This is a genomic window from Mesorhizobium sp. B4-1-1 (genome assembly GCF_006439375.1).
GTDB lineage: Bacteria > Pseudomonadota > Alphaproteobacteria > Rhizobiales > Rhizobiaceae > Mesorhizobium.
In genome coordinates this window covers 111,101-335,851 of the sequence record NZ_VFTH01000001.1, presented here as the reverse complement: position 1 = coordinate 335,851, position 224,751 = coordinate 111,101, and the positions used below count along the sequence as shown (strand labels likewise).

General features: G+C 63.7%; 219 protein-coding genes, 2 tRNA genes and 4 pseudogenes (1 of these 225 running past the window's edge). 129 read left to right on the top strand and 96 right to left on the bottom strand.

What is annotated here, in order from left to right:
* Positions 1-53 precede the first annotated feature (53 nt).
* Positions 54-1,871, top strand: coding sequence for an adenine deaminase (ade, locus tag FJW10_RS01690; RefSeq protein ID WP_140897901.1), 1,818 nt, complete (start codon positions 54-56; stop codon positions 1,869-1,871).
* Between the two features lie 6 nt (positions 1,872-1,877).
* On the opposite strand, the gene FJW10_RS01685 is transcribed toward ade, so the two are convergent.
* Both FJW10_RS01685 and FJW10_RS01680 read right to left on the bottom strand, forming a co-directional pair.
* On the bottom strand, positions 1,878-3,041 hold the full coding sequence (locus FJW10_RS01685) for an alpha/beta hydrolase (RefSeq protein WP_140897899.1): 1,164 nt from the start codon (positions 3,039-3,041) through the stop codon (positions 1,878-1,880).
* A gap of 106 nt (positions 3,042-3,147) precedes the next feature.
* Entirely contained in the window at positions 3,148-4,224 is a 1,077-nt protein-coding gene (locus FJW10_RS01680; RefSeq protein ID WP_140897898.1) for an alpha/beta hydrolase, read from the bottom strand.
* 233 nt (positions 4,225-4,457) lie between these two features.
* Here FJW10_RS01680 and ilvA point away from each other — a divergent pair, with 233 nt between their 5' ends.
* A complete protein-coding gene (ilvA, locus tag FJW10_RS01675; RefSeq protein ID WP_140897897.1) occupies positions 4,458-5,714 on the top strand; it encodes a threonine ammonia-lyase IlvA in 1,257 nt (418 codons plus the stop codon).
* The gene (locus tag FJW10_RS01670; RefSeq protein ID WP_140897895.1) at positions 5,711-6,271 is read left to right on the top strand and encodes a DUF1697 domain-containing protein; all 561 of its coding nucleotides are present in this window, start codon (positions 5,711-5,713) and stop codon (positions 6,269-6,271) included. The genes ilvA and FJW10_RS01670 overlap by 4 nt, the downstream gene beginning before the upstream one ends.
* A gap of 86 nt (positions 6,272-6,357) precedes the next feature.
* Here FJW10_RS01670 and FJW10_RS01665 read toward each other — a convergent pair whose 3' ends face one another.
* Both FJW10_RS01665 and gloA read right to left on the bottom strand, forming a co-directional pair.
* Positions 6,358-6,645 (bottom strand): DUF2218 domain-containing protein, encoded by a 288-nt coding sequence (locus tag FJW10_RS01665; RefSeq protein WP_140830483.1) that lies wholly within the window; start codon positions 6,643-6,645, stop codon positions 6,358-6,360.
* Between the two features lie 122 nt (positions 6,646-6,767).
* Entirely contained in the window at positions 6,768-7,208 is a 441-nt protein-coding gene (gene gloA / locus FJW10_RS01660; protein ID WP_140830481.1) for a lactoylglutathione lyase, read from the bottom strand.
* Between the two features lie 258 nt (positions 7,209-7,466).
* Here gloA and FJW10_RS01655 point away from each other — a divergent pair, with 258 nt between their 5' ends.
* The 4 genes from FJW10_RS01655 (at position 7,467) to FJW10_RS01640 (ending at position 9,976) form a co-directional block, all read left to right on the top strand.
* The gene (locus FJW10_RS01655) at positions 7,467-8,060 is read left to right on the top strand and encodes a cold-shock protein (protein ID WP_140898234.1); all 594 of its coding nucleotides are present in this window, start codon (positions 7,467-7,469) and stop codon (positions 8,058-8,060) included.
* Between the two features lie 114 nt (positions 8,061-8,174).
* Complete coding sequence (locus tag FJW10_RS01650; protein WP_140897893.1) at positions 8,175-8,669, top strand: DUF192 domain-containing protein; 495 nt, start codon at positions 8,175-8,177, stop codon at positions 8,667-8,669.
* 16 nt (positions 8,670-8,685) lie between these two features.
* Positions 8,686-9,453 (top strand): alpha/beta hydrolase, encoded by a 768-nt coding sequence (locus tag FJW10_RS01645; protein WP_140897891.1) that lies wholly within the window; start codon positions 8,686-8,688, stop codon positions 9,451-9,453.
* Between the two features lie 22 nt (positions 9,454-9,475).
* Positions 9,476-9,976: a GNAT family N-acetyltransferase gene (locus FJW10_RS01640; RefSeq protein WP_140897889.1), complete on the top strand. Its 501-nt coding sequence runs from the start codon at positions 9,476-9,478 to the stop codon at positions 9,974-9,976.
* 34 nt (positions 9,977-10,010) lie between these two features.
* Here FJW10_RS01640 and speB read toward each other — a convergent pair whose 3' ends face one another.
* Both speB and FJW10_RS01630 read right to left on the bottom strand, forming a co-directional pair.
* Positions 10,011-10,976, bottom strand: a complete 966-nt coding sequence (gene speB / locus FJW10_RS01635) for an agmatinase (RefSeq protein ID WP_140897887.1) — start codon at positions 10,974-10,976, stop codon at positions 10,011-10,013.
* Positions 10,977-11,070: 94 nt separating this feature from the next.
* Positions 11,071-11,676 carry a hypothetical protein gene (locus tag FJW10_RS01630; RefSeq protein WP_140897885.1) on the bottom strand — a complete coding sequence of 202 codons (606 nt, stop codon included), beginning with the start codon at positions 11,674-11,676 and terminating at the stop codon, positions 11,071-11,073.
* Positions 11,677-11,797: 121 nt separating this feature from the next.
* Here FJW10_RS01630 and cysE point away from each other — a divergent pair, with 121 nt between their 5' ends.
* Both cysE and FJW10_RS01620 read left to right on the top strand, forming a co-directional pair.
* On the top strand, positions 11,798-12,646 hold the full coding sequence (gene cysE / locus FJW10_RS01625; protein WP_140897883.1) for a serine O-acetyltransferase: 849 nt from the start codon (positions 11,798-11,800) through the stop codon (positions 12,644-12,646).
* 150 nt (positions 12,647-12,796) lie between these two features.
* Complete coding sequence (locus tag FJW10_RS01620; protein WP_027166457.1) at positions 12,797-13,000, top strand: DUF3126 family protein; 204 nt, start codon at positions 12,797-12,799, stop codon at positions 12,998-13,000.
* Between the two features lie 148 nt (positions 13,001-13,148).
* On the opposite strand, the gene FJW10_RS01615 is transcribed toward FJW10_RS01620, so the two are convergent.
* Positions 13,149-13,736: a hypothetical protein gene (locus FJW10_RS01615; RefSeq protein WP_140897881.1), complete on the bottom strand. Its 588-nt coding sequence runs from the start codon at positions 13,734-13,736 to the stop codon at positions 13,149-13,151.
* A gap of 343 nt (positions 13,737-14,079) precedes the next feature.
* Between FJW10_RS01615 and clpP the strand changes: the two genes are divergently transcribed.
* From clpP to hupB, 4 genes are all read left to right on the top strand, one after another.
* Positions 14,080-14,715, top strand: coding sequence for an ATP-dependent Clp endopeptidase proteolytic subunit ClpP (gene clpP, locus FJW10_RS01610; protein ID WP_140646123.1), 636 nt, complete (start codon positions 14,080-14,082; stop codon positions 14,713-14,715).
* Between the two features lie 291 nt (positions 14,716-15,006).
* Positions 15,007-16,281, top strand: a complete 1,275-nt coding sequence (gene clpX / locus FJW10_RS01605) for an ATP-dependent Clp protease ATP-binding subunit ClpX (protein ID WP_140830469.1) — start codon at positions 15,007-15,009, stop codon at positions 16,279-16,281.
* Positions 16,282-16,556: 275 nt separating this feature from the next.
* Positions 16,557-18,968, top strand: a complete 2,412-nt coding sequence (gene lon / locus FJW10_RS01600) for an endopeptidase La (protein ID WP_140646121.1) — start codon at positions 16,557-16,559, stop codon at positions 18,966-18,968.
* 196 nt (positions 18,969-19,164) lie between these two features.
* On the top strand, positions 19,165-19,437 hold the full coding sequence (hupB, locus tag FJW10_RS01595) for a DNA-binding protein HupB (RefSeq protein WP_027166452.1): 273 nt from the start codon (positions 19,165-19,167) through the stop codon (positions 19,435-19,437).
* Between the two features lie 70 nt (positions 19,438-19,507).
* On the opposite strand, the gene FJW10_RS01590 is transcribed toward hupB, so the two are convergent.
* Positions 19,508-20,530 (bottom strand): aldo/keto reductase, encoded by a 1,023-nt coding sequence (locus FJW10_RS01590; RefSeq protein ID WP_140897879.1) that lies wholly within the window; start codon positions 20,528-20,530, stop codon positions 19,508-19,510.
* A 185-nt stretch (positions 20,531-20,715) separates the two neighbouring features.
* On the opposite strand from FJW10_RS01590, the gene hxlB reads away from it, so the two are divergent.
* Positions 20,716-21,282: a 6-phospho-3-hexuloisomerase gene (gene hxlB / locus FJW10_RS01585; protein WP_140897877.1), complete on the top strand. Its 567-nt coding sequence runs from the start codon at positions 20,716-20,718 to the stop codon at positions 21,280-21,282.
* Between the two features lie 3 nt (positions 21,283-21,285).
* Positions 21,286-22,029, top strand: a complete 744-nt coding sequence (locus tag FJW10_RS01580) for a creatininase family protein (protein ID WP_140897875.1) — start codon at positions 21,286-21,288, stop codon at positions 22,027-22,029.
* A gap of 37 nt (positions 22,030-22,066) precedes the next feature.
* Here FJW10_RS01580 and FJW10_RS01575 read toward each other — a convergent pair whose 3' ends face one another.
* The 3 genes from FJW10_RS01575 to FJW10_RS01565 all read right to left on the bottom strand — a co-directional run bounded on the left by FJW10_RS01575 (position 22,067) and on the right by FJW10_RS01565 (position 25,970).
* Complete coding sequence (locus FJW10_RS01575) at positions 22,067-22,984, bottom strand: carbohydrate ABC transporter permease (protein ID WP_140646117.1); 918 nt, start codon at positions 22,982-22,984, stop codon at positions 22,067-22,069.
* A gap of 9 nt (positions 22,985-22,993) precedes the next feature.
* Entirely contained in the window at positions 22,994-24,109 is a 1,116-nt protein-coding gene (locus FJW10_RS01570) for a sugar ABC transporter permease (protein WP_140830459.1), read from the bottom strand.
* A 196-nt stretch (positions 24,110-24,305) separates the two neighbouring features.
* The gene (locus FJW10_RS01565; RefSeq protein ID WP_140897873.1) at positions 24,306-25,970 is read right to left on the bottom strand and encodes a sugar ABC transporter substrate-binding protein; all 1,665 of its coding nucleotides are present in this window, start codon (positions 25,968-25,970) and stop codon (positions 24,306-24,308) included.
* Between the two features lie 282 nt (positions 25,971-26,252).
* Here FJW10_RS01565 and ugpC point away from each other — a divergent pair, with 282 nt between their 5' ends.
* The 3 genes from ugpC to rbsK are packed head-to-tail and all read left to right on the top strand — an operon-like array spanning position 26,253 to position 28,749.
* On the top strand, positions 26,253-27,311 hold the full coding sequence (ugpC, locus tag FJW10_RS01560) for a sn-glycerol-3-phosphate ABC transporter ATP-binding protein UgpC (protein WP_140830455.1): 1,059 nt from the start codon (positions 26,253-26,255) through the stop codon (positions 27,309-27,311).
* Positions 27,312-27,338: 27 nt separating this feature from the next.
* The gene (locus FJW10_RS01555) at positions 27,339-27,791 is read left to right on the top strand and encodes an RbsD/FucU family protein (protein ID WP_140677348.1); all 453 of its coding nucleotides are present in this window, start codon (positions 27,339-27,341) and stop codon (positions 27,789-27,791) included.
* Positions 27,792-27,795: 4 nt separating this feature from the next.
* Positions 27,796-28,749 carry a ribokinase gene (gene rbsK, locus FJW10_RS01550; RefSeq protein WP_140897871.1) on the top strand — a complete coding sequence of 318 codons (954 nt, stop codon included), beginning with the start codon at positions 27,796-27,798 and terminating at the stop codon, positions 28,747-28,749.
* Positions 28,750-28,953: 204 nt separating this feature from the next.
* Here the strand turns inward: rbsK and FJW10_RS01545 are convergent, their stop codons facing one another.
* Entirely contained in the window at positions 28,954-29,157 is a 204-nt protein-coding gene (locus FJW10_RS01545; protein ID WP_140542619.1) for a hypothetical protein, read from the bottom strand.
* A 169-nt stretch (positions 29,158-29,326) separates the two neighbouring features.
* Here FJW10_RS01545 and FJW10_RS30330 point away from each other — a divergent pair, with 169 nt between their 5' ends.
* Entirely contained in the window at positions 29,327-29,500 is a 174-nt protein-coding gene (locus FJW10_RS30330; RefSeq protein WP_181177384.1) for a hypothetical protein, read from the top strand.
* 57 nt (positions 29,501-29,557) lie between these two features.
* Here the strand turns inward: FJW10_RS30330 and FJW10_RS01535 are convergent.
* A tRNA-Val gene (locus FJW10_RS01535) sits at positions 29,558-29,633 on the bottom strand.
* A 218-nt stretch (positions 29,634-29,851) separates the two neighbouring features.
* Here FJW10_RS01535 and FJW10_RS01530 point away from each other — a divergent pair.
* Positions 29,852-29,928, top strand: a tRNA-Asp gene (locus FJW10_RS01530).
* Between the two features lie 246 nt (positions 29,929-30,174).
* Here the strand turns inward: FJW10_RS01530 and FJW10_RS01525 are convergent.
* From FJW10_RS01525 to FJW10_RS01495, 7 genes are all read right to left on the bottom strand, one after another.
* Positions 30,175-30,714 (bottom strand): hypothetical protein, encoded by a 540-nt coding sequence (locus FJW10_RS01525; RefSeq protein WP_319022984.1) that lies wholly within the window; start codon positions 30,712-30,714, stop codon positions 30,175-30,177.
* A gap of 143 nt (positions 30,715-30,857) precedes the next feature.
* Positions 30,858-31,613, bottom strand: coding sequence for an ABC transporter permease (locus FJW10_RS01520; RefSeq protein ID WP_140897869.1), 756 nt, complete (start codon positions 31,611-31,613; stop codon positions 30,858-30,860).
* Entirely contained in the window at positions 31,610-32,383 is a 774-nt protein-coding gene (locus FJW10_RS01515; RefSeq protein ID WP_140898230.1) for an ABC transporter ATP-binding protein, read from the bottom strand. The genes FJW10_RS01520 and FJW10_RS01515 overlap by 4 nt, the downstream gene beginning before the upstream one ends.
* On the bottom strand, positions 32,383-33,435 hold the full coding sequence (locus FJW10_RS01510) for an ABC transporter substrate-binding protein (protein ID WP_181177370.1): 1,053 nt from the start codon (positions 33,433-33,435) through the stop codon (positions 32,383-32,385). Before FJW10_RS01510 ends, FJW10_RS01515 begins: the two co-directional genes overlap by 1 nt.
* Positions 33,436-33,502: 67 nt before the next feature.
* Complete coding sequence (locus FJW10_RS01505; protein WP_181177369.1) at positions 33,503-33,937, bottom strand: VOC family protein; 435 nt, start codon at positions 33,935-33,937, stop codon at positions 33,503-33,505.
* Between the two features lie 2 nt (positions 33,938-33,939).
* Entirely contained in the window at positions 33,940-34,674 is a 735-nt protein-coding gene (locus FJW10_RS01500) for a FadR/GntR family transcriptional regulator (RefSeq protein ID WP_140897865.1), read from the bottom strand.
* Entirely contained in the window at positions 34,671-36,107 is a 1,437-nt protein-coding gene (locus tag FJW10_RS01495; RefSeq protein ID WP_181177368.1) for an FAD-binding oxidoreductase, read from the bottom strand. The genes FJW10_RS01500 and FJW10_RS01495 overlap by 4 nt, the downstream gene beginning before the upstream one ends.
* A gap of 261 nt (positions 36,108-36,368) precedes the next feature.
* Here FJW10_RS01495 and FJW10_RS01490 point away from each other — a divergent pair, with 261 nt between their 5' ends.
* A complete protein-coding gene (locus tag FJW10_RS01490; RefSeq protein WP_140897863.1) occupies positions 36,369-37,547 on the top strand; it encodes a M24 family metallopeptidase in 1,179 nt (392 codons plus the stop codon).
* Positions 37,534-38,760, top strand: coding sequence for an amidohydrolase (locus FJW10_RS01485; RefSeq protein ID WP_140897861.1), 1,227 nt, complete (start codon positions 37,534-37,536; stop codon positions 38,758-38,760). Before FJW10_RS01490 ends, FJW10_RS01485 begins: the two co-directional genes overlap by 14 nt.
* A 17-nt stretch (positions 38,761-38,777) precedes the next feature.
* On the opposite strand, the gene FJW10_RS01480 is transcribed toward FJW10_RS01485, so the two are convergent.
* Together FJW10_RS01480 and FJW10_RS01475 are read right to left on the bottom strand one after the other, a co-directional pair.
* On the bottom strand, positions 38,778-40,058 hold the full coding sequence (locus FJW10_RS01480; RefSeq protein WP_140897859.1) for a M23 family metallopeptidase: 1,281 nt from the start codon (positions 40,056-40,058) through the stop codon (positions 38,778-38,780).
* 171 nt (positions 40,059-40,229) lie between these two features.
* Positions 40,230-40,697 carry a peroxiredoxin gene (locus FJW10_RS01475; RefSeq protein WP_140897845.1) on the bottom strand — a complete coding sequence of 156 codons (468 nt, stop codon included), beginning with the start codon at positions 40,695-40,697 and terminating at the stop codon, positions 40,230-40,232.
* A gap of 95 nt (positions 40,698-40,792) precedes the next feature.
* On the opposite strand from FJW10_RS01475, the gene FJW10_RS01470 reads away from it, so the two are divergent.
* A complete protein-coding gene (locus FJW10_RS01470) occupies positions 40,793-44,221 on the top strand; it encodes a DUF3971 domain-containing protein (protein ID WP_140897843.1) in 3,429 nt (1,142 codons plus the stop codon).
* A gap of 11 nt (positions 44,222-44,232) precedes the next feature.
* Here FJW10_RS01470 and tyrS read toward each other — a convergent pair whose 3' ends face one another.
* Positions 44,233-45,486, bottom strand: coding sequence for a tyrosine--tRNA ligase (gene tyrS, locus FJW10_RS01465; protein ID WP_140897841.1), 1,254 nt, complete (start codon positions 45,484-45,486; stop codon positions 44,233-44,235).
* 224 nt (positions 45,487-45,710) lie between these two features.
* Here tyrS and FJW10_RS01460 point away from each other — a divergent pair, with 224 nt between their 5' ends.
* Entirely contained in the window at positions 45,711-47,354 is a 1,644-nt protein-coding gene (locus FJW10_RS01460) for a glycosyltransferase family 39 protein (RefSeq protein ID WP_140897839.1), read from the top strand.
* Between the two features lie 46 nt (positions 47,355-47,400).
* Positions 47,401-48,240, top strand: a complete 840-nt coding sequence (locus tag FJW10_RS01455) for a phosphatase PAP2 family protein (protein WP_140897837.1) — start codon at positions 47,401-47,403, stop codon at positions 48,238-48,240.
* Between the two features lie 40 nt (positions 48,241-48,280).
* On the opposite strand, the gene FJW10_RS01450 is transcribed toward FJW10_RS01455, so the two are convergent.
* The gene (locus FJW10_RS01450; RefSeq protein WP_140830407.1) at positions 48,281-48,955 is read right to left on the bottom strand and encodes an alpha/beta hydrolase; all 675 of its coding nucleotides are present in this window, start codon (positions 48,953-48,955) and stop codon (positions 48,281-48,283) included.
* A gap of 262 nt (positions 48,956-49,217) precedes the next feature.
* On the opposite strand from FJW10_RS01450, the gene FJW10_RS01445 reads away from it, so the two are divergent.
* From FJW10_RS01445 to sufA, 8 genes are all read left to right on the top strand, one after another.
* Complete coding sequence (locus tag FJW10_RS01445) at positions 49,218-50,378, top strand: cysteine desulfurase family protein (RefSeq protein ID WP_140897835.1); 1,161 nt, start codon at positions 49,218-49,220, stop codon at positions 50,376-50,378.
* Between the two features lie 240 nt (positions 50,379-50,618).
* Positions 50,619-52,142, top strand: a complete 1,524-nt coding sequence (gene sufB / locus FJW10_RS01440; RefSeq protein WP_140830403.1) for a Fe-S cluster assembly protein SufB — start codon at positions 50,619-50,621, stop codon at positions 52,140-52,142.
* Between the two features lie 17 nt (positions 52,143-52,159).
* Positions 52,160-52,378: a hypothetical protein gene (locus FJW10_RS01435; RefSeq protein ID WP_140897833.1), complete on the top strand. Its 219-nt coding sequence runs from the start codon at positions 52,160-52,162 to the stop codon at positions 52,376-52,378.
* A gap of 33 nt (positions 52,379-52,411) precedes the next feature.
* A complete protein-coding gene (gene sufC, locus FJW10_RS01430) occupies positions 52,412-53,167 on the top strand; it encodes a Fe-S cluster assembly ATPase SufC (protein WP_140830399.1) in 756 nt (251 codons plus the stop codon).
* A 22-nt stretch (positions 53,168-53,189) separates the two neighbouring features.
* On the top strand, positions 53,190-54,461 hold the full coding sequence (sufD, locus tag FJW10_RS01425) for a Fe-S cluster assembly protein SufD (RefSeq protein WP_140897831.1): 1,272 nt from the start codon (positions 53,190-53,192) through the stop codon (positions 54,459-54,461).
* Between the two features lie 101 nt (positions 54,462-54,562).
* Positions 54,563-55,804, top strand: coding sequence for a cysteine desulfurase (locus FJW10_RS01420; protein WP_140897829.1), 1,242 nt, complete (start codon positions 54,563-54,565; stop codon positions 55,802-55,804).
* A gap of 5 nt (positions 55,805-55,809) precedes the next feature.
* Complete coding sequence (locus FJW10_RS01415) at positions 55,810-56,202, top strand: SUF system Fe-S cluster assembly protein (protein WP_140830394.1); 393 nt, start codon at positions 55,810-55,812, stop codon at positions 56,200-56,202.
* Between the two features lie 88 nt (positions 56,203-56,290).
* On the top strand, positions 56,291-56,671 hold the full coding sequence (sufA, locus tag FJW10_RS01410) for a Fe-S cluster assembly scaffold SufA (RefSeq protein WP_140647787.1): 381 nt from the start codon (positions 56,291-56,293) through the stop codon (positions 56,669-56,671).
* Positions 56,672-56,856: 185 nt separating this feature from the next.
* Here sufA and FJW10_RS01405 read toward each other — a convergent pair whose 3' ends face one another.
* The gene (locus FJW10_RS01405; protein ID WP_140897827.1) at positions 56,857-57,354 is read right to left on the bottom strand and encodes a GFA family protein; all 498 of its coding nucleotides are present in this window, start codon (positions 57,352-57,354) and stop codon (positions 56,857-56,859) included.
* Positions 57,355-57,443: 89 nt separating this feature from the next.
* Between FJW10_RS01405 and FJW10_RS01400 the strand changes: the two genes are divergently transcribed.
* The gene (locus FJW10_RS01400) at positions 57,444-57,767 is read left to right on the top strand and encodes a TfoX/Sxy family protein (RefSeq protein ID WP_140897825.1); all 324 of its coding nucleotides are present in this window, start codon (positions 57,444-57,446) and stop codon (positions 57,765-57,767) included.
* A 238-nt stretch (positions 57,768-58,005) separates the two neighbouring features.
* Here FJW10_RS01400 and FJW10_RS01395 read toward each other — a convergent pair whose 3' ends face one another.
* Together FJW10_RS01395 and FJW10_RS01390 are read right to left on the bottom strand one after the other, a co-directional pair.
* Positions 58,006-58,923, bottom strand: coding sequence for a pseudouridine-5'-phosphate glycosidase (locus tag FJW10_RS01395; RefSeq protein WP_140830388.1), 918 nt, complete (start codon positions 58,921-58,923; stop codon positions 58,006-58,008).
* Between the two features lie 39 nt (positions 58,924-58,962).
* Complete coding sequence (locus FJW10_RS01390; RefSeq protein ID WP_140897823.1) at positions 58,963-59,901, bottom strand: carbohydrate kinase family protein; 939 nt, start codon at positions 59,899-59,901, stop codon at positions 58,963-58,965.
* A 280-nt stretch (positions 59,902-60,181) separates the two neighbouring features.
* On the opposite strand from FJW10_RS01390, the gene recA reads away from it, so the two are divergent.
* Both recA and alaS read left to right on the top strand, forming a co-directional pair.
* A complete protein-coding gene (recA, locus tag FJW10_RS01385) occupies positions 60,182-61,279 on the top strand; it encodes a recombinase RecA (protein ID WP_095765184.1) in 1,098 nt (365 codons plus the stop codon).
* A gap of 339 nt (positions 61,280-61,618) precedes the next feature.
* On the top strand, positions 61,619-64,288 hold the full coding sequence (gene alaS, locus FJW10_RS01380) for an alanine--tRNA ligase (RefSeq protein ID WP_140897821.1): 2,670 nt from the start codon (positions 61,619-61,621) through the stop codon (positions 64,286-64,288).
* 248 nt (positions 64,289-64,536) lie between these two features.
* Here alaS and FJW10_RS01375 read toward each other — a convergent pair whose 3' ends face one another.
* Both FJW10_RS01375 and FJW10_RS01370 read right to left on the bottom strand, forming a co-directional pair.
* Positions 64,537-65,163 carry a glutathione S-transferase family protein gene (locus FJW10_RS01375; protein ID WP_140897819.1) on the bottom strand — a complete coding sequence of 209 codons (627 nt, stop codon included), beginning with the start codon at positions 65,161-65,163 and terminating at the stop codon, positions 64,537-64,539.
* Between the two features lie 86 nt (positions 65,164-65,249).
* Positions 65,250-66,461, bottom strand: a complete 1,212-nt coding sequence (locus tag FJW10_RS01370) for an NADP-dependent isocitrate dehydrogenase (protein ID WP_140897817.1) — start codon at positions 66,459-66,461, stop codon at positions 65,250-65,252.
* 208 nt (positions 66,462-66,669) lie between these two features.
* On the opposite strand from FJW10_RS01370, the gene FJW10_RS01365 reads away from it, so the two are divergent.
* From FJW10_RS01365 to murI, 3 genes are all read left to right on the top strand, one after another.
* Entirely contained in the window at positions 66,670-67,518 is an 849-nt protein-coding gene (locus tag FJW10_RS01365) for an RNA methyltransferase (RefSeq protein ID WP_140897815.1), read from the top strand.
* An 81-nt stretch (positions 67,519-67,599) separates the two neighbouring features.
* Positions 67,600-68,208, top strand: coding sequence for a hypothetical protein (locus FJW10_RS01360; protein WP_140897813.1), 609 nt, complete (start codon positions 67,600-67,602; stop codon positions 68,206-68,208).
* Between the two features lie 176 nt (positions 68,209-68,384).
* Positions 68,385-69,185 carry a glutamate racemase gene (gene murI, locus FJW10_RS01355; protein WP_140897811.1) on the top strand — a complete coding sequence of 267 codons (801 nt, stop codon included), beginning with the start codon at positions 68,385-68,387 and terminating at the stop codon, positions 69,183-69,185.
* A gap of 152 nt (positions 69,186-69,337) precedes the next feature.
* On the opposite strand, the gene FJW10_RS01350 is transcribed toward murI, so the two are convergent.
* Positions 69,338-70,720, bottom strand: a complete 1,383-nt coding sequence (locus FJW10_RS01350; protein ID WP_140897809.1) for an RNB domain-containing ribonuclease — start codon at positions 70,718-70,720, stop codon at positions 69,338-69,340.
* Between the two features lie 143 nt (positions 70,721-70,863).
* Between FJW10_RS01350 and FJW10_RS01345 the strand changes: the two genes are divergently transcribed.
* Positions 70,864-71,046 carry a DUF3008 family protein gene (locus FJW10_RS01345; RefSeq protein ID WP_140830373.1) on the top strand — a complete coding sequence of 61 codons (183 nt, stop codon included), beginning with the start codon at positions 70,864-70,866 and terminating at the stop codon, positions 71,044-71,046.
* A gap of 63 nt (positions 71,047-71,109) precedes the next feature.
* Here the strand turns inward: FJW10_RS01345 and FJW10_RS01340 are convergent, their stop codons facing one another.
* A complete protein-coding gene (locus tag FJW10_RS01340) occupies positions 71,110-71,313 on the bottom strand; it encodes a hypothetical protein (RefSeq protein ID WP_140830371.1) in 204 nt (67 codons plus the stop codon).
* Positions 71,314-71,675: 362 nt separating this feature from the next.
* Between FJW10_RS01340 and rpsD the strand changes: the two genes are divergently transcribed.
* The 3 genes from rpsD to FJW10_RS01325 all read left to right on the top strand — a co-directional run bounded on the left by rpsD (position 71,676) and on the right by FJW10_RS01325 (position 74,220).
* A complete protein-coding gene (gene rpsD / locus FJW10_RS01335; RefSeq protein WP_140677426.1) occupies positions 71,676-72,293 on the top strand; it encodes a 30S ribosomal protein S4 in 618 nt (205 codons plus the stop codon).
* A gap of 111 nt (positions 72,294-72,404) precedes the next feature.
* Positions 72,405-73,289, top strand: coding sequence for a tRNA 2-thiocytidine(32) synthetase TtcA (gene ttcA / locus FJW10_RS01330; protein WP_181177382.1), 885 nt, complete (start codon positions 72,405-72,407; stop codon positions 73,287-73,289).
* Between the two features lie 103 nt (positions 73,290-73,392).
* Entirely contained in the window at positions 73,393-74,220 is an 828-nt protein-coding gene (locus tag FJW10_RS01325) for an inositol monophosphatase family protein (protein ID WP_140897805.1), read from the top strand.
* Positions 74,221-74,288: 68 nt separating this feature from the next.
* Here FJW10_RS01325 and FJW10_RS01320 read toward each other — a convergent pair whose 3' ends face one another.
* From FJW10_RS01320 to FJW10_RS01295, 6 genes are all read right to left on the bottom strand, one after another.
* A complete protein-coding gene (locus FJW10_RS01320; RefSeq protein WP_140897803.1) occupies positions 74,289-75,584 on the bottom strand; it encodes a multidrug effflux MFS transporter in 1,296 nt (431 codons plus the stop codon).
* Between the two features lie 157 nt (positions 75,585-75,741).
* Positions 75,742-76,077: a Grx4 family monothiol glutaredoxin gene (gene grxD / locus FJW10_RS01315; protein ID WP_059185116.1), complete on the bottom strand. Its 336-nt coding sequence runs from the start codon at positions 76,075-76,077 to the stop codon at positions 75,742-75,744.
* A gap of 151 nt (positions 76,078-76,228) precedes the next feature.
* Positions 76,229-76,462 carry a BolA family transcriptional regulator gene (locus FJW10_RS01310; protein WP_140647507.1) on the bottom strand — a complete coding sequence of 78 codons (234 nt, stop codon included), beginning with the start codon at positions 76,460-76,462 and terminating at the stop codon, positions 76,229-76,231.
* Positions 76,463-76,563: 101 nt separating this feature from the next.
* Positions 76,564-77,091 (bottom strand): hypothetical protein, encoded by a 528-nt coding sequence (locus tag FJW10_RS01305; RefSeq protein WP_140897801.1) that lies wholly within the window; start codon positions 77,089-77,091, stop codon positions 76,564-76,566.
* Between the two features lie 24 nt (positions 77,092-77,115).
* Positions 77,116-79,347: a phosphoribosylformylglycinamidine synthase subunit PurL gene (purL, locus tag FJW10_RS01300; RefSeq protein ID WP_140897799.1), complete on the bottom strand. Its 2,232-nt coding sequence runs from the start codon at positions 79,345-79,347 to the stop codon at positions 77,116-77,118.
* A gap of 148 nt (positions 79,348-79,495) precedes the next feature.
* Positions 79,496-80,905 carry a PLP-dependent aminotransferase family protein gene (locus FJW10_RS01295; protein ID WP_140897797.1) on the bottom strand — a complete coding sequence of 470 codons (1,410 nt, stop codon included), beginning with the start codon at positions 80,903-80,905 and terminating at the stop codon, positions 79,496-79,498.
* Positions 80,906-80,996: 91 nt separating this feature from the next.
* Between FJW10_RS01295 and FJW10_RS01290 the strand changes: the two genes are divergently transcribed.
* A complete protein-coding gene (locus FJW10_RS01290; RefSeq protein WP_140898224.1) occupies positions 80,997-81,245 on the top strand; it encodes a DUF1127 domain-containing protein in 249 nt (82 codons plus the stop codon).
* A gap of 3 nt (positions 81,246-81,248) precedes the next feature.
* Here FJW10_RS01290 and FJW10_RS01285 read toward each other — a convergent pair whose 3' ends face one another.
* The 5 genes from FJW10_RS01285 to purC all read right to left on the bottom strand — a co-directional run bounded on the left by FJW10_RS01285 (position 81,249) and on the right by purC (position 84,158).
* A complete protein-coding gene (locus FJW10_RS01285; RefSeq protein WP_140897795.1) occupies positions 81,249-81,911 on the bottom strand; it encodes a Pr6Pr family membrane protein in 663 nt (220 codons plus the stop codon).
* Positions 81,912-81,918: 7 nt separating this feature from the next.
* Entirely contained in the window at positions 81,919-82,329 is a 411-nt protein-coding gene (locus FJW10_RS01280; protein WP_140897793.1) for a hypothetical protein, read from the bottom strand.
* Positions 82,330-82,385: 56 nt separating this feature from the next.
* Complete coding sequence (gene purQ, locus FJW10_RS01275) at positions 82,386-83,054, bottom strand: phosphoribosylformylglycinamidine synthase subunit PurQ (RefSeq protein ID WP_140710352.1); 669 nt, start codon at positions 83,052-83,054, stop codon at positions 82,386-82,388.
* Between the two features lie 2 nt (positions 83,055-83,056).
* Positions 83,057-83,299, bottom strand: coding sequence for a phosphoribosylformylglycinamidine synthase subunit PurS (gene purS, locus FJW10_RS01270; protein ID WP_140650819.1), 243 nt, complete (start codon positions 83,297-83,299; stop codon positions 83,057-83,059).
* Between the two features lie 64 nt (positions 83,300-83,363).
* Complete coding sequence (gene purC, locus FJW10_RS01265; protein ID WP_040995384.1) at positions 83,364-84,158, bottom strand: phosphoribosylaminoimidazolesuccinocarboxamide synthase; 795 nt, start codon at positions 84,156-84,158, stop codon at positions 83,364-83,366.
* A 274-nt stretch (positions 84,159-84,432) separates the two neighbouring features.
* Here purC and FJW10_RS01260 point away from each other — a divergent pair, with 274 nt between their 5' ends.
* Together FJW10_RS01260 and FJW10_RS01255 are read left to right on the top strand one after the other, a co-directional pair.
* The gene (locus FJW10_RS01260) at positions 84,433-84,753 is read left to right on the top strand and encodes a DUF1476 domain-containing protein (RefSeq protein WP_140830356.1); all 321 of its coding nucleotides are present in this window, start codon (positions 84,433-84,435) and stop codon (positions 84,751-84,753) included.
* Positions 84,754-84,972: 219 nt separating this feature from the next.
* On the top strand, positions 84,973-85,746 hold the full coding sequence (locus FJW10_RS01255) for an HpcH/HpaI aldolase/citrate lyase family protein (RefSeq protein WP_040981238.1): 774 nt from the start codon (positions 84,973-84,975) through the stop codon (positions 85,744-85,746).
* A gap of 7 nt (positions 85,747-85,753) precedes the next feature.
* Here FJW10_RS01255 and FJW10_RS01250 read toward each other — a convergent pair whose 3' ends face one another.
* Complete coding sequence (locus FJW10_RS01250; RefSeq protein ID WP_140830353.1) at positions 85,754-86,311, bottom strand: alpha/beta hydrolase; 558 nt, start codon at positions 86,309-86,311, stop codon at positions 85,754-85,756.
* Positions 86,312-86,503: 192 nt separating this feature from the next.
* Between FJW10_RS01250 and FJW10_RS01245 the strand changes: the two genes are divergently transcribed.
* The gene (locus FJW10_RS01245) at positions 86,504-87,316 is read left to right on the top strand and encodes a VOC family protein (protein WP_140897791.1); all 813 of its coding nucleotides are present in this window, start codon (positions 86,504-86,506) and stop codon (positions 87,314-87,316) included.
* 188 nt (positions 87,317-87,504) lie between these two features.
* Here the strand turns inward: FJW10_RS01245 and purB are convergent, their stop codons facing one another.
* Positions 87,505-88,812, bottom strand: a complete 1,308-nt coding sequence (gene purB / locus FJW10_RS01240; protein ID WP_140897789.1) for an adenylosuccinate lyase — start codon at positions 88,810-88,812, stop codon at positions 87,505-87,507.
* 63 nt (positions 88,813-88,875) lie between these two features.
* Positions 88,876-89,112 carry a hypothetical protein gene (locus tag FJW10_RS31020; RefSeq protein WP_348639745.1) on the bottom strand — a complete coding sequence of 79 codons (237 nt, stop codon included), beginning with the start codon at positions 89,110-89,112 and terminating at the stop codon, positions 88,876-88,878.
* 486 nt (positions 89,113-89,598) lie between these two features.
* On the opposite strand from FJW10_RS31020, the gene FJW10_RS01230 reads away from it, so the two are divergent.
* Positions 89,599-89,856 (top strand): DUF2171 domain-containing protein, encoded by a 258-nt coding sequence (locus tag FJW10_RS01230; RefSeq protein WP_140830348.1) that lies wholly within the window; start codon positions 89,599-89,601, stop codon positions 89,854-89,856.
* Positions 89,857-89,863: 7 nt separating this feature from the next.
* Here FJW10_RS01230 and FJW10_RS01225 read toward each other — a convergent pair whose 3' ends face one another.
* Positions 89,864-90,880, bottom strand: a complete 1,017-nt coding sequence (locus FJW10_RS01225) for a P1 family peptidase (protein WP_140897786.1) — start codon at positions 90,878-90,880, stop codon at positions 89,864-89,866.
* Positions 90,880-91,965, bottom strand: a complete 1,086-nt coding sequence (locus FJW10_RS01220) for a branched-chain amino acid ABC transporter substrate-binding protein (protein ID WP_140897784.1) — start codon at positions 91,963-91,965, stop codon at positions 90,880-90,882. The genes FJW10_RS01225 and FJW10_RS01220 overlap by 1 nt, the downstream gene beginning before the upstream one ends.
* Before the next feature lie 192 nt (positions 91,966-92,157).
* Between FJW10_RS01220 and FJW10_RS01215 the strand changes: the two genes are divergently transcribed.
* The 7 genes from FJW10_RS01215 to FJW10_RS01185 all read left to right on the top strand — a co-directional run bounded on the left by FJW10_RS01215 (position 92,158) and on the right by FJW10_RS01185 (position 98,527).
* On the top strand, positions 92,158-92,652 hold the full coding sequence (locus tag FJW10_RS01215) for a flavin reductase (protein ID WP_140677471.1): 495 nt from the start codon (positions 92,158-92,160) through the stop codon (positions 92,650-92,652).
* Positions 92,653-92,681: 29 nt separating this feature from the next.
* Positions 92,682-93,605, top strand: a complete 924-nt coding sequence (locus FJW10_RS01210; RefSeq protein ID WP_140897782.1) for a MoxR family ATPase — start codon at positions 92,682-92,684, stop codon at positions 93,603-93,605.
* Positions 93,606-93,610: 5 nt separating this feature from the next.
* Positions 93,611-94,861 carry a VWA domain-containing protein gene (locus FJW10_RS01205; RefSeq protein ID WP_181177367.1) on the top strand — a complete coding sequence of 417 codons (1,251 nt, stop codon included), beginning with the start codon at positions 93,611-93,613 and terminating at the stop codon, positions 94,859-94,861.
* Between the two features lie 83 nt (positions 94,862-94,944).
* Positions 94,945-95,283, top strand: coding sequence for an XdhC family protein (locus FJW10_RS01200; RefSeq protein WP_140783321.1), 339 nt, complete (start codon positions 94,945-94,947; stop codon positions 95,281-95,283).
* A 5-nt stretch (positions 95,284-95,288) separates the two neighbouring features.
* Complete coding sequence (locus FJW10_RS01195) at positions 95,289-95,993, top strand: XdhC family protein (RefSeq protein ID WP_140897780.1); 705 nt, start codon at positions 95,289-95,291, stop codon at positions 95,991-95,993.
* Positions 95,990-97,606 carry a molybdopterin-binding/glycosyltransferase family 2 protein gene (locus FJW10_RS01190; protein WP_140897777.1) on the top strand — a complete coding sequence of 539 codons (1,617 nt, stop codon included), beginning with the start codon at positions 95,990-95,992 and terminating at the stop codon, positions 97,604-97,606. Before FJW10_RS01195 ends, FJW10_RS01190 begins: the two co-directional genes overlap by 4 nt.
* 33 nt (positions 97,607-97,639) lie before the next feature.
* Positions 97,640-98,527: an alpha/beta fold hydrolase gene (locus FJW10_RS01185; protein ID WP_140898222.1), complete on the top strand. Its 888-nt coding sequence runs from the start codon at positions 97,640-97,642 to the stop codon at positions 98,525-98,527.
* Positions 98,528-98,541: 14 nt separating this feature from the next.
* Here the strand turns inward: FJW10_RS01185 and FJW10_RS01180 are convergent, their stop codons facing one another.
* Positions 98,542-99,591, bottom strand: coding sequence for a DUF1176 domain-containing protein (locus FJW10_RS01180; RefSeq protein WP_140897775.1), 1,050 nt, complete (start codon positions 99,589-99,591; stop codon positions 98,542-98,544).
* 140 nt (positions 99,592-99,731) lie between these two features.
* On the opposite strand from FJW10_RS01180, the gene FJW10_RS01175 reads away from it, so the two are divergent.
* Positions 99,732-100,238, top strand: a complete 507-nt coding sequence (locus FJW10_RS01175; protein WP_140897772.1) for a DUF1993 family protein — start codon at positions 99,732-99,734, stop codon at positions 100,236-100,238.
* Between the two features lie 55 nt (positions 100,239-100,293).
* Here the strand turns inward: FJW10_RS01175 and FJW10_RS01170 are convergent, their stop codons facing one another.
* Both FJW10_RS01170 and FJW10_RS01165 read right to left on the bottom strand, forming a co-directional pair.
* Entirely contained in the window at positions 100,294-100,458 is a 165-nt protein-coding gene (locus FJW10_RS01170) for a DUF1127 domain-containing protein (RefSeq protein ID WP_095765222.1), read from the bottom strand.
* Positions 100,459-100,509: 51 nt separating this feature from the next.
* Positions 100,510-100,755: a hypothetical protein gene (locus FJW10_RS01165; protein WP_140897770.1), complete on the bottom strand. Its 246-nt coding sequence runs from the start codon at positions 100,753-100,755 to the stop codon at positions 100,510-100,512.
* A gap of 96 nt (positions 100,756-100,851) precedes the next feature.
* Here FJW10_RS01165 and FJW10_RS01160 point away from each other — a divergent pair, with 96 nt between their 5' ends.
* The 3 genes from FJW10_RS01160 to FJW10_RS01150 all read left to right on the top strand — a co-directional run bounded on the left by FJW10_RS01160 (position 100,852) and on the right by FJW10_RS01150 (position 104,170).
* Positions 100,852-101,310: a hypothetical protein gene (locus tag FJW10_RS01160; RefSeq protein ID WP_140898220.1), complete on the top strand. Its 459-nt coding sequence runs from the start codon at positions 100,852-100,854 to the stop codon at positions 101,308-101,310.
* 489 nt (positions 101,311-101,799) lie between these two features.
* Entirely contained in the window at positions 101,800-102,867 is a 1,068-nt protein-coding gene (locus FJW10_RS01155; RefSeq protein WP_140897768.1) for an aldo/keto reductase, read from the top strand.
* A 34-nt stretch (positions 102,868-102,901) separates the two neighbouring features.
* Positions 102,902-104,170, top strand: a complete 1,269-nt coding sequence (locus FJW10_RS01150; protein ID WP_140897766.1) for a cysteine desulfurase-like protein — start codon at positions 102,902-102,904, stop codon at positions 104,168-104,170.
* Positions 104,171-104,176: 6 nt separating this feature from the next.
* On the opposite strand, the gene FJW10_RS01145 is transcribed toward FJW10_RS01150, so the two are convergent.
* From FJW10_RS01145 to FJW10_RS01130, 4 genes are read right to left on the bottom strand one after another with little or no spacing between them, the layout of a single operon-like run.
* Positions 104,177-105,205, bottom strand: a complete 1,029-nt coding sequence (locus FJW10_RS01145) for a histone deacetylase family protein (protein ID WP_140897764.1) — start codon at positions 105,203-105,205, stop codon at positions 104,177-104,179.
* A 2-nt stretch (positions 105,206-105,207) separates the two neighbouring features.
* Entirely contained in the window at positions 105,208-105,702 is a 495-nt protein-coding gene (locus FJW10_RS01140) for a GNAT family N-acetyltransferase (RefSeq protein ID WP_140830321.1), read from the bottom strand.
* A gap of 13 nt (positions 105,703-105,715) precedes the next feature.
* Complete coding sequence (locus FJW10_RS01135) at positions 105,716-107,098, bottom strand: aspartate aminotransferase family protein (protein ID WP_140897762.1); 1,383 nt, start codon at positions 107,096-107,098, stop codon at positions 105,716-105,718.
* Position 107,099: 1 nt separating this feature from the next.
* Positions 107,100-108,740: a N,N-dimethylformamidase beta subunit family domain-containing protein gene (locus FJW10_RS01130; RefSeq protein ID WP_140897760.1), complete on the bottom strand. Its 1,641-nt coding sequence runs from the start codon at positions 108,738-108,740 to the stop codon at positions 107,100-107,102.
* 149 nt (positions 108,741-108,889) lie between these two features.
* On the opposite strand from FJW10_RS01130, the gene FJW10_RS01125 reads away from it, so the two are divergent.
* The 3 genes from FJW10_RS01125 to FJW10_RS01115 all read left to right on the top strand — a co-directional run bounded on the left by FJW10_RS01125 (position 108,890) and on the right by FJW10_RS01115 (position 109,987).
* Positions 108,890-109,138 (top strand): ParB N-terminal domain-containing protein, encoded by a 249-nt coding sequence (locus FJW10_RS01125; RefSeq protein ID WP_140542817.1) that lies wholly within the window; start codon positions 108,890-108,892, stop codon positions 109,136-109,138.
* Between the two features lie 111 nt (positions 109,139-109,249).
* On the top strand, positions 109,250-109,645 hold the full coding sequence (locus tag FJW10_RS01120) for a GFA family protein (protein ID WP_140897758.1): 396 nt from the start codon (positions 109,250-109,252) through the stop codon (positions 109,643-109,645).
* A 129-nt stretch (positions 109,646-109,774) separates the two neighbouring features.
* Complete coding sequence (locus FJW10_RS01115) at positions 109,775-109,987, top strand: hypothetical protein (RefSeq protein WP_140647475.1); 213 nt, start codon at positions 109,775-109,777, stop codon at positions 109,985-109,987.
* A gap of 20 nt (positions 109,988-110,007) precedes the next feature.
* Here FJW10_RS01115 and FJW10_RS01110 read toward each other — a convergent pair whose 3' ends face one another.
* Positions 110,008-110,937, bottom strand: coding sequence for a hypothetical protein (locus tag FJW10_RS01110; protein WP_140897756.1), 930 nt, complete (start codon positions 110,935-110,937; stop codon positions 110,008-110,010).
* A gap of 203 nt (positions 110,938-111,140) precedes the next feature.
* On the opposite strand from FJW10_RS01110, the gene FJW10_RS01105 reads away from it, so the two are divergent.
* From FJW10_RS01105 to FJW10_RS01090, 4 genes are all read left to right on the top strand, one after another.
* Positions 111,141-112,013: an undecaprenyl-diphosphate phosphatase gene (locus FJW10_RS01105; protein ID WP_140897754.1), complete on the top strand. Its 873-nt coding sequence runs from the start codon at positions 111,141-111,143 to the stop codon at positions 112,011-112,013.
* A 48-nt stretch (positions 112,014-112,061) separates the two neighbouring features.
* Positions 112,062-112,847, top strand: a complete 786-nt coding sequence (locus FJW10_RS01100) for a phosphodiester glycosidase family protein (protein WP_140897752.1) — start codon at positions 112,062-112,064, stop codon at positions 112,845-112,847.
* A gap of 153 nt (positions 112,848-113,000) precedes the next feature.
* Positions 113,001-114,119, top strand: coding sequence for a GH25 family lysozyme (locus FJW10_RS01095; protein WP_140897750.1), 1,119 nt, complete (start codon positions 113,001-113,003; stop codon positions 114,117-114,119).
* A 281-nt stretch (positions 114,120-114,400) separates the two neighbouring features.
* Complete coding sequence (locus FJW10_RS01090) at positions 114,401-114,943, top strand: DUF2314 domain-containing protein (protein ID WP_140897748.1); 543 nt, start codon at positions 114,401-114,403, stop codon at positions 114,941-114,943.
* Between the two features lie 46 nt (positions 114,944-114,989).
* On the opposite strand, the gene FJW10_RS01085 is transcribed toward FJW10_RS01090, so the two are convergent.
* Positions 114,990-115,898 (bottom strand): LysR substrate-binding domain-containing protein, encoded by a 909-nt coding sequence (locus FJW10_RS01085; protein ID WP_140897746.1) that lies wholly within the window; start codon positions 115,896-115,898, stop codon positions 114,990-114,992.
* Between the two features lie 104 nt (positions 115,899-116,002).
* On the opposite strand from FJW10_RS01085, the gene FJW10_RS30325 reads away from it, so the two are divergent.
* Together FJW10_RS30325 and FJW10_RS01080 are read left to right on the top strand one after the other, a co-directional pair.
* The gene (locus tag FJW10_RS30325) at positions 116,003-116,176 is read left to right on the top strand and encodes a hypothetical protein (protein WP_181177366.1); all 174 of its coding nucleotides are present in this window, start codon (positions 116,003-116,005) and stop codon (positions 116,174-116,176) included.
* A 39-nt stretch (positions 116,177-116,215) separates the two neighbouring features.
* Positions 116,216-116,857, top strand: a complete 642-nt coding sequence (locus FJW10_RS01080) for a class I SAM-dependent methyltransferase (protein ID WP_246674075.1) — start codon at positions 116,216-116,218, stop codon at positions 116,855-116,857.
* Here the strand turns inward: FJW10_RS01080 and FJW10_RS01075 are convergent.
* The 4 genes and pseudogenes from FJW10_RS01075 to FJW10_RS01065 form a co-directional block, all read right to left on the bottom strand.
* Positions 116,844-117,073 (bottom strand): annotated as a pseudogene (locus FJW10_RS01075) (hypothetical protein). The gene FJW10_RS01080 and the pseudogene FJW10_RS01075 sit on opposite strands and share 14 nt — an antisense overlap.
* Positions 117,074-117,085: 12 nt before the next feature.
* Positions 117,086-117,293, bottom strand: a pseudogene (locus FJW10_RS30675) (type II toxin-antitoxin system HicB family antitoxin).
* 24 nt (positions 117,294-117,317) lie between these two features.
* Positions 117,318-117,529 (bottom strand): annotated as a pseudogene (locus tag FJW10_RS30635) (type II toxin-antitoxin system HicA family toxin); the annotation flags it as partial.
* Positions 117,504-121,280, bottom strand: a complete 3,777-nt coding sequence (locus FJW10_RS01065) for a vitamin B12-dependent ribonucleotide reductase (RefSeq protein ID WP_140830269.1) — start codon at positions 121,278-121,280, stop codon at positions 117,504-117,506. The gene FJW10_RS01065 and the pseudogene FJW10_RS30635, both read right to left, overlap by 26 nt.
* A 712-nt stretch (positions 121,281-121,992) precedes the next feature.
* Between FJW10_RS01065 and gltX the strand changes: the two genes are divergently transcribed.
* Positions 121,993-123,366, top strand: coding sequence for a glutamate--tRNA ligase (gltX, locus tag FJW10_RS01060; protein ID WP_140897742.1), 1,374 nt, complete (start codon positions 121,993-121,995; stop codon positions 123,364-123,366).
* Here gltX and FJW10_RS01055 read toward each other — a convergent pair.
* On the bottom strand, positions 123,284-124,477 hold the full coding sequence (locus FJW10_RS01055; protein ID WP_246674090.1) for a DUF2865 domain-containing protein: 1,194 nt from the start codon (positions 124,475-124,477) through the stop codon (positions 123,284-123,286). The genes gltX and FJW10_RS01055 overlap by 83 nt on opposite strands.
* Before the next feature lie 254 nt (positions 124,478-124,731).
* Between FJW10_RS01055 and FJW10_RS01050 the strand changes: the two genes are divergently transcribed.
* Entirely contained in the window at positions 124,732-125,373 is a 642-nt protein-coding gene (locus tag FJW10_RS01050) for a DUF1287 domain-containing protein (protein ID WP_246674074.1), read from the top strand.
* Between the two features lie 22 nt (positions 125,374-125,395).
* On the opposite strand, the gene FJW10_RS01045 is transcribed toward FJW10_RS01050, so the two are convergent.
* Together FJW10_RS01045 and FJW10_RS01040 are read right to left on the bottom strand one after the other, a co-directional pair.
* A complete protein-coding gene (locus FJW10_RS01045; RefSeq protein WP_140897738.1) occupies positions 125,396-127,720 on the bottom strand; it encodes an NADP-dependent malic enzyme in 2,325 nt (774 codons plus the stop codon).
* A 162-nt stretch (positions 127,721-127,882) separates the two neighbouring features.
* Positions 127,883-128,662 carry an SDR family oxidoreductase gene (locus tag FJW10_RS01040; protein ID WP_140897736.1) on the bottom strand — a complete coding sequence of 260 codons (780 nt, stop codon included), beginning with the start codon at positions 128,660-128,662 and terminating at the stop codon, positions 127,883-127,885.
* Between the two features lie 122 nt (positions 128,663-128,784).
* Between FJW10_RS01040 and FJW10_RS01035 the strand changes: the two genes are divergently transcribed.
* Positions 128,785-129,615 carry a UDP-2,3-diacylglucosamine diphosphatase gene (locus FJW10_RS01035; RefSeq protein WP_140830260.1) on the top strand — a complete coding sequence of 277 codons (831 nt, stop codon included), beginning with the start codon at positions 128,785-128,787 and terminating at the stop codon, positions 129,613-129,615.
* Positions 129,616-129,813: 198 nt separating this feature from the next.
* Entirely contained in the window at positions 129,814-131,028 is a 1,215-nt protein-coding gene (locus tag FJW10_RS01030; protein ID WP_140897734.1) for an MFS transporter, read from the top strand.
* Here the strand turns inward: FJW10_RS01030 and dgcA are convergent.
* Positions 130,999-131,982, bottom strand: coding sequence for an N-acetyl-D-Glu racemase DgcA (dgcA, locus tag FJW10_RS01025; RefSeq protein WP_140897732.1), 984 nt, complete (start codon positions 131,980-131,982; stop codon positions 130,999-131,001). The two genes, FJW10_RS01030 and dgcA, sit on opposite strands and share 30 nt — an antisense overlap.
* Before the next feature lie 77 nt (positions 131,983-132,059).
* Here dgcA and FJW10_RS01020 point away from each other — a divergent pair, with 77 nt between their 5' ends.
* From FJW10_RS01020 to FJW10_RS01005, 4 genes are all read left to right on the top strand, one after another.
* Positions 132,060-133,244 (top strand): ABC transporter permease, encoded by a 1,185-nt coding sequence (locus FJW10_RS01020; RefSeq protein WP_140897731.1) that lies wholly within the window; start codon positions 132,060-132,062, stop codon positions 133,242-133,244.
* A gap of 1 nt (position 133,245) precedes the next feature.
* Entirely contained in the window at positions 133,246-134,058 is an 813-nt protein-coding gene (locus FJW10_RS01015) for an ABC transporter ATP-binding protein (protein WP_140830253.1), read from the top strand.
* Between the two features lie 15 nt (positions 134,059-134,073).
* Complete coding sequence (locus FJW10_RS01010) at positions 134,074-135,447, top strand: MlaD family protein (RefSeq protein WP_140830252.1); 1,374 nt, start codon at positions 134,074-134,076, stop codon at positions 135,445-135,447.
* A gap of 61 nt (positions 135,448-135,508) precedes the next feature.
* Complete coding sequence (locus tag FJW10_RS01005) at positions 135,509-136,120, top strand: ABC-type transport auxiliary lipoprotein family protein (protein ID WP_181177365.1); 612 nt, start codon at positions 135,509-135,511, stop codon at positions 136,118-136,120.
* 79 nt (positions 136,121-136,199) lie between these two features.
* Here the strand turns inward: FJW10_RS01005 and FJW10_RS01000 are convergent, their stop codons facing one another.
* The gene (locus tag FJW10_RS01000; protein WP_140897727.1) at positions 136,200-142,610 is read right to left on the bottom strand and encodes a kinesin; all 6,411 of its coding nucleotides are present in this window, start codon (positions 142,608-142,610) and stop codon (positions 136,200-136,202) included.
* A 301-nt stretch (positions 142,611-142,911) separates the two neighbouring features.
* Here FJW10_RS01000 and FJW10_RS00995 point away from each other — a divergent pair, with 301 nt between their 5' ends.
* From FJW10_RS00995 to FJW10_RS00985, 3 genes are all read left to right on the top strand, one after another.
* On the top strand, positions 142,912-143,280 hold the full coding sequence (locus FJW10_RS00995; RefSeq protein WP_140708649.1) for an Hpt domain-containing protein: 369 nt from the start codon (positions 142,912-142,914) through the stop codon (positions 143,278-143,280).
* A 213-nt stretch (positions 143,281-143,493) separates the two neighbouring features.
* Positions 143,494-143,814 carry a 2Fe-2S iron-sulfur cluster-binding protein gene (locus FJW10_RS00990; protein WP_127253704.1) on the top strand — a complete coding sequence of 107 codons (321 nt, stop codon included), beginning with the start codon at positions 143,494-143,496 and terminating at the stop codon, positions 143,812-143,814.
* Positions 143,815-143,905: 91 nt separating this feature from the next.
* Entirely contained in the window at positions 143,906-144,937 is a 1,032-nt protein-coding gene (locus FJW10_RS00985) for an NAD(P)/FAD-dependent oxidoreductase (protein WP_140830245.1), read from the top strand.
* 59 nt (positions 144,938-144,996) lie between these two features.
* Here the strand turns inward: FJW10_RS00985 and FJW10_RS00980 are convergent, their stop codons facing one another.
* Entirely contained in the window at positions 144,997-146,481 is a 1,485-nt protein-coding gene (locus FJW10_RS00980) for an MDR family MFS transporter (protein WP_140897725.1), read from the bottom strand.
* Positions 146,482-146,704: 223 nt separating this feature from the next.
* Positions 146,705-147,325: a DUF922 domain-containing protein gene (locus FJW10_RS00975; RefSeq protein WP_140897723.1), complete on the bottom strand. Its 621-nt coding sequence runs from the start codon at positions 147,323-147,325 to the stop codon at positions 146,705-146,707.
* A gap of 84 nt (positions 147,326-147,409) precedes the next feature.
* Between FJW10_RS00975 and folP the strand changes: the two genes are divergently transcribed.
* From folP to folK, 3 genes are read left to right on the top strand one after another with little or no spacing between them, the layout of a single operon-like run.
* Positions 147,410-148,264, top strand: coding sequence for a dihydropteroate synthase (gene folP / locus FJW10_RS00970; protein ID WP_140897721.1), 855 nt, complete (start codon positions 147,410-147,412; stop codon positions 148,262-148,264).
* Between the two features lie 2 nt (positions 148,265-148,266).
* A complete protein-coding gene (gene folB, locus FJW10_RS00965; protein ID WP_140642958.1) occupies positions 148,267-148,626 on the top strand; it encodes a dihydroneopterin aldolase in 360 nt (119 codons plus the stop codon).
* On the top strand, positions 148,610-149,122 hold the full coding sequence (folK, locus tag FJW10_RS00960; RefSeq protein ID WP_140897719.1) for a 2-amino-4-hydroxy-6-hydroxymethyldihydropteridine diphosphokinase: 513 nt from the start codon (positions 148,610-148,612) through the stop codon (positions 149,120-149,122). Before folB ends, folK begins: the two co-directional genes overlap by 17 nt.
* 11 nt (positions 149,123-149,133) lie before the next feature.
* Here folK and FJW10_RS00955 read toward each other — a convergent pair whose 3' ends face one another.
* Positions 149,134-149,682: a DUF924 family protein gene (locus tag FJW10_RS00955; protein ID WP_140897717.1), complete on the bottom strand. Its 549-nt coding sequence runs from the start codon at positions 149,680-149,682 to the stop codon at positions 149,134-149,136.
* A gap of 10 nt (positions 149,683-149,692) precedes the next feature.
* The gene (locus FJW10_RS00950; protein WP_140830233.1) at positions 149,693-151,528 is read right to left on the bottom strand and encodes a monovalent cation:proton antiporter-2 (CPA2) family protein; all 1,836 of its coding nucleotides are present in this window, start codon (positions 151,526-151,528) and stop codon (positions 149,693-149,695) included.
* A gap of 366 nt (positions 151,529-151,894) precedes the next feature.
* Between FJW10_RS00950 and FJW10_RS00945 the strand changes: the two genes are divergently transcribed.
* Positions 151,895-152,161 (top strand): hypothetical protein, encoded by a 267-nt coding sequence (locus FJW10_RS00945; RefSeq protein ID WP_140782867.1) that lies wholly within the window; start codon positions 151,895-151,897, stop codon positions 152,159-152,161.
* 93 nt (positions 152,162-152,254) lie between these two features.
* Here FJW10_RS00945 and FJW10_RS00940 read toward each other — a convergent pair whose 3' ends face one another.
* Positions 152,255-153,253, bottom strand: a complete 999-nt coding sequence (locus FJW10_RS00940) for a LysR substrate-binding domain-containing protein (RefSeq protein WP_246674073.1) — start codon at positions 153,251-153,253, stop codon at positions 152,255-152,257.
* A gap of 162 nt (positions 153,254-153,415) precedes the next feature.
* Here FJW10_RS00940 and FJW10_RS00935 point away from each other — a divergent pair, with 162 nt between their 5' ends.
* From FJW10_RS00935 to FJW10_RS00905, 7 genes are read left to right on the top strand one after another with little or no spacing between them, the layout of a single operon-like run.
* On the top strand, positions 153,416-154,930 hold the full coding sequence (locus tag FJW10_RS00935) for a leucyl aminopeptidase (RefSeq protein ID WP_140830229.1): 1,515 nt from the start codon (positions 153,416-153,418) through the stop codon (positions 154,928-154,930).
* A gap of 38 nt (positions 154,931-154,968) precedes the next feature.
* A complete protein-coding gene (locus FJW10_RS00930) occupies positions 154,969-155,874 on the top strand; it encodes a proline iminopeptidase-family hydrolase (RefSeq protein ID WP_140897715.1) in 906 nt (301 codons plus the stop codon).
* 17 nt (positions 155,875-155,891) lie between these two features.
* Complete coding sequence (locus tag FJW10_RS00925) at positions 155,892-157,553, top strand: ABC transporter substrate-binding protein (protein WP_140897713.1); 1,662 nt, start codon at positions 155,892-155,894, stop codon at positions 157,551-157,553.
* A gap of 22 nt (positions 157,554-157,575) precedes the next feature.
* Positions 157,576-158,592: an ABC transporter permease gene (locus FJW10_RS00920; protein WP_140897711.1), complete on the top strand. Its 1,017-nt coding sequence runs from the start codon at positions 157,576-157,578 to the stop codon at positions 158,590-158,592.
* The gene (locus FJW10_RS00915) at positions 158,592-159,563 is read left to right on the top strand and encodes an ABC transporter permease (RefSeq protein ID WP_095765266.1); all 972 of its coding nucleotides are present in this window, start codon (positions 158,592-158,594) and stop codon (positions 159,561-159,563) included. Before FJW10_RS00920 ends, FJW10_RS00915 begins: the two co-directional genes overlap by 1 nt.
* Positions 159,560-160,519, top strand: a complete 960-nt coding sequence (locus FJW10_RS00910; RefSeq protein ID WP_140830220.1) for an ABC transporter ATP-binding protein — start codon at positions 159,560-159,562, stop codon at positions 160,517-160,519. The genes FJW10_RS00915 and FJW10_RS00910 overlap by 4 nt, the downstream gene beginning before the upstream one ends.
* An 8-nt stretch (positions 160,520-160,527) precedes the next feature.
* Positions 160,528-161,517 (top strand): dipeptide ABC transporter ATP-binding protein, encoded by a 990-nt coding sequence (locus FJW10_RS00905; RefSeq protein WP_140897709.1) that lies wholly within the window; start codon positions 160,528-160,530, stop codon positions 161,515-161,517.
* A 48-nt stretch (positions 161,518-161,565) separates the two neighbouring features.
* On the opposite strand, the gene FJW10_RS00900 is transcribed toward FJW10_RS00905, so the two are convergent.
* The 4 genes from FJW10_RS00900 to FJW10_RS00885 form a co-directional block, all read right to left on the bottom strand.
* On the bottom strand, positions 161,566-162,120 hold the full coding sequence (locus FJW10_RS00900; RefSeq protein WP_181177364.1) for a hypothetical protein: 555 nt from the start codon (positions 162,118-162,120) through the stop codon (positions 161,566-161,568).
* Positions 162,121-162,219: 99 nt separating this feature from the next.
* The gene (locus FJW10_RS00895; RefSeq protein ID WP_140897705.1) at positions 162,220-163,302 is read right to left on the bottom strand and encodes a TIGR01620 family protein; all 1,083 of its coding nucleotides are present in this window, start codon (positions 163,300-163,302) and stop codon (positions 162,220-162,222) included.
* The gene (locus tag FJW10_RS00890) at positions 163,299-164,771 is read right to left on the bottom strand and encodes a YcjX family protein (RefSeq protein WP_140897703.1); all 1,473 of its coding nucleotides are present in this window, start codon (positions 164,769-164,771) and stop codon (positions 163,299-163,301) included. Before FJW10_RS00890 ends, FJW10_RS00895 begins: the two co-directional genes overlap by 4 nt.
* A 63-nt stretch (positions 164,772-164,834) precedes the next feature.
* A complete protein-coding gene (locus FJW10_RS00885; RefSeq protein ID WP_140897701.1) occupies positions 164,835-165,338 on the bottom strand; it encodes a histidine phosphatase family protein in 504 nt (167 codons plus the stop codon).
* 249 nt (positions 165,339-165,587) lie between these two features.
* Here FJW10_RS00885 and dksA point away from each other — a divergent pair, with 249 nt between their 5' ends.
* A complete protein-coding gene (dksA, locus tag FJW10_RS00880) occupies positions 165,588-166,004 on the top strand; it encodes an RNA polymerase-binding protein DksA (protein WP_140830208.1) in 417 nt (138 codons plus the stop codon).
* Positions 166,005-166,122: 118 nt separating this feature from the next.
* Here dksA and FJW10_RS00875 read toward each other — a convergent pair whose 3' ends face one another.
* Positions 166,123-166,836: a flagellar biosynthetic protein FliO gene (locus FJW10_RS00875; RefSeq protein ID WP_140897699.1), complete on the bottom strand. Its 714-nt coding sequence runs from the start codon at positions 166,834-166,836 to the stop codon at positions 166,123-166,125.
* Between the two features lie 211 nt (positions 166,837-167,047).
* Between FJW10_RS00875 and FJW10_RS00870 the strand changes: the two genes are divergently transcribed.
* Positions 167,048-169,630 carry an ATP-binding protein gene (locus FJW10_RS00870; protein WP_140897697.1) on the top strand — a complete coding sequence of 861 codons (2,583 nt, stop codon included), beginning with the start codon at positions 167,048-167,050 and terminating at the stop codon, positions 169,628-169,630.
* 184 nt (positions 169,631-169,814) lie between these two features.
* A complete protein-coding gene (locus FJW10_RS00865) occupies positions 169,815-170,522 on the top strand; it encodes a DeoD-type purine-nucleoside phosphorylase (protein WP_140897695.1) in 708 nt (235 codons plus the stop codon).
* A 1-nt stretch (position 170,523) separates the two neighbouring features.
* Here the strand turns inward: FJW10_RS00865 and FJW10_RS00860 are convergent, their stop codons facing one another.
* The 4 genes from FJW10_RS00860 to FJW10_RS00845 form a co-directional block, all read right to left on the bottom strand.
* Entirely contained in the window at positions 170,524-171,741 is a 1,218-nt protein-coding gene (locus tag FJW10_RS00860) for a cytochrome c (RefSeq protein WP_140897693.1), read from the bottom strand.
* On the bottom strand, positions 171,738-173,504 hold the full coding sequence (locus FJW10_RS00855) for a GMC family oxidoreductase (protein ID WP_140897691.1): 1,767 nt from the start codon (positions 173,502-173,504) through the stop codon (positions 171,738-171,740). Before FJW10_RS00855 ends, FJW10_RS00860 begins: the two co-directional genes overlap by 4 nt.
* Positions 173,505-173,507: 3 nt before the next feature.
* The gene (locus FJW10_RS00850; RefSeq protein WP_181177363.1) at positions 173,508-174,260 is read right to left on the bottom strand and encodes a gluconate 2-dehydrogenase subunit 3 family protein; all 753 of its coding nucleotides are present in this window, start codon (positions 174,258-174,260) and stop codon (positions 173,508-173,510) included.
* Between the two features lie 264 nt (positions 174,261-174,524).
* Complete coding sequence (locus FJW10_RS00845; RefSeq protein ID WP_140652977.1) at positions 174,525-174,830, bottom strand: ribbon-helix-helix domain-containing protein; 306 nt, start codon at positions 174,828-174,830, stop codon at positions 174,525-174,527.
* 340 nt (positions 174,831-175,170) lie between these two features.
* On the opposite strand from FJW10_RS00845, the gene FJW10_RS00840 reads away from it, so the two are divergent.
* The 3 genes from FJW10_RS00840 (at position 175,171) to FJW10_RS00830 (ending at position 177,813) form a co-directional block, all read left to right on the top strand.
* Entirely contained in the window at positions 175,171-175,566 is a 396-nt protein-coding gene (locus tag FJW10_RS00840; protein WP_140897689.1) for a VOC family protein, read from the top strand.
* Between the two features lie 78 nt (positions 175,567-175,644).
* On the top strand, positions 175,645-176,193 hold the full coding sequence (locus tag FJW10_RS00835) for a gluconate 2-dehydrogenase subunit 3 family protein (protein ID WP_140897687.1): 549 nt from the start codon (positions 175,645-175,647) through the stop codon (positions 176,191-176,193).
* 48 nt (positions 176,194-176,241) lie between these two features.
* Positions 176,242-177,813 carry a GMC family oxidoreductase gene (locus tag FJW10_RS00830; RefSeq protein WP_140897685.1) on the top strand — a complete coding sequence of 524 codons (1,572 nt, stop codon included), beginning with the start codon at positions 176,242-176,244 and terminating at the stop codon, positions 177,811-177,813.
* 49 nt (positions 177,814-177,862) lie between these two features.
* Here the strand turns inward: FJW10_RS00830 and FJW10_RS00825 are convergent, their stop codons facing one another.
* Complete coding sequence (locus FJW10_RS00825) at positions 177,863-178,258, bottom strand: hypothetical protein (RefSeq protein ID WP_140897683.1); 396 nt, start codon at positions 178,256-178,258, stop codon at positions 177,863-177,865.
* Between the two features lie 306 nt (positions 178,259-178,564).
* On the opposite strand from FJW10_RS00825, the gene urtA reads away from it, so the two are divergent.
* From urtA to FJW10_RS00795, 6 genes are all read left to right on the top strand, one after another.
* Entirely contained in the window at positions 178,565-179,875 is a 1,311-nt protein-coding gene (urtA, locus tag FJW10_RS00820) for an urea ABC transporter substrate-binding protein (RefSeq protein ID WP_140897681.1), read from the top strand.
* Positions 179,876-179,993: 118 nt separating this feature from the next.
* Positions 179,994-181,610, top strand: coding sequence for an urea ABC transporter permease subunit UrtB (gene urtB / locus FJW10_RS00815; RefSeq protein ID WP_140898214.1), 1,617 nt, complete (start codon positions 179,994-179,996; stop codon positions 181,608-181,610).
* On the top strand, positions 181,607-182,830 hold the full coding sequence (gene urtC / locus FJW10_RS00810; protein ID WP_140897679.1) for an urea ABC transporter permease subunit UrtC: 1,224 nt from the start codon (positions 181,607-181,609) through the stop codon (positions 182,828-182,830). Before urtB ends, urtC begins: the two co-directional genes overlap by 4 nt.
* Before the next feature lie 7 nt (positions 182,831-182,837).
* Positions 182,838-183,584, top strand: coding sequence for an urea ABC transporter ATP-binding protein UrtD (gene urtD / locus FJW10_RS00805; protein WP_140897677.1), 747 nt, complete (start codon positions 182,838-182,840; stop codon positions 183,582-183,584).
* Between the two features lie 70 nt (positions 183,585-183,654).
* Positions 183,655-184,350 (top strand): urea ABC transporter ATP-binding subunit UrtE, encoded by a 696-nt coding sequence (gene urtE / locus FJW10_RS00800; RefSeq protein ID WP_140897675.1) that lies wholly within the window; start codon positions 183,655-183,657, stop codon positions 184,348-184,350.
* Positions 184,351-184,756: 406 nt separating this feature from the next.
* Positions 184,757-184,933, top strand: coding sequence for a hypothetical protein (locus FJW10_RS00795; protein WP_095765283.1), 177 nt, complete (start codon positions 184,757-184,759; stop codon positions 184,931-184,933).
* Positions 184,934-184,956: 23 nt separating this feature from the next.
* On the opposite strand, the gene FJW10_RS00790 is transcribed toward FJW10_RS00795, so the two are convergent.
* The 9 genes from FJW10_RS00790 to FJW10_RS00750 all read right to left on the bottom strand — a co-directional run bounded on the left by FJW10_RS00790 (position 184,957) and on the right by FJW10_RS00750 (position 193,421).
* Complete coding sequence (locus FJW10_RS00790; protein ID WP_140897673.1) at positions 184,957-186,102, bottom strand: GGDEF domain-containing protein; 1,146 nt, start codon at positions 186,100-186,102, stop codon at positions 184,957-184,959.
* Positions 186,103-186,214: 112 nt separating this feature from the next.
* The gene (locus FJW10_RS00785) at positions 186,215-187,018 is read right to left on the bottom strand and encodes a DUF72 domain-containing protein (protein ID WP_140897671.1); all 804 of its coding nucleotides are present in this window, start codon (positions 187,016-187,018) and stop codon (positions 186,215-186,217) included.
* 31 nt (positions 187,019-187,049) lie between these two features.
* A complete protein-coding gene (locus FJW10_RS00780) occupies positions 187,050-187,616 on the bottom strand; it encodes a GNAT family N-acetyltransferase (RefSeq protein ID WP_246674072.1) in 567 nt (188 codons plus the stop codon).
* Positions 187,505-187,915 carry a DUF302 domain-containing protein gene (locus FJW10_RS00775; RefSeq protein WP_181177362.1) on the bottom strand — a complete coding sequence of 137 codons (411 nt, stop codon included), beginning with the start codon at positions 187,913-187,915 and terminating at the stop codon, positions 187,505-187,507. The genes FJW10_RS00780 and FJW10_RS00775 overlap by 112 nt, the downstream gene beginning before the upstream one ends.
* Entirely contained in the window at positions 187,915-190,836 is a 2,922-nt protein-coding gene (gene uvrA, locus FJW10_RS00770; protein WP_140897665.1) for an excinuclease ABC subunit UvrA, read from the bottom strand. Before uvrA ends, FJW10_RS00775 begins: the two co-directional genes overlap by 1 nt.
* Positions 190,837-191,655: 819 nt before the next feature.
* Positions 191,656-191,937: a hypothetical protein gene (locus FJW10_RS00765; protein WP_140898212.1), complete on the bottom strand. Its 282-nt coding sequence runs from the start codon at positions 191,935-191,937 to the stop codon at positions 191,656-191,658.
* Between the two features lie 76 nt (positions 191,938-192,013).
* Entirely contained in the window at positions 192,014-192,616 is a 603-nt protein-coding gene (locus tag FJW10_RS00760) for an ATP-dependent Clp protease proteolytic subunit (RefSeq protein WP_140642887.1), read from the bottom strand.
* Positions 192,617-192,636: 20 nt separating this feature from the next.
* The gene (locus tag FJW10_RS00755; RefSeq protein ID WP_140897663.1) at positions 192,637-193,110 is read right to left on the bottom strand and encodes an SRPBCC domain-containing protein; all 474 of its coding nucleotides are present in this window, start codon (positions 193,108-193,110) and stop codon (positions 192,637-192,639) included.
* Positions 193,107-193,421, bottom strand: a complete 315-nt coding sequence (locus tag FJW10_RS00750) for a metalloregulator ArsR/SmtB family transcription factor (protein ID WP_140897661.1) — start codon at positions 193,419-193,421, stop codon at positions 193,107-193,109. Before FJW10_RS00750 ends, FJW10_RS00755 begins: the two co-directional genes overlap by 4 nt.
* A gap of 235 nt (positions 193,422-193,656) precedes the next feature.
* Here FJW10_RS00750 and FJW10_RS00745 point away from each other — a divergent pair, with 235 nt between their 5' ends.
* The 3 genes and pseudogenes from FJW10_RS00745 (at position 193,657) to FJW10_RS00735 (ending at position 195,072) form a co-directional block, all read left to right on the top strand.
* Positions 193,657-194,172: a single-stranded DNA-binding protein gene (locus FJW10_RS00745; protein ID WP_140864209.1), complete on the top strand. Its 516-nt coding sequence runs from the start codon at positions 193,657-193,659 to the stop codon at positions 194,170-194,172.
* 34 nt (positions 194,173-194,206) lie between these two features.
* Positions 194,207-194,604 (top strand): annotated as a pseudogene (locus FJW10_RS00740) (DUF2306 domain-containing protein).
* Positions 194,605-194,634: 30 nt separating this feature from the next.
* Positions 194,635-195,072 (top strand): OsmC family protein, encoded by a 438-nt coding sequence (locus FJW10_RS00735; protein ID WP_140897659.1) that lies wholly within the window; start codon positions 194,635-194,637, stop codon positions 195,070-195,072.
* 29 nt (positions 195,073-195,101) lie between these two features.
* Here the strand turns inward: FJW10_RS00735 and FJW10_RS00730 are convergent, their stop codons facing one another.
* The 3 genes from FJW10_RS00730 to FJW10_RS00720 form a co-directional block, all read right to left on the bottom strand.
* Entirely contained in the window at positions 195,102-195,731 is a 630-nt protein-coding gene (locus tag FJW10_RS00730) for a MarC family protein (RefSeq protein WP_140897657.1), read from the bottom strand.
* 93 nt (positions 195,732-195,824) lie between these two features.
* Positions 195,825-196,202 carry a VOC family protein gene (locus tag FJW10_RS00725; RefSeq protein ID WP_140782851.1) on the bottom strand — a complete coding sequence of 126 codons (378 nt, stop codon included), beginning with the start codon at positions 196,200-196,202 and terminating at the stop codon, positions 195,825-195,827.
* Between the two features lie 32 nt (positions 196,203-196,234).
* Complete coding sequence (locus FJW10_RS00720; RefSeq protein ID WP_140897655.1) at positions 196,235-196,765, bottom strand: hypothetical protein; 531 nt, start codon at positions 196,763-196,765, stop codon at positions 196,235-196,237.
* An 85-nt stretch (positions 196,766-196,850) separates the two neighbouring features.
* Here FJW10_RS00720 and FJW10_RS00715 point away from each other — a divergent pair, with 85 nt between their 5' ends.
* Positions 196,851-197,675: an AraC family transcriptional regulator gene (locus FJW10_RS00715; protein ID WP_140897653.1), complete on the top strand. Its 825-nt coding sequence runs from the start codon at positions 196,851-196,853 to the stop codon at positions 197,673-197,675.
* A 27-nt stretch (positions 197,676-197,702) separates the two neighbouring features.
* Here FJW10_RS00715 and FJW10_RS00710 read toward each other — a convergent pair whose 3' ends face one another.
* Positions 197,703-198,326 carry a ParB-like protein gene (locus FJW10_RS00710; RefSeq protein ID WP_140897651.1) on the bottom strand — a complete coding sequence of 208 codons (624 nt, stop codon included), beginning with the start codon at positions 198,324-198,326 and terminating at the stop codon, positions 197,703-197,705.
* Positions 198,327-198,332: 6 nt separating this feature from the next.
* Positions 198,333-200,024, bottom strand: coding sequence for a SulP family inorganic anion transporter (locus FJW10_RS00705; protein WP_140897649.1), 1,692 nt, complete (start codon positions 200,022-200,024; stop codon positions 198,333-198,335).
* A gap of 200 nt (positions 200,025-200,224) precedes the next feature.
* Here FJW10_RS00705 and gyrA point away from each other — a divergent pair, with 200 nt between their 5' ends.
* Positions 200,225-203,011: a DNA gyrase subunit A gene (gene gyrA, locus FJW10_RS00700; RefSeq protein ID WP_140897647.1), complete on the top strand. Its 2,787-nt coding sequence runs from the start codon at positions 200,225-200,227 to the stop codon at positions 203,009-203,011.
* A gap of 48 nt (positions 203,012-203,059) precedes the next feature.
* On the opposite strand, the gene FJW10_RS00695 is transcribed toward gyrA, so the two are convergent.
* Positions 203,060-203,212 carry a hypothetical protein gene (locus FJW10_RS00695; RefSeq protein ID WP_095765297.1) on the bottom strand — a complete coding sequence of 51 codons (153 nt, stop codon included), beginning with the start codon at positions 203,210-203,212 and terminating at the stop codon, positions 203,060-203,062.
* Positions 203,213-203,403: 191 nt separating this feature from the next.
* On the opposite strand from FJW10_RS00695, the gene coaD reads away from it, so the two are divergent.
* From coaD to FJW10_RS00655, 8 genes are all read left to right on the top strand, one after another.
* Entirely contained in the window at positions 203,404-203,904 is a 501-nt protein-coding gene (gene coaD / locus FJW10_RS00690; protein WP_140830145.1) for a pantetheine-phosphate adenylyltransferase, read from the top strand.
* Positions 203,905-203,982: 78 nt separating this feature from the next.
* Positions 203,983-204,513, top strand: coding sequence for a peptidylprolyl isomerase (locus FJW10_RS00685; protein ID WP_246672319.1), 531 nt, complete (start codon positions 203,983-203,985; stop codon positions 204,511-204,513).
* A 30-nt stretch (positions 204,514-204,543) separates the two neighbouring features.
* Positions 204,544-205,056, top strand: a complete 513-nt coding sequence (locus tag FJW10_RS00680) for a peptidylprolyl isomerase (protein ID WP_140653014.1) — start codon at positions 204,544-204,546, stop codon at positions 205,054-205,056.
* A 10-nt stretch (positions 205,057-205,066) separates the two neighbouring features.
* Entirely contained in the window at positions 205,067-205,516 is a 450-nt protein-coding gene (locus FJW10_RS00675) for a DMT family transporter (RefSeq protein WP_140830141.1), read from the top strand.
* Positions 205,516-206,604 carry a tRNA preQ1(34) S-adenosylmethionine ribosyltransferase-isomerase QueA gene (gene queA / locus FJW10_RS00670; RefSeq protein ID WP_140897645.1) on the top strand — a complete coding sequence of 363 codons (1,089 nt, stop codon included), beginning with the start codon at positions 205,516-205,518 and terminating at the stop codon, positions 206,602-206,604. Before FJW10_RS00675 ends, queA begins: the two co-directional genes overlap by 1 nt.
* Positions 206,594-206,863 carry a hypothetical protein gene (locus FJW10_RS00665; protein WP_140830137.1) on the top strand — a complete coding sequence of 90 codons (270 nt, stop codon included), beginning with the start codon at positions 206,594-206,596 and terminating at the stop codon, positions 206,861-206,863. The genes queA and FJW10_RS00665 overlap by 11 nt, the downstream gene beginning before the upstream one ends.
* Positions 206,856-207,986, top strand: a complete 1,131-nt coding sequence (gene tgt / locus FJW10_RS00660) for a tRNA guanosine(34) transglycosylase Tgt (protein ID WP_140897643.1) — start codon at positions 206,856-206,858, stop codon at positions 207,984-207,986. The genes FJW10_RS00665 and tgt overlap by 8 nt, the downstream gene beginning before the upstream one ends.
* Positions 207,987-208,190: 204 nt before the next feature.
* Complete coding sequence (locus FJW10_RS00655) at positions 208,191-209,537, top strand: hypothetical protein (RefSeq protein ID WP_140897641.1); 1,347 nt, start codon at positions 208,191-208,193, stop codon at positions 209,535-209,537.
* 19 nt (positions 209,538-209,556) lie between these two features.
* On the opposite strand, the gene FJW10_RS00650 is transcribed toward FJW10_RS00655, so the two are convergent.
* The gene (locus tag FJW10_RS00650) at positions 209,557-209,976 is read right to left on the bottom strand and encodes a DUF4864 domain-containing protein (protein ID WP_140897639.1); all 420 of its coding nucleotides are present in this window, start codon (positions 209,974-209,976) and stop codon (positions 209,557-209,559) included.
* 216 nt (positions 209,977-210,192) lie between these two features.
* Between FJW10_RS00650 and FJW10_RS00645 the strand changes: the two genes are divergently transcribed.
* From FJW10_RS00645 to FJW10_RS00580, 14 genes are all read left to right on the top strand, one after another.
* Entirely contained in the window at positions 210,193-210,429 is a 237-nt protein-coding gene (locus FJW10_RS00645) for an Lrp/AsnC family transcriptional regulator (RefSeq protein WP_040995065.1), read from the top strand.
* Positions 210,430-210,595: 166 nt separating this feature from the next.
* Positions 210,596-212,008 carry a circularly permuted type 2 ATP-grasp protein gene (locus FJW10_RS00640; protein ID WP_181177361.1) on the top strand — a complete coding sequence of 471 codons (1,413 nt, stop codon included), beginning with the start codon at positions 210,596-210,598 and terminating at the stop codon, positions 212,006-212,008.
* Positions 212,009-212,138: 130 nt separating this feature from the next.
* Positions 212,139-213,080: an alpha-E domain-containing protein gene (locus FJW10_RS00635; protein ID WP_140830129.1), complete on the top strand. Its 942-nt coding sequence runs from the start codon at positions 212,139-212,141 to the stop codon at positions 213,078-213,080.
* A gap of 21 nt (positions 213,081-213,101) precedes the next feature.
* Entirely contained in the window at positions 213,102-213,896 is a 795-nt protein-coding gene (locus FJW10_RS00630; protein ID WP_140897637.1) for a transglutaminase family protein, read from the top strand.
* A gap of 32 nt (positions 213,897-213,928) precedes the next feature.
* Positions 213,929-214,660, top strand: a complete 732-nt coding sequence (locus tag FJW10_RS00625; RefSeq protein WP_140897635.1) for a peptidase — start codon at positions 213,929-213,931, stop codon at positions 214,658-214,660.
* Positions 214,661-214,759: 99 nt separating this feature from the next.
* Positions 214,760-216,172 carry a pyridoxal-dependent decarboxylase gene (locus FJW10_RS00620; protein WP_140897633.1) on the top strand — a complete coding sequence of 471 codons (1,413 nt, stop codon included), beginning with the start codon at positions 214,760-214,762 and terminating at the stop codon, positions 216,170-216,172.
* 126 nt (positions 216,173-216,298) lie between these two features.
* Positions 216,299-217,066 (top strand): DeoR/GlpR family DNA-binding transcription regulator, encoded by a 768-nt coding sequence (locus tag FJW10_RS00615; RefSeq protein WP_140897631.1) that lies wholly within the window; start codon positions 216,299-216,301, stop codon positions 217,064-217,066.
* Positions 217,067-217,192: 126 nt separating this feature from the next.
* On the top strand, positions 217,193-218,719 hold the full coding sequence (gene glpD / locus FJW10_RS00610; protein WP_140830125.1) for a glycerol-3-phosphate dehydrogenase: 1,527 nt from the start codon (positions 217,193-217,195) through the stop codon (positions 218,717-218,719).
* Between the two features lie 39 nt (positions 218,720-218,758).
* Positions 218,759-219,838 (top strand): ABC transporter ATP-binding protein, encoded by a 1,080-nt coding sequence (locus FJW10_RS00605; RefSeq protein WP_140897630.1) that lies wholly within the window; start codon positions 218,759-218,761, stop codon positions 219,836-219,838.
* 10 nt (positions 219,839-219,848) lie between these two features.
* Positions 219,849-220,916 (top strand): ABC transporter ATP-binding protein, encoded by a 1,068-nt coding sequence (locus tag FJW10_RS00600; RefSeq protein ID WP_140897628.1) that lies wholly within the window; start codon positions 219,849-219,851, stop codon positions 220,914-220,916.
* The gene (locus FJW10_RS00595) at positions 220,917-221,783 is read left to right on the top strand and encodes a sugar ABC transporter permease (RefSeq protein ID WP_140856836.1); all 867 of its coding nucleotides are present in this window, start codon (positions 220,917-220,919) and stop codon (positions 221,781-221,783) included.
* A gap of 1 nt (position 221,784) precedes the next feature.
* A complete protein-coding gene (locus tag FJW10_RS00590) occupies positions 221,785-222,693 on the top strand; it encodes a carbohydrate ABC transporter permease (protein ID WP_140782835.1) in 909 nt (302 codons plus the stop codon).
* Positions 222,694-222,696: 3 nt separating this feature from the next.
* Positions 222,697-222,984, top strand: a complete 288-nt coding sequence (locus tag FJW10_RS00585; protein WP_140653040.1) for a DUF2160 domain-containing protein — start codon at positions 222,697-222,699, stop codon at positions 222,982-222,984.
* Between the two features lie 75 nt (positions 222,985-223,059).
* On the top strand, positions 223,060-224,751 hold the 5' portion of the coding sequence (locus FJW10_RS00580; protein ID WP_140897626.1) for an ABC transporter substrate-binding protein. The gene runs 36 nt beyond the window's last position; the window shows 1,692 of its 1,728 coding nt (coding positions 1-1,692); it begins with the start codon at positions 223,060-223,062; its stop codon lies beyond the right edge, outside the window.

The window sequence follows — 224,751 nt, the reverse complement described above, 5'->3', positions numbered from 1 at the left end:
CTGGCCCCGGACGCCGACATTTGCCAAAGTGGCCCATGCAGAGGAATCAGCCGATGACGAACGCCAAGCCGACAAGCGCCGCAAAGCCAAAGCCGTGGACGGAGGTGGCGACACATCTGGTCGACGTTGCGATGGGCCGAAAGCCGGCCGATCTGGTCATCCGCAACGGTCGCTGGGTTAACGTCCATTCGGGCGAGATCATCCCCGGCACCGATATCGCGATCGCCGCCGGCCGTTTCGCCTATTGCGGGCCGAATGCCGGCCACGCCATCGGGCAGGGGACGAAGGTCGTCGATGCCGGCGGGCGCTATCTGGTGCCCGGCCTTTGCGACGCGCACATGCACGTCGAGAGCGGCATGGTGACGGTGACGGAGTTCTGCCGCGCGGTCATCCCGCACGGCACGACCTCGATGTTCATCGACCCGCACGAGATAGCCAATGTGCTTGGATTGCCGGGCGTGCGGCTGATGCATGACGAGGCGGTCGCGATGCCGATCAACGTGCATGTGCAGATGCCGTCCTGCGTGCCCTCGGCGCCGGGGCTGGAACATGCCGGCGCCGAATTGACGGTCGCCGACGTGGCCGAGGCCATGACCTGGGAAAACATCATCGGCCTCGGCGAGGTGATGAATTTCCCGGGCGTCGCCGCCAACAATCCGGTGATGTCGGGCGAGATCGCCGAGACGGTCAAGGCCGGCAAGACAGTCGGCGGGCATTATGCATCGCCCGATCTCGGCCTGCCGTTCCACGGCTATGTCGCGGGCGGGGCGGAGGACGACCATGAAGGCACGCGTGCCGAGGACGCGATCGCGCGCGTGCGCCAGGGCATGAAGGCGATGCTGAGGCTGGGGTCGGCCTGGTACGACGTCGCGGCGCAGATCAAGGCGGTGACGGAAGGCGGCATCGACCCGCGCAACTTCATCCTGTGCACCGATGACAGCCATTCCGGCACGCTTGTGCATGAAGGCCATATGGACCGGGTGGTGCGGCACGCCATCAGCCAGGGCCTGAAGCCGGTGACGGCGATCCAGATGGCGACGCTCAACATCGCGCAGCATTTCAGGCTGGAGCGCGAGATCGGCTCCATCGCGCCCGGACGGCTCGCCGATCTGCTGATCGTTTCGGACCTTGCCCAGATGACCATAGACGAGGTCTATGGCCGCGGCGTCCGGCTGGCGAAGGGCGGCAAGCTGGAGATCGACATTGCGGCCTATGACTATCCGCAATCGGCGAAGAACACGGTCAAGCTCGGCAAGAAGCTCGCGGCGAAGGACTTCGACATTTCCGCGCCGCAGGGCGCCAACGAGGTGCGGGCGCGGGTGATCGGCGTGATCGAGAACCAGGCGCCGACGCGCGCTCTGGAAGCCGACCTGCCGGTCGAGGACGGGCTGGTCGCCATGGATCGCCGCAACGACATCTGCCAGATCGCCTTGGTCGAGCGGCATCGCGGCACGGGCGGTGTCACCAACGCCTTCGTCTCCGGCTTCGGCTATGTGAAAGACTGCGCGATGGCGTCCAGCGTGGCGCATGACGCGCACCACATCATCGTCGTCGGCACCAACAAGGAGGATATGGCTTTGGCCGTCAACCGGCTGAGCGAGGTGGGCGGCGGCGTCGTGCTTTATTCCAAGGGCAAGGAACTGGCGCTGGTCGAGATGCCGATCGCCGGCCTGATGTCCGACGAACGCGCCGAGATCGTCGCGGCCAAGGCCGAGCAACTGACCGAGGCGATGCGCAAGGTCGGCTGCTCGCTCAACAACGCCTATATGCAGCACTCGCTGCTGGCGCTGGTGGTCATTCCGGAACTCAGGATCTCGGACGTCGGCCTGGTCGACGTGACGACATTCCAGAAGGTCGACCTCTTCGTCTAAGGCAAGTCATCCGCCCGTGGCGATGGTCAGCACCTTGAATGGCGTGGTGATGACGACCTCGGCGACCGAGCCGACCGCCTTGCCGAGGCCCTGGCCGATATTGTTGAGCTGCGCCGGGTCGGGTTCGTCGGAAGCAAGCCCGGCCGGCGTGCGCAGCCGGTTGCCCAGCAATTGCACCAGGATCGGGTTGTCGGCGAATTTGGCATGGTTCAGGCCGCCGTCGCCGCCCTTGGCCTGGGTCAGGTCGACGACCGTCACGCCATAATTGACGAGATCGGCCGCGTTGCCGTAGTCGCCGACGCGCGGCTTGTCGCCGGAGATGAAGCTCGACAGCTTCAGCGCCCGGTCGTCGCCCGAAAGCAGGATGGCAAAGGGCTTGTCGGGCTTGCCGTAGCGGATCATCTGCTTCTTGAAGACATCGACGTCGATGTCGGGCGAGGCGAGGATGACGTAGCCGAGCTTGCCACTGAGATCGCGGTCGCCGGTGATGGCGAGCTGGCGCAGCGCCTCCATCGTCAGCCAGGTGCCCATCGAATGGGCGATGATGTCGATGCTCTTGACCTTCGTCTTGGCAAGCATCCGCAGCGTCGCCTCGAGGTCATCGCGCGCGGCGGTCGAACTGTCCTTGTCGTAGATGTAGCCGGTCGCCTTGGCGCTCGACGCCCATGAGAACAGCACCGGCGTACCCGGATATTTGGTGTCGTGCGCGATCTGCGTCAGCCGATAGATGCCGTCGTCAAAACCGTTGTTGAAGCCGTGCACGAACACCAGGGCGCGGTCACCGCGCATGGAAATGTCGGCGCCGACCGCCTTGGCGAATTGCTGCGCATCGCCATAGTGGACGACGTCGGTGGCGGTGAACTGCTTGGCCGGGTTAGAGTCGGCCGAGCCCTTGGCGCGCTCGATCGCGCCGACCTGATGGATCTTCGGCACGGTGACGTCGACGCGGGCATAGAGGGTGGTCAGCGAACGGTCGCCGTCGAAGACCTGGCGCGGATCCTTGGTCGCCTGCTGGCGGGTCGTGGCGACGAAGATCTCGTGCTTGGCGGCGATGTCGGAGGCAGGCGCCGCAACCGCCTTGCGGTTGAGCAGGTCATGCGTGGGACCGGCGCAGCCGGCGAGGGCGAGCGTGAAGGCAAGGCCGACAACGATCTTCACATGCACAGTCACCCGGGATCCCCCAAGGGCGGCAACCTCTCTTGCTACTCCGATAAAGCCAGAAAGCGGCCGGGTCCAGTTCAAAGTCCCTGCGGGCACGGAACCCGCACCGATACGGTTACTGCGCAGCCAACTGACGGATGCGGTCCGTCACATCACGATCGCTGGCAAAGCCGTCGTCCTCGCGCAGCCGCTGTCCGATCATCTGCACCATCATCGGATTGTCGGCGAATTTGGTGTGGTTGAAGCTGTCAGCGCCCTTGATCTTGGAAAGGTCGACCACTGTGACGCCATAGGAGGCGAGGTCGGCGGCATCCCGATAATCGCCGACGCGCGGCCGCGAGCCGGCGATCAGGCCGGAGAGCCTCAGCGCCCGATCGTCGTCCGACAGGAGCAGGATGAAGGGCTTGTCCGGCTTGCCGTAGCGGCGCATCTGGCTCTTGAAGACGTCGACATCGATGTCGGGCGAGGCGAGCACGACGTCGCCGAGCTTGCCGCTGAGATCGCGGTCGCCGGTGATGGCGAGTTGGCGCAGCGTCTCCATCGTCACCCAGGTTCCCATCGAGTGGGCGACGATGTCGATGCGCCGGGCGCCGGTCTGCGCCAGCATCCGCAACGTCACTTCCAACTGGTCGCGGGCGGCGGCGGCGCTTTCCTTGTCATAGACATAATCGGTGGTCTTGGCGCCGGAAGCCCAGGAGAACAGCACCGGCGTGCCCGGATAGCCGGAATCGTGGACGATCTGGGTCAGTCGGTAGACGGCGTCGTCGAAGCCCGTGTTGTAGCCGTGGACGAAAACCATGACGCGGCCGCCACGGGCGTCGATGTCGGCGTTGAGGGCGCTGGCGAATTTCGGCTGCGTGTCGTAGCCGACGACTTCGGAGGCCATGAAATACTTCGTCGGGTCGTTCGACTTGCCGCGCGAACGGCGTTCGATCTGGCCGGTCTGGTGAATGGGGGGAACGGTGACGTTGACACGCGCATAGTTGAGCGTCGCCGAGCGTTCGCCGTCAAAAACCTTGTTCGGGTCGTCGGAGCGCTTGCGGGTCGTGGCGATGAAGATCGAGTGGTTGCCGGCGATCTCGGTCGCCGTCGTCGGCACGACGACGCTGCCCAGGATTTCCTGCGTCTGGTGGCCCGCGCAGCCTGCTATCAGCAGGGCAAAGGCAATGATCAGAATTGTCTTCAACCGCACGTCGACACTTTCACTGGCAATTCCATTCCGGCCACGATCGGCCGTCCACCTCCGCGAAAACCTCCCGGACAGCCGAAGTGCGGCTAAAGTAAGTCGCGTCCAGCGGAAATTGGCCCAGCGTCGGGCGACGGCCATCGCACTGTTGCGCGAAAGCCAAAACGGCGGCAGGAAGATTGCCGGCACGGGTCACGGCCATTCTGCCGCGTGCCGGCTGCCGAAACGAGGGACCTTCAGTGAACAGCTTTTCCGCCCGCGTAGCCGTGGCCGCCGAAGCGATCCGCGGAATCTTCCCGGAAACGCCGCTGCAGGAGAACGACTATCTGTCGAAGAAGACAGGCGCCCGCGTCCTTTTGAAGCGCGAGGACCTGACGCCGGTGCGTTCCTACAAGATCAGGGGCGCCTTCAACTTCTTCCGCAAGGCGCTCGCCGCTGGCAACAATGCCGAACTGTTCGTTTGCGCCTCGGCAGGCAATCACGCCCAGGGCTTTGCCTTCGTCTGCCGCCATTTCGGCAAGAAGGGCGTCGTGTTCATGCCGGTGACGACGCCGCAGCAGAAGATCGACAAGACGCGGCTGTTCGGCGGCGATTTCGTCGAAATCAGGCTGGTCGGCGACTTCTTCGATGATTGCTATCGCGCCGCCTTCGAATTCACGGAGGCCGCCGGCGCGCATATGGTGCCGCCCTTCGACCACAAGGACATCATCGAGGGCCAGGCGACGGTTGCCTATGAGATCGCGGCCCAGATGCCGGGCGCCCGCGTGCCCGACATCGTCATGCTGCCCGTGGGCGGCGGTGGCCTTGCCGCCGGTGTGACGCATTATTTCGCCGACCAGCATCGCGACCCGCGCTTTGTGTTCTGCGAGCCGGCGGGCGCGCCGAGCCTGCGCGAGAGCCTTGCCGGCGGCAAGCGGGTCAAGCTCGCCAAGGTCGACAATTTCGTCGACGGCGCCGCGGTGGCTGAGATCGGCCGCGAGCCGTTGCGCCATCTCAAGGACTTCACTGCCGATGCCGTCCGCCTGGTCCCGGAGAACCGGCTCTGCGCCACCATGATCGAAATGCTCAATGTCGAGGGCGTCGTGCTGGAGCCGGCCGGCGCGCTGGCGATCGATGCGCTGAAAGATTTCTCCCGCAAGGAAATCAGGGGCAAGACCATCGTCGCGGTGGTCTCCGGCGGCAATTTCGATTTCGAGCGGCTGCCGGACGTAAAGGAGAGGGCGCTGCGCTTCGAGGGGCTGAAGAAGTATTTCATCATCCGCTTCCCGCAACGGCCGGGCGCGCTGCGCGATTTCCTCGAAATGCTCGGCCCCGACGACGATATCGCCCGCTTCGAGTATCTGAAGAAGTCGGCGCGCAATTTCGGTTCGGTGCTGATCGGCATCGAGACCAAGGACCGGCGCAATTTCGACCTGCTGAAAGCCAATTTCGACGCCGAGGGCGTGCAATATCAGGACATCACCGACAACGAGACGCTGGCGGGGTTCATCATATGAGCGCAAAAACAAGCACGGTCTTCGTAGCGCTGTTTTCAGGCATCAATGTCGGCGGCAACCGCATCGTCAAGATGACGGAGCTCAAGGCCTTCTTCGAAAGCCTCGGCTTCGCCGACGTCGCGACCTATGTGCAGAGCGGCAATGTCGTGTTCCGGGCGAAGAAGGAGCATGCGGCGACGCTGACCAGGGAGATCGAGGCGGCCTTCGAGAAGAAATGGGGCTTTGATTCGCGCATCATGGTGCGCGATGCCGGCTGGTTCGAGCGGCTGGTGAAGGACAATCCCTATCCCGAGGTCGCCGGCGAACCGACCAAGCTTCATGCCTATGCGTTGGAGCGCGAGCCGACCGCCGAGGAGACGAAGCGGCTCGCCGACAAATGCACCGGCCCTGAGCGCTTCGAAATCAAAGGCGACGTGCTTTACCTGCATGCGCCGGACGGGCTCGGCAAATCGGTCTTCGCCAATCTCATCCCGCGCACGCTGAAGGTGCCGGGCACGGCACGCAACTGGCGCAGTGTGATGGCGCTGCTGGAAATGGCCGGCAAGGCCGGCGCCTGACTAATCACAGTACGCAATCCCTGACGGAAGGCTACGGCGAAGTCGCCGAGCCTAACCGCGGACCGCTTCCCTGGAATTGCCCGGGACTAAGCGGCCTTCTGCCAGTCGAAGCTCAATTCCTCGCGGAAGGCGAAGCGCTTGATGTGGTCGGCGACCACGCTCTCCAGCCGCTCCAGCGAGGCTGCGTCGTCGGCGGCCAGAGCGATGTGCAGCGCCTGATCGTCGGCATCCATCACGGTGCGGCCGATCGAGAGCTGGATGGCGCCATGCCGCGGGTCGAACTCGACAGGGAATTTGTGCGACCAGTGCTTGCAGAGCTGCTGCAGGTAACGGCTTGCGTGCTCGGTGGCGACATCGGCGCGGCTTGTCGGCATGAGATTCTCCTGGCGGATGAAGAAACGCCAGCCTGGATAAGGCTGGCGCCAATGGCAGATAGATAGGCACCGCCTGGCCAAACGCCAGCGGCGCTGGTCAAATCGGCGTCGATCGCCGGCCTTTACCAGACGCCCGTGTTCGCCATCGAGGCCCATGGCTCGGCCTTGGCCTTGGCGGGGCCTTTCTGCAGCAGCTCGATCGAGATGCCGTCCGGCGAGCGTATGAAGGCCATGTTGCCGTCGCGCGGCGGACGATTGATGGTCACGCCATTGTCCATCAGCTTCTGGCAGGTGGCGTAGATGTCGTCGACCTCATAGGCGAGGTGGCCGAAATTGCGGCCGCCCTTGTAGTCTTCCGGGTCCCAATTGTAGGTCAGCTCGATCAGCGGCGCCTTCTCGTCGATGCCGCGCTGCTCGTCTTCGGGCGCGGCGAGGAAGATCAGCGTGTAGCGGCCCTGCTCGTTTTCGTAACGGCGCACCTCCTTCAGGCCGAGCTTGTTGCAGTAGAAATCGATCGATTGGTCGATATCGGCGACGCGGACCATTGTATGCAGATAGCGCATGGCGGCTTCCTCGGCTGCTGGGGTTGCGGGCACCATAAGGGCCGTCCGGGGAAAGGGCAATCATCCGACAAATGCGGCGGCAGGATCGATTTTCGGATCTCGCTTTCGACTTCGGGAAGCGCCGGCAAACAACATTTCAACCTTTCCAGTGCTGAACCGTGAAAAAAGGCACGTCAGCCCTTGCACACCCCGGAAGCCGCAGTGTTAATCTCTTGGCAAGAATCAGTTGCGGTTCAGTTGGAAAAAGGGGGCATTCTTATGGGGGAAAAAGCCTCTTTTACGAGGCGGGACGGAAGCCTTGACGACGCCTTGCAGCGGGACAATGGCGGCGACCCCGCCGAGCTTGTCGAAATCGCCGGCGCTATCAAATGGTTCGACGTGGCCAAGGGCTACGGCTTCATTCTTCCGGACGACGGCATCTCGGGCGATATCCTCCTCCATGTGACTTGTCTTCGAAGGGACGGCTTCCAGACGGCGCTTGAGGGCGCGCGCGTCGTTTGCCTGGTCAAACAGGGCGAGCGCGGCTTGCAGGCTTTCCGCGTCCTTTCCATGGATGCCTCGACGGCTGTCCACCCGGCAGAGCAGGAACAGCGCACCCACGTCACCGTCAACCCGGAGAGCGGCCTCGAGCGGGCCTTGGTCAAGTGGTTCAATCGCACCAAGGGTTTCGGCTTCCTGACGAGGGGCGAGGAGACAGAAGATATCTTCGTCCACATGGAGACGCTGCGGCGCTACGGCATAACCGAGCTCCGGCCCGGGCAGGTCGTGCTCGTCCGCTTCGGACGCGGCGACAAAGGCCTTATGGCCGCCGAAATCCACCCCGATATGGGCACCTTGTCGGTCTCGCACTGAGGGTTTCTCGACGCAGTCGAAAAGTCCCTTTGCCACGGCGTGACCATCTTGTCCGAAAACCGGTTCCACTTGTCCGGATCATGGTTTAGGACGAGCGTCTGGACGAGGTAACCCATGGCTCATCGCAATTGGCTGACCGCGGGCGTATTCTGCGCCGCGATCGTTTTCGCCGCCTGTTTCATCGCTGCGAAGCCTAGTTCGGCGGATGCGATGCTGCTGCCGATCGACCGGACCCCGCTTGTGGTGTCGACCGGTTCGGGCGAGCGTTCCTTCTCTATCGAGATCGCCGACACCTCCTCCGAACGCGAGGCGGGACTGATGTTTCGCCGGACCATGGCAGACGATCACGGCATGTTGTTCGTCTTCGAAAGAACGGATGAGGTCGACTTCTGGATGAAGAACACGCCGATGGCACTCGACCTCATCTTCATCGGCCAGGACGGCAGGATCAAAGCCATCAAGCGCGGCGAGCCCGAATCCGAAGCGATCATCTCGCCGGGACAACCCGTGCGCTTCGTGCTTGAACTCAAGGCCGGCACAGCCGCCCGGGATGGCATCAAGGAAGGCGATCTGTTGCGCCACCCGGCTATCGGCACTGGCGCCAACTGAAAAAGCAAATCTGCCGATGCAGTTCTTTTCGCATGACGGTTTCGAACTCGCCTATCTCGATCGCCAGCCGGCCTCGGGGCAGGGCGACCCCGTGCTGATGATCCACGGCTTTGCCTCCAGCCACTATGTCAACTGGGTATCGCCGGGCTGGTTCAAGACGCTGAACGACGCCGGCTACCGGGCGATTGCCTTCGACCACAGAGGCCATGGCTCGTCGTCGAAGAGCTATCACGAGGCCGATTACACGCCGGCCAAGATGGCGTCCGATGCGGCCGCGCTGCTTGATAATCTCGGTATCGAGCGCGCGCATGTCATGGGCTATTCGATGGGCGCGCGCGTCTCGGCTTTCATGGCGCTCTCCGATCCGGAGAAGGTGGCGACGCTGGTGTTCGGCGGTTTGGGCATCGGCATGGTCGACGGCGTCGGCGACTGGGACCCGATCGCGGCCGCCCTGCTGGCGGAAGACCCCTCCCAGACCACGCATCCGCGCGGCCGCGCGTTCCGCGCCTTCGCCGACCAGACGCGCAGCGATCGTCGCGCGCTTGCTGCATGTATCGCCAAGTCGCGCGAGCTGTTGAGCGAGGACGACATGGCGCGCATTGCCCAGCCGACCCTGATCGCGATCGGCACGAAGGACGATATCGGCGGTTCGCCGGACGAACTTGCGGCGCTGATGCCGAACGCAAGGGCCTTTCACATCGAGGGCCGCGACCACATGCTCGCCGTCGGCGACAAGAGCTTCAAGCAGCGCGTGCTCGAGTTCTACGCCGAAAACCCGCTCTAAGCGCGGCGCTCCTCGGCTCACAATGGTCGATCTGCTCGTCACCTACATGGAGATGCCGGCGCCGCCTCAGGGCGCTCCGCTTGCGTCACCTTCGCCCGTCGCGATCGTGGCGCGCGAGAGCCTCGGTCTTTCCAGCTATCTCGATCTCTACCGCGCGGTCGGAGGGCCGGTGCAATGGGACCAGCGTCTGCGCATGCCGGAAGCGGAACTCGAAACGCTGCTCGCCGATGACGCCACGCATATCCATGTGCTGCGCGTCGATGGCGAAGCCGCAGGCTTCTGCGAATTCAACAATGTCGGCGAAGCGGCTATCGAGCTCGTTCATTTCGGACTGGTCCCGGCTTTTCAAGGAAAGCGATTGGGGCCGTTCCTGCTCGACCGGGCGTTGCGCTCGGCGTGGTCGCACGGGCCGCAAAGGCTTTGGCTTCACACCGATACGTATGATCATCCGGCGGCCCAGTCGGTTTACGGGCGCGCGGGGTTCAGAGGCTACGCCGAGAGGATCGAGACCTTTCCGGATTAGCCGGAAGGCGCTGCGCGCCTTTCCCGCAATCGCCCTAGCCGCGCGCGCTCCTGTCGGCGAGGGATCTCGCCATCACGCACAGCAGCTCGAACATCATCGTCGCGCCGGCCAGCGCCGTCATGCCGCCAACGTCAAAGGGAGGCGCGACCTCGACGACATCGGCGCCGACGAAATTCAATCCGTCCAGCAATCGAACCATCTCCTGCGCCTCGCGCGTCGTGAAGCCGCCGAGTTCCGGCGTACCGGTACCGGGGGCCATGGACGGATCGATGCAATCGATGTCGAACGTCACATAGGTCGGGCTGTCGCCGACAAGATCGCGCGCTTCCTGCATCACGGAAGCGGCGCCGCGTCTGACGAACTCTTCCATATAGACGATGCGCACGCCCCGTGACGTTGCCCATTCATGCTCGCCGGGCTCGTAGATCGAGCCTCTGATGCCGATCTGGACAACCCGCTTGGGGTCGAGCAGCCCTTCCTCGATCGCGCGGCGGAAAGGCGTTCCGTGCGTATAGGGATTGTCGCCGAAGTAGCGATCGTTGGTGTCGGAATGCGCGTCGAAGTGAACCATGCCAACAGGCGCCTTGCGGGCCACGGCGCGCAGCACCGGCAGCGTCGTCAGGTGATCGCCGCCGGCGGCTAGCGGCAGGGCGCCGACCGCCACGATCGCGGCAATGCCGTCCTCGATGCGCTTCAACCCGTCCAGCAGGTTGATAGGATTGACCGACAGATCGCCCACGTCGGCGACATTGGCGATGCTGAACGGTTCTGTTCCCGAGACGTGGTGGACGCGACGCATCAGGCTCGACTGGTTCCTGATTTCGCGTGGGCCGTGGCGGGCCCCGGCCCGGTTGGTCGTGCCGCCATCCCATGGAATCCCGACAAGGGCGATGTCCAGCCCTTTCGCGGTCGGTACGGCCGGCAGCCGCATGAAGGTGGAAAGCCCGGCAAATCGCGGCACCTGCGCGGCATCGACGGGTTGGTGGAAGCTGTTTTCCATGCTGGCGGCCATTCCGGAGCGGTTCACGTTCCATAGTGATCGCAGGGCCTGGAATTCAGGCATAGGGGCAAAGCCCAGCGAGGGTATGGGCCTATCAGCGCCGCTCTTGCAGGGCTTGCAGTGAACGGCCGAGATTTTCCCTGGCCTGCGCCTCGAACCGATCCCGGAACTCGGTCGTATAGAAAATATGCGGCCGGGCGACGAAGCTCTTCAGGACGCCCGCGCGGCACGCGCGCCACATCGGTTCCTCTACCCAGCCATATTCCGACCGGACCGCCCTCTCGTAAGCATCGAACACCGCCGGTTCGGCGCCGAGGATGGCCAGATCCATGTCGAGCAGAAAAGCCGCATCGTTGAGCGCGTCCTCGTTGCGGAAAGGCGGCAACTGGTGGGTGGCGGTGGCGTTGATCATGGCCGCGATGCGAGCGAGGCGATGGGAGTTGGCGCGTCCGGCGAGCCTTTTCTCGGCCAGTTCGGCGCTTTTTGCCTCATTATCCTTGGCGCGGCTGTCATAGATGGCATCGTGGAACCAGATCGCCGCTTCGACGGCCTCCGGGTCATCAAGAAGGTGCCGGTATTCGCCTGCCAGCGCCAGCATCGCTTCGATGTGAGCCAAGCCGTGATAGTGGCGATCCGCAGCCTGGTAGAGCGCTGCAAGCTCGCTTTTCAGCGCTTCGTCGATCAAGGGTTCGTTTTCCATCGTCGCTTGAATCTGGGTGAACCATGTCCATTTGACAAAGCACTAAGGAAAATTGAGTTCAACCGTGGTATGATCTAGCCTATATGTGCCGCCGCAGAATGAGTAAGGCCGGAGAGCGTCGATGAACAGCGTTACGATTGCCCGTCCCAGCATGGTGCAGCCGGTCGATCCGATCTGGCGGTCGATCCGCGACGAGGCGATGGAGGCCGTGAACCGCGATCCGCTGCTCGCGGCCTTCCTCTATTCGACCATCCTCAACCAGGAGAGCCTGGAAGAAGCGGTGATCCACCGGCTTGCCGAACGGCTGGCGCATCAGGACATCGGTTCCGATCTCATCCGCCAGACCTTCAAGGCGATGCTGGACGACGATCCGGAGTGGAGCACGACGGTTCGCGTCGACATCCAGGCCTATTACGACCGCGATCCGGCCTGCGACCGCTTCATCATGCCGGTTCTCTATTTCAAGGGCTTTCACGCGATCCAGACGCACCGGCTGGCGCATTGGCTGTGGAACCAGGGCCGCAGGGACTTCGCGCTCTACCTGCAGAGCCGTTCGTCCTCGGTTTTCCAGACCGACATCAATCCGGCCGCCCGCATCGGCAGGGGCATCTTCCTCGACCATGCCACGGGCCTGGTCGTCGGCCAGACGGCCGTCATCGAGGACGACGTGTCGATCCTGCACGGGGTGACGCTGGGCGGCACCGGCAAGGCCAATGGCGACCGTCATCCGAAGATCCGCCGCGGCGTGCTGATCGGCGCCGGCGCCAAGATTCTCGGTAATATCGAGGTCGGTCATTGCTCGAAGATCGCCGCTGGTTCGGTGGTGCTGTCGCCCGTGCCGCACAACAAGACGGTCGCCGGCGTGCCCGCCCGCGTCGTAGGGGAAACCGGCTGCGACCAGCCTTCACGGCAGATGGACCAGCTCCTGCCGTCGCAGAGCATGGACCACGTGGTCAGCTTCGACATCTGATTTCCGCCGTCGTCGGGAACCGCCGAAATCCGGCCGCCGGTTTTCGGCCGACTTGTCCTATGCAATTGTGCCAGCTTGCCTTTACATGGCCATTGTTGGCGTGTCAGAAGCGCCTTCCAACGCACAAGGCCGACATTTCGGAGAAGACTTTTGAAGCCTGACGAAATCAGAAAGCTGGACGCCTATTTCAAGCGCGTCTTCCAGAACCCCAAGCTGCAGGTCAAGGCGCGTCCGCGCAAGGAAGACTCGGCCGAGGTTTATGTCGGCGACGAGTTCCTCGGCATCGTCTTCAAGGACGAGGACGACGGCGACTACAATTTCTCGATGGCCATTCTCGACATCGACCTGGCCTAAGCCAGCAACAGCTCTGGCCGAGGCGCGGAACACCGCCCGGCCGGTTGCAGCCCACAAGTGAAATTCCGTCTAGGGCTTTGTTTGACGCATTTCTGAACGGAAAACCGCGAAGCACTTTTCCTGGAGAAGCACTTTTCCTGGAATTGCTCTAATCCTGGCAGTGCCGAGGGATATGCACCCGCCGCCAGCTGGTAGAACCTTCCCGCACCACCACCCGGCGCGCCACCGTCCCGTATGAAGGCGGGATTTCCCGGATGCGGACTTGTTGCGGCCGCACCAGCACTTCGTGGGCAACCGCTTCATATTCCGCCGGCTGAACGACGCGCCGGACGCGCTCCGGCTGGACCACGACCGTTTCGGCGACGCGCGCATAGCGGGCCTTGCGCCATACCTTGCACAGCACCTTGCGGCCGTGGATGACGCGCCACACCCAGGCATAACCGCCATCGTCGACCTTGACCGTGTGGTAGACCGTGCGTGTCACCGCCGGGACGGTCTCATAGGTGACGCGCGCCGGCGCGATCTGGTCCACGCTTTGGTAGGTGCCGTAGATCGGCGCGTCGTAATCGACCATCTGTCCGCCAGGGCTCACCACCACATCCTCGTAAACGGTGTCGTAGAGCGCCGGCCTGTGGATCGGCTCATAGCATTCAAGCGCGCGGTCGCCGGCGGCGGTTTCAGAGGCGGTGGCAAGCATCGCGACTGCCGCCAGCGATGCGGAGCTTTTGCGGATCATGACATTCCCCCGTTGAAAAAGGACGCCTTCACAACGCAGGACTGTAGCGGAAGCTCCGGGGGCGGACAGCGATTTCAAGGCTTTTCGTTAAGCGGCGCGGTTAAGGAATTGCTACCTTGCGAATGGCTTCGGTCGCAAAGCTGGACCGGGCTCACCTCTCGGGGCAAGCCGCCCGTGCTTTGCGGGCTTGCCGCGCTTTACTCGACTTAACCAGATGGCTAGGAGAGGCGGCCTTGCGCTAGGGTGAGCCTGCATCCTATTTAGGTCGTAACCGATCCAGAACGATTCCGCGCGATTGCCGATATACCGAGGCGCCGGAATCCATCTCCAACAAGGGTAGTCCATGAAGAACCCCGTTGAAACCTACATGAACCTCGTTCCGATGGTGGTCGAGCAGACCAATCGCGGCGAGCGTGCCTATGACATTTTCTCGCGCCTCTTGAAGGAACGCATCATCTTCATCACCGGTCCGGTCGAGGACGGGATGGCGACGCTGGTTTGTGCACAGCTTTTGTTCCTCGAGGCGGAAAACCCCAAGAAGGAAATAAACCTCTATATCAACTCGCCGGGCGGCGTCGTCACCTCGGGCATGGCGATCTACGACACCATGCAGTTCATCAAGCCGGCGGTGTCGACGCTCTGCATCGGCCAGGCCGCGTCGATGGGTTCGCTCCTCCTGACCGCCGGCCACAAGGACATGCGTTTTGCCACGCCGAACGCCCGGATCATGGTCCATCAGCCGTCCGGCGGCTTCCAGGGCCAGGCTTCGGACATCGAACGTCATGCGCAGGACATCATCAAGCTGAAGCGCCGCTTGAACGAGGTCTATGTCAAGCACACCGGCAAGAGCTATGACGAGATCGAGAAGACGCTCGACCGCGACCATTTCATGACCGCGGACGAGGCCAAGGACTTCGGTCTGATCGACAAGGTCATTTCCAGCCGCGAAGCCGTCGAGACTGCCACGGCTTCCGCCTGAGCATCGACGGCAAATGGCAGCATAACGCGGTTTTGGCGCGTCTTGCGGCATTTCGGCCACATTTGGCTGTTCCCTCAGGCGTCGGGATTGCCTACGTTAAGGCTATGTTGATTTTCGACGGCTTAGCTTTGCGTGGGGTTGCTGCGAATCATTGCCGCGTTTTGTGATTTGTGTTTCGTACGGAATGCGCTGTGTGAGCCGGGACACTGGCGGTGGCGGATTCCCGCGATAGATTGGTGAGACGTCACTCAAAGCCAGACCACCGGCGGGCGTTGGTGAAAGGACAGAAAAATGAGCAAGGTCGGCAACGGTGGCGGTGATTCAAAGAACACGCTTTACTGCTCGTTTTGCGGCAAGAGCCAGCACGAAGTCCGCAAGCTGATCGCCGGGCCGACGGTCTTCATCTGCGACGAGTGCGTCGAACTGTGCATGGACATCATCCGCGAGGAGAACAAGACCTCGATGGTGAAGTCGCGCGAAGGCGTGCCGACACCGCAGGAAATCCTCAAGGTCCTCGACGACTACGTCATCGGCCAGCCTTACGCCAAGCGCGTGCTGTCGGTGGCGGTTCACAACCACTACAAGCGCCTGGCGCATGCCGGCAAGAGCAACGACGTCGAACTGGCCAAGTCGAACATCCTGCTGATCGGCCCGACCGGCTGCGGCAAGACGCTGTTGGCGCAGACGCTCGCCCGCATCATCGACGTGCCGTTCACCATGGCCGACGCCACGACGCTGACCGAGGCCGGCTACGTCGGCGAGGACGTCGAGAACATCATCCTGAAGCTGTTGCAGTCGGCCGACTACAATGTCGAGCGGGCGCAGCGCGGCATCGTCTATATCGACGAGATCGACAAGATCTCGCGCAAATCGGACAATCCCTCGATCACCCGCGACGTGTCGGGCGAGGGCGTGCAGCAGGCGCTCTTGAAGATCATGGAAGGCACGGTGGCCTCGGTGCCGCCGCAGGGTGGCCGCAAGCATCCGCAGCAGGAATTCCTGCAGGTCGATACCGCCAACATCCTGTTCATCTGCGGCGGAGCCTTCGCGGGTCTCGACAAGATCATCTCGGACCGCGGCCGCAAGACCTCGATCGGTTTTGGCGCGACGGTGGCCTCGCCCGAGGATCGCCGCACCGGCGATCTGTTCCGCCAGGTCGAGCCCGAGGATCTGCTGAAATTCGGCCTGATCCCGGAATTCGTCGGTCGTCTGCCGGTCCTGGCGACGCTGGAAGACCTCGACGAGCCGGCGCTGATCCAGATCCTGACCGAGCCGAAGAACGCGCTGGTCAAGCAGTATCAGCGGCTGTTCGAGATGGAGAATGTCGATCTGACCTTCCACGAGAACGCGCTGTCGGCGATCGCCAAGCGCGCCATCGAGCGCAAGACCGGTGCCCGCGGCCTGCGCTCCATCATGGAAGCGATCCTGCTCGACACGATGTTCGAACTCCCGGCGCTGGAAGGCGTGCGCGAAGTGGTGATCTCGGAAGAGGTGGTGTCCGGCAACGCCCGGCCGCTCTACATCTATTCCGAGCAGAAGGAAAAGAAGGGCAATGTCAGCGCCTGAAATGGCGTTTGACCCCATAATTTTCATGGAACGGCGCCCGCGTGGCGCCGTTTTGCTGTGAAAGGCGGGAAGGCACGCAATGGAACGGGTCGAGCGACCGTGTTAACCCTTGATCTTTGCCCCGGCTGCATCCACCTAACAGCAGAAGGCCGAGGCGCCGAATTCTGTGCTGTAAAACTCCCGTCACAAACGGTGGTAGGCGGAACGACACTCGGTCGTTAATATGAGATTCGCGGTTGGCTAAAATAAGCAGCCGCGATATGAAAGGTTGGACAATGGCCAAGATATCCAAGGCTTCCGGCGACGGCGTTTTCGCAGTCCTCCCACTGCGCGATATCGTCGTGTTCCCGCATATGATCGTTCCGCTCTTCGTGGGCCGTGAAAAGTCGATCAAGGCGCTGGAAGAGGTGATGGGTCAGGAAAAGCAGATCCTGCTCGCCACCCAGATGAATGCAGCCGACGACGATCCTGAGCCCGATGCGATTTTCGACATCGGCACGCTCGCCAATGTGCTGCAGCTCTTGAAGCTGCCCGACGGCACCGTGAAGGTTCTGGTCGAGGGCGCCTCGCGCGCCAAGATCGTCTCGTTCACCGACCGCGCCGATTTCCACGAAGCCCGCGCTACCGCGCTCGCCGAACCGGAAGAGGAAGAGGTCGAGATCGAGGCGCTTGCCCGCTCGGTCGTCACCGACTTCGAGAATTACGTCAAGCTGAACAAGAAGATCTCGCCCGAAGTGGTGGGCGCCGCCAGCCAGATCGACGACTATTCCAAGCTCGCCGATACGGTTGCCTCGCATCTCGCCATCAAGATCCCCGAGAAGCAGGAGATGCTCGCCACGCTTTCCGTCAAGGAGCGTCTGGAGAAGGCGATGGGCTTCATGGAAGCCGAAATCTCCGTGCTCCAGGTGGAAAAGCGCATCCGTTCGCGCGTCAAGCGCCAGATGGAGAAGACGCAGCGCGAGTACTACCTCAACGAGCAGATGAAGGCGATCCAGAAGGAGCTCGGCGAGGGCGAGGACGGCCGCGACGAGGCCGCCGAGATCGAGGCGCGCATCAAGAAGACCAAGCTCTCCAAGGAGGCCCGCGAGAAGGCGGAAGCCGAATTGAAGAAGCTGCGCTCGATGTCGCCGATGTCGGCTGAATCGACGGTCGTGCGCAACTATCTCGACTGGCTGCTGTCGATCCCGTGGGGCAAGAACTCCAAGGTCAAGCAGGACCTCGCCTTCGCCCAGAACGTCCTCGACACGGACCATTTCGGCCTCGACAAGGTTAAGGAGCGCATCGTCGAGTATCTGGCCGTGCAGAGCCGGCAGAAGAAGCTGAAGGGGCCGATCCTGTGCCTCGTCGGCCCGCCCGGCGTCGGCAAGACCTCGCTCGGCAAGTCGATCGCCAAGGCCACCGGCCGCGAGTTCATCCGCATGGCGCTCGGCGGCGTGCGTGACGAGGCCGAGATCCGTGGCCACAGGCGGACCTATATCGGCTCGATGCCCGGCAAGGTCATCCAGTCGATGAAGAAAGCCAAGAAGTCCAACCCGCTCTTCCTGCTCGACGAGATCGACAAGATGGGCCAGGACTTCCGCGGCGATCCGTCTTCGGCTCTGCTCGAGGTGCTCGATCCCGAGCAGAACTCGACGTTCATGGATCATTACCTCGAGGTCGAATACGACCTGTCGAGCGTGATGTTCGTGACGACGGCGAACACACTGAACATCCCTGCGCCCCTGATGGACCGCATGGAGATCATCCGTATCGCCGGCTACACCGAGGACGAGAAGATCGAAATCGCCAAGCGTCACCTGATGCCCAAGGTGATCCGCGACCATGCCCTGCAGCCGAACGAATTCTCGGTCGGCGAGGACGCGATCCGCGGCATCATCCAGACCTACACGCGGGAAGCCGGCGTGCGCAGCCTGGAGCGCGAGCTGATGAAGCTCGGCCGCAAGGCGGTGACCGAGATCCTGCGGACGAAGAAGAAGACGGTGAAGATCACGGCGGACAACCTCGCCGATTATCTCGGCGTGCCGCGCTTCCGCTTCGGCCAGGTCGAGGCCGACGATCAGGTCGGCGTGGTCACGGGTCTTGCCTGGACGGAAGTCGGCGGCGAGCTGCTGACGGTCGAAGGCGTCATGATGCCCGGCAAGGGCCGCATGACGGTGACCGGCAATCTGCGCGACGTGATGAAGGAATCGATCTCGGCGGCGGCATCCTATGTCCGCTCCCGCGCTATCGATTTCGGCATCGAGCCGCCGCTGTTCGACAAGCGCGACATCCACGTGCACTTGCCGGAAGGCGCGACTCCGAAGGACGGCCCGTCCGCCGGCGCCGCGATGGCCACGGCCATCGTGTCGGTGCTGACGGGTATCCCGGTGCGGGCCGATGTGGCGATGACCGGCGAGATCACGCTGCGCGGCCGCATCCTGCCGATCGGCGGCCTGAAGGAGAAGCTGCTCGCGGCATTGCGCGGCGGTATCAAGAAGGTCCTGATCCCGGAAGAGAACGTCAAGGATCTGGCGGACATTCCGGACAATGTGAAGAACGGCATGGAGATCGTCCCGGTCTCGCGGGTCGGCGAGGTGCTCGCGCACGCGCTGACCAGGATGCCGGAGCCGATCGAGTGGGTCGAGCCGGTCAATGCACCGGCTCCGGTCGACAGCGGCGACGATGCCGGAAAGTCGCTTGCTCATTAGTACTTGCTAACATTGCAGCGCACAAAGAGAGAGCCGGGCCTTGAGCCCGGCTTTTTCATGTGAAAAAGCGACGAAAAAGTGGAAAAAAGCCCGGAATTCCGCGGTTTTCGGCTTGGGTTCCGGAACGCTTCTTTCTAAAGTCCGTTTCCTGCCGGATGAGTCGTAAGTTCCGGTTTTCTCATGGAAGGGAATTTTTATGAACAAGAACGAACTGGTGTCCGCCGTCGCCGACTCCGCAAGCATTTCGAAGGCTGATGCGCAGTCCGCCGTCGATGCGGTGTTCTCCGTGATTACCGGCGAACTGAAGAAGGGCGGCGATGTCCGGCTTGTCGGCTTCGGAAATTTCACCGTGTCAAAACGCGCTGCTTCGACCGGCCGCAACCCGCAGACCGGCGCGGAAGTGAAGATTCCGGCGCGCACCGTGCCGAAGTTCTCGGCCGGCAAGGGCCTCAAGGACGCGGTCAACTAAGACCTTTTCTTTTAAGAGCAGAAAAGCCGGGCTTGCCCGGCTTTTCTTTTTTACGGCTGTTCGCAGCGGCTCAGGCCGTCGGCGCGTCGGCGCGCATCAGGCCTTCCTGTTTCAAATCCACCCACAGCGCCGCAGGTATTTTGGTGTCGAGCAGCGCCCGGTTGCTTTCGACCTCGGCCGGCTGCTGACCGCCGGGGATCACCGACATCACCGAAGGATGCTGCAGCGGGAACTGCAGAGCCGCCTCGATCAGGCGCACGTTGTGGCGCTTGCAGACGGCTTCGATACGCGCCACGCGATCCAGAATCTCCTTCGGCGCCTCGCTGTAATTGTAGAATGCTCCGGGCTTCGGTCCGGTCGCAAGCACGCCGGAATTGTAGGGCCCGCCCAGCACGATGCCAATGCCGCGCTTCTGGCAAAGCGGCAGAAAACTGGCAAGCGCGTCCTGTTCGAGCAGCGTGTAGCGGCCGGCAAGCAGGAACAGGTCGAAATCGCCGCGTTCGGCGAGGGTTTGAGCGACCTGCCACTCGTTGATGCCGCCGCCGAAGGCCTTGATGACGCCCTGGTCGCGCAGCGAAAGCAGCCGGTAATAGCCGGAAGACATGAACTCCTCGATACGGGCATCCGAAGCTTCCTTGCTGCCATGGGTAAAGATGTCGACGTCGTGGACGTAGAGGATGTCGATACGGTCGACGCCCAGACGCTCCAGCGAGGCCTCGAAGGAACGCATGACGCCGTCATAGCTGTAGTCGTAGACCTCCCGGCGCGACGGCGTGTCGAAAAACTTGCCGATGCCGGTGCGCTGGTCCGGCGCGGAGACGCGCATGATGCGGCCGACCTTGCTCGACAAGACATAGTCGTCGCGCTTCCTGCCGCGTAGGAATGGGTTGAGGCGGGTTTCAGACAGGCCAAGGCCGTAGAGCGGGGCCGTATCATAGTAGCGGCATCCGGTCGCCCATGCCGCCTGCAAGGTGGCGTTGGCGTCCTCGTCGGAGATGGCGCGGTAGAGATTGCCGAGCGGCGCCGTGCCGAAGCCAAGTTCGGTGAAGGTGATGCCGCCATTGCCGATGCGGTCGAAGTGCCGTGTCTTCATGTCTGACGATGTCCTGGAGCGATTTGTCTGACATGACACTATCACGCTCGTGGCCCAGCAAAAGTGCCGGGGCTCGTTGGACAGCGATTTTCGCGGTGGTAGCATGAACAAAAACAAGCCTTTCGCGGCAGCACACCGCAAATCCACAAAGCCAAGCGATACCTCCGCAGGCAAGGTGAGCCATCATGACCAAAGCCGGATCAGGCATGTTCGCGACCGCGCTGAATGAGCTTGGCGCGGTGTTGGCGCGCACGGATGAAGCCCAAATCGACGCCGCCTGCGCAATGCTTGCCGACGCCTGCAGGATCGCCGTCCATGGCTGCGGCCGCGAGGCGCTGCAGGTCAAGGGCTTCGCCATGCGGCTCTATCATCTCGGCCTGCCGGTCTCGGTCGTCGGCGACATGACCACGCCGCCATTGGGGCAGGGCGATGTCTTCCTGGCGAGTTCAGGGCCGGGCGAGACCACCACGGTGCTGACCTTGATGCGGGTTGCCCGTGCGGCTGGGGCAAAGGTGCTGCTCTTGACCGCAGAACCGGAAGGCAGCGCCGGGAAGCTTGCCGACTTCACCCTGCTCATCCCGGCGCAGACGATGGCCAGCGACCAGGGTGCAGCTCGAAGCTCGGTGCTGCCGATGGGCTCGCTGTTCGAAGGCGCATTGTTCCTTTTGTTCGAAATCATGGTGCTCAAGCTCAAGGCGCTGACCGGGGCGACGCCGGAAGCGATGCGCGCCAGGCACACCAATATGGAGTAAGGGATGCGCTACGAGCTGATGCTGCCGCACCAGATCCGCAAGGTGATCGAGGAGAACTGGCCGGTCGTTCTGCCGCTCGGCGTGCTCGAATACCACGGCGAGCACATGGCCGTCGGCATGGACACGCTGGCGGTGATCAAGACGCTGGAACTGATCGAGAAGGAGAGGGACATCGTCATCCTGCCGCCGTTCTATTACGGCGCAGCAAGCTATGCGGTGGCGGCGCCGGAAGGCAGCGGCTCGGTGCAGGTCGGCGGTCCGGCGCTTTCGCCTTTCGCGGAGGAATTGTTCTACGGCCTGCTGCGCATCGGCTTCCGCAACATCCACGCCATCATCCATCATCAGACCGAGAATTTCGCGGCCGGCATGCCGACCGATCTCGCCTTCAAGACCGCCGGCCGGCAGGCGATCTTCCGCTTCCTCGAAAAAGAGCGCGGCGAGGGCTGGTGGGGCTCGAACGCGATGGCCGACTACTATGCCGGCCACGCCCAGGGCGAGAATGTCTTCAACTGGGTGCAGGTGCATCCGCTGATGCCGGCCGCGATGAACGGCAAATACCCGTTCGACCATGCCGGCATCGGCGAGACATCGCTGATGCTGGCCCTATGCCCGGAGGCAGTGGACGAGAAGCATTTCGCCGACAACACCGGCTGGTACACTAAAGGCGCCGCGGAAGCCTCCGCGGGTCTCGGCAAGATCGGCGTCGCCATGATCCTCGACCATTTGAGGTCGATCCTGCAGGCCTAGCTCTCCCTTCTCCCACAAGGGGGGAAGGAGAAGGCGCCTATTTCACCGAGCCGGCCGTCATGCCCATGATCAGATAGCGCTCGAGCGCGATGCCGATGATGGCCAGCGGCGCGATCGCTGCCGTCGCGAGGGCTGCCATCGACCACCAGTTGATGCCTTGCGAGCCGGTCTGGCTCGCCACCATGACGGGGATTGTCTTGGCGTCCGTCGACGTCAGCAGGGCGGCGAAGAAATACTCGTTCCAGCACAGCACCATCGCGAGGATGAAAGCGGCGACCATGCCGGGCAGCGCGATCGGCATGACGATGCGGAAGAAGGCGCCCCAGATCGACAGTCCGTCGACCAAAGCGGCCTCCTCCAATTCGACGGGAATAGAGTTGAACTGGTCGCGCATGATCCAGATGACGATCGGCAGCACCATCAGCGTGTAGAGGAGCACAAGCCCGATGCGCGTATCGAGGAGGGCGACTTCGCGGTAGAGCACCAGAAAGGGGAGCGCCAGCACGACGGGCGGCAGGATCAACTGCGACAGGAAGAAGAAAGAGATGTCCTCGTTCTTGAACCAGGCGAATTTGTAGCGATAGCGGGTGAGGCCATAAGCGGCGAGGCTGCCGATGATGATGGCGAGGCCCGATGCCCCGACAGAGGTGATGACGGAATTCATGAACCGTTTCAGAAATTCGTCGCGCACGGTCGATGTCTGGAAGATCGAATCCGGCGACAGGCCGAGCGAGCGCCAGCCTTTCCAGTCCGGCTGGAAGTCGACGAAGGGAATGAGATGCCCTTGCGTGACGTCGACCGCCGATTTGAACGAGGTGGTGATCGTCCAGTAAATCGGGAACAGACAGACGAAAGCCCAGAAGATAAGCGCGCCGTAGATGAAGACGCGGCTGGCGATGAAGGCTGCCGGCGAGCGGATTTCGGAAACGGTGTAGTCGGTGGTCTGGACGCTCATGACGGCCGCTCAGTTGACGTTGCGCACGAAGCGACTGGCGAATTTCAGGAGCCAGGTCACGAACACGACGATGATGATGAGATAGGCCATGGCCAGCATGGTGCCGTAGCCGACATTCGAGCGGTCACGATATTCGCGATAGATGAAGCTCGACACGGAATCGGTGGCGCCGCCGGGGCCGCCGGAGGTCAAGGTGATGATGATGTCGGCGAGCTTCAGCTTGAAGATGATGCGCAGGATCACCGCCGTCACCGACACAGGCAGCATCAGCGGGAAGGTGACCTGCCAGAAGGTCTGCCATGCGGTTGCGCCGTCGACGCGGGCGGCTTCCAGCACCTCGCGCGACATCGCCTGCAGGCCGGCAAGCAGCATGATCATCATGAACGGGATGAAGGTCCAGGCGTCGAGCATCATGATCGAGATGCGGGCGGTGATCGGATCGGAGAAGAAGGCGGGATTGTCCCAGCCGAGATGACGCGCCAGCGTCGCCGCCGGTCCGAACCGGTACTCCATCAGCGATTTGCCGACCATCCAGGACACCGCGACCGGCGACAGCATTAGCGGCAGCAGGAAGACGACGCGGAAGAATTTGCGGGCGCGGATCTGCGCGTTGAGCAGCAGCGCCAGGCCGAAGGCGATGACATATTCGACCAGCACCGCAAGCACATAGAGCACCATGTTGAACAGCGCGTTGCGGTAATAGGGGTCGGCCAGCATCTGCCAGAAATTGTCGAGGCCGTTGAACCTGCGTCCGGTAAACGAGCTGAGGTTCCAGTCGGTCAGCGCGATGTAGAAGCCGAACAGCGTCGGGAAGATCACCATGGCAATGGTGAAGAGCAGCGCCGGCAAAAGGAACAGCGCGCGCTGCCCGTCCTCGCCACGCGTCAGCACCTGCCAGGCGCCCAGCGCTGCGCCCCACAAGATGTAAGCGTAGATCACCGGTCGCCAGGTGTCGAAACCGACTGTGGAAATCTCGGTCTTGTAGAGCACCTGCACGACGATGATCGCCAGCAGGCCAAGCGTCGCGAGGGCCAGCAGGCCCCAGCCGAGGCGTTTGCGGCCTGCCGGGATCAGGTCGGCCGGATTTGCCGGCCACGCATTCGCGGTCGAAATCTGCTGAGCCACGCCTCTCGCCTTCTAGAGCGCTTCACTGTTTCACGGAAACCGGCGAACCGCTCTATCTCTTTGTTTTTTCGCAATTCCGGGCGGAGAACCGCTCACACTTTTCCTGGAATTGCTCTAGCGCATCAAACCGGCCGAGCCGGTAAAGATGCGGCCCGATGTCGATGTGCCACCGGGCCGCGACGTCTCATAAGCCAGCCTACATGCCGAGCGAGGCTTTGTAGAGCTTGATCTGGTTTTCGCGGCCGATCTGGTCGGTCAGCTTTTCCCAGGCCGCGGCGATGGCGTCGGCGCCTTCCTGCGCCTTCATCTTGCCGGCGAAGGTGTTGGCCAGGATGTCCTCGGCGGCGGAGTAGTACTGGAAGATGCCGGGGATGCGCGGCTCGATCGCCGCGTTCGGATGGTTGTAGGAATCGCCTTCCGACTTGAGATAGGAGGTGATGAAGGCCTCGTCGTAACCGGCCGCCACCCACTCCGGGATGTTGAAATGGGAGTTGCGGTAGGGCTGGAAGCCCGACGGGTACATCGCCGTCCAGATCGACAGGTCCTTGCCGCCGAGATGCGCGGCGGCCGACCATGCCGCCTTCTTCTTCTTTTCGTCCTTGTCGACGCGGGCCATGACATAGACGCCCCAGCCGAGATAGGCGCAGTTCGGCGCATAGTTCGGGCCGCTGGCGAGCTTGTCCCACTTGCCGGTCTTGGAGTTGTAGACGTCGTCGGAGCCCGGCAGGATCGAGAAGCCGGTGACGTCGCCGATGACCGATGAGTCATTGGTCTTCACGTTGGAGCCGACATCGCCCCACCAGGGGATCATCGAGCCGGTGCCGGCCAGGAACTGCTGGAAGGCCGTGGTGTTGGGATCGGCGTTGATCTGGTCGGCGGGCTCGGACGGCAGGGCGTCGATCACGTCCTGGATGGCGCGCACCCAGGCCGGATTGTTGATGCGCGGCTTCATGGTGTCGGCATCGAACAGCCAGGCCTTGTCGTCGGGATGCTTGGCGTAGGCCGTGGCGCGGCTGCCGAGGAAATAGAAGCCGAAACCGCCCCAGGGCTTGGGCGCGTCGAGGTAGCCATAGACGTCCTGGCCCTTGAATTTCTTGCCCTTCAGGAACTTGGTCACGGCCTGCACTTCCTGCCACGTCTTCGGCACACCCCACTCGGTCGTGGCGCCGCTTTCCTTCCAGGCCTTGGCGAGATCGGCATCGGCGAAGACGTCGGTGCGGTAGTTGAAATTGTGCGCGTCGCCGTCGATGGTCACGCGATACTGCTTGCCGTCCCAGGTGCCGACCGGCGGCTTCAGGTAGTTGACGAGGTCGTCGAAGTCGATCTGCTTCTTGACCCAGTCGGGCATCTCGGAGGTGAGGCCCTTGCCGCAGACATCGCCTTCGAAGGGCGCGCCCATCTCGATGATGTCGAAGTCGACGGTGCCGGTGGCGATCGACTGCTGCAGGCGGGCGTTGTAGTCGGCCTGGGCGAGGTCGATCCAACTGATCTTGGCGCCCGTATAGGCCTCCCATGGCTTCAGGAAGCCGCGAAACAGCACATTGTGCAGGTTCTGGTTGTTGAGGCCCATGAAGGTGAGCTCGACACCGGCGAACTCGCCTTCCTTGACATTGGCCTTGGTCGCTTCGAGGCAGAGCTCGCCGACTTTCTGGAAGTCGGCATCGGTAGGCTGGCCTTTGCCGACGCCCGGGATCTGCAGGATTTTCTTGCGCAGGTCGTCATCGGCCGCGGCCGGCCTCGTCAGCGCGCCGAGCCCGGCGCCGGAGGCGGCGGCGATCGCGGCCATGCTGGCCGCGCCTTTCAACAGATCGCGGCGGCTGGCGCCGGCGCGCATCAGTTTTTCATACAGATCGACTCTCATCTACAGGTTCCTCCCAGAACAACAGCGATTGAATTGAAGTGCCAATCTCTCGGACGTCGAAACGCCTCTCGGTTCTCCTCGATCATACGGGGACGTGGGACCCCACCCTGCGTCGCCGGAGCTCCGATCTCAGGGTAACAGGCCTGCTCTCGGATTGGCACTCGCCACTATTCGCGTAATCGATTACCTTGTCAACAAGATTGGCTTTTTATCTATAAGATACCGACTTGCCGTTGCTGCTGGCAATGGCTAGCTTCACCGCAAAAGATAAAAGGGGAGACGATGGCTCAAGTCGCGATCAGCAGTGTGGCCAAGGCGTTCGGAACCGTCAAGGTCCTGCATGAGGTCAGCGTCGATATTGCCGACGGACAGTTCGTCGTGCTGGTCGGTCCGTCAGGATGCGGCAAGTCCACGCTTTTGAGGATGGTGGCCGGGCTGGAGACCGTTTCCGGCGGCACGATCTCGATCGGCGACCGCGTCGTCAACAACCTGCCGCCGGCGAAGCGCGACATCGCCATGGTGTTCCAGAACTATGCGCTCTATCCGCACAAGACGGTGGAGCAGAACATGGCCTTCGCGCTGAAGCTGCGCGGCACCGATCCGGCCGTCGTCGCCGAACGCGTCAAGCGCGCTGCCGACATCCTCGACCTTGCTCCGTACCTCAAGCGCTACCCGCGCCAGCTTTCCGGCGGCCAGCGCCAGCGTGTCGCCATGGGCCGCGCCATCGTGCGCAATCCGCAGGTGTTCCTGTTCGACGAGCCGCTTTCCAACCTCGACGCCAAGCTGCGCGTGCAGATGCGCACCGAGATCAAGGAGTTGCACCAGCGGCTGAAGACGACCACCATCTATGTCACCCATGACCAGATCGAGGCCATGACCATGGCCGACAAGATCGTCGTGATGCGCGACGGCCGCATCGAGCAGGTCGGCGCGCCGCTTGAGCTGTTCGACCGGCCGGCGAACCTTTTCGTCGCCGGCTTCATCGGCTCGCCTTCGATGAACCTGCTCAAGGGCACCGTGAAGAAGGCTGAGAAGCGGGTCGTGGAGATCGCGGGCACGGCGTTCCCGATGCCGTCGGGAGTTACCGCCGAGGATGGCCAGCCCGTTGTCTACGGCGTGCGGCCGGAGCATCTGGAGATCCATCCGGACGGCGTCGCATCCACCGTCTCGGTGGTCGAGCCGACAGGCTCCGAGACGCTGGCCTTCGTGCGCTTCGGCGAAGGCGAGATGGTGGCGCTGTTTCGCGAGCGCCACGACTTCAAGCCGGGCGACACGCTCAAGCTCAAGCCGCGTCTCGACCAGGTCCACCTCTTCGACGCCGGGACCGGCAAGCGTCTCTGACCGCACACAACCCTTCAAGAGGAAACCATGCTCAAAGGGATCAATCCGCTGCTCAATGCCGATGTGCTCCAGGCGCTGCGGGCAATGGGCCATGGCGACGACCTGATCATAGCCGACACCAATTTCCCGTCCGATTCCGTGGCCCGGCAAACCGTGCTCGGCAAGCTCTTGCGCATCGACGCGACGGCGGCCGAAGTGGTGAAGGCGGTGCTGTCGGTCTTGCCGCTGGATACTTTCGTCAACGATGCCGCCGCGCGCATGGAGATCGTCGGCAAGCCGAACGAAATCCCACCGGTGCAGAAGGAGGTTCAGAAGGAGATCGACGCGGCCGAGGGCAAGCCGTGGCCGATGATCTCGATCGAGCGCTACGCCTTCTACGAGCGCTCCAAGAAAGCCTATTGCGTGATCCAGACGGGCGAGCGCCGCTTCTATGGCTGCTTTGCCTTCCGCAAGGGCGTCGTGCCGCCGGATGCGGAGTAAGGACATGGCCACCGGCAAGCCTGTCGTCATGAAGCCCGTTGTGATCCTGGGTGTGTTCGTCGCCGACACCGCCTATCGCGCCGACCGCCAGCCGCGCCTAGGCGAGACGATCCTCGGCAATTCCTTCAAGCTCGGCCCGGGCGGCAAGGGATCGAACCAGGCCGTGGCCGCCGGCAAGCTCGGCGCCGACATCACCTTCCTGACGCGCCTCGGCGTCGATGCTTTCGCCGACATGGCCAAGCAGACGTGGAAGGACGCGGGCGTGAAAAGCGCCGTCATAGACACACCGGACAGCTATACGGGCGCTGCCTACATCTTCGTCGAGGAAGGCAGCGGCAACAACGCCATCATCGTCAGCCCGGGCGCCGCAATGCTGATTTCCCCGGCCGACATCGAAGCGCATGCCGAGCTCATCCGGTCCGCCGGCGTCTTCGTCACCCAACTCGAACAGCCGATCGACGCGGCATTGAAGGCGCTGGAGATCGCGCGTGGGGCAGGGGTGACGACCATCCTCAACCCAGCGCCGGCCGCCAGCCTGCCAGACCGCATCTATACGCTCTGCGACTATGTCACGCCCAACGAGACCGAGGCCGAAGGGCTGACCGGCATCAAGGTTTCGTCGATCGACGATGGCCGCCGCGCCGCCGACGCTCTGCTGGCCAAGGGTGTCGGCGCCGTCATCGTGACGCTCGGCGAGAAGGGCGCGCTGCTGCACACCAAGGAACGATCCGAGCATGTCGGCGCGGTCAATGCCGGCCCGGTGGTCGAAACGACGGGGGCAGGTGACGCGTTCAATGGCGGCCTGGCCGCGGCCCTGGCAAAAGGCGTCGAGCCGCTGGAGGCCATGCGCTTTGCCTGCGCGGTCGCCGGCATTTCGGTGACCCGCCCAGGCACCGCGCCGTCGATGCCGGCATTGTGGGAGGTCGAGGCGCTGCTCGCCAGGACCTCCCGCTTTTGATATTTCGTGGCTTGTTAGAGGCCGCTTATTCTGGAACGCGACCGACGCGAGCGCGTTCATCCTCCTGGTCGGCGACGCCGGAACGGTAGGATGAAAAAGCCTTACGAGAAGCCCACGCTGGTGAAACGCCAGAAACTCACCGAACGGACGGCCCAGATTATCGCTTCCGGGGTTATCCTGGGCGAATGATTTCCAAGGATAGCGCTACAGAATCCTGCTGGTCAGTTCCAGCATCGTCGTCGCACCTTGCTCGCTGCCGGGCATATGCACGACCCGCAGCACCCGCAGGTCCCTGCTCGATCCTTCGACCGGCATCGACACGCTTTCGCCGACCCGCGGCAGTTCCTGGAAGGCGAGCTCGTCGACATCCCTCTCGTCGTCGATGGAAATCCGACATCTCACAGCCATCTGATCTCTCCCGTTTTTCGCCCGTGGGCTGAACGAGGCAAGATTGGAATGGTTCCGAGAAAGACCTCAGCTGGCGAACCTGCCGCGATATTCGCGCGGCGTAAGACCCTTCAACGCCTTGAATTGACGCCCGAAATTGGCCAGCGATCGATAGCCGACAAGCTCGGCGATGTGGGCAATCGGCGAACGCAAGGCGCGGATCCGATCCTGGCGTGAGCGTGAGGCGCCGCGGCGCACCGGCTTTGCCGGCGATCCGCGCGGCTGGGAGAAGAGAAACGCCGAGACGGCAAAGCTGACGCCACTCGGCGAAAGGGTGCTGGGGCTGGTCAGTTGGAACGGTTGAACCTGGACGATCGCAACGGCGGATCCTAGCCGTTTTGCATCTACTTGTCCGGCGGACTGGTGGGCGATGACGGGCTCGAACCGCCGACATCTTCGGTGTAAACGAAGCGCTCTACCAACTGAGCTAATCGCCCGCTTGAGCGCGGACCTTTAAGCAGTTAGGGCCGTATTCGCAAGGCCAAATGAGCAGACGGCGCGCCCACCCGTGGGGCAGATTTCCCCAGCTCCAGCGCCGCTGTCAAAAAACCTTCTCCTGATTGCTGTAATGCTTGAATGCCGTGCTTGACACCCGCAAACGAACCCCTTATCCAGCGCCCAACGACGAACACGCCTGACACGTGCTCGTCAGTGCGCGGGTGTAGCTCAGTCGGTTAGAGTGCCGGCCTGTCACGCCGGAGGTCGCGGGTTCGAGCCCCGTCACTCGCGCCATTATTTCCTTGGCAGGGCCATTTGGAAACTCGGCTTGTGGAGCACGTTAGCACGTGTTCCGCGTAGTAAGCGGTAGTGGCCCCTGCCGGGCCGCCACCTTGTCGAAGGCCGGGTTCAGGTCGCTAGTGCGTTTCACCGTTTCACGGAAACGGCGAAACGCACTATCTCTTTGTTTTTACGCAATTCCGGATCGAAGGCACGGCAAAGGCACCGTGCCCAACCGCTCACACTTTTCCTGGAATTGCTCTATTGCCTGACGTAACAGCGCTTGTGAGCGCCCGGAGCCGGATCATCGCCGAAAGCGTTGTTGCCGCAGCGGACGCCATTCCTGAAAACATTCTGCGTGTATTGGCCACGTGCGCCGTATCTGACCATCGCGCGGCCGCGGAAACCGCAGAACTCACCCTCCCTGGCGCAGGCTACCCATTCGCCGCGGTCCGGGCGTGAGCCGTAGTCATTGTCCCCATAATTGTTGTCATCGCCATAACCGCCGCCGCGCGCCACGAAATAGCAGGCCTTGTCGCGGCCGGGAGCGGGGTCGCCAAAAAGGCGATTCGAGCAGGGCACGGACTGTCGATCGAAAAACCGCGAGGTTGTTCGACCCCGTGCGCCGTAAACCACCTCCGTGGGATAGGGCAAGCGGCATATGCCGCCTTCATCGGCGCATCGCCGCAGCTGCTGCGCCGAGGCCGAGGTGGGGAAAAGGGCGGACGCCGCGGCGACCAACCCGGCCAGACACATGAAGGCCAGCATCGTTCGGATCGAGACACGAAAAGTTTTTAACACGAATTGTCTCCCGGTTTGGTTGTACGCAGGCATCCTATCGCAGACCGACTAAATGCGCGATGAATGCCTAATTGCGCCGGAAGGCTATCGTTAACTCGACGTGCGAGCGCAGAGCGCCGGGTGGTTCCTGCCGATGGCCCGGCTCAGTATTTGATGATCCGCCGCTCGACCAGAACCACCAGGCAGAACAGCGCGATCGACAGCGATGACGACAGAACGATCGCGGCGTAGAGCCGGTCGGACTGGTAATTGAAGGTGGCCTGGATGACCAGCGCGCCGAGCCCTTTGTCCGAGCCGATCCACTCGCCGACGATGGCGCCGATAACGGCGGTGGCTGACGAGATCCTCAGCGAAGAGAACAGCATCGGCAGGGCACGGGGTAGGCGCAGGCTCCAGAAAACCTCCGAGCGCGTCGCCGACAGTACCCGGAACAGCTCGTGTTCGTTGTCGCTGGCCGAATCGAGGCCGCGGATCATGTTCACCAGCGTCGGGAAGAAGCAGATCACCGCGGCGATGACGATCTTCGGCGTCATGCCGAGGCCGAAGATCAGGATGATGATCGGCGACAGCGCCAGGATCGGGATGGTGTTGAAGAAGAGTACGATCGGGAAATAGGCGGCTTGCAGGACGCGGCTGTGGACGAAGAGCACGGCCAGCAGCACGGCGGCCAGATCGCCGATGACGAAGCCGGCCACCGCTTCGATCAGCGTCGGCCTCAGATTATCGATGAGAAGCGTAAAATTCTTCTGGAAGACACCGAAAATCGCTGTCGGTGTCGGCACGATATAGGCCGGCACGCCGAGCAACGGCAGAATGTATTGCCAGGCAAGCAGGATCGAAGCCGCGCCCAGGACCGGAAGAGTGACGGTCATTTGCGGGGAAAGCGGCGCCTGTCTCACGATGCGTGCTCCAGCGCCACGCGCAGATCGGCCATGGCGGCGACGATCGCCGGATCTTCGCGGCTGCAGCGATTGCCTTCCTGCTTGAAGGGCCGCATGTCGAGATCCTTGACGACGCACCCAGGATTAGCGGCCAGCACGATGACGCGCTCGCCGAGATAGGCGGCTTCCGCAATCGAATGCGTGACAAACAGGATCGTCGTGCCGGTGCGCCGCCAGAGCGCCAGCAATTCGTCGTTCAACCGGTCGCGCGTGATCTCGTCCAGAGCGCCAAAAGGTTCGTCCATCAACAGCAATTTGGGCTCGCCGAGGAGGGCACGCGCGATCGCAACGCGCTGGCGCTGGCCGCCGGAGAGTTGGTGCGGCAGGCGCTCACTGAGCCCGCCGAGCCCCATCAATTCCAGCAGTTCGGCGCTGCGGTCCTCGATCTTTCGCGTCAGGCTGCGCTGGCCGACGCCAAGCGGCAGGCGCACATTGTCGCGCACCGTGCGCCAGGGCAGCAGTGTGGAATCCTGGAAAACGAAGCCGACATCGCGGCGCGAGCGCACCGTATGCGGCGTTTCGCCAAGCACGCTGATCGAGCCGCCGAGCGGGTCGATCAGATCCGCTACCACCCTGAGCAAGGTCGACTTGCCACAGCCGGACGGCCCCAGGATCGACAGGAAGGAACCGGCCGCGACAGTCAAGTCGAGGCCGGCGAGCACTTTGACGGCCGTCTGCCGGCCGCCATAGCCGACATCCAGCCGTCGGGCTTCGATCGCGCTTGGCATCATGCCGCGGGCGCGTCGAGCTTGGGCCGGTCAGCGGCGGAAAGCTCCAGGATCTTGGTGGTGTAGACATCCTTGGCGGCCGGCCGGCCGTTCGGATACTGGCCGACCTTGTCGAGCAGCGCCAACTGCTCGTCGATCGAGGCGGGATCGAACGTGCCCCAGCCGTCCCTGGCGGTGGTGCTGTCGAAGGAGAGTTTCAGCACCAGATTGACGGTCTTTTCCTCCCAGCCGAGATCCATTTCCGGATAGGCGGCAACCATCTTCTTGACCGCTTCCTGCGGGTTGGCGTGCACCCAGCCCCAGCCTTTGCCGACAGCGCCGATGAACTTCGCCAGCGTCCCAGGATCCTTCTCGATCGCCGCGTCGGTGGCGAAATAGACATCGGCGTAGGAGCTCAGCCCGAGGTCGCGCGTCAGGAGGTCGATGCGGTCGTCGCCGACGACGCTGAGCGCCTGGGTGTTGGTGATCCAGCCGCCGATCGCGTCGACATCGCCCCGCACCAGCGGTGCCTTGTCGAAGCCGACATTGATGATGGTCACCTCCGACGGATCGATGCCGTTCTTGGCCAGGATCTCATCGATGACGAAGCGCGCCGTCGGCTGGATACCGATCTTCTTGCCCTTGAGGTCGGCCGCGCCGCGAATCGGTTTTGCGGGCTTGGACGTCAATGCATAAGGACCGGTGCGGAAGCCGCAGGCGATGATCTTGACCGGTACGCCGCTGGCGCGGGCGGAATAAAGCTGCGGCGTTTCCGAGAACTGGCCAAGCTGCGCGGCTCCCGAGATCACCGGCGGCACGGTTGACGCATTCGGGCCGCCGGGGCTGAATTCAACCTCCAACCCGGCATCCTTGAAATAGCCGTTGGCGACGGCCGCGATGTCGCCGATCTGTCCGTTGGACATCAGCCAATCATACTGGATGACGACCTTGCCCGCGGCCTTCGCGCCGGGCGTCAGCACTAGTTGCATGCCGGCCGACGCAGCCGCAACGGCTGCCATGCCGCCTTTCACGAAAGCGCGACGGTTCAATTCGAAGTCCCTGTTCCCATTCATTTTTTGCTCCTGTTGCAGACTTTTCTCGTCTTTTCTTCAGGCGCCGTTCCCTTCGGCGCGGCGTCGTCTACGGCTGTTCGTCGTGGTAATCGCCAGGGCCGCCGTCGAGCCAGGCGTAAAGCTCCCAAAGTGTGCCGTCCGGGTCGGTGAAATAGGCGCAGCGCGCATTCCAGACATAGTTTTCCGGCGGGCCGTAGAAGGGCACGCCCTTGGCGCTCAGTTCGCCATGCAGCCGGTCGATATCGGCTGGCGCGTCGAGCTGCACGGCGACGCAGACTTTGTGCGCGTGGCGCGGCGATCTCAGGTTGGACACGCCGGTATGCCGGTTGATGTGGTCGAGCTCCCAGGCGGCGAGCGTGACGCCCTCGCCGTGGAAATCGGCAAAGCCCTCGGCGCGGCGGCGCAGGCGGAAGCCGAGTTTTTCAACGTAGAAATCGACCGTCCTGTCGATGTTTTCGACCAGCAGGCAGACGTCGGAGATGCGGGTTATGCTTGCCGGCATGGCTATTTCGCTCCGTTGGCTTTCGAGAGCGGCAGCTTGACGCCGACGCGGTTGGCCGCACCGACGATGTGCGCGCGCATCGCCGCTTCCGCCGCCTCCGGATCGCCCGCCACCAGGGCATCATAGATGCGCACATGCTCGCCGACATTGATCTCCACGAGGTCGTGCAGCGGATTGGTCATGCGCGCGTAGTGGATCGAGTGACGGATCTGCTCGCAGACGAAGGAAATGAAGGTGTGGATGTAGCTGTTGCCGGTGGCGCGCGCGATCTCGCGGTGGAAGAGCAGGTCGGCGTCGATGCTGCCTTCCTCCCAACGCTCTTCGCCGCCCATGCGGTCGAGTGCCGCCTTGATCGAATCGAGATGTTCCTGATTGCGCCGCACCGCTGCCAGCGCCGCCGATTCGGCTTCGAGGATGCAGCGCAGCTCGAACAGCCGCTCCATGTTGTGCGTGTCCTTGAGCGCCTCGCGGTCGATGCGGATCGCGGCCCGCTGCTCAGGCGCCAGCACGAAAGCGCCGATGCCCTGGCGCGCCTCGATCAGGCCATCGGCACGAAGCTGGGCGATCGCTTCGCGCACCACATTGCGGCTGACGCCGAATTTTTCCGACAGTTCCTGCTCGGTCGGCAGCCGTGCGCCGGGGTTCAGCTCGCCCGATTCGATCTCGCGACTGAGGAAAGCGGCGACACGATGCGGCAAGGTTTCGATGGTACCGATGGCGGCCAGTCTTTGCTTCATGGAAAAGTTTCCGTCGCGGGCAACAGACAGCCGGGATTCATCAGGCCCTTGGGGTCGAGGGCGCTCTTCAGCGCCGCGACCATGCGGCGATGCGCCGGCGAGAGTCCGGCCCAGAATTCCTTGCGGCGGCTGCGGCCGATGCCGTGCTCCGCGCTGATCGAGCCGCCGAGGCCGACGGCGATTTCATAGAGCCCGGCAATGACCTCAGCGCCACGTGCACGAGCCTCGTACTCGGCAAGGTCGAGAGGCGGCAGCACGTTGAAATGGATATTGCCGTCGCCGGCGTGGCCGTAGGCGAGGGGGATCCAGCCGGAATGGTCTTTCGCGACGAAGCGGCGGGCCTGCTCGATCAGGGCCGGGATGTCGGAAATCCTCACCGACAGATCGGTGCGCACATGATAGCCGCGCCTGGCTTGGCCTTCGACGAGACCTTCCCGGATGGCCCAAAAACTCCTGGCCTGCGCGGTGCTTACGGCGAGAACCGCGTCGGTCACCAGGCCGTTCTCCATGGCTTCGGCGAGAAAGCCGGCAAGCAGACCGTTGAGGTCGATGGCGGCGCCGGACGACAATTCGATGAGCACCTGGACGGGCGCCGAGACCGGCGCTCCCAATGCAGGGTCGATCAGCCGGGCGAGATCGATGCATTCCGAGCCGATGATCTCGAAAGCGGAGATTAGGTCCGAACAGTCGCGGCGCGCCCCGTTGAACAGCTCAATGACCGCCTCGAACGAGGCCAGACCGAGATAGGCGGTCTCTGTTTTGGCCGGTTTCGGAAACAGCTTGACCTCGACACCCGTAATGATGCCGAGTGTGCCCTCTGAGCCGATGAAAAGCTGCTTCAGGTCATAGCCGCTGTTGTTCTTGCGCAGGCCGGAGAAGCCGTTCCACAGTTCGCCATCCGCTAGCACAACCTCTAGCCCGAGGATCAGGTCGCGCGCCATGCCGTAGCGCAGCACGTTGACGCCGCCCGCATTGGTCGCCGCATTGCCGCCGATCTGGCAACTGCCTTGCGCGCCGAGCGCCAGCGGGAACAGGCAATCCTTCGTCTCGCAAGCGTCCTTGATCGTCTGCAGCACACAACCGGCGTCGGCGCGCAGCGTGAAGTTTTTCGTATCGATCTGCCGGATAGCGTTCAGCCGCTCGAGGCTGACGACGACCAGGCCGCCACCTTTGTTGTCGATCGCGCCCGATACCAGTCCGGTGTTGCCGCCCTGCGGAACGACACCCAGCCCGAGCTCATTGCATAGGCGCATCAGCGCCTGGACCTCGGCCACCGATGCGGGCCGCAGCACGGCCAGGGCGTTGCCGCGATAATCGCCGGCCCAGTCGCCCAGATATTTCGCCATTCCAGCCGGCTCCACGGCGATACCGTTTCGGCCGACTGCGCCTTCCATGGCGCTGAGGATTTCCGGCGAGAGGCGATGAACGGTCATGAAGGTTCATGTCTGGATATCGGGTGATGCATATCATCCTACAACCTCGTTCGAGTCAACGGTTTCTTCCCTGACCGGTGGATATCAGCGACCTTTCCCATGGGGATGCGGTGGTTGATCCATGTCGCCGGCAGGAGGCGTGCATAGGCCCTGCCGATGCGTGGTTCTGGCCGATTGCCGGCCGCCAAAACCACCGCGATGGTGGGCGGCAGGGGAAGCCGCGGCTCGTCCCCGACCAGGTCGATCCGGTGAGGAGAAAAGATGATTGAACTGCCTTTTGCCCGCGAAGAGTACCAGCGGCGGCTCGCAAGAATCCGCGCCGAGATGGCAAAGCGCGGCATCGAACTCCTGATCGTCAACGACGTCGCCAACCAGCATTACATCACCGGCTATGACGGCTGGTCGTTCTACACGCCCCAGGTGGTGCTCGTGCCGATCGAGGACGCGGAGCCTGTCTGGATCGGCCGCGCCATGGATGCGGCCGGCGGCTTGCTGACGGCCTGGATGAAGCCGGAAAACGTGGTCGGCTTTCCGGAGGACCATGTCCAGCGCGCCGATCGGCATCCCATGGACTGGATCGCGGCGTGGATCGTCGCCAAGGGCTGGGGCAGCCGTCCCATCGGCATCGAGCTCGAAGCCTATTACTTTTCGCCCAAGGCGCATGCGCGGCTCGTTGCCGGATTGCCCAATGCGAAATGGCACGACGCCGACCTGCTTGTGAACTGGATCCGCGCGGTGAAGTCGGCGCCTGAAGTCGCTTATCTGCGCAGGGCCTCGACGCTCGCCGAAGCTGCGGTCGCGCGCGCGTTCGACATTATTGGCCCGGGTGTGCGCGAATGCGACGCGATCGCGGCCATCCAGGCGGCGCAAATCGCCGGCAGTCCCGATTTTGCCGGCGATATCACGGCGCTGCCGCCGACGATCCTCGGCGGCGAAAACGCTTCCGCGCCGCACATCATGTGGAGCGATCGACGGTTCGGAAAGGACGAAACGATCGCGCTCGAGCTAGCCGGCGTCTGCCGCCGCTATGCCGCCGGGCTCGCCAGGACGATGCAGCTTGGCAAGACGCCGACCCGCGTCGCGGACACGGCAAAGGCTGTGATCGAGGGCATGGATGCGGTGCTCGATACGGTCCGGCCGGGCACGACCGCCGAAGCGGTCGAAGCTGCCTGGCGCAAGGTCATAGAGCACTACGGGCTGAAGAAGGAGTCGCGCATCGGCTACTCTATCGGCGTTGCCTATCCGCCGGACTGGGGCGAGCATACGATCAGCCTGCGGCCCGGCGACAAGACGGTGCTTCAACCCGGCAACGTCGTTCACTCCATCCTGGGCATGTGGATGGACGGCTGGGGCATCGAGATCAGCGAGACCATTCTGGTGACCGATACCGGTAACGAGACGCTGACGAAGTTCCCGCGGGATATCCATGTCAAAGCCTGACCGACCGGCCGGCGCGAGCGATCCCGCGGCCGACATCGATGCCGGAATTCTCGATCGGATGATCGACATCCGCCGCCATCTGCATCGCCATCCGGAGCTTTCGAACCGCGAGGCGGGCACGCAACGCTATCTGCGCGAGATGCTCGAGAGCGAAGGCATCGCCGAGATCCGCGACGTTGCCGGCTACGGTCTTGCCGTCGATATCGTCGGCGCCGGACGGCCGTCCAACCGCAAGCTCGCCATTCGCGCCGACATAGACGCCTTGCCGATCGAAGAGGAATCCGGCGTCGATTATGCGTCGGAAAATCCGGGCGTGATGCATGCCTGCGGCCACGACGCCCATGCCGCGATGGGCTTTGCGGTGGCAGCGCATCTGCATCGCTCACGCGAAAGTTTCGGCGGGACCGTTCGGCTCATCTTCCAGCCGGCCGAGGAAGACGAGCCGTCAGGGGGCAAGCGGGTGGTGGAGGAGGGACTTCTCGACGACGTCGACGCGGCGATCTGCGTCCACGTCGATCCGTACACGCTTTCCGGCAAGGTCGCCGTCGGCTCCGGGCCGTACACTCTGGCATGCGACACGTTCGATGTGCTGGTCACCGGCTCGGCGGCGCATGCGGCAAAACCCTATGAAGGTGTCGACGCGCTGACTGTCGCCTGCTCCATGGTGAGCGAGCTGCAGAAGATCGTTTCGCGCGAGACCGATCCCTATGATCCCCTGGTCATTTCGGTGACCGCCATCAATGGCGGCAATGCCTACAACGTGACCGCCGGCAAGGTTGCGTTCAAAGGCACAATACGCAGCGGCAACGACGCCACTCGCGAGCGTGCCGGGCGCCGGCTTCGCGAGGTTCTGGAGGGAATAGCGGCAAGCCACGGCGCGGGCGTGCAAGTGGACATCCATCGAGGCGAACCCGGCGTCGTCAACGATACAGAGATGGCCGAACTGATCCTTGCCAGCGCCAAGGCCAGCATCGGCGCGGACAATGCCCTGAACATGCCTGGGTGGAGCATTGCCGACGATTTTGCGTATTACAGCGAGAAACGTCCGTCGGTCTATTTCCGGCTCGGCATCCGCAATGAAGCGGCCGGGTCGGTCTATCCGCTTCACCATTCCAGGTTTCGCGTCGACGAGGCCGCGTTGAAGAACGGCGTCCTTACGTTGGTTTCCGCGGCAACGATGTACCTGGCCGGGCAGGAGAATCCTGGCGTCTAGCGAGGACCGCCAATCTGTCAGAGGTACTGCGCGACCTTCTTGCCGACAGTCAGGAAGCGCAGCGGGTCGACCGCCTCGCCGTCGTGACGCACTTCGTAGTGCAGGTGCGGGCCTGTCGAGCGGCCGCTGCTGCCGGTCTTGCCGATGACCTCGCCGGCGGCGAGCTTCTGGCCGACGCTGACATCGATCTCGCTCAAATGCCCGTAGCGTGTGGCAAAGCCGTTACCGTGGTCGACCTCGACCATGCGGCCGTAGCCACCGGCCCAGCCGGCCCTGGTGACGGTGCCGGCGGCCGTGACCTTGGCCGGCATGCCGACCGGCGCCCTGAAATCCATTCCCGTATGCAAGGCGGCGCTGCCAAGGATCGGGTCGGTGCGCACACCGAACGGGCTGGTCACCGTATGGCCCGGAGCGGGGTTGGCGAGCGGCAGCTTGCGCGCCTCCTTCTTGACCCCGTCGAGCGCATCGAGTGCCTCGTCCAGTTCCTTGACCTTGCTGTCGAAAACCATCGAGGGATCAATCGGAACCAGTGGGCCGCCGACGTCGCTCTTGTCCAACTCGCCGTCGACCGGCAGGCCCGCCGCTTCCAGCGCCTGGGCGATGGCGTCGGCATTCTTGTAGGCGTTGTCGGCAAGCGTGGTGATGCGCGAAAGCTGCTGGCTCTCGATGGCCTTCAGCGACGTATTGATCGAAACGAACAGCTTGTCGGCGCGATCGGCGGCCGTTTCGCCGTCAAGCGGGTCCGACCTTGTCGACCAGAGCGAGAAGGGCCTTGTATCGCCGGCGCTCAAGGATGCGACGGAATAGGTCGGCGCCTGCGAAAGGCTGCCGGTGACCTCTGCGTGTTCATCGGGATTGGGCGCCGCGGCACCTGCCGCCGGTGCGTCGCCGACCTCGTTCTCGGCGCGCTCGAGGATCGGCCCAAGCCGTCCATGCCGCTCGCTGAGCTGGGTCTGCCTGGCCAGCAGCTCGCTGACCTTGGTCTCCATCAGTTGCTGATCGAGAAGCTGGCGGCTGGTGATGCGGTCGACCTGGGCGCGAAGGGCCGAGATACGGTCCTCATAGGCCTGCTGCATGCGCGCCTGTCTTGCCGTCGTGGCGCCGATCAGATCGTCGCGCAATACCAGATAGGAAGTCGCGAGCAAATAGCCGATGGCGACCGCCGCCACGGCCGAGCCGATGAAGGCGGCGAGCCAGGGGCGGATGGTGAAATGCCTTATCTCGTTGCCCCGGGCGATGATGACCGTGTGCGGTTCCTTACGCCTGCCGAAGACAGCTGACTGACCGGTTGATTTCACGGGACCAAGCTTTCGTTACGGGACCAACGAACAAGCCTGATTACACGTTATTAGGGTTAACAAAGTTTTGCCGGCCGCAGCGTCAAAAGCAACCATTTCGCGCAGCGCGGGTGAGGGGTTGCAATGGCGGCGGCCAGCCGGCGACGCCGCGAAAGCCGTGCGCGCCTGCTTTTAGAGCGTGCGTACGGCCTCAAGCACCTCTTCGGCGTGGCCTTTGACGCGAACCTTGCGCCAGACGCGGGCGATTCGCCCATCCTTGCCGATGAGGAAGGTGGCGCGCTCGACACCCATATATTTGCGCCCGTACATCGTCTTCTCGACCCACAACCGATAGGCCTCGATCACTTTGCGCTCCTCGTCGGCGATGAGATCGACGGTGAGATCATACTTCGCCTTGAATTTGTCGTGTTTCTTCACGCTATCGGGCGACAGCCCGATCACCACGGCACCAGCCTTCTCGAACTCCGGCTTCAACTGCGAGAAGCTGATGGCCTCGGCGGTGCAACCTGTGGTGTCGTCCTGCGGATAGAAGTAGAGTACAACCGGCTTACCCCGGAGCGCGGCGAGGCTGAAAGAGCCGCCGCCGTCACGCGGAAGATCGAACTGCGGCGCTGCGTCGCCCACGTCGAGATCAGCCATATCGATGCCCTTGTTTGCGGTTACGCGCGGGAAATCATCGATATAACGTGAAGCGGGGATTCGTCCACGACGAGTTCGTCACAACGGAATATTGCTTGGATCAGGAAGAACCGCAGCACGAGAAGATCAGGTTCAGGCGTGACGAGATCACTGACCTGGCGAGGCTTCCGTCCGCGTGCACCGTGCCGCCGCTCGGCCGGGCAGCCGTGCGGCGCCGTTTCCGTATATTCGGTCGCGTGTTTGCCGGGCTTTGCGCGCTCGTGCTTCTGGCGGCGGCGGGCGTCTATGTCCTCGGCGCCTCCGGTATCGGCACGGAGCGCCTCCGGACCGAGGCGGAGACCGCCATCGAGAAGCTGGCCGGCGTCGATGTCCACGTCGTCGTCGGCGCGGCGCGACTGACGCTCGACGGGTCGAGCTTCGTCGCCCTGCAGGTGAACGATGTCAGCCTGAAGACGGCCGACGGCAAGCCGATGGCCGATATCGGGCGCGTGCGTTTCGGCATGCGCCTGCTGCCGCTGCTTTCCGGCGATGTCAGGCTGACCAGCGCCAGATTTTCCGACGCCCACATCGTGGTGGCCGCCATGCCCTCCGGCGGCGGCGACTGGATGGCGGCGCTGCGCAACGAGGACGGCCTTGTCGACCCGGAGAAAGTCTCGGCGGCGGTGTTTTCAGGCGTCAATGACGCGCTGGATGCCGTGCGTGAGGACTCTATGCGCCAGATCGATCTGCGTAATGTCGAGTTCGAACTGCCCGACACCGGGCTGGTCAATCGCGTGACCGTCGCCTCGGCGACCGTCGCTCAGACCGGGACGGGAAGCATGCAGGCCTCCTACGATGCCGATGTCGATGGCCGGCACGCGACCTTGACCGCCTCGGCGACGCGTGATGCGACGGCAAGGCGTATTTCGTCGCTGAACGCCAACCTCGAGATAGAAGGCGCCCCCGGCGAGGGTAGTTCGACCGAAGCCGCCCCGGCGGCCGATGGCGCCAGACTGGGTTCGATCGCGTTGAAGCTTTCCGGCTCGGAAGCGTCGGGCGACAGCCCATCGCGCCTAGCGGCTTCGCTCTCGCTCAACGGTTCGGTGCTCGACCTGGACGAACGCGGGCTGCTGCCGACCGATGTCGATGCCGATGCCTCGCTGGTGGCCGGTTCGAACAAGATCTCGGTCGATCGGCTGCGAATCAGGAGCGGCCGCTCCAGCTTCGACCTTGCCGGATCGATCGGGCCGAAGCCGGCAGTGGCGGGGGAGGAGCCCGCCTACCGCTATGACCTCACCAGCGACGGTTCGACGCTGGCGCCTTCGGAATCGCCGGAACCGGCGCTTCAGTTCCTGGCCCGCATCGCCGGAGTCTACCAGCCGAAGAGCCGCAAGCTCGTCGCCGAGCAGATCGGCGTGCGCTCCGGCGGATCGGGCGAGGTGCTGGGCGCGGCCACCGTCGCCTTCATCGACAACGGCCCGCCAGGCGTGTCGCTGTCGCTCAACGTGCACGACATGCCGGTCTCGCATGTCAAGCAATTATGGCCGTGGTTCTCGGCCCGCAATGCGCGGCTTTGGGTGTTGGGGAATCTGTTCGGCGGCACGGTGACCGACGCCAATCTGCAGTTCCAGGTCGTGCCGGGGCGCCTAGGCAACGGCGTGCCGCTCACCGGCGACGAAGTGTTCGGCCGTTTCCAGATCGAGGGATCGCGCTTCGATACCGCCGGGCGCATCCCGCCGGTCCGCGACGCCGTCGGCGTCGTTGCGTTCCACGGCAACGATGTCGACATCACGCTCTCCTCGGGCAGCGTCTATATGCCGAGCGGCCGCACCGTGGCGGCAAGCGGCGGCACATTGACGATCAAGAACGCGAACCTGCCGATGGTGGTCGGCAAGCTCGACATCGACGTCGCGGGCGAGGCGCCGGCGATCGCCGAACTCGCCTCCTACGAGCCGATCAATGCCATGCGCCATGTCGGACTGGCGCCGGAAGACCTGTCCGGCACCCTCACCGGCCACGTCAGGGCGGACATTCCCCTGACAAGGGGCATGGACACCTCGACGCTCGATTGGCTGGTTTCGCTCGACTATCAAAACTTGTCGCTGGCCAAGCCGTTCGAGGACCAGACGGTGACCGACGCCTATGGCTCAATCACCGTCGGGCCAAAGCAGGCGGTGATTTCCGCCGAGGCCAAGCTCAACGGCATTCCGGCCGAACTCGATCTGATCGAGCCGCTTGCCGACGACGGGCCGGCGCGAAGACGCAAGGTTACGCTGGTCCTCGACGACAAGACGCGCAACGCCAGCATGCCCGGCCTGTCGGACCTGCTTTCGGGAACCATCAAGGTGGCGATCGACAAGAGCGGCGAGGGCGCCCAGCAAGTTTCGGCGGATCTGACCAACGCCAGGCTCGACATTCCCTGGGCAGGCTGGAGCAAGGGCGCCGGCATTCCCGCCAAGGTCGTTTTCGACATGGCGAAGTCCGGCAGCACCACCACATTGACGGATTTCGATCTCGGCGGAAAAAGCTTCTCGATCGATGGCAATGTGACGCTGGTCAACGGCTCGCTGTCCGCGGCCCGCTTCAGCAAAGTCGCGTTGAACAGAGGCGACGACGTTGCCGTTTCGGTCAGGCGTTCCGGCAAGAGCTACGCTGTCGATGTCAGCGGCGCGTCGCTCGACGCCCGCTCGCTGATCAAGCAGTTTACCTCGGATGTCGATACCGCCACGAAGGGCGCCGGCAACGGTGCGATCTCGGTGAGCGCCGATGTGGCATCGCTGACCGGTTTCCATGACGAAGTGCTCTCCAACCTCAAGCTCGAATACAGCGCCGCCGGATCGCGCGTGAACGGGCTCAACGTCACGGCCGCGGCAAGCTCAGGCGCCGCGATCGCGATCAACAACACCACCAGCGAGGGCGGCCGCTCGCTCAGGGTCAAGTCGGCCGATGCCGGCGCGATCCTGCGTTTCCTCAACGTTTACGAGCACATGGAAGGCGGCGCGATCACGCTGTCGCTCTCGGGCGCTGGCGACGGGCCGATGAAGGGGCAGGTGGATGCCAGCAACTTCTATGTGGTCAACGAGCCCAAGCTGGCTTCGATCGTGTCGACAACGCCGGCCGGCGATACACGCAGCCTGAACGAAGCCGTCAAAGGCAAAATCGATACATCAAGGGTGCAGTTCGAGCGCGGCTTTGCCGAGATCGACAAGGGGTCCGGCTATCTGAAACTGGCGAACGGCCTGCTGCGCGGCCCGCGCATCGGCACGACCTTCCAGGGCACGCTCTACGACCCGAACAACAACATGGACATGACCGGCACCTTCATGCCGGTTTATGGCCTCAACCGCATCTTTGGCGAATTGCCGCTGTTCGGGCCATTGCTCGGCAACGGGCGCGACCGCGGCCTGATCGGCGTCACCTACCGGCTGCGCGGCAACGCCAACAAGCCGACGCTCAACATCAACCCGCTATCGGTGGTGGCGCCAGGCATATTCCGTTCGATCTTCGAGTACAGGCAACAACAACCATCCCAAAATGCGCGGTAAGGTGCGGCCGGTCAGACCGGCCGCACCAGCACGTGCTTCTTCTTGCCGAGCGAAAGTTTCACGACACCTTCCGGACCGAGATCCTGAAGCGTGACGACGCGCCGGTCGTCGGTCAGGGCCTGGTCGTTGATGCGCACGGCGCCGCCCTGGATATGCCGGCGCGCTTCGCCGTTCGAGCCGGCCAGCCCGGCGCTCACGAACAGCGCCAGGATGCCAATCCCGGCCTCGAGGTCCGATTTGGCTACCTCGACGCTGGGCAGCGTGTCGGCGAGCGCGCCTTCCTCGAAGGTCTTGCGCGCCGTCTCGCTCGCGGTCTCGGCCGCGTCGCGGCCGTGCAGCATGGCGGTGATCTCGGTGGCGAGGATTTTCTTCGCCTCGTTGATCTCCGAGCCGCCGAGCTTCGCCAGCCGCGCGACCTCGTCGAGGGGCAGCGTGGTGTAGAGCTTCAGGAAGCGCCCGACATCGGCGTCCTCGGTGTTGCGCCAATATTGCCAGAACTCGTAGGGGCTCAGCATGTCGCCGTCGAGCCAGATCGCGCCGGAAGCCGACTTGCCCATCTTGGCGCCGGATGAGGTGGTGAGCAGCGGGGTGGTCATGGCGAAGAGCTGCACACCCTCCATGCGGTGGCCGAGGTCGATGCCGTTGACGATGTTGCCCCACTGGTCCGAGCCGCCCATCTGCAGCCGGCAGCCGACGCGCTTGTAGAGCTCGACGAAGTCATAGGCCTGCAGGATCATGTAGTTGAATTCGAGGAAAGACAGCGACTGCTCGCGGTCGAGCCTGAGTTTTACGCTATCGAAGGCGAGCATGCGGTTGACGGAAAAATGCCGGCCGACATCGCGCAGGAAGCTGACGTAGTTGATCTGCATCAGCCAGTCGGCGTTGTTGACCATGACCGCGTCGCCCGGGCCGTTGCCGAACTTCAGGTAAGGCGCGAAGTTGCGGCGGATGCCGACGAGGTTGTCATCGATGTCCTGCGGGGTCAAAAGCTTGCGCGCCTCGTCCTTGAAGGACGGGTCGCCGATCATCGAGGTGCCGCCGCCCATCAGCGCGATCGGCCGGTGGCCGGTCTGCTGCAGCCAGTGCAGCATCATGATCTGGATCAGCGATCCTGCATGCAGGCTTTTGGCGGTGGCGTCGAAGCCGATATAAGCGCTCACCGTTTCCTTGGCGAAAAGCTGGTCGAGGGCGGATTCATCCGAAATCTGGTGGATGAAGCCGCGCTCGCTCATGATGCGCAGGAAATCGGATTTGAAGGCGGACATTTTTTCTTCCTGGAGATCGCCGGGCGCTTGGCCATGCTTGATATGAAGGCGCGCGTTTAGCATCCAACCGCGGACAGAAAAAGTGGAATCCGGTTTTGCGTCCGATCGAGCGCGGCGCCGCCATCCTTGCTTCACCCTTTTCGCTGGCGTAATGAAGCGCCGCGCAAAGACAAGCGCGCCGCGACGGGGCCATCCCGCAGTTTCAGATCGGAAAAGCTCCCGCGATGAACAGGAACTACCTCTTCCTCTTTCTGTTCAGCATCGTCATGACCGTCAGTGGGCTGGCCAGCCTGCCGCCGGTGGATCGCGATGAATCCCGCTTCGTCCAGGCGACCAAGCAGATGGTCGAGACGGGCGACTACGTCGATATCCGCCTGCAGGACGTCACGCGCTACAAGAAACCGATCGGCATCTACTGGCTGCAGTCGGCGGCGGTCGCGTTGAGCGGCGAGGGGGCCGCGGCGCCGATCTGGGTCTATCGTCTGGTCTCGATGCTGGGCATCGCGCTGGCCGTCGTCGGCGTCGGTTGGACCGGGACAAAGCTCTTCGGCGCCAATGCCGGGCTGGCCGCCGGCCTGATGATGGCAGCGATCTTCGCCACCGCCTTCGAAGGGCGCGACGCCAAGACCGACGCGATGCTGCTTGCTTGCTGCGTGGCGGCGCAAGGCGCGCTGGCACAGGTCTATTGGGCGGCAAAGCGCAACGAGCCGGTACCCGGGCATCTGCCCTGGATCTTCTGGATCGCGCAGGGGTTGGGCATCCTCATCAAGGGACCTGTCTCGCCACTGCTATCCCTGCTCACGGCCGCGGCGCTCATTGCCTTCGACCGCGACTGGCGCTGGCTGCTCAAGATGAAGCTGGTGCGCGGCGTCCTGATCGTGCTCGTGATCGTGCTGCCATGGCTCGTCCTCATCAGTTGGAAGAGCGGCGGTGCCTTCTTCCAGGAAGCGGTCGGCAAGGACATGCTGAACAAGGTGGCGCAGGGCGAGGAATCGCACGGGCTGCCGCCCGGCTTCTACATGCTGACCTATTCGCTGTTCATGTGGCCCTTCGGGCTGATCGCGGTCGGCGCCGGGCTGCAGGCCATCAACCGTTTTTGGGACGATCCGCGCCTGCGCTTCTGCCTCGCCTGGTACATTCCGTTCTGGCTGGTGTTCGAGGCGATCCCGACCAAGCTGCCGCACTATGTGATGCCGGCTTATCCGGGCATGGCGCTTTTGATCGGATGGCTGCTCACCTTGCCGGCGGACCAGGCCAATGCGCCGCTCAAGCGCTGGCAGACATGGCTTTGGTGGGCGACCGCCTTCGGCCTTGCCGTTGTGGCGATCGGCCTTGCCGTGGTCTGCGTCGGCGCGCCGCTTTATCTCACCAAGACCTTCTCCTGGTGGAGCATTCCGGCGGCGATCGCCGCTCTGGTCACCGGCTATCTGGCCTTCCCGCGGCAATTGCAGGTGCCGCTTGGCCGCATCGCCGCGATCGCGGTCGGCGCCGGCATCACCTTCAGCCTGCTGTTCGGCGTCATTGCACCGTCGCTGAAACCGATCTGGCTCAGCCCCGCCGTCAAAGCCGCCGTCGACGCCAACCGTCCTTGCGACACCTCCGTGCTTGCCTCGGCGAAATTCCAGGAGCCGAGCCTGGTTTTCCTGGTCGGCACCAAGACCGTGCTGACCGACGTCGAGGGGGTGGCGCGGCATCTGCTGGCCGATCCATCCTGCGCGCTTGGGCTGGCGCCGATCAAGGACGAGCAGAAGCTTGCCGATGTGCTGACCGCCCAAGGCAAGTCGGCGAAGCGGCTGACCGAGATCGTCGGCATCAACTATTCGTCAGGAGACAGACTGTCGCTCGGGCTTTATCGGGTGGCGCCGTGAACAATAGCGTCGGACATCGAATGTCCCTATGAGCACGCGCTAAACCATGTCCGCTTTGCCCCTTGCCCTTTACCGCCGCTCGGTCGGCAATTTCCGCGACACGATGTCGATCGTGAAACGACGCTTTGCCATGCGCCCGACGCGTTATCCGCGAATTTTGTGGGGTGTCTGGCTGCTGGCCTGGCTGCTGCTCATCGTGGCGGTTTTCCTGCGCCTTGACGCCAGCGCCGGCGAGATGCGCGGCGAATGGTCACCCGGCTTCGTGCGCTTCACCGATTTCTTCACGCAATTCGGCCTGGGCGGCTGGTATCTCATTCCGGCGGCGCTCTGCCTCGTCGCCGCCAACCTGACGGACTGGCGTGGCCTGTCGAGGGACGGGCGGATGCTTGTCTATAACTGGACCTGTTTCGCCTTCCTGGTGCTTTGCGCGGTCGGCCTGTCCGGCCTTGCCGTCAACGTGCTGAAATACGGCATCGGCCGGGCCCGGCCGCTTTACTTCGACAGTTTCGGCGTGCTGTCGCTGCATCCGTTCGCCATGGACGCGCGCTTTGCCGGCTTTCCGTCCGGCCATGCCACGACGATGGGCGCGGTGTTCGGTATCCTGTTGCTGCTGTTCCCGCGGCGCTGGACTATCGCGCTGGCGGTCACGGCCTGCATCGCCTCGACCCGCGTCTTCGTCGGCGCGCATTATCCAAGCGACACGGTTGCGGGTTTCGGCCTCGGGCTGGCGTTTGCGGTGGTCTCGGGCCTGGTGTTCGCCCGGCTCGGCTTCATCTTCGGCCAGACGAGCTCGAAGCTGCCCGTGCGCAAGCGCACATTTCGGCTGAAGCCGTCCAACGCGCCAAGAGGCGGGATTTCAACGGCAGGCCCGGTCAAGGCCAACTGACCGAACCCAGACCCAAAAGCCTGGGCTGGCAATGTTTCGCCTAGCGCAGGCGCTTCGGCCTCGGATCGGCCAACTCGCCCGCCAGTCGCCGGTCGAGATAGTCGGAACATTCCTGAATAAGCAGTTCGGAATCGTTGGCGAAGAAGTGGTTGGCGCCGGGAATCGTCTTCTGCGTGATGGTGATGCCCTTCTGGGTGTGCAGCTTGTCGACCAGCCCCTGCACGTCCTTCGGCGGCGCCACCTTGTCGGCATCGCCATGGATGATGAGGCCGGACGACGGGCAGGGCGCCAGGAACGAGAAATCATAAGTGTTGGGCTGCGGCGCGACCGAGATGAAACCTTCGATTTCCGGACGGCGCATCAAAAGCTGCATGCCGATCCACGATCCGAAGGAATAGCCGGCCACCCAGCAGCTCTTGGAATCCGGATGCAGCGACTGCACCCAGTCGAGCGCGGCGGCGGCGTCCGACAATTCGCCGGTGCCATGGTCGAACTCGCCTTGGCTGCGGCCGATGCCGCGGAAATTGAAGCGCAGCGTGGTGAAATCGCGCTTCTGGAACATGTAGAAGAGGTCGTAGACGATCTTGTTGTTCATCGTGCCGCCGAACTGCGGGTGGGGGTGAAGCACGATGGCGATCGGGGCGCTCTTTTCCTTCGAGGGCTGATAGCGTCCCTCCAGGCGACCGGCCGGACCGGCGAAAATGACCTCAGGCATAAAATACTCCACGTGGCATATGAATGCGCTAGCCCGGAACTCTTCTGGCCTCTCCCGAGGCCCCACACCTTCTGTGGCCTTGACGCCGGGCGAGCGTCTTCCTAGAAGCTAGTTTAGAATTGTTCAAAACTGGGAGGCCGAAACCCGATGGTTCGGCCGCCCGCGCCGCAAGCCGCGTAAATAGGACGGCTTGCCTTGCAATTTCAAGGAAATAACGCGCTATCCTCGCGGGATAGTTGGCGAAAGGACGAACCGAGCGAAAATGGCCGCAACCCGCGCCTATCTCGACTACAATGCCAGCGCGCCGCTCCTTGCGGAAGCGCGCGCGGCAATGGTCGCCGCGCTCGATGCCGCCAACCCCTCATCGGTCCACACCGAGGGCCGCGCCTCGCGCGGGCTGGTCGAGGACGCGCGCCGCGACATGGCGCGGCTGGCCAATGCCAGGCCCGAGCATGTCGTCTTCACCTCCGGCGCCACCGAAGCCGCCTCGACGCTGCTTACGCCCGACTGGCAGATGGGGCGCGGCGCGATCCGCATGAGCCACCTCTATGTCTCGGCGGCCGACCATCCCTGCATCCTGAATGGCGGGCGGTTTTCGCCGGCGCAAGTGACGAAGATCGGCGTCGACCGGAACGGCATTGCCGATATCGAGGCGCTTTCTGCCGCGCTTGCCGCGCATGACAAGGCCGCCGGGCTGCCGCTGGTGGCGATCCACGCCGCCAACAACGAGACCGGCGTCGTCCAGCCGGTCGGGCGCATCGGCGAAATCGTCAAGGCCGCCGGCGGCGTGCTGGTTATCGACGCCGTGCAGGCGGGCGGGCGGATTCCACTCGATATGTCAGCCCCTTATGCCGACTACCTGATCCTGTCGTCGCACAAGATCGGTGGGCCCAAGGGCGTCGGTGCGATCGTTGCCGCGTCCGATTTGATGATGCCGCGGCCGCTGATCAATGGCGGCGGCCAGGAGAAGGGCCATCGCGCCGGCACGGAAAACGTCGCCGGGATCGTCGGTTTCGGCGCAGCCGCGCGGGTTGCCCTTGCAGGCCTGGACGATGTCGATGCCGTTTCGCGGCGCCGCGATGAGATTGAAGCCATCGTGACCGAACTGGCGCCGGACGCGGAAATCTTCGGAAATGGCGCTCCCAGGCTTGCCAACACGACATTCTTCGCTATTCCCGGCATCAAGGCCGAGACGGCGCAGATCGCTTTCGATCTCGCCGGCGTCGCGTTGTCGGCGGGCTCGGCCTGCTCGTCGGGAAAAGTCGGGCCAAGCCATGTGCTGAAGGCGATGGGCCAGGGCGACAGCCTGGGCGCGTTGCGGGTCTCGATCGGTCGGGCGACCGGCGCCGAGGATATCGAGGCCTTCCGGACAGCACTGGCCGGCATCGTCGCCCGCCGCGCGGGCAAGGAAGAAGCCGCCTGAGGACGGCGGAGCATCGGAACGAGAAACGCCTTGCGGCGCTCGGATTTCCGCTGCTCGAAAGCGAATTCAGGCTTAAGGGCCTGGTAGAGCCGTGCGTTTTGTCCTGGCCGGGTGAATTTCCGGCCGACACGCACTATATGGAACTTACTCCGCTGCGAGTCCCTCCGTGGGACGCGATTTCGGCGGTGCCATAGTTTGAAAACTGCCGGGCCTTGACCCCGGCGTGGATGGAGAACGCTTATGCCTGCTGTGCAGGAGACGATCGATCGGGTTCGAAAGATCGACGTCGACCAGTATAAATACGGATTCCAGACAGAGATCGAGATGGACAAGGCCCCCAAGGGCCTGAGCGAAGACATCATTCGCTTCATCTCGGCCAAGAAGGACGAGCCGGACTGGATGCTCGAATGGCGTCTGGGGGCCTATCGTCGCTGGCTGACGCTGGAAGAGCCGACCTGGGCGCGCGTCCACTATCCGAAGATCGATTTCCAGGACATCCACTACTACGCCGCGCCGAAGAGCACGCCGGGACCGAAGTCGCTGAGCGAAGTCGATCCCGAATTGCTCAAGGTCTACGAGAAGCTCGGCATCCCGCTCAAGGAGCAGGAGATTCTGGCCGGCGTGCAGAAGACCGCAGCTGTCGACGTGGAAGAAGACGAGATTGGCGACAACGTCTACAAATCCGGGCGCGTCGCGGTCGACGCCGTGTTCGATTCCGTTTCGGTTGTCACCACCTTCAAGAAGGAGCTGGCGCAGGCCGGCGTCATCTTCTGCTCGATCTCGGAAGCGATCCGCGAGCATCCGGAACTGGTCAAGAAGTATCTGGGTTCGGTCGTGCCGACCTCGGACAATTTCTACGCGACGCTGAATTCGGCCGTGTTCACTGACGGCTCGTTCGTCTTCGTGCCCAAGGGCGTTCGCTGCCCGATGGAGCTGTCGACCTATTTCCGCATCAACGAGAAGAACACCGGCCAGTTCGAGCGCACGCTGATCATCGCCGAGGAAGGGGCTTACGTCTCCTATCTCGAAGGCTGCACGGCGCCGCAGCGCGACGAGAACCAGCTGCACGCGGCGGTGGTCGAGCTGATCGCGCTCGACGATGCCGAGATCAAATATTCGACTGTGCAGAACTGGTACCCCGGCGACGCCGAGGGCAAGGGCGGCATCTACAATTTCGTCACCAAGCGCGGCGACTGCCGCGGCGACCGTTCGAAGATATCGTGGACGCAGGTCGAGACCGGCTCGGCCATCACCTGGAAATATCCGAGCTGCATCCTGCGCGGCGACGATTCCAGCGGCGAATTCTATTCGATCGCGGTGTCGAACGGCTACCAGCAGGTCGATAGCGGCACCAAGATGATCCATCTCGGCAAGAACACGTCCAGCCGCATCATCTCCAAGGGCATCGCCGCCGGCTTCTCGCAAAACACCTATCGCGGCCAGGTCTCGGCGCATCGCAAGGCGGCTAATGCGCGCAATTTCACCAATTGCGATTCGCTGCTGATCGGCGACCAGTGCGGCGCGCACACCGTGCCTTACATGGAAGCCAAGAATTCGACGGCGCAGTTCGAGCACGAGGCGACGACGTCGAAAATCTCCGAGGACCAGAAGTTCTACGTCATGCAGCGCGGCATCCCCGAAGAAGAGGCGATCGCGCTGATCGTCAACGGCTTCGTCAAGGACGTCATCCAGCAGCTGCCGATGGAGTTCGCCGTAGAGGCGCAGAAGCTGATCGGCATCAGCCTCGAAGGCAGTGTCGGATGAGCGCAGAGAAATGGTTCATGCCGAAGCGCCTCGGCTATGGCGCGACGCCCGACAACTGGAAGGGCTGGGCCTTCGTAGTCACCTGGATCCTGATTGCTGTTGCGCTGTCGATTGGTCTGATCAATCTCGGTGCCTCGGCCTGGCTGATCGTCCTCATCGTCGTTGCCCTGACGGGCGCAATCATCCCGCTCATCAAGGCCAAGACGGACGGGGACTGGCGCTTGCGTTGGCATTGAATTTGAACGGAATTTTCTTGGAACGGAACGAAAATGCTTGAGATCAAGAACCTTCACGCCCGCATCGTCGACGACGGCACCGAGATCATCCGCGGCCTGAACCTGACGGTCAAAGCCGGCGAGGTCGCCGCCATCATGGGACCGAACGGCTCGGGCAAATCGACGCTGTCCTATATTCTCGCCGGCCGCGAGGACTACGAGGTCACAGAAGGCGACATCCTCTATAACGGCCAGTCGATCCTCGAAATGGATCCGGCCGAGCGCGCTACCGCCGGCATCTTCCTCGCCTTCCAGTATCCGATGGAGATACCGGGCGTCGCGACCATGGAATTCCTGAAAGTGGCGATGAACGAGCAGCGCAAGGCGCGCGGCGAGGAACCGCTGAAAATCCCGGAATTCCTGAAGCGCGTGAAGGACGCCGCCGCCTCGCTCAACATGGACATGGCGATGCTGAAGCGGCCGCTCAATGTCGGCTTCTCCGGCGGCGAGAAGAAGCGCGCCGAGATCCTGCAGATGAAGCTGCTTGAGCCGAAGCTTTGCGTGCTCGACGAGACCGATTCCGGCCTCGACATCGATGCGCTGAAGATCGTCTCGGACGGTGTCAACGCGCTGCGTTCGGCGGACCGCGCCATCGTCGTCATCACCCACTATCAGCGCTTGCTTGAGCACATCGTGCCGGACTCGGTGCACGTGCTCTACAAGGGCCAGGTCATCAAGTCGGGCGACAAGTCGCTGGCGCTCGATCTCGAGGCCAACGGTTATGCCGGCGTGATCGGCGAAGCGGCGTGAGATGGCAGTCGAGGCAAGAGCCATGAACATGCATGCACAGCCCCAAAGGACATTGGCTGAGACGGCGCTGATCGATGCCTTTGGCGAGCGGCTGTCGCTGCTGCCCGGCGACGGCGCGGTGATGGTCAAGCGCGACGACGCGATCGAGGCGATCAAGCACGGCCTGCCGACGCGCCGCGTCGAATCCTGGCACTATACGGACCTGCGCCGGCTGCTCACTTCGGTGCCGGCGTTCGAGACAGACGCCGTCGTCAAGGCGCTCGCTCCAATTCTCGAAGGGTCCGCGGTTCTGCCGGTTCTGAACGGCGTCGCGCAGTCGAAGCTGCCGGATATCGAAGGCGTCGCGGTGCAGCGCCTGTCGGAGAAGCTGACCGATGGCAGCGTGGCTCCGGGACTGGACCCCTACGGCAGCGACGACGCCATCGGTGCGCTCAACACCGCTTTCGTCGCCGACGGCTATTTCGTCGATATCGCCGACGGTGTGGAACTGGAGAAGCCGGTCGAATTGCAGAACCTGCAGGCCGGCGGCCAGTCGCATGTGCGGCTCTTGGCGCGTGTCGGCGCCGGCGCCAAGGCGATTGTCGTCGAGCGCCAGACGGGTGAAGGCGACGAGGCGCTCGTCTCTTCGGTCAGCCAGCTCGTGGTCGGCGACGGCGCGGAAGTGACCTGGCTGATCGTGCAGGAGCAGCCCGATACGGCCACGCATCTAGCCCAGTTCAAGGCGCATATCGGCAAGGATGCCAAGCTGACGCTGTTCGTGATGAACGCCGGCGGCAAGCTCGTTCGCCAGGAGGTCGTCGTCAGGACGACCGGCGAGGGCGCCGATTTCAAACTGCGCGGCATCAACCTTCTGGCCGGCGACACCCATACCGACACCACCATGGTGCTCGACCACGCCGTGCCGCATACGACCTCGACGGAAGTGATCCGCAATGTGGTGACCGGCAAGGCGCGCGGCGTCTTCCAAGGCCGCATCAACGTGCATCAATACGCGCAGAAGACCAACGCCAAGATGGCCTGCAACACGCTGCTTCTGTCGGACGACGGCGAGTTCTCGACCAAGCCGGAGCTGGAGATCTTCGCCGACGATGTCGTCTGCGGCCATGGCGCGACGGTCACCGAGATCGACCACAACCATCTGTTCTACCTGATGGCGCGCGGCATCGACGAGAAGTCGGCGCGGGGGCTTCTGGTGAAGGCATTCGTGGCCGAAGTGATCGAGGAACTGGACGACGAGGCGCTGGTCGAAGCACTGGAAGCGCGGCTCGACGGCTGGTTTTCGACGCACGGATAGCGCCTGACCTTCTCCCCTTGTGGGAGAAGGTGGCCGAGCGAAGCTCGGTCGGGTGAGGGGCGTTGGAAGGATCTCGGCTTCGACCGACAAGGACTTTCGAAATGGACCAGAAGATCGAAACCACCCCCTACGACGTCGAGGCGATCCGCCGCGATTTCCCGATCCTGTCGCGCCAGGTCTACGGCAAGCCGCTGGTCTACCTCGACAACGGCGCCTCGGCGCAGAAGCCGCAGGTGGTGCTCGACACGATCCAGCACGCCTATTCACAGGAATACGCCAACGTCCATCGCGGCCTGCATTTCCTCTCCAATGCCGCGACCGATGCCTATGAGAATGCTCGCAAGTCGGTGCAGCGTTTTCTCAATGCGCCGAGCACCGACAACATCGTCTTCACCTCCAACACCACCTCGGCGATCAACACGGTCGCCTATGGCTGGGGCATGCCGAGGATCGGCGAGGGCGACGAGATCGTGTTGTCGATCATGGAGCATCACTCCAACATCGTGCCGTGGCATTTCATCCGCGAGCGGCAGGGCGCCAAGCTGGTCTGGGTGCCGGTCGACGATCTCGGCGCCTTCCACATCGAGGAACTCGAGAAGCGGCTGACCGGCCGCACCAAGCTGGTCGCCATCACCCAGATGTCGAATGCGCTGGGCACGGTGACGCCGATCAAGGAGATCGTGCGCATCGCGCATGCGCGTGGAATTCCCGTGCTCGTTGACGGCAGCCAGAGCGCCGTCCACATGCCGATCGATGTGCAGGACCTCGATTGCGATTTCTTCGTCTTCACGGGACACAAGGTCTACGGCCCTTCCGGCATCGGCGTGCTCTACGGCAAGAAGGACAGGCTGGAAGAGATGCGGCCCTTCATGGGCGGCGGCGAGATGATCGAGGAGGTGACGGAGGACATCGTCACCTATAACGAGCCGCCGCATCGCTTCGAGGCCGGCACGCCGCCGATCGTGCAGGCGATCGGGCTGGGTGCGGCGCTCGACTACATGGAAAAAATCGGCCGCGAGCGCATCGCAGCCCATGAGGCGGATCTGAAGACCTACGCGCATGAGCGGCTGCGCGCTATCAATTCGCTGCGCATCTTCGGGGACGCGCCTGGCAAAGGCGCCATTATCTCGTTCGAATTGCAAGGTATCCATGCGCATGACGTGTCGATGGTGATCGACCGGCAAGGTGTTGCTGTCCGCGCGGGCACGCATTGTGCCCAGCCACTGTTGAAACGCTTTGGCGTAACCTCCACATGCAGGGCATCGTTCGGCATGTATAATACCAGGGCCGAAGTGGATGCCTTGGCCGAGGCGCTGGAAAAGGCGCGAAAGTTCTTCGGGTGACGATGATGGACGACGTGAGCGCGACCGCAGAGACTCTTTCAGAAACGGCTGGCAACGGCATCGTCTCGGCCTCGGCAATCCCGGCCGACGAGCTGGCGCGGTTGACCGACGACATCGTCTCGGCGCTGAAGACGGTCTACGACCCGGAAATCCCGGCCGACATCTATGAGCTCGGCCTCGTCTACAAGATCGACATCGAGGACGATCGTTCGGTCAAGATCGACATGACGCTGACCGCGCCCGGCTGTCCGGTCGCAGGCGAAATGCCTGGATGGGTCGAGAACGCCGTCGGGGCGGTCGAGGGCGTGTCCGGCGTCGAGGTCAAGATGACGTTCGATCCACCATGGACGCCGGATCGCATGTCGGAAGAGGCGCAGGTGGCGGTCGGCTGGTATTGAGCTTGACTTGCACGCTAGGTGAAACTTCACCATCTTAAGGGCAGACTCATTCCGCGGGCCTTGAACCCGCGCGAACGTGGAGAATGATATGGGACGCTTCGCCGTCATCACGATGACCGAAAAGGCCGCCGATCGGGTGCGCGAGATCGTCGCCACGCGCGAAGGTGCGCATGGCATCCGGCTCGGTATCAAGAAGGGCGGCTGCGCCGGCATGGAATACACAGTCGACCTGGTGACCGAACCGAACCCCAAGGACGACCATATCGAACGCGACGGCGCGCATGTCTATGTCGCGCCGGAAGCGGCGTTGTTCCTGTTCGGCACCGAGATGGATTTCGAGCAGACGACGCTGCGCACCGGCTTCACCTTCAGGAATCCGAACCAGAGCTCGGCCTGCGGCTGCGGCGAGTCGGTCGAACTGAAGCCAGCCGACCTCAAGGCGCTGGCAGAAGCACGGGCTTCGGCTTAGGTTTTACCTTCGCCCCGTTTACGGGGAGAAGGTGGCCCGAAGGGCCGGATGAGGGGTAACATCCTATCAGAGGCCGGCGCCGTCCCTCATCTGCCTGCCGGCGTTCGTTGTTCGAAAGCCAAGCAATTGGCTTTTCGTCCGCTACGCGGACCACGCCTCACCTCCCCGTAACGGGGCGAAGAGAGCTAATCCACCCACATCTTCATTCGCTTGTGCCAATCGGCGATCGATTCTTCCGGATAGACGTCGAACGCCTTGTCCTTCTTGCCGATATTCGGCTCGACCCAGTTCGCCTTGTATTTCAGCATCAGATGCACCTTTTCCGGCGGCGTCGGCAGGTCGCTGTCGATCGCCGAGGCGAAGGGGTGAACGAGGTCCGGCCAGGTTGGGTCGTAAAGCCACAGCGCTGCGCCGCATTTCCTGCAGAAATTGCGTTCGCCGGTCGAGACCTCGCAATGCGGATGCTCGTCATCCTCGATCTCGGCGCGGTAGACGCCGAGGCTGCGTTTGCCCTTGATATCAAGCGTCTCGTGGTCGGCGCCGAGATTGATGGCGAAACCGCCGCCGCCCTGCTGCTTGCGGCAGATCGAGCAGTAGCAGAGCATGAACGGCACCGGGGTGTGGCTTTCCACCTCGAAGCGGACGGCGCCGCAGCGGCAGGAGCCTTTGAGCAGGACGGGCATGGCGGGATCTCCGTTTTCCGATCTCAACCTGTCAGCATGCTTTTGGTTGCGGCGATGACAAGGCCCATGCCGGATGAGATGATCGCGGCATGGATAATGTCCGCCTTGAAGAATTGTTCGAAAGCCTTGGGCCGATAGGCATCCGAAAACTGTTCGGCGGCAAGGGCATCTATTGCGACGGCGTCATCGTCGCGGTCGTCGTGCGCGGCGAATTGCTGCTCAAGGCCGACGAAGAGAGCATCCCCGACTTCGAAGCCGCCGACTGCAAGCAATGGACCTATGCAGGCTCGCGGCACGGCAAGCTGATTGCGATGCCCTATTGGAGCATTCCCGACGAGGCCTTCGACGATCCCGACGAAATGGCGGTATGGGCGCGGCGCGCTTATGAAGCGGCGCGAAGGGCGGGGAGATAATTTTCGAGGGCGTTGTGACGGCCTTTTGGAGATGCCGAGGGACAGCACCCTTTTCTGTCCTGCCGGAGATTGGATGTCGCTCGGCTTTCGCCAATCGCCGACGTTGAAAAACGAGAGCCAGCAGACGAGCTGCTGATCTCCCCCCTTGCGGGGGAGATGGCCGGCAGGCCAGAGGGGGGTGTGACGGAACGCGGCGTTCGCTTTTGGCTATCGCTGCCGGTAGTTGAGTGTTCCGCGCCTACAACGCCTTCGCAATCTCCGCCGCCAGCCGCGCGTTGTTCTCGACCAGCGCGATGTTGGTCTTCAGGCTGCGGCCGCCGGTCAGCTCCAGGATCTTCGACAAAAGGAAGGGCGTCACCGCCTTGCCGGTGACGTTCTGGGCTTCGGCGGCCTTCTGCGCGGCTTCGATATAGCCGGCCATTTCGTCGGCCGGGATCTCGTCGTTCCGCGGCACCGGATTGGCGATCAGGATGCCGCCGCCGAGGCCCAGCGCCTGCCGCGTGCGATAGAAATGCGCGATGTCCTCAGGCGCATCGAGCGTCAGCGGCGCGCGGAAGGGCGATTGCCTGGACCAGAAGGCGGGCATCGTCTCGCAGCCATGGCCGATCACCGGCACGCCGCGCGTCTCCAGCACTTCCAGCGTCTTTTCGATGTCGAGGATCGCCTTGGCGCCGGCAGAGACAACGATGACCGGCGTGCGCGCCAGTTCGTCGAGATCGGCCGAGATATCGAAGCTCTTTTCGGCGCCTTTGTGGACGCCGCCTATGCCGCCCGTGGCGAAGACCTTTATGCCGGCCATGTGCGCGGCGATCATGGTGGCCGCCACGGTGGTGCCGCCGGTGCGCTTTTGAGCGACGGCAAAGCCGAGATCGGCGCGCGACAGCTTCATGGCGTCGCCGGTCATGGCAAGCGATTCGCGTTCGCCGTCGGACAGGCCTATCTTGATGCGGCCGTCGACCACGGCGATCGTCGCAGGCATCGCGCCGCCATCGATGATGATCTGTTCGACCTTGGCGGCCATCGCGCCATTGTCGGGGTAGGGCATGCCGTGGGTGATGATGGTGCTTTCCAGCGCCACCACCGGCCGGCCGGCGGCAAGCGCCTCCGCCACGGGCGGGTGGATGTCGACGAAAGGGCGGGCGGTGTCGGGCGTCATGGCTGTCTCCGGTCAGGAGGAAGTGGATGTCTGGTGGCCCTATGCCACCTCCCGCGGCTCCGGCACAAGGCCAAGCGCCTGCATGAAGTTGCCCGCGGTGAAGGACGGCACGGCCTCCGGGCTCTCGATGGCCAGCATCGCCGCGGCAAGGCCTTCGCGCAGCGCGGCACGCAGCGGCAGGCCGCGCAGCAAGGCGGCGACCGTTGCGCCGGTCAAGGCGTCGCCGGCCCCGGTCACGTCGGCAATCTTGCGCGGCGCGGGTGGATCGATCTCGAAGATGCCGGTGTCGTCGAAGCCCAGAACCGAGGCGCTGCCGGACGTGACCACACCGGCATTCAGGCCGGCCCGCCTGAGCGCGTCGACAAGGGTTTCGCCCGATAGCTCGGCGCCGGCCAACGCTGCGGCTTCGCGGCGGTTCATGAAAAGCAGCGACAGGTCGTCGAGCAGCGGCGCAAGGCGCACGACCTTGGCCGGCGAGACGGCGATGGCGAAGACCGGCCGGCCACCGGCAAGCGCTACCATGCGCTCCAGCGCCGCCGTCGGCAGGTTGGCGTCGCACAGGATGGCGTCGGCCGCGGCTATCGCCTCGCGCACCTTGGAACGCCTCATCTGCTTGGGGAAGGCAAGATCGTAGAGCGCCATGTCGGCCAGCCCGACGATCAGCTCACCTTCGGCGTCGATCAACGCCGTGTAGCTCGGCGTCGTGCGGTCGAGGAACACCACGGAGAGGTCCGCTATTCCGGCGTTGTCGATCGCCAAGGCGACGGTGTCGGCCGCGGCGTCGCCGCCGCGCACCGATACCAGCGAGGCCGACACGCCGCGCTTGACCACGCTGCGCAGCGCGTTGAAAACCACGCCGCCGACGTCCTCGCGCATGATGCCGGGATTTGAAGCGGCGGGCACATAGGCGCCCGAGACCTGGCCGCGCCGGTCGATATGGGCTCCGCCCAGCGCCAGGATTGTTGGGGATGTCGGCATGCGGATATGGTAACCTTGGTTGATGGTTGGCTGCGCACACTAGGTTTCTGCGCGTCGCCCCGCAATCGGCGCCGCGATTCGGGACATGGGATATCAAATCTCTTCTGGACCAGTGGTTCTGTTTCGCTCAAGCCCTGGTGGGACAAAGAAAGAACATAGCCAGATATTGATTGTTTTTCAGCTGCTTGCTGCCCCTTGCCAAATGAGAACAAAAAAGGTACAAAACAAGCAGGGATCACGGATTGTCCGGCCTTCATTGACGACCAAGGGGTGATGTATCATGGCTCAGAATTCTTTGCGGCTTGTAGAGGATAAGGCAGTGGACAAATCAAAGGCTCTGGACGCGGCGCTGTCGCAAATCGAGCGCGCTTTCGGCAAGGGCTCGATCATGCGGCTCGGCGCCAACGAGCAGGTGGTCGAGATCGAAACCGTGCCGACCGGCTCGCTCGGCCTCGACATCGCGCTCGGCGTCGGCGGCCTGCCGCGCGGCCGCATCATCGAGATTTACGGTCCGGAAAGCTCGGGCAAGACGACGCTGGCGCTGCACACGGTGGCGGAAGCCCAGAAGAAGGGCGGCATCTGCGCCTTCGTCGATGCCGAGCACGCGCTCGACCCGGTCTATGCCCGCAAGCTTGGCGTCGACCTCGAGAACCTTTTGATCTCGCAGCCCGACACCGGCGAGCAGGCACTGGAAATCTGCGACACGCTGGTGCGTTCGGGCGCCATCGACGTGCTGGTCGTCGACTCGGTGGCGGCACTGACGCCGCGCGCCGAAATCGAAGGCGAGATGGGCGATTCGCTGCCCGGTCTTCAGGCTCGCCTGATGAGCCAGGCGCTGCGCAAGCTGACCGCCTCGATCTCGCGCTCCAACACAATGGTCATCTTCATCAACCAGATCCGCATGAAGATCGGCGTCATGTTCGGCTCGCCCGAGACGACCACCGGCGGCAACGCGCTGAAATTCTACGCCTCGGTGCGCCTCGACATCCGCCGCATCGGCTCGGTCAAGGACCGCGACGAAGTCGTCGGCAACCAGACCCGCGTCAAGGTGGTGAAGAACAAGCTGGCCCCGCCCTTCAAGGTGGTCGAGTTCGACATCATGTATGGCGAGGGCGTGTCGAAGACCGGCGAACTGATCGATCTCGGCGTCAAGGCCGGCGTCATCGAGAAGTCGGGTGCCTGGTTCTCCTACAATTCGCAGCGCCTCGGCCAGGGCCGCGAGAACGCAAAACTGTTCCTGCGCGACAATCCCGATACGGCGCGTGAGGTCGAACTTGCATTGCGCCAGAATGCCGGGCTGATCGCCGAGAAATTCCTCGAGAATGGCGGCTCCGAAGGCGGCGACGACGGTTTCGAGGACGAAGCCGGCGCCTTGTAGGGCCGGTTCGCTCCAGGAAGACCGCGCAGCCGTTTCCTGTTCGGGACTGGGCGAAAGCTATTCGTCGGCTTAGTCGGAGTTCGGCCACAATCCTTGTTTATCGGCTTATGCTTATGTAACCGAGTTCTTGAGTATTGCGTACCCGAAACCGCCGGCCTTCGCGCCGGCGGTTTTGCATTTTGCGGGCCGCGCCGGGCCGGCGCTCGCCGGCGGATTGACCTAACTCCGTGTTTCTGGACAGGCTCAAGAGCTACGGCTAAAAGGCCAATCTATCTTCTAAGCACCAAAGCCCATTTGCCGCCGGCAACGCCGGCGGTTCTCGCGAAAAGGCAGTACGCAATGAGTGGCGTGAACGACATCCGGTCGACATTTCTCGACTACTTCCGCAAGGAGGGCCACGAGATCGTCGCCTCCAGCCCGCTGGTGCCGCGCAACGATCCGACGCTGATGTTCACCAACGCCGGCATGGTGCAGTTCAAGAACGTCTTCACCGGCCTGGAGAAGCGTCCCTATTCGCGAGCGTCCACCGCGCAGAAGAGCGTGCGTGCCGGCGGCAAGCACAACGACCTCGACAATGTCGGCTACACCGCGCGCCATCTCACCTTCTTCGAGATGCTCGGCAATTTCTCGTTCGGCGACTATTTCAAGGAGCGCGCGATCGAGCTTGCCTGGAACCTGATCACCAAGGGTTTCGGCCTGAAGAAGGACAAGCTGCTCGTCACCGTCTATCACACCGACGACGAGGCGGCCGGTTACTGGAAGAAGATCGCCGGCTTCTCCGACGACCGCATCATCCGCATCCCGACCTCGGACAATTTCTGGGCGATGGGCGACACCGGCCCGTGCGGTCCGTGCTCGGAAATCTTCATCGATCGCGGCGAGCATATCTGGGGCGGCCCGCCCGGCAGCCCGGAAGAGGACGGCGACCGGTTCCTGGAATTCTGGAATCTGGTGTTCATGCAGTATGAGCAGGTGACGAAGGAAGAGCGCATCGACCTGCCGCGTCCCTCGATCGACACCGGCATGGGCCTGGAGCGCATGGCCTCCATCCTGCAGGGCGTCGAAAGCGTCTTCGAGACCGACCTGTTCAGGCATTTGATCGACGCGGCGTCCTCGGCGCTAGGCCAGGGGCCGAACCAGGAGAACGTGGGATCGTACCGCGTCATCGCGGATCATCTGCGCTCGTCCTCGTTCCTGGTGGCCGACGGTGTGCTGCCCTCAAATGAGGGGCGCGGCTATGTGCTGCGCCGCATCATGCGCCGTGCCATGCGCCATGCGCAGCTGCTTGGCGCCAAGGAGCCGCTGATGTGGCAGCTGGTGCCGGCGCTGGTGCGCGAGATGGGCCAGGCCTATCCCGAGCTCGTGCGCGGCGAGGCGCTGATCACCGAAACCTTGAAGCTCGAGGAAACGCGCTTCCGCAAGACGCTGGTGCGCGGCCTCGGACTGCTTTCGGACGCCACCGAGACGCTGCATGCCGGCGACATGCTGGATGGCGAGACGGCCTTCAAGCTCTACGACACTTATGGCTTCCCGCTCGATCTGACGCAGGATGCGCTGCGCCAGCGCAGCATCTCGGTCGATATCGCCGGCTTCACCGACGCGATGGAGCGGCAGAAGGCCGAGGCGCGCGCGCATTGGACGGGCTCGGGCGAGGCCGCGACCGAGACGGTATGGTTCTCGGTGCGCGAAAAGACCGGCGCGACCGAATTCCTCGGCTATGAGACCGAGCAAGCGGAAGGCATCGTCCAGGCCCTGGTCAAGGACGGCAAGACCATCGACAGCGCGAGCCAGGGCGATGCGGTCGCCTTGGTCGTCAACCAGACGCCGTTCTACGGCGAATCCGGCGGCCAGATGGGCGACACCGGCGTGATTTCCGGCGAGGGTTTTTCAATCGAGGTCTCGGACACGCAGAAGAAGGCCGATGGTTTGTTCGTGCATCTCGGCAAGGTGGCTAAAGGCACGGTCAAGACGGGTGATGCCGTCGAGCTGAAGGTCGATCATGCCCGCCGCTCGAGGCTGCGCGCCAACCACTCCGCGACGCATCTCATCCACGAGGCGCTACGCGAGGTGCTGGGCACCCATGTCGCGCAGAAGGGCTCGCTGGTGGCGCCCGACCGGCTGCGCTTCGACATCTCGCACAACAAGCCGATCTCGGCCGGTGAGCTTGAGGAGGTCGAGCGCATGGCCAACGAGATCGTCGTGCAGAACAGTCCTGTGACGACGCGGTTGATGTCGGTCGACGATGCGATCGCCGAGGGCGCCATGGCGCTGTTCGGCGAGAAATACGGCGATGAGGTGCGCGTCGTGTCGATGGGCACCGGCCTGCATGGCGCCAAGGCCAATCGGCCCTATTCCGTCGAGCTTTGCGGCGGCACGCATGTGAGGTCGACCGGCGATATCGGCCTGGTGCGAATTCTCTCGGACAGCGCGGTGGCGGCCGGCGTGCGCCGCATCGAGGCGCTGACCGGGGAGGCGGCGCGCAGGCATCTGGACGAACAGGACAGGCGGCTGAAAGCCGCGGCGGCGACCTTGAAGATCTCGCCGGCCGACGTGCCGTTGCGCGTCGAAGCGTTGCTCGAAGAACGCAAAAAGCTCGAAAAGGAGCTTACCGAAGCGCGCAAGAAGCTGGCGCTGGGCGGCGGCTCGGCCGTTGCCGATGCTCCGGCCGCGAACGAGACCGTCGCAGGCGTGGGCTTCCTCGGCAAGGCGGTCACCGACGTGGCGCCGAAGGACCTGAAGCCGCTGGCGGATGCCGGCAAGAAGACGCTCGGCTCCGGCGTCGTCGTCTTTGTCGGCGCGGGCGAGGACAACAAGGCAAGCGTGGTCGTCGGCGTCACCGACGATCTCACCGGCCGCTTCAGCGCCGTCGATCTGGTCCGCGTCGCCTCCGCCGCGCTCGGCGGGCAGGGCGGCGGCGGCCGCCCCGACATGGCCCAGGCCGGCGGCCCGGACGCTTCCAAGGCCGATGACGCGATCGCGGCGGTGAGGGCGGCGCTGGAAGCGGCGTGACGGTCGGGGCGATCGGCTGTAGCTCAGGCCGGCTCCCAACTCTCCGAGGGCTGCGCTGCCCCTCATCTGGCTGCCGCCATCTTCTCCCCGTTGAACGGGGAGAAGGGCGCTGTTATCGCGGCTTTCGCCAATCGCCAGCGTTGGAGAGATGGCGCGGCGCCACGCCCAGCCTCTTTCTCCCCGTTTACGGGGAGAAATGCCCGGCAGGGCAATGAGGGGCAGCGCCGACGCTGAAAGGCTTGCTCGAATTATGCGGTCTTTTCCGTGCGCGCAAAGCTCTTCCGCTCGGTGACCCGCCCATACCAATCCTGGATATCTGCAAACCGCGCCAGCAGCTCGCGCCCCTCCGCGACCTTGACGAAATAAGCGATGATCGGTGCCGCGTGCAGGTCGGCCAGCGTCAGCTGGTCCCCAAGCAGCCAAGGCCCTTTTGTTTTCAGCGATGTCAAAACCTTTAACACCGTCTCAGCCTGGCTCAGCCCGCTGGCGATCAGTGCCTCATTCGCCGGCGTCTTTTCCAGCCGTTCGACGGCAACGTCCCAGACCATCGCGCGATAACCATAGGCGGCGAGCATGCCGATGATCTGGCCCATCCTGGCGCGGCTGCGCACGTCGGCCGGCTGCAGCGCGGGACCATCGAAGGCTTCATCGACATAGCGCACGATTGCGCCGGTCTCGAACAGGTGAAAACCGTCATGCTCGAAGGCCGGGATGCGACCGAACGGATGATGCTCCAGATACCAGGCCGGAATGCCTTCGGCGGCGAAGATGTCGATCGGCACCAGTTCGTAGCCGATGCCCTTCTCCTCCAGCGCCATCCGCGCGATGCGCACATAGACGCTGTAGTCGGCGCCGTAGAGGGTCGGTTTTGTCATTCGGCCCGGCCCTACGCTATGGCTCCGGGCGTTCGTCGCTTGAAAAGCCCATTTCGGGGCCTTTCATGCGCTTCGCGCACCGCTCCTCACCCCATTGCCTTCTGCAAATTCTCGTCGATCTTGTCGAGGAAGCCGGTGGTCGAGAGCCAGGGCTGGTCGGGGCCGATCAGCAGCGACAGGTCCTTGGTCATGAAACCCGACTCGACGGTCTGGACGCAGACCTTTTCCAGCGTCTCGGCGAAGCGCTTCAGCCCGGCGTTGTCGTCGAGCTTGGCGCGGTGCGCGAGGCCGCGCGTCCAGGCGAAGATCGAGGCGATCGAATTGGTCGAGGTTTCCTCGCCCTTCTGGTGCTGGCGGTAGTGGCGCGTCACGGTGCCGTGCGCGGCTTCCGCTTCCACCGTCTTGCCGTCCGGCGTCATCAGCACGGAGGTCATCAGGCCGAGCGAGCCGAAGCCTTGCGCCACGGTGTCGGATTGCACGTCGCCGTCATAGTTCTTGCAGGCCCAGACATAGCCGCCCGACCATTTCAGGCTGGAGGCGACCATGTCGTCGATCAGGCGGTGCTCGTACCAGAGTTTCCGCGCCTTGAATTCGGCCTCGAACTCCTTCTCGTAGACCTCCTGGAAGATGTCCTTGAAGCGGCCGTCATAGGCCTTGAGGATGGTGTTCTTGGTCGACAGATACACCGGGAAGTTGCGCAGCAGGCCATAGTTCAGCGAGGCGCGGGCGAACTCGCGGATCGACTCGTCGAGATTGTACATCGCCATGGCCACGCCGGCGCCCGGCGCGTCATAGACGTCATGCTCGATCACCTGGCCGTCCTCGCCGACGAACTTGATCGAGAGCTTGCCCTTGCCGGGGAAGCGGAAGTCGGTGGCGCGGTACTGGTCGCCGAAGGCATGACGGCCGACGACGATCGGCTTGGTCCAGCCCGGCACCAGGCGCGGCACGTTCTTCATGATGATCGGCTCGCGGAAGATGGTGCCCCCGAGGATGTTGCGGATGGTGCCGTTGGGCGACTTCCACATCTTCTTCAGCTTGAATTCCTCGACGCGCGCCTCGTCGGGAGTGATCGTCGCGCATTTCACGCCGACGCCGTATTTCTTGATGGCGTTGGCCGAGTCGATCGTCACCTGGTCGTTGGTGGCGTCGCGGTTCTCGATGCCGAGGTCGTAATATTCAAGCTTCAGGTCGAGATAGGGATGGATCAGCTTGTCCTTGATGAACTGCCAGATGATGCGGGTCATCTCGTCGCCGTCGAGTTCGACGACCGGGTTCGCCACCTTGATCTTCGCCATGGAAAGAATGCCTCGTTGCTGGGGGATCTGAACGGCCTTGCCCGCATGGTTTCGGCCGGGGATGCGGAGCGTATATCAAAGGCTTTTTCAGCGCGCAAACCGCGATCCGCGCCGGAGCGGACGGGTGCCGCTGTTGTGAATGCTTCATTTTCCGGGCCGGATGTGGCAGGGGACGCCCAAACGCCGCAAACTCCGGTTACCCATAGCCATGCCAACCACCGAAAATACAGCCAAGACCGCTTCCGCCGGACCCGCCATCATCCTGGTCGAGCCGCAGCTCGGCGAGAATATCGGCATGGTCGCCCGCGCAATGGCGAATTTCGGCCTATCCGAGCTCAGGCTGGTCAACCCGCGTGACGGCTGGCCGAGCGAGAAGGCGCGCGCGGCCGCCAGCCGGGCCGACCACGTCATCGACGCCACCAGGGTTTTCGACGATCTGGCCTCGGCGGTCGCCGACCTGAACTTCGTCTTCGCCACGACGGCGCGCGAGCGCGACGGCTTCAAGCCGGTGCGCGGTCCCGTGGAAGCGGGTAGGGCGCTGAGAGCACGTGTCGAGGTGGGCGAGCGTACCGGCATCTTGTTCGGCCGCGAGCGCTTCGGCCTCTATAATGACGAGGTCGGGCTCGCCGACGAGATCGTCACCTTCCCGGTCGATCCCGGCTTTTCCTCGCTCAACATCGCCCAGGCGGTGCTGCTGATGTCCTATGAGTGGATGAAGTCCGGCCTCGCCGACGAGACCCAGACCAACTTCTCCGGACCGGAGCTGGTGCCGGCGACCAAGGAGCAGCTGCACAGCCTGTTCGCCTATCTGGAGAACGCGCTGGAAGCGCGAGGCTACTTCCGCCCTGAGGAAAAGAAGCCGAAGATGATCGACAATCTGCGCGCCGTGTTGACGCGCGCGGGGTTCGCCGAGCCGGAACTGAAGGTGCTGCGCGGCATCATCTCCTCGCTCGACCGGTTCTCGCCGGCCATGCCGCGCGGCGACGGCTCGCCCGGGGATGATCCAAGACGATTGCCGGCCAGCGCGCGCGGTCGCGTCAAAGACGAAGAAAGTTAAGATCGATAAGCTGTGAGCGTTTGAAGTAACCGATTTTTATTCGGTTGTACCTCATCCTTGCTGCGTTAGTGGGGGTGGCACATGTTTACGTCCAATATTGGTCGGCTGCGCTTTTTCCTTTACTCTCTCGGTCTTGCCGTCGCCAAAACTGTGGTGATCGTTGTCTGCATTGTCAGCACGATCGGTTTCGAAGGGCTGATCAATTCGGGGCCCGGCCCGGCGCGGCAGGGCATGGCGGGCGCCGTCCTCGTCGCCTCGCTCGTCTTTGTCGCGCTGCGCGGCAATATCGCCTCGCGCCGCACCCGCGACGCCAACGGGCGCCGATGGATCCTGTGGGCCTACATCGCCCTTTCCGCCGTGTACGCGCTTTTGCAGGCAGGCGTGCTGCTGGTCGTCAAATTCGACGATCCCGAGAGCATTCCCGGCGGGCTGAACCTGCTTGCACTTTCGATATTCGGCCTCTGGTGCACGATCCTGTGGGCGAAGCCGGTCGCGGGCAGCAATATCGATGAATTGACCGATGTTTTCGACTTCGACGGTCCGCTGCCGGCACCGGCGCGTGCCGGACGCACCGTAACAGCCAGCGTGCCGGCCGCCCCACGCGGCGCCGCTTCCGCTGCGCGCGTCCCGCCCGCGCCGCAGCCTTTCGGCAGGCCGCGCCCCGCCGGCTTCGGCAAGCGCGGGATATGAGTTATTTTTAGAGATAGAGCATGATGTCGTTCAAGAACCGCTGCACACTTTTCGGCATCATTCTCTGGCGACTGTGAAAAAGCTGCTCGCATTCGCCTCTTCAAGACCATGATCATTCGCGATAGAAGCGCGGTCGATCCAATCACGGATCGGATGCTTCTCACGGCCGGATGACAATGAGCGATCGATCAAGCCAGCGCCCGATCCTGATGTTCGATTCCGGCGTTGGCGGGCTGACGGTGCTGCGCGAGGCGCGCGTGCTCATGCCCGATCGCCGCTTCGTCTATGTCGCCGACGACGCGGCTTTTCCTTATGGCGCATGGGAGGAACCGGCGCTCAAGGATCACATACTTACGCTGTTCGGCAAGTTGCTCGATCGGCTTCAGCCGGCGATTTCGATGATTGCCTGCAACACCGCCTCGACCCTGGTGATCGATGCGCTGCGCGAGACATTCCCCGGCCATCCGTTCGTGGGCACCGTGCCGGCGATCAAGCCGGCCGCGGAACGCACCCGCTCCGGCCTGGTATCGGTGCTGGCGACGCCGGGCACGGTGAAGCGCCAATACACGCGCGACCTGATCAGCAAATGGGCGCAGAAATGCCATGTGCGCCTGGTCGGCAGCGACCGGCTGGCCGGGCTCGCCGAGATTTACATGCGCCAAGGTTTCGTCGACGAGGAGGCCGTGCGCGCCGAAATCGCGCCCTGCTTCATCGAGCGCGACGGCAACCGCACCGACATCGTCGTGCTCGCCTGCACGCATTATCCGTTTCTCGTCAACCGCATGCGCAAGACCGCGCCCTGGCCGGTCGACTGGATCGATCCGGCCGAGGCGATCGCGCGGCGCGCCATGTCGCTCATCGAACCGGTCGGAGAGACATCGGGCGAGAGCGAGCCCGATCTCGCCGTCTTCACTTCCGGCAAGGTGGATTTTGCCACCAGGCGGCTCATCCAGGGCTTTGGACTGACCGCGCGCTAAGGCGTGTCGATATTCAGGTGAGGCCGGCCCGCAAATGCCAGGTTCCTGCGCTTCCGGTGCTCACGTACCTTAAGTACGCTCCGCTCCGGTTCTCGGAACCCGCCATTTTCGACTCGGCCTGACCTGAATCTCAACGCGCCTTCACCCAGCCGCTAAACAGGCTCGAAGACGATGCTGCGCTGATCCGGATCGGCCGAGACCAGCTTCAGGTTGAGATCGTCGCCCTGTCTGAGCCCGGAAGCCCTCACGTTGGCGACGACGGGCATGTCGGCAAGCTGCGCGCGCACGCCATGGTCGACGAAGTCGGTGACGACGGCCTTGAACGTCTCGCCCTCGCGTCCCTCGAGCATGACCGCCTCGGCGAGGTCGATGGCGGCATGGTTGATCTGCGAAGCGCGGGCATCCGCACGCCCCATCACCTTCGGCAATCTGACGAACGCGTCGGTGACGACCTGCGGCACGGGCTGGCCGTTGGCGATCGCCAGCGTGCAGCGCACGACATAGCGGTCGGCCAGCCGCCTGAGCGGCGCGGTGGCATGCGCATAGGTCGCGGCCATCGCCTCATGCCAGGGGACGAAACCCTCGTGATAGGGTTGGTAGGACGCACCGTTGCCTGCGCGGCGGATTTCCAGCATCAGCGCGGCCTGTTTCGGATCGGCCGGATCGAGCGTGCGCTGATAGTCGCGCAGGCTGGTGGAGGCGGGCCAGGAAAGCCCAAGCGCCTGTGCCGCGTTGCGCAGTCTTTGCACCTTGGAGGCGTCCGGCCCCGACATCACCCGGAACAACCCGGTCTTGTGCGCCAGCATGGCGTCGGCAATCGCCATATTGGCGGCCAGCGAAAGTGCTGCATTGTCCTGCTCGGATTGCAGCAGCGGCCTGAACGAAAGCCGGAACGTGCTGTCGGCGAGCTTTTCCACCTCCTGCTCGGGCGGATCGACGCGCGAGGCGCCGCGCCGCTCTTCGTTTGCCGCCATGTGCCGCGCCAGTTCCGCGAAGCCGGCTGGAACGTCCGAGGGCTGCACGCTGTCATAGGCGAGCTTCGCGCGGCTTTGGATAATGGCCCGTTCCGCGCCGTCCAATTTCACCGCGCCGTCGCCGGCAACCCGGACCGTGAAGATAACCGCAGGGCGCGGTCCATCGGGCAGCAGGCTCGCCGCAGCCTCGGCGAGCACCGACGGGTACAACCCGGCCTTGCCGTCCGGCAAATAGAGCGTTTCGCCCCGGTTCCAGGCTTCGATATCAATCGCGTCGCCGTCCTCGACGAACCAGGCAACGTCGGCAATGGCATAATGCAAGAGAAGATCGCCGCCGCTGGCCTCGATCGAGAACGCTTGGTCGAGATCGGTGGAACTTGCCGGATCGAGTGTTACGAAGGGCACCGCGGTGCGATCGGCATGCTGGTCGGGCACACGCCTGGCTGCCGCTTCCGCCGCGGCCGCTACCTCCGGCGGAAATCCATCCGGCACGTGGAACTCGGTGCGGATTTTGGCGAGGCCGGTGGAGAGCGCCTGGGAGGGATCGGTCAGCGATTTCATGCAGCCGTCCTACACTGGCGCTCCGGGCGCGGGAAGGCTGTCGCTGAAGATCGCCGATGCCGCAAGCTTGCGAAGGACTTAGCCGCCAGGCCGGAACTGCTGTCGAACCGCGGCGTTTCTCCCGCAGCAAAGGAGAACCCGCCATGCCCGCCAAATCGCAAGCCCAGCAAAAGGCCGCCGGCGCAGCGCTTTCCGCCAAGCGCGGCGAGACGAAAAAGAGCGAACTCAAAGGCGCGTCGCGCGAGATGTATGAATCGATGAGCGAGAAGCAGCTCGAGGAGTTCGCCGAGACCAAGCGCAAGAGTCTGCCAGGCAAGAAGTCTTAGATCGAATGAAAGGCCCGCGGCGTCGGCTGCGGGCCTCCGTTAACCCCTTTGCCGCAACATCAGCTAGCGGCGCCACCAGCAATGCCGCGTCTTGTAGCGCACGACATGGCGATGGCCGTGGCGCCAGACCACTTTTTTCTTCACAACGACGCGGCACACCTGCGTGTGGCCATGCCAATACCTGGCCATGGCCGGTTCCGGCGTCATGACCGCCATCGATCCGGCCAACACAGCGGCTCCAGTCAGGGTAAGGAAGAACTTCTTCATGGGAATTCGGACTCCTCTGCTTCAGTCAATTCATCATGTGCAGGGCGTTTGCGTCCGAAGACGCCGCCTGATGGCGCCGGCGTGCAACTTTCCGTCACACCCAGCGCCGCATGCAACGCTAAGATGATATCGGGTTGCCGTCGGCGCCGCCAGCCACAAGCTTGACAGCGGTTAAATCTGTGTTTAACAGGCCCACAACACCGGGTGGCGACGCCCGGTGGTTTCTTTGACGTGTCCCGTGGGTTTTCCGTCGCTTTGCGTGGAAAACCCTGTCAGGTCTCGAAAACGGAGGCCAGAGGAGGGCGCGTTTCCTTCGCCCGGAGCCATGGGGTTCCGGGTATATTGTTTTGAAAGGGAATGCGATGAGCAAGCGCGAATCCGCGAAATACAAGATCGACCGCCGTCTCGGCGAAAACATCTGGGGCCGCCCGAAGTCCCCGGTCAACAAGCGTGAATACGGCCCCGGCCAGCACGGCCAGCGCCGCAAGGGCAAGCTTTCCGACTTCGGCCTGCAGCTGCGCGCCAAGCAGAAGCTCAAGGGTCACTATGGCGATGTTTCGGAAAAGCAGTTCCGCAAGGTCTATGAAGAGGCCAACCGCCGCAAGGGCGACACCTCCGAGAACCTGATCGGCCTGCTCGAGTCGCGTCTCGACGCGGTCGTCTACCGCGCCAAGTTCGTGCCGACCATCTTCGCCGCCCGTCAGTTCGTCAACCACGGCCATGTCAATGTCAACGGCAAGCGCACCAACATCGGTTCGTATCGCTGCAAGCCGGGCGACCTCATCGAGGTGCGTGAGAAGTCGAAGCAGCTCGTGATCGTGCTGGAATCGGTTGGTCTCGCCGAGCGCGACGTGCCGGACTACATCGAAGCCGACCACAACAAGATGACCGCGACCTTTGCTCGCGTTCCCGGCCTGTCGGACGTTCCGTTCGCCGTGCAGATGGAACCGAACCTGGTCGTCGAATTCTACTCGCGCTGATCGACATCGATCAGCCGCATCATCCAAGGCCGCCTCTCGAGGCGGCCTTTTCTTTGTCCGCTATGTCCGCTAAGCCGGGCGCCAACAGAACGCAGGGCCGGCGCCATGAATATGCTGCCAGATGTCAAAACGCTCGAGCCGATCGGCGACGAGACCGACGGCGGCTTCCATCCGCTGTTTGCCGACGTGCCGTCCTCGGTCGAATTCAACAAGCTGCGCAAGCGGCTGCTGAGGCTGACGCGCCAGGCGATCGAGGATTTCGCCATGGTGAAACCCGGCGAGCGCTGGCTGGTGGCGCTCTCCGGCGGCAAGGATTCCTATGGCCTGCTCGCGCTGCTGCTCGACCTCAAATGGCGCGGCCTGCTGCCGGTCGAACTGCTCGCCTGCAATCTCGACCAGGGCCAGCCGAATTTCCCGAAGCACATCCTGCCCGATTATCTCAATGCCAACGGCATCGCGCACCGCATCGAATACCAAGACACCTATTCGGTGGTGACCGACAAGCTGCCGGAGGGCAGCACCTATTGCTCGCTCTGCTCGCGGCTGCGGCGCGGCCATCTCTACCGCATCGCGCGCGAGGAGGGGTGCTCGGCGCTGGTGCTCGGCCATCACCGCGAGGACATACTCGAAACCTTCTTCATGAACCTGTTCCATGGCGGGCGTCTCGCCGCCATGCCGCCCAAGCTCCTCAATGACGAAGGTGACGTCTTGGTGCTGCGGCCGCTCGCATATAGCGCTGAGGCCGACCTCGAGAAATTCGCCAACGCGATGAAATTCCCGATCATTCCGTGCGACCTCTGCGGCAGCCAGGAAGGGCTGCAGCGCAATGCCATGAAGGCGATGCTCGACGACATCGAGAGGCGCATGCCGGGCCGCAAGGACACGATGATCCGCGCCATGACCAATGTAAGGCCTTCGCATCTCCTGGACAGGAAGCTGTTCGACTTCGCGGGGCTAGAGCCGGATGATTTCAGGTCTGTTCGACCTGAAATCTGAATCCGGCTCTAAATCAAAGAAGTAGAGCATGATGTCGTCCGAAAACCGCTTCACACTTTTCGGCATCACGCTCTAGACGCGAACCCAGGACGAGACATTTCCGATGAAATTTGACGACCGCTTGATCGACTGGCTGGCCGAGCTTCTTGCCGACGCCGCCAGGACTGAAATCATGCCGCGCTTCCGCCGGCTGGGCGAGGGCGACGTGCGCCAGAAGACGTCCGCCGCCGACCTCGTGACCGAGGCGGACGTCAATGCCGAGAGGCTGATCACCGCCCGGCTGCGCGAACGCTATCCCGACGCCATGGTGGTTGGCGAGGAAGCCTGCTCCGACAACCCGGCGCTGCTGTCTGGCCTTGGCGATGCCGCGCTGGCCTTCGTCATCGATCCGGTCGACGGCACCTTCAACTTCGCTTCCGGCGTGCCGCTGTTCGGCGTCATGGCCGGCGTCGTGGTCAACGGCGAGACTGTCGCAGGCATCATCCACGATCCGGTCGGCAAGGACTGGCTGATCGGCGCCAAGGGCGCGGGCAGCCACATCCGCCACGCGCACGGCGCGCTGGAGAAGGTCCGCGTCGCGGCACCGGTGCCCATGGCGCAGATGACCGGCGCGGTTTCCTGGCAGTTTCTCGAAGAGCCTGAGCGCTCGCGGCTTGCCCGCAACCAGACCAAGACGCTGTCGCAATTCGCCTATCGCTGCGCGGCGCATGAATATCGGCTGCTTGCCAGCGGTCACGCCCATTTCGTGCTCTACAACAAGCTGATGCCCTGGGATCATCTCGCCGGCGCGCTGATCCACCAGGAAGCCGGCGGCCATGTCGCGCGCGTCGACGGCAGCGCCTACCTGCCGTCGCATGTCGACGGCGGCCTGCTGGTCGCGCCGGACAAGCAAAGCTGGGACGAGTTGCGCCGCGAGCTCTGGGCTGAGTAGGGTAATTTGCGCTCGGCCGGCGATCTGCCGGCCGGATAGTAATTAAAGCGCGTCGCGGTGAAGCGGATTCAGGCAACGCGCTTTAAGCCTTTGTTTTCATGCAGATCAGTGACGTGCCCCGAAACAGGGGGATTGTGGGGCTGGAACATCCTGCCCCGCTCGGCGATCAGGATCATCAGCAAAGCCGCGACCGAGACGCTGCAGAAGCCAGCGGCCAGGGGCGTGACCGTGCCGTTATAGGCCTGGCCGATCGCCGCGCCGATGAGGGCACCGAGGAAGGTCTGCATGAAGCCCAGGATGGATGCCGCCGTGCCGGCGAGCTCGCCGAGCGGCTCCATGGCCAAAGCGTTGAAATTCGCGCCCAGTCCGCCGAATGGCAGCATCGCCCCGGCAAAGAAAGCGACGAAGAGCCAGAGCGGCATCTGTATCTCCAGCGAGACCACGAGCCAGGCAAGGCTGATGCACAGGAAGATGAGCAGCGCGCCTTGCGACAGGCGGCGCATGCCAATCTGTCCGACCAACCGCGAATTGAGATAGTTGGAGAAGGCAAGCACGCCGGCGACGCCGGCAAAGATCAGCGGGAACAATTCGCCGACATGAAAGACGTCGATGTAGATCTGCTGCGCCGAACTGATGAAGCCGAACATGGCGGCGAAAATGAACGTGCTGGCGAATGCATAGCAAAGCGTGAGCCGGTTGGTGAGCACGATGCGGAAGCCGCTGACGACGGAGCTTACCGTCAGCGGCCGGCGATATTCCGGATGGAGTGTCTCCGGCAGGCGCAGCAGAGCCCAGGTCGAAACGATCAACGCGCCGATAGCCATGGTCACGAAAATCCAGTGCCAACTGGCGAACAGCATGACGAACTGGCCGATGCCGGGCGCGATGACAGGGATGGCCATGAACACCATGAAGATCAGCGACATCACCTCGGCCATGCGCCGACCTTCGAACGTGTCACGCACGATCGAGACGGCGATGACGCGGGTCGCGGCCGCGCCGATGCCCTGTATGAGACGCCAGGTCAGCAACAGGGTGAAACTGGGAGCTATGGCGGCGGCGGCCGCAGCCACGACATAGACGACCAGGCCAAGGACCAGTGGCGCTCGGCGCCCGAAGCGATCCGAAATAGGCCCGAACAAAAGCTGCCCGCCGCCGAAGCCGAGCATATAGGCGGTGATGACATATTGGCGGTGGTTCTCGCTCTCGACGCCGAGCGAGGCGCCGATCTGCTGCAGCGCCGGCAACATGATGTCGATGGCCAAGGAGTTGAGCGCCATGAGCGCCGCGCAGAGCGCGATGAATTCCCAGCGCGGAATGGGCAAGCTGCTTGCCCGTTGCGACGCTTCTATCTGCTTGTCCACGGCAAAGTCCGATCTTTCAAACGAACAGGCGCCGGCTGGCCGGCGCGCTGGTTCGTCTCATCCCCGAGACTCGGGGGTTATGTTGCCGAGGTGGGGGCGGCCCCGAGCGATGCTTGCCGGCCGAGGGTTAGCCTCCGCGCCGGCGAGCAAAATTGAATCAGGCGGCGCCTTTGACGCTGACGCCCTTTTCGACCAGGAAGTCTTGCAACTCGCCGGCCTGGAACATTTCGCGCACGATGTCGCAACCGCCGACGAATTCGCCCTTCACATAGAGCTGCGGGATGGTCGGCCAGTTGGAATAGTCCTTGATGCCCTGGCGCAGTTCGGCCGAGTCGAGCACGTTGACGCCTTTGTAGTCGGCCCCGATGTAATCGAGGATCTGCACCACCTGGCCGGAGAAGCCGCATTGCGGGAAGCCGGGCGTGCCCTTCATGAAGAGCACGACGTCATTGCTCTTCACTTCATTGTCGATGTAGTCGTTGATTCCGGTCATGGACGGTCCTTTCACGCCTGTGGGAGTCAGGCTCGAAACATGTCCTTCAAATAAACCCATAGGTTGGCTGAAACAAGACGTTAGCCGCGACGCCGGCCCAATGGCGCAAGGGATATCGCGATTTTGGGCTAAGCCTGAGCGGCGCCGGCGCTCAGTCGGGAATACTGGTCTGCAGCGCCAGCGCGTGCAGCAGGCCGCCCATATTGCCCTTCAGCGCGTTGTAGACCATCTGGTGCTGCTGCACACGGCTTTTGCCCCGGAAGCTTTCGGCCACGACCTCGGCCGCGTAATGATCGCCGTCGCCAGCCAGGTCGCGGATCGTCACCTTTGCGTCCGGAATGCCTTCCTTGATCAGTTTTTCGATGTCGTGGGCATCCATTGCCATGGCAAAATCCTGTTTCAAGCGGGCGGGCTGTATGGTGTGACTCGGGTGAGCCTAAAGCCTTTCCAGCCCGGATTGAAGCCGTTCCGTCGGGTGATGAGGCGCTATGGGTTATCCTGGCTCGAATGAACCACGCCGTCTTCGGTGATGTCATCGCGCGTCGAATAGGCGCGGCCGAGGCTGAAGACCAGCACGTAGAGCGGCAGGTTGATCAACAGGCTGACGATCGGAAGATAGCTCGTCATCCGCCATGCGGTTGAAAAGAAGGGCTGGCCATAGCCGTCGCAGGTCAAGGACGAGCCATAGTCCCAAATAGCCCCGATCAACGCAGCGACGGTGAAGAGCTTGATAGAGGTCGCGACGTGCTTTGCTCGCGCCGGCTCCGGAGAAAGTCTGTTCCAGAGCACTAGGCAGACGACTGGAACGGCGTAGATCAGGGACTGCAATATCAGCATCGGCAGCGTGCCGTTGGCCGCGGCCAGGAACTCGTCGCGGGTTTCCAGCCGCGGGCAGACCTCGCTCGAGGTCGTCGACAACAGGAACAGGACGAACGGCCCGAGAAACCAGAAGAAGAATAGGGACGGCCAGAAGACGACTGCAATCAGCGCCCTGGCGGTTAAATCATGTCGCATAAAAAAGGATTGCTTCTAGCCCGGTCAACTGGCCTGATCCATGAAGCGCGGGAACCAGCCCTCATGGGCGGCCTTCAGCTCGCTGACCGGGATCGGCCGGGCCTCGCCGAGCTTCAATTCGCGACCGCCGGTGGTGCCGATCCAGGGCGCGAAGATGCCGAGCATGCCCTGCTCTTCGCGGATCCTGTCCCATTCGCCGCTTTGCGAGTCGATCGACAGTGTCAGCAGGTAGCGGCCCTGGTCCTCGCCGAACCAGACCGGGATCGGATCGGTGCCGGTGAGCCCCGGAACGGTGGCGCCGATGCCGGAGGCCATCGCCATTTCGGCGAGCGCTATCGCCAGGCCGCCGTCGGAGACGTCGTGCGCCGATGTCACGATGCCGGAGGCGATCAGCGCGCGCACATGGTCGCCAACGCGCTTCTCATGATCGAGGTCGACGGGCGGCGGCGGACCGTCGGCGCGACCGTGGATGTTGCGCATATAGACGGACTGGCCGAGATGGCTGCCCCAGGTGGCGGGCGCGCCGACCAGCACGATCATCTGGCCTTCGGCGGCAAAGCCGATACGCGCCATCCTCGACCAGTCGGCAATCAGCCCGACGCCGCCGATGGTCGGTGTCGGCAGGATGCCGCGGCCGTTCGTCTCGTTGTAGAGCGAGACATTGCCGGAGACGATCGGGAAACCGAGAGCGCGGCAGGCATCGCCGATGCCCTTAACCGCGCCGACGAACTGGCCCATGATCTCGGGCCGCTCCGGATTGCCGAAATTGAGGTTGTCGGTGGCCGCAAGCGGCAGGGCGCCGGTGGCGGTCAGATTTCGCCAGCATTCGGCCACGGCCTGCTTGCCGCCTTCGTACGGGTCGGCCTCGCAGTAGCGCGGCGTGACGTCTGAGGAGAAGGCCAGCGCCTTGGTCGGATGACCCTCGACGCGCACGACGCCGGCGTCGCCGCCCGGAAGCTGCAGCGAATTGCCCTGGATCAGCGTGTCGTACTGCTCCCACACCCAGCGGCGCGAAGAGAGATCCGGCCCGCCCAGCATTTTCAGCAGCGCGTCGGCGACATCGGCCTTCGGCGCATCGTTCGCGGCGAGCGGCGCCGGCTTCTTCGGCTCGATCCAGGGGCGGTCATATTCCGGTGCCTGGTCGCCCAGGTCCTTGATCGGCAGGTTGGCGACCTCGTCGCCCTGATGGATGACGCGGAAGCGCAGATCGTCGGTGGTCTTGCCGACGATGGCGAAGTCGAGGCCCCATTTGCGGAAGATGGCCTCGGCTTCTTCCTCCTTCTCGGGGCGCAGCACCATCAGCATGCGCTCCTGGCTTTCCGACAGCATCATCTCATAGGCGCTCATGCGCTCCTCGCGCACCGGCACCTTGTCGAGATCGAGCTCGATGCCGAGGTCGCCCTTGGCGCCCATCTCGACCGCCGAGCAGGTCAGGCCGGCCGCGCCCATGTCCTGGATGGCGATGACGGCTCCGGACGCCATCAGCTCGAGGCAGGCTTCCAGCAGGCATTTTTCGGTGAAGGGATCGCCGACCTGCACGGTCGGACGCTTCTCCTCGATCTTGTCGTCGAATTCGGCCGAGGCCATGGTGGCGCCGCCGACGCCGTCGCGCCCGGTCTTGGCGCCGAGATAGACGACCGGCAGGCCGACGCCCTTGGCCTGCGACAGGAAAATGGCGTTGGTCTTGGCGAGGCCCGCCGCGAAAGCGTTGACCAGGATGTTGCCGTTGTAGCGGGCATCGAAATTGACCTCGCCGCCGACGGTCGGCACGCCGAAGGAATTGCCGTAGCCGCCGACGCCCGAAACCACGCCGGCAACGAGATGCCGGGTCTTGGGATGATCCGGCGCGCCGAAGCGCAGCGCGTTCATCGCCGCCACCGGCCTGGCGCCCATGGTGAAGACGTCGCGCAGGATGCCGCCGACGCCGGTCGCCGCACCCTGATAGGGCTCGATGTAGGACGGATGGTTGTGGCTCTCCATCTTGAACACGACGCAGTCGCCGTCGCCGATATCGACCACGCCGGCATTCTCGCCGGGACCCTGGATGACCCGCGGGCCGCTGGTCGGCAGGGTGCGCAGCCATTTCTTCGAGGATTTGTAGGAGCAGTGCTCGTTCCACATCGCCGAGAAGATGCCGAGTTCGGTGAAGCTTGGTTCGCGGCCGACCAGATCGAGGATGCGCTGGTATTCGTCGGGCTTCAGCCCATGCGCGGCGACGAGCTCGGGGGTGATCGGCACGGAATTGGAAATAGTCATGAGCGGCGATTTTTGTCCGTGGGAGAGGGGAGCTTCCTTGAGTCTCCTCTTATCGCAAGCTTTCGCGCGATACACCCCATCGGATGACGAAAAACGCCGGAAAACTGCCTCTGCGGAGATGCCCAGGCTCTGGGGCCCGCCGGCTTGATCAGGAAAAACTGTCGTAGCCGGCGCGGCCTTCGTCGAGCAGGCGGCGGATGACGGCGACGCCGCCGGCGACATCCTTGCTTTGCCGGGGCTGCGACACGCCAAAGCGCACGCCGTGAAAGACCTGCTCGGAGCGGCCGGCCTTGAACTCGTCCTCGTCGTCGATGAGCACGCCTTGCGCCAGGCAGGCGTTCTTGAAGGTGCCGGACAGCCACGGGTCCGGCAAGGTCAGCCAGACGAAGGGCACGTTGTCCCTTGCCTTGATGTCGAACCCCGCCAGCACGTCGCGCACGATGGCGAGGCGCGCCTGGATTTCGGCGATGCCGCGCTTGCGGATCTCGCCCGCCTGGCCCGACGTCACCAGCCTTGCGCCGACCTCGGCCAGCAGGAAAGGCAGGCCGCCGGTCATCATCTTGTGGGCGACGCGGATGCGGTGGCGATAGGCCGGCGGGCAGGAAAGCCAGCCGCCGCGCACGCCGGCGGCGACTGATTTGGACAGGCCGCCGGCGACGATGGTGCGCTCCGGCGCATATTCGGCCAGCAGCGGCGTCGGGTCGTCGGTGAGTTCGCCGTAAAGATCGTCCTCGATCAGCGCGACATTGTACTCGCGCGCAATCGTCGCGATCGCCTGCCGCCGCTCCGCCGACAGGGTCACCAGCGTCGGGTTCTTCGCGGTCGGCATCAGGAACATCACCTTTGGATGTTTCTGCGCGCAGACGCGCTCGAAATCGTCCGGGTCGATACCGTTGTCGTCGGTCAGAACCAGCGCAATGCGGCGCCCGATCAGCCCCGCGCTGCGCGCGATTTGCGAATAGGTGAGGTGCTCGAAGACGACGTAATCGCCGGGCATGGTCAGCGCCGCGATCGCAGCCATGACCGCGGCGTGGGTGCCCAGCGTCGGCACGATCGAATCGGGCGAGGGGCGGAAGGCGTTGCGCGCCAGCCAGCGGCTGCCAGCCTCGTACCAGCGTTCGGGAAAATCCCGCGTATAGCTCGAAATGTCGTGCGGATGCTCCTGCGCCGTGCGCGCCAGCACGTCGGCGATCACCGCGCCCTGGCCGACATCGGGCGCGGCGGTGCTGTCGAAACGCAGCTTGCCGCTCGGCGCGTCGATGAGGCGCGTGCCTTGCAAGCCTGCCTCGACATCGGGTTTCGGGGTCTCCGTCCGCTGGCCGAGCACATAGGTGCCGCGGCCAACCTCGCCGCTCACCAGACCCCGCTCGCGCAGCAGTTGATAGGCCCTGCCGATGGTGCCGACCGTTGTGCCGATGTCATAGGCGAGGTCGCGCTGCGGCGGCAGTTTTGCACCGGCATCGATGACGCCCTTGTCGATATCTGACTCAATGCTGTCAGCAAGACGCTGATAGAGCGGACCGGAGCCAGAGGAAAGATCGGGGAGCCAATTTGTCATGGTGACAATTTTCTATATTGCACCGCGCGATGAGTCAATCCATATCGAGCCGGCGATTGGAAAGGTACAATTGAGACAAGGCAGAACGGAAATGGATACAATCGAGACAATTCGCTACGCTCGCCCGGCTGTTGGCGCGCAGACCGAGCCCTTGGCCCATCGCGGCTTCGTCGGTCGCTTCGTGGTTGTGCTCCGTTCCATCGCGAGGCAGATTGACCGCATGCTCGAACGTCGGCGCGGCCGCCTTGCGCTGCTGGAGATGACGGACGAGCAGCTCAAGGATATCGGCGTCTCGCGCTGCGACGCCCATCGCGAAGGCATCCGGGCGTTCTGGGAGTGATGCCTATCGGCTGCTCGGTTGGATGCCGGTTGCGGGTTTTCCCCGCAATCGGCCGATGCCGTGATCGATTAGCACGGCAAGCACGCTCAATCCGACGAATAACGCCGTGACGCCCAGGGCCGAAACGGCGACGCTGGCCGCGCCGTTCTTGGCGACGTCGAGGAACGGATAAGGTACTTCGCCGGCGAGGGGCGCGCGTATCAGCGCGTAGGCGAGATAGGCTACCGGGTAGATCATCCACCAGGCGATGTCGCTCCACTGCCGCCTGCCATCGGCGCCCGCCACCAGCCACCACAGCACGAACATCACCGGCGTCACATAGTGCAAAAGGACGTCGCAGAGCAGGAACAAGCCCTGCGGCTGCCAGAGCCTCGCCAGAACCGTGGCGTAGACGATGAAAACCAGGGTTATGGCCACCGCCACGCCGGTCCGCATCCGCTGCCCGGCAAAGGCCGGGAACCAGGCATAGCCGGCGGGTGACAGCAGCGAAGCGTGCACCATCACCGCCGCGATGTTGGTCAGGATGGTGAAGAAGCTGAAATAGAAGACGATCGAGCCGAGCAAGCCACGGCCTGCGGCCATGGATGCCGGCATGGTGATGGCGAATTGCAGGACAAGCGCAATCAGCCCGACAACCAGCCCCGCGATCTGCAGGAACCGGCCCATCGCAACCTCACGCGGCAGCCGAGCAGGACGGATTGCCGGCCTGCCAGCGGGCGATGTCGGCGCCGATGCGCGCGCCGAGTGGCTCATTCATCAGCGGCCCGAACACGTCGACGCGGCTGGAACTGCCTTGCGCCTGCACGACCAGCAGCGGCTTGCCGCCATAATGTTTTGCCGGCACCAGCAGGAAGCGCGGCGTGCCGCTGTAGGAATTGAGCTCGTTCGCCATCTGGTAGGCCTTGAAGGCCGGGTCCTTGCTGGCGATCCAGCATTTGTGCGCGGCGATGGCGACCTGCTCCATGGCAAGCAGAGAGGCGCTCTTGCCTGACGGAACCGGCGTTGACTTGGGGCTGGACTGGCAGGAAGCCAAGGCAAGCCCGGCGGCGGCCAGGAGAGCAAGGCGAGCAATCGTCGGTTCCATGGTCAGTCCGCCCCCCGCGTTCCGATAAGATGTTGTTCCGATAGGATGTTAAAGGATCAAGCCGCGATGCCGAGCGCGCTCTCGAACAGCGCTCGCCCGTCATTGCCGCCATGCGCCGCTTCGATCAGATTCTCGGGATGCGGCATCAGGCCGAGCACGTTGCCCTTGTCGTTGACGATGCCGGCGATGTCGTTGATCGAGCCGTTGGGATTGGTGCCTTCGGCATAGCGGAACACCACCTGGCCTTCGCCTTCGAGGCGGGCGAGCGTCTCGGCGTCGGCGAAGTAATTGCCGTCATGATGCGCCACCGGCGAGCGGATGACCTGTCCGGGCTGATAGCCGCGCGTGAACATGGTGTTGGCGTTGGCGATTTCAAGCTTCACCTGGCGGCAAACGAACTTCAGCGAGGCGTTGCGCATCAGCGCTCCGGGCAGCAATCCCGCCTCGACCAGGATCTGGAAGCCGTTACAGACGCCGACGACGGTCACGCCCTTGGCGGCTTTTTCGGCGACCGCCCGCATCACCGGCATGCGCGCCGCGATCGCGCCGCAGCGCAGATAGTCGCCGAAGGAGAAGCCGCCGGGGATGGCGATCAGATCGACATCGGGGATTTCCGTGTCGGTCTGCCAGACGGTCGCCGGCGCCTGGCCGGAAATCTTGGTCAGCGCCGCGATCATGTCGCGATCGCGGTTGAGGCCAGGCAGGAGGACGACGGCTGATTTCATTGTCAGGCAATCTCCACCGCGTAGTTCTCGATCACCGTGTTCGCCAGAAGCTTGTCGCACATGGCCTTGAGGTCGGCTTCGGCCTTGGCTTTGTCGGCTCCGGTGAGCTCGATGTCGAACACCTTGCCCTGGCGCACCTGGCCGACGCCGTCGAAGCCCAGCCCGGAGAGCGCGTGCTCGATCGCCTTGCCCTGCGGGTCGAGGACGCCGTTCTTGAGGGTCACGGTGATACGGGCTTTCATCAATGCTCCTGGGAGATCGTCGTTTGGCAAAAAAGGCCTGCCATTGTCTGGCAGGCCCGTCAGTACTTTAGTGCTTCAGGCCCTTGGGCGCCTCGGAGGAAGCGACGAGCACGGGACCTGTCGGGCGCGGCGGCTCGTTCTCGTTGATGATGCCGAGACGGCGGGCAACTTCCTGGTACGCCTCGACCAAGCCGCCCATGTCGCGGCGGAAACGGTCCTTGTCGAGCTTGTCCTGTGTGGCGACGTCCCACAGCCGGCAGGAATCCGGCGAGATCTCGTCGGCGACGACGATGCGCATCATGTCGCCCTCGAACAGGCGGCCGCATTCGATCTTGAAGTCGACGAGCTGGATGCCGACGCCGAGGAACAGGCCGGAGAGAAAGTCGTTGACGCGGATGGCCAAGGCCATGATGTCGTCGATTTCCTGCGGGCTTGCCCAGCCGAAGGCGGTGATGTGCTCTTCCGACACCATCGGGTCGTCGAGCGCGTCGGCCTTGTAGTAGAATTCGATGATCGAGCGCGGCAGCACGGTGCCTTCCTCGATGCCGAGGCGCTTGGACAGCGAGCCGGCGGCGACGTTGCGCACGACGACCTCGAGCGGAATGATCTCGACTTCCTTGATCAACTGCTCACGCATGTTGAGCCGGCGGATGAAATGGGTCGGGATGCCCATGCGGTTCAAGTGATTGAAGATGTGCTCGGAAATGCGGTTGTTGAGCACGCCCTTGCCATCGACCACTTCATGCTTCTTCTTGTTGAAGGCGGTGGCATCGTCCTTGAAAAACTGGATCAGCGTCCCCGGCTCAGGTCCCTCATAGAGGATCTTGGCCTTGCCTTCGTAGATGCGGCGGCGATTTTTCATCTGATTTTTTCTCTGGATCTGCGGGCAGGCGGCAAGTGACCAGTTCCTGTCCGTTTGCCTAAGTTAGTATGGCGAAGGCGGCGTTCAATGCCGGTGTTATCGCAATCGTCCTGTTTGCTCAATCGGCAAATCCCGCCAATCAACCGCTTTCGGAACCGAAATGCCGCAGCGCAGCATGCGACGAAGCATATTGACCGGCTCGCGGCCTTTTGGTTTGTGCTTGCCCATCACACATATTCATCGCCAAGCGAATCGGATTGATCGGAGGGACGTCATGAGCAGCATGAAAGACCGCGAAGAGGGCTTCGAGCGCAAATTCGCCTTTGACGAGGAACTTCGCTTCAAGGCCTCGGCGCGCCGCAACAAGGCGCTTGGGCTGTGGGCCGCCGAGAAACTCGGCAAGTCCGGCGCCGATGCCGAAGCCTATGCCAAGGAAGTGGTGGTCTCCGATATCGAGGAAGCGGGCGACCACGACGTCTTCCGCAAGATCCGCAAGGATTTCGACGCCGCCGGCGTCAATCAGTCCGACCATCAGATCCGCCGCACCATGGACGAGTTGATGGCGCAGGCGATCGAGCAGATCAAGAACACCTGAGGCTGTATGGGCATGATGTCGCCGGAAAACCGCTTCACGCTTTTCGGCATCATCCCCTATCTCTTTGTTTTTACGCAATTCCGGACGGAAAACCGTTACACACTTTTCCTGGAATTGCTCTGACTGGACCAATCGACCGCCCGGCCAAACCGGGCGGTTTTTCTTTGCCTTAGCGTCGTTTCCGGCCGAAACTGCGGATTGTTAACAAGGAAAGTTCCGATGTCGCTCAAATCCCGCCTGGCCGCCGACGAAACGCTTTTCACCGCATGGTCGGGCGTGCCGGATGCGCTGACGGTCGAGATCATCGCCAAGCAGGGTTTCGATGCGGTCACCCTCGACATGCAGCATGGCGGCCATCACGAGGACAGCGTGCTGCGCGGCCTGGTGCCGGTGCTGGCCGCCAACAAGCCGGCGCTGGTGCGCATTCCGGTCGGGCGCTTCGACATGGCGAGCCGCGCGCTCGATTTCGGGGCCGAGGCGGTGATCGCGCCGATGGTGAACTCCGTGGCCGATGCAAGGCAGTTCGCCGCCGCGATGAAATACCCGCCGCTGGGCGAGCGTTCCTGGGGGCCGACTTATGCCTTCCCGCGTCACGGCAAGGGCGACCATGCCGAATGGCTGCGCGATACGAACCAGCGCACCATGGCTTTTGCCATGGTCGAGACGCGGGCGGCCCTCGAGGCGCTGGACGGTATTTTGGATACGCCCGGCATCGACGGCATCTTCGTCGGCCCGTCGGATTTCTCGATCGCCTGGTCGAACGGCGCCACCGTCAGTTCGACGCTGGAAAGCATGATGGAGACGGTCGCGTCGATCGCCGAGCGGACACGCAAGGCCGGCAAGCATGCCGCGATCTATGTCATCGAACCGGCGATCGCCGGGCGGGTCGTTTCGATGGGCTTCCGGCTGCTCGCCATGGGCTCGGACCACACGCTGATTTCACTCGGCGCGAAGACGCTGCTGAAGAGCATGCGGGATTCGATCGGCTCCTAGACGCCGATCAGGGTTCTTTCAGTTCCGTCAGAAACTTGGCGAACGTCATCGAACCCTCGGGCCAGGGGCCAAAACCCGCGTCGTGGTTGAGATGGCCGGCTTCGCCGGCGTCGATGAAGAGCGATCCCCAGGCGGCGGCAATGTCCTCGGCGACCGCGAAAGCGCAAAACGGATCGTTGCGGCTGGCGATCACGATGGACGGAAAGGGCAGGGGATCGCGCGAATAAGGGCCAAAGGTCATCAGATGTTTCGGCCTGATTTCCGGATTGGAGACATCCGGCGGCGCGACGAAGAAGGCGCCGGCGACCGGCTTCCTGAATTGCGGGATGGCCTGCACCGCGGCCGCGACGCCAAGCGAGTGCGCAACGAGAACCACCGGCCGCTCGGCCTCGTTGACGGCGTTCGCTACGCTCGCCGTCCAGTCCTCGCGCACGGGCTTGGTCCATTCCGCCTGCTCGACACGGCGCGCCGTCGACAGTTTTGACTGCCAGCGGGTCTGCCAATGCTCGGGACCGGAATTGGTGTAGCCCGGCACGATCAGAATATCTGCGTCTTTGACTTTCATGGCGCCGATGTAGCGAGCGGTCTTCTCGGCTGCAACCCTGTCGCCTATATCGGCGTGATCACAATTGTGAACAACTTGTTCGACTCTTGCTCTCTTGTGTGAACGATCGCAATCGACGATTTGGAGGGGAAGAAGAGGTGGCGGCCTGCAAATCCCATTTCGGGAAGAGGCGACGCCCGAACGGAGAGTTTGATGAGCGAGCTGCCTTTTGCCGCGACCACCCCGGTCAGCGTTTCGCGTGTCGGGCTGAAGGCGCGGGACGCCGAGAGCCTTGCTGCCTATTATCGCGCGGTCGTCGGCCTGCAGGAATTGAGCCGCGCCGATGGCGCGATCACGCTTGGCGCCGCCAACCGGCCGCTGTTGGTGCTTGAACAGGATTCTTCGGCCAAGCCGGACGATCCGCGCAGCGCCGGGCTTTTCCACACCGCTTTCCTTTTGCCATCGCGCGCCGATCTTGGCCGCTGGATCAGCCACGCCGCCGCCAGCCGCATCGGTATCGAGGGCGCTTCCGACCATCTGGTCAGCGAGGCGCTTTACCTGACCGACCCGGAGGGCAATGGCATCGAGATCTATGCGGACCGCCGCCCGCAGGACTGGAAGTGGAACGGCGACAAGATCGCCATGGCGACCGAGCGGCTGAACCTGCCGGCGGTGGTGGGCAGCGTGCCGGCGGGCGATGCGGGCTGGCAAGGCGCACCGGAAAACACCATTGTCGGCCATGTGCATCTGCGCGTCGGGCGGCCGGAAGATGCGGAGGCTTGGTGGCATGACCAGTTCGGCTTCGACACGGTGGCGAAATATGGCAGCCAGGCGGTGTTCTTGTCGTCCGGCCATTACCACCACCATATCGGCGCCAATGCCTGGCAGAGCGCCGGCGCCGGCCGCCGCGACCCCTCCCGCTCGGGCCTCGCCTGGGTCGAGATGCGTTCGGACAATGTGAAGGAAGAGACGAGCCGAGAGGACCCGTGGGGCACGGTGATCAGGGCTGTGCCTGGGAAGGCTTGACCGGGCGTCGGTGACAGCGTCTTTCTCCCCGTCACTATACGGGAGAAATGCCCGGCAGGGCAATGCGGGGCAGCGCCGGCGTCAGGATGTTTCACGACAGACGGGTGCGATAGTCACCGAAGTCGGCGCCGCCCCTCATCCGCCCTTCGGGCACCTTCTCCCCGTATAGAGACGGGGCGAAAGAAAGATCAAGCTTCCCCGAACACCCGCCTGAAGATCGTGTCGACATGCTTGGTGTGATAGCCGAGATCGAATTTCTCGCGGATATCTGCTTCCGAAAGGGCCGCCGTCACGTCCTTGTCGGCAAGCAGTTCCTCAAGGAAATCGGCGCCGTGTTCCCAGACCTTCATGGCGTTGCGCTGCACCAGGCGGTAGGAGTCCTCGCGCGACAGGCCGGCCTGGGTCAGCGCCAGAAGCACGCGCTGCGAGTGCACCAGCCCGCGGAACTTGTTGAGGTTCTTCTCCATGTTCTCGGGGTAGACGAGCAGCTTGTCGACGACGCCGGTCAGGCGCGCCAGCGCGAAGTCCAGCGTCACCGTCGCGTCCGGCCCGATCATGCGCTCGACCGAGGAATGCGAAATGTCACGCTCGTGCCAGAGCGCCACGTCTTCCATGGCCGGCAACGCCATCGAACGCACCATGCGGGCAAGGCCGGTGAGATTCTCGGTCAGCACCGGGTTGCGCTTGTGCGGCATCGCCGACGAGCCCTTCTGCCCCGGCGAGAAATACTCTTCCGCTTCCAGCACCTCGGTGCGCTGCAGATGGCGGATTTCGACCGCGAGGCGTTCGACCGAGGAGGCGATGACGCCGAGCGTGGCAAAGAACATGGCATGGCGGTCGCGCGGGATGACCTGGGTGGACACCGGTTCCGGCTTCAGCCCAAGCTTTGCCGCCACATGCTCTTCGACATAAGGCTCGATGTTGGCGAAAGTGCCGACCGCGCCGGAAATGGCGCAGGTGGCGATGTCTTCCCGCGCGTGCACCAGCCGCTCGCGGCAGCGCGAGAATTCGGCATAGGCCTGCGCCAGCTTGACGCCGAAGGTGGTCGGCTCGGCATGGATGCCGTGGCTGCGGCCGATGGTGACGGTGTCCTTGTGCTCGAAAGCACGGCGCTTCAGCGCCGCGAGCAGGGCGTCTATATCGGCAAGCAGGATGTCGCTGGCCCGCGTCAACTGCACGGCAAGACAGGTGTCGAGCACATCCGACGACGTCATGCCCTGGTGGATGAAGCGGGCATCCGGTCCGACGAATTCGGCGAGATGGGTCAGGAAAGCGATGACGTCATGCTTGGTCACGCGCTCGATCTCGTCGATCTTGGCGACGTCGAATTTGGCAGCGCCGCCTTTCTCCCAGATGGTCCTTGCCGCTTCCTTCGGAATGACGCCTAACTCCGCCAGCGCATCGCAGGCATGCGCCTCGATCTCGAACCAGATGCGGAAGCGGGTTTCGGGCGACCAGATGGCGACCATTTCCGGTCGGGAATAGCGAGGGATCATCCGTTTTTTGAGTCCTGATGGGAAAAAGCGTTGGCCGCGTCCTAACAGAGGCGGCCCCGATGCTCAACGCCGCTGCCGCGCAAACCAGATACTTGCCGTGACAAGCGCTGCAAAACCCAGCGGAAAATAGAGCCGCACGCCGAGCACGACGAACTGATAGAGCGCGGTCAGCATGGTGAAGGCGAATTCAAACGCCCAGGTCAGCGTGAATGCCGACGCGTGCCATTCGGCATAGTAGGAGCGATATTGCAGCGCGAACAGGCCGCCGGTGAAGGCGAGCGTTGCCGCCAGAAGCGACACGAATGCCGCAGCGAAGGCTGTTTCCCAAAGACGGCCGCGAGAAAACCAGTCTGGCCAGCGTCAATCCAACCGGGAAGGCAAGCACGCCGCCAAGACCATAAAACAGCGCGACAAAGCGGATCCTGTCGGGCGTCTCCCAGGCGGCCAGCAGAAGATTTGCCAGCGCACCCGCACCCATGGCGGCGGCCCAGAGCAAAGTTCCAACAACAGTCTCGCTTGCCGACGGAACGGCGGCGCGCAACCGATCTGGGAGACCGCAGCGCAGGGGAACTTGCTGCAGCGGCATCATGGGCGGCAAGCCGTAGCGCGCGTCGGGTGGCCGGGCAGGCTGGGCGTAATTCGCATGACATCTGTCTCATCAGCGTCATGGCTATCACGTCATGGTGAACGAGACGTGCCGTGCGATGCATCCAATCTGGCGTTCATTTGTTATTGTCGGCCGTCTCGCATCCGAAAGGGCAAATCGCCATCCAGCGGAGGACCAGCATGAGCACCGACATCAGCAAGATACGCGGACATATGGAAGTGATAGGCGCCGATGGCGTCCATATCGGCTCCGTCGACAAGGTCGAGGGTGACCGGATCAAGCTGACCAAGGCTGACAGCGGCATGGGCTCGCACAAGGGCCATCACCACTACATTTCGCTTGCCCTGGTCGCGGAGATCGACGGGCAGAAGGTATGGCTCTCCGCGAATTCCGATGTCGCCGTTACCTTCGAGGAAGAGAAATCCGATCCGACTTGATTAGCCGTCAACGCGACGACCAGACCGGAAACAGGTCGCCGTTCGCGGGTGTCGCGGCATATACGCCGCGGCTGATCGCGCGCGCCATGGTGGCGCCGGCCGCCGCGAACAGGTCGATCGCGGCGTCGGCGCCGAGTTCTTTTCCGCTCCGGCCCGTCGCCAGCGCGAACACCAGATCGCCGTCGGCCGGCGTATGCGTCGGCCAGATGGCGCGGGCGAAGCCGTCATGCGCCGAGATCGCCAGCCGCTTGGCCGCGGCCTTGGTCATGACGGCGTCCGTGGCGATGACGGCGATGGTGGTGCTGCCGGCTTCCCCATGCCCGCCGACGCGCCTGTCGCGGTATTTCAGCAGGATCTTCCTGGCCTCTTCGGGCATCGGCGCGGGATAACCCAGGCCGCCGAACTCGTCGCCGATCTCGAAGGGCGCTGCCCAGAAATGGCGGCTGCGGCCGACCGTCACCGAGCCGGTCGGGTTGACGGCGGCAAGCGCGCCGATGGTGACGCCGCTGTCGAGCACCGTCGAGGCCGAGCCCAGCCCGCCTTTCAGCCCGGAGCTCAGCGCGCCAGTGCCGGCGCCAGCCGTGCCGATTTCGAAATCCACTGTCGCCGCCTGGACAGCCTCATAGCCGAGGTCGCGATAGGGCGGATAACGGCCCCAATCCTTGTCGCCGCCGTTGCGCAGGTCGAACAGGATCGCGGCCGGCACGATCGGCACGCGGAAACCGCCGACCTCGACACCGATATCCTTTTCGCGCAGCGCCGCCTGCACGCCGGAGGCGGCGTCGAGGCCAAAGGCCGAGCCGCCGGACAGAACGATGGCATGGACCGTCGCGATCGAATTCTGCGGCTCGAGCAGATCGGTCTCGCGCGTGCCTGGCGCGCCGCCCAGCACCTGGAAGCCGGCCACGGCAGGCTCATCGCACAGCACCACCGTGACGCCGGATTTCAGCCCGGCGTCGGCTGTACTGCCGACGCTGAGGCCGGCAACGTCGGTGATGAGGTTGCGCGGTCCGGTGCGGAACATCACTTGTCCTCCAGCGGTACGAAATGCGTGCCGTCGAAGCGGAAGACGCGGAACGGGTTCTGGGTGAGGTCGCCCTTGTCGTCAAAGCGAATGGTGCCGATCGCGGTGGTGAAATCATGGCCGGTCAGCGCATCGGCGAGTGGCTGGCCGGAGCTTTCCGCATCGGCTGTCGCGGCCTTGGCGACCTCGACCGCCGCATAGGCCGGCAGCGTGTAGCCGTCGGGCACGATGTTCTTCGCGGCGAAAGCCTGCACCACGTTGGGATCGGCGACCTCCGACCATTCCGGTGGGGCGATCATCAGTGTGCCGACGGTGTAGGGCACATCGCCCTGCGGCGTACGAAGGTTCTCGCCGCCGGCAAAGGTGATGCCGGCATCGAGCTGGGCGGCGTCGCGGCCCATGATGGCGATGTCGTCGCCGTCGCCGCCGGCGAACACCTTTGTCGCGCCGGCCTTCTTCAGCCGGCCGACCAGTCCGATCTGGTTGTCGAGCTGCGGCCGGAACGTGTCGACGAAGGCAGGTTTCAGCGCCGCCTGCTCGGCCGCGGCGCGAAAGGTCTCGGCGATCTCGCGGCCATAGATGGTGCCGTCGTCGACGATGGCGAACAGGTCGTCGCGCCAGAGCTGGGTGAGCTTGGCGGCGACCGCATTGCGCTCATCGTCGCCACGCGGGCCGAGCCGGTAGACCGGCCAGCCGGTCTTGGCGCGCCGGTCGGTCAGGCCTTCGGTGCGCACGCCGACGGTGATCACCGGTATGTTGGCGTCCTTCAGGATCGGCAGCGCGGCCTCGATCGCCTCTGTGCAGAGGAAGCCGACCACGACATTGGCCTTGGCGTCGACGAATTCCCTTGCCGCCGCGGCGCCGCCCTCGGCGGTGCAGGCATCGTCGACGGCCTTGAACGCGATGCCGTTTGCCTCGGCTGCCAGGCCGGCGCCGGCCTCGACCTGTTTGCCGAGGATCGCCGATGGACCGGAAAGCGGCGCGGCAACGCCGACCAGCGTCTCGGCGTCGGCGTTGGCTGCCAGCCAAAACAACGCGGCTATCGCCGTCGTCAGCGCGGCTATTGTCGTCGTCAGAAGGCGCATTCGGGCGAAGAGGTCCTCCGTGCCGGGCGTATGGTTCCGACACTATTCCAAGAAAGACCTAAAGGCTGGCTAAGCGCCGCGCAACACGCGAATTTGCGGATTGCAGTCAAGCACTTCGCCCGTGCTATGCAACTTGTGGCATGCAATATGCCGCCATATATAACGAACTGGTTCCGACAGGTGGATTATCAGGTGCTGAAGATCAATGATATCGGGCCGCAGCACTATCGCGATGCGATGGCGCATTTTGCCGGCCATGTGCATGTGGTGACGACCGACGGGCCCGGCGGCAAGAGGGGCGCGACGGTGATCGCCGCCTGTTCGGTTTCGGACACGCCGCCGACGGTGCTGGTTTGCCTCAACCGCGAGAACGCCAAGAACGAAGCTTTCGTCAAGAACGGCAAGTTCGCGCTCAACACGCTCGCATCCGACCAGGAAGCCGTCTCGGTCGGCTTTTCGGGCGTCACTGGCCTGCCGGCAGAGGAGCGCTTCGCGCTTGCCGAGTGGGACGTGATCTCGACCGGCGCGCCGACGCTGAAAGGCGCCCTTGCGGTGTTCGACTGCGAGATCATCGATGCCAAGGACCTTGCCACCCACCGTGTGCTTTTTGGCAAGGTGACAGGCCTGCGCATCGGCGATAATTTGCGCCCGCTGATCTACCACAACCGCGGCTATCACGTTCTTTGAAACGGGCAAGCGGGATCCACGGAGACAAGATGACCGCGCCGCGCCCCGCGCCGAGATCGATCGACGAAACGCTCGATCTTTTGACCGGCGCGGATTATGTCGCGGACCGTTCGCTGGCGACCGTGCTGTTTTTATCGCTGCGCATGAAGCGGCCCTTGTTTCTCGAAGGCGAGGCGGGTGTCGGCAAGACCGAGATCGCCAAGGTCCTGGCCGACGCGCTTGGTCGCCGGCTGATCCGCCTGCAATGCTATGAAGGGCTCGACGTCTCCTCGGCCGTCTATGAATGGAATTATGCCGCGCAGATGATCGAGATTCGCATGGAGGAGGCGGCGGGCAAGGTCGTGCGCTCCGACATGGAGCGGAACGTCTTTTCCGAGAAATACCTGATCCGCCGTCCGGTGCTCGATGCGCTGACCGGCAAGGCGGGCGAGGCGCCGGTGTTCCTCATCGACGAACTGGACCGCACGGACGAAGCGTTCGAGGCGTTCCTGCTCGAAATCCTGTCGGACTTCCAGGTGACCGTCCCGGAGCTCGGCACGATCAAGGCGGAAGAGCCGCCGATCGTCATCATCACAACCAACCGCACGCGCGAGATCCACGACGCGCTGAAGCGTCGCTGCCTCTATCATTGGGTCGATTACCCGAATGCCGAGCGCGAACTGGAGATCGTGCGCCGCAAGGTGCCGCAGGCGAACCGCCGGCTGTCGGCGGAGGTCGTGTCCTTCATCCAGAAGCTGCGCCAGGTCGAGCTGTTCAAGGCGCCTGGCGTCGCCGAAACCATCGATTGGGCCGGCGCGCTGACAGAACTCGACAAGGTGGCGCTCGATCCGGAGACCGTGTCGGACACGATCGGCGTGCTCTTGAAGTACCAGGACGACATCGCCCGTATCGGCGAGGGCGAGGGCCGGCGCATCCTCAATGAGGTGAAGGCCGAGCTTTCGGCGGCGGAGTAGGCGCGATGCCGTTGCCGCGTCCGGAACCCAGGGAGGCGACGGCTGACGGGCGCATCGCCGACAACATCGTCTATTTCGCGCGGGCGCTGCGCAAGGCCGGCATGCGCGTTGGCCCGGCCTCGGTGAAAGACGCCATCGAGGCGGTGCTCGCTGCCGGCATCGGCTCGCGCGACGATTTCTATTGGACGCTGCATGCGGTGCTCGTCTCGCGGCACGAGGATCATCCTGTCTTCGACGAGGCCTTCCGCCTGTTCTGGAAATCGCGTGAGTTGATCGAGAAGCTGCTGGCGATGTTTTCGCCGGTCGCGCCGGACGACCGCGAAAAGCAGAAGCCGCGCACGGCCGAGAACCGGGTCAGCCAGGCGATGTTCGAAGGCCATCGGAAGAACCAGCCCGTACGCGAAGTGCCGGAGATCGAAGTCGATGCGCGCCTCACCTTTTCCGGCAACGAGGTGCTGCGGGGCAAGGATTTTGCGCAGATGGATGCAGCGGAAATGGCCGGTGCCAAAAAGGCGATCGCGGCCTTGCGCCTACCCTTCGATCTGATCCGCACGCGGCGCTTCAAGGCCGCCGCGCAGGGGCGCCGCATCGATCCGCGCGCCATGATGCGCTCGGCCGCCCGCACCGGCGGTGAGCTTATCCTGCCAAAATTCCGGTCGCCGCGCGAAGTGCATCCGCCACTGGTGGTGCTGGCCGACATTTCCGGCTCGATGAGCCAGTACACGCGCATCTTCCTGCATTTCCTGCACGCATTGACGGAAAAACGCCGGCGCGTGCATGCCTTCGTCTTCGGCACGCGGCTGACCAACCTGACCCGCCAGATGCGCCATCGCGATCCGGACGAGGCGCTGGCCGATTGCTCGGCGGCGGTGAAGGACTGGTCGGGCGGCACCCGCATCGGCGACACGCTCGCCGAGTTCAACCGGTTGTGGTCGCGGCGCGTGCTCGGGCAGGGCGCGGTTGTGCTCCTCATCACCGATGGGCTGGAGCGCGACGACGTCACCGGCCTTTCGCAGGAGATGGAGCGGCTGCATAAATCCTGCCGGCGGCTGATTTGGCTCAATCCGCTGTTGCGCTTCGACGGGTTTGAGGCGCGCGCCCGCGGCGTCAAGGCGATGCTGCCGCATGTCGACGAGTTCCGGACGGTGCACAATCTCGATGCGCTGGCCGATCTTTGCGCCTCGCTCGACCAGCGGCCGGCGGCTTCGGTCGATCCGCGCCGCTGGCTGCGAACTGGCGGGAGGCAGGCCGCATAGCCATATGTTTCCTTGGGGACGTAACGTTTCCCTTAGGGAAAACTAAAGTTTCCCTTGAAAAACAGACTATGTGAGAAGCGACGATGGATGAGAGCATTTATCTCGATGAAGCCCGCGATCCCCTGATCATCGCGGAAGGCTGGATGAAGGACGGCAAGGATGTCGCCATCGCGACCGTGGTCGAGACCTGGGGTTCGGCGCCACGTCCGGTCGGCAGCCATCTGGTCATCGACGCCGATGGGAATTTCCATGGCTCGGTCTCCGGCGGTTGCGTCGAGGGCGCCGTGGTGACCGAGGCGATCGACGTCATCGACAGTGGCCAGGCCAGGATGCTGGAGTTCGGTGTTGCCGACGAGACCGCCTGGCAGGTAGGCCTTTCCTGCGGCGGCCGCATCAAGGTCTATGTCGAGCGGCTGGGCTGACCATCGTGGATCCGTATGTCCTGAAGACACTCAACGAAGAACGCCGCGCCCGCCGCGCCGCGGTGCTGGTTACCGACCTTGGCGACAGCCGCGACCGCATCGTGCGCGAGGGCGACCATGTTGCGGGCGATCTCGGGGCGGCAATCGCCAATGCGTTCCGCACCGGCAATTCAAGGTCGGTGGAGGCGGAAGGGCGGACCTTCTTTCTCAACGCGCATCTGCCGCGCCCACGCCTCGTGGTGATCGGCGCCGTGCATATCAGCCAGGCGCTGGCGCCGATGGCAAGGATCGCCGGCTATCCCGTCGAGATCATCGACCCGCGCACCGCCTTCGCCACACCGGAACGCTTTCCCGATGTCGCGCTGCATGCCGAATGGCCGCAGGATGTGCTGAAGCGCGCGCCGCTCGACAGCTATACCGCGCTCGCCGCCGTGACCCACGATCCGAAGATCGACGATTTCGCGCTGAAGGCGGCGCTCGACGCGCGGTGCTTCTATGTCGGGGCGCTCGGCAGCCGCAAGACCCACGCCAAGCGTATCGAACGCCTGCTGGCGCTCGGCGCCGGCGCCGACCAGATCGCCCGCATCCACGCGCCGATCGGCCTCGATATCGGTGCTGCCAGTCCGGCCGAGATCGCCGTCGCCGTCCTTGCGCAGACCATCCACGCCTTCCGCTCGCGCGGTCTCGAAGCGAAAGGCGCCGTGGCGTGAAATTCGGACCGGTTCCGATCGATGAGGCGGAAGGGGCGGTGCTGGCGCATGCGACCGCCGCCGGTGAAAAACGGTTCCGCAAGGCGCACCGGCTGAGCCGTGAGGACGTCGCGGCGCTCAAAGCCGCGGGCATCGGTGAAGTCGTCGCCGCGGTTCTTGCCGAGGACGATCTCGGCGAGGATGCCGCCGCCGCCAGGATCGCCGCCGCCATGAGCCACCGCAACATCGAGGTCAAGCCGGCCGCGACCGGGCGGGTGAATTTGCATGCGGGAGCCGCAGGCGTCTTTACCGTCGACGCCGGAATGATCGATGCCATCAATGCCGTCGACCCGGCCATCACCATCGCGACGCTGGCGCAGCATGCGCCGGTCGAGAAGGGCCAGATGGTGGCGACTGTGAAGATCATCCCCTTTGCCGTCGCCGTAAGCCTGGTGGACAGCGTGGCGAGGATCTGCGCCGGCCGCGAGATCTTTGCCGTCAACGCCTATCGCCCCATCACCGTCGGCGTCATCCAGACGGTGCTTCCCGGCGTCAAGCCGAGCGTGCTCGACAAGACGTTACGCGTCACCGAGGCGCGGCTGGCGCGTTCCGGCGGCCGGCTGACGGCCGAACGGCGCACGCCGCACGAGATTGCGCCCGTCGCGGCGGCCGCAACCCAGCTGGCGCGCGACAACGACATGGTGGTGATTTTCGGGGCATCGGCGATGAGCGACTTCGCCGATGTCGTGCCGGCCGCGATCGAGCGCGCAGGCGGTACAGTCGTCCGCGCGGGCATGCCGGTCGATCCCGGCAATCTGCTGGTGCTGGGAACGCTCGACGGCAAGCGCGTCGTTGGCGCGCCGGGATGCGCGCGCAGCCCGAAGGAGAATGGCTTCGACTGGGTGCTCGATCGCCTGATCGCCGGGCTCGAGGTCACCGCAGGCGATATTGCCGGCATGGGCGTCGGCGGGCTTTTGATGGAAATCCCGACCAGGCCGCAGCCACGCGAACCGGCGCCGCAGCCAGCAAGGTCGGCGCTGAAAGTCGATATCGTGCTTCTGGCCGCCGGCCGTTCGAGCCGCATGGGCGGGCCGAACAAGCTTCTGGCGCTGTTCGACGGCGAGCCACTGGTGCGCCGCACCGCCGGGCGTGCGCTGGGCTCGAAGGCCGCCGGCACCATTGTCGTCACAGGCCATCAGCGCGACCGCGTGCGTTCGGCGCTTGGCGGTCTCAGTGTAACATTTGTGGACAATCCCGATTTCGTCGACGGCCTTGCCTCGTCGTTGAAGACAGGCATCGCGAAGGTCGCGACCGATGCGGCCGGCGCCATGATCGTGCTTGGCGACATGCCCGGCGTTTCGTCGACGGACCTCGACAGCCTGATCGATGCGTTTCGCCGCGCCGGCGGTCACGCCGTGGTCCGCGCCTCGCATCAGGGCAAGCGCGGCAATCCGGTGCTTTTGCCGCGATCGCTTTTCGCGGCCGTCGCGCAACTCGAGGGCGATACCGGGGCGCGGCATCTGGTCGAAGCCGAGGGTCTCGACGTCATCGATGTCGAGATCGGGCAGGGCGCCTCGATCGATGTCGACACGCGCGAGGCGCTGGAAGGGGCAGGCGGCGTTCTGCAGGATTGACAAAGCGGAGCCGAATTTCGCATGGCTCTCGGCATGGCTTTCCGTTTCCGACTTTTCTTCGCCCTGATCGCCGCGACAGCGCTTTTCCTCTCGACCGCCGAGGGGCAAACGCTTTCGCTAAAATCGTTCAAGGACGACCTCTTCGCTTATCCGGCGACGCTGTCTACGAGCGATAACGGCGCCTACACCGTCCTCGACTATCGCGAGACGCGCGACATCAACCAGCGCGACGAGGTGCCGGAAAAGCGGGTGCGTGCGCAATACACCGACCCCGGGGTGCGCAAGGTGCAGCAGGACCTGATGCTGAAGACCGACGCCGGCGACATCAGGCATGTCGCGGTCGGCAGGACGCAAGGCGCTTCCATCATCGTGCTCTACCTGCACGGACAAGGCGGCAGCCGCAAGCAAGGTGTCGACGACTTCACCTTCGGCGGCAATTTCAACCGCATCAAGAACCTGATGGCCGCCAACAACGGTCTATATGTTTCGCCCGACTTCCCCGATTTCGGCGACAAGGGCGCGGCGCATGTCGCGGCGTTGATCGATCGCTATGCGGAGCAATCGCCGGGCGCGAAAATCTTCGTCGCCTGCGGCTCGATGGGCGGCATGATCTGCTGGAAGCTCGCCGCGCGCAAGGATACCGGCAGCCGCGTCAACGGCCTGCTGCTGCTCGGTTCGCTATGGGACAACAGTTTCCTCACCAGCCCCGCCTTCAAGCGCCGCGTGCCGGTGTTCTTCGGCCAGGGCAGCCATGACGTGGTCTTCCCGGTGGAGAAGCAGGAAGCCTTCTTCCGCTCAATTCTCGCCAAGAAGTCTTATCCGACCCGCTTCGTGCGCTTCGAGACCGGCACGCACGGCACGCCGATCCGCATGGTCGACTGGCGCGGCACGCTCAACTGGATGCTGACGAAAGCGCCCTGACTCTTCCGCGAGGCTCAAGGCGCCGTGTTGTAATCGATGACGGTCTGCGGATTTTGCTCGCCGTCATAGGATGCATCGACATCATACTGGACGAGCGAGAAATCGCCGTTGCGAAACAGGTAGGTTCCCGATGATGAGGCATCCCCCACACCACGCCATTTGTCGGATGTGGTGATGGTTTTTGTGTTGTCGTCATAGTCCGAGTTGGTCGCCCAGCCGCTGGTCCTGAACCCGATGACGTGGATCGATTCGACCTTGCCTTCGCTGTTGTTGTTCTCGTAGCGGATGTCGAGCTCCGGCTCGGTGAACTGCAGCTGTGAGACGCCGTTGACGTCGTCGGCGACGTAGTAGACCGCCGTCTCGTTGTAGGCGGCCATCGAGCAGAAGAAGCGGAACAGCCGCGTCTCGCGCTCCGGGTCGTTGGGCTGGGCGTCCTTGTCCTTGTAATGGATCGAATGAGTCTCGGGCTCGCCGATCGGCTTGCCGTCCGGATCTTGCTTGTCGCACTGGTCGCCATAGGTGGCGAGGAAGGCCTTCTTGGCCTGCTCCAGCGCTTCGTCTTTCTTCGGCGGCGGCGGACCGTCGCCGCAGCTTGCCGGCACGGCGCTGTCGAAATCCTTGGTCGAGGGCTTCAAGGCGCCCTTGTCGATGAAGATCGGCTGAAAGGGCGGTTCCTGGATCTGCGCGTTGACCTGGCGGATCGTGTAACAGCCGGCGAAAACCTTGGCGTCGCCCTTCTTGTCGGTCGCCTGGATGGCGACCGGGACGCTGTAATAGATGCTGCCGGCAGCGCCGTCCTCCGAGACAGCGCCAGTCTTGGCTTCGACGCTGCCGGTGCCGTCGTAACCCTTGACGAAGGCGTCAAAGTCCTTTGCCGGCTTCGTATCGCCGAAATAACTCCAGGCGCGGGCGAATTCGTGGCGGTTGATAGCGCTATAAAGCGAGCGGACGACCGCATCGGCGCTTGATCGGTCATCGATATAGGGCGCATCCGCCGCAGGCGCGGAATGCGTGAAGCCGGCCAGTGAGAAAAAGACAATCGCTGCGAAAGTGGCTCTTTTCATCGAATCCTCCGCTCGGTAACGAAAATACTACCACGGTGATTGCGGCGGCGCGGTGACGCCATGCGCAGGGCCGCTTGAAGAATCGTGGTGCGAGGCGCTAGTTCACGGCCCGCGGCGCTGGGGCCGCGTGGGAGATACCCGTGACCATTTCCATGTACGACATATCGGTGGGCGTGTTTTCGGCCAGGCTGAAAGCGCTGGCCAGCGTCTTGACGGCGGCGGAGCAGAATGCCGTCGAGCGCAAGATCGATCCGCAAGTGTTCCTCATCGCGCGGCTGGCGCCCGACATGTTCGCGCTGACCAGGCAGGTCCAGATCGCCACCGACCATGCCAAGGGCGCGCCGTCGCGGCTGGCCGGCCGCGAGGTGCCGAAATACGAGGACAACGAAGCGAGTTTTGCCGAACTGCAGGCTCGAATCGCCAAGACGCTCGATCATCTGGCGACGTTTACAGCGGCCGATCTGGAGGGATCGGAAGACAGGACGGTCGAATTAAGGCTCGGCGGGCGCGAAGCTACGTTGCCCGCCCTGCAGTACCTGCTGCATGTGGCGACGCCGAATTTCTACTTCCACGTCACAACCGCCTACGACATCCTGCGCCACAATGGCGTGCCGCTCGGCAAGCAAACTTTCCTCGGAAATCGCTGACCTTTGAATGGCTTGGAGGTTTCCCAGGCGTCCCGGGAAACCTCTTTGGTTCACCTCAGCGGATCGACATCTCGCGCGCGATGCGCGGAAAATCCGCCGGCTTGATGCCGATATCGGCGCGGTCCGCATTGCTCATCGCGTTCAGAAGCGCGAGCGCCGAGCGGTAACGCTGGTGTTCCTGCGGCCGCGGCCGAGCAAACATTTCAGTGAAGAACCCCATGACTCAGTTGCCCCTGTTGGTTCCTCCCGACATCACCATATAGGTGATTTGTTAAAATTGTGCAGTGCAGCAATTGCATGGCTGCCATGCCGCACGAAATTTTTCCGCCACAATCGATTTTCCGTGAAACTTTTCGGTACGCTCGACCGTACGCACTCGTGCCGGCATATGGTTGGCTTTTTCCTCGCCACTCCTGGCGACTTTGCCGGACTGCACGAAAGAGCAGTCCGGCTTTTTATTTTCCGATGTCGTCTTGCCGGCGGAAAAGCGGCAATTGTTAACATCGCCAGCATTCATTTTTAACGAGAGGCTTCTATGTTTGGCGGCATCAATGCATGCCGTCACGACAGGGAGGTTGAGATCGGCACCGGGAACAAGCTCGATTTCGCTTCGTTGCTCGACGACCTGATCGTCGCCTCGGAGAAAGGCGAGGACGAGGGCGCCCGGCCGACTATCCCATTCGACTATCTGTCCGTGGCCGATGAACTGCATTCCGGCCGCATCAAGGTCGCGGGCGAGAGCGCCGCCGCCGAATATCGCGAGCAAGGCGCCGATCTTGCGGCCGAGTTCGCGGTACTTCTCGACCAGGCGAAACTGACGCTTGCCGGCGAAGAGCACTGGCCGGAGGAAAAGCTGCCGCCGATCGATCCCGAAGCGATTGCCGGCGAACTCGGTCTCGACCGTCCCGCCAAGAACGCCGATTTCGGCCGCATCCGCCGCAACTTCGCCTTCGCCAACCACCCTGACCGGGTCGCGCCGCATCTGCGCCAGCGCGCCATGATCCGCATGCAGGTGGCCAATATGCTGATCGACGAGGCCAAGCGGCGAGCGCTGGCCGGGGCTCGCCGTTAGAGCAGTCTCAAGTCACGCAAGTCGGAGCCGTGCGGCGTCTCAGGTTGGTCGATGGCGAACCCTTGCGAGAAGATGGACGCGCGTTATGCCGAAGCTGGAAAGCGCGCGCCTTACAAAAAGCGGCAGAGATGAGGACTGTACTCAAAACGATCTATCGAGATGATCGGCTTGCACGGGCTAATATCGTCAGATTTGAAATAGGTGACGCTGCTTATTTCACGTTCCATGAGGACGCTTGGTACGAGGGCGAACACGGCCTCGACGAGAGATATGCGTATTGGGCGTCCTCCGGAAACGGCTTCGGAGGAGGATTTTACGAAACCGCCGAGGCGGCTGAGAAGGAATGCCGCGCGACTATTCCGTGGCTAAGGGATTCAAACTGAGGCACCACCCGGAGCCAACGGGGGCTTGGAGAAACTCCGGCCTTTGCTTTATGCTTGAATTTCCTCCCCGCGCAGCTCGCGCAAAAACTCCCGCCGGAGACATTCCATGCATAAACGCCGCCTCGGTCGGACCGATCTCCTTGTTTCGCAAATCTGTCTCGGTTCGATGACGTGGGGCCAGCAGAACAGCGAGGCCGAAGGCCATGCGCAGATGGATCTGGCGTTTTCGCGAGGGGTGAATTTCATCGACACGGCCGAGCTTTACCCCATCCCGCCCAAGGCGGAGACGCAAGGGCGAACCGAGCGGATCATCGGCAACTGGATGAAGGCCAACGGCAGCCGCGACAAGGTCATCCTCGCCTCGAAGGTGGTCGGACGAACGGCCAACGCGTGGTTCCGGGGCGATCGTCCGTCGAAGCTGGTGCGCGCGGATATCTTCGACGCGGTCGAGAAATCGCTGGCCAAGCTCGGCACCGACTATATCGACCTCTATCAGATCCACTGGCCGGACCGGGACATTCCGTGGGGCTCGAATCCGACGCGCGTCGGAGCGATGGCGCGGCGCGCGGATGCGGCGGGCGCTCCGGGAGCCGAGACGCCGATTGCCGAAACGCTTGCCGTCCTCGAGGAACTGGTGAAAGCGGGAAAAATCCGCCATTTCGGGCTTTCGAACGAAAGCTCCTGGGGCGTCATGCGCTTCGTCTTCGAAGCCGAAAAGGGCACCGGTCCGCGCGTTGCCTCGCTGCAGAACGCTTACAGCCTCGTCAACCGCACCTTCGAGGTGAACCTTGCCGAGGTCTGCGAGCGCGAGGAGATCGCGTTTCTTCCCTATTCGCCGCTTGCACAGGGCTACCTCACCGGCAAATACAATCATGGCGCGCGACCGCAGGGCTCGCGCTCGCAGCTCTTCAATCGCGGCCAGCGCTACGAGACGCCGAATGCGGCGGAAGTGCTGCTGGAATACACCGAGCTGGCGCGCTCCTTCGGCATGGAGCCGGCACTTTTCGCCAATGCCTACGTGGCGAGCCGACCCTTCGTGACCGCGAACATCGTCGGCGCGACCACGATCGCGCAGCTCGATTTGGCGCTGTCCTCGGCCGACGTCAGCTGGACCGAAGAGATGCAGAAGGCGGTCGACGCCATCCACCAGCGTGTCGGCAATCCGTGCCCGTGATTGGGAATCGTCAAAAAACAAGGGAATGGACACGATGGCAGAGTTTCCGATCGAGGCCGTGCGCGGCAGATTTCCGGCGCTTTCGCTGGCCGATGACGGGCGCCGGCGCATCTATCTCGACAATCCCGCCGGCACACAGGTGCCGCTGGCGGTGGCGGAGGCGGTGTCGCGCTGCCTGCTGTCGACCAATGCCAATCTCGGCGGTTTCTTCGCAACGACGCTCGCGGCGCAGCAAGTGGTCGACGGGGCGCATGCGGCGACGGCCGATTTCCTCAATGCCGCAAGCGCCGAGGAGATCGTCATCGGCGCCAACATGACGACGCTGACCTACCATATGTCGCGCACGCTCGGCCGCACGATGAAGGCCGGCGACGAGATCATTGTCACGCGCATGGACCACGAGGGCAATGTTTCGCCATGGCTGCAACTTGCCGAGGATCTCGGCCTGGTCGTGCGCTTCCTGCCGTTCGACGAGCGGAGCTGGCAGGTGGAGGAGGCGGCGCTGAAGGCGCTGCTTTCGGAGAAAACGCGCCTTGTCGCGTTGAACTATGCCTCGAACCTCACCGGCTCGATCAATCGCGTGAAAGCGCTGACGGCGATTGCCAGGCAGGCCGGCGCGCTGGTCTATGTCGATGCCGTGCAGTTCGCACCGCACGGGCTGATCGACGTGCAGGAACTCGGCTGCGATTTCCTGATCTGCTCGGCCTATAAATTCTTCGGGCCACATGTGGGCATATTGTGGGGCCGCCGCGACGTCCTCGATACGCTGAAACCCTACAAATGCCGCTGTTCTTCGAACGTCCTGCCCGAACGGTTCGAACTCGGCACGCCGCAGATCGAACTGATGGCCGGGCTGACGGCGGCAATCGACTATTTCGCCGATCTCGGCGCTGCCGCCGGCGGGGACGGCTCGCGGCGGCAGCGGATCGCCAAGGCGTTCGAGGTCTCGATCGCTTACGAGAACGCGCTGGCCTGGCAACTGATCGAAGGCCTGTCCGATATCGAAGGCCTGATCATCCATGGCATCACCGATCCGCAACGCCTCGCGGAGCGGGTGCCGACCATTTCCTTCACCGTCGAAGGCATCGAGCCGGAAACGATCGTGCGGCAGATGAACGCCGAAAACATCTTCCTGTGGTCAGGCCACAATTATGCGTGGGAGGTCGTCCACCAGCTCGGCATCCCGGCCGAGCAGGGCGTGGTGCGCATCGGCATCGCGCATTACAACACGGCGGCCGAGATCGACGAGACGCTGGAAAGCGCGCATCGCGTGATCGCGATGCTGCGGCAGCAGCGTTCCTAAGCCCGTCTACCGCTGTTTGCCGCCGAAACCGGTCAGGAAAGCGGTGAGGTTGTCGCCGAGCGCGTCGCAGAGATAGCCGCCTTCCTGGACGATGACCGTCGGCAGGCCAAGTCCGGCTATCGCTTCGCCGATGCGCGAGAAGCCCAGCGTCGTCACCGACAGGCCGCCGAACGGATCGCCCTCGAATGCGTCGAGGCCGAGTGCGACGACCAGCGCTTCCGACGCGAAGGCGCGGATGCGCTGGAAGGCTGCGGCAAGCGCTTCGAGAAAGGCCGCATCGCCGGATTTGCGCGGCAGCGGCAGGTTGAGATTGTAGCCGAGGCCGGGGCCTTCGCCGCGCTCGTCGGCATGTCCCCAGAAGAACGGGTAGAAGCGCACCGGATCGGCGTGCAGCGAGACGGTCAGCACGTCGGGGCGGGCGTAGAAGATGCCTTGCGTGCCGTTGCCGTGGTGCAGATCGACATCGAGGATGGCCACCCGGGCGGCGCTCTTGCGCAGCACCTGCGCCGCGACCGCCGAATTGTTGATGAAGCAGAAGCCGCCGGCGACATCGGCGAAGGCGTGATGGCCCGGCGGACGGCAAAGCGCATAGGCCGACGGTGCTCCGGCCATCACCGCTTCAGCGGCCTCCACCGCGCTCCAGGCGCTCCACAGCGCGCTGTTCCAGGTCTCGGCCGAGATCGGGCAGGCAGTGTCGGCCATGTGGTAGCCGGCCTGGCCGACAGCCGAGGCCGGATAGGAGCCGTCGCGGGCGATCGGGTGAATGTTCGGGATGACTTCCGCCGAGGCACCATCGATGCGCTGCCAGCGCGGAAAAATGTGCTCGAGGAAGTCGAGATATTCAGGCGTATGCACCGCCGCAACCGGTCCAAGCCCATGATTCCTCGGGCGTTCGACCGTCAACCCAGCCGATATTGCGCCGGCTAATAATCTCTCGACCCGTTCCGGCTTTTCCGGGTTCGGCTGCGGCGCGCCGCTGGAGAGGAAAGCCTTGGGGTCATGGCGTTTCTGCTCTTCGGCGTAAAAGGTTTTCATCGTCATTCCTCCGGCATATCGGCAAAGGCGAAAAAGGCATCGCCGACGATCTTCTGCACCTGCTCGTAGCTCGACCAGCCGATGCCCAGTCTTTCGTAGAAGGCCTTGGCGGTCTCGTTGTCGGTATCGACGGACAGCCTCAAATAGACCCCGCCCGCCGCGCGGCACTCTTTCGCGACGCGGCGCAGCAGTCTTTCGCCGACCCGGCGGCCACGAAAACGATCCTCGACGTAAAGGTCCTGCACATAGACGCCCGGCCGGCCCATCCAGGTCGAGAAGATCGGGAAATGCAGGCAAAGCCCGGCGAATTCGCCGTCGATCTCAGCGATCACGGTCGAGAAGGCGGGCTTTTCACCGAAGCCGTAGCGGCGAAGGTCGTCGGGCGTCGATTGGATCTCTTCCGGCGCGCCGATATGGGTGCCGAGACGGAGCAAGGCGCCGTGGATGGTTTCGACGTCCTCGATGCGACCGGGGCGGAGGGTGACCGGTGCCGGCATCAAAATAGCCTTCTCAGCCTTCCACCGGCAGATCGAGTTCCTCCGCCAGCGCCTTCAGCGAGTCGCCGATGATGGCGATCATCTCGCCGATCTGCTCGGCTGTAACGATCATCGGCGGCGCCACCATGAAATTGTCGCCGTCGACGCCGCCCTTGACCTTGCGGCCATAGATGATGAGGCCGCGCGCATAGGCGTGGTCGAGCAGGCGCTGCGTCGCCTTGCTGGCCGGGTCGATCGGCTTCAGCGTCTCCGGATCGGCGACCATTTCGGCGCCGGTGAGCAGGCCCTTGCCGCGCACGTCGGCGATGAAGGGGAAGCGCTTTTGCAAGCCCTTCAACTCCGCCATCAGCACGTCACCCATGGCGGCGGCGTTGGCGATGAGATCGAGCCGGTCCATCTCGCCAAGCACGGCGAGGCCGGCGGCGCAGGCGAGCGGATTGCCGGCATAGGTGTGCCCATGCTGGAAGCCGCCCGAGGCAAGCAGCGGCTCGACCAGGCGCATCGGCGCGGCAAGAGCGCCGAGCGGCGCGTAGCCCGAGCCCAGTCCCTTCGAGAGTGCGACGATGTCAGGCCGGCAGTTCCAGTGGTCGCCGCCGAGGAATTTGCCTGTCCTGCCGGCGCCGCTCATCACCTCGTCATGGATCAGAAGGATGCCGTAGCGGTCGCAGATTTCGCGGATGCGCGGATAATAGCTGTCGGGCGCGACAAGGGCAGCCGTTGCCGCGCCGCCGATCGGCTCCATGATGAAGGCTAAAACGCTTTCCGGACCTTCGGCGAGAATCTTCTCCTCCAGCATGTCGGCGTAGCGGATGCCGCGCTGTTCCATCGTCAGGTTGTCGCGGTCGCGCCAGGCGGTCGGCGCCGGCACGGTGGGCATGACCCGCATCATCGGCGTGAAGGTCTCGGCGAGCGCGTCGTCGCCGGTGATGGAAAGCGAGCCCAGCGTGCCGCCATGATAGGACGGGAAGCGGGTGATCACCTTCCAGCGCTTCGGCTGGCCGGTGGCGACCGCCCATTGCCGGGCGAGCTTGATGCAGGATTCGGTCGCTTCCGAGCCGCCGGAAACGAAGAAGATGCGGTCCATACCTTCGGGAAGCTTTCCGGCCAGTTCCCGGGCCAGTTCTTCCGCCGGCTCGTTCTCGAAATGCAGCCGGTAGGCAAAGGTGGTCTTGTCCATCTGCCGCTTCATGGCGTCGAGCACGTTGCGGTTGGAATGGCCGATATTGGCGACCATCGGCCCGCTCGAGCCGTCGATGAAGCGGCGGCCGTCCTTGGTCCAGAAGTAGATGCCTTCGGCGCGATCGACGAGCGGCCGGCGCAGGCTGGACAGATAGAACAGATGCGACGGCGGCCGTGCTTCGATGTCGGGCGAGGGCTTGGCTTGCGACTTCGACATGTCAGGACTTTCCAAGATAGCGGTCGAGAACATTTTTGGTCACGCGTTCGACCATCGCGTCCTGCCTTAGCAGGCCGGCGACCCATTCGCAGCTTCCGGCATGGAACACTTCGCCCTTGCCGCGCGGGAAATTGACGATCATGCCGTTGCCGCGCTTGACCTTGTCGAGATTGGCGTCGCTGGCCTCGCCGAACAAGGTCTCGGCGGTGAAGCGTCCGTCCTCGTCGGTGAGGAACTGGTCCTCGATCGGGATGTCTGCACTTTCCTCGACCTGGCTCGCCATACCGACGGCCAGCACCTGCAAGCCATCCGGCGCGCCGCTGGTTTCAGTCGGGTAGGGCAGGCCGCCGCGGATCTCGAAATCGAGGCCATCGACCTCATAGCCATAGACATGGCTGTCGGTGCCGAGCAGGTCGCCATAATAGATGCCGGTGCCGGCGAAGGCCCAGTGCTCCGGCCGGTACACCGGAAAGCCGCGCACGCCGCGCGGCGCGCAGCCGCCCCAGCCGGCATAGACGCCCCGCGTCGCATTGAGGCCGAAGGTGGCGCTGCCCGGACGGCCGATCTCGGGCGCTTCCCAGGAATTGGTGGCGCGAGTGACGTCGCCGCCGCGATAGGCGGGATCTTGCGCGCGTGCCTTGTATTTGTAGCAAACCTGGCGGCGGCCCTCGTCCTCCAGCCGCGTCTGCCACATGAAATTGCCGGCGAAGCGCGCCGCATGCCCGCCGCTGGTCACATAGGTTTCGACCGCGTCTCGCATCTCCCAGGTCCAGTATTCGTCATGGCCGACGAAGACGACGCAGTCATAGCCATCGAGGATTTCGGGCGAGAAATGCAATTCGTGCTGGCTGGCGAGGTCGACCGCATAGCCGGCGCGCTCGGCGAAGCGGAAGAAATGGCTGTCATAGCTCGCCCAGCCGGACGAGGCGTATTTCTTCGAATGTCCGGTCGCGAAAGCCCATTCCATATGTGGATAGCGCGGCACGGTTTTCGGCGGCACCGCGACTTCCAGCGGCACGCGCGGGGCATCCTTGGGCAGCACGACAAAGCCGCGGCACCAGGGACGCTGCGTCGACACCATCGTCGCGTACTGGTCGCGGTTCGGGCCGGTGATGCCCTGATAGTGGTTCGAGCCGCCCCAGGTGTTGTAGGCGAGCCATGTGCCGGTGGCGGCGACCTGCAGCAGGCGGCCGGGCTTGCGGCCGGGCAGGGGCGCGACGATGAAGAGATGGTGGCTGTGGATCGGTGTGCCGTTTCGGCCATCGGCCGAAAGCGTCACGCGATAGGCGCCTGACGGCCAATCGTCGCCGACACGGAATTCGAACGACGCCTCCCAGCCGCAGCCTTGGACCGAGCATTGGTCGGGCGTGTCCTGCCAGCGCGCCGACAGGCCTGTCTTCTCGAAGACCTTGGTCTCGCTGCCGCCGTCGCGGGCGATGACCATGCCGAATTGCGGCGCCGTCGAACTCACATGCAGCGTCACCGTTTCGCCCGGACGATAGGAAAGGCGGTCGCTGTAGCACCAGATCTCGCCGCTCGAGCCATCCATGCCCGGCCATTCGTAGTAATGGCCGCGCACCGCCTCGCGGCGCTGCTCGGGCGTCAGCCCGAAATCGGGGAATTCGGTGGGCAGTTGCGTCAAGGAACACCTGAGATCACGAGGCCGTCATTGAGACCATCGGCCGGCCAAGCGTCAAATGGAAAGCATCGGGCCAGTCCGCACTTGCGCTTGGCGATGTCCGGCAAACGGACTATTCAACTCCAGGCGACGTTTCAACGCCGGGAGCCGACATGCTGCGTGTGCAAAAGGTCAAGGTCGACGACATCTACGTGCCGACGGCGCGCCGCAAGACGCTGCATCCCGAAACCGTGCGCCATCTCGCCGAGGATATTCTCGAAAACGGTATGAAGACGCCGATCCAGGTGCGGCACGACGGCAAGCGTCATGTCCTGGTCGAGGGGCTGCACCGGCTCGAAGCCGCCAAATGGCTGGGCGAGACCATGATCGACGCCTATCTCGTCCAGGCCAAGCGCCATTGATCTCTCGTCCGGGGCTGGCCTATCACCGTTAGCGATCGCATCCCATCAAAGCTTTTTGATTGACGCCACCATGCCGGCGGCTAGAGCGTCCGGACAAACAGGATGCTTATCATGGCGAAGTATGAGGGCGGTTGCTTGTGCGGCGCGGTGCGGTACCGGGCCGAGGCCGAGCCGGTCAGCGAACGGGTTTGCCATTGCCGGATCTGCCAGAAGGCGATCGGCGCCGCCTTCAACGCGCGGCTTCTGTTCCGCATCGACGATGTGACGATCGAGGGGCCCGTGGCGACCACCAATTCCACGCCCGACCTCCAGCGCGGCTTCTGTCCGGTGTGCGGCACGACGATGTTTTCGCGCCGCGACTCCAGGGGCATTCTCGGCGTCACGTCGGGCTCGCTCGACGATCCGTCGCTGTTCAAGCCCGACATGCATTTCTGGACCGCTTCGAAGCAACCCTGGCTGATGCTCGACGATGGCCTGCCGCAATATGAAGGCGCGCCGCCGGCCTGACTCATTTTGACGCATCTCTGCACAAAAATTTCATCTTCGATTCACGAGATAGCCGGCAAAGCGTCATTGGCGGGCCATCATTGGCTGCCTATCTAAGCGCCATGCGGGAAGGCATCGAGGAGGCGACGGATGAGCGAGAGCATCAACACCCTGGACGAGCTTTTGAACGACCCGATGGTCCAGCTCGTGATGGCGCGCGACCGCGTGCGCCCGGCCGAGCTTCGCCTGCTTCTGGAAAAGGCTCGCGACCGGGCGGGCGAGGATTCTCGCATCGACCAGGCTTCGGTGCCGCCGGCGCATGTTGTGGCAAGAAGCTGCCTGAAGCAGTGGTTGTACCGTTGAGGCAACTCCGCGGAAAATGGTCAGCTCGAATTCGCGGGTAAGTAGCTGTAGTGGCTGCGCAAATAGGCAAGCCTGAAGCCGAGCCGGTCGTAGTTGCGATAGGCTGGTCCATCGCGGTCGGGACGCGGCGCCTCGATGTCGGCGACAAACAGCTTCGCGCCGGCGGCGATGCCGTCGCGAACCATTCTTTCGCCAAGCATGGCGTCAAGATCGAAGTTCGGCGCCATGATCCCCGGAACCGGCGCGTCGATGCCGCTCCAGGCGGCGCCGTCTGAGATGAAGAGCGAGCGCACGGCGGCGACCGAACCCCTGCGTTTCAGCATGTAATGATGCCAGCCCTTGCGGCCGACGAGCGCCATCAGCCAGGGCGAGGTGGGAAGCCTGTATTTGGCATCGATGAAGGAAGCCCATTCCAAAGCTGTCCCGGGCGTGACCTCCTCGACCATCAGATCGTCAACCGGGATCAGCGGGTCGCCCGGGAAAAGCGGTTCGTCCGGCAGCGGCGTCGCGTCGCGATAGATGCGCTCCCAGCCGCCTTGCTGCTGCATCCCGCGCGCTTCCAGCCAGCACCTCAGCCGCGACGGCTCGGTATGCGGGTTGGTATAGAGCCAAGGCCGCATGATGCCGGCCGCGCGGTAATGCGCGAGGAGCGCGTCGACCTGCTCTTCCGTCGCCGGGCCATCGACGCCGATATTCTTCACGCAGTTGAAATGGATGAAAGGGATCGTCGTGCAGGTGGTCCAGACAAGGTCGCCGTCCTTGGCGATCGACAAGCCTTGCCGTGCCGCGAAATCCGCGGGCGCCGCCTCGTAAAGGTCGAGCCAGGCAGCAACTTCGGCGCGTTCGATGGCGCGGCTGAAATCGCGCGACACCGCCTCGATTGCGATGTCCGGGACGTGCGTTTGCGGCGGCACGACTGGCTGCGGTTCCGAGAGGGCGGCGGTCGACATGGGAAGCTCCTCCGATTGCCTTACAGTGTAAGATTAGCAGAGAATAATATGGCGGCGCCTGTTGTCAAGCAGGATTAGCGGCACCTTACAAATCCGTGAGTTGGAATCACGCTATCGTGAGGCTAAGCCTGTCCTCGATGGGCTTTCGATGACGATTCACTTTTTGCCCCGGATAACAACCGGGGCACGGGGAAAGGACCGAGATGACCGACGTCTGCACGCAAGGACTGGATACCGGCTTTGTCGGCCTGGGTTATGCCAAGGTGGCGTTTCTGGGCATCGTGCAAGGCATCACCGAATTGCTGCCGATCTCATCCACGGCGCATATGCGCATCGTGCCGGCCATGCTGGGCTGGCAGGACCCCGGCTCGGCCTTCTCCGCCGCCATGCAACTGGCGGCGCTGGCGGCGGTGATCAGCTATTTCTGGAGCGATGTCAGGGACGTGCTGTTCGGATCGCTGTCGGCGATCTCGCGCCGCGATTTCAGCGATCGCTATTTCCGCCTCGCGGTCAGCATCGTGCTTGCCACCGTCCCGATCGTCATTGCGGGCCTTGCGCTTTCCGGCGTGCTCAACGCCTGCAATTCGCCCTTGCGCGGGCTCGCCGTCATCGGCTGGGCCTGCATCGCCATGGCGATCCTCCTGGCGCTCGCCGAAATCTTCGCCAGCCACAAGCTCATGCTGCGCCAGGCGTCTATCCTGGACGCGCTGCTGGTGGGGGTCGCCCAGGTCGGCGCGCTTATTCCCGGCGTCTCGCGCTCGGGCTCGACGCTGACCGCGGCGATGGGGCTGGGCTTCGCCCGGCCGGAGGCGGCCCGCCTGTCGTTCCTGCTCGGCTTGCCGGCTATTGCGCTCGCCGGCCTCAAGGAGCTCTACGAACTGCACAAGGTGCATCTCGACGCGCATGGCTGGTCGATCCTGGCCGTCGGCCTCGTCGTCGCCTCGATCTCGGCTTTCTTTGCGATATGGGGGCTGATGCGAGTGCTCGAGCGCTTCTCCGCCTGGCCGTTCGTTATCTATCGCGGCCTGCTCGGCGTGGTGCTGCTGATCGGCGTCGCCACCGGCTGGCTCGTCTAGAGGTCTCGACCCAATCCGCTGGATCGACGCCGATGCTCGGGTGCGCTGATGGATCTTGTGACTCTGCTGCAATCCGTGCCGCTGCTGGCGACGCTGGTGAAATCGGCGGCGCCGGCGGCTATCGGCGCCGGCATGGGCCTTGGCCAATGGCTGGCGGCGCTGCCGCCCTGCCGCAACCAGACTTTCGAGAACGCGGCCTACCTCGTCTGCGAAGCCGATCCGGAGCATTTTTCCATCGAGCTGTTCTGGAAGAACAAGGACGGCGATTTCTACCGGTCGCTGCACAATCTGCGCAGCGCGCAGCAAGCGACCGGGCGCACCCTGCTTTTCGGCATCAATGCCGGCATGTATCATCCGAACCTCGCGCCGGTCGGGCTCTATGTCGAACGCGGCGAGCAGGTCACGCCGGCAAAGATCGGATCGGGGTCCGACAATTTCTCCATGCAGCCCAACGGCATCTTCTATCTCAGCGCCGGCAAGGCCGGCGTTCGCGCGACCAAGGCTTACCTCAAGCGTCCGCCGCGCGTGGATTATGCGACCCAGTCCGGGCCGATGCTGGTCATCGACGGCAAGCTGCATCCGAAATTCCGTTACGACGGCACCTCGCGCAAGATTCGCGACGGTGTGGGCGCGCGCGCCGACGGGGTCGCGGTCTTCGCGATCTCGGACGATGTCGTGACCTTTCACGAATTCGCGCGGCTTTTCCGCGACCAGCTCGGCTGCCCGAACGCGCTCTTCCTCGACGGCTCGATCTCGAGCCTCTATGCGCCCGGTATCGGCCGCAACGACGATTTCTGGAATCTCGGACCGATGATCGGCGTGTTCAGGCGCTAGCCAAGAAGCTCCTCTCGGCGCCGCGCCGAATCATCCGGTCGCGCCAAAAGTAAATTTTGATTCAAACTTTGTTGGTAATTTCTCATTAGGAATGGGGGTTCCGGCGGCGCTGTTCCTGCCTTCGGTCTGTTTTGTCTTGCGTACAGGTCAAAGATGCGGATTTTTGGCGTCGTCAGTTTCGTGCTCGCATCGCTATGCCTTGCCGGCTGCTCGTCCACGTCGGGCGTCGATGCCTTGCAGATGCCGTCCAACGAGACGACGAGCTCGGTCGTGCGGCCGAGCGCGCCCGTATCGAAGGGCGCGAGGACCGTGGTCACCGAAAGAACCGTCGAGAACGCGTCGATGTCGGGTGCCGCGCGCATCAAGCCGCCGGCGCCGTTGCTCGACGAGGGTAACGCGAACCCTGACGACGAGGACACTCGCCCCTTCGGCCTTGCCGAGGAGGAGACGGTGAATTTTCCCGCGACCGAATTGCCGGACAGCGTCGAGCCGCCGGTGCAGGAGGCAGCGCTCGTCTCGGCGCCGAAGCGGCTGTCGCGTGCCGCGCCCGCTATGCTCGCCGGCCCGGTCACCCGTTATGCGTTCCGCGACGCCAAGCCGATCAATTTCGGCCGCTCTTCACCTCGCCATCTGGCCGTTCACGGCGTCGATGTCTCGCGCTGGCAGGGCAACATCAACTGGCAGAAGCTGCGCGCCCAGGGCGCCAACTTCGCTTATATTAAGGCGACCGACGGCGGCGACCATCTCGACCCGATGTTCATGAAGAACTGGCGCAATGCCGATGCCGCCGGGCTGAGGCGCGGCGCCTATCATTTCTTCTACTGGTGCCGCACCGCCGGCGAGCAGGCCGACTGGTTCATCCGCAACGTGCCGAAGATGGACGGCGCGCTGCCACCGGTCATCGACGTCGAGTGGAACGGCGATTCCTCCTGCAAGCGGCGGCCTTCGCGCGAAAAGGTGCTGGAGAAGATGCAGGTGTTCATGGACAAGCTGGAGCGCCACTACGGCCAGCGGCCCATCATCTACACCAGCCCCGACTTCTATCGCGACAATCTGCGCGGCGCCTTCCAGGATTATCCCTTCTGGCTGCGCGCGGTGGCGGCGCATCCGTCAAAAGTCTATCCGGGCCGCAGGTGGCTGTTCTGGCAATATTCCGGCTCCGGCCTGTCGCATGGCGTGAGCGGCCGCATCGACCTCAATGTGTTCCATGGCGACGAGCGGCAGTGGCGCGCTTGGCTGGGCGGCGGGCAGATGGTGGCCGACGCGGACTAGAGCGCTTCGATATTCAGGTGAGGCCGGCCTGCGAATGGCGGCTTCATGCGCTTCCGGCGCTCACGTACGAAAAGTACGCTCCGCTCCGGTTGTCGGACGCCACCATTCTCGACTCGGCGTGACCTGAATCTCGACGCGCCTCATGGCGCGACGTCATTATCGGCGTTCGGTGGATTCCGGTGCAATTTCGGCATTTCCCTAACCAAGCGCTCACTTTGTCTCTTAGCGCCGCGGCAACGGCCTTTCGGTAGCGTGTCCGTGATCGCGTTTGGAGGGGTTCGATGCGCAATCCGGTCGTGGCAATCGTTTTCGTCGCAGCTCTCGGCTACGGGTTTGTCAACACGCTCTGGCACATGCCGAGCAACAAGCCCGTCGCCATTCCGGAAGCCGCGCCCGGCGCCTCGCCGACGGCGCCGCGCCCGATCAAGGAGAACGTCGTCGCCTACTATACCGGCGACAAGGCGATGCAGAACGCCAAGACCAAGGGCCATGCGACGCTGGCGCGCTTCCATCAGCTGATGGCCGCCGGTACGCCCGGCACCTACACGGTGAAATTCCCGCTGACCCAGAACGGCGCCACCGAGCATATCTGGCTGCAACTCGTCGGTTATAGCGACGGCCATTTCGTCGGTCTGCTCGCCGACGTGCCGGTCAACGGCAACCAGTACAAGATGGGCGACCGCATGAGCGTGGCGGAGGCGGATGTCGAGGACTGGATGATCCGCAACGGCGGCGACGTCTATGGTGGCTACACCGTGCGCCAGGCGTTCGCCGACATGCCCAAGGAACAGGCCGCAAGCTACGGCATCACGTTCAAGGATTGAGGGACGATACAAGCTCGGCGCGCGCATCATCGCGCGCCCTAAAGGCCTATCGCGTCTTTTCGCGTTCGCGTATCTCAGCGGTCTGCGCCAGCACCCAATCGCGGAAGACCTTGATCTTGGGCGTATTTCGGCGGCTTTCCAGATGCACTAGCCAATAGCCGTCGCCATCGGATCCAAGGACATCAAATGGCTGTATCAACTGGCCCTTTGCCAGCAGGGCGCTGTAGATGTTGCGCGTGAGGATCGCAGCGCCCTGATCGGTCAGCGCCGCCATCGCATCGTAAGCCTGCGACCCCAGCATCGGGCCGGCGATCACGCGATCGGGCTCGAAGGGTACGCCGGCCGCCTCGAACCATATTTTCCACCACGGATCATCGGAACAGCATAACGCGACCTTGTAGAGATCCTCGGGGCGGCGGATGCCGCCGACGCTCTCGGCGAGTTTTGGACTGAGCATCGGCGTGTAGTCAGCCTTGAACAGATAGTGCGCCGCCAGCCCGGGCCATTCTCCAGTGCCGGTTCGAATCCCGATGTCCATGTCCTCGCGTACGAAATCGACCAGTCGGGACGCTGTATTCACCTTCACGGCAAGATCGGGATGCATCAGCTGGAATGTTCCAAGCCATACAGCCAACCAGTTCGTTGCAAATGTTTCCATGGTTGTCACGGAGAGCACGCCCGTTGCGCCACCCTTCGTGGCAACCCACGCATCGGCCAGTGCAGAGAACGCGCCGGATGCGTGCGGCGCCAACTGCTGTCCGGCTTCGGTCAGGGTGATCTGCCTTGTTTTTCTTATAAAAAGTGGCGTTCCGGCGCGTTCTTCGAGCACCTTGATCTGATAGCTGGCTGCTGACTGAGTCATCCCGAGCTCTTCGGCCGCCTTGGTGAAGCTACCGAGCCGCGCCGCGGCTTCAAACACCCGGATGGCGCCTAACGGCGGCAGCTCCCAGCTCATGACGCATCAATCCTCCTGATGCATCCTACTCGACGTTCGATTGGAAACCAAGACCGGAAGACGGCATGCTTTGTCCATCAGATCGAACCCGAAAGGACACGCCAATGACCGCCACCGTCGTTCTGTACAACACGCTTCGTCGTCCGATGCTCGACCTCTTCACCGCGCCGTTCAGACCCCGCAGGCGCGGCCTACTCGATCGGCGCTCCCTGTCGGACCATTTCCTGCGCGATATCGGGATGATCGACGGATGCGTGCCGCCCGGTAGCATTCGCTGAGGAGATGGTTGACCAAACATGGATGCAGGGGAGGGAAAGATGGACGCGTTCTCGAGGGCTCTGGCGAAGAGCCGTCAAACGATCAGTGCCTATGAGGACTATGCGGAACGCTACGATGCAATCGTGAGGCATGTTCCAAACGAGCGAGAGCAGGCATCGCTGAAGCGCCTTGTGGCGATTGCCGGCACAGGCGGCCAGGTTTTGGAAGTCGGGTCCGGAGCGGGATACGATGCGGACTTTCTGGAGAGCTTGGGCGTCAGGGTTCGCCGTACCGACGCAACGAAGCGGTTCCTCGAGTTGCAGGCCGCGCGGGGCAAGCAGGGTGAGCTTCTCGATCTCCTCACCGATGATCTCGGCGGACCTTACGATGCGGCCCTGGCGCTCGCCGTGCTGATCCACGTGCCGCGCGACCAGACCGACCAGGTGCTTGCCAAGATAGCCGGCTCGCTGCGGCCTGGCGGCGCCTTCCTGGTGTCGATGCGCAACGGGGACGGCGAGACAGGCGGCGAATATCACACGGTCTACTGGCGCAGGGACGACTTCGCGGCTCGTCTCGAGAACGCCGGGCTGGTCCTCCTGAGGGACGATTTCAACGTCGGCCGCAATCGCGAAGAATGGAACACGTTCCTGGCTGTGAGGCCGGCACGATCCGGCGCGGGGGTGTGCGCTATGCCTCGTTGATCATCGCCTCGATGTTGTAGCCATCGGGATCGAGCACGAAGCAGGCGTAATAACTCTCGGCATAGTCTCGAACAGGCAACCATTGCCGACATCGAAAGCACAGAACACGCCCTCCTTGCCGAAGGAGAGGCTGTAGCCTAGAGGAGTAACTCCCCTTTCGTGGAACAGCTTGCTCTTCTCGATGTCGCTCACTTCGATAGTGATGTGGTCGATCATCGAGAGCGGCAGTTATGCTTCCACATATTCCGCCAAGCTGACGCCTCTGGGTATATATCCAGCCCATCGGCGCGGAAGCCTTCGATGTGGAAGCGTATCGCGTCGCGAATTTCGGTTTCTACCTCAGACACCATCGCACCGTTGCAATGCAGTCGGGCAGATCCGGCACATAGGCAGAAAAATTGTCGCCGGCTTTTTCAATGATCACAGCGTAACGCAATCGTCGTTGCTTCAGGCCAGACTGCTTCAGGATGCTGTTCAGAGTCCCTGGTGCAACTTCGTCAGACGGCTTACCGGCCACGGTGACGCGGCCGACTTTGATTTCATGCTATATTGGCGATGGCTGCCTTTCGTTGCAACCAGATACCAGCCGCCGGCCTCCAGCAGGCGAATGACCTCGCGGATCGTAAGCCGAGGCGGCTTCAGGGTCTCAGCTGCACCCGCTCGTCGAGCCACACGTGTCGCACTTCTCGCAGGTGCCGTTCCGCACCATGGTGAAGTTGTGGCACTCGGAGCATTCGTTGCCGGTGTAGCCCTGGAGCAGCGACTGCTGGCGCCTTGTCGCGGCGAGCTTCTTCGCTTCGGCCGCCTCGTTGGCGGCGGCGTCGGTGAATAAAGCTTCGGCGCCGCCGGCGGCCTCGGCTTCTTCTTCCACCATATCCTCGGCCAGTTCCCGGGCGCGCTCCTCATAGTCGCGCTTGTAGGCGAGCGCTTCGTCGCTGGCCGGCTTCAGCGCCAGCACATTGGAGCCGGCGAAGGCGGTGGGCGCCGCGCGGGCAGGGGTCGTCGCCGGGGCTGAGCCGCCGAAGCCCTTGGGCTCTGAGCCGATGCCAGACACCAGCTTCACCGGCGAGGCGCCGCGATAGAGGCCCTTGGAGAAGGGCGTCGCCTTGCCTTCGGTGATGCCGCGGCCAAGTGCCGTCTTGTCGAAGTCCGACTGGTCGACATGGGCGAGGTCGTGGCGGCCGAGATAGGAGACGGCAAGCTCGCGGAACACATAGTCGAGGATCGACGTCGCGTTCTTGATCGCGTCATTGCCCTGCACCATGCCGGCCGGCTCGAACTTGGTGAAGGTGAAGGCCTCGACATATTCGTCGAGCGGCACGCCATATTGCAGGCCGAGCGAGATCGCGATGGCGAAGTTGTTCATCATCGCTCGGAAGGCGGCGCCTTCCTTGTGCATGTCGATGAAGATCTCGCCCAGGCGGCCGTCGTCGAATTCGCCGGTCCTGAGATACACCTTGTGGCCGCCGACGACGGCCTTCTGGGTGTAGCCCTTGCGGCGGTTCGGCAGTTTTTCGCGGTCGCGGTAGAGGCGCTCGATAACACGCTCGACGATCTTTTCCGTCACCTGCACGGCGCGCTGCGCGGCGGGCGCGGCGATCAGCTGCTCGACCGCCTCGTCCTCGTCCTCCTCGCCATCGGCGAGCAGCGAGGCATTGAGCGGCTGCGAGAGCTTCGAGCCGTCGCGATAAAGCGCGTTCGCCTTCAGCGCCAGCTTCCACGACAGCATATAGGCGTTCTTGGCGTCCTCGACCGTCGCCTCGTTCGGCATGTTGATGGTCTTGGAAATGGCGCCCGAGATGAAGGGCTGCGCGGCCGCCATCATCAGGATGTGGCTGTTGATCGAGAGCGAGCGCTTGCCGATCTTGCCGCAGGGGCTCGCGCAATCGAACACCGGCAGATGCTCGGCCTTGAGGAAGGGCGCGCCTTCCAAAGTCATGGCACCGCAGACATGGATGTTGGCGGCGTCGATGTCCTTCTTCGAGAAGCCGAGAGCCGGCAGCATTTCGAAGGAGATGTCGCCGAGCTGCTCGTCGGTGAAGCCGAGCGTCTCCTTCACCCAGTCGGCGCCGAGCGTCCACTGGTTGAACACGAACTTGATGTCGAAGGCCGACTTCAGCGCCGCATTCAGCGCCGCGATCTTCTCGTCGCTGAAGCCCTTGGCCTTGAGCGAGGACGGGTTGATGCCGGGCGCCTGGTTGAGGTTGCCGTGGCCGACCGCGTAGGCCTCGATCTCGGCGATCTGGCTTTCGGAGTAGCCCAGCGTGCGCAGCGCTTCCGGCACGGCGCGGTTGATGATCTTGAAATAGCCGCCGCCGGCGAGCTTCTTGAATTTCACCAGTGCGAAGTCGGGCTCGATGCCGGTGGTGTCGCAATCCATGACGAGACCGATCGTGCCGGTCGGCGCGATGACAGTCGCCTGCGCGTTGCGGTAGCCATGCTCCTCGCCGAGCTCGATGGCGCGGTCCCAGGCGGCGCGGGCATGCTCGGCCAAAGCCTGCTGCTTAAGGTCGGAGGCGACCAGCGGCACCGGGTTGACGGCGAGCTTCTCGTAGCCGTCCCTGTCGCCATAGGCGGCGCGGCGGTGGTTGCGCATGACGCGCAGCATGTTCTGGGCGTTGCGGTCATAGTCCGGGAAGGCGCCGAGCTCGGAAGCCATCTCGGCCGAGGTCGAGTAGGCTACGCCGGTCATGATGGCGGTGAGCGCCGCACAGATGGCGCGGCCCTCGTCGGAGTCGTAAGGGATGCCCGAGGTCATCAGCAGGCCGCCGATATTGGCGTAGCCGAGGCCGAGCGTGCGGTAGTCGTAGGAGAGCTTGGCGATCTCCTTGGACGGGAACTGCGCCATCATCACCGAGACTTCGAGCACGACGGTCCACAGCCGAACGGTGTGCTCGTAGGCCGCGATGTCGATCGTGCCGTCCTCGTTGCGGTAGGGCAGGAGATTGATCGAGGCGAGGTTGCAGGCCGTGTCGTCGAGGAACATGTATTCCGAGCACGGGTTGGAGGCCCGGATCGCACCGGCGGAAGCGCAGGTGTGCCAGTCGTTCATCGTCGTGTTGAAGTGCAGGCCCGGATCGGCGGAAGCCCAGGCGGCATAGCCGATCTTTTCCCACAGATCCCGCGCCTTCAGCGTCTTCAGCACCTTGCCGTCCTTGCGGGCGGTGAGCTGCCAGTCGCCATCGGCCTCGACGGCGCGCAGGAAATTGTCCTTCAGCGACACCGAGTTGTTGGAGTTCTGGCCGGAGACGGTGAGGTAGGCGTCCGAATCCCAGTCGGTGTCGTAGGTCTTGAACGACATCGAGGTGTAGCCTTGCTTGGCGAACTGGATGACGCGGTAGATGTAGTTCTCCGGCACCGCGTCTTTCTTGGCCGCCTTGATCTCGCGCTTCAGCGCGGTGTTCAAAGCCGGATCGAAGCAGTCGTCACCATGGCCTTCGCAATTGACGCAGGCCTTCATGATGGCTTCGAGATGCTTCTTGACGATCTTGGAGCCGGTCACCAGCGAGGCGACCTTCTGCTCCTCGTTGACCTTCCAGTCGATGAAGTCCTCGATATCCGGGTGGTCGGCGTCGACGATGACCATTTTTGCCGCGCGGCGCGTCGTGCCGCCCGACTTGATGGCGCCCGCCGCGCGGTCGCCGATCTTGAGGAAGCTCATCAGGCCGGACGAGCGGCCGCCGCCGGACAGTTTTTCGCCTTCGCCGCGCAACATCGAGAAGTTCGAGCCGGTGCCGGAGCCGTATTTGAACAGGCGCGCCTCGCGCACCCACAAATCCATGATGCCGCCCTCGTTGACGAGATCGTCCTGCACGCCCTGGATGAAGCAGGCATGCGGCTGCGGATGCTCGTAGGAGGACTTCGACTTGGTCAGCTTGCCGGTGAAGGGGTCGACATAGAAGTGGCCCTGGCTGGGGCCGTCGATGCCGTAGGCCCAGTGCAGGCCGGTGTTGAACCACTGCGGCGAGTTCGGCGCGACGCGCTGGGTGGCCAGCATATAGGCGAGCTCGTCGCGGAAGGCGCGCGCGTCGTCCTCGGATTTGAAGTAGCCGCCCTTGTAACCCCAATAGGTCCAGGTGCCGGCGAGGCGATCGAAGACCTGGCGGGCGTCGGTTTCCGAACCATAGCGCTCGGCCTCGGGCAGCTTGGCGAGCTCAGCCTCGTCGGCAACCGAACGCCACAGGAAGGAGGGGACGTCGTTCTCCTCGACCTTCTTCAGGCGCGCCGGCACGCCGGCCTTGCGGAAATATTTCTGCGCCAGGATGTCGGCCGCGACCTGGCTGAACTGCGCCGGCACATCGATGTTATCGAGGCGGAACACCACCGAGCCGTCGGGATTCTTGATCTCCGACAAAGCCTTGCGGAATTCGATCTCCGCATAGGCAGACTGTTCTGGCTTGGTGAAGCGACGCTCGATGCGCATTGGTCCGGTCCCTTTGTATCTATATATAGCGCTTTTCCCTGGGGATTTCTGCCCCACCAGGCGAAAAGCACAGTCCGCCGTTTGCCGGCATTGCGAGCAGCGCCGGCACTCTCCTCGTCACAAGTGCCGGCACGCAGACAGCAAGACGCTTTCCCAAGCATCTGCCCGGGCTGCAGGCCGACCCTCGCGGGTCCCTAAACTGAAACTTTTGTCGATTCCCTCCGCAGAGGGAGGTTCACACTATCTAGCGTCGAGCCTGCCTGCAAACACTAAATATAGTGTTAACAGATCATTTTTTCCAGACCGACAATTCTCCCTTTCGCCCACCCAAGCCCTAAAGATCCCCACGTCTCCGCCGGCCTCGTGAACAGGCGGAAATCCGGGCAAAACGCACAAAATCCGGGAAAAAAGACCGGGCTCGAAACTCTCCGGTCGCGCCCGCAACAGGAGCGCATGGCCTATAAAAAGCGACTCGTTCCGACCCGTCAAGGATTCGTTTTTGTAGCTTTTGTGACCCCAATATCTTGTGTGTCACACATGTGGATAACGGGGACATAGGAAGCTTGGGTTCGCAGGCACTTGACGCGGTTTATCAATCTGCCGCGAAGCGCGTCGGGCCGTCGGCTTTTCATTTTAGCTGGCTTGCACTATCTGTTGCGTTCGCGCGGGGGCGCGCCTTGTCAACACCAAAAGCATCCGCTACGCCCCGCTCATGACAGTTACTGTACGTTTTGCCCCATCGCCGACCGGCCGCATCCATATCGGCAATGCGCGCACCGCGCTGTTCAATTGGCTTTTCGCCATGAACAACAAGGGCCGTTTCATCCAGCGCTTCGACGACACCGACATTGCCCGCTCGAAGCAGGAATATGCCGATTCCATCCTGTACGACCTGCATTGGCTGGGCATCTTCCCGGATGTCACCGAATACCAGTCGCGCCGCTTCGAGATTTATGACGCTGCGGTCGAGCGGCTGAAGGCGGCGCGGGTGCTCTATGCCTGCTACGAAACGCCTGAAGAACTTGACTTGCGCCGCAAGGTGCGCCGCACGCGCGGCCTGCCGCCGGTTTATGGCCGCGAGGCGCTGACGCTGACGCCGGAGCAGGTGGCCGAATACCAGTCGGATGGCCGCAGGCCGCATTGGCGCTTCCTGCTGCCCAACTTCACCGGCGATCCGCTGCAGCCCGAACGGACCGAAGTGCATTGGAACGACCTGGTGCGCGGCGAGGAGACCGTCGACCTCGCTTCGCTGTCGGATCCAGTGCTGGTGCGCGAGGACGGCACCTATCTCTACACGCTGCCTTCGGTGGTCGACGATATCGAGATGGGCGTCAGCCATGTCATTCGCGGCGACGACCATGTCACCAACACTGGCGTGCAGATCGCCATCTTCAAGGCGCTCGGCGCCGAGGCGCCCGTCTTCGGCCACCACAATCTGCTCACTACCGTGTCGGGCGAGGGGCTTTCGAAGCGCACCGGCGCGCTGTCGATCGAAAGCCTGCGCGATGACGGCATCGAGCCGATGGCGGTCGCTTCGCTGGCGGTGCTTGTCGGCACGTCGGAAAACGTCACCGCTGCGCACGATCTCAACGAGCTTGCCGGCCATTTCGACCCGGCTGCGACGTCCAAGTCCGCCTCCAAATTCGACCCGGACGAGCTCTTCGTGCTCAACCGCACGCTGATCCATCATATGCCGTTCGAGGAAGCGCGCGACCGGCTCATAGTGCTGGGCATTTCCGGCGACAAAGCCGAGCCGTTCTGGATGGCCGTGCGCGGCAATCTCGACCGCCTGTCGGATGCGGTCGCCTGGTGGCGAATCCTGAGTGAGGGCCCGCAGGAACCGGCCGAGTTTTCCGGCGAGGACCGCGATTTCCTCAATCAGGCGTTCGAGCTTTTGCCGGAGGAACCGTGGAACGGTACGGTGTGGAAGGACTGGACCGGCAAGATCAGGGAAGCAACCGGGCGCAAGGGCAAGCCGCTGTTCATGCCGCTGAGGCTTGCCCTTACCGGGCGGACTTCGGGGCCGGAGCTTTCAGATCTATTGCCGCTGATGGGTCGGGAAGGAACGCTGGCCCGACGACCCTGACCTTGCGCTGATCCGGTGGCAGCGCCGAGACCGGCGACACCGGCACCTTGGTGGTCAGCCACTTGATCGCAGCCTGGTCCAGCCCGCCCTCGGCATTGGCGAGCGTTTCCGGATCGGCGCCGGGATCCGGCTTGGACGCTGGCATGGGAATGAAGGGCGCTGCCTCGCCGTCGGGCTGCGACTGTTCGGGATTGGGCGGGTTGCCGCCGATGATCGTGAAGTTGCCGGCCTGCGCGTTGCAGCCGCAGGTCGGCGGCCGTGAATAATTGGCCTGCTTATAGAGATAGGCGGTCGCCAGCTCGCTGTAGGGTTGACCGGTCGCCGACGAGGTCATCGAGCCAGAGTCGTCGTCCATCCCACGCGAATAGAAGACCTGCATCTCGGTGCCCGGGCAGCTCGATTCGCAATTTTTCTGGTCGCGCTCGAAATCGCCGGCGGACGCCGCGTTGGACATCGGGAAGAAATAGCCGTCGCAGGTGCGCACGCACATGGTGTGGAACTCGCCGGCCGGCCGGGGCAGGTCCATGCCGTCCGGCGGGTCGATGACGCGGCGGATGTTGTGCACGCTCGGATCATCGGGCGGCACCTCCGAGTCCGGCATATCGGGGGCATCGGGCGTTTCGAGCTGCTGGTCCTGGCGGCCGAAAAGCTGCTCGAACAGATTGCCGCCGCCATTGTCGCGGGCCGCCTCCCGAAGCGGGGCGTGGCGCGGCGCGATCTCGTCGTCGCGGCAGCCATTGGCGTCGAGCGCCGCCAGGATGCGGCTGCGGTCGCGCCGCGTGCCGCCGGCGGCGAGCCGCTCGCGCTTGGCTTGCAACGTGTCGAGATTGGCGTCCATGCGTTGGATCGAGGCATTGATCGCCGCGCATTGGCTGACATTGCGCGAAAACAGCGTGAAGCCGCAATTGGCGTCGCTCGCGCGGCTGCGGACCTTCGCAAGCTGCTCGCGCTGTCGCTGGATGGCATCATCATATTTGCGTACGATGACCGGCCCTCCGCCGCCACCGCGTGTCGCGGCGAGTTCGGCTTCGAGCTGCCTGCAGGCGCGCGAGGCCGCCTCGGACCCGGTCACGGCGACGACCGAGCCTGCAATCGCTGCAAGCAGCGCCATCAGCTGGGTCAGCTTCAACCCCGCGCCTTTCATCCGAAACCCCAAATCGCCTGTTCGACCCGAAGCTACGCTGCCATGGTTAATCGACTATGCCAGAGTCGGACCCACCGGACCCAGGAACAATTCGGCGCGAAGCGTTTTCAACCGGAAACACAACCTGCCATCGCCGGTCGCGAAAAACCCCGAGAGCCTAAAAAAGACGCTTTCGCGCGGGACCAATTGCGCGAACTCGGCTTACAAGAAAGGGGCGGTGCATGATCCCGATTACCCGTCGATGCGCGCTGCAGCTCGGCCTTCTGTTCCTGGCGGTGCCGTACGCGATGGCCAGGAAAGCCACGCCTGAGGCGATGGCGAAGATCGCCACGCCTGAATGGACCTTCAGGTTGGTCGATGCCGCGCGCAGGCAGATCGGCGTCACCACGCTCTATGATCCGACTTACACCCGCATCCCCTATCCCGGCGGCGATGTCGCACAGGACCGGGGCGTGTGCACGGATGTCGTGATCCGCGCCTATCGCCGCGCCTTCCGGCTCGACCTGCAAAAGCTGGTGCATGAGGACATGGTGGCCGATTTCTCCGCCTATCCCAAGGCCTGGGGCCTGAACTCGACCGATCCGAACATCGACCACCGCAGGGTGCCCAATCTCGCCGTGTTCTTCGAACGGCGGGGGGCTTCGATCGCCGTCAGCGACGATCCAGCCGACTACCAGCCGGGCGATCTCGTCACCCAGATGCTGCCCGGCAACCTGTCGCATATCGTCATCGTCTCGAACAATCGCCCGGCCGAGGCGCTGGAACGGCTGCTGGTCATCCACAATATCGGCCAGGGCGCCCGCGAGGAGGACACGCTATTTGTCTTCAGGCGGACGGGGCATTTCCGCTTCGCGCCGGCTTAGGGAGGCTCAAGACACCCTAACCCTAACCCAGATCGACCAGCGCCTGCGCCTTGTGCGCCGCCTCGACCACGGCGAGCGCGGTCATGTTGACGACGCCGCGCGAGGTCACCGACGGCGTCAATATATGCGCGGGCTTGTCCGTGCCGAGCAGGATCGGCCCGACATGCAGCGCGTCCATCATAGCGCGCAGCGCCGTCAGCGTGATGTTGGCCGAATCGAGATTCGGGAAGACCAGCAGATTGGCTTCGCCCTTCAGCCTGGAATGCGGATAGACGCGCTGGCGCAGATGCTCCGACAGCGCCGTATCGGCATGCATCTCGCCGTCGCACTGCAAGCCGGGCGCGATGCGGCCGAGGATGTCCGCCGCGCGGCGCATCTTCAGCGCGCTCGGCGAATCGCGCGAGCCGAAATCCGAATGCGACAGAAGCGCTGCCTTGGGCTCGATGCCGAAACGCTGGATCTCCTCCGCCGCCAGCACCGTCATTTCGGCGATCTCCTCCGCCGTCGGGTCGACCGAGACATGCGTGTCGGTGAGGAAGACGATGCCGCGCTGCGAGATCAGCATCGACAGCGTCGACAGGTCCCAGTCCTTGATGCCGGCGCGAGGCCCGATGATCAGCGAGACATTGCGCAGATGCCGTTCGAAGCGGCCTTCGAGGCCGCAGACCATCGCGTCCGCGTCGCCGCGCTTCAGTGCCAGGGCCGCGATCACCGTGTTGTCGGTGCGCACCATGGTGCGGGCGGCTTCCGTCGTCACGCCGCGCCGGCCGGCCAGTTCGATCAAGAGGTCGACATAATGACGGTATCGCGGATCGTCCTCCGGATTGATCACGGCGAAATCGACGCCCGGACGGATGCGCAGACCGTAACGCTTCAGCCTGACCTCGACCACATGCGGGCGGCCGATCAGGGTCGGTTCGGCGATGCCTTCCTCCAGCACCACCTGCGCCGCGCGTAGCACGCGCTCGTCCTCGCCGTCGGCATAGATGACACGCTTGGCGCTTGAAGCCTTGGCGGAGGAGAACACCGGCTTCATCACCAGGCCGGAGCGGAAGACGAAGCGGTTGAGCTTGTCGATATAGGCGGCGAAGTCGGCGATCGGTCGCGTCGCGACGCCGGTGTCGCAGGCAGCCTTGGCCACCGCCGGCGCGATGCGCAGGATGAGGCGCGGATCGAAGGGCGAGGGGATCAGGAAATCGGGGCCGAACATCGGCGTCTCGCCGGAATAAGCGCGCGCCGCGACATCCGACGGCTCCTCGCGCGCAAGGGCGGCGATTGCGCGGACCGCCGCCATCTTCATCTCCTCGTTGATGGCGCTGGCGCCGCAATCGAGCGCGCCGCGGAAGATGTAAGGAAAGCAGAGCACGTTGTTGACTTGATTGGGAAAATCCGAGCGCCCGGTGCAGATCATGGCGTCCGGCCGCGCGGCTCTTGCCGCTTCCGGCATGATCTCGGGGTTAGGGTTGGCCAAAGCCAGGATCAGCGGCTTCGGCGCCATATGCTGCAGCAACTCCGGCTTCAGGACGCCGGCGGCGGAAAGGCCGAGGAAGACGTCGGCACCGGGAATGACGTCGGCCAGCGTGCGCGCCTCGGTATCCTTCACATACGGGTCTTTCCAGCGATCCATCTCCTCGACGCGACCCTTGTGGGCGACGCCGAAACGGTCGGTGACCCAGATGTTTTCGACCTTGGCGCCGAGCGAGACCAGAAGGTTGAGGCAGGCGAGCGCCGCGGCACCCGCGCCGGAAGTGACGATCTTGATGTCGGAGATTGCCTTGCCGGCCAGTTCCAGCCCGTTGAGCACCGCGGCTGCAACGATGATCGCGGTGCCGTGCTGGTCGTCGTGGAAGACCGGGATGCCCATGCGGGCTTTCAGCCGCTCCTCGACCTCGAAACATTCAGGCGCCTTGATGTCCTCGAGGTTGATGCCGCCGAAGGTCGGTTCGAGCGCCGCGACGGTCTCGACTATGCGGTCGATCTCGGGCGCGTCGATCTCGATGTCGAAGACGTCGATGCCTGCGAATTTCTTGAACAGCACCGCCTTGCCTTCCATCACCGGCTTGGAGGCGAGCGGACCGATATTGCCCAGCCCAAGCACGGCGGAGCCATTGGAAACGACGCCGACGAGGTTGGCGCGGGCGGTATAGTCGGCGGCGGTTGCCGGGTCGTCGCGGATCTCGAGGCAGGGCGCGGCGACGCCCGGCGAATAGGCAAGCGCGAGATCCCGCTGGTTGCCGAGCGGCTTCGTCGCCTGGATTTCGAGCTTTCCCGGTGTCGGATGCTTGTGGAAGAAGAGGGCGGCCTCGTCGAGGTCCGACCGGGCCGTTTTCTTGTTCTCGCCGTCCATCCGGCCCTCCCTCTGTTCCTGATTTGGAGCCTTTTAGCATGTGCCGACGAGTCTTCGCGACGGCAAATCGCGGACCCCGGCCTTCACAATGCCGGAGCGAAAATAATCAACCGATTCCAGACGGTTGGCTCGGAAGCCTCAGGCGTATTGGATTGGCGGTGGTCAAAACGCACTGACGTAGAGACCGCCGTCGACCGGGATGTTCTGGCCGGTGAGGTAGCCGGCATGGACAGAGCAGAGGAAGGCGCAGATCTGACCGAATTCCTCCGGCGTGCCGAGACGTTTTGCCGGCACGTCGGCGCTGATGCGGGCCTTGCGCGCGGCGGCCGCGGCCGGGTCTTCCTCGGTGCCGGCCTCATGCGGGCCGCGCAGCCGGTCGGTATCGAGCTTGCCGGGCAACAGGCTGTTGATGGTGACGTTGCGGTCGATGACCGTGCGCGCCACGCCGGCCAGGAACGAGGTCAGACCGGCGCGCGCGCCAGACGACAGGTCGAGACCGGGGATCGGAACATAGACCGACAGCGAGGTGATATTGACGATGCGGCCGAAGCCACGCTTGGCCATGCCGTCGATCACCGCCTGGACGAGTTCGATCGGCGTGACCATGTTCTGCGTAACGCCCTCGAGGATCTTTGCGCGGTCGAGCTCGCGAAAATCGCGCAGCGGCGGGCCGCCATTGTTGTTGACCAGGATGTCGGGGTCCGGGCAGGCGGCGAGTATCGCTTTCTGCACGTCCGGCTTCGATACGTCGCCGGCAACTTCGATGACCTTGACGCCGAACCGGTCGCGGATGTCCTTGGCGGTCGTGGCCACCAGTTCGGCGTTGCGACCGTTGACGACGAGGTCGACGCCGGCTTCGGCAAGCGCCATCGCGCAGCCGCGCCCCAGTCCCTTGCTCGAGGCGCAGACGATGGCCTTCTTGCCGCGAATACCGAGATCCATGGTGATTTTCTCCTGGTGCTTTGGTCGCGCAAGCTAGCGCTTGGGCTGGACCAACCGCAACCGTCATACGGTTGTTGCATGAATCGGGGCATAGGCACGCGAAAGCAAAGGGTAAAATCGTGATGTCGGACCCAGAGCCCCGCACTTTCCGCGCCTTGTTCATTTCCGATGTGCATCTCGGCTCGAAAGCGGCCAAGGCCGATTTCCTGATCGACTTCCTGCGCTATCATGACGCCGAGATCATCTATCTGGTCGGCGATATCGTCGACGGCTGGCGGCTGCGGCGCAGCTGGCACTGGCCGCAGAGTCACAACGACGTGGTGCAGAAGCTGCTGCGCAAGGCGCGCAAGGGCGCTTCGATCACCTATATCGCCGGCAATCACGACGAATTCGCCCGCCAGTTCCAGGGCGTGCATTTCGGCGGCATCGTCGTTGCCGACCGTGCCATCCACGAGACCGCCGACGGCCGGCGCCTGCTGGTCATCCATGGCGACCAGTTCGACACGGTGGTGCACAATCAGCGCTGGCTCGCTTATCTCGGCGACTATGCCTATGACACGGCGATGGTGATCAACCGCGTCGTGACCAAGCTGCGCCACCTGCTCGGCCTGCCTTACTGGTCGTTCTCGTCCTGGGCCAAGGTCAAGGTCAAGAAGGCGGTGAACTTCATCGGCTCGTTCCAGACCGTGCTTTCGGAAGAAGCGCGGCGCTCGCATGTCGACGGTGTGATCTGCGGCCATATCCATCACGCCGCGATCGAAAGCTATGGCAACGTGCAATACATCAACACCGGCGACTGGGTGGAAAGCTGCACGGCGGTGGTCGAGCATTTCGACGGCCGCATGGAGATCCTGACCTGGGCGCATGTGCTTCCTGAAACCACGGCAGGCAGCGACGCGCTGGTGCCGGTCGACATCATCGACCTGAAGGGCAGGGCGGCTCAGGCGGCTTGAATGCAGCGGCCTGTTCCCGCTTCCGCCTGCTTCCCTGGCCGCGCCGACACAGGGCGCGCGCGGCGCCCGCTCACGGGCCTCGCTCGTCAACAGCTTTGCTCTTGATCGATTGATCCAGGCAGTTCCGCCGCGCTTTGCCTCATGTTAGGGATCGAGACACGTTGCATGGAGTTGAATGCAGCGAAATTGGATCGATTCATGCCGCCGCCGCCGCTATCGCCCGAACAGCTTGTCAAGCCCAGCCATTTCGAACTGCGCATGAGCCTGATCTTCGCGACCCTGTTCGTGTCGCAAGGCACGCATCTGCCTTACTTTCCGCTCTGGCTGCAGGCGAAAGGTTTTCATGCCGAGCAGATCGCGGTCATCCTGGCGGCGCCAATGTTCCTGCGTGTCGTGACGACGCCGATGCTGACCGCGTTCGCCGACCGCGCGAATGACCGCGCCAATGTCTATATCGCGTTGGTCGCCGGCTCGATGGTCGTCTCCGCCGGCTATTTCCTGCCGGCCACCTACGCCATAGTGCTCGCCGTCTCGCTTTTGCTGACGATCGTCTGGACGCCGCATTCGCCGATGGCCGATTCGCTGGCGCTGTCAGGCGTACGGCGCTTCGGCTCGAACTACACGGCGATGCGCAAATGGGGCTCGATCTCGTATCTCGGCGCCAATGTCGTAGGCGGCTTCATCCTGGCGGCCACCGGTCCGCAGGCGGTTCCGGTCATCATCTTCATTGCGCTCGGCGCGGCGCTGGTCGCGGCGCTGCTGTCGCCGCGCATGGGGCGGCCGCGCAAGGCCTCGCCGCTTTCGGCGACCGAGATCCAGCATAAGGCGCCGAGCCTGTTCAACGCCTATTTCCTTTATTTCACGCTCGGTGTCGGCATCATCACCGCCAGTCACGCCTTCCTCTACGGCTTCGTCTCGATCTATTGGAAATCGATCGGCATAGGCGATTCCGTCGTTGGCCTGCTATGGGCTTGGGGCGTGGTCTCCGAAGTTTGCATGTTCCTGTTTTTCAACCGTATTTTTGCGTCCATCTCGGTCGTCAGGGTGATGGTGATCGCCGGTATCGGTTCGATCGTGCGCTGGATCGCCTTTCCGCTGGTCTGGCCGCTTGGCCTGGGCGTCGCCGGCTTCTTCGTTGTTCAGACGCTGCATTCGGTGTCGGTGGCGATGGTGTTGATCGGCCTGCAGAAGATGATCGGCGAGACAATCTCCGAAGAGCGCACGGGTGCTGCGCAAGGCATCGCCTATTTCTTCAACGGCTTCTTCATGGCGGCAGTGACGCTGGCTTCCGGCCCTCTTTATGAGCGGCTTGGCGTCGACGGTTTCCTGGCGATGATCCCGATCGCGATCATCGGCATGGTGCTGATAGGCCTCGCTTCCCGCTCAGCCCCAAAGCACCCGCTCAGGGGGTGAAACCAGCGATCCCCGGTAGACAAGGCCGGGCTCGCGGTCGCGCGCAAGCAGCAGCGGGCCGTCGAGGTCGACGAAGTCCGCGTCCTGCGCCAGGAGCACCGCCGGCGCCATGGCGAGCGAGGTGCCGACCATGCAACCCACCATGATGCCGAAGCCAAGGTCGCGCGCGCGGTCGCGCAGCTTCAACGCCTCCGTCAGGCCGCCAGATTTGTCGAGCTTGATGTTGACGGCGTCGTAGAGGCCGACCAGCGCATCGAGGTCTTTCGCCGCATGAACGCTTTCGTCGGCGCAGACCGGCACCGGATGCGCGATCCGGCGCAGGATGTCGTCCTTGCCCGCCGGCAGCGGCTGCTCGACCAGCGTGACGCCGTGTTGCGCGGCGAAAGCGAGGTTCGCCTCGACATTTTCGTCGGTCCAACCCTCATTGGCATCCAGGATGATGCGGCTTTCGGGAGCGGCTTCCGTCACCGCGCGGATTCTGGCCATGTCGTTGTCGCCGCCGATCTTGACCTTCAGCAAGGGCCGCGTGGCGTTGGCGCGCGCCTGCGCGGCCATGGCCTCCGGTGTGGCGAGCGACAGGGTGTAGGCGGTTTCCAGCGGCTTGGTCGGAACGGCCCCGATCGCCACCGCCACCGGCGTGCCGGTGAGCTTGGCTTCCAAGTCCCATAACGCGCAGTCAATGGCGTTTCGCGCGGCGCCCGCGGACATGGCCGCAAGCAGGGTGGTCCGGTCGATGCCGGCGACGATCCGATCGCACATGGCTTCGATGGCCGCGCGCACTTCCTCCATGGTTTCGCCATAGCGTTTGTAAGGCACGCACTCGCCACGGCCGGAACGTCCCTCGTCATCGATCGTTACGGTGATGACTTCGGCCTCGGTTTTGGATCCGCGCGAGATGGTGAAGGTGCCGGCAATCGGAAACCGCTCCGCCTCAACCGAAATGACACGCGCCATAATTTTCTTCTCCGGCTATGCGACACCAGTCTGCCGGCAAATCGACACGCCAGTCCGGTCACGCTAAACAGGACGCCATGTTGACCATCCGCAAACGCGACGCAAGCGGCGAGGCCAAGGACGCCGAGCATCGGCCACGCGTTGCCGTGGGCGAGGAGGGAGGCGTGCTGGGCTGCGCCTTTTCCGGTGTGTGGACGACGCGCACCGTGGCGCTGGTCGACGCCGACATGCGCAAGATCGAGGGGACAAGCGGCGCAAAGCAGCTGATGCTCGACCTTTCCCACATCGAAAAGATGGACACCGCCGGCGCCTGGCTTATCGACCGGCTGGCCAGCGCCTTCGAGAAGAAAGGCGTCGAGGTCCATTTGCAGGGGCAGAGCGAGATCGCCTCGATCCTGCTCGGCGCGGTCGGCGATGCGGTTCGCCGGGAGCCCGAATCGGGGCCGTCCGGGCCGCCCAATGTCATCCTGCGCGCGCTGGAGCTGGTTGGCCGGCGGGTCTATGAGATGCGCGACGATTTCTTCGCATCGATGAACATCCTCGGCGCCACGATCCGCGGCGCGCAGATGAAGCTTGGCCGCGGCCACGCGGTCAACCTGGCCGCGATCTTCAACCAGATCGATCGCATGGGCGTCGGCGCGATACCGGTGGTGGTGCTGATGTCGGCCATCGTCGGCGCCATCGTCGCCCAGCAGGGCGCCTACCAGCTCAGCTATTTCGGCGCCAACATCTTCGTCGTCGACCTGGTCGGGGTGCTGATCCTGCGCGAGCTCGGCGTGCTGATGACGGCGATCATGCTCGCGGGACGTTCAGGCAGCGCCATCACCGCCGAGATCGGCTCGATGAAGATGCGCGAGGAAGTCGACGCGCTGAAGGTGATCGGCCTCAATCCGATCGGCGTGCTGGTCTTTCCGCGGCTCGTCGCGTTGGTGATCGGGCTGCCGTGCCTCACCATCATCGCCAATTTCGCCGCGCTTGCCGGCGGCATCATCGCCGCCTGGCTCTATTCCGATATCCCACCGGCCGCGTTCATCGACAGGCTGCGCGTCGCCATCGATCTCAGCACCATCTTTGCCGGCCTGATCAAGGCGCCGTTCATGGCCCTGATCATCGGCATCATTGCCTCGGTCGAGGGCATGAAGGTCGGCGGCAGCGCCGAATCGCTCGGCCTGCACGTGACCGCATCGGTGGTGAAGTCGATCTTCGTCGTCATCATCCTCGACGGGCTTTTCGCCATGTTCTACGCAGCGATCGGGTTCTGAGATGGCGAACGGCAACGGCGCAGCGGCAGCGCAGGATACCAACGACGACGAAATCGTGCTTTCGGTGCGCGACGTCACCGTGGCCATCGACGACAAGCTGATCCTCGACAAGCTCTCGCTCGACATCAAGCGCGGGGAGATCCTTGGCTTTGTCGGCGCTTCGGGCGCCGGCAAATCGGTGCTGTTGCGCACCATATTGGGGCTGATGCCGAAGCAATCGGGGACGATCAGCCTGTTCGGCGTCGATGTCGACAAGGCGAGCGACGCCGACCGCCTGCGCATCGACATGCGACTCGGCGTCCTTTTCCAGCATGGCGCACTGTTTTCGGCGCTGACAGTGCTGGAAAACGTGCAGGTGCCGATGCGTGAATATCTCGACCTGCCCAGGGCGCTTATGGATGAGCTCGCCTTGCTCAAGATCGAGCTGGTCGGGTTGCCGGCCGACGCGGCCCGGAAATTTCCCTCCGAGCTTTCCGGCGGCATGATCAAGCGCGCCGCACTGGCGCGCGCGTTGGCGCTCGACCCCGACATCGTCTTTCTCGACGAGCCGACCTCCGGCCTCGATCCGATCAGCGCGGCCGAATTCGACGAACTTGTCGTCAAGCTGCGCGACACGATGGATCTGACGGTCTACATGGTCACGCACGATCTCGACACACTGTTCACCGCTTGCGACCACGTCGCGGTGCTCGGCAAGAAGAGGGTGCTTGTCGAAGGCACGATCGACGACATGCTGAAGAGCGAGGAGCCGTGGGTGAAATCCTATTTCCGCGGAAAACGCGCCCGGCAACTTGATCTTGCGGCGCGCGCATAGCCATAAGTGGAAGCAATGGAAACAAGAGCCAACTACATTATTGTCGGCATCTTCACGCTGGGTGCGATCCTGGCGGCCTTTGCCTTCGTCTATTGGACCGCGGCGATCGGCGACAGAGGCGAAACGACAATGCTGCGCGTGCGCATTCCAGGTTCGGCCTCGGGCCTCGGCCGCGGCAGCTTCGTGCTGTTCAACGGCGTCAAGGTCGGTGACGTCAAACGCGTGTATATCGACGTTGACAATCCGACGGTAGCCATTGCCGACACTGAGATCGACCGCATGACGCCGATCACCAAGTCGACACAGGCCGATATTGGCCTTGCCGGCTTGACCGGCCAGGCCAATATCGAACTCCGGGGCGCCGACCCCAAGGAAGCGAAGCTGCTCGACGAGGCGGAAAAAGAGGGCAGGATCCCCGAGATAACCGCCAATCCGTCGGCGGTCACCAACCTTCTGCAGACGGCCCAGAACATCTTCACCCGCGCCGACAAGGTGCTGAGCGAGCTCGAAGGCTTCACCAGGGACGTTCGCGGCCCGCTGACGCAGACGGTCAAGAATGTCGAGACCTTCTCGGACGCGCTGGCCAAGAACTCCGATGGGATCGACAAGTTCCTGTCGGCGGTGAGCTCGCTTTCGGATCAGCTAAAGAATGTCTCGGGCCGACTCGACAGCACGCTGAAGGCCGCCGAAGGCCTGCTCAATTCCGTCGACAAGGACCAGATCAAGAGCATCGTGGCCAATGTCGATACGGTGACGGCGAATCTGAAGGAAACCTCGAAGCAGTTCGATACGGTCATCGGCAACGTCAACACGGCGGTCGGCTCGATCAACGATTTCGCCAAGCAGACGCAAGGGACATTGGCCAAGGTCAACGGCGTGCTCGACGGCATCGATCCGGCCGACGTCAAGGCCGCTTTGGCCAACATCCAGAAGGCCAGCGCCAGCGCCGACAAGGCGGCCTCGGACATCGCCAAGGTGACCGACAAGATCGCCAACCGCTCCGACGATATCGACCAGACCATCAAGGACGCCCGCCAGCTCGCGCAGCGGCTCAACGACGCCTCGGTGCGCGTCGACGGCATCCTGGCCAAGGTCGACAAGATACTTGGCTCCGGCGAGGCCGACGGCGTGATGGCCGATGCCAGGGCGACGCTGAAATCCTTCAAGCAGGTTGCCGATACGTTGAACTCCCGCCTCGGCACCATCGTCGATAATCTGTCGCGCTTCTCCGGCCAGGGCCTGCAGAATGTCGAGGCGCTCGTGCAGGACAGCCGGCGCTCGATCAACCGCATCGAGGAAGCAGTGACCGACCTTAGCCGCAATCCGCAGCGCATTCTGTCCGGCGGCGACGGCGAGGTCCGGCAGTTCGATGGAAGGGCACGGCGTTGACTTCGGCTGCCGCGACCGCCAAGAAAATGATCGTAAGATCCGGGGACAACGGGGATCACGCGTGAAGTCGGTCAGGGTGGTAGCGGGGAGTTTGAGATCGTCCGCGGCAGCGTTGCTGGTGCTTGCGGTTGCCGGGTGCGCGGCCCTGGGCGGCAAGCCGGCGCCGCTCGACACGTTTGAATTGTCGGCGCCGTCGGTCGACATGCATGCCCACAGCCGCCGCCAGATCCTGATAGCCCAGCCGTCGGCACTCAAGGCGCTGGACAGCCAGAACATCGTCATCAGGCCTTCCGACCGGTCGATCCAGTTCCTCAAGGGCGCGCAATGGGCGGACCGGCTGCCACTGATCGTCCAGGCGAGGCTGGCCGAAACCTTCCAGCGCTCCGGCAGCTTTGCCGGCGTCGGCAAGCCGGGCGAGGGGCTGGCGATCGACTACCAGATCATCGTCGAGGTGCGCTCCTTCGAGGTGCGCGTCGATGGCGGCGAGCGTGCCGATGTCGACCTGTTCGTGCGCATCCTCAACGACCGCAACGGCGAGGTGCGCGCCTCGAAGAACTTCACCGCGAGCGCGCCGGTCTCCGGCAGCGGCAACGCCGCTTATGTCGGCGCGCTGGACAACGCCTTCGGCCAGGCGGCCAAGGATATCGTCCGCTGGACGGATTCGACGATCTGAGCGCCGGACAGGCAGTCAAACTCCAACATAAAAAAGGCGGGCCGGGGCCCGCCTTTTTGTTTCAGTCCGCCGATCGGCTTCAGTGCAGGCGGCCGCTGGCGTGGGCCAGCATAGTGTAGACCTTGCCGGTGTCGGACGTCAGATAGGTCTGCGCCATGATGTTGTCGCGGTCGTTGCGCGAGACATCCTTGAGCAGCTTCTCGAAATCCTCGCAGTAGCGATCGACCGCGGCGCGGAATTCCGCCTCTGCCTGGTACTTGCGACGGATCTCGTCAAAAGTCTGCTGGCCCTTGAGCGTGTAGAGGCGGCGCGTGAAGACGTCGCGCTCGCCGCGCCGGTAGCGGTTCCAGAGCTCGATCGAAGCGTCATGGTCGATGGCGCGGGCGATGTCGACGGAGAGCGAGTTGAGCGACTCCATGACATGCAGCGGTGAGCGCTGGGCAGGCGTCGCGCGCGGCGCTTCCATCGGCGCTGCAGGCCGCAGCTCCTCCTCGCGCGAAGCGTTGGTCAGGAGGTCACGCACCCAGCCGCCCTGCGGCGTCTTGCTGTTCGGGTCGCGGCGCGGCGCCTCGGCAGGACGTTCGAGGTCAAGCGTGCCGCGCAGCGTGGTCTCGGCGAGCGGCGCCTGGGGGGCGCGAGCCGTGGGCTGCGGCTGAGGCTGCGGGGCCGGTGGGCGGCGCAGCGGCGGCTCGGCAGCGCGGGCCGGCGCCTGCGGGGCAGGCCGCAGACCGCGCGGTTCGCCCTGTTCGCTGCTGCCGCTGCGGCCGGATTTCGCAACGATATCCGACAGTTCCTTGAGCGCATTGATCTGCTCGGCGACGGCGCGACGGATGGCCGAGGTCGATTCCTTGGCCTCTTCCGGCATCTCGATGACGCCCTTCTTCAGCTCAGCGCGGGTCAGGTCGAGCTCGCTCTTGATCGAGCCCGCGGTGCGGCGCATCTCCTCGGTCGCGTCGGCAAAGCGACGCGTCGCCGAATCGACGACCTCGGCGATGGCGGTGCGGATCTTTTCCGCCGATTCCATCGTGCGGCCCTCCGCGGTCTGCATCGTCTGGCCGACGAGGTTTTCGAAGGAACGCATCACCTTCTCGAGGTCTTCGGACTTCTTGACCAAGCCGACGGCGAGGTCTTCCAGCGAGGACTGACGCTCCAGCGTGTGCTCAAGATTGCTTTGCGCAGAGCTGAGCAGGTTAGAGGCGCTGGAGAGCAGGCGGCTGTGCTCGTCGAACTTGGTCGCGATCGAGGCCACCTCACGCAGCGTTGCCGAGGACAGATCGGTGAGCCGCGTCGTGTTGGAATCGACGAGACGCGCAGAGCTGGCGAAGGTCTGGGCGGCCTTCTCCGTGGTCGTGGCGAAGCTCTGCGTGCTGCCGGAGAGCCGCTCCTCGACCTGGCCGAGGTTGACGGCAGCCTGCTCGATCAACTGGCCAAGCTGCGCGCTGGAGGTCGTCATGCGGCCGATGAGATCGGCCACGCTGTCGGCAAGCGAGGAACGCGCGCCTTCGACGGCCGACAGGGTCTCGGCCGTGCGGCTGGCCAGCGCGTTGACGAGGTTCGTGTTCTCGCTGCGCAGCTTCTCGGCCGCCCGTTCGGTGACCTCTTCCATGCTGCGCTGCAGTTCGGAGCCGCCCTGGGCGAAGCGCTCGACCAGCGGCTTGGCCGTCTCGTCGAGGATTTTCGCCATCTCGGCCGAACGCGCCGCCAGCATGGTGTTGAGCTCGCGGGTGTTGGCGCCGATCGTGCGCGCGGCCTCGTTGGTGCTCTGACCGATATGCTGGCCGACCGCCGTAAAGGTCTCGGCGATGACGTTGGCGCGCGAGATGAGCTGGGCCTCGGCGCTGGAGACCTGCTCGTTGAGCTTCTGGCCCATGGTCTCGGCGGTATAGGCGAAGCGGTTTTCCACGCTCGCGACCTGGTCCTCGACACGGGCGGCCGCGGCGGAGGCGCTTGCGGCCAGCCGCTCGTCGGCGCCGGCCAGCGCCTGCTCGATCTCGCGGGCATGCACGGCAAGCTCCTGGCCGGTCTGGCGAGCGCGGTCTGCGACACGCTGCTCGGTGGCGGTGAAGGCGCCGACGATCGTGTCGGCATGCTCGCCGATGGTCGAGCTGGTCGAAGCAATGCGCGACACCAGGCGGTTGTCGGCGTCGTCAAAGATGCGGCCGATTTCGCCTGCGCGGGCGGAAAGCGCTTCCGAACCCTCGGCAATGCGCGACATGAGCTGCTGGTCGGCGCTGTCGAAGATGCGGCCGAGATCGGAGGCGCGGGCGGCCAGCGCTTCGGCCGATTCCGTGATGCGCATCGACAGCCGTTCGTCGGCGCCTTCGAAGTTGCGCAGAATGTCGCCGGCGCGGGCGGCCAGCGACTGCGCCGTCTCGACGGCGCGGGCAACCAGCTTCTGATCGGCCGTGTCGAAGGTGCTGGCGATCTCGCCGGCGCGGGTGGCAAGCTTGTCGGCGGTTTCCTCGGCGCGGGCCATGAGCGCGTTCGACGCATCGTCGGCGCGCGCCATCAGCATGTTGGACGTATCCTGGGCGCGCTCATGCAGGCGACGGTCCGCCGCCTCGAAGGCCTGGGCGATATCCTCGGCCCTGGAGAGCAGCGCGGAGGAAGTCTGCTCGGCGCGTTCGGCGATCTTGCGGTCCGCGTCGCTGAAAGCGGCGCCGGCCTGCTCATGCAGGGCACTGGTGACTTCCATGACCTTGTCGCGCAGCGCGCCCGCCACGAACACGGCGGTCTTTTCCAACACGCCGCGGACATTGTCGACGCCGTTCGACAGCGCGCGCTCCATGGTGCCGGCACGCTCCTCGATGATACCGGTCTGCCGGTTGAAGGCCTGCTCGATCTTCTCGACGTCGGCGGCAATCGCCGCCGAGATGTCGCTGCTCCTGGCGGCGATCTGGTCGATATGCCCGGACACCGAACGATCGACGTCCTTGCGCGCATCGGCGAGCTTGACGAGATCGTCCTCCAGGGCCTTGGCCAGCATATTGCGGCCCTCGGACAGCTTGCCGACATGGCCGGCGATGACGTCGTCGATCTCCGAGCGGCTTTCAGTCAGCTTCTGAAGATCGGCTTCGAGGGCGCGCTTGAGGATATCGCGACCCTCGGCCAGCTTTTCGACCTGGCCGGCGACGAGGCCGTCAATGCCGGAGCGGCTTTCGGCAAGCTTGGCGAGGTCGGCTTCAAGGGCGCGCGTGAGCACGTCGCGGCCTTCCGCAAGCTTTTCGACCTGGCCAGCGACGAGGCCGTCGATGCCAGCGCGGCTTTCGGCGAGCTTGGCGAGGTCGGCTTCAAGCGCGCGGGTGAGGATATCGCGGCCTTCCGAAAGCTTCTCGACCTGGCCAGCGACGAGGCCGTCGATCGAGGCGCGGCTCTCGGCGAGCTTGGCAAGGTCGGCCTCCAGAGCACGCTTGAGGATGTCGCGGCCCTCGGCGAGCTTCTCGACCTGGCCGGACACCAGGCCGTCGATGCTGGAACGGCTCTCGGCGAGCTTGGCAAGATCGTCCTCGAGCGCCTTGGACAGCGTCGCACGGTTTTGTGAGAGCTGGTCGGCATGGGTCTGCATGAGGCCGCTGGCATTGGCCATATCGGCATCAAGCGCACGCGAAAGCACGGCGCGGTGGTCGGTGATCTTCTGCGAATGATCGACGATCGCACCCTGGATGGTGTTGAGGTCTGCTTCCAGCGCGCGCTTGAGGATATCGCGGCCCTCGGCAAGCTTCTCGACCTGGCCCGCGACCAGACCGTCGATGCTGGAACGGCTCTCCGCCAGCTTGGCGAGATCGTCTTCGAGCGACTTCGACAGCACCGAACGGTCCTGGACGAGCCTGTTCTGATGGTCGGCGATGGCGCCGCTGACGTTCTGGAGGTCATCCTGCAAGGCCCTCGACAAGGTCGAGCGATCCTGCGCGAGCCTGTCCTGGTGATCGGCGATGGCGCCGCTGACCGCCTGCAGGTCGGCTTCGAGCGCCCTCGACAGCTGCGAGCGATCCTCCAGCACCTTGTCCGAATGTCCCGCAATGGCACCCTTGATGGTGTTGAGGTCTGCTTCCAGGGCGCGCTTTAGGATATCGCGGCCTTCGGCGAGCTTCTCGACCTGGCCGGCGACAAGACCGTCGATCGAGGCGCGGCTTTCGGCCAGCTTGGCGAGGTCGGCTTCCAGCGTCTGCGAAAGCAGGCCGCGGTCGTCGGCGAGCTTGCCGGCGTGGCTGTCGATCAGGCCGCGGATGCCGCTCAGATCGTTTTCAAGCGCGCGGCTGAGTTCGCTGCGGTCCTCGGCGAGCTTGCTCGAGTGCGTCTCTATCAGGTTCCTGATGCCGATGATGTCGGTTTCGAGCGCCTTGGCGAGCACGGCGCGGCCTTCGGCGATCTTCTCGACCTGACCGGCGACAATGCCGTCGATCGAGGCGCGGCTGTCCTGCAGCTTGCCGAGATCGGCCTCCAGGGCGCGCGCCAGGATGTTGCGGCCCTCGGCCAGTTTCCCGACATGGCCGGCGACCATTTCGTCAATCATTGTACGGGCTTGGACGAGCCTGCCGGAGTCTTCGTTCAAGGCCTGGGACAGGCGATTGCGGCCTTCCTCGATCTGCTCCAGATGGCTGCCCAGCGACGCATCGATAGCGGCGCGCGACTCGTTGACCTTGCGCAGATCTTCTTCGAGCGCGCGCGAGATCAGGCCGCGGCCTTCCGCCAGCTTCTGCACCTGGTTGGTGACGGCGGAATCGATCGCCGCGCGGCCTTCGGCGAATTTCGCCATGTCCGCCTGCATGGCGGTGGCCATGCGTTCGCGGCTCTCCGAGAGCGCGCGGCTGTGGTTCTCGACCGCTTCCTCGATGCCGACCCGGGCATTGGCCAGCCGCTGGATGTCGGAATCGAAGGAGCGCGACACCACATGCCGGGCCGCTTCCATGCGCCCGGCGAAGTCGGTGGCGCGGGCTTCGAGCATGGAGGAGGTCGACGAGATGATGTCGGCCATATCGGCGCCGATCTGGGTCTTGCCCTGATCGATCATCGCCGACAGCGTGTCCTTGCTCTCCGCGAAGGCGTGGGCGATTTCCTTCGCGCGCTCCACCATCGTCTCGTTGATCTGGCGGGCGCGCGCTTCGAGGGCGGCATTGAGCTTCTGCGTGCCGGTGTCGAGCGCCTCGGCGCGGGTCTGGAATTCGCTGATCAGCGCCTGGCCGCGTTCGGCAAGCGTCCGTTCGATGCCGCTGAGGCTCGTCTCGAACTCCGAGCTCAAGGTGCGCGCCGCGCCGCCGAGCAGCGAGACCATGCCATTGGTGCGGTCGTCGAGCAGGTCGGTCAGCGAGCGCGTCAGGCCGTCCGTGGTGTCGGTCAGCTTGGCGATACGGGTGTCGAGGAGACTCGCGAAAGCCTCGCCGGAGGTCGAAAGACGGTCCGTGATGTTGTCCAGGCGCGATTCCACGGAGTCGAAGATCGACGTCGAGCTTTCATTGATGCGATCGATCAGCGTGTCGCCGGAATTGTTGATCGTCATCGACAGCTTGGTCGATGCATTAAGGATGGAGTCACGGATGATATCGCTGGCCGAGCCGATCTCGTCGCGCAGCGTCTCGTGAGCGCTGGCAATAGAGGCGCGCACCCGCTCGGCATGCGTCACAACCGCCTCTCGCTCGCTGCCGAGACCATCGACCAGCGAACGGATGCGGGCCTCGTTCTCGGAATAGGAGCGTTCGATCTGGCTGACTTCGCCGTGGACAAGCGTTTCGAGCTCGACCGCGCGGGCCAGGGTGCGCTCGATGCCTTCGCCCATGGCCGCCACCTCGCGGCGAACGGCCTGGCCAATCATCATGACACGGTCCTGGGCGAGGTTTTCGGGCTCCGCCAGGCGGAAGGCGACCTCGGTCATGGATTGCGCGGCGATGCGCATTTCCTGCGCGCGCCGGATCATGGCGGCGAACGCCCAGAACAGGATGACCGGAACGATCGCGGCAACCGCCAGGCCGATTAGTTCGGGACGGGCGAAGAACTGGTCGAAGGTGCGGATCTTCCAGATGCCGGGGCCGAACAACAGGTTGGCCAGGCCGCCGGCGCCGGCGATCCAGGCCAGCGAGATAAAGGCGATCACCCAGTAGACGGTGCTCGACGCACGGCGGTTGAGGCTGTGCAGCAGCGTCTTATAGTCTTTCTGGCGGTCGTCGTTGGCAGGCGTGAAGCCGGCGGGAGGCGTAAAGCCGGACGGCTGCCCATTGCGCGGCTCGACCGGGCGCAACTCGGCCGGCTTGGCCGCGGGCGCCCTGGGAGGCTGGGTGGCGGCAGGCTGGGGATTATTTGCCGGCTCCGTCCTCTGGCTGCGGCCTTCGCGCGCCAGTTCATCGGCCGCCGCTGAAATCTGTGCTTCGAGATCCTCCATCGACGCCGCCATATCGAGGCCGCCGTCGTCGCCGTTAAGGTCAAGGTCAAGCGCCTTTTCCAGTTCCGCGGCTACGTCATTCTCGAGAGACTTGGTCGTCGTTGGTTTCTTAGCCATGCCTTCGCTACCCTGTACTAGCTGCCGCGGGACTTATGATTTTGGCCTGATTCTGGCCCGATTCTGGCTTGTCTATCCCGAGCAGGAGGCTGAAAAATGGACCTTCGTATCGTAATGACACACAGGGGTAAAGAAAACATGCATTCCGGGCGATACGTAAAACTTTAAATATAAGGTTAACGGAGACGTGATCCGGCTGCCTCCGTGACAACATTTTTCCCCTGCAATCGTTAACCCGTTGGCGACCGGAAGCGCCTATTTTTGTGGGCCCGTCTGCCCGCTTGATGGAGTTGCAGTGCGTATGCGTGGCGAAAGTGGTATTGCGTTTTCCATGCCGGGGGGAGATGCCTCCGGAACGGCCGGAGCCCGACCGGTCGACCTCGGCCATCTGGCGCGCCAGACGATGGGCGACCGTGACCTCGAACGGGAAGTGCTGGCGCTGTTCGTGCACCAGTCGCTGTCCGTCCGCGACCAGATCGCGGACGCCGACGCCAGGCAAAGGGTGCTTCTGGCGCATGGCCTGAAAGGCTCGGCGCGCGGCATCGGCGCCTTTGCGGTGGCCGATTGCGCGGCGATCATCGAAAGGCAGCCGGAAGACGTCCGGGCGCTCAAGCGGCTCGGCACGCTGATCGAGGAAGTGCGCGACTTCATCGCCGGCATCAGCCGCTAGAGCCGGATGATTTCAGGTCGAATCGACCTGAAATCTGAATCCGTCTCCAGATCAAAGAGATAGAGCATGACGTCGCCCGAAAACCGCTTCACACTTTTCGGCATCATGCTCTAGCGCTATCTTTCTGAAAAACGTCATTTCGTGGCGCTTTCGCGCCGCAGTTGACTTGTCCGGTAGAGTGATTATCTCGGCTGCGACTCCTCAGGTGACTCAATGACCAAGCTGACATATATCGCCCATGACGGGACCCGATTTGACGTGGAAGCCGAAAACGGCTCGACGGTCATGGAAAACGCGATCCGCAACGCGGTTCCGGGCATTGAAGCCGAATGCGGCGGCGCCTGTGCCTGCGCGACCTGCCATGTCTATGTCGACGAAGCATGGACGGCAGAGGTCGGCGAGCCGGAGGCGATGGAGGAGGACATGCTGGACTTTGCCTATGACGTCCAGCCGAACTCGCGCCTCTCCTGCCAGATCAAGGTGCGCGACGCGCTGGACGGGCTGATCGTTCGGGTCCCCGAACGCCAGGGTTAAAGCCGACTTTCCAATATTCTTTCGCGCTGGCTGCTTGGCAGCGGACGATAGCTCATGCAGTCTCGCAGCATTCCCAATTGGGGCGCAGCGCATGACCGATACCATCAAAACGGACGTTCTTATTGTCGGGGCAGGGCCGGTCGGCCTGTTTGCCGTGTTCGAGCTCGGCCTGCTCGACATGAAATGCCATCTGATCGACATTCTCGACCGTCCCGGCGGGCAATGCGCAGAGCTCTATCCGGAAAAGCCGATCTACGACATTCCCGGCTGGCCGACGATCTCCGCGCAAGGGCTGGTCGACAAGCTCATGGAGCAGGTCCATCCGTTCAAGCCGGACTTCACCTTCAATCGCATGGTGTCGAGCCTGGAAAAGCTCGAGGACGGCACCTTTCGCGTCGCGACCGACGAAGGCGAGGTGTTCGAAGCCAAGGTGGTGGTGATCGCCGCCGGCGGCGGCTCGTTCCAGCCCAAGCGTCCGCCCATTCCGGGCATCGAGGCCTATGAAGGCAAGAGCGTCTTCTATTCCGTCCGGCGCATGGAGGAATTCCGCGGCCATGACCTGGTCATCGTCGGCGGCGGCGATTCGGCGCTCGACTGGACGCTCAACCTGCAGCCGATCGCCAAAAGCGTGACGCTGGTGCATCGCCGTCCGGAATTCAGGGCCGCGCCCGACAGCGTCAACAAGATGTATGCCATGCAGGAAATGAAGCAGCTCGAATTCCTGGTCGGTCAGGTCAGCGGCCTTGCCGGCGCCGACGGCCAGCTTGCGTCGGCGACGATCAAGGGTGGCCCGGACGGCGACGTCGAGGTGCCGTGCACCCGGATGCTGCCATTCTTCGGCCTCACCATGAAGCTCGGGCCGATCGCCGAATGGGGCCTTAACCTGCACGAGAACCTGATCCCGGTGGACACCGAGAAGTTTCAGACGTCGATCCCGGGTATCTTCGCCGTCGGCGACATCAACTGGTATCCCGGCAAGCTCAAGCTGATCCTGTCAGGCTTCCATGAGGTGGCACTGATGGCGCAGGCCGCCAAGCGCATCGTCAGCCCGGGCGAGCGGATCGTTTTCCAGTATACGACCTCGTCAACCAGTTTGCAGAAGAAGCTCGGCGTTCACGACTAAGCGCGGATTGATATTCAGGTGACGCCGGCTTGCGAACGGCAGCATCTGAATCTCAACACCTATTCCGCAAGCACGGGCGCGGCGTGCTCGTCGCGGCCGCGCAGTTCCTTTTCCGGCATCAGGAAGAGCACGACAAGCGCCAGAACGAGCATGATGCCGGCGGCGACGAAGATCATCGCGAACGGCAACGCCGATGCCAGCTGGATATGCGTCTGCGAGCCCTCGGCGGAGAGCGGCAGGCCGTAGCCGAGCGCGACGGCGCCAAGCAAGGCGACACCCAGCGCGCCGCCCAGCGTGCGCAGGAAGGTCAGCACGCCTGTCGCGACCCCCAGATGCGCGCGATCGACGGCATTCTGGACCGAGACGGTGGCGACCGGGAATGTCGTGCCGCTGCCCAGGCCGATCAGAGTGGTCAGGATTTCCACCTCGAGCAGCGAGGCGTGTTCCGCAATGGCACTAAGCACGCCAATGCTGACGATGGCCAGGCTGACGCCTATCATGGCGATGCGCTTGTAGTGGACGAAGCGCGGGATGGTGCGGCCGCTGAAAGTCGCGCCGGCGACCGTGCCCAGCAAGAGGCCGAGCATCGCCGTGCCGGATTCGCTGACCGAAAGCCCGACGACCGATTGCAGATAGACCGGCAGGTATACCGACGCGCCGATATTGGCGGCCTGAAGCAGGAACATCGATATCGTGCCGGCGAGCACGATTGGGTTGCTCAAGACTTCCAGCGAGACCAAAGGCTCGGCCGCCCTCAGCAGCCTCAGCGCGAAGAAGGCCCAGAATACGACCGAGCAGGCGACCAGCCCAAGGATTTCGCGGGAGAACCAGGGATAAGCGCTGCCGCCCCAATTGAGCGCCAGGAGCAGCAGCGACGTGGCGATAACCAGCAGCACCGCGCCCAGGCCGTCGATACGGTGATTCCTGGCCGCGATCGGCAGCTTCCTCAACGGGTTGTTGATGATGGCCATGGCCAGGAAGCCGATCGGCAGGTTGATCCAGAAAATCAGCGACCAGTGCAAATGTTCGGCGAATACGCCGCCGAGCAGCGGGCCGGCGACGCTGGCGACCGCCCAGGTTCCGGAGATCCAGGCCGCATAGCGCGCTCGCTCGCGCGGCGGCACGAGATCGCCGATGACCGTCTGGGCCAGAGCGAAGAGACCGCCGCCGCCGGCGCCCTGGATGGCGCGGCCGATGACCAGCACCAGCATGTTGGGCGCGAGCGCGCTGACCAGCGACCCGAGCAGGAAGACGAGGATGGCGGCGTAGATGACGGGGCGGCGTCCGTAGACGTCGGAAATCTTGCCGTAGAGCGGCGCCATCGCGGTCGCGGTCAAGAGATAGCCGGTGACGATCCAAGGCAGATACTCGGCATGGCCGAGCGCGCGCGCGATCGTCGGCAGGGCAGGAGCTACGATGGTCTGATCAAGGGCCGCCAGCAACATCGACAACAGCACGCCGCCGATGATGGCATTTTTCTCGCTCTCGCTCATCACCGGCGCGGCTTTCGGCGCCATCGCCTGGTTCTCGACGGTCTGGTCCATGCGTCATTCTTTCAAAGGCTGATGCTCAGTGCGCCAAAACGGCTGCGGCCGACCCGTCGTGCCTGGCGTCTGTCATTTCTCTTCACTGTTCGAGGCCCCGGGGGCTGCTTCGAACCCGCTATATGTCGTTCGATATAGGCCGATTTCGACCGCCGCTCGAAAGTTTTTCCAGTCTGGCACCATGCTTGGACGAAATTGGCCCGGGATGGGGCTGGCTCTCAAGTCAAGGCGGTGGCAGTTGGCCGGCTTCGACGCGCTCCATGCGGTAGCGCATCAGCCGAAGGATACGGCTTTCGAAATTGACGCTCTCGACGCGGTCGAAGCGCAACTGGTCCTGATCGTGCCTGGCGAGCTCGGCTGCCTGGATCGCGGCGGCCTTCGCCTTCGCCTGTTCGCAAGTCTTCTGGACGGGGGCGGCCTTCAGCGCATCTTCAAGCGCGCGCGCATGATTCTTGGCGATCTCGACATGGCGCTCCTCATGCCGCTTGATGTCGGCCGACAGCGTGTCCCAGAACAGCCTGACGTCGGGATCGGCTTTGCGCGGGCGCCGCCATTCGGGGAGGATCACCTTGACCTTCACGGTGACGGCCGCGTCGGCGACGCGGCAGGACCCTGCGCTCTGCGCGTAGCTGATGCGGGTGGTGAAGGCCATCTGCGTGGCGCCAGGATGCCGCGAGCCGGTGCTCTTCACCTCGGGGCCGTTTCTCGACAGCTGGTTCTGGATATCGTCGAGCGTGCGGCCACCGACGCTGAAATAGCTGTAGGTCTTGACCAGGTTGGCCGCGCCCGCCGGCATGGCGGTCAATGCGAGCATCAGGGCGCAGAGCAGGGATCGGTTCATCATATTGCCTCTTCACGCACCTTGCTTTAGGGCCGTCGCCAGCGCAACGGAATTGATTTCGCGCGGATCACGCATGGTTGATGGATGATGACGACAAGGCGATGGCAGCTGGCGCATGGGCGCTATCTCGACCTCGGTCCGAAGGCGGTCGTCGTCGGCATCCTGAACGTCACGCCCGACAGTTTTTCGGACGGCGGCCTGTTCATAGCGCCTGAGAAAGCGCTGGAGCAGGCGCGCCGCATGGTCAAGGAGGGCGCGGCGATCATCGACGTCGGCGGGGAGTCGACGCGGCCGGGTTTCGCCCCGATCGCGGCCGAGGAAGAGCAGGCGCGCGTGCTGCCGGTCGTCGCGGCGCTTGCGGCTTCCGGCGAGGCGCTGATTTCGGTCGACACCTATCGCGAGGATACGGCGCGGCGGGCGCTCGCCGCCGGCGCCCATATCGTCAACGACGTGTGGGGCCTGCAGCGTGAGCCTGGCATCGCGCGCGTCGCCGCCGAGACCGGCGCCGGGCTCGTCATCATGCATACCGGGCGCGAACGGCAGAAGCTGGCCGACGTGATCGAGGACCAGTTCCTTTTCCTGCGCAGATCGCTGGAGATCGCGCGCGCCGGCAATGTCGCCGACGGCCAGATCGTGCTCGATGCCGGCTTCGGCTTCGCCAAGGAAAAGGCGGAGGAAAACCTCGACCTGATGGCGCGATTTTCCGAGCTCCGGGCGCTCGGCTACCCGTTGATGGCCGGAACCTCGCGCAAGCGCTTCATCGGCGCTGCGACCGGTCGCGAGCCCGCCGAACGGGCAGCCGGCACGGCTGCCACCAGCGTCATCCTGCGCTTGAAGGGAGCCGACCTGTTTCGCGTCCACGATGTCGCAATCAACGTGGATGCGCTGGCGGTGACCGATGCTATGCTTCAACGCGAAACCGAGCTTCCTCCCGGACACTGATCATGTACGTCATCCGTATGAAGAACTGCGCCTTCTTCGCCCGCCACGGCGTGCTGGACGAGGAGGAGACGCTTGGCCAGCGTTTCTATGTCGATGCCGAGCTGACGGTCGAGCCCAGCCGTCCGCTGACGGAGGATTCCATCGAGGATACCGTCAATTACGGCGTCGCCTTCGCGGTCATCGAGAAGATCGTGACCGGACATCGCCGCTTCCTGATCGAGGCGCTGGCGCTGGAGGTCGCGAAGGCGCTGACGGCCAGGTTTTCGCAGATCAGGAAGGCCGAGATAACCGTGCGCAAACCAAACGCGCCGGTGCCCGGCGTGCTCGATTATGTCGAGGTGACCGTTGTCTGGCCAGAATAGCGCTGTCTACCTCAGTCTCGGCGGCAACCTCGGCGAGCCGGCGAAGTCCATGGGCGCGGCGTTGCGCGTATTGGACGGCGACGACGCGACGCGCGTCACCGCCGTCTCCTCGCTTTACCGCACGCCGCCCTGGGGCAAGCTCGACCAGCCGGATTTCCTCAATGCCGCCGCCGCGATCGAAACGGCTCTCTCGCCGCGCGCGCTGCTCGACCTTTGCCTCGACGTCGAGAGGCGGTTGAAGCGCGTGCGCGAGGAGCGCTGGGGGCCGCGCCTGATCGATATCGACATCCTGGTGTTCGGCGACCGGGTGATCCATGAGACCGGGCTCGAAGTGCCGCATCCGCGCATGCTGGAGCGCGCTTTCGTGCTGGCGCCGCTGGCCGAGATCGCGCCCGCGCTTTCGGTCGCCGGCAGGAGTGTGTCGGAGCGGCTCGGCGCCGTCGATATTTCCGGTATCGAGCGGCTGCCGTCCGGCCGCGAATGGTGGCTCGGCTAAAACCCGGCTGGTTAGCCGGAAAAACCGCCGCCGTCCAAAAATGCCTGCTCCTCGGCGGTTGTCGCGCGACCAAGCATCCGGTTGCGGTGCGGGAAGCGTCCGAAGCGACGGATGACCTCCAGATGCTCCTCGGCGTATTTGAGGTATTCGGGCGCCTTGGCGGCCGTCAGCGCCACCGAACGTTCCTGGTCCGCCAGCAATTCGGAATGCTCGAAGGGCAGGTAGAGAAAGACGCGAACCAGTTCTTCCAGTTCCAGGTCCTGACCTGCGGCGATTGCCTTGTCGGCGAAGTATCTCGCCAGCGGATCGGTCGCGAACATATGGCCGGTGCCGCGGAAGCAGTTGCGCGGGAACTGGTCGAGCAGGATCATCAGCGCCAGCGACCCTTCGGCATGCGTGTTCCAATGGTCGCACTCGCGCCGCGCGGCGGCGCTATGCAGCTCCAGAAAGCGACTGTGGAAATCCGCGTCGAAGGCGTCGTTCTTCTCGAACCAGGCGTCCCCGCCCGCATCGCGCCAGAATCTGGTGACGGAAAGCGCCCGCGGATCGAGCTCTGCCATGCGTTGCCCCTCAGTTCTTGGTCTCTGCCTGGTTCAGCACGACGGCCGTTTCCTGGTTCAACGCCCGGCCGGCGCGGCGCGGCTGGGTGAGCGGCGTCGGGATCGGCGTGCCGATATTGCCCTTGAGGAAACGCTGGCCGGCGCGCACGCCCTCGGCCAGTTGCGTCTCGAAGCGCGCTTCGTCGCGCCGCCGCACATCCTCGATGACTTCGGCGACTTCTTCCGGATCGACGCCCAGCGCCTCCAGCGCGGAACCGCCGAAGACCAGCGCCGATTCGAAGGTCTCGCGCAGCTGATAGTCGACGCCGGCCCGCACGAGCTGCAGCGCCGTGCCTCGATCGAAGGCGCGCGCCAGGATCGTGACCAGAGGGAATTCGGCCTTGATCAACTGGGCGATGCGCACGGCGGCGTCCGGCTTGTCGACGCAGATCAGCACCGCGCGGGCGCGCCCGGCGCCGGCCGCATGCAGGATGTCCAGCCGCGTGCCGTCGCCGTAATAGACCTTGAAACCGAAATCGGCCGCGGCCTGGATCATCTCCACTTCGTTGTCGATGATCGAGACGTCCATCCCGCGCAGCAGAAGCGGCTGGCTGGCGATCTGGCCGAAGCGGCCGAAGCCGATGATCAGCACGCTGCCGGTGAGGCCGTCGGCGATATCGACGCCGTCGAGGGACTGTTCGTCGCGCGGGGTCAGGTAGCGCAGCGCTATGATCGCCAAGGGCGTCAGCACCATGGAGATGATGACGATGGCGGTGAGCGTGGCGTTGGCCTGGCCGTCGATGATGCCGACCGCGGCGGCGGACGAGTAAAGCACGAAGGCGAACTCGCCGCCCTGGGCCATGAAGACGGCGCGTTCGAGCGCCTCGCGGTGGCTGCTTTTCAGAATGCGCGCGACGGCGTAGATGCCGACCGCCTTCATGACCATGTACGCGACGACATAGACGGCGACGAGCCGCCAGTTCTGGGCGACGACGCCAAGGTCGAGCGACATGCCGACGGCGAGGAAGAACAGGCCGAGCAGGATGCCGCGGAACGGCTCGATATCGGCTTCGAGCTGGTGGCGGAAGGTCGATTCCGACAACAGCACGCCGGCGAGGAAGGCGCCCATCGCCATCGACAGGCCGGAGAGCTGCATGGCCAGGGCCGATCCCAGCACCACAAGCAGCGCGGCGGCGGTCATGACTTCCCGGGCGCGGGCGTCGGCCAGGATGCGGAAGAGCGGATTGAGCAGGTAACGGCCGGCCACGACCAGTCCAACGATCGCGGCGATGCCGATACCGACTTCGGTCAGCCGCTCCGAAAGGCTGGTTTCGGCGCCGCCGGGCGCGAGGAACGCCACCAGTGCCAGCAGCGGCACGATCGTCAGGTCTTCGAGCAGCAGGATGGAGACGATACGCTGGCCTTTCGGCGTGGCGATCTCACCGCGCTCCTCGAGCAACTGCATGACGATCGCCGTCGAGGTCAGCACGAAGCCGGCGCCGGCGACGAAGGACTGTGCGATGGGAAAGCCTCCGGCCAGTCCGACCAGGGTCAGAAGCACGGCGCAGACGCCGACCTGCAAGGCACCCAGGCCGAAAATCTCGCGACGCAGCCCCCAGAGCCGCGACGGCTGCATCTCCAGGCCGATGATGAACAGGAACATGACGACGCCGAGCTCGGCGACATGGAGGATCGCTTCCGATTCGGAAAAGATGCGCAGGCCGAACGGACCGATGACCACGCCCGCGGCAAGGTAGCCGAGGATCGAGCCCAGCCCCATGCGCTTGAAGATCGGCACGGCGACGACGCCCGCGGCGAGCAGCGCCACCACCTGCACCAGATCGCTGCTCGACGCCTCAACTGCCATGCCTGTCATCCCATTCTCTAAAGCGCGTCCCTCTGAAACGGATTCAGGCGACGCGCTTTAGGTCTTTGATTTGATGTATGTCGTTGTCCCAGAACCGCTGCGCGCTTCTGGGCGACATGCATCGGAAGCACTCCTTGCATGCCCCGGGAGCGAGAGGCAAGGGCGCGGAGACTGGCTGGAAGAGCAGGGCATGCCGCAGGATACGAAGCTACAGGTTCCGCGGCAAACGCCTGTTGCAACCGCGTTACACAAGTTGACACGGCCCGGTCGTTGCGTAACGCCACAATCAGAGGTTATGGCACGTTCGGCTTCGGCCATCGGAGGCAGCGGCGATGGGCGGCTGCCTTTTTTTAGGAGATGATTGATATGAAGAAGTTTTTGCTCATTGCCGTCGGTGTTGCGGCGTTGGCCGGTTCGGCTTGCTCCAAGGGGCCGGAATGCACGCAGGAAATCGCTGCCAAGAAGGCGCAGGACATGGCCGCCGCCCTCCAGGAAGCCATCACCAAGGATCCGAGCAAGGCGGCCGATCTGACAGCCAAGGTGCAGGCCGTGACGACCAAATATCAGGGCGCGACGACACTCGACGAAGCCTGCAAGGCCTATGACGAGCTGACCGCCACCATCAAGGGTTGAGCCAAACCGTCGGCGAATGCGAGGGCGGCGGCCATTTGGCCGCCGCCCTTTTTCTTGCGCAGCACTTCGGTCGGCAGCGCTTTCCGAGATACGCTACGCGATACCCATCGCGCGCTTATGGTCGGTGATCTCGGCGAGCAGCCAATCCTGGAACAGGCCGGTTCCGGGCTTGTTCCCGATGCTGCGGCGCTGATGTAGATAGATGCCGGCGGGATAGGTGTGGCGGGCGCTGAAAGGAGCGACAAGCCTGCCTTGCTGCAGAAGGTCCTGAGCCATCATGGTATCGGCCAAAGCGATCCCCGCGCCGTTTATCACCTCGCGCATGATCAAGGTGCAGTCATCGAGCGTCGTGCTGGATTTCGGCGTGGTGTCCAGAACGCCCTCCTGCTCCAGCCAGCGCCGCCAGCGCATGCTCTCGCATTCGTGGATCAAATGATGATTGACCAGATCGGCGGGCGTTCTGAGCGGCACCGGTCCTTCGAGCAGCGAGGGCGCGCAGACTGGGGTCAGGACCAGCGGGATCAGCAGCGTCAGGGCGGGGCCGGCCTTGTAGACGAACTCGTCGACAATGGCCAAATCGAAGTTGGCGCGCTTGCCCGAGGTAGAGATCTCCAGGTCCACGGCCGGATGCTGCTTGCGGAAATTCGGCAACCGGTCGGCCAGCCAAAGGTTCAGGACCGCCGGCACGCAGAGCACCCTAACACGCTGGGTCCTGCCGTGCCCCGGCCCATCGACGAAGCTGACATCGTCGGTGGCGCGCCAGATGGCCTCGAATGCCTCCGAGAGAGAGCGGGCATAATATGAGCCCCTGATGGTTGGGGTGATCTGGCGAAAGCCGCGCTCGAACAGGTCCTGGCCGAGGTTTCTTTCAAGCGCGCGAATGTGGCGGCTGACGGCCGAGGGCGTCAAATGCAGCTCCTCGGCTGCATCCTTGATGCTGCCGAGACGCGCGGCGGCCTCGAAAGCGCGCATACCATTGAGCGAGGGCAGTGCCATTGACCGATCATGAATTGTCAGTTGAGTTTTTGTCAATCGACTTGGGCAAAATTGGCGTTTGATCGCCTGGCCGGTTCGGGGATACCCAAATGGCAAGAGCGACTAAGTCGCCGTCAGAAAACAATTATTTGGGTACTCCGATACCATTTCCCCAACGGCGCGAACCGGCCTCATCGGTTTGCATCGGTTGCGGGAGAGGTTTGCGCATGACGCAGCCGATCTGGCAGGAGCCGCCCCGCAAATGGGAGAACGAGCTTTATGCCTCAGTCGCCGGTGCCGGTCTTCGAGACGACGACGGAGATTTCCGCGGAAACCTCCGTCGTCGTGATCCTGCAAACCGCTCACACGGGTTTTGGGCCCCGGGCAGCGGCGCTCGATGCCGAGATGGACGGGATCCTATCCCGCGCGTGTTCCGAGCCGGCCGCGCTTGAGGAATCCGGCGCCTGTCTCGATGTCATCGCGCCGAAGGCCGTACCGGTCCGGCGCGTGGTGGTGCTGGCCTTGGGCAGGGCCGAGGCCGTAACAACCCTTTCCCTGGCGCGAGCCGGCGGTTTGCTTGCGGCGCATCTGGAAGGCAAGGGCGAATGCGCGGCCACCCTCGTGTTGGACCCGCTCGCCGATGTCGACCTGCCTGCAGCGGAAGTTCTCGCGCGGGTTGCGCTCGGCATGCGGCTTCGGCGCTATCGTTTCGACATGCGCAATCGGCGTCAGGGAGCCGGCGCCGACCGCACTTTGCGGGTGCAATTGATCGGCGCGGCCGGTCCGGAGCTGAAGGCGGCGCTGGCGCGGGTCGATGCCATCGCGGACGGTGTCGAATATGCGCGCACACTGGTCAACCTGCCGCCAAACCATCTCCACCCCGACAATTTCCATGACCACCTGGAGCCGCTGCGCGAGGCCGGCATCGATGTCGAGATCCTCGATGCGGCGCGGCTGAAGGAGCTCGGCATGAATGCGATCCTGGCCGTCGGCTCCGGCTCGGCGCGGTCGCCGCGTGTCGCCGTCCTGCGCTATCGCGGCAAAGGCGCTCCCGCGCAGCCACTGGCTTTCGTCGGCAAGGGCGTCTGCTTCGATTCCGGCGGCCTGTGCATCAAGCGCGGCGAGCAGATGTTCGACATGAAGGCCGACATGGGCGGCGCGGCCGCGGTGGTCGGCCTGTTGATTGCGCTCGCCCGGCAAGGCAGCTCGGTGCATGCCGTCGGCGTGCTCGGCATTGCCGAGAACATGCCGTCCGGCACCGCGCTCAAGCCGCGCGACATCATCACGACAGCGTCGGGCCAAACCGTGGAAGTGTTCGACACGGATGCGGAAGGCCGACTGATCCTGGCCGACTGCCTCTATTATGCCGCCTCGCGCTTCAACCCATCGGTGATCGTCGACCTGGCGACGCTGACCTATTCGGTGATGCGGGGCCTCGGCTCGGTCTTCGCTGGCCTTTTCAGCACCGACGACACCATCGCCTCGCGGATGATCGCGGCCGGGGAAAAGGTTGGCGAGCGGTTCTGGCAGTTGCCGCTCGACCGGGCCTATGACGAGGGGCTGCAATCGCCCTTCGCCGATATCCGCCATCACGCCAAGGACATGGAGGATGGCGACGCGCCCTATGCCGCGGCCTTCCTGCGCAATTTCACCGAGGATCGTCCCTGGGTGCATCTCGACATTGCGGGCAAGGAACTGGCCGATAAGGACCAGCCGCTGGGCCGGGAAGGCGCCACGGCTTTCGGCGTGCAGATGCTGGAAGAGTGGGTGCAGTCCGGCCAGGCGGCGAACTAGGCGACGGCGGGATGTCTTCAACCACGCAGGGAACCACAATGCCGTCCGAGATCGTCAGCAAGGAAGGGCGGGCCGGCTTCGGCGCCTATGAAACCTGGTATCGGATCAGCGGCGAGCTCGATGCCGGCAAGGCTCCAGTCGTGATCCTGCATGGCGGCCCGGGCGCCGCGCATAATTACGTCGATGCCTACAAGCTTCTCGCCCGGGGCGGCCGCGCCGTCATCCACTACGACCAATTGGGCTGCGGCAATTCCACCTTGCTGCCGGAAAAGGGCGCCGATTTCTGGACGCCCCAGATCTTCATCGACGAACTGGAGAACCTCGTCGACCATCTCGGCATCCGCGGCGGCTTCCATGTGCTGGGTCAAAGCTGGGGCGGCATGCTGGGTGCCGAATATGGCGTGACCCGCCCGAAGGGCCTGAAGTCGCTCACCATCGCCAACTCGCCTGCTTCCATGAAGCTTTGGGTCGAGGAGGCCAACCGGTTGCGCGCCGATCTGCCCAGGAAGGTGCAGGAGACGCTGACGAAGCACGAACAGGCCGGCACGACGGGCGATCCGGCCTACCAGGAAGCGACGATGCGGTTCTACGAACGGCATGTCTGCCGGGTCGTGCCGTTCCCGCCCGAGGTGACGGAGACTTTCGCCCAGATCGTGCGCAATCCGACCGTCTACAATGTGATGAACGGCCCGAACGAATTCCACGTCATCGGAACGCTGAAGAGCTGGAGCGTCATCGACCGCCTGCCGGCCATCGAGGTTCCGACACTCCTCATCTCCGGCCGTTACGACGAAGCAACGCCCGCGACCGTGCAGCCCTTCAAGGACGGCATCAAGGGATCGCGCTGGGAGATATTCGAGCATTCCAGCCACATGCCGCATGTCGAGGAGCAGGATCTCTGCATGCGGGTGGTGGGAAACTTCCTGGACGACAACGACAACTGAAAAAGGGGAATGACGACATGAAGAAACTGCTTTTGGCGGCCTCGGCCGCCGCATTGCTGGCCGGCTCGTGGCTCGCTCCGGCGCACGCCGAATATCTCAAGGAACACCGCGGCGGCACCATTCGCCTTCTCGCCCGATCGGCGGCCGGAACGCTCGATCCGCATATCAACTACACGGACCAGGGCTGGCAGATGTACCAGCCGATCTATGACGGCCTGGTCGCCTTCCGCAAAGCGGAAGGTGTCGAGGGTTTTTCCATCGTTCCCGACTTGGCCGAGGCGTTGCCTGAGGTCAGCAATGACGGCAGGACCTTCACCTTCAAGCTGCGCAAGGGCATCAAGTTCTCCAACGGCCAGGACCTCGGCGTGAAGGACGTCGTCGCCTCCTTCCAGCGCATCTTCAAGATTTCCGGCCCGACGTCGGGCACCTTCTATGCCGGCATTGTCGGCGCCGACAAATGCCTGGCCGACACCAAGAGCTGCACGCTGGAAGGCGGCGTCGTCGCCGACGAGGCGGCCGGCACGATCACCCTCAATCTCACCAAGCCGGACGCCGAGATCCTCTACAAGCTCGCCTTGCCGCATGCCGTGATCCTGCCCGCGGACACGCCGGCCGAGGATATGGGTTCCAAGCCGATCCCCAGCACCGGCCCCTACATGATCTCGGCCTTCGATCCCAACAAGGGCATGACGGTTTCCCGCAACCCCAATTTCAAGCAGTGGAGCGAGGAAGCCCAGCCGGACGGCTATCCGGATGTCGTGCAGTATGATTTCGGCCTGTCGGAAGAGGCGGCCGTAACGGCGATCCAAAACGGCGAAGCGGACTGGATGTTCGACGCGCTGCCCAGCGACCGCCTCGGCGAACTCGGCAGCAAGTCCATGGACCAGCTGCATATCTCGCCGCTTTCGGCGTGGTGGTACGCGCCGCTGAACACCCGCATGGCTCCGTTCGACAATGAAAAGGCGCGCCAGGCCGTCGCCTATGCGGTCGACCGCAACACGCTGGTCAAACTGTTCGGCGGCAAGGTGCTGGCCTCGCCGGTCTGCCAGGTCCTGCCGCCGGATTTCCCCGGACATGAGGACTATTGCCCCTTCACCAAGAACCCGGGCGCCAAATGGTCGGCGCCCGATGTCGAGAAGGCCAAGCAACTCGTCGAGGAATCGGGCACCAAGGGCCAGAAGGTGACCATCATCGTCGAGGATACGGCGATCTCGCGATCGATAGGCGTCTATCTGCAGAGCGTGCTGACCAACATCGGCTATGTCGCCGACGTCAAGCCGATCTCTTCCAACCTGCAGTTCACCTACATCCAGAACACCAACAACAAAGTGCAGATGTCCGTCACCCAGTGGTACAAGGACTATCCGGCGGCGTCGGACTTCCTGAACATCCTGTTCAGCTGCGCCTCCTATCGCGAAGGCTCGGACGCCTCGATCAACATCTCCGGCTTCTGCGACAAGGATATCGACGCCCAGATGCAGAAGGCTCTGGACCTCGGCGTAACGGACCAGAAGGCGGCCGACAAATTGTGGGCGGCGATCGACAAGCAGGTCACCGACAAGGCGCCGGCGGTCGGTCTGTTCACGCCGAAGCGGCTTGATTTCGTGAGCAAGCGCATCGGCAATTTCAAGTTCAACCCGCAGTTCAACTGGATTATCACGCAATCCTGGGTGCAGTAACGAACCGCGGAAGGCACATATCGTGTCCAGCCAAGTCGCCGCCATGCCGCGCAAGACGCGAGGGCCCTGGGCCGTCGCGTTCGCGAAGCTGGCAACGGACAGGGCCGCCATGGCGTCCCTGGCCGTGTTCCTCATCATCGTCCTCGCCTGTTTCAGCGCGCCGCTTTACGCAAAATGGGCGAGCACGGATCCGTTCGCCTCGACGCTCGACGCCGTCATCCAGATCGACGGCGCCGACGTTCCGGTGATGGAACAGTCGACCGAGGGACTGGGGCTTGGCTACACGCCGATCGGCCCGACCTGGCGGCTTGGCAATTATTTCCTCGGCGCCGACAGCCAGGGGCGGGACGTCATGGCAAGGTTGCTCTATGGCGGCTTGAACTCGCTTTTGATCTCGGGCGCGGCCACCCTCTTCACGCTGATCGTCGGCACGATGGCGGGACTGATCGCGGGTTATTTCGGCGGTATCACCGACACGGTGCTGTCGCGCCTGCTCGACGTGCTCTGGGCGTTCCCGATCTATCTGCTGGCGATCTCGCTTTCTATCGTCACCATCGCGCAAGGCATCGCGATCGGGCCGATCGAGATCCAATCGGGCAGCCTATGGCTGCCGGTCATCATCATAGGCATTGTCTATATACCCTATGTCGCGCGTCCGATACGCGGGCAGGTCCTGGCGCTGCGCCACAGCGAGTTCGTGTTCGCAGCGATCAATCTCGGCGTGCCGGGCTGGCGCATCCTGTGGCGCGATATCCTGCCCAATATCACCACCACCCTCATCGTCTTCGTGCCGCTGATGATGGCGCTGAACATGCTGACGGAATCGGCGCTTTCGTTCCTGTCGATCGGCGTGCAGCCGCCGGCCGCGAGCTGGGGCACCATCATCCAGGACGGGCAGGCGCTGCTCTATACGAGGCCGCTGGTTGCGCTGGTGCCTGGCCTGGCGATCGCCGTTTCCGTCATGGCGCTCAACGTCTTCGGCGACGGCCTGCGCGATGCGCTCGACCCGCGCTCCAAGGTCCGGCTGGGGCGCGACTGATGTTTTATGCCATCCTGCGCCGTTTCGGTCAGATGCTGTTCGTGATGTTCGGCATCTCCGTCATCGTCTTCCTGATCTTCTTCGCCACGCCCGGCGCCGATCCCGCCGCACGCATCGCGGGCCGCAACGCTTCGCCGGAAGTGCTGGCAGCGGTGCGCCACAGCTTCGGCTTCGACCAGCCGCTCTACGTGCAATATACGCGCATGATGGAGAAGATCTTCGTCACCGGCGACCTGACCTCATTCGTCAACCGCGGCTGGAAGGTTGTGCCGGCCGTCATGGATTCGATCCCCGTCACGCTTTCGCTGGTGTTCGGCGCCGCAGTCCTGTGGGTGGTCGTCTCCATCATCATCGGCATCGTCGCCGCGGCCACCCGCGACAGCTGGCTTGACAAGCTTCTGATGGCTTTGGGCCTGCTCGGCATTTCCATGCCGGTCTACTGGCTGGGCGAAGTGATGAACCTGATGACCCAGAGCCGCTATCACGACAGCTGGGCGTTCTCCTGGGTGCCGCCGCTCGGCTACAAGAACTTTTCCGACGATCCCAAGGGCTGGTTCCTGACGCTGGTCATCCCATGGATCACGCTGGCCATCCTTTATATCGGCATTTACGGGCGCGTGCTGCGCGCGGCCATCATCGAATCCATGCAGGAGGATTATATCCGCACCGCCCGCGCCAAGGGCCTGTCGGAGACCCGCATCCTGTTTCGCCATGCGCTGCGCACCTCGCTCATCGCCTTCGTCACCCTGTTTGGCCTCGACTTCGGCGCGCTGGTGGGCGGCTCGGCCTTGCTCACCGAAGTCGTGTTCGGCCTGCACGGCATCGGCAAGCTCACATATGACGCGCTGCAGAACCTCGATCTGCCGATGATCATGGCGACGGTCATGTACGCTTCGATGTTCGTGGTGATCGCCAACGCGGTCGTCGATTTCGTCTACATCCTCCTCGATCCGCGCCTGAGGGCATCATGATACTGTCGGTGCGCGATCTCAAAGTGTCCTTCCGCACGCATGACGGACCGGTACGGGCCATTGACGGCGTTTCCTTCGATCTCGAGGAAAGCGAGATCCTCGGCGTCGTCGGCGAATCCGGCTCGGGCAAGACGGTGTCGCTGCTTGCCGTGATGGGGCTTATCACCGACCCGAACGCCACCATCGAAGGTTCGATCCGCTACAAGGGCCGCGAACTCGTGGGCTTGCCGCCGCGCGAGCTTCGTCGTCTGCGCGGCAACGAGATCGCGATGATCTTCCAGGATCCGATGACGGCGCTGACGCCGGTCTACACGATCGGCTGGCAGATCGCCGAGCAGATCCGGGCGCATCGCGGTCTCAGCAAGTCCAAGGCGATGGAGCGCGTCGAGCAGCTGTTGGCGGAGGTGAATTTCCCCAACCCGCACGAGGCGATGTCGCGCTATCCGCACCAGCTTTCCGGCGGCATGCGGCAGCGCGCGGTGATCGCGATGGCCTTGTCCTGCGATCCGGCGCTGCTGGTGGCCGACGAGCCGACCACCGCGCTCGACGTCACCGTGCAGGCCGGCATTCTCGACCTCGTGCGCAAATTGCGGGCGAAGCACAAGTCGGCAGTGGTCTTCATCACGCATGACATGGGTGTCGTCTCCGAGCTCGCCGACCGGGTCATGGTCATGTATGCCGGCCGCGTGGTGGAGCGCGGCACCCGCACGGAGCTGTTTTCCGACCCGCGACACCCTTATACGCGTGCGCTGCTCGGCTCGATCCCGCCGCTGACCGGCCAGAAACCGCGCCGCCTGCCGGCCATCCCCGGTTCGCCGCCTTCCTTGCTGCGGCTGCCCCAAGGCTGCGCCTTCGGCCCGCGCTGCCCGGTCCGGTACGAACCTTGCGAGGCTGGCAAGCCAGGACTCGGCGCGAGCGCGCATGCCGCGGCATGCTTTCGGGTGGCGCAGGCATGAGCGAGCCGATGACAGACACAGATCGCCCGATCCTCGAGACGCGTTCGCTGGCAAAACGCTTTTCGATCGGCACCCGGTTTTCCGCCGAGGGCAGGCGGACGGTCCATGCCGTGGACAATGTCTCGCTGACCGTGTGGCGGGGCGAAACAGTGGGCCTTGTCGGGGAATCCGGATGCGGCAAGTCCACGCTGGCGCGCTGCCTGGTCCGGCTCTACGACATCACCGACGGCAAGCTTCTGTTCGAAGGCGACGACATCACCTCGAAGTCGTTATCCGATCTGAGGCCGCTGCGGCGGCGCTTGCAAATGGTCTTTCAGGATCCCTCGGCCTCGCTCAATCCGCGCCGGCGCGTCGGCGATCTCGTCGCCGAGCCGCTGCGCATTCATGGCAAGGTTTCGGCCAAAGAGATCACCGCGCGGGTGGCGGAGCTGTTCGAGTTGGTCGGACTGTTGCCGGACCATATGATGCGCTATCCGCACGAATTCTCCGGTGGCCAGCGCCAGCGCGTCGGCATCGCGCGGGCGATCGCGTTGAACCCCGACCTTGTCGTACTGGACGAGCCGGTCTCCGCGCTCGACGTGTCGGTACAGGCCCAGATCGTCAACCTGCTCGCCGATCTGCAGGAGAAGCTGAAGCTCACCTATATCTTCATCGCCCACGATCTCTCCGTGGTGCGCCAGGTCTCGACACGCATCGCGGTTATGTATCTCGGCTCGATCGTCGAGGAAGGCCCGGCGGAAGAGGTCTTTGCGACGCCGGCTCATCCCTACAGCCAAGCGCTGATCTCGGCGGTTCCCATTGTCGAGACGACGCCTGCGGGCGCGCGCAAGCGCATCATCCTCACTGGCGACGTGCCGAGCCCGTTGAAGCCTCCATCCGGGTGCCGCTTCCATCCGCGATGCCCGATCGCGGCGGAACGGTGCCGTTCTGAGCGGCCGGAACTGAAGGAATATCGTCCAGGCCGCAAAGTGGCCTGCCACTTCCCGACTTTAACGTGAACCGTCTTCTTGCGGGTGGCGGACGCGGGCGGCCGGAACCGCGCCGGATCAGTTCTTGGCGATGGCGCCGACTTCGACCGGATCGATCCGCTTCAGGCTCATGCCGATCACCGGCACCAGCTGATTGTTGACGCGCACGGCCACCGTCACGGTCATCGAATTGCCGTCGGGGACGCGCGCCTGCATGACGCCGTTCAACTGTTTGCGGTTGATGGTGAAGACGACTTTCTGGGCGTCGACGACATTGCCGCCGACAATGTCCATGCCGCTTTCGGTCGAGCCGCCCATGAAGGTGCCCCTGTAACCATCGCGCCCCTTGCGTTCGACACTAGCCGACATCTTTTGCGTGAACACGCCGACCCTGCAGCCGCCGTCAAGCGTCATGCCGAGCTTGCTGGCGGGCGTCGAGCCATTGAAATCGCAGGTGAATTTGGTGCCTTTGTACTTGCCGGCGATGATCTCGCCAGGGCCGACCCATCTGCCTTCGACGGAGCGGAAAAACTGCTTGTCCGGCTCTGCGCCAAAGGCCTTTTCGGCCAGTCCGAGCGGCGCGGCAATCGCAATGGTGGCAGGCAGAACGCAGGACAGGATTACGCTTCTCATCGACGACACCCGGCACGAAAGAGTCTATTCTTGGGACCGGACTGACCATGCAGAAGATTGGTTAATGCTTCGTCACCCGCGGCGGGTCACGCGTTTACCCTATCGGTCGTCTTGGCTGTTCTTTCGCGCCGCGAACGACGTCAGCGCCGAGAGGAAATCGCCTAGGCCGGGGCGTTTGACGGCGATGAACGGCAAGGGGCGGGCGGTTTCCATCGCGGCGATGCCGATGCGCGCCGTCATCATGCCGTTGACCACGCCTTCGCCGAGCTTTGCCGAGAGTTTTGCGGCCAGGCCATGGCCGACGATCTGCTGCACGAAACTGTCGCCCACCGCGATCGAGCCGGTCACCGCCAGATGCGCGAGCACGCCGCGCGCCAGCCGGAAGAAGCCGAGCGTGCCTGGGCGGCCGCCGTAGAGTTCGGAGAGCCGCCGGATCAGTCGTCCGGCCTCGAACACGACATAGGCGATGTCGACCAGAGCGCGCGGGCTGACCGCCGTGATCAGGGACACGCGCTTCGCGGCCTCGAGGATCATGATTTTCGCGCGGGCATCGAGAGGCGACAGGATCTCGGTCTCGGCAAGCCGCACCAGATTGGCGCCGTCGATGATCTCGCCGCGCAGTTCGGCGAGCGAGCGGCGCCCAGCGGCGGTCTCGGGTTTTGCCGCGACGAAGGCCGAGAGTTCGTCGACCAAGGCACGCGCCGCCTTGGGATCGTCGCGCGCCACGGCATCCAGGGCCCGCTTCTGCATCTTTTCGACTTCGGCCAGGCGGGCGATGGCGAGGAATTCGCGGATCAGGATGACGAGCAGCGAGAGCAGCGCAATCGCCGCCATGCCGGCCGCCAGCCAGCCAAGCCATTCGGCCCGCGCGAACAGGTCGCGGATCAGCTGGTCGGCCCAAAGACCGACCGCCAGCGAGAGGAGCACGCTCAGAGCACCGAGGAACAGCCGGGCAAGCAGCGAGCGCTTTCTCGGCGCCGTCGCCGGCGGCGGAACCGCGGCCTCGATGTCCGGTTCGTCGAAGACGTCGACCTCCGAGGGGATCACGACCGCCACATCAGCCCGCGCGGCACGTGGCCTGCGCGCCGGCTGCTCCTCGGCGACGCGGTTTCGCTGTGGTTGCGGCGGCGCCTCGGTCTCGGGCTCGATGCGGAAGGCCGCCGGTTTGCGGGGCGCGGTCATGCCAGATGATCTCCGATCAGGAACTGCAGCGCGCGGTCGAGCCGGATATGCGGCAAGGACAGCGTGACGCCTTCGGCGGTGCGTTCGAGTTTCGGCGGGCGGAAACGCACGAAGCGGATCGCGGGTTCGGTGCTGTCGGGCGGCGATCCGGAATTGTCGAACACCGCGTCGACTTTTTCCGGCAAATCGCCCGGGAATATGGCGGTTTCGGTCTTTCCGTCGAATGTCTCGCCGTTGATCTTCTCGCCCTTCAGCGGGGTGCCGATGATGACGGGCAGCGTCTCGCGGCCCTGCTTCACCGTGCCTTCGCGGGTTGAGCGAACCGCGGCCATGGCGAGGACGTCGACGGCGGCGCCGCTGAAATTCGCGCGCGCCACGGCGCGGTCGGTCAGCCGGCGAACGATCGCCTGCAGCCGGTCATGGCTTTCGTGGTGCAGATGGTCCGCCTTGGTCGCGGCGACCAGGATGCGGTCGATACGGCGCGAGAAGAAGTCGGTGAGGAAATTACCCCGTCCGGGCCGGAAGCAGGAGAGGATCTCGGTGACGGCGCGCTCCAGATCGGCCATGGCGGCCGGTCCGGCATTCAGTGCCTGCATGGCGTCGATCAGCACGATCTGCCGGTCGAGGCGGGCGATGTGCTCGCGAAAGAACGGTTTGACGACATGCGTCTTATAGGCCTCGTAGCGGCGTTCCATCATGGCCTGCAGCGATCCGGAGCGCGGCCGGCCTTGCGACAGCGTCATCAGCGGCGCGAAGGTCAGCGCCGGCGAGCCTTCGAGATCGCCCGGCATCAGGAAACGGCCGGGCGGCAGCGTCGACAGCGCGCGTTCGTCGAGCTTGCAGGCCTTGAGATAGGCGGCGAAGCTTTCGGCCAATCGCCGCGCCGTCATCTCGTCGGCGTCGGCATCGGGATCGATGGCGGAGGCCAGTTCGCGCCATGCCTGCGACAGGTCCGAGCGGACGGACAGGGCGGCCAGTTCGACCGCCTCGCGCGAAAAGTCGGCAAAGGATTTGCCAAGCAGCGGCAGGTCGAGCAGCCATTCGCCGGGATAATCGACGATGTCGATGGATAGTTTTCCGGCTGAAAACAACCGGTTCCAGCCTGAAGCCGACTCATATTCGATGGTGAGCCGCAGTTCTGAGATGGCGCGCGTGGAGTCCGGCCAGACACGGTCGTTCACCAAAGCCGCGACATGATCCTCATACTGGAAACGCGGAACGGCATCGTCCGGCTGCTCCTCGAGGAAGGCACGGGCGATACGGCCGGATTTCTGCGCTTCCAAGAGCGGCAGGCGTCCGCCATGGATGAGATTGTGGACGAGGGCAGAAATGAACACGGTCTTGCCGGCGCGGGAAAGGCCGGTGACGCCAAGACGCAATGACGGAGAGAAGAGCCCGGCGGCGCGGCCCGACAACGTGTCGAGCGCAATCCTCGCCTCGTCGGTGAAATTGGTCAGCGATGATGCCAAATCGGGCCTCTGGTTGGGCGTCAGCGCCCGATATAGGCCCTGGACCGCGCGTTTGAAATGGCCTCAGAGGTCGGCGGGCGTGAGAAAGGCTTCGAGATAGCCGTTGCCCTGCGCCGCTTGGGCAAGGTTGCCGGGAAAGCGCACCACGGCAAGGCCGGAGGTCGGAAAACCGTGATTCATCATCCCGCGCGCCGCCTGATCGCCATCTCCGGACACCGCCATGGCCAGGTCTTCGGTCATGGGATTGTGACCGATCACCAGCAGCGAGTTGGCTGCGCCATTCTTGCGGATGATGTCGAGATAGCCGGCCGCATCCTCGCTGTAGAGCGTGTCGAAAAACAGGACCCGGCCGGTGTCGGTGCGCTCCGCCAGGCCTTCCAGCGTCTGCCTTGCACGCCTGGCGTTGGAGCAAAGGGTGACGTCCGGCACGTAGGCGCGGGCCCGCATGGCCTCTCCGATCGCTTCGGCATCGGCCATGCCCGATTCGTCGAGCGGGCGGTCGAAATCGCGCACTCCGGGCAGCGCCCAGCCGGCCTTGGCATGCCGCAACAGATAAAGTCTGCTCAACCGGACCCCCCGTGACGCCGCCTTGCTGGCAAAGCGCGATTAGTCACCAGAACGATGTCATGCACAATGGCCGGCGCCAGCAACTGCAACGAATCATGTGCGAATTCGTTTTGTGTGGTTGAAACAAAGTCATCGCGCGGGCCGCCGATGCGAGACTAACAATTGCGTGAAACTGTCGCCGATAGCGCTTGTGCAGGCTCTTGTCCCCGAATATATAGGCGCCAAATTTGGGGTTGTTGGGTGAGTCGAATGAACGATATCGTTACCGCCAATTACGTACCCTCCGAAGACGAGCCGTTCATGAACGAACGGCAAAAATCGTACTTCCGTCAAAAGCTTATCACCTGGAAGAGCGACATTCTCCGCGAAGCACGCGAAACCCTCGAAATCCTGCAGCAGGAAAACGCCAACCACCCCGACCTAGCCGATCGTGCCTCCTCCGAAACCGACCGCGCCATCGAATTGCGCGCCCGCGATCGCCAACGCAAGCTCATCTCGAAAATCGACTCCGCGCTCCAGCGCATCGACGAAGGCACCTACGGCTATTGCGAGGAGACCGGGGAGCCGATCGCGCTGAAGCGGCTCGACGCACGTCCGATCGCGACACTGTCGATCGAGGCGCAGGAGCGCCACGAGCGTCGCGAGAAAGTTTATCGCGACGACTGACGCGATCCAGCAGGCAAGAACATCGAAATGGCCGGGATTTCCGGCCATTTTGTTTTTCAGCGCTCCATTTGTCTTTGCCGACAAGAGCGCGAAGAGGCTCGCTTGCGCGGGTGGCCGGTCAGCGCTTGTGGCTGCCCAACTCGCCAAGGAGCTTGGTCATCTCGTCATCGAGCGAAGGCTTGGCCGCGGGCTTGGCGATTGCCGGCTGGGAATGCTGGTCGTCGAGAGAGGTCTCGAGTTCGTGCATCAGCGTGTCGTCGATGGAGTCGCTTGAGGGCGGCGGCGCATATTTGGTGCCGCCGTTCGTCGTCCCGTAGCCCGGCAGCGGCATGACCTTGGCCGTCGGCTGGCTCGGCGCCGCCGGCTTGGTGGGGGCGGGCGCCGGCACGCGCGGACGTGTGGCGGCAGCTGGCTGGGCGGCAGGCGGCGCCGGCGGCTTGGCGGGGGCGGGCGTCGGTTGCGGCGCGCGCGGGCGCTGGGCGGTGGCTGCTGCCTGCTGTTGTCCGCCGTCGCCCGTCAATGCCGGGCGACGCGGCGCCGCCAGCCTGATATCGCGCTCGACCACGACATCGGTCGGCCCGCCGATCAGGATCAGGTGCTCGATGTCGTCGCGGCGCACCAGGACAAGCCGGCGATGGCTGTCGACGGCGGTGGCATCCATCACGGCAAGCCGCGTCTTGCGGTTCCTGCCGCCGGCGACGAAGGTGCCGAAGGTCAGGTTGCGGACCACCTTGATGGCGAGCAGGACGACAACCAGCAGGATGAGGGCCGCTACCGTCCACAGGATTGCGGCGACATAACCCGGGCCCGCCACATTATCCAGCCACTGCATCGGTGCACCCCAATCGCCATCTTTGAAGTGAGGGGACACTAGACCGTTGGGACCAGCGACCGCAAGTTCACATCACCCATCGTGAACAGTTTGAAACATGAATCGCTGATTTTATCGGACATTTGCCGCCGGGGCCTTTTCCGTTACAGGAGAATGTGATTCAACCGGCCGTCCGCGCCCGTCGGACACCGGAATCACGAGCAGGGGGAACATGGCCAAGGAAGCGCGCGGCGATTTCTATCCGGTACCGATCGTCGACCAGAACACGCGTCCGGGCGCCGTCACCAGGCTCATTGTCTTCATCGTCGTCTTGACCGGCGCCGCGATCGTCTTCGGACTGTTCCGCGAGCGTCTCGGCGATCCTTTCCTGCTCGGCATGCTCGGCGTGCTCGCCATGATCGGCGTCGGCTTCCTGTTCGCGACGGCGATCGGCTTCGTGCAGATCGCGCCGCGCTCGACTGGCGACGAATTGTCGAAAGCCTTCGTCGACTCGATGTCGCAGGGCCTTGTGGTCACCGACACCAAGGGCCGCGTCGTCTACGCCAACCGCGCCTATGCCGATATGACGGGTGCTGCCTCGGCCGCCGATCTCAAGACCGTCGAAGGGCTGCTTTCGGATGTTCCCGAGGCCTCGATGACGATCTACCGGCTGGCGTCGGGCCTGCGCGACGGCCAGGCCGGCGACGGCGAGTTCCGGCTGGCGCAGTCGATCAAGCCGGGTGCCGAGCCCGGCGCGCGCTGGTACCGCGCCCGCGCCCGCGCCTTCAGCATGCCCGGGCAAAGGCTGCCGATGCTGGCCTGGCAGCTCGCCGACATCTCGCAGGAACGGGCGGAGCAGGAGCGTTTCTTCCTCGACCTGCAGAAAGCCATCGACCATCTCGACCATGCGCCGGCCGGGTTTTTCTCGGCCGACCAGGAGGGCCGCGTCACCTATATCAATGCCACGCTCGCCGAGTGGCTGGGCATCGACCTTGCCTCCTTCACGCCGGGCGCCATCACGCTGCCGGAAATCATCGCCGGCGACGGCATGGCGCTGGTCCGCTCCGTCAAAGCCGACCCGGGCACCACCCGCAACGCCGTCATCGACCTCGACCTCACCACTATGAGCGGCCAGGCGCTGCCCGTGCGCTTCATGCACCGCGTTTCGGCGAGCCGCGAAGGCGTGAACGGCCCGACCCGCACGATCGTCCTCAACCGCACCCAGGGCGAGGACGCTTCCGCGCAACTCAGAGCCTCCGAGGTTCGCTTCACCCGTTTCTTCAACTCGACGCCAATGGCCATTGCCGGCGTCGATGCGAGCGGACGCATCCTGCGCACCAACGCGCCGTTCCTGCAGCTGTTTTCGTCCGTGGTCGACCGTGACGCCGTCGACCGGCGGGTGCGGTTCGAGACCATCGTTCATGAGCGCGACCGGCCGGCTTTCGCCGCAGCCTTCGAGAAGGCCCGGCAGCGGCAGGCCAATATCGAGCCGATCGACTCCGTGCTGCCCGGCAACGAGGAGCGCCACATCCGCTTCTACGTCAACGCCGTCGCCGACAGCGCGGGCAGCGAAGGCGCCGAGGAAGCGGCGATCGTCTACGCAGTCGAGACCACCGAGCAGAAAGCGCTCGAGGGCCAGATGGCGCAGAGCCAGAAGATGCAGGCGGTCGGCCAGCTCGCCGGCGGCATCGCACACGACTTCAACAACGTGCTGACCGCCATCATCATGGCGTCCGATCTTCTCTTGACCAACCACCGGCCGTCGGACCCGTCCTTCCCCGACATCATGAACATCAAGCAGAACGCCAACCGGGCGGCCTCGCTCGTGCGGCAATTGCTGGCCTTCTCGCGCAAGCAGACGCTGCGGCCGGAAGTGCTCAACCTGACCGATGTCCTGGCCGATCTCAGGATGCTGCTCGCCCGGCTGGTCGGCAACGACATCAAGCTGAAGATCGACCACGGCCGCGACCTGTGGCCGGTCAAGGTCGATATCGGCCAGTTCGAGCAGGTGGTGGTCAATCTCGCCGTCAATGCGCGCGACGCCATGCCGAGCGGCGGCGATATCACCGTGCGCACCCGAAACGTCACCTCCGACGAGTGCAAGTCCTTCGCCTATCGCGAGCTGGCGCCGGCCGACTATGTGCTCGTCGACGTCGAGGACACCGGCAGCGGCATCGCGCCCGACGTGCTGAAGAAGATCTTCGAGCCGTTCTTCACGACCAAGGAAGTGGGTAAGGGCACCGGCCTCGGCCTGTCGATGGTCTACGGCATCATCAAGCAGACCGGCGGCTTCATCTTCTGCGATTCCGAGGTCGGCAAGGGCACGGTGTTCCGTATCTTCCTGCCGCGCCACATCGCCGAGGTGAAGAAGCAGGCAGAGCCCGGCGAGGCGGTGGCCGCGGCGATGGCCCCGACCAAGCCGGCCGATACGGCCAAGGATCTTTCCGGCTCGGCCACCGTGCTTCTGGTCGAGGACGAGGACGCCGTGCGCATGGGCGGCGTCAGGGCGCTGATCTCGCGTGGGTACACCGTCCACGAGGCGTCGTCCGGTGTCGAGGCGCTGGAAGTGTTCGAGGCGCTCGGCGGCAAGGTCGACATCGTCGTCTCCGACGTGGTGATGCCGGAGATGGACGGGCCGACATTGCTCGGCGAGCTGCGCAAACGCCAACCGGACATCAAGTTCGTGTTCGTTTCGGGCTATGCCGAGGACGCCTTTGCCAAGAACCTGCCGGCCGACGCGCATTTCGGCTTCTTGCCGAAGCCGTTCTCGCTCAAGCAACTGGCGACGATCGTCAAGGATGTGCTGGAATCCTAGAGCGTCTCAGCGTTTCACGAAAACGCTGAACCGCTCACGCAATTCCGGACGGAAGGCTACGGCGAAGCCGTGAGCCCAACCGCTCACACTTTTCCTAGATTGCTCCAAGTAAGCCAGCGCTTGCGCATTGCTATGACCCTGTCATGATGGCGACCGGATGGGTCTATCATGGGGGTGGTAGCGCGTGACGCCGCATATCGAGGCGGGCCGGGGGGAATATGCCGAAACGGTGCTCTTGCCGGGCGATCCCGAGCGCGCCCGATGGATGGCGGAAACCTTTCTCGAGGCGCCGCGCTGCGTCAACCGCCGAAGAGGCGCGCTGGGCTTCACCGGCCGGTTCCGCGGCAAGCCGGTCAGCATCCAGGCGACCGGCATCGGTGTTTCATCCTTCCTGATCTACGCCCACGAACTGCTCGACTATCATGGCGTGAAGACGCTGATCCGCACCGGCACATCAGGCGGCTTGTCGGAAGATGTGCCCCTGCGCGGCGTCGTCATCTCCAGCGAAGTGCGGGCGGAGGGCGCAATCAGCGGACAGGTGTTCGGGCTTTACCAGCCGGCGGGCCCGGACCATGCGCTGCATGCGCTGGCGCTGCGGCGCGCGGCCGATCTCGGCATCGCCTGCAGCGCGGGTCTCACGATCTGCAGCGACGTGTTTCATCATCCCGCCGGCCGTGCCCGGTTCGACGAGCCGATCGCGCTGGGAGCGTTGGCCGTCGATATGGAAACCAGTGCGCTCTATCGGATTGCGGCGCAGTTCGGCGCGCGAGCGCTGTCACTGCTCACCGTCGTCGATCATATCGCCACCGGCGAGTTGACCGATTATTCGGAGCGCCAGGCTTTGTTCACCGACATGACCCGGCTGGCGCTCGAAGTCGCCGCAGCCGACTAGATTATTGCGTCAATTCCTTCCGCACGGCAGCGACATCGCCAGACGAAACCATCGGAGCGGCGTTGCCCCAGCTGTTGCGCACATAGGTGAGGACGTCGGCGACTTCCTGGTCGCTCAACCGCCAGGCCAGGGATGGCATCGCCGGGGTCGTGCGCGCATGCTCCGTACGCACGGCCTGGCTTCCCGCCAGGACCAGCCGGGCCAGTGTCTCCGTATTGCCCTGGGCGACGATCGAGTTGTTGCTGAGCGCCGGGAAGAGGGCGCCGGCACCAGCGCCGTCACCGCCGTGGCACGCTGAGCAATTGTCGCGGTAGATGGCTTCGCCGGTCACCATCCTTGCCTGTTCAGGTTTCGCCGATTGTACATTGCCGGTATCCGAACCAAGGCTCTTCAGATAGACGGCGACGGCTTTCAGATCCGCGTCGGTCATCTTCGAGGTCGAGTTCTCGACCGCTTCGGCCATCGGACCCGATGCGATCGAATGCGCGTTGACGCCGGTCTTGAGGTACTGAATCAGGTCGTCCTCGGACCATTTCCCCAGACCAGACTGCGCATTGTTGGTGATGTCCGGTGCGAACCAGCCCTGAAGCGACGCGCCCTGCAGGAAGACGCTGTCCTTGTCTGCGCCGAGAAAGGATTTCGGCGTGTGGCAGGTGCCGCAATGTCCAGCGCCTTGAACGATATAGGCGCCCCGGTTCCATTCCGCCGGCTTGGATGGATTCGGCGTGAAAGACGTTTCGCTGAAATTGAGCAGGTTCCAGCCCCACATTGACAGCCGGACGTTGAGCGGGAACGGCAGCTGGTTGGCTTCCACCTTGTTCGAAACCGGCTCGACCGTCGTCATATAGGCCCACAGATCGGAAATGTCCCGATCGGTCATCCTGGTGTAGGCCGGGTAGGGCATCGCCGGATAAAGCCGCACGCCGTTATGGCCGACGCCGGTTTTCATCATGTTGCGGAAATCGGCATCGCTCCAGTTGCCGATGCCGGTCTCCCTGTCGGGCGTGATGTTTGGCGGCACCAGCGCGCCGAACGGTGTTTCGAGCGGCAGCCCCCCGGCCAGCGGCTTGCCGCTGGGCTTCGTGTGACAGCCGGCGCAGTCACCGAGCACGGCCTGGTATTGACCGCGAATGATCTGGTCAGCCTGGTCGGCGGCGATGGCGGGGCCAAAGGCCAAGCTGGCAAAACCCGCGGCAAGAGTGAGAGCGAGCGTCTTCATGCCTGCACCAATGGCGCGCCGGGATTGCGCAGATAGTGGTTGCGGATGGCGTCGGCGGCGCGGAAGGCCAGCGCGCCGACCGTTCCGGTCGGGTTCTTGCCGGCGTTCTGCGGGAAGGCCGAGGCGCCGATGACGAAGACGTTCGGGACGTCCCAGCTCTGCAGGAAGACATTGACGGCGCTGCGCTTGGGATCCGTCCCCATGATCGCGCCGCCGGTGTTGTGCGTGCTCTGGTACGGCACGCTGTCCCAGCCTTTCTTGCGCCGGCCGACGGCGTATTGCTTGCCGCCGAGCTTCTTGGCGATCTCCTCCATCCGGTCGCAGAGATAGTTCGACATCCGGATATCGTTGTCGGGGAAGTCGAAGGTCATACGCATCAGCGGGCGGCCGAAGCGATCCTTGTAGGTCGGATCGAGGTCGAGATAGTTGGCGCGCGTCGCGTAGCTGCTTCCCTGCGAAGAGAAGGAAAGCGTGCTCTTGTAGCCTTGGACCGTGGCCTTCTTCCAGGCGCTGCCCCATTTCGGCGTGCCGGGAAGCGTCGGTCGCGTGCCGATCGGACGCCCGTTGGTGGGGATGCAGTTGATGCCGGCGCCGCCGACGAAATCGAGCCCGCCATGATCGAAGGCATCGCCATTAAAATCGTCGATCGTCTGGCCGAGCGCGCCGGCGGCGATGAACGGATTGAAGTTCTTGTCGTCGAAGAACACCTGGGTGCCGGCGTTGGTCTGGTAGCAGTAGTTGCGCCCGACCGTTCCCTCGCCGGTGTTGGGGTCATAGATCGCGCCGATGCCCGACAGCATCATCAGCCGGACATTGTGCAGGCCGTAGGCGCAAAGCAGCACCAGGTCGGCCGGCTGGAAATATGCCTCGCCGGAAGAGTCGACATAGGTGACTCCCCGCGCGGACTTGCCGCTGGCGGCGAGGTCGACATGCAGCACCTCGCTGTCCGTGCGGACCTCGAAATTGGCCTTCTTCATCAGCACCGGCAGGACCGTCGTCTGGGCGCTCGACTTGGAATAGTTGGCGCAGCCGAAGCGTTCGCAGAAGCCGCAGTACGTGCATTGGCCGAGCGTGACGCCGAGCGGATTGGTGTAAGCGCGCGACATGTTCGCCGACGGCGTCGGGAACGGATGCAGCCCCATCGACCGGCCGGTCTCGGCAAAGAGCGTCGGCGCGTAGGTCATTTGCATCGGCGGGTTCGGGTAGTCGCGCGCCCGCGGATCCTCGAACGGGTTGCCACCTTCCTGAAGCTGCCCCTTGATGTTGCCGGCCTTGCCCGAGATGCCGGCCAGATATTCGAACTGGTCGTAATAGGGCTCCATTTCGGCGCCGGTGACGCCCCAGTCCTCGACCTGGAGATCGGCGATCCGCGCCGCGCCGTATCTGTTCGTCAGATTGGTCCTGGTCTTGAAGTCGGAATCCCAAAACCGCCAGGTGTGGCCGTTCCAGTGGACGCCGGCGCCGCCGACGCCATTGCCCGGCAGAAAGGAACCGAAATCGCGCATCGGCAGCGCAGTCTGCGAGGGGTCGTTGCGCATCGTCATGGTTTCGACGACCGGCTGCAGGAAGAGATCGCGACGAATCGAGTAGCGCAGCTCGTCCTGCGCATAGCCGATGTTGAAGTCGGTCGCGGTATCGCGCCAAGGGCCGCGCTCGATGGCGAGCACGTCGAGGCCCTGGTCGGTCAGTTCATTGGCAAGAATGGCCCCGGTCCAGCCGAGACCGACGATGACGACATCCTTGCGCGGCAAAATCCTGGTCATGGCTCAAGCTCCCTTGCCGAGCCATTCCGGGCGGCCGGTGATCGACACCGGCGGCAGCGGATAGGGCTGATTGTGCTTGGCGACATGATCGCGGTAGTCGTAGCGGGCGCCCGGGAAGCCGAGCATGCGCCACGACGCCATGTCCTTGTTGCCGCCATAGACCGGGTCGGCGAAGAAGCCCTCCATCGTGTTCTGCAGCAAAAGCCCGAAGAATCCGGCGGCCTTGACACTGTTGGGCAGATCGACCTTGCCCGCTTCCATCTCGGTGAGGAAAGCGTCCTGTTCCTCCGGCTTGAGCTCGACGAATGTCCTGCCGTCGCGCTGTTTCAGGAAGGCATCCATGGCCGCCAGTCCGGCGCGGTAGCGCTGTGCCGGATTGGCTTCGCCCTGGTAGCCCTGTGTCGGCAATGCCGGCTTGAACGGCCCCTGCGTGTAGAGCCGGCTCGATGTCCCGAATGCGCCCACCAGTTGCCGGTCGATGTAGACGGCGCAGCCGGCCTCCTTGCCGCCGATGCTGAGGTCGTCGTGGGGGACCAGCCTGTCGACGATGGCCTCGACCAGAGCCGCTTCCTGCGACGTGAAGAACTGCCACCCGCCGGGGATGACCCGCGCCGGCGGATCCGAAGCCATCGGCTCCCAGGGCAGGGAGCCCGAGATCGTTCGCGCGAAGCTCACGGCTGGAGCTGTGATCGTCAGTATGGCGACAGAGGAGAGGAAAAGACGCCGGTTCATCCTGATAGGATAGCGATGGCTCATATTAGGTGCCTCGAAAATAAGGTGCCTGCCTCGGGAAATCACGCCCAAGTTAAAGATGACGGAAACTGTAAAGTTCAAGCCGCATAGCTCGATTTGTTGCCAGCCTGCGGAAAGATAGACTGTCCGTCAAGCGCATCGTCAATCGTTGGTTAGGCCTGCCGCCGTTGTCCGTTGTGCCTGTATTTTAGATGGATGCAATAACCTGTCGATGGGCGGATCGCTCCGCCGCCTGGCCTGTCCAGGGGAATTCACCCGTGCCGCTGGTCAGGCGGCTTCCTGCTTCAACGCAGCCTGCTCCTCGGCGTTGGGGCGATGGCCCCGCAGATAGAGCGCGCAGGTGGTGCGCAGCATCGAAGCGAAGTTCGGAATCTGGCCGTTGATCTCGATCGCCTCGTCATAGAGCTTCGAGATGAATTTCGGCGTCGTCAGTCCCTGGCTGTCGGCGATCTCGTCAAGAAGACCCCAAAATGTCGCCTCGAGCTGGATGCTGGTCGAATGGCCGTCGATGCGGATCGACCTGTTGATCTGCCGGTAGCCTTCCGGATCCTGTCCGGCAAAGACTCTGCACATCGGTACCTCCCGTTCTTGTTTGTCTTGGGCGCCGATTGAGTTGCCGGCGCCTTTTTGAACACTGCCTGCGTTTGTCATTTTCGATCCAATGGCCGGCAACGGCAATCGGACTTTCGTCCTTAAAGCGCGCCGCTTGAAACCGTTTCGGCGCGCCGCGCTTCAGGCCTTTGTTTGCTGCATGCCGGTCCCCAAAACCGCGGCAGGCTTTTGGGCGGCATGCAGCTAAACTGGAGCGACACTAGCCGTTTTCCAATTCCGTGCGTGGTAATCGGCTGCCACCACCTTTTTTTGCCGGCGCGCATAATCGTTTGCGTAAGCACCTGAAGCTGCGGAGACCGATTTGGCGAAGGCGATCCATTCCATGATCCGGGTTCTCGACGAGGCGCGGTCCGTCGATTTCTACAACAAGGCTTTCGGCCTCGAGGTCGCGCAGCGGCTCGATTTCGAGACCTTCACGCTCATCTATCTCAGCAATCGCGACTCGCTATTCGAGGTGGAACTGACGGTGAACAAGGGGCGCACCGAACCCTATGCGCTCGGCGACGGCTACGGCCATCTCGCTGTCTCGGTCGCCGATCTCGACAGCGAGCACGACCGGGTCGGCGCGCTCGGCCTCAATCCGAGGAAGATCGTCGAGTTCAACCGCGACGGAGCGCTGATCGCCCGCTTCTTCTTCATCGAGGATCCCGACGGTTACAAGATCGAGGTCCTGCAGCGGGGAGGGCGCTTCCAATAGGGGATATTCGCCGCGGAGGGGCGCGGCGCCAGCAACGGCACTCTCTCGGGGGTGCGAACAGCAAGCAGGGAGGAAATCATGGTCACAGTCTACGAAAAGAAACCTGGCTACGAGAAGAAAGCCGGGCTTTCGCGGCGCGAGCTTTTGAAGCGCGGCGGCGCTGGTGCGCTGCTCATCATCTCCGGCAGCGCCGTCATCAGCCCCGAACACGCCTGGGGCCTCGAAACCTCGGCGCTGAAGCCCGAGACGATGGCGACGCTGATCCAGGTGGCGCGCGACATCTATCCGCACGACCAGGTGCCGGACAAATACTACGCCATTGCCGTCAAGGGCCACGACGAGACGGCAGCCAAGGACCCGGCCCACAAGGAGCTGATCGAGAAGGGCATCGCCGAGCTCGACAAGAAGGCCGGCAAGGGCGGCTATCGCGGGCTTGGCTGGGAAGAACAGCGGGTCGCGCTGCTCACCGACATCGAGAAGACGCCCTTCTTCCAGGCGGTGCGCGGCGGCCTCGTCGTCAGCCTCTACAACCAGAAAGAGCTGTGGCCGATCTTCGGTTACGAGGGCGAGTCCTATTCCAAGGGCGGCTACATCGCGCGCGGCTTCAACGACATCGAGTGGCTGTAAGGCGCGATGTCCCGAACCGTTTTTCGATAGATTTCATGGGAGGAAACCATGGCAGCATCATTTGATCTCAAGAACGACGGCGTGGTCGTCATCATCGGTTCCGGCGCCGGCGGCGGCACGCTTGGCAATGAGCTGGCGCAAAAAGGCATCGATGTCGTCATCCTCGAGGCGGGCGCCCGCCATGAGTACGAGGATTTCATCAACGACGAGTGGGATTCCTTTGCGCAGCTCGCCTGGAAGGACAAGCGCACCACTTCCGGCGACTGGCGCGTGGCCAAGGATTTCCCGAATCTGCCGGCCTGGATCGTCAAGTCGGTCGGCGGCTCGACGACACACTGGGCGGGCGCCTCGCTGCGCTTCCAGGAACATGAATTCAAGACGGCCACGACCTATGGCAAGGTCAAGGGCGCGAACCTTCTCGACTGGCCGGTGACACTGGCCGAGATGGAACCCTATTACGCCAAGGCCGAAGCCAAGATGGGTGTGACAGGTACCAACAACTGGCCGCGGCTGCCCGGCAACAACAACTTCAAGGTGCTCAAGGCCGGCGCCGACAAGCTCGGCTACAAGGAGTGCCATACCGGCAACATGGCCATCAATTCGGTGGAGCGCGACGACCGCAACTCCTGCCAGCAGACCGGCTTCTGCTTCCAGGGCTGCAAATGGGGCGCCAAATGGTCGACGCTCTACACCGAAATCCCGAAGGGCGAGGCGACCGGGCATCTGGAAGTCCGGCCGAACTCGATGGCGATCAAGATCAGCCATGACGCTTCAGGCAAGGTGACCGGCGTCGTCTATGCCGACAAGGATGGCAAGCTGCAGGAGCAGAAAGCCCGCATCGTCGCAGTCGCCGGCAATTCGATCGAGAGCCCGCGCCTGCTGCTCAATTCGGAATCGTCCAAATTCCCGCATGGGCTTGCCAACTCATCCGGGCAGGTGGGCAAGAACTACATGCGCCACACCACCGGCTCGGTCTATGCGATCTTCGACAAGCCGGTGCACATGTATCGCGGTACAACCATGGCCGGCATCATCCGCGACGAGGCGCGCCACGATCCCTCGCGCGGCTTCGTCGGCGGCTATGAGATGGAAACCTTGTCGCTTGGCCTGCCGTTCATGGCGGCCTTCCTCAACCCCGGCGGTTGGGGCCGCTCCTTCACCACCGCGCTCGACCATTACGACCACATGGCGGGCCTGTGGATCGTCGGCGAGGACATGCCGCGCGAGGAGAACCGCATCACGCTGCACAAGGATGAGAAGGACGAACACGGCATGCCGATCGCCGACGTCCATTTCGACGACCATCCGAACGACGAGGCAATGCGTGAGCATGCCTACAAGCAGGGCCAGGCGCTCTACGCCGCGGTCGGCGCAACGCGGACCTTCCCGACGCCGCCTTATCCGTCCACCCACAATCTCGGCACCAACCGGATGAGCGAGAAGCCGGAGGACGGCGTGGTCAACAAGCACGGCCAGTCGCACGATATCAAGAACCTGTTCGTTTCCGACGGCAGCCAGTTCACCAGCGGTGCCGCGGAGAACCCGACGCTGACCATCGTGACGCTGGCGATCCGCCAGGCCGACTACATCGCAGCCCAGATGTCGGCAAAGACTATCTAACCTCCCGACTGCCTGCTGGCGCGGGACCCGTGAGGGTTCCGCGCCTTTTTTATGCGGGCTGTCTCCTGGTGCAGGTCGAGGCCGTGAAGGCACCGTCCTGCTGCTTCATGATGATGTCGAAGGAGGGACCGCTTGGGTCGTCCAGCGTCGCCTGAGTCATGGAGATCGAATTGCCGCCGCTGGTGTAGCCGCCGAGCGGACCAAGCCAGGTGATCTCGCCATTGGGATTCATCTGGTAGTTATAGGTTCCCGAAGCGCCAAAGGTCACCGGGCCACTATAGACATTGCCCTTGATGGTGATGTCGCCGAGATTGAGGAACAGGCCGAGCAGGTAGACCTCGCAGTGATAGGCGCCGTCCGGCAACTTGCCGTCGGTGAAATCGGCGCGCGCGCCGCCGGCGGCGGAGACAAGAAGCAGGAAACTCAGGATCGTGCGCAGGGCCATGACGTTGCTCGTTTGCGCGGCGACCTTGCCCCATTTTGCCATAGGCCCGCAACAGGGCTGATCAGCCCGACTTTGCCTTCATGGTGAAAGTTTAGGCATTTTTTACATTTGGGCAAAACCTAGGCAGCATTGCGTAAACTTTTCTCAACCCGCTGCATTGCAGTGGATGCGAAAAGTTTCCCGGCTACCGGATAACCGCCTGTAATCTCTTCGTTATCCTGAAATTCCGTCGAGCGCATTCCGTCTGGCACGTCGCTTGCACAGTGTATGTTGCGATGCAAACAATCACGCTTGGGAGTGTGTCATATGAGGGGTAACTTCGCGAAAATTACAAAAATCCTGTCGGCGGGCGTCGTCGCGGCCGGTCTGCTGGCATCGGCTTCCGCCAAGGCGGCTGAAGACACGATCAAGGTCGGCATCCTCCATTCGCTGTCGGGGACCATGGCGATTTCGGAGACGACGCTGAAAGACGTCATGCTGATGCTTATCGACGAGCAAAACGCCAAGGGCGGCCTGCTCGGCAAGAAACTGGAAGCGGTGGTCGTCGATCCGGCGTCCAACTGGCCGCTCTTCGCCGAAAAGGCGCGCGAGCTGATTTCCAAGGACAAGGTCGCGGCCGTGTTCGGCTGCTGGACCTCGGTGTCGCGCAAATCGGTGCTGCCGGTGTTCTCGGAACTCGACAACATCCTATTCTACCCGGTCCAGTATGAGGGCGAGGAGAGCGAGCGCAACGTCTTCTACACGGGTGCGGCGCCGAACCAGCAGGCCATCCCGGCTGTCGATTACCTGATGAGCGCCGATGGCGGTTCGGTGAAGCGCTGGGTGCTCGAAGGCACCGACTACGTCTATCCGCGCACCACCAACAAGATCCTCGAAGCCTATCTGAAAGCGAAGGGCGTGCCGGCCGAGGACATCATGGTCAACTACACGCCGTTCGGCTTCTCCGACTGGCAGACCGAGGTTTCGGCGATCAAGAAATTCGGTTCGGCCGGCAAGAAGACGGCCGTGGTCTCGACCGTCAACGGCGATGCCAACGTGCCGTTCTACAAGGAGCTCGGCAACCAGGGCATCAAGGCCGAGGACATTCCGGTCATGGCCTTCTCGGTCGGCGAAGAGGAACTGGCCGGTCTCGACACCGCGCCGCTGGTCGGCCATCTCGCCGCCTGGAACTATTTCGAGAGCGTCGACACGCCCGAGAACAAGAAGTTCATCGACGACTGGCACGAGTTCATCAAGAACGACAAGCGCACCACCAACGACCCGATGGAAGCCCATTATATCGGCTTCAACATGTGGGTGAAGGCGGTCGAGAAGGCCGGCACCACCGATCCCGACAAGGTCATCGACGCCATGGTCGGCGTGTCGGTGCCGAACCTGACCGGCGGCTATTCGACCATGATGCCGAACCATCACATCACCAAGCCGGTGCTGATCGGCGAAATCCAGGCCGACGGCCAGTTCGAGACCGTCTCGCAGACGCCTGGCCTGGTGATGGGCGACGAATGGTCCGACTACCTGCCTGATTCCAAGGACCTGATCTCCGATTGGCGTGCGCCGCTCAGCTGCGGCAACTTCAACGTCAAGACCGGCAAGTGCGGCGGCAAGGGCATAAACTGATCCTCCCAGGTCCTTCGGGTCGCGGAGTGGCCCCACGATCCGAGACCGCCGCCCGGGCAGGTTCCTCAACCCGCCCGGGCAAGATCACCGAAACCAGGAAAGCTGCTTGAAGACGACAATGCTGCTGCTGCGCGCAATTGGTCTGATGTTGCTGCTGACGATGGCTGGACTGACGCCGTCGAAGGCGGCCGAGGCCGATCTTCGCGCATCGATCGCCAAATTCGCGACGGCAACCAGCTTCTCGGCTACCGAGGCCGTCGTGCACGAGCTTGCCGCGAGCGGCGATCCGACCGTCGAGCGACCCCTTTCGGCGCTGGCCGACGGCAATCTCTACATCCGCAAGGGCGACTCCCAAGTCTTTGTCGGCAAGGAAGCGGGAGACGGCATCGAATTGCTCGATCCCCTAAGCGGCGAAAAGACGGCCGACGCCGCCAAGGCCGACCTCACCAAGATCAAAGTCAACAACGGATTGCGCCGCACGATCCGCGATGCGCTGGGCACGCTGACGCTGCGCGCCAAGGACCCGGGCGTGCGCCTTGCCGCCGCTGCGACCATGTTCAAGACGCCCGATGCGGCAAACATCGAGCCGCTCGATGCGGCAATCGCCGCCGAGACGGTCCCTGGCGTCAAGGCTCTGTTCGAACAGGCCCGCGCCGCGTCGGTCCTGGTCTCCGACAAGCCGGAGGCCGACAGACTGGCGGCGATTCCGGTCATCGCGGCGCGCGGCGACCGCGACGCGGTTTCGCTGCTCACCTCGGTCGAGGCCAATACGCAGGGCGCCGTCAAGGGGGCGGCAAGCGCGGCGATCGGCAGCATCAATTCGACATTGGCGATCTGGGATGCCGGCCAGAACATCTGGTACGGCATCTCGCTCGGGTCGGTGTTGCTGCTCGCCGCGATCGGGCTCGCCATCACCTTCGGCGTCATGGGCGTCATCAACATGGCGCATGGCGAGATGGTCATGCTCGGCGCATATACGACCTTCGTCGTCCAGCAGGTGATCCGCACTTCGTTCCCCGGCCTGTTCGACTGGTCGCTGGTGATCGCGCTGCCGCTCGCCTTCCTGGTCGCCGCACTTGTCGGGCTTGCCATCGAACGCGGCGTCATCCGTTTCCTTTACGGCCGCCCGCTGGAGACGCTGCTCGCCACCTGGGGTGTCTCGCTGATCCTGCAGCAGGCCGTGCGCACCATCTTCGGACCGACCAACCAGGAAGTCGGCAACCCGTCCTGGATGTCCGGGTCATTCGACGTCGGCCAATTGGCGATCACCTGGAACCGGCTGTGGATCCTGGTGTTCGCGCTCGCCGTGTTTGCCGTGCTGCTCTACGTCATGAAGCGCACGCCGTGGGGCCTGCAGATGCGCGCTGTCACCGCCAACCGCCGCATGGCCGCCTCCATGGGCATCCGCACGCCTTGGGTTGACGCGCTGACCTTTGCGCTGGGCTCCGGCATTGCCGGCATCGCTGGTGTCGCGCTCAGCCAGATCGACAACGTCTCGCCCAATCTCGGACGCGGCTACATCATCGACAGTTTCATGGTCGTCGTCTTCGGTGGCGTCGGCAATCTCTGGGGCACGCTGGTCGGCGCCTTTTCGCTGGGCATCGTCAACAAATTCCTCGAACCCTATGCCGGCGCCGTGCTCGGCAAGATCGTCGTGCTGGTGCTGATCATCCTGTTCATCCAGAAGCGTCCGCGCGGCCTGTTCGCGCTGAAGGGCCGGGCGGTGGAAGCATGATCGCCCGGCGCTTCCTTTCGGCGGACCGCCGTATCGCCGTCACGATCCTCGCGCTGCTCGCAGCCGCCATCATCGTGCCGCTGCTCAACCTGGCGGTCTCGCCGCAAAGCGCCTTCTACATCCCGCCCTACATAGTGGCGCTGGTCGGCAAATATCTCTGCTACGCGCTGCTGGCGCTCGCGCTCGACCTGGTCTGGGGCTATTGCGGCATTCTTTCGCTCGGCCACGGCGCCTTCTTCGCGCTCGGCGGCTATGCGATGGGCATGTATCTGATGCGCCAGATCGGCTCGCGCGGCGTCTACGGCAATCCCATCCTGCCGGATTTCATGGTGTTCCTGAACTACAAGGAGCTGCCCTGGTTCTGGTACGGCTTCGACCATTTCTGGTTCGCGGCGCTGATGGTGCTTGCGGTACCCGGCCTGCTTGCCTTCGTCTTCGGCTGGTTCGCCTTCCGCAGCCGCGTCACCGGCGTCTATCTCTCGATCATCACCCAGGCGATGACCTATGCGCTGCTGCTCGCCTTCTTCCGCAACGACATGGGCTTTGGCGGCAACAACGGCCTGACCGATTTCAAGGATATTCTGGGCTTCAACGTCCAGGCGGATACGACACGCTCGGCGCTGTTTGCGGCCAGTGCCGTCGCGCTGGCGATCGCTGTCTTCATCACCTCGGCGATCGTGCGCTCCAAATACGGCAAGCTGCTGATGGCGGTGCGTGACGCCGAGAGCCGCACCCGCTTCCTCGGGTGGCGGGCCGAGAACGTCAAGCTCTTCGCCTTCGTCGTTTCCGCTATCATGGCCGGCATCGCCGGCGCGCTCTACGTGCCGCAGGTCGGCATCATCAATCCCGGCGAGTTCGAGCCGTCCAACTCGATCGAGGTGGTGATCTGGACCGCCGTCGGCGGCCGCGGCACCATCGTCGGCCCGATCATCGGCGCGCTGCTGGTCAACGCCGGCAAATCCTGGTTCACCGGCGTGATGCCGGAATTCTGGCTGTTCGCCCTGGGCGGGCTGTTCGTCGCCGTCACGCTGCTTTTGCCCAAGGGCATCGTCGGCATGTGGGACGGCTGGCGCGGCAGGGCAAAAGCCTTGCGCGCGGCTTCGCTTGCGGCGGAAGCCGGCGCCGGTCCCGACGCGCCCGAACCGAGGATCGTGCGCTCGGCGGCGACGACACCGGGCGCCTGGTCGGCCACCGGCCCCGAGCCGCAGCCGGCGGAGTGAGCGATCCATGGGCAAGTCCAACACCATCCTCTATCTCGACGGCGTCTCGGTCTCCTTCGACGGTTTTCGCGCCATCAACAATCTGTCGCTGGTGCTCGACAGGGGCGAGATGCGGGCGATCATCGGGCCCAATGGCGCCGGCAAGACGACGATGATGGACATCGTAACCGGCAAGACGCGGCCGGACGAAGGCGAAGTGTTCTTCGATGGCCAGGTCGATCTCACCCGGCACGACGAGGCCGAGATCGCCATGATGGGCATCGGCCGCAAATTCCAGAAGCCGACCGTCTTCGAAAGCCACAGCGTCGAGGACAATCTGATGCTGGCGCTGAAGGGGCTGCGCTCGATCTTTCCGGCCCTGTTCCATCGCCGCTCGACAGCCGAGAGACGGCGCGTCGACGATATCCTCGCCATCATCCGTCTCGGCGACAAGCGCGACGAGTTCGCCGCCAATCTGAGCCACGGCCAGAAGCAATGGCTGGAGATCGGCATGCTGCTTGCGCAGGATCCGAAGCTTCTGCTCGTCGACGAACCGGTGGCCGGCATGACCGATGCCGAGACCGAGGAGACCGCGCGCCTGCTCAAGGATATCGCCCGCGACCATTCGGTGGTGGTCGTCGAGCACGACATGCATTTCGTGCGCGAGCTCGGCGTCAAGGTCACCTGCCTGCATGAGGGCTCGGTGCTGTCTGAAGGCACGCTCGATTTCGTATCGGCCGACGAGCGCGTCGTCGAAGTCTATCTGGGGCGGTGAAGGATGATCTGGCGGGTTCCGTTCCATCGTTTCGATTTCGCTTTTTTGAAGCGCTGGACAAGGGGCTGACATGCTCGAAGTTTCAAACGCCACGCTCCACTACGGCGCCGCCCAGGCGCTGCGCGGCGTTTCGCTCAAGGCCGGCGCTGGCAAGATCACCTGCGTGCTCGGCCGCAACGGCGTCGGCAAAACCAGTTTGATGAGATCGATCGTCGGCCATCACCGGCTGACGAGCGGAAGCGTTGCCTTCGAGGGGAAGGCGCTCGACCGGAGCGCGGCGTATGATCGCGCCCGGTCGGGCATCGCATTCGTGCCGCAGGGCAGGGAGGTTTTTCCGCTGCTCACGGTGCGCGAGAACCTGGAATCCGGTTTCGCGCCGCTCAGGCGTGCAGATCGTAATGTTCCGGCGTATGTCTTCGAGCTGTTCCCGGTCTTGAAGCAGATGCTGTCGCGCCGCGGCGGCGACCTTTCCGGCGGGCAGCAGCAGCAACTCGCCATAGGCCGGGCGCTGGTGATGCGGCCCAAGCTCCTGGTGCTCGATGAGCCCACCGAAGGCATCCAGCCTTCGATCATCAAGGATATCGGCCGCGCCATCCGCTATCTGCGCGACCAGGCGGGGATCGCGGTGCTTCTGGTCGAGCAATATCTCGACTTCTGCCGGGAGCTTGCCGACGAGGTCAACATCATGGATCGCGGCCAGATCGTGCATACCGGTCCGGCCGAGGACCTCGACCGGGCGGATGTGCGGAAGTTCCTGACAGTGTAGTGCCGGCCGTCATCCTTGGGCGAAGCAAGGGGCGCAGCGACGTCGCGCACCGATGCCGGACGATGCGGCGGTATAAAGTAACGGCCGTTCAACCTCGCTCCTGCCGCCCTACGTTTTTGCACCGTTGGTGATGCTTCGAAGTAACGGAATGGACTCTCGGGTCTTCGCTCCGCTTCGCATTGCTATGCCCAAGGATGACGAAGCGTTCGACGGCTCTGGTAGGTCGAATACCGCATGCTAGTCTTTTCCCGGCCTTGGTGAGTCGGCCGCTTTCCGTATCCAGTCGCGAATGAGGGGGAAGGCGCGCGGAAACCGCCCGCAAGTTCCACGCAAGCAAGCCTGCTTAGCTTTCCCCGCAGTGATTGTCGGTCAATGCGTCCAAAAAGAATCTTGCCAGGGGACGGCGATGGAACGTTTTGTCGAGGACTACCAAAAGCGGCGTCTCACCGAGCGCGTCGATATCATGACCGCGATCAACATCCTGATGTCGCAAGGCTATGACGAGGATCATCTCCTGGATGAGATCACCAAGGTTTTCTATGTCGATCTCGACGCCTTCAACGAAGTGATCTCGCACCATTGAGAGTTCGCACGCGGCGGTAAAACTCAACCGGCGCGGCGGAAATCCAGGACGCGGTTGCGGCCGCCGCGCTTGGCGGCATAGAGCGCCTTGTCGGCGGCGCTGAGCACTTTGTCGAAGCTCATGCCGTCCGTGCTGCCGAGGGCGAAGCCGGCGCTGACCGTGCAGCGCAATGGCCCGGCCTCTGTCTCCACCGTGCGCGCGGCGAAGGTGGCCCTGACACGTTCGGCCGTCGCCTCGGCTGTCTCGGGCAAAGTGCGCCTCAACACCATGGCGAATTCCTCGCCACCCATGCGGGCGACCGCGTCGCTCGGGCGCAGATCGGCGGAGAGCACTTCGGCAAAGACCTTCAGCACCTCGTCTCCCGCAGCATGACCGAACTGGTCGTTGACGGCCTTGAAGCCGTCGAGGTCGAACACCACCACGGCCGTGAAAGCGCCGACGGGTGTCTTGCCGTGAAGGTCGAACAACGCGCGGCGGTTGAGCAACCCGGTCAAGGCATCGGTCTGCGCCTCGCGCTGATGATGGCGGGCGAGCCGCCCCTGGTTGAGCGCCAGCGACAATGCGCCGATGCCGGTCATGGAGGCGATGACGATGACGAGGCTCAGATCCTCCGCCCAATTGCTCGGCGCACGGCCGAGGACGAGCTTGCCGTCCCATGCCAGCACGGCCGCGCACAGCACGAAGGATGCGGCCGTCAGCGAATAGAGCAGCGCCACGCCGATGAGATGGACGGGCGCTTCCGCGCGGCCCCGCCAATATTCGTGCGCGGCGCCGAACAAAAGCAGCGCGGCCAGCGCGTTCTCCAGAATGAAGCCCAGACCGTCATAGCCGAGCGCCATCGGCGGGAGGGCCAGGGCGAAGGACAGGCCGGCGCCAAGCGCGATGAGCGGCAAGGGCGAACGCCTGGTCCTGAATTGATGGGCGGCCCCCAGCATGACCGAGAAGCCCAGCAAGAGCAGCGCCAGCGTCAGCACGCCAAGCGTCGTTCCGGGCTTTTCGATATAGGCGTCGTAGACAAAGACCTCGGCCACGACGACCAGCACGCTAATCGCCCAAGTCAGCAGGAATTTGTCGGAACGGGCGGTCAGCCATGTTCCGAACAGCGTGAGGCTGAGGCAAGCGGCGGAAAAGCCGACGGCAAGCAGCAATGAATTGTAGTCGAGCAGCATGCACGCGTCCTTGCCGGCACCGGGCCTCTGCAACCTGGCGTAGATGCATTAGTGCAGCAAGGAAGTATCGATTACGTTACGATAGCCGTGAAGATTGCGGGATTTGCCCCTATCAGCCCGCCACCCGTTTCATCAGCGCCATGGCGCCGAACGGCGCGCGCACCTTGCCCTCGGTGATGAAGTAGGCGAACACGTCGCGCGGCTTGACCGGCGCATCGGTCTTCGGATCGGCGCGCGGCAGGTCGGCGGGTTGTTTGCCTTCAGCCCAGGTTTTTGTCCGCCCCGCCCATTCGTCGAGGCCTTTCGGCGTGTAGCAGTCGGGGTTGTCGTCGCTGCCGGTCTGCAACCGCGCGTAGACGAAATCGCCGGTGATGTCGGCGATCGCCGGATATTTGGCGTGGTCCGCATAAACGATCGCCGCGTTGTATTTTCGGGCGAGCGCTGGAAACTCCGGCACGATGAAGCTGTCGTGGCGCACCTCCAGCGCGTGGCGCAGAGGCACGCCGTCCTGCTTCTCGGGCAGAAGTTTGAGAAAAGCTTCGAAATCGTCGGCGTCGAATTTCTTGGTCGGCGCGAACTGCCAGAGAATCGGGCCGAGCTTCTCGCCGAGCGCGGCGACGCCGGAGCCGAGGAAGCGCATCATCGACTCTCCCGCCTCGCCAAGCACGCGGCGGTTGGTGATGAAGCGGTTGCCCTTGAGCGAGAAGACGAAGCCGTCCGGCGCGTCGTTGGCCCACTTGACGAAAGTCGGTTCCTTGAAGCTGGAATAGTAGGTGCCGTTGACCTCGATGCTCGGCACTTGGCGGCTGGCATAGTGCAACTGCTTGGCCTTGGCGAGCTTCTCCGGATAGAAGGAGGTATCCCAGGGCTCAAAAGTCCAGCCGCCCATGCCGGAGCGGATCTTTCCTTGGCTCATCGTCTTCCTCCTCGGTGTTTTTGAAACTTGGTCAGGCGGCTCTGTCGACCGGCTTCACCATGTCGACCAGCGTCCATCCTGGCCGGTGCGGGTTGGCCCGGCGACCCGTTTCGCGATAGCCATAGGCCGCATAAAGCGCGATGTTCCGCTCCATGCGCGAATTGGTGTAGAGCCGCACCTCCGGCACGCCCCATGACCGCGCCTGCTCGTCGGCGAAGGCCAATAGTGCAATGCCGAGCTTCCGGCCCTGGAAAGCCGGCGCGACGGCGACGCTGAAGATCATAGCGTGGTCGGGATGACGCTCGATGACGATCAACCCGGCGAGCTGTGAGCCTTCTTCCAGCAGCCAGACCTCGCCGCGCTCGATGCGCGGCGCATAATCCTCGGTGACCGGGACCGGTGGTCCGCCGAAGATGGGCGTGTAAGGCGCATAGGCTTCGGTGGTTAGCGCGACGACGGCGGCGAGATCGTCAGGGCGGGCCAGTCTCATGATTGGTCCACTCCGGCAGCGGCGGCGACAACCTTTTTCATGCCGGCGGCAATCGCGGCGACGGCGTCGCGGCTGACGTCGCCGAGGCCATGGCGCTCCGCCAGCCACTGCGCGTCGTTGTAGGACAGCCAGACCTTGCCTTGCTCATCCTCCCAGGCCAGCGCCTTGATCGGCAGGTCGATGCCGGCTGTTTGCTTGTCCAGCATCAACGGTGTGCTGCCTTTCGGATGGCCGAAGATAAGCAATTCGGTTGGACGCAGCGGCGCACCGATCTCATGCGCGCCGGCGGCATGGTCGATCCGTGCGAAGACGCGCAATCCGGTGCGCGTGATGGTTTCAACGAGCCTATCGATCGTCTCTGTGACGCCGAAGCGGCTTTCGACGGAGACGAGACCGTTGTTCGTCATCACTCGGCCGCTTCGCGTTTGCCTCCGGGACGGCGCTCCAGAAGCTCCTTCAGGAACTGGCCGGTGTAGCTGCGCTTTTCGCGCACGATCGCTTCCGGGGTGCCCGACGCCACCAGCTCGCCGCCGCCGTCGCCGCCTTCGGGGCCGAGATCGAGCACCCAGTCGGCGGTCTTGATCACCTCGAGATTGTGCTCGATCACCACCACCGTGTTGCCTTGGTCGACCAGCTCGTGCAGCACTTCGAGCAGCTTCGCGACGTCGTGGAAGTGCAGGCCGGTGGTCGGCTCGTCGAGGATGTAGAGCGTCTTGCCGGTCGCCTTGCGCGACAATTCCTTGGCGAGCTTGATGCGTTGCGCCTCGCCGCCCGACAGCGTCGTCGCCTGCTGGCCGATATGGATGTAGCCCAGGCCGACCTGCTTCAGCGTCTCCAGCTTGTCGCGCACGCCCGGCACCGCGGAGAAGAAGTCGACGCCTTCCTCGACCGTCATGTCGAGCACGTCGGCGATCGACTTGCCCTTGAACACGACGTCCAGCGTCTCGCGGTTGTAGCGCTTGCCGTGGCAGACGTCGCAGGTGACATAGACATCGGGCAGGAAGTGCATCTCGATCTTGATGACGCCGTCGCCCTGGCAGGCCTCGCAGCGGCCGCCCTTGACGTTGAAGGAGAAACGCCCTGGCTGGTAGCCACGCGCCTTGGCTTCCGGAAGGCCTGCGAACCAGTCGCGGATCGGCGTGAAGGCGCCGGTATAGGTGGCCGGATTGCTGCGCGGCGTACGGCCAATCGGCGACTGGTCGATGTCGATGACCTTGTCGAGGAATTCTAGCCCTTCGATGCGGTCGTGCTCGGCCGGATGCTCGCGCGAGCCCATGATGCGGCGCGAGGCCGCCTTGAACAGGGTCTCGATCAGGAAGGTCGACTTGCCGCCGCCCGACACGCCGGTGACCGCGGTGAAGGTGCCGAGCGGGATTTCCGCCGTCACATTCTTCAGATTGTTGCCGCGCGCGCCGACAACCTTGATGCGCCGGTTTTTCTTCGCCTCGCGCCGCACGCCAGGCGTCGCCACTTCGAGCGCACCCGACAGATATTTGCCGGTGATCGAATTGGGATTGGCCATCACCTGCTGCGGCGTTCCCTGAGCGATGATCTCGCCGCCATGGATGCCGGCGGCGGGGCCCATGTCCACGACGTAGTCGGCATGCAGGATGGCGTCCTCGTCATGCTCGACCACGATCACCGTATTGCCGATATCGCGCAGATGCTTGAGCGTTTCGAGCAAGCGTGAATTGTCGCGCTGGTGCAGGCCGATCGACGGCTCGTCCAGCACATAGAGCACGCCTGTCAGGCCGGAGCCGATCTGCGAGGCCAGCCGGATGCGCTGGCTCTCGCCGCCCGACAGCGTGCCGGAGTTGCGCGACAGCGTCAGATAGTCGAGGCCGACGTCGTTGAGGAAGCGCAGCCGCTCGCGGATCTCCTTGAGCACGCGCACCGCGATCTCGTTCTGCTTGTCATTGAGCTGCGCCGGCAGATCGGTGAACCATTGATCGGCCTTGCGGATCGACTGCTCCGTGACCTCGCCGATATGTTTGCCGCCGATCTTCACCGCCAGCGCTTCCGGCTTCAGCCGGTAGCCGTTGCAGGCCGGGCAGGGGGTGGCCGACATGAAGCGCTCGATCTCCTCGCGCATCCAGGCCGATTCCGTTTCCTTCCAGCGCCGGTCGAGATTGGGGATGACGCCCTCGAAAGTCTTGGTCGTCTTATAGGAGCGCAACCCGTCGTCATACTGGAAGGTGATCTCGCGCTCGCCCGTGCCGCGCAGTACCGCGTCCTGCGCCTCCGCGCTGAGGTCCTTGAACTTGTCGCCGAGCTTGAAGCCATAAGCCTTGCCCAGCGCTTCCAGCGTCTGCGCATAGTAAGGCGAGGTCGACTTCGCCCACGGGCTGATGGCGCCATTGCGCAATGAAACGTTCTCGTCCGGGACCACGAGGTTGGGATCGATGGCGCGCTGGCTGCCGAGGCCATCGCAGGTCGGGCAGGCGCCGAACGGGTTGTTGAACGAGAACAGCCTCGGCTCGATCTCCGGAATGGTGAAGCCGGACACCGGACAGGCAAACTTCTCCGAGAACAGGATGCGCTCATGCGTCTCGTTCTTCGACTTGTTGACCGAGTCCTCGCCGGTCAGGCTGGCGTCGAGCGGCCGGTCGGCGAACTCGGCCACGGCAAGGCCCTCGGCAAGCTTCAGCGCGGTCTCCATCGAATCCGCAAGCCGGGTTGCCAGATCGCCGCGCACGACGATGCGGTCGACGACGACGTCGATGTCGTGCTTGTACTTCTTGTCCAGCGCCGGCACGTCGGCGATCTCGTAGAAGACGCCGTCCACCTTGACGCGCTGGAAGCCCTTCTTCTGCAGCTCAAGCAGTTCCTTGCGGTACTCGCCCTTGCGACCGCGCACGATCGGCGCCAGCAGGAACAGGCGCGTGCCTTCGTCGAGCGCGAGCACCCGGTCGACCATCTGCGAAACCGTCTGGCTCTCGATCGGCAAACCGGTGGCCGGCGAATAGGGAATGCCGACCCGCGCGAACAGCAGGCGCATATAGTCGTAGATTTCGGTGACCGTGCCGACCGTCGAGCGCGGGTTCTTCGAGGTGGTCTTCTGCTCGATCGAGATGGCGGGCGACAGGCCGTCGATCTGGTCGACGTCCGGCTTCTGCATCATCTCCAGGAACTGGCGGGCATAGGCCGACAGGCTCTCGACATAGCGGCGCTGCCCCTCGGCATAGATGGTGTCGAAAGCGAGCGACGACTTGCCGGACCCTGACAGTCCGGTCATCACGATCAGGCTGTCACGCGGCAGGTCGAGATCGACGTTCTTGAGATTGTGTTCGCGCGCCCCGCGAATGGAAAGGTATTTATGGTCGGCCATCGCCGGTCGCCGCCTCAGATCTGGAATTTGCTGGATTGGGCGGGGTTGTCCCGGCCATCCGTTATGTAGGTTGTTTTGCCGCCGCGTCGAGAGACACCACACATCTCGACGACTAGCGTTTAACCGCCTTTCGCGCGAGCGGGCAAGCGGAAAGAACAAAGGCCGAACACGCTCCTGACAAAACTGCGGAAACAAAGAGCGCCTGCGTCGCGTCCGAACCGGTTCACGAAGGCGCCCGACTTACCTGGACGTAACCTCTTACCTGGACGTAACCTCCCGCCGATCACATTTTTCGGTAACCGGCTATTCAACGGTTGACGTGTCGGACGGAGGGGAGCAGTCTCAAAAGCGTCAACGAAGCCGGCCGTCTTTCGATGGCCTCGCCGCCCAACTGGCGGCCTGCGAGACGCCGCAGGCGATAGCGACCAGCGCTTCGAACGACATTGTCGCAACGGACCCAGGAGCGGAGCATGACGCCACCGGACAGTCCCTTGAGGCTCCACACGGAGATGGAGCCGCGGCGGGCATAAGTGCCAGGGCAGACTTGAAACGCCAGCCCGACAAACCGTGACTTGCCGATTCCCCACAATCAGAGACGACAGTCGGATCGTCGGCTGAACGCCGCGTTGCATCCGAAACCGAACGCCGGCAGTACACTCCCGGCTAAAGTTGGATTTCAGATCCATGAAGCCCCATCCATCTGCGCAGCAGGGATGGGGCTTGCATTTTTGCGCTCTTGTGTTCTTGGTCTGCATCGCCACAGGCGCCGACTGCGCTGAGGGGCACCACCCAATCCGGCAAATTTTCGGGGCAGGACGCTCAGCGGTTCGGCAGCTTCATGCCGCCCGTGGCCATGTCGATCGTTATGCTGCCGCCGATCCTGACATCGGTATTGCCGATCCTGAAGGAGCCGTCGTTGCCGGCCGGCAGGGCGTCGTCCGGTTCCGGTTGCGGCGCCGGCTTGGCGATACGGTAGTCGCCGCTGACGCCGGGCAGCTTCTGCGGCGAGTTGTCGTCGGCAAGCGCGGTGCCGGCAACCAGCGCGCCGGCAAGCGCGGCGGCGGCAACGCACAAATGTCTGGTTTGCAGCAGCTTGGGCATGCCCGAACTATAGAGGCGCGGCTGGAACGATGCCAGACGCAGGGCGATCAATTTGCCGCGCGTCCGGCCCGCGATATCAGGCAGCTTTCTTCCGTGTGTCGTAGACGTGGTCGACGAGACCCCAGTCCTTGGCTTCCGCGGCGCTCATGAAATAGTCGCGGTCGAGGGTGCGCTCGACCTCCTCATAGGTCCGGCCGCAATGCTTGGCGTAGAGCTCGGTCATGTGCTGCTTGGTGCGCACGATGTCCTCGGCATGGCGCTGGATGTCGGAAGCCTGGCCCTGGAAGCCGCCAAGCGGCTGATGCAGCACGATGCGGGTGTTGGGCAGCGCGATGCGCCGTCCCGGGTTGCCGGCCATCAAAAGGAAGGAGCCCATCGAAGCGGCAAAACCCATGCACACCGTCGACACCGGGCAGGAAATGTATTGCATGGTGTCGTAGATGGCGAAGCCGCTGGTCACCATGCCGCCGGGCGAGTTGATGTAGATCGAGATCTCCTTATCGGGATGATCGGATTCCAGCGACAGGAGCTGCGCGCAGACCAGCGCCGAGACGCTGTCGTTGATTTCCCCGTTGATGAAGACGATGCGCTCGCGCAGCAGCCGCGAAAATATGTCGAAGGCGCGTTCGCCGCGGCTCGACTGCTCGATCACCATCGGCACCAGATTGGCAATGCTCATCGCTTTTCTCCTCGGTCGGATCAGGCCGCGCGCAGCATCATGCAGGGCGCATTGGCGGCGATTGGATTTCTGCGCGCATCGAGCGAAAGCCCGCAGCCGGCGCCCGAGATGGCGACGAGAGGCTGCGCTGCCCGCGCGAAGCCGTCATGGACGATGCTGAGATGCGTGCCGCCGGAAGCGGTGCGCGCCAGCGTGAAGGTGACGATGCTGTCGAAGGCCGGGAGTTCGCCATCGTCCGCGCCAGGCCGCTCGCGCCAGGAATAGCGCAGCAGCCTGCCGGGCTCGGCCTCGAGCACCTCGCATTCGATCGGCGCATCCGGGCCGGCAAAGGCGAAGCGGCTGCCGGCTTCGGCCTTCATGTCGTTCGGCATCATCCAGGCGGCGAGCAGCTCTGGCTCGGTCAGTGCCCGCCAGACTTTTTCCGGCGGCTCGGGGAGGTCGCATTCGAAGCTGAGCGGCGCCTCGGTCGCTGTCGGGTGTTTTATAGCTGTCATTGGTCCATTTCCTTCAGAACGATCTTCAACTTCTCGATGCGTTCCGGCCAGAAGGCGCGGTAGCGTTCGATCCAGCCGAGCAGCGGGTCGAGCCCTTGCGGGTCGGCGCGATAATAGGCGTTGCGGCCGGCGCGCCGCTCGACCACGAGGCCGGCGGCGCGCAGCACGGCAAGGTGCTGGGAGACCGCGGGCTGCGACACGCTCATGCCGGCCCGCAGTTCGCTCACGCTCATCTCGCCGGCGGTCAGCTGCTCGTAGACGGTGCGTCGCGTCGGGTCGGCCAGAGCGCGGAAAATCTCTGCTTCGATCATGACAAAAGCATAAGCCGATACTTATTGATTTGGCAAGCTTCTATTTGATCGCCATATCAAAATGCACGTTCGACCCCTGGTTTTGCTGACCTTCCTTGACAGAAAGCGCAGCTATGACTAGAACGAAAAGAGAACAAAAACCTTGTGGGAAAAGCCAGCCTTTGCGGGCGGCGGCGACCCGCAGGCTGTAAGGTGAGCGACTTAAAATTGTTTCGGATGAGCGCGGAGAAGTAAGATGGCGGGTAGCGTCAACAAGGTCATTCTGGTCGGCAATCTCGGAGCGGATCCTGAAATCCGCCGCCTGAATTCCGGTGATCCGGTCGTCAACATTCGCATCGCCACGTCGGAAAGCTGGCGCGACAAGAACTCGGGCGAACGTAAGGAAAAGACCGAGTGGCATAACGTCGTCATTTTCAACGACCAGCTCGCCAAGGTGGCCGAGCAGTATCTGAAGAAGGGCATGAAGGTCTATGTCGAGGGCCAGCTGCAAACCCGCAAATGGCAAGACCAGACCGGTGCCGACAAATACACGACCGAGGTCGTGCTGCAGAAATTCCGGGGCGAGTTGCAAATGCTCGACGCGCGCGGCGAGGGCGGCGGCGGCCAGGTCGGCAACTATTCCGGCGGCGGCAGCAGCCGTGGCTCGGATTTCGGCCAGTCCGGTCCGAATGAAGGCCGTGGCGGCGGCGGTTCCAGGGGCGGCGGTGGCGGCGGCTCGTCGCGCGAGCTGGACGACGAGATCCCGTTCTAAGCGTCTCGAAACAGTCGTCTGAAGGGAAGGCGCGATGTCGCTCGGACCGCTTCTGTCGGCGCCTCCTCCCATTCCATGGCATGCATTCGCGGCCTTCGCCGCGCTCGCTGTGGGCGGCGCCCAGCTGGCGCTGCCCAAGGGCAATACGCGGCACCGGGTGATGGGTTATGCCTGGGTGACGCTGATGCTGGCCATCGCCATATCCAGTTTCTGGATCCAGCAGATCCGGCTCGTCGGTCCGTTCAGCCCGATCCCTCTGTTGTCAATCCTGGTGCTGGTTACCGTGCCCTGGCGACCTGGTATGCGCACACGCATAAGGTAACCGCGCATCGCGGCGCCATGATCAAGCTCTATCTGCTCGCGCTGGTCGGCGCCGGCATCTTCACGCTTCTGCCCGGCCGGATCATGCATGCCGTCGTGTTCGGACAGTAGGGCGGCAGGAACCTCGTAAGGAAGATCAACGTGAAAGCACGCGTCAAATGGGTCGAGGAACGCACCTTCGTCGGCGAATCCGGCAGCGGCCATAAGGTCGTGCTAGGCACCGCGCAAGGGCCTGATGGCAAGACGCCGGGACCGAGCCCGATGGAACTGGTGCTGATCGGTACCGGCGGCTGCTCGGGCTATGACGTCGTGCACATCCTCGAGAGGGGCCGGGAGGCGGTCGAGGATTGCGTGGTCGAACTCGACGCCGACCGGGCCGAGGCCGATCCAAAAGTGTTCACGCGCATCCACATGCATTTCATCGTCAAGGGCCGCGCCCTGTCGCACGACAAGGTGAAACGCGCGATCGATCTGTCGATCGAGAAATACTGCTCGGCCAGCGCCATGATGGCGAAGACGGCGACCATCACGCATGATTTTGAAGTGGTCGAAACGGGGGCAGTAGGCAGTAGGCAGTAGGCAGTAGGCAGTAGGCAGTAGGGTACTGCTCAAGCGGCCATCAGCGCCCTCACACCGTCGGCCACGAACTGTACGGCGAGCGCCGCGAGAATCACGCCCAGGAGCCTGGTCAGGATCGAGCGGCCGGTCTGGCCGAGGATGCGGTCGATGCGTTCCGACAGCACGAACACCAGATAGGTGATGACGAGACAGAGGAAGATGATGCTGACCAGCGCTGCCTGGGCGGCAAAGCCCTCGAAATGTCCCGATAAGAGCACGGTTGCCGAAATGGCGCCGGGGCCGGCGATCAGCGGGATCGCCAGCGGGAAGGCGGCGATGTTGTGGATCATGTCCCTGGTGATGGCGACGTCGCCGATCTTCTCCTTGCGGTCCTGGCGGCGCTCGAAAACCATCTCGAAGGCGATGAAGAACAAGAGAAAACCGCCGGCGACGCGGAAGGCCGGCAGCGTGATGCCGAACACCGACAGGATCGAGGCGCCGGCGACGGCAAACAGCGCCATCACCAGAAAGCCGATGACCGAGGCACGGACCGAGACCTGCTGACGCTCCTCGCGGTTCATGCCGCGTGTCACGGCCAGAAAGAGCGGCGCCAGCCCGGGCGGGTCGATGGTCACCAGGATGGTGACGAAGGCGTTGAACAGGCTGTCGAAGCTCGGCATCGCTGGTCCCCTCCCACCGGGCGAAGCCCGAGCTTTCAATTGGTAGAGCAAAGCCAGGGCGCTGGAAACAGCGCGGAAGGGGAAAACAGCCGGCTATTCGGGCCTGCCGCAAAAGGCTTCCAGGCGGTAGCCGTCCGGGTCGATAACGAAGGCGGCGTAGTAGTTGTCCCCATAGGCCGCCCGGAGCCCGGGCGCGCCGTTGTCCTTCCCGCCTTCATGCAATGCCGCGGCGTGAAAGGCGTCGACGCTGGCGCGCGTCGACGCCGAGAAACAGAAATGCAAGCCAGACTCCGCTTCGGCCGGTACCGGCCGTTCGGCGTCGTTCACCCAAAGCTGGACTGTTTGGGCGCCGTAACCGAGGGAGCCGGGCGACTGGCTGAGACAGGAATAGCCGAGCGGCTCGAGCGCGGCATCGTAGAAGCGTTTCGAAGCGCCGGCGTCGCGGACACCGATCGAGACATGATCAAGCATTGTTTCCTCCATGATTACAATTGGTTGATCGCTCAGGCTGGAGTCATGCGGCGGGCCAGGAATTCGACCTCCATGCGCCAGGTCAAGCCGTGGTCATGGGAGCGTTCGCCGAGCCAGCGAAACGAGTTCCCGGTGATGCGCGAAAAGCTCCAGCGCACCGACGCGCCGGTGCCGTCGGCGCCGACCTGGACGATGGTGTCGTCCTCGGCGCGGCCGAGCTGCCGGCTGTAATACTGGTTGCGCGGATCGCTCCAGAAGATGTGCCAGGCGTCGGCACCGGGATCGTAGACGCGCAACGTCGTGCCGTAGAAGGTCCATGGCCCGAGCGACGGGGAGGGGCCGGCGTCGCGCGCAGGCAGGATCCAGACGTCCTGCACGGCCCTGCCTTCGAGAACCCAGCCGAAATGCACCTCGCCGCGCCCTGTCAGCCTGATGCCATCCTCGAGAATGCGCGTAGCGTCGAAGGTCCAGGCGCCGATGAAGCGGCCATAGAGCTTCAGCTTTTCGGCGAGATCCGGGGTGGGGCCGTCGCTGTGCAGGGCCTCGGCAAAGGGATCGGTCATTGTTGCTGCCTCGTTTGTCAGGAGAGGCCGAGCAATAGCGGTACGGCTGGGTTCTTCGCTTGGGAAAAATTGCTATCCTTCAGCCATGACCACAGCGCAGAAAACTCTGGCTTGCGGACATGGCTGGCAGGTGTCCGACGTGATCTGCACGGCAGTCGCCGGCGACAGGCCGTTCGAGGAAGAGCATCCGAGCTTCTGCGTCGCGGCGGTGACCAGGGGCACGTTCCGCTATCGCACGAGCCAAGGCACGGCAATGCTGGCGCCGGGCGCCATCCTGCTCGGCAATCCCGGCGCCTGCTACGAATGCGGGCATGAGCACGGCGCCGGCGACCGCTGCCTCTCCTTCCATTTCTCGCCGGCCTATCTGGAGCGCGTCGTGGCCGAACTGCCGGGCGCGAAGCGACTGGGCTTCGCCGATCCGCGCTTGCCGCCCTTGCCGGCGCTGGCGCCTTTGTTGGCCGAGGCGGAAGCGGCACGGGAAACGTGCGCCGGCGACGCATTCGAAGAGCTCGGCCTGCGCATGGCCGGCGCGGTCGCCGCGGCCGCGACCGGGTCTTCCACGACTGCCCGGACGCCCAGCCGCCGCGACCAGAAACGCGTTGCGGAGGCGGTGCGCTTGATCGAACTCAATGCCGAACGACCATTGTCGCTGACCGAGCTCGCCGACGGCACGGCGACCAGCCCGTTTCATTTCCTGCGCACGTTCCGGCACGTCGCCGGCATGACGCCCTACCAGTTCCTGCTGAGGACGAGGCTGCACCGCGCCGCGGTGCAATTGCGCACGTCAAATGCCGCGATCTCGACGATCGCTTTCGACGCCGGTTTCAACGATCTGTCGACCTTCAACCGCCGGTTCCGGCGCGAGATGGGGGAAGCTCCCGGCGCCTATCGCGCCCGCCGCATTGGCTAGCAAAATCCGCGTCGGTCGGATACGCCGTCAATCCGATGTCGGGCCGCACCAGCCAGGCAGATAGTCCGCGTCCTTGCTCCTGGCGAGCGCCAAGGCATCCTTCATCGCCTTGTCGAAGTTCTTCGCAACCGCATTGCGGTCAATACGCCGGCGCAGGAAATCCGCCCAGATGAATTCGCTGAACGGCGTCGTGTCCTTGGCAAAGCCGCCGAGACGGCGCAGTTCGCCCGCCACGCTCCGGTAAGGATCGTCGACCAGCTCGTCGATCGTCTTTGGGATCGCCGCGTAGTCGCGGCGCCGGCCGTTCTCGTCGAACGGGTGCATCCAGCCGCGATTGTCGAGCACGAAGAGAAACGCGTCCTTGTCGAGCGCGGACAGGTCGCTGATCACTGTCACCAGCACGTCCTTGACGCCTTCCTCGAGCAGGGCGCGGGCGAGATGATGATGATCGGTGACGTAGTTTCGGTTCTTGGGGCCCAGCACGACCGGCACCATGTGCCTGCCGAGAAAAGCACCGGTCTTCTTCTTGGCGTCCTGCGCCCGGATCATCTGGCGCTTCAACGCGACTTCCCTCATGCCGACCGTGATCTGGGTCGGCCTCAGTTCCTCGACTGGGACCGGGGTCACAATGGGTTCGCGGGGGTCGATCATGGCGCGTCATCCTGTTTTTGCTGCTGCGGTTTCCCCTGGACCAAGTGATTCGATCGCCGCATCGACGCTGTGGAAGATCCGTTGCGTGCCGACAATTTCGGCGATGCCGAACCGCTTGAGCGCCGCCTGGGCGCGCAGCGATTCCATGCGAGCGATAGCAAAGACCGCGCCTTTGGCGCGACAATGGCGGATGGTATCGATCAGCGCCTGGGCGGCAGTGTAGTCGATCTCAACGATGTTGCTGGCTTCCAGCACCACCAGCTTCACGCCCTCGCTGGCGTCGATCAGGTCGCTCAGGCCACGCTTGAAACGGTCGGCGTTGACGAAGGAAAGCGGCGCCTGGAACGCCGCCACCAGCACGCCCGGGTGCTGCTCGCCGGCGCTGGAATCGCTCGGCGGCCACCAGACCGAGGTTCCCGGTACCTGCGCCAGCGCGATCGGCTCCGTGCGCGTCGAGCCCCAGATGCCGTAGAGCAGCGACAGGCCGATGCCGATCGCGACGCCGGTTTCGATCGGCAGCACGACGATGGCGATCATGGTGATCAGGATCAGCGCGAACTCGACTTTCGCCTGGCGCCAGACCTTGGCGAACACCTGCCAGCGCAGGATGTGCTGGGCCACGAACATCAGCACCCCGGCCAAAGCGGCCTGCGGCACGTTGGCAAGCAGGCCGCCGCCGAAAACGCCGAGCGCGAGCACGATGGCCGCCGCGATCAAGCCCGACAGCTGCGAACGACCTCCCGTCTGGGCGACGATGGCCGTGCGCGGCGGGCTGGCGTTCACGGCAAAGGCGCCGAACAGCCCAGCCAGGATGCTGCCCGCGCCGACGCCGACGAAGTCGCGGTTGATATCGGGCGCGTCGCCGTCCCGCGGCGCGAAGGAGCGGCTGGTGGTCGCGGTCTGCACCATGACGACGATGGCGATCAGCAGCGCGAGCGGGACAAGCGCCTGCGCGTCCTGGAAGTCGGCGGTTGGCATAGCCGGGGCCGGCAACCCGTTCGGCAAGGCGCCGAGCACTTCGACGCCCCGGTTCTTCAAGTCGAAGGCGATGACTGCAAACGTCGCCAGAACCATACCGATCAACGCCGCCGGGATCCGGGCGCTGATATGCTCCGACACGAAGACGAGGGTGAACACGCCGAGCCCGAGCGCAAGGCTCCATGGATTGGTGAGATGAAGATTGGCAGCGATTTCACCGACGCGTCGAACCGTCTCGCCGCTTTCCGCCGGCAGGCCGAGCAAAGAAGGTAGTTGCGAGACGATGATATGGACGGAAATGCCGGCAAGGAAACCGGTCGTGACAGGCACGGACAGGAGATCGGCAATCCAGCCGAGACGGAAAACGCCGCTGAGCGTCACCAGCAGCCCCACCATCAGCCCCAGCATGGCCGCCAGCGCCAGATAATGCGGCGAGCCGGATGTGGCGATCAGCGCCAGCCCGCCGGCAAACAACGGCGTGATCGTCGAATCCGCCCCGGCCGACAAATGGCGGTTCGCGCCGAACAGCGCGAAGGCGACCGAGCCGGCGACGAAAGCAAGGAAACCGATCTCCGGCGCGAAACCGCCGAGGCGCGCCGTCGCCATCTGCTCGGGAATGGCGATCGCGGCCAGCGTGATGCCGGCCGCCAGATCGCCGTTGAGGTCTCTGACACTCCAGCCGCTCAGCGCCCGCAAAGGCAACCATGAGGCCAGGTTCATTGCGCTTGCGGTTTTTGCCCGATCCATCGCCGACCTTGCCGCACGACGGCGAAAACGACTGTGGCCATATCGTCGCAATCAGCGGTATCCATTTGAAATTACCATCAAAATTGTCTCTGGAAAAGTCCGGCCGACATTGGAGTTTCGGCAAGGCTTCCTATATAAGCATGCAGTGATTCCCGACTGGATTGTGACCTGATTTGACCGACCAGAAGACACCGCGCGGGCCGGACGGCGGCCCCACCGGCATCGAGCCGATTTCGATCATCGAGGAGATGCAGCGCTCCTATCTCGATTACGCCATGAGCGTGATCGTCAGCCGCGCGCTGCCCGACGTGCGCGACGGCCTGAAGCCGGTGCATCGCCGCATCCTCTATGCCTCGCATGAGAGCGGCTACCACTGGAATCGCAAATATGTGAAGTCGGCCCGCCCGGTCGCCGACGTGATGGGTAAATACCATCCGCATGGCGACGCTTCGATCTATGATGCTTTGGTGCGCATGGCGCAGGACTGGTCGCTGCGCGTGCCGCTGATCGACGGTCAGGGCAATTTCGGCTCGATCGACGGCGATCCGCCGGCGGCGATGCGCTACACCGAGTCCAGGCTCACCAAGGTCGCGCATGAACTGTTGGAGGACATCGACAAGGAAACCGTCGATTTCCAGGATACTTACGATGCGTCCGGCAGCGAGCCCAAGGTGCTGCCGGCGCGTTTCCCGAACCTTCTGGTCAACGGCTCCGGCGGCATCGCCGTCGGCATGGCCACCAACATTCCACCGCACAATCTCGTCGAAGTCTGCAACGGCGCCATCGCTCTCATCGACAATCCGGCGATCGATCTGACGGCGCTGATGGAGATCGTGCCCGGTCCGGATTTCCCGACCGGCGGCATCGTGCTTGGCCGTTCGGGCATCTACAACGCCTATTCGACGGGCCGCGGCTCGATCGTCATGCGCGGTCGCGTCGAGATCGAGCAGCGCGGCAATGACCGCGAATCCATCGTGGTCACCGAGATTCCTTATCAGGTGAACAAGGCCTCGATGATCGAGAAGATGGCCGAGTTGGTGCGCGACAAGCGCATCGAGGGCATTTCCGACATCCGCGACGAGAGTGACCGCCAGGGCTACCGCGTCGTCGTGGAGTTGAAGCGCGACGCCGTGGCCGACGTCGTCCTCAACCAGCTCTACCGCTTCACGCCGCTGCAGACCTCGTTCGGCGCCAATATGGTGGCGCTCAACGGCGGCAAGCCGGAAGTGCTGACGCTGATCGACATGCTGAAGGCCTTTGTCGGCTTCCGCGAGGAAGTCGTCAGCCGCCGCACCAAATACCTGCTGCGGAAAGCGCGCGAGCGGGCGCATGTGTTGGTCGGCCTGGCGATCGCCGTGGCCAATATCGACGAGGTGATCAAGCTGATCCGCACCGCGCCGGATCCGCAGACGGCGCGCGAGCAGTTGATGGAGCGGCGCTGGCCGTCACACGACGTCGCTCCGCTGATCCAGCTGATCGACGATCCGCGCCACCGCATCAACGAGGACGGAACCTATAATCTGTCCGAGGAACAGGCGCGCGCCATCCTTGATCTGCGCCTGCAGCGCCTGACGGCGCTCGGCCGCGACGAGATCGCCGACGAATTGAACCAGATCGGCGCTGAAATCGTTGATTTCCTTGATATTTTGTCGTCGCGCGCGCGCATCCAGCAGATCGTCAAGGATGAGTTGATCGCGGTCCGTGACGAGTTCGGCACACCGCGCCGCACCGAGCTGACCGACGGCGGTTCGGATATGGAAGACGAGGACCTGATACAGCGCGAGGACATGGTCGTCACCGTCAGCCATTCCGGCTACATCAAGCGCGTGCCGCTCTCGCTCTACCGGGCGCAGCGCCGCGGCGGCAAGGGCCGCTCCGGCATGTCGACCAAGGAAGAGGATTTCGTCACCCGCCTGTTCGTCGCCAACACGCACACGCCGGTGCTGTTCTTCTCCTCGCGCGGCATCGTCTACAAGGAGAAGGTCTGGCGGCTGCCGATCGGCAACCCGCAATCGCGCGGCAAGGCGCTGATCAACATGCTGCCGCTCGAGCAGGGCGAGCGTATCACGACGATCATGCCGCTGCCGGAGGACGAAACCAGTTGGGGCGAGCTCGACGTTATGTTCGCGACCACGCGCGGCACCGTGCGCCGCAACAAGCTGTCCGACTTCGTCCAGGTCAACCGCAACGGCAAGATCGCCATGAAGCTGGAGGAAGAGGGCGACGAGATCCTCGGCGTCGAGACCTGCACCGACAATGACGATGTGCTTCTGACGGCGAATTCCGGCCAGTGCATCCGTTTCCCGGTCTCCGATGTGCGTGTCTTCCAGAGCCGCAATTCCGTCGGCGTGCGCGGCATAACCATGGCCGAGACGGACCGCATCATCTCGATGTCGATCATCGAGAATGTCGATGCGTCACCCGCCGAGCGCGCCGCCTATCTGAAGCGTGCCGCGGCCGAGCGCCGGCTTGCCGCCGGCGGCGCGGCCGAGGAGGAAGAGATTGCGCTCACCAATGAGGAAATCGGCGAGGAAGCCGAGCTTTCCGAAGAGCGCTACGAGTTCCTCAAGGCGCATGAAAAACTTGTGCTGACGGTGACCGAGTATGGCTACGGCAAGCGCTCGTCTTCCTACGATTTCCGGCTGACGGGCCGTGGCGGCAAAGGCATCCGCGCCACCGATGTGTCGAAGGTAGCTGAGATCGGGCGCCTGGTCGCGACCTTCCCGGTCGGCAATGACGATCAGATCATGCTGGTTTCGGACGGCGGCACTGTCATTCGCGTGCCGGTCAACGGCATACGCTTCGCCAGCCGGGCCACCAAAGGCGTGACGATCTTCAACACGGCCGAAGACGAGAAGGTCGTGTCGGTGGAGCGGATTTCGGAGCCGCAGGGCGACGATGAGGTCGAGGAGGTGTCTTCGAGCGAGACCGGCGCGGACGATATGAGCGGAAGCGAATAAGCTTCACCCGGCTTAACCGGCCCTTTGGCCGGCCCGGTCATGGAGGGATCAATGGCGGCGGTAAACGTTGCGATGGGCGAAACCATCGAGCCGCTTGGTGTTGGCCTTGACGCGTACCCGCGCTGCTTCCTGATGCAACCCGAATGCGGTGGCGATGAGCATCACAATAGTCATTGCAGTGGCGAGCATGTAGATCAGCATTTGCGTGTTCTCCTGCACTTACAACGATGAGATGGGGATTTGGTTTCATCCCTTGAAGCGGCAACTTAGTGAACGCTGCGTGAAACGTTCGTGATCGTCGCATTCATCTGTCGTTCATCGGCGCGAAAAGGTTCACGGCCGGGCAATCGATGGGATTTGCCTTTGTTCGAGAGGCTCGCTAGAAGCCTGCCATGACCGAACGCACCGCCCTTTATGCCGGCTCCTTCGACCCGCTGACCAACGGCCATCTCGATGTGCTGAAAGCGTCGCTGGCGGTGGCCGATACCGTGTACGCGGCGATTGGCATTCATCCGGGCAAGAAGCCGTTGTTTTCCTTCGAGGAACGCGTTGAGTTGATCGAGGCGGCAACCAAGGCCGAGTTCGGCCGCGACGGCGGTCGCATCAAGGTCGTTTCCTTCGACGGACTGGTTATCGAGGCGGCCCGAAAGCACGGCGCCTCGATCATGATCCGGGGGCTGCGCGACGGCACCGATCTCGATTACGAAATGCAGATGGCGGGCATGAACGAGACGATGGCGCCGGAGTTGCAGACGGTTTTTCTGCCCGCCAGCCCGTCCGTGCGCACCATTACCGCCACACTTGTGCGCCAGATTGCGTCGATGGGCGGCGACATCCATCCTTTCGTGCCAGCGGCCGTCGCCGGCGCGCTCACCGCCAAGTTCACCAAATAGGCTTTCCCGGAGATTCCTATGCAGCTGAAGAAGCTCGCTTCGTTCCTCGTCGTGCTTGCCGGCCTTTTCGCGGCATCCATGCCGGCCGTCGCCGCCGACAAGGAAAACACCATGATCATCACGCTGAAGGACGGCGATGTGACCATCGCGTTGCGTCCCGACCTGGCGCCCAAGCATGTCGCGCAGATCAAGAAGCTGGTGCGCGACGGCGCCTATGACAACGTCGCCTTCCATCGCGTCATCGACGGCTTCATGGCGCAGACCGGCGATGTCAAATTCGGCAATATGAAGAAGGGCTTCAACCCCGAAGCCGTCGGAACCGGCGGTTCCGATCTTCCCGACCTGCCGGCCGAGTTCTCGCAGAGCGAGCAGTTCACGCGCGGCGTGATCGGCATGGCCCGCTCGCAGGATCCGAATTCGGCGAACTCGCAATTCTTCATCATGTTCGCGCCGGCGCCGAACCTCGACGGCCAGTACACCATCGTCGGCAAGGTCGTCGGCGGCATGGACCTCGTCGACAAGATCAAGAAGGGCGACGAGGCCGACAACGGAACGGTCACCGACCCCGACCGCATGATCAAGGTTCGCATCGCCGCCGACGGCAAATAACCCCCTCATTTTCAAAAGGATTTTTGTGACATGGCTGAGATCAAGGACCGCGAGAACGCGCTCATCCTGGAAACGACCAAGGGACAGGTTGTCATCGAAATGTATCCTGAATTGGCGCCCGGCCACGTTGCCCGCATCAAGGAGCTGGCGCGCGAAGGCGCCTATGACGGCGTGGTGTTTCACCGCGTCATCGACGGCTTCATGGCGCAGACCGGCGACGTCAAGTTCGGCAATTCGAGCAAGCCCACCTATGCGCCGTCGCGCGCGGGCATGGGCGGCTCCGACAAGCCGGACCTGAAGGCCGAATTCTCCAACGCCAATCACGGACGCGGCGCCTGCTCGATGGCCAGAGCCCAGAACCCGAATTCGGCGAATTCGCAGTTCTTCATCTGCTTCGACGATGCCGCCTTCCTCAACCGCCAGTACACGGTGTGGGGCCAGGTCATCGAAGGCATGGAGAATGTCGACAAGATCAAGCGCGGCGAGCCTGTGCAGGATCCCGACAAGATCGTCTCGCTCAAAGTCGCGGCAGACGTCAAGTAAGGGCGGAACGATGATGGGCGCTGTCTGGTCCCTGCTCGGCATCCTGTCCGGCGCCTTCATCGCCATCCAGGCGCCGATCAATTCGCAATTGGCGCGCGGCCTCGGCCTTCCGGTGGCCGCCGCGGCGTTCTCCTTCCTGTCCGGCGCCATCGTGCTTGGCATCATCTCCATCTCGGTGGTGAAGCTGCAGGGCATCGAGCTCGACTGGAAGGCGCCGGCTCCATGGCTGTTCGTCGCCGGCGGTATGCTCGGCGGCTTCTATGTGACGCTGTCGACGATCCTCACGCCACGTATCGGCGCCGCGGCGCTGATGGCCTTCCTGGTCGCCGGCCAGCTGATCGCCGGCATGCTGATCGACCGTGCCGGCTTCCTCGGCGTGGCGGTGCGCGAAATCTCGCTTGGCCGCGTCGCCGGCGCCGTGCTCTTGCTTGCCGGGGCGCTGCTCATCCGGCTCTACTGATGCGCGTCGACCTGTTCGACTTCGACCTGCCGGAAGAGCGCATCGCGCTTCGCCCGGCTGAGCCGCGTGACAGCGCCAGGCTTCTGGTCGTCAAAACGGGCGAGACGCCGCAAGACCGCCTTGTCGGCGAATTGCCGTCACTGCTGCGTGAAGGCGACGTGCTGGTGTTCAACGACACCAAGGTCATCCCGGCGCAGCTCAGGGGCATGCGCAAGCGCGACGAGGCGGTGGCGCAGGTCGAGGCGACGCTGCATATGCGGGTGGCGCCGGACCGCTGGCAGGCCTTCATGCGGCCGGGCAAGCGCATCGCCGCGGGCGACCGGATCCATTTCGGCCATGACGGTAATTCCTGCTTCCTCGGCCAGCTCGACGCCACGGTGCTCGAAAAGGGCGAGGCGGGCGAGGCGCTGCTCGGTTTCGACGTTTCCGGGCCGTTCCTCGACGAGGCGCTGCACGCCGTCGGCCATATTCCGCTGCCGCCCTATATCGCCTCGAAGCGCGACGACGACGAGCGCGACCGCGCCGACTACCAGACCATCTATGCCCGGGAAGAGGGCGCGGTCGCTGCCCCCACCGCCGGCCTGCATTTCACGCCGGAGCTGTTTACCGCGCTGGACGCCAAGGGCATCGAGCGCCGCTTCGTCACGCTGCATGTCGGCGCCGGCACCTTCCTGCCGGTGAAAGCGGACGACACGGCCGATCACAAGATGCATGCCGAGACCGGCTCGGTGAGCCCGGAAACGGCGGCGGCGCTCAACGCGGCCAAGGCACGGGGAGGGCGGATCGTCTGCGTCGGCACGACATCGTTGCGGCTTTTGGAAAGTGCTGCCCGCAGCGACGGCAGAATCGAGCCCTGGTCCGGGACTACCGACATCTTCATCACACCCGGCTATCGCTTCCGTACGGCCGACATGCTGATGACCAATTTCCATCTGCCGCGCTCGACGCTGTTCATGCTGGTCTCGGCCTTCAGCGGGCTGGAGACGATGCGCTCGGCCTATGCGCATGCCATCGAGAACCGTTACAGGTTCTACTCCTACGGCGATGCCAGCCTGCTTTTCCGAGCGGAGACGAGCGATGGACGATGATCTCGACGGCATGGACCGCGATGTCCTGATCGCGGAAGTGAAGAAGCTGCGCGCCGGCATCCGCGCGCATCGCGACACGACCGGGCATGATCTGTGCTGGCATCACCCCGACCTCTGGGACCTTTTGCCGGAAAGGACCGAGCCGTCGATCGCCGTGCCGCCATGGCCGAAATTCATGCGCGGCTGCATCCGCTACCGGCAGTCGCTCGACGAGCAGGCGCCCGGCGCGCCGGTGCACGACAAGGAATTCAATGGCTGAGACTTTTTCCTTCAAGGTGCTTGCCGGCGACGGCAAGGCCAGGCGCGGCCTGGTCTCGATGCCGCGCGGCGAGATCCGCACACCGGCCTTCATGCCGGTCGGCACCGGCGGCACGGTCAAGGCCATGTATATGGACCAGGTGCGTGGCGTCGGCGCCGACATCATCCTGGGCAACACCTACCATCTGATGCTGCGCCCCGGCGCCGAGCGTGTGGCCCGGCTCGGCGGCCTGCATGAGTTCGCCCGCTGGCCATATCCGATCCTGACCGACAGCGGCGGCTTCCAGGTGATGTCGCTGTCGAAGCTCCGGAAGCTGACCGAACAGGGCGTCACCTTCCGCTCGCATATCGACGGCGCGCCTTACGAAATGTCGCCGGAACGGTCGATCGAGATCCAGGGACTGCTCGATTCCGATATCCAGATGCAGCTCGACGAATGCACCGCACTTCCGGCCAAGCCGAAGGAGATCGAGCGCGCGATGGAATTGTCGCTGCGCTGGGCCGAGCGCTGCAAGACGGCGTTCGGCGACCAGCCGGGCAAGGCGATGTTCGGTATCGTCCAGGGCGGCGACAGCGCGGCCTTGCGCGTGCGCTCCGCTCAGGCGCTGAAGGCGATGGACCTGAAAGGCTATGCCGTCGGCGGGCTGGCGGTCGGCGAGCCGCAGCAAGTGATGCTGGAGATGCTCGACATCACCTGCCCGGAACTGCCGGCCGACAGACCGCGCTACCTGATGGGCGTCGGCACGCCGGACGATATCCTGAAATCGGTGTCGCGCGGCATCGACATGTTCGACTGCGTGATGCCGACGCGTGCCGGCCGGCACGGCCTTGCCTACACGCGCCGCGGCAAGGTCAATCTCAGGAACGCCCGTCATGCCGACGATCCGCGACCGCTCGACGAAGAAAGCGACTGCCCGGCCGCGCGCGATTATTCGCGCGCCTACCTGCATCACCTGGTGCGCTCGCAGGAAGCGCTCGGCGCCATGCTGCTCACCTGGAACAACCTGTCCTATTATCAGAGGCTGATGCAGGACATCCGGGCGGCCATCGAGGCGCAGGCTTTTGAAGCGCGCGCCGCCGAGATCACCGAAGGCTGGGCGAGGGGCGATATCCCGGTCCTTTGATCCGAGAAGCCGTCGGAAAACTTTTCATAAATCAGATGAAGAGTAAGTATCCCTTGCCATATCGAGGCAAAGGGCGGCACGACTTTGGTAAAAATAGACGCGTCGATCGTTGACGATAATGTAGCAATGGCTAATGTTGACCGGCCTGGATCGGCGGCGACCCGGCGATGGAGCCACAGTCTATTACTTGTAATTTCGGGGCTCGTGCTTACCGGCCTGACCTTGCGTCTGCTCGGCGCGCGCGGCGATCTCTGGCATGACGAGATCTGGAGCATAACGCTGCTGAGGCCCCTGACGTCGGTCGACCAGATATTCTGGCGCATAAACCACGACAACAATCACTTCCTCAACTCGATATATCAGTATGTCGTCGGCCCCGATGCCGCGCCACTCGTCCAGCGCGGCCTGTCGATAACGCTGGGTGCATGCACCGTCATCGTGGCCGCGGCGATATCGCGGGGACGCTGGGCCATGGTTGCGTCGGGGTTCCTGTTCGCAGTGAGCTACCCGATGGTTCACTACGGCTCGGAGGCGCGTGGCTATGCCGGCCTGGTGCTGTTCACACTCGTTGCCGTGGCTCTTCTGGAGCGTTGGTTCGACAAGCGTGGTCTCTACGGCGCCGCCTTTGCCGTCGCAATTCTGCTTGGCTTCCTTTCCCATCTGACGATGACCGAAACGGTAGCGGTGCTCGCGGCCTGGACGATGTGGCTAAGCTGGCGACGCAGCCGCAGCCTGATTGTCGTCAACCGGGAGGTTATCCAGGCCTTCCTGCCTGCTTTCCTTGCCGTGCTTCCGCTCGCCACGGCAATACTGGTGGGCGCGCGATTGTTCAGCTTCAATGTCGGCGGGTTTTCGTCTTTCTCGCTTGAGAGGTTCGCCGCCGGCTATGGTGGAATGATCCGCTATCTTTTCGGCCTGCCGGACTGGATCGGCGACTGGACATGCGTCGCGATCGTTTGCGTCCTGGTTCTGGCATATGCAGGCGTCTCGCGCGATCGCCGGGCCAGTCTCTATGCCATCGGCATCGTCGGGCTGCCCGCATTGATGGCGGTGGCGCATCTGCCGAATGTTGAATTCCCGCGCTATTTCATCGTCAGCGGAGCCTTGTTGCTGCTTTGGGCCGGAGACATGATCGGACGCGGCTTCGACGCCGGCGGTACGAGAAGGCTTTGTGCCGCCGGGATGCTCATGCTTGTAGCGGGCGGCAACGCGGCGTTGCTGGTCCGTTTCTATGAGCATGGGCGCGGTTCCTATTCCGACATGGTGGGCGAGATGACAAAGAGCGGCGCCGCCACATATGCCACCAACGCTGATTTCCGCACCGGCATGGTGGTCGATTATTTCGCCATGCGCATGGGCCGCCAGGCATCGCTCGTCACCCAGGACAAGATTTGTGCCGGGCGCGCGGAGTGGCTCATTCTCGAAGGCGATCCCCAAAAGCAGCCCGAGCGCGTGGATTTCGATTGCGCGCTTGCCTACGAACGAGCCGCAGCCTCGACCTTCTGGGGCCTCTCCGGCCTGGGCTGGACACTGTATAGCCGCCGGGATTGAGCGATCATGCCAAGCGGGCTCAGGTGCTGACCGAAGTCGAGGCCCGCAGGCTGCAGCCGGTGATCTTGAAGCTGCCGTCCGCCTGCTGCTGCAGCGTATAGACCGCTTCATAATCCTTGCCGTCGGGCCCGACGATCAGCACCTGCTGGACGATCGAACCCGGCCCGGTCTGCTCGACCTTGCCGAAGGAATAGGACCGCGGCTTGCGCACCGGCGCGTAGCCGTTCGTCACCATGTTCATGAAGGTATCCACGGTCGGAAAGATCTGTTTCACGTTCGGCGCGGCGAAGCTGTAGGCCGTGGCGCCGTCATCGGCGATGAAGGCTTTCAACTGGCTGTCGATGACTGCCTGCGCGGTCTTGATCTCGTCATCGCCGGCAAAGGCAAGCGAGGCTATCCACATCGGAACAAGAGCTAGTGCGAACAATACGCGGCGCATGGCCTGCCTCCCGGAACTCGTTTGGCGAATGCAATCTAACATACGCGCTTCGATGCCCGGCGGTTTCATCCCTTCGCAAGATTTCGCCCTTTCGACGCCGGAGCGCCCTGCTTGGGCGGTCGTTAAGAACGGCGCGCGCCGGCTGATGCTTGAAAGCCGGGCGGCAGTCTGCCACAAGGGCCGCTTAATCGTGAAGCAGGCTGGCAGGACCGGGCAATGAAGGCATTTTTCGTGCAGATCAAGTGCGACCTGGGCAAGTCCTATGAGGTCGCCAGCGCGCTTGCCGATGCCGAGATCGCCTCCGAAATCTACTCGACCGCCGGCAATTACGACCTGCTCGCCAAATTCTATATCGACGACGAGGAAGACGTTGGCCACTTCGTCAACGAGCGGGTGCAGATTCTGCCTGGAATCAAGGACACCTTCACGATCGTGACCTTCCGGGCGTTTTGACGGACTGGCGATGCCCCGCCGGGAAGCAGCAACTGATCCGGCCTTGCCGTTCATGCCTTAAATTTAGGCAATTCGCATAGAGCGGCCGCCATCGCGTCTTAAATCACCGATTGCGCTTGATTTTCTCCGGCGAGGCCAGTGAAATGGTCCAGAGGGGAGTACGTGATTGGCAGCGTTCGACGAAATGCTTCCGGAAGTCTCCGGATTGAGAAGACCTTATGAGGCTTACGATCGCTGGCTGAAGGAGCAGGACCCAGCCAGGCTTACCCAGAAAATGCAGGACGCCGAGCGCGTCTTCCGCAAGACCGGCATCACCTTTGCCGTCTATGGCGAGCAGGAAGCTTCCGAGCGGCTGATCCCTTTCGACATCGTCCCGCGCATCCTCTCCGGCCAGGAATGGCGCCGGCTGACGCAAGGCATCGAGCAGCGCGTGCAGGCGCTGAACGCCTTTCTCGACGACATCTACCATCGCCAGGAGATTTTGCGCGCCGGGCGCGTGCCGAGGGAGCTTGTCGCGAAGAATGAGGCCTTCCTGCCTGAGATGATCGGGGTGAGGCCGCCGGCGGGCGTCTATACCCACATCATCGGCGTCGATATCGTCCGCATCTCGGAGAACGAGTTCTATGTGCTGGAGGACAATGCCCGCACGCCGTCCGGCGTCTCCTACATGCTGGAGAACCGCGAGACGATGATGCAGCTCTTTCCGGAGCTGTTCCAGAAGATCAAGGTCCGGCCGGTCGAGAACTATCCGCAGCTTTTGCGCCAGTCGCTCGCCGCGGTGCGGCCGCAAAGCAGCAAGGGCGCGCCGACCATCGCGGTGCTGACACCTGGCTCCTACAACTCGGCCTATTTCGAACACGCCTTCCTCGCCGACCAGATGGGCGTGCAACTCGTCGAAGGGCAGGATCTGCGCGTCGTCGACGGCCATGTGGCGATGCGCACGACCGAGGGCTACAAGCAGATCGACGTGCTCTACCGGCGCGTCGACGACAACTTCCTCGATCCGCTGACCTTCCGGCCGGATTCCGCGCTCGGCGTGCCCGGCATCATGGATGTCTACCGCGCCGGCAACATCACCATCGCCAACGCGCCGGGAACCGGCATCGCCGACGACAAGGCGATCTATTCCTACATGCCGGAGATCGTCGAGTTCTACACCGGCCGCAAGGCGATCCTCGGCAACATCCCGACCTGGCGCTGTTCGGAGCCGGACAGCCTCAAATATGTGCTCGAGCGCATCGGCGAGCTCGTCATCAAGGAAGTGCACGGCTCCGGCGGCTACGGCATGCTGGTCGGCCCGGCGGCGACCAAGAAGGAATGCCAGGAGTTTGCCAAGAAGCTGCAGGCGAAGCCCTCGAACTACATAGCCCAGCCGACCTTGGCGCTGTCGACCTGCCCGATCCTGACGGAGAAGGGCCTGTCGCCGCGCCATGTCGATCTCAGGCCTTATGTGCTGGTGTCCGACCGCATCCAGATCGTGCCGGGCGGCTTGACGCGTGTCGCGCTGAAGCAAGGCTCATTGGTGGTGAACTCTTCGCAAGGCGGCGGCACGAAAGACACTTGGGTGCTGGATGATTGAGATGAGTGAGCAGTGAGTAGTGAATAGTCAGTAGTCAGTAGGGGAAAGAGCAATGCCACATTCGGTCGAAGTTCGAAAATTCACTACTCACTACTCACTACTCACTATTCGCTAACCCGAAGGGCCTGACATGCTTCTCGGCCGCACCGCAAACGGTCTCTACTGGATGAACCGCTATATCGAGCGGGCCGAAAACATGGCGCGCCTGGTCGACGCGGGATTGCGCATGGCGCTGACGCGCACGCAGAGCGCTTCGGAGGAATGGAACTCGGTGCTGCTCAGCGCCGGCTCGGACATCACCTTCAGCCGGAAGTACCAGGACTACACCGCGGCCAACGTCTCCGACTTCCTGCTGCGCGACACGTCGAACCCGTCAAGCACGATGTCGTCGATCGAGACGGCGCGCAACAATGCCCGCATGGTGCGCACGGCGCTGACGCGCGAGACCTGGGAAAGCATCAACGAAGCCTGGATGTCGCTGAAGCGCATGCTGGCGAGGCCGATCGACGAACGCGACCTGCCGACGGTGCTCGATGCCATCAAGCGCGAGACGGCGCTGATCCGCGGTTCGTTCTACGGCACGATGCTGCGCAACGAGATTTTCGATTTCTCGCAACTCGGCACCTATGTCGAGCGCGCCGACAACACGGCGCGCATCCTCGACGTGAAATATTATGTGCTGTTGCCTTCGCTGTCCTGGGTCGGCTCGACGCTGGACAACTATCAATGGGAGTCGATCCTGCGCTCGGTGTCGGCGCACCGCTCCTATCGCTGGGTTTACGAAGCCGATTACAAGCCGACGAACATCGCCGACTATCTGATCCTCAACGTGCGCATGCCGCGCTCGTTGACCTTCTGCTACCGCTTCCTCGGCGAGCATCTGAAATTCCTCGCCGACGACTATGGCGAGCACCATGCCTGCCATGCCACGGCCGAGAAGATCCAGGCATTGCTCAAGAGAGGGTCGATCAAGGACATATTCGACCACGGCTTGCACGAGTTCCTGGCAGAGTTCATTCGCGACAACACCAGGCTGGGCGACGAGATCGCCCAGGACTACCGGTTCTATTGAGCACAGCCGAGGGCGAGCGCTATGCGGCTCAAGATCACCCATCGCACCGAGTACCGCTACGATCAGCCGGTGCAGTATCTGCTGCAGCGGCTGCGCCTGCTGCCTTCCAGCGGGCGTACGCAGACCGTCGACTCTTGGGCGATCAAGGTCGAGGGCGCTCGCGAGGAGGTGCGCTTCACCGACCATTTCGGCAACGACACGCGGCTGGTGAGCGCCGAGAGCGGCCAGAACTCGATCACCGTCGAGGCCGCCGGAGATGTGACCACACATGATACGGCGGGCGTGACGGGCCCACATCAGGGCTTTGCGCCGCTCTGGCTGTTCGCACAGCAGACGCAGCTCACCACTGCCGGCGAGCGCATCCGCGAATTGGCCGGCGCGGTCGGACAGGGCATCGAGATCGAGCGACTGCACCGGCTGATGGGCGCTATCGGCGAACGCGTCGCCTACAGGCCGGGCACCACCAGCGTCGTGACGCCGGCGGAGGAGGCGCTCGCGTTGAAATCGGGCGTCTGCCAGGACCATAGCCATATCTTCATCGCCGCGGCGGGCGCGCTTGGTTTTCCCGCCCGCTATATCAGCGGCTACCTGATGATGGATGCTGCCGTCGAGCAGGCGGCAAGCCATGCCTGGGCCGAGGCCTATGTCGTCGGGCTCGGATGGGTTGCCTTCGACCCGGCGAACGGTATCTCTCCCGACGAACGCTATGTGCGGGTGGCGACGGGACGCGACTATCGCGATGCCTCGCCGGTGTCGGGGATATTGCTGGGGCAGGCGCAAGAGAAGCTTGCCGTGACCGTCACGGTAGAGCAGTAATCTGCGCCGGAATCGTTAGCAGAAGAGCGACCATGACCTATTGCGTCGGCCTCAAGATCGATCGCGGGCTCGTGTTCATGTCGGACACGCGCACCAATGCCGGCATGGATTCGATATCGACCTTCAAGAAGATGCATATGTGGGAAAAACCCGGCGAGCGCCTCATCGTGCTGATGTCGGCGGGCAACCTTGCCACGACGCAGGCCGTCGTCAGCCTGCTCGACGAGCGCAACAAGGCGGTCGGCGACCGCCATGGGAAGCTGCTCGAGACGCCGTCCATGTACCAGACGGTGCGGCTGGTCGGCGATACGGTCAAGGAAGCGATCGCGCATGCGTCGCCCGACGGTGAGAAGGCGGACTCCTATTTCAATGCTTCCTTCATCCTCGGCGGCCAGATCAAGGGCAGCCCACCCAGGCTGTTCATGATCTATCCGGAAGGTAATTTCATCGAATCGACCGACGACACGCCCTTCTTCCAGATCGGCGAGACGAAATACGGCAAGCCGATCATCATCCGAGCCTATGACCGGACAATGAGCCTGGCGGAGACGGTGAAGCTGCTGCTGGTATCCTTCGACTCGACGCTGAAATCCAACCTTTCGGTCGGGCTGCCGCTCGATCTTCTGTTCATGGAACAGGATGCGTTCAAGGTGGGGCTGAACCGGCGGATCGGCCATGACGATCCTTACTACCGCACCATTTCGGATGGCTGGTCCAACGCGCTGAAATTGGCCTTTTCAAACCTGCCGGATTTTCCGGGGTAGGGCCCTGCGATCCAGCCGTTGCCTCAATATATTTAACATGTTAATCAAAAGTTGAGAGCGGTTCGGTTAGCCGACATGGGCGGCAGCTGGGAGGAAATTATGGACAATGAGGAATTCCGCGACTGGTCGAGGCGGGCAGCCGATTGGGGCTCCGATTACCGCGCCGGCCTACGCGATCGTCCGGTGCGGCCGGCGATCGCGCCGGGCGAGGTTTTCAGGAGCATCGAGGTTTCGCCGCCCGAAATGCCCGAGCCGATGGACAAGATCTTCGCCGATTTCGAAGAAAAGATCGTGCCGGGCATGACGCATTGGCAGCACCCGCGTTTCTTCGCCTATTTCCCGGCCAATGCGGCGCCGGTGTCGGTCGTGGCGGAATATCTGGTCTCGGCGATGGCTGCGCAGTGCATGCTGTGGCAGACCTCGCCGGCGGCGACCGAGCTCGAGACGCGCATCGTCGACTGGATGCGCCAGGCACTCGGCCTGCCCGAGGGCTTTTCCGGCGTCATCCAGGATTCGGCCTCGTCGGCGACGCTTGCGGCGGTGCTGACAATGCGCGAGCGCGCACTCGACTGGGAGGGCAACAAAAAGGGGCTGGCCGGGCAGGCAAAGCTTCGCGTCTACTCCTCCGACCAGGTCCATACCTCGATCGACCGCGCGATATGGGTCTCCGGCATCGGCGAGGAAAACCTCGTCCGCATCCCGGTCGGCGGACGTTTTCGCGCCATGGACACGGCGGCGCTCGAAGCGGCGATCGTCGCCGATCGCGAAGCGGGGTTGCTGCCGGCCGGCATCATCGCCTGCGTCGGCGGCACCAGCACCGGCGGAACCGACGACATCGCGGCGGTGGCCGCGGTCGCGAAGCGGCACGGGCTTTACCTGCATGTCGACGCCGCCTGGGCCGGATCGGCGATGATCTGCCAGGAATACCGGCATTTCTGGACCGGCATCGAGGGCGCCGATTCCGTCGTCTTCAATCCGCATAAGTGGCTGGGGGCGCAGTTCGACTGCTCGATCCAGTTCGTACGTCAGCCGGAAGACCTGGTGCGCACGCTGGCGATCAAGCCGGACTATCTGAAGACCCGAGGCCATGACGGCATCATCAACTATTCGGAATGGTCGGTGCCGCTCGGGCGCCGTTTCCGGGCGCTCAAGCTCTGGTTCCTGCTGCGTGCCCACGGTCTCGAAGGGTTGCGCAACATGATAAGAAACCATGTCGCCTGGAGCGAAGGGCTTGCCGCGCGGCTGGCCAGGGAGGCGGATTTCGAGCTCAGCAGCGAGCCGATGCTGTCGCTTTTCTCGTTCCGGCATCGCGCGGCACCAGGCATCGATCCGGACGAGCACAATCTTCGCCTCGTCGATGCCATCAACACCGATGGCCGCATTTACCTGACGCAAACGCGGGTCGATGGGCGTGTGGGGATCCGCTTTCAGGCGGGGCAATTCGAGTCGACGGCAGCCGATGTCGACGCGGCGTTCGACGTCATAATCGAGATTGCGCGGCGTCCATCCTGAGGCGGCAGGCGTGTTCCGCACTGGGTTTGCTTTTTGCAACCGGGTGATTTTCGTTAGCCGGCTCATCCCTTTTCTTCGCTTTCGTTTTCCGATATAGACGAAAAAAACGAAAATGGAGGACGCGCGATGTTTCTTTCGCCACGCCATGCCGAGATCATCCAGATGGCGAAAGACCATGGTCGGGTGCTGGTCGACGACCTTGCGACGCATTTCAATGTGACACCGCAGACCATCCGCAAGGACCTCAACGATCTGTGCGATCAGCGGCTGCTCACCCGCATCCATGGCGGGGCGCTGTTCCCGTCCGGCATCGAGAACATGGAGTACGAGGCACGGCGCAAGATTGCCGCCGACGAGAAGGAGGCGATCGGCAGCGCGGCGTCGCGGCTGATTCCCGACAATGCCTCGTTGTTCATCAATATCGGCACCACCACCGAGGCCGTAAGCAAGGCGCTGCTCGACCATAACGGGCTTATGGTCATCACCAATAACATCAACGTTGCCAATAGGATGCGCATCTATCCCACGATCGAGGTTGTGATCGCCGGCGGCGTGGTGCGCGGTTCCGACGGCGGCATCGTCGGCGAGGCGGCCGTCGATTTCATCCGTCAGTTCAAGGTCGATTACGCCGTCATCGGCGCCTCGGCGATCGACCATGATGGCGCTCTGCTCGACTTCGATTTCCGCGAGGTGAAGGTTGCGCAGGCCATCATCGCCAATGCCCGCCACGTTATTCTGGTCTCCGACCGGACGAAATTCGAGCGCACGGCGCCGGTTCGGATCGGCCATCTTTCGCAGGTGAATACCTTCATCACCGATCGTTGTGAAATCCCGTCGATCCGCAAGATTTGCGAGGAGACCGAGGTCCGGCTTATCGAGACGGCGCTCGAATAGCCGCATATCACGGCCGGCTCACGCATCTGCGATATTTCGTTTGACATTCGGTTTGAGTTCGAAATAATTCCGCTGCGGTTTCGTAAAACACAAAAATGGTGCAATGCGAAATCGTTGGAGGATTTTTTGGACGCATCTCCGATCCATGACATTTTCGTCATCGGCGGCGGCATTAATGGCTGCGGCATAGCCCGCGACGCCGTTGGTCGTGGGTTTTCGGTATACCTCGCCGAGATGAACGATCTCGCCAGCGGAACCTCGTCGGGCTCGACCAAGCTCATCCATGGCGGCCTTCGCTACCTCGAATTCTACGAATTCCGGCTGGTGCGCGAAGCGCTGATGGAGCGCGAGGTTCTGTGGAAGAACGCGCCGCACATCATCTGGCCGATGCGCTTCGTTCTGCCTTATGCCAAAGGCCTCAGGCCCGCTTGGCTGATCCGGCTGGGATTGTTCCTTTACGATCATATCGGCGGGCGCAAGCTGTTGCCGGCGACGAAGACGCTGGACATGACGCGCGACCCGGCAGGCAAGCCGCTCAAGCCATTGTTCCGCAAGGCTTTCGAATATTCGGACGGTTGGGTCAACGACGCGCGCCTGGTGGCGCTGAACGCCCGCGACGCGGCAGACCGGGGCGCCATTGTCCGCACCCGCACCAAGGTCGTCAGCGCGCGGCGCGACGGTGCGCTTTGGACCCTAAAAGTGCAGAATGTGCTTACCGGTGAAATCGAAGAGGTTCGCGCGCGGCTTCTCGTCAACGCCGCCGGCCCCTGGGTCGACCACGTGCTCTCGACCGCCGTCGGCCAGAACGACGTCCACAATGTCCGCCTCGTGCAGGGCAGCCACATCGTCATCCATAGGAAGTTCGACGATCCGCGCGCCTATTTCTTCCAGAACAAGGATGGCCGCATCATCTTCGCCATCCCTTACGAGGAAGAATTCACGCTGATCGGCACCACCGACCGCGATTATCCGGGCGATCCGCACGACGTGAAGATTTCCGACACCGAGATCGACTATCTGTGCGCCGCGGCAAGCGAATATTTCGCGCAGCCGGTGAAGCGTTCCGACATCGTCTGGACCTATTCGGCGGTGCGCCCGCTCTATGACGACGGCGCCTCCAAGGCGCAGGAGGCGACGCGCGACTATGTGCTGAAGGCCGAGGGCGGGGAGGGCGCAGCGCCCTTGCTCAACGCTTTCGGCGGCAAGATCACGACCTTCCGCCGGCTGGCGGAATCGATGCTTGAGAAGATCGAAGGTTTTCTCGGCAAGCGCGGCAAGCCTTGGACGCATGACGCGCCGCTGCCCGGCGGCGATTTCGCCGCGACCGGCTTCGATGCCCAGGTCGCCAGGCTGAAGAACGCCTATCCGTTCCTCGACCAGCGGCTGGCGCGCCGGTTTACGCGGCTCTACGGCACGCGCGCGGAGAAATTGCTAGGGCTCGCCAAGTCGAATGCCGATCTCGGCCGCAATTTCGGCGCCGACCTTTTCGAGGCCGAGGTGCGCTATCTTGCCGAAAACGAATGGGCGGTCACCGCCGAGGACGTGCTGTGGCGCCGCACCAAGCGCGGCCTGCATTTCAGCCGCGAGCAGACGGCGGCGCTGGAAGAATTCATGCGCGGACTGAGCAACCGTCACGTCGCGGCGGCGGAATGAGGATCGACCGCTGATGCGCAAGGCCTGGGAGGAGGCGTGATGCTGGAACTGAGGAACGTGACGAAGACCATCGGCGCGCAGGAGCATATCCGCGACGTGTCGCTGACGCTTCAGCACGGCTCACTGAACGTGCTCCTGGGGCCGACGCTTTCCGGCAAGACCAGCCTGATGCGACTGATGGCGGGCCTCGACGCGCCGAGTTCCGGCTCGGTCTGGTTCGACGGCAAGGACGTCACCGGGCAGAAGGTGCAGAAGCGCAATGTCGCCATGGTCTACCAGCAGTTCATCAATTACCCGGCGATGACCGTCTACGAGAACATCGCCTCGCCGCTGCGGGTGGCCGGCCTCGATCAGGCGAAGATCGACAAGGAGGTGCGCAACGCGGCGGCGCTTTTGAAGCTCACGCCCTATCTCGACCGCACGCCGCTCAACCTGTCCGGCGGCCAGCAGCAGCGCACCGCACTTGCCCGCGCCATCGTCAAGGACGCTAGCTTGGTGCTGCTCGACGAGCCTTTGGCCAATCTCGACTACAAGCTGCGCGAGGAATTGCGCGCCGAGCTGCCGAAAATTTTTGCCGCCGCCGGCACCATCTTCGTCTATGCGACGACAGAGCCGCACGAGGCGCTTTTGCTCGGCGGCAACACGGCGACGCTTTCGGAAGGCCGCGTCACGCAATTCGGCCCGACGGTCGAAGTGTTCCGCAAGCCGGTCGATCTGGTGACGGCGCGGACCTTCGCGGATCCGCCGCTCAATACCATCGTGCTCTCCAAGAAGGGATCGGATTTTCTGTTGGAAGGCGGCGTCAAGCTGCCGGTGCCGACGGAACTCAACGGCATTCCCGACGCCAGCTACACGATCGGGTTCCAGCCGCATCATTTGTCGCTGAAGCGGCCGAACGCTTCCGCTGCGCCGGTGCGGGCGAAGGTCACCATCACCGAGATCACCGGCTCGGAAAGCTTCGTCCATCTTGATTTCGCCGATGCGCGCTGGGTCATGCTTGCGCATGGCATTCTCGATTTCGAGACGGACGACGAGGTCGAGGTGTTCATCGATCCGCGCCACATCATGGTGTTCGACCAGAACGGCCGCGCCGTGACGGCGTCGAAGCTGGCGGCGTGAGGAGCAAACGATGGCGCGCATCGAGGTCAATCATATTCGTCATTCCTACGTGCCCAACCCGCAGAAGGATTCCGATTTCGCGCTGAAGGAAGTGCACCACACCTTCGAGGAGGGCGGCGCCTACGCACTGCTCGGGCCGTCGGGCTGCGGCAAGACCACTCTGCTCAACATCATTTCCGGCCTGCTGCATCCCTCGCACGGCAAGCTTTTGTTCAACGGCCGTGACGTCACCAACCTGTCGACGCAGGAACGCAACATTGCGCAGGTGTTCCAGTTCCCGGTCATCTACGACACCATGACCGTCTACGACAATCTGGCTTTCCCGCTGCGCAACCGCCGCGTGCCGGAGACGGACGTCGACCGCAAGGTGCGCGAGACGCTCGACATGATCGATCTCGCTTCGCTGGCGAAAAAGAAAGCGCGCGGGCTCACTGCCGACCAGAAGCAGAAGATCTCGCTTGGACGCGGCCTGGTGCGCTCGGACGTCAACGCCATCCTGTTCGACGAGCCGCTGACGGTGATCGACCCGCATATGAAATGGGTGCTGCGCTCGCAGCTCAAGCAACTGCACCGCCGCTTTGGCTACACAATGGTCTATGTCACGCACGATCAGACCGAAGCGCTGACTTTCGCCGACCGTGTCGTGGTGATGTATGATGGCGAGATCGTCCAGATCGGCACGCCGGCGGAGCTGTTCGAACGGCCGCGCCACACTTTCGTCGGCTATTTCATCGGCTCGCCGGGCATGAACGTATTGCCGGTCGCACTCGAGGGCAGAACGGCGACGCTCGGCGCGCAGCGCATCGAATTGCCCGGCGTGCCCAAGGCCGAAGCCGGCGCCGTCGAGCTCGGCATCCGTCCCGAATATGTGCGGCTCGGCCGCGAGGGCATGGCGGTGCAGGTCTCCAAGGTCGAGGACGTCGGCCGCCACAAGGTCGTGCGCGCCAACCTGGAAGGCAGGGAGATTGCCGCGGTGATCGGCGAGGACGACGAGGTGCCTGCCGAGCCGAAAGTCCGCTTCGATCCGGCCGGCATCAACATCTATGCCGATTCCTGGCGCGTCGAGATGGGGGCGTAGATGGACAAGACCTGGAACAACAAGGCCTGGTTCCTTGTGCTGCCGGTGCTGGTGCTGGTGGCGTTCTCGGCCGTCATCCCGCTGATGACCGTCGTCAACTATTCGGTGCAGGACACGTTCGGCAACAACGTCTTCTTCTGGGCCGGCACCGAATGGTTCGAGGAACTGCTGCACTCCGACCGCTTCTGGGAAGCGATGGTGCGCAACCTGATCTTCTCCTTCATCATCCTGGCGATCGAGGTGCCGCTCGGCATCTTCATCGCGCTCAACATGCCGAAGAAGGGCTGGGGCGTGCCGGTCTGCCTGGTGCTGATGGCGCTGCCGCTGTTGATCCCGTGGAACGTCGTCGGCACGATCTGGCAGGTGTTCGGCCGCAACGACATCGGCCTGCTCGGCTATTACGTCAACGCACTCGGCATCGACTACAACTACGTCCAGGATCCGATCGACGCCTGGGTCACCGTCATCATCATGGATGTCTGGCACTGGACGAGCTTGGTCGTGCTGCTTTGCTATGCCGGCCTGGTCTCGATTCCCGATGCCTTCTACCAGGCGGCCAAGATCGACGGCGCCTCGCGCTGGGCGGTGTTCCGCTACATCCAGCTGCCCAAGATGCAGCGTGTGCTGCTGATCGCCGTGCTGTTGCGTTTCATGGACAGCTTCATGATCTATACCGAGCCCTTCGTCGTCACCGGCGGCGGCCCCGGCAATTCCACCACCTTCCTGTCGATCGACCTCGTCAAGACCGCCCTCGGCCAGTTCGACCTCGGTCCGGCGGCGGCAATGTCGCTGGTCTACTTCCTGATCATCCTGTTGTTGTCGTGGGTGTTCTACACCGTGATGACCAATTACGACGCGGAGCGCTGAGATGGCGGGCGCCAACGAGACGACGCGCGTGAGCGAGACGGCGGTCACCGAGGTGGGCAGCGCGCTGTCGCAGGACGAGGTGGCGAAGCTGATGCGCCGCCGCGGCGAGGAATCGCGCTGGTGGTGGATCGTGCCGACGGTCTACATCATCGTTATCCTGCTGCCGATCTACTGGCTCATCAACATGAGCTTCAAGACCAATGCGGAGATCGTGTCGTCGCTGACGCTGTTCCCGCATAATCCGACACTGGCGAACTATCGCACCATCTTCACCGACCCGTCCTGGTATTCGGGCTACATCAACTCGATCACCTATGTGGTGATGAACATGGTGATATCGGTGGCGGTGGCGCTGCCGGCGGCCTACGCCTTCTCGCGCTACCGCTTCCTTGGCGACAAGCATTTGTTCTTCTGGCTTTTGACCAACCGCATGGCGCCGCCGGCGGTGTTCGCGCTGCCGTTCTTCCAGCTCTATTCGGCGTTCGGCCTGATCGACACCCATATCGCCGTGGCGCTGGCGCACTGCCTGTTCAACGTGCCGCTGGCGGTGTGGATCCTCGAAGGCTTCATGTCCGGCGTGCCGAAGGAGATCGACGAAACCGCCTATATCGACGGCTACTCCTTCCCGCGCTTTTTCGTGAAGATCTTCATGCCGCTGATCGCGAGCGGCATCGGCGTCGCCTGCTTCTTCTGCTTCATGTTCTCGTGGGTGGAGCTCCTGATCGCGCGCACGCTGACCACCACCGACGCCAAGCCGATCGCCGCCACCATGACCCGCACCGTCTCGGCCGCCGGCATGGACTGGGGCCTGCTCGCCGCCGCCGGCGTGCTGACGCTGATCCCCGGCGCTTTGGTCATCTGGTTCGTGCGAAACTATATCGCCAAGGGCTTTGCCCTGGGGAGGGTCTAAGCCATGAACCTCGACTTCTCCTGGATGGCGTGGACGTGGCCGACGGCTGCTTTCTTCATCGTCATCGCGCTGATGCTCTGCGGCATGGGCGTTTGGGAATATGTCTCGCCCGGCGGCAATCCGCGCGTCGGCGTGCTGCGCTTCGAGACGACGCGCGGCGATCGTTTGTTCCTGTCGCTGCTTGGCAGCGCCTTCATCCATCTCGCTTGGCTGGGTCTGGTAGGACCCAACCTGTGGTGGGCTCTCGCTCTCTCCGTGGTCTACGCCGTTGGCGTGTTCCGATACGTATAGAGGGGGAATAGCCGGAGCGGCCGCGTGCTGGCGGCCGCCCGGAATGCACTTGAAACCTAAGACTGGAGGAGACACATGCGACGGCAATTTCTAACATCGACGACCGCCCTTGTCCTATTGCTCGGCGTGGGCAACGCCTATGCCGGTATGGACGAGGCAAAAGCCTTTCTCGACAAGGAGATAGGCGACCTTTCGACGCTTTCGCGCGCCGATCAGGAAAAGGAAATGCAGTGGTTCATCGACGCAGCCAAGCCGTTCGCCGGCATGGACATCAAGGTCGTTTCGGAAACCATCGCCACGCACCAATACGAGTCACAGGTGCTGGCGCCGGCCTTCTCCGCCATCACCGGCATCAAGGTCACGCATGACGTCATCCAGGAAGGCGACGTCGTCGAAAAGATCCAGACCCAGATGCAGACGGGACAGAACCTCTATGACGGCTGGGTCAACGATTCCGACCTGATCGGCACGCACTGGCGCTACCAGCAGGTGCGCAACCTGACCGACTGGATGGCGAATGAAGGCAAGGACGTCACCAATCCGAACCTCGACCTGAAGGACTTCATCGGCACCTCGTTCACGACGGCGCCCGACAAGAAGCTCTATCAGCTCCCCGACCAGCAGTTCGCCAACCTCTACTGGTTCCGCTACGACTGGTTCAACGACGAGAAGAACAAGGCCGACTTCAAGGCCAAATACGGCTACGACCTAGGCGTTCCCGTCAACTGGTCGGCTTATGAGGACATCGCCGAATTCTTCACCGGCCGCGAGATCGACGGCAAGAAGGTCTACGGCCATATGGACTACGGCAAGAAGGACCCGTCGCTCGGCTGGCGGTTCACCGACGCCTGGCTGTCCATGGCCGGCAATGGCGACAAGGGCATTCCGAACGGCCTGCCCGTCGACGAATGGGGCATCAAGGTCGACGAGAATTCGCGCCCTGTCGGCTCCTGCACAGCGCGTGGCGGCGACACCAACGGCCCGGCGGCGGTCTACTCGATCCAGAAATATCTCGACTGGCTGAAGGCCTACGCTCCGGCGGAAGCCCAGGGCATGACCTTCTCCGAATCCGGCCCGGTGCCGGCGCAGGGCGCGGTCGCGCAGCAGATCTTCTGGTACACCGCCTTCACCGCTTCGATGGTCGACGCCGGCGCCAAGGCGGTGCTGAACGACGACGGCACGCCGAAGTGGCGCATGGCGCCGTCGCCGCATGGCGTCTACTGGAAGGACGGCATGAAGCTCGGCTATCAGGACGTGGGTTCCTGGACGCTGATGAAATCGACGCCGGACGATCGCGCCAAGGCGGCCTGGCTTTATGCGCAGTTCGTCACCTCGAAAACGGTCGACGTGAAGAAGAGCCATGTCGGCCTGACCTTCATCCGCGAGAGCACGATCCACGACAAGAGCTTCACCGAGCGCGCTCCGAAGCTCGGCGGCCTGATCGAGTTCTATCGTTCGCCGGCCCGCGTCCAGTGGTCGCCGACGGGTACCAACGTGCCTGACTATCCGAAGCTGGCGCAACTCTGGTGGCAGGCGATCGGCGATGCCTCGTCCGGCGCCAAGTCGGCTCAGGAAGCGATGGACTCGCTCTGCGCCGAGCAGGAAAAGGTCATGGGCCGCATCGAGAAGTCCGGCGTCCAGGGCGACATCGGCCCGAAGCTCGCCGAAGAGCACGATCTCGACTATTGGAACAAGGATGCCGTCTCGAAGGGCAACCTTGCGCCGCAGCTGAAGATCGAGAACGAGAAGGAAAAGCCGCAGACCGTC

Bases quoted from the DNA above. Each gene is read 5' to 3' on its own strand.
- FJW10_RS00790 (WP_140897673.1), bottom strand. From the start codon at position 186,102: ATGCTGCTCGACTACAATTCATTGCTGCTTGCCGTCGGCTTTTCCGCC.
- FJW10_RS00720 (WP_140897655.1), bottom strand. From the start codon at position 196,765: ATGACCGATCCCTTTGCCGAGGCCCTGCACAGCGACGGCCCCACCCCG.
- FJW10_RS00625 (WP_140897635.1), top strand. From the start codon at position 213,929: ATGACCTATTGCGTCGGCCTCAAGATCGATCGCGGGCTCGTGTTCATG.
- folP (WP_140897721.1), top strand. From the start codon at position 147,410: ATGACGACAAGGCGATGGCAGCTGGCGCATGGGCGCTATCTCGACCTC.
- FJW10_RS01295 (WP_140897797.1), bottom strand. From the start codon at position 80,905: ATGACAAATTGGCTCCCCGATCTTTCCTCTGGCTCCGGTCCGCTCTAT.
- purL (WP_140897799.1), bottom strand. From the start codon at position 79,347: ATGACTATTTCCAATTCCGTGCCGATCACCCCCGAGCTCGTCGCCGCG.
- FJW10_RS01250 (WP_140830353.1), bottom strand. From the start codon at position 86,311: ATGAAAGTCAAAGACGCAGATATTCTGATCGTGCCGGGCTACACCAAT.
- FJW10_RS00795 (WP_095765283.1), top strand. From the start codon at position 184,757: ATGGAACGTTTTGTCGAGGACTACCAAAAGCGGCGTCTCACCGAGCGC.
- FJW10_RS01045 (WP_140897738.1), bottom strand. From the start codon at position 127,720: ATGGACGGCGAGAACAAGAAAACGGCCCGGTCGGACCTCGACGAGGCC.
- FJW10_RS01665 (WP_140830483.1), bottom strand. From the start codon at position 6,645: ATGCCGACAAGCCGCGCCGATGTCGCCACCGAGCACGCAAGCCGTTAC.
- FJW10_RS00665 (WP_140830137.1), top strand. From the start codon at position 206,594: ATGGACGATGATCTCGACGGCATGGACCGCGATGTCCTGATCGCGGAA.
- FJW10_RS01010 (WP_140830252.1), top strand. From the start codon at position 134,074: ATGGAAACAAGAGCCAACTACATTATTGTCGGCATCTTCACGCTGGGT.
- FJW10_RS01645 (WP_140897891.1), top strand. From the start codon at position 8,686: ATGCAGTTCTTTTCGCATGACGGTTTCGAACTCGCCTATCTCGATCGC.
- FJW10_RS00710 (WP_140897651.1), bottom strand. From the start codon at position 198,326: ATGATCGACCCCCGCGAACCCATTGTGACCCCGGTCCCAGTCGAGGAA.
- FJW10_RS00620 (WP_140897633.1), top strand. From the start codon at position 214,760: ATGGACAATGAGGAATTCCGCGACTGGTCGAGGCGGGCAGCCGATTGG.
- FJW10_RS01125 (WP_140542817.1), top strand. From the start codon at position 108,890: ATGCTGCGTGTGCAAAAGGTCAAGGTCGACGACATCTACGTGCCGACG.
- FJW10_RS01040 (WP_140897736.1), bottom strand. From the start codon at position 128,662: ATGGATCTCGGTATTCGCGGCAAGAAGGCCATCGTCTGCGCCTCGAGC.
- FJW10_RS01395 (WP_140830388.1), bottom strand. From the start codon at position 58,923: ATGACGCCCGACACCGCCCGCCCTTTCGTCGACATCCACCCGCCCGTG.
- FJW10_RS01325 (WP_140897805.1), top strand. From the start codon at position 73,393: ATGAAATTTGACGACCGCTTGATCGACTGGCTGGCCGAGCTTCTTGCC.
- FJW10_RS01390 (WP_140897823.1), bottom strand. From the start codon at position 59,901: ATGCCGACATCCCCAACAATCCTGGCGCTGGGCGGAGCCCATATCGAC.
- FJW10_RS01150 (WP_140897766.1), top strand. From the start codon at position 102,902: ATGGCAGAGTTTCCGATCGAGGCCGTGCGCGGCAGATTTCCGGCGCTT.
- gltX (WP_140897742.1), top strand. From the start codon at position 121,993: ATGACAGTTACTGTACGTTTTGCCCCATCGCCGACCGGCCGCATCCAT.
- purQ (WP_140710352.1), bottom strand. From the start codon at position 83,054: ATGAAATCAGCCGTCGTCCTCCTGCCTGGCCTCAACCGCGATCGCGAC.
- grxD (WP_059185116.1), bottom strand. From the start codon at position 76,077: ATGACCGGAATCAACGACTACATCGACAATGAAGTGAAGAGCAATGAC.
- FJW10_RS01255 (WP_040981238.1), top strand. From the start codon at position 84,973: ATGTCGCTCAAATCCCGCCTGGCCGCCGACGAAACGCTTTTCACCGCA.
- FJW10_RS00645 (WP_040995065.1), top strand. From the start codon at position 210,193: ATGAAGGCATTTTTCGTGCAGATCAAGTGCGACCTGGGCAAGTCCTAT.
- FJW10_RS01455 (WP_140897837.1), top strand. From the start codon at position 47,401: ATGTCCGCTTTGCCCCTTGCCCTTTACCGCCGCTCGGTCGGCAATTTC.
- FJW10_RS00985 (WP_140830245.1), top strand. From the start codon at position 143,906: ATGACCGATACCATCAAAACGGACGTTCTTATTGTCGGGGCAGGGCCG.
- FJW10_RS00750 (WP_140897661.1), bottom strand. From the start codon at position 193,421: ATGATCGAAGCAGAGATTTTCCGCGCTCTGGCCGACCCGACGCGACGC.
- FJW10_RS01500 (WP_140897865.1), bottom strand. From the start codon at position 34,674: ATGAAGCAAAGACTGGCCGCCATCGGTACCATCGAAACCTTGCCGCAT.
- FJW10_RS01220 (WP_140897784.1), bottom strand. From the start codon at position 91,965: ATGCGCCTTCTGACGACGACAATAGCCGCGCTGACGACGGCGATAGCC.
- FJW10_RS00955 (WP_140897717.1), bottom strand. From the start codon at position 149,682: ATGGCAGAGCTCGATCCGCGGGCGCTTTCCGTCACCAGATTCTGGCGC.
- FJW10_RS00595 (WP_140856836.1), top strand. From the start codon at position 220,917: ATGGACAAGACCTGGAACAACAAGGCCTGGTTCCTTGTGCTGCCGGTG.
- FJW10_RS00615 (WP_140897631.1), top strand. From the start codon at position 216,299: ATGTTTCTTTCGCCACGCCATGCCGAGATCATCCAGATGGCGAAAGAC.
- FJW10_RS01145 (WP_140897764.1), bottom strand. From the start codon at position 105,205: ATGAAAACCTTTTACGCCGAAGAGCAGAAACGCCATGACCCCAAGGCT.
- FJW10_RS00675 (WP_140830141.1), top strand. From the start codon at position 205,067: ATGATGGGCGCTGTCTGGTCCCTGCTCGGCATCCTGTCCGGCGCCTTC.
- FJW10_RS01415 (WP_140830394.1), top strand. From the start codon at position 55,810: ATGGACGACGTGAGCGCGACCGCAGAGACTCTTTCAGAAACGGCTGGC.
- FJW10_RS01590 (WP_140897879.1), bottom strand. From the start codon at position 20,530: ATGAAGACACGGCACTTCGACCGCATCGGCAATGGCGGCATCACCTTC.
- sufC (WP_140830399.1), top strand. From the start codon at position 52,412: ATGCTTGAGATCAAGAACCTTCACGCCCGCATCGTCGACGACGGCACC.
- sufA (WP_140647787.1), top strand. From the start codon at position 56,291: ATGGGACGCTTCGCCGTCATCACGATGACCGAAAAGGCCGCCGATCGG.
- FJW10_RS01290 (WP_140898224.1), top strand. From the start codon at position 80,997: ATGGATACAATCGAGACAATTCGCTACGCTCGCCCGGCTGTTGGCGCG.
- FJW10_RS01630 (WP_140897885.1), bottom strand. From the start codon at position 11,676: ATGGAAAACGAACCCTTGATCGACGAAGCGCTGAAAAGCGAGCTTGCA.
- FJW10_RS01105 (WP_140897754.1), top strand. From the start codon at position 111,141: ATGACCGACGTCTGCACGCAAGGACTGGATACCGGCTTTGTCGGCCTG.
- FJW10_RS00600 (WP_140897628.1), top strand. From the start codon at position 219,849: ATGGCGCGCATCGAGGTCAATCATATTCGTCATTCCTACGTGCCCAAC.
- FJW10_RS00930 (WP_140897715.1), top strand. From the start codon at position 154,969: ATGCCGTCCGAGATCGTCAGCAAGGAAGGGCGGGCCGGCTTCGGCGCC.
- FJW10_RS01345 (WP_140830373.1), top strand. From the start codon at position 70,864: ATGCCCGCCAAATCGCAAGCCCAGCAAAAGGCCGCCGGCGCAGCGCTT.
- FJW10_RS01310 (WP_140647507.1), bottom strand. From the start codon at position 76,462: ATGGCAATGGATGCCCACGACATCGAAAAACTGATCAAGGAAGGCATT.
- FJW10_RS00925 (WP_140897713.1), top strand. From the start codon at position 155,892: ATGAAGAAACTGCTTTTGGCGGCCTCGGCCGCCGCATTGCTGGCCGGC.
- FJW10_RS00850 (WP_181177363.1), bottom strand. From the start codon at position 174,260: ATGAGCCATCGCTATCCTATCAGGATGAACCGGCGTCTTTTCCTCTCC.
- queA (WP_140897645.1), top strand. From the start codon at position 205,516: ATGCGCGTCGACCTGTTCGACTTCGACCTGCCGGAAGAGCGCATCGCG.
- FJW10_RS01135 (WP_140897762.1), bottom strand. From the start codon at position 107,098: ATGTCGAAGTCGCAAGCCAAGCCCTCGCCCGACATCGAAGCACGGCCG.
- FJW10_RS00830 (WP_140897685.1), top strand. From the start codon at position 176,242: ATGGCAGCATCATTTGATCTCAAGAACGACGGCGTGGTCGTCATCATC.
- FJW10_RS01030 (WP_140897734.1), top strand. From the start codon at position 129,814: ATGCCGCCGCCGCCGCTATCGCCCGAACAGCTTGTCAAGCCCAGCCAT.
- murI (WP_140897811.1), top strand. From the start codon at position 68,385: ATGAGCGATCGATCAAGCCAGCGCCCGATCCTGATGTTCGATTCCGGC.
- FJW10_RS01450 (WP_140830407.1), bottom strand. From the start codon at position 48,955: ATGCCTGAGGTCATTTTCGCCGGTCCGGCCGGTCGCCTGGAGGGACGC.
- FJW10_RS01165 (WP_140897770.1), bottom strand. From the start codon at position 100,755: ATGAATGCTGGCGATGTTAACAATTGCCGCTTTTCCGCCGGCAAGACG.
- FJW10_RS30330 (WP_181177384.1), top strand. From the start codon at position 29,327: ATGTGGGCAATCGGCGAACGCAAGGCGCGGATCCGATCCTGGCGTGAG.
- hupB (WP_027166452.1), top strand. From the start codon at position 19,165: ATGAACAAGAACGAACTGGTGTCCGCCGTCGCCGACTCCGCAAGCATT.
- FJW10_RS01000 (WP_140897727.1), bottom strand. From the start codon at position 142,610: ATGGCTAAGAAACCAACGACGACCAAGTCTCTCGAGAATGACGTAGCC.
- FJW10_RS00990 (WP_127253704.1), top strand. From the start codon at position 143,494: ATGACCAAGCTGACATATATCGCCCATGACGGGACCCGATTTGACGTG.
- FJW10_RS01555 (WP_140677348.1), top strand. From the start codon at position 27,339: ATGCTCAAAGGGATCAATCCGCTGCTCAATGCCGATGTGCTCCAGGCG.
- FJW10_RS01115 (WP_140647475.1), top strand. From the start codon at position 109,775: ATGAGCGAGAGCATCAACACCCTGGACGAGCTTTTGAACGACCCGATG.
- FJW10_RS00875 (WP_140897699.1), bottom strand. From the start codon at position 166,836: ATGCAGTGGCTGGATAATGTGGCGGGCCCGGGTTATGTCGCCGCAATC.
- dgcA (WP_140897732.1), bottom strand. From the start codon at position 131,982: ATGGCGCGTGTCATTTCGGTTGAGGCGGAGCGGTTTCCGATTGCCGGC.
- FJW10_RS01640 (WP_140897889.1), top strand. From the start codon at position 9,476: ATGGTCGATCTGCTCGTCACCTACATGGAGATGCCGGCGCCGCCTCAG.
- dksA (WP_140830208.1), top strand. From the start codon at position 165,588: ATGAACGATATCGTTACCGCCAATTACGTACCCTCCGAAGACGAGCCG.
- FJW10_RS01225 (WP_140897786.1), bottom strand. From the start codon at position 90,880: ATGTTCCGCACCGGACCGCGCAACCTCATCACCGACGTTGCCGGCCTC.
- FJW10_RS01260 (WP_140830356.1), top strand. From the start codon at position 84,433: ATGAGCAGCATGAAAGACCGCGAAGAGGGCTTCGAGCGCAAATTCGCC.
- sufB (WP_140830403.1), top strand. From the start codon at position 50,619: ATGCCTGCTGTGCAGGAGACGATCGATCGGGTTCGAAAGATCGACGTC.
- FJW10_RS00870 (WP_140897697.1), top strand. From the start codon at position 167,048: ATGGCCAAGGAAGCGCGCGGCGATTTCTATCCGGTACCGATCGTCGAC.
- FJW10_RS01515 (WP_140898230.1), bottom strand. From the start codon at position 32,383: ATGCCAAGCGCGATCGAAGCCCGACGGCTGGATGTCGGCTATGGCGGC.
- alaS (WP_140897821.1), top strand. From the start codon at position 61,619: ATGAGTGGCGTGAACGACATCCGGTCGACATTTCTCGACTACTTCCGC.
- FJW10_RS01655 (WP_140898234.1), top strand. From the start codon at position 7,467: ATGGGGGAAAAAGCCTCTTTTACGAGGCGGGACGGAAGCCTTGACGAC.
- FJW10_RS01305 (WP_140897801.1), bottom strand. From the start codon at position 77,091: ATGCGACATGATTTAACCGCCAGGGCGCTGATTGCAGTCGTCTTCTGG.
- FJW10_RS01050 (WP_246674074.1), top strand. From the start codon at position 124,732: ATGATCCCGATTACCCGTCGATGCGCGCTGCAGCTCGGCCTTCTGTTC.
- purC (WP_040995384.1), bottom strand. From the start codon at position 84,158: ATGAAAAATCGCCGCCGCATCTACGAAGGCAAGGCCAAGATCCTCTAT.
- uvrA (WP_140897665.1), bottom strand. From the start codon at position 190,836: ATGGCCGACCATAAATACCTTTCCATTCGCGGGGCGCGCGAACACAAT.
- FJW10_RS00775 (WP_181177362.1), bottom strand. From the start codon at position 187,915: ATGACGAACAACGGTCTCGTCTCCGTCGAAAGCCGCTTCGGCGTCACA.
- FJW10_RS01615 (WP_140897881.1), bottom strand. From the start codon at position 13,736: ATGATCCGCAAAAGCTCCGCATCGCTGGCGGCAGTCGCGATGCTTGCC.
- ugpC (WP_140830455.1), top strand. From the start codon at position 26,253: ATGGCTCAAGTCGCGATCAGCAGTGTGGCCAAGGCGTTCGGAACCGTC.
- hxlB (WP_140897877.1), top strand. From the start codon at position 20,716: ATGACCAAAGCCGGATCAGGCATGTTCGCGACCGCGCTGAATGAGCTT.
- FJW10_RS00635 (WP_140830129.1), top strand. From the start codon at position 212,139: ATGCTTCTCGGCCGCACCGCAAACGGTCTCTACTGGATGAACCGCTAT.
- speB (WP_140897887.1), bottom strand. From the start codon at position 10,976: ATGGAAAACAGCTTCCACCAACCCGTCGATGCCGCGCAGGTGCCGCGA.
- FJW10_RS01375 (WP_140897819.1), bottom strand. From the start codon at position 65,163: ATGACAAAACCGACCCTCTACGGCGCCGACTACAGCGTCTATGTGCGC.
- FJW10_RS00765 (WP_140898212.1), bottom strand. From the start codon at position 191,937: ATGCCCAAGCTGCTGCAAACCAGACATTTGTGCGTTGCCGCCGCCGCG.
- FJW10_RS01210 (WP_140897782.1), top strand. From the start codon at position 92,682: ATGACCGCGCCGCGCCCCGCGCCGAGATCGATCGACGAAACGCTCGAT.
- sufD (WP_140897831.1), top strand. From the start codon at position 53,190: ATGAACATGCATGCACAGCCCCAAAGGACATTGGCTGAGACGGCGCTG.
- FJW10_RS00835 (WP_140897687.1), top strand. From the start codon at position 175,645: ATGGTCACAGTCTACGAAAAGAAACCTGGCTACGAGAAGAAAGCCGGG.
- FJW10_RS00895 (WP_140897705.1), bottom strand. From the start codon at position 163,302: ATGACCGCGCCCCGCAAACCGGCGGCCTTCCGCATCGAGCCCGAGACC.
- ttcA (WP_181177382.1), top strand. From the start codon at position 72,405: ATGCTGCCAGATGTCAAAACGCTCGAGCCGATCGGCGACGAGACCGAC.
- FJW10_RS00905 (WP_140897709.1), top strand. From the start codon at position 160,528: ATGACAGACACAGATCGCCCGATCCTCGAGACGCGTTCGCTGGCAAAA.
- clpP (WP_140646123.1), top strand. From the start codon at position 14,080: ATGAAGAACCCCGTTGAAACCTACATGAACCTCGTTCCGATGGTGGTC.
- FJW10_RS01155 (WP_140897768.1), top strand. From the start codon at position 101,800: ATGCATAAACGCCGCCTCGGTCGGACCGATCTCCTTGTTTCGCAAATC.
- FJW10_RS00950 (WP_140830233.1), bottom strand. From the start codon at position 151,528: ATGGCAGTTGAGGCGTCGAGCAGCGATCTGGTGCAGGTGGTGGCGCTG.
- FJW10_RS01035 (WP_140830260.1), top strand. From the start codon at position 128,785: ATGTCGGACCCAGAGCCCCGCACTTTCCGCGCCTTGTTCATTTCCGAT.
- recA (WP_095765184.1), top strand. From the start codon at position 60,182: ATGGCTCAGAATTCTTTGCGGCTTGTAGAGGATAAGGCAGTGGACAAA.
- FJW10_RS01185 (WP_140898222.1), top strand. From the start codon at position 97,640: ATGGCTTTCCGTTTCCGACTTTTCTTCGCCCTGATCGCCGCGACAGCG.
- rpsD (WP_140677426.1), top strand. From the start codon at position 71,676: ATGAGCAAGCGCGAATCCGCGAAATACAAGATCGACCGCCGTCTCGGC.
- FJW10_RS01140 (WP_140830321.1), bottom strand. From the start codon at position 105,702: ATGCCGGCACCGGTCACCCTCCGCCCCGGTCGCATCGAGGACGTCGAA.
- FJW10_RS01495 (WP_181177368.1), bottom strand. From the start codon at position 36,107: ATGACCGTTCATCGCCTCTCGCCGGAAATCCTCAGCGCCATGGAAGGC.
- FJW10_RS00980 (WP_140897725.1), bottom strand. From the start codon at position 146,481: ATGGACCAGACCGTCGAGAACCAGGCGATGGCGCCGAAAGCCGCGCCG.
- FJW10_RS01170 (WP_095765222.1), bottom strand. From the start codon at position 100,458: ATGGGGTTCTTCACTGAAATGTTTGCTCGGCCGCGGCCGCAGGAACAC.
- FJW10_RS01110 (WP_140897756.1), bottom strand. From the start codon at position 110,937: ATGTCGACCGCCGCCCTCTCGGAACCGCAGCCAGTCGTGCCGCCGCAA.
- clpX (WP_140830469.1), top strand. From the start codon at position 15,007: ATGAGCAAGGTCGGCAACGGTGGCGGTGATTCAAAGAACACGCTTTAC.
- FJW10_RS01405 (WP_140897827.1), bottom strand. From the start codon at position 57,354: ATGCCCGTCCTGCTCAAAGGCTCCTGCCGCTGCGGCGCCGTCCGCTTC.
- FJW10_RS00745 (WP_140864209.1), top strand. From the start codon at position 193,657: ATGGCGGGTAGCGTCAACAAGGTCATTCTGGTCGGCAATCTCGGAGCG.
- urtB (WP_140898214.1), top strand. From the start codon at position 179,994: ATGCTGCTGCTGCGCGCAATTGGTCTGATGTTGCTGCTGACGATGGCT.
- FJW10_RS01485 (WP_140897861.1), top strand. From the start codon at position 37,534: ATGTCAAAGCCTGACCGACCGGCCGGCGCGAGCGATCCCGCGGCCGAC.
- FJW10_RS01065 (WP_140830269.1), bottom strand. From the start codon at position 121,280: ATGCGCATCGAGCGTCGCTTCACCAAGCCAGAACAGTCTGCCTATGCG.
- FJW10_RS00935 (WP_140830229.1), top strand. From the start codon at position 153,416: ATGCCTCAGTCGCCGGTGCCGGTCTTCGAGACGACGACGGAGATTTCC.
- FJW10_RS00605 (WP_140897630.1), top strand. From the start codon at position 218,759: ATGCTGGAACTGAGGAACGTGACGAAGACCATCGGCGCGCAGGAGCAT.
- FJW10_RS01365 (WP_140897815.1), top strand. From the start codon at position 66,670: ATGCCAACCACCGAAAATACAGCCAAGACCGCTTCCGCCGGACCCGCC.
- FJW10_RS00695 (WP_095765297.1), bottom strand. From the start codon at position 203,212: ATGCTGATCTACATGCTCGCCACTGCAATGACTATTGTGATGCTCATC.
- FJW10_RS00845 (WP_140652977.1), bottom strand. From the start codon at position 174,830: ATGTGCAGAGTCTTTGCCGGACAGGATCCGGAAGGCTACCGGCAGATC.
- FJW10_RS00760 (WP_140642887.1), bottom strand. From the start codon at position 192,616: ATGAGCATTGCCAATCTGGTGCCGATGGTGATCGAGCAGTCGAGCCGC.
- FJW10_RS01545 (WP_140542619.1), bottom strand. From the start codon at position 29,157: ATGGCTGTGAGATGTCGGATTTCCATCGACGACGAGAGGGATGTCGAC.
- FJW10_RS01490 (WP_140897863.1), top strand. From the start codon at position 36,369: ATGATTGAACTGCCTTTTGCCCGCGAAGAGTACCAGCGGCGGCTCGCA.
- FJW10_RS00725 (WP_140782851.1), bottom strand. From the start codon at position 196,202: ATGCTTGATCATGTCTCGATCGGTGTCCGCGACGCCGGCGCTTCGAAA.
- FJW10_RS01460 (WP_140897839.1), top strand. From the start codon at position 45,711: ATGAACAGGAACTACCTCTTCCTCTTTCTGTTCAGCATCGTCATGACC.
- FJW10_RS01420 (WP_140897829.1), top strand. From the start codon at position 54,563: ATGGACCAGAAGATCGAAACCACCCCCTACGACGTCGAGGCGATCCGC.
- FJW10_RS01120 (WP_140897758.1), top strand. From the start codon at position 109,250: ATGGCGAAGTATGAGGGCGGTTGCTTGTGCGGCGCGGTGCGGTACCGG.
- FJW10_RS01360 (WP_140897813.1), top strand. From the start codon at position 67,600: ATGTTTACGTCCAATATTGGTCGGCTGCGCTTTTTCCTTTACTCTCTC.
- ade (WP_140897901.1), top strand. From the start codon at position 54: ATGACGAACGCCAAGCCGACAAGCGCCGCAAAGCCAAAGCCGTGGACG.
- FJW10_RS01340 (WP_140830371.1), bottom strand. From the start codon at position 71,313: ATGAAGAAGTTCTTCCTTACCCTGACTGGAGCCGCTGTGTTGGCCGGA.
- FJW10_RS00945 (WP_140782867.1), top strand. From the start codon at position 151,895: ATGAAGAAGTTTTTGCTCATTGCCGTCGGTGTTGCGGCGTTGGCCGGT.
- FJW10_RS01090 (WP_140897748.1), top strand. From the start codon at position 114,401: ATGCGCAATCCGGTCGTGGCAATCGTTTTCGTCGCAGCTCTCGGCTAC.
- FJW10_RS01200 (WP_140783321.1), top strand. From the start codon at position 94,945: ATGGATGAGAGCATTTATCTCGATGAAGCCCGCGATCCCCTGATCATC.
- FJW10_RS01055 (WP_246674090.1), bottom strand. From the start codon at position 124,477: ATGGCGCTGCTTGCAGCGATTGCAGGCTCGGTCGTCGCCGTGACCGGG.
- FJW10_RS01435 (WP_140897833.1), top strand. From the start codon at position 52,160: ATGCCGAAGCGCCTCGGCTATGGCGCGACGCCCGACAACTGGAAGGGC.
- tyrS (WP_140897841.1), bottom strand. From the start codon at position 45,486: ATGTCCGCCTTCAAATCCGATTTCCTGCGCATCATGAGCGAGCGCGGC.
- lon (WP_140646121.1), top strand. From the start codon at position 16,557: ATGGCCAAGATATCCAAGGCTTCCGGCGACGGCGTTTTCGCAGTCCTC.
- FJW10_RS01670 (WP_140897895.1), top strand. From the start codon at position 5,711: ATGAGCGCAAAAACAAGCACGGTCTTCGTAGCGCTGTTTTCAGGCATC.
- FJW10_RS00680 (WP_140653014.1), top strand. From the start codon at position 204,544: ATGGCTGAGATCAAGGACCGCGAGAACGCGCTCATCCTGGAAACGACC.
- FJW10_RS30325 (WP_181177366.1), top strand. From the start codon at position 116,003: ATGACCGCCACCGTCGTTCTGTACAACACGCTTCGTCGTCCGATGCTC.
- FJW10_RS01575 (WP_140646117.1), bottom strand. From the start codon at position 22,984: ATGAGCGTCCAGACCACCGACTACACCGTTTCCGAAATCCGCTCGCCG.
- FJW10_RS01230 (WP_140830348.1), top strand. From the start codon at position 89,599: ATGAGCACCGACATCAGCAAGATACGCGGACATATGGAAGTGATAGGC.
- purB (WP_140897789.1), bottom strand. From the start codon at position 88,812: ATGATCCCTCGCTATTCCCGACCGGAAATGGTCGCCATCTGGTCGCCC.
- FJW10_RS01080 (WP_246674075.1), top strand. From the start codon at position 116,216: ATGGACGCGTTCTCGAGGGCTCTGGCGAAGAGCCGTCAAACGATCAGT.
- FJW10_RS01095 (WP_140897750.1), top strand. From the start codon at position 113,001: ATGCGGATTTTTGGCGTCGTCAGTTTCGTGCTCGCATCGCTATGCCTT.
- rbsK (WP_140897871.1), top strand. From the start codon at position 27,796: ATGGCCACCGGCAAGCCTGTCGTCATGAAGCCCGTTGTGATCCTGGGT.
- gloA (WP_140830481.1), bottom strand. From the start codon at position 7,208: ATGCGCTATCTGCATACAATGGTCCGCGTCGCCGATATCGACCAATCG.
- FJW10_RS01245 (WP_140897791.1), top strand. From the start codon at position 86,504: ATGAGCGAGCTGCCTTTTGCCGCGACCACCCCGGTCAGCGTTTCGCGT.
- coaD (WP_140830145.1), top strand. From the start codon at position 203,404: ATGACCGAACGCACCGCCCTTTATGCCGGCTCCTTCGACCCGCTGACC.
- urtA (WP_140897681.1), top strand. From the start codon at position 178,565: ATGAGGGGTAACTTCGCGAAAATTACAAAAATCCTGTCGGCGGGCGTC.
- FJW10_RS00705 (WP_140897649.1), bottom strand. From the start codon at position 200,024: ATGAACCTGGCCTCATGGTTGCCTTTGCGGGCGCTGAGCGGCTGGAGT.
- FJW10_RS01400 (WP_140897825.1), top strand. From the start codon at position 57,444: ATGGATAATGTCCGCCTTGAAGAATTGTTCGAAAGCCTTGGGCCGATA.
- FJW10_RS00650 (WP_140897639.1), bottom strand. From the start codon at position 209,976: ATGCGCCGCGTATTGTTCGCACTAGCTCTTGTTCCGATGTGGATAGCC.
- FJW10_RS01565 (WP_140897873.1), bottom strand. From the start codon at position 25,970: ATGAGAGTCGATCTGTATGAAAAACTGATGCGCGCCGGCGCCAGCCGC.
- tgt (WP_140897643.1), top strand. From the start codon at position 206,856: ATGGCTGAGACTTTTTCCTTCAAGGTGCTTGCCGGCGACGGCAAGGCC.
- FJW10_RS00685 (WP_246672319.1), top strand. From the start codon at position 203,983: ATGCCGGCCGTCGCCGCCGACAAGGAAAACACCATGATCATCACGCTG.
- FJW10_RS01100 (WP_140897752.1), top strand. From the start codon at position 112,062: ATGGATCTTGTGACTCTGCTGCAATCCGTGCCGCTGCTGGCGACGCTG.
- urtE (WP_140897675.1), top strand. From the start codon at position 183,655: ATGCTCGAAGTTTCAAACGCCACGCTCCACTACGGCGCCGCCCAGGCG.
- FJW10_RS01370 (WP_140897817.1), bottom strand. From the start codon at position 66,461: ATGGCGAAGATCAAGGTGGCGAACCCGGTCGTCGAACTCGACGGCGAC.
- FJW10_RS00915 (WP_095765266.1), top strand. From the start codon at position 158,592: ATGTTTTATGCCATCCTGCGCCGTTTCGGTCAGATGCTGTTCGTGATG.
- FJW10_RS00975 (WP_140897723.1), bottom strand. From the start codon at position 147,325: ATGATGAACCGATCCCTGCTCTGCGCCCTGATGCTCGCATTGACCGCC.
- FJW10_RS01205 (WP_181177367.1), top strand. From the start codon at position 93,611: ATGCCGTTGCCGCGTCCGGAACCCAGGGAGGCGACGGCTGACGGGCGC.
- FJW10_RS00755 (WP_140897663.1), bottom strand. From the start codon at position 193,110: ATGACAGCTATAAAACACCCGACAGCGACCGAGGCGCCGCTCAGCTTC.
- FJW10_RS00825 (WP_140897683.1), bottom strand. From the start codon at position 178,258: ATGGCCCTGCGCACGATCCTGAGTTTCCTGCTTCTTGTCTCCGCCGCC.
- FJW10_RS01180 (WP_140897775.1), bottom strand. From the start codon at position 99,591: ATGAAAAGAGCCACTTTCGCAGCGATTGTCTTTTTCTCACTGGCCGGC.
- FJW10_RS00630 (WP_140897637.1), top strand. From the start codon at position 213,102: ATGCGGCTCAAGATCACCCATCGCACCGAGTACCGCTACGATCAGCCG.
- FJW10_RS00900 (WP_181177364.1), bottom strand. From the start codon at position 162,120: ATGAGAAGCGTAATCCTGTCCTGCGTTCTGCCTGCCACCATTGCGATT.
- FJW10_RS00855 (WP_140897691.1), bottom strand. From the start codon at position 173,504: ATGACCAGGATTTTGCCGCGCAAGGATGTCGTCATCGTCGGTCTCGGC.
- FJW10_RS01015 (WP_140830253.1), top strand. From the start codon at position 133,246: ATGGCGAACGGCAACGGCGCAGCGGCAGCGCAGGATACCAACGACGAC.
- FJW10_RS00585 (WP_140653040.1), top strand. From the start codon at position 222,697: ATGAACCTCGACTTCTCCTGGATGGCGTGGACGTGGCCGACGGCTGCT.
- folB (WP_140642958.1), top strand. From the start codon at position 148,267: ATGTACGTCATCCGTATGAAGAACTGCGCCTTCTTCGCCCGCCACGGC.
- FJW10_RS01475 (WP_140897845.1), bottom strand. From the start codon at position 40,697: ATGGCTGATCTCGACGTGGGCGACGCAGCGCCGCAGTTCGATCTTCCG.
- FJW10_RS00860 (WP_140897693.1), bottom strand. From the start codon at position 171,741: ATGAAGACGCTCGCTCTCACTCTTGCCGCGGGTTTTGCCAGCTTGGCC.
- FJW10_RS01085 (WP_140897746.1), bottom strand. From the start codon at position 115,898: ATGAGCTGGGAGCTGCCGCCGTTAGGCGCCATCCGGGTGTTTGAAGCC.
- FJW10_RS00995 (WP_140708649.1), top strand. From the start codon at position 142,912: ATGCGTGGCGAAAGTGGTATTGCGTTTTCCATGCCGGGGGGAGATGCC.
- FJW10_RS01510 (WP_181177370.1), bottom strand. From the start codon at position 33,435: ATGAATGGGAACAGGGACTTCGAATTGAACCGTCGCGCTTTCGTGAAA.
- cysE (WP_140897883.1), top strand. From the start codon at position 11,798: ATGAACAGCGTTACGATTGCCCGTCCCAGCATGGTGCAGCCGGTCGAT.
- FJW10_RS00590 (WP_140782835.1), top strand. From the start codon at position 221,785: ATGGCGGGCGCCAACGAGACGACGCGCGTGAGCGAGACGGCGGTCACC.
- FJW10_RS01350 (WP_140897809.1), bottom strand. From the start codon at position 70,720: ATGAAATCGCTGACCGATCCCTCCCAGGCGCTCTCCACCGGCCTCGCC.
- FJW10_RS01650 (WP_140897893.1), top strand. From the start codon at position 8,175: ATGGCTCATCGCAATTGGCTGACCGCGGGCGTATTCTGCGCCGCGATC.
- urtC (WP_140897679.1), top strand. From the start codon at position 181,607: ATGATCGCCCGGCGCTTCCTTTCGGCGGACCGCCGTATCGCCGTCACG.
- urtD (WP_140897677.1), top strand. From the start codon at position 182,838: ATGGGCAAGTCCAACACCATCCTCTATCTCGACGGCGTCTCGGTCTCC.
- FJW10_RS00730 (WP_140897657.1), bottom strand. From the start codon at position 195,731: ATGCCGAGCTTCGACAGCCTGTTCAACGCCTTCGTCACCATCCTGGTG.
- FJW10_RS01020 (WP_140897731.1), top strand. From the start codon at position 132,060: ATGTTGACCATCCGCAAACGCGACGCAAGCGGCGAGGCCAAGGACGCC.
- FJW10_RS01285 (WP_140897795.1), bottom strand. From the start codon at position 81,911: ATGGGCCGGTTCCTGCAGATCGCGGGGCTGGTTGTCGGGCTGATTGCG.
- FJW10_RS01580 (WP_140897875.1), top strand. From the start codon at position 21,286: ATGCGCTACGAGCTGATGCTGCCGCACCAGATCCGCAAGGTGATCGAG.
- FJW10_RS00910 (WP_140830220.1), top strand. From the start codon at position 159,560: ATGATACTGTCGGTGCGCGATCTCAAAGTGTCCTTCCGCACGCATGAC.
- FJW10_RS01505 (WP_181177369.1), bottom strand. From the start codon at position 33,937: ATGCCGGCAAGCATAACCCGCATCTCCGACGTCTGCCTGCTGGTCGAA.
- FJW10_RS01280 (WP_140897793.1), bottom strand. From the start codon at position 82,329: ATGGAACCGACGATTGCTCGCCTTGCTCTCCTGGCCGCCGCCGGGCTT.
- FJW10_RS00715 (WP_140897653.1), top strand. From the start codon at position 196,851: ATGACCACAGCGCAGAAAACTCTGGCTTGCGGACATGGCTGGCAGGTG.
- FJW10_RS01445 (WP_140897835.1), top strand. From the start codon at position 49,218: ATGGCCGCAACCCGCGCCTATCTCGACTACAATGCCAGCGCGCCGCTC.
- FJW10_RS00785 (WP_140897671.1), bottom strand. From the start codon at position 187,018: ATGAGCCAAGGAAAGATCCGCTCCGGCATGGGCGGCTGGACTTTTGAG.